The 230,686-nt window shown below is 59.3% G+C and carries 187 protein-coding genes, 1 tRNA gene and 3 pseudogenes (1 of these 191 only partly in view); 103 read left to right on the forward strand and 88 right to left on the reverse strand.

What is annotated here, in order from left to right; genetic code table 11:
• Window positions 1–138: 138 nt before the first annotated feature.
• The 9 genes and pseudogenes from gap to CQ009_RS14095 all read left to right on the forward strand — a co-directional run bounded on the left by gap (window position 139) and on the right by CQ009_RS14095 (window position 10,834).
• Entirely contained in the window at window positions 139–1,140 is a 1,002-nt protein-coding gene (gap, locus tag CQ009_RS14055; RefSeq protein ID WP_064391732.1) for a type I glyceraldehyde-3-phosphate dehydrogenase, read from the forward strand.
• Window positions 1,141–1,329: 189 nt separating this feature from the next.
• Window positions 1,330–1,857, forward strand: coding sequence for an RNA polymerase sigma factor (locus CQ009_RS14060; RefSeq protein WP_095121288.1), 528 nt, complete (start codon window positions 1,330–1,332; stop codon window positions 1,855–1,857).
• A gap of 101 nt (window positions 1,858–1,958) precedes the next feature.
• Window positions 1,959–2,924 (forward strand): FecR domain-containing protein, encoded by a 966-nt coding sequence (locus CQ009_RS14065; RefSeq protein WP_105706991.1) that lies wholly within the window; start codon window positions 1,959–1,961, stop codon window positions 2,922–2,924.
• A gap of 121 nt (window positions 2,925–3,045) precedes the next feature.
• Window positions 3,046–5,631, forward strand: coding sequence for a TonB-dependent receptor (locus tag CQ009_RS14070; protein WP_064391737.1), 2,586 nt, complete (start codon window positions 3,046–3,048; stop codon window positions 5,629–5,631).
• Window positions 5,632–5,743: 112 nt separating this feature from the next.
• Window positions 5,744–6,340 (forward strand): biliverdin-producing heme oxygenase, encoded by a 597-nt coding sequence (locus tag CQ009_RS14075; RefSeq protein WP_064391739.1) that lies wholly within the window; start codon window positions 5,744–5,746, stop codon window positions 6,338–6,340.
• 165 nt (window positions 6,341–6,505) lie between these two features.
• Entirely contained in the window at window positions 6,506–6,901 is a 396-nt protein-coding gene (locus CQ009_RS14085) for a YbaN family protein (RefSeq protein WP_105706995.1), read from the forward strand.
• Window positions 6,902–7,416: 515 nt separating this feature from the next.
• A pseudogene (locus tag CQ009_RS30430) lies at window positions 7,417–8,376 on the forward strand (chemotaxis protein); the annotation flags it as partial.
• 375 nt (window positions 8,377–8,751) lie between these two features.
• A pseudogene (locus tag CQ009_RS30435) lies at window positions 8,752–9,282 on the forward strand (methyl-accepting chemotaxis protein); the annotation flags it as partial.
• A gap of 205 nt (window positions 9,283–9,487) precedes the next feature.
• Complete coding sequence (locus tag CQ009_RS14095) at window positions 9,488–10,834, forward strand: CoA transferase (protein ID WP_105706999.1); 1,347 nt, start codon at window positions 9,488–9,490, stop codon at window positions 10,832–10,834.
• A 125-nt stretch (window positions 10,835–10,959) separates the two neighbouring features.
• Here CQ009_RS14095 and CQ009_RS14100 read toward each other — a convergent pair whose 3' ends face one another.
• Together CQ009_RS14100 and arcD (CQ009_RS14105) are read right to left on the reverse strand one after the other, a co-directional pair.
• Window positions 10,960–11,403 carry an AlkA N-terminal domain-containing protein gene (locus tag CQ009_RS14100; RefSeq protein WP_105707001.1) on the reverse strand — a complete coding sequence of 148 codons (444 nt, stop codon included), beginning with the start codon at window positions 11,401–11,403 and terminating at the stop codon, window positions 10,960–10,962.
• On the reverse strand, window positions 11,400–12,827 hold the full coding sequence (gene arcD / locus CQ009_RS14105) for an arginine-ornithine antiporter (protein ID WP_064391748.1): 1,428 nt from the start codon (window positions 12,825–12,827) through the stop codon (window positions 11,400–11,402). The genes CQ009_RS14100 and arcD (CQ009_RS14105) overlap by 4 nt, the downstream gene beginning before the upstream one ends.
• Window positions 12,828–13,264: 437 nt before the next feature.
• Here arcD (CQ009_RS14105) and arcD (CQ009_RS14110) point away from each other — a divergent pair, with 437 nt between their 5' ends.
• The 12 genes from arcD (CQ009_RS14110) (at window position 13,265) to CQ009_RS14170 (ending at window position 28,096) form a co-directional block, all read left to right on the forward strand.
• Window positions 13,265–14,692, forward strand: coding sequence for an arginine-ornithine antiporter (gene arcD, locus CQ009_RS14110; protein ID WP_007908042.1), 1,428 nt, complete (start codon window positions 13,265–13,267; stop codon window positions 14,690–14,692).
• Window positions 14,693–14,725: 33 nt separating this feature from the next.
• Window positions 14,726–15,982: an arginine deiminase gene (arcA, locus tag CQ009_RS14115; RefSeq protein ID WP_105707003.1), complete on the forward strand. Its 1,257-nt coding sequence runs from the start codon at window positions 14,726–14,728 to the stop codon at window positions 15,980–15,982.
• Window positions 15,983–16,051: 69 nt separating this feature from the next.
• Entirely contained in the window at window positions 16,052–17,062 is a 1,011-nt protein-coding gene (locus CQ009_RS14120; RefSeq protein ID WP_008086805.1) for an ornithine carbamoyltransferase, read from the forward strand.
• Between the two features lie 147 nt (window positions 17,063–17,209).
• Window positions 17,210–18,139: a carbamate kinase gene (arcC, locus tag CQ009_RS14125; protein WP_034153407.1), complete on the forward strand. Its 930-nt coding sequence runs from the start codon at window positions 17,210–17,212 to the stop codon at window positions 18,137–18,139.
• 62 nt (window positions 18,140–18,201) lie between these two features.
• Window positions 18,202–18,564: a DUF5064 family protein gene (locus CQ009_RS14130; protein ID WP_064391750.1), complete on the forward strand. Its 363-nt coding sequence runs from the start codon at window positions 18,202–18,204 to the stop codon at window positions 18,562–18,564.
• 262 nt (window positions 18,565–18,826) lie between these two features.
• On the forward strand, window positions 18,827–20,335 hold the full coding sequence (locus tag CQ009_RS14135; protein WP_064391753.1) for a sigma-54-dependent transcriptional regulator: 1,509 nt from the start codon (window positions 18,827–18,829) through the stop codon (window positions 20,333–20,335).
• Between the two features lie 435 nt (window positions 20,336–20,770).
• On the forward strand, window positions 20,771–21,154 hold the full coding sequence (gene gcvH, locus CQ009_RS14145; RefSeq protein WP_064391754.1) for a glycine cleavage system protein GcvH: 384 nt from the start codon (window positions 20,771–20,773) through the stop codon (window positions 21,152–21,154).
• Between the two features lie 11 nt (window positions 21,155–21,165).
• Window positions 21,166–24,018 (forward strand): aminomethyl-transferring glycine dehydrogenase, encoded by a 2,853-nt coding sequence (gcvP, locus tag CQ009_RS14150; protein WP_105707007.1) that lies wholly within the window; start codon window positions 21,166–21,168, stop codon window positions 24,016–24,018.
• Window positions 24,019–24,223: 205 nt separating this feature from the next.
• On the forward strand, window positions 24,224–25,600 hold the full coding sequence (locus CQ009_RS14155) for an L-serine ammonia-lyase (protein WP_105707009.1): 1,377 nt from the start codon (window positions 24,224–24,226) through the stop codon (window positions 25,598–25,600).
• Window positions 25,601–25,769: 169 nt separating this feature from the next.
• A complete protein-coding gene (gene gcvT / locus CQ009_RS14160) occupies window positions 25,770–26,894 on the forward strand; it encodes a glycine cleavage system aminomethyltransferase GcvT (protein ID WP_105707011.1) in 1,125 nt (374 codons plus the stop codon).
• A 404-nt stretch (window positions 26,895–27,298) separates the two neighbouring features.
• A complete protein-coding gene (locus tag CQ009_RS14165) occupies window positions 27,299–27,511 on the forward strand; it encodes a cold-shock protein (protein ID WP_003227496.1) in 213 nt (70 codons plus the stop codon).
• A 96-nt stretch (window positions 27,512–27,607) separates the two neighbouring features.
• A complete protein-coding gene (locus CQ009_RS14170; RefSeq protein WP_105707013.1) occupies window positions 27,608–28,096 on the forward strand; it encodes an RDD family protein in 489 nt (162 codons plus the stop codon).
• 135 nt (window positions 28,097–28,231) lie between these two features.
• Here the strand turns inward: CQ009_RS14170 and nadA are convergent, their stop codons facing one another.
• The 19 genes from nadA to CQ009_RS14265 form a co-directional block, all read right to left on the reverse strand.
• Entirely contained in the window at window positions 28,232–29,290 is a 1,059-nt protein-coding gene (gene nadA, locus CQ009_RS14175) for a quinolinate synthase NadA (RefSeq protein ID WP_064391766.1), read from the reverse strand.
• A gap of 271 nt (window positions 29,291–29,561) precedes the next feature.
• A tRNA-Lys gene (locus tag CQ009_RS14180) sits at window positions 29,562–29,637 on the reverse strand.
• Between the two features lie 62 nt (window positions 29,638–29,699).
• On the reverse strand, window positions 29,700–30,392 hold the full coding sequence (queC, locus tag CQ009_RS14185) for a 7-cyano-7-deazaguanine synthase QueC (RefSeq protein ID WP_105707016.1): 693 nt from the start codon (window positions 30,390–30,392) through the stop codon (window positions 29,700–29,702).
• 1 nt (window position 30,393) lies between these two features.
• Window positions 30,394–31,041, reverse strand: a complete 648-nt coding sequence (queE, locus tag CQ009_RS14190) for a 7-carboxy-7-deazaguanine synthase QueE (RefSeq protein WP_105707018.1) — start codon at window positions 31,039–31,041, stop codon at window positions 30,394–30,396.
• 166 nt (window positions 31,042–31,207) lie between these two features.
• The gene (gene ybgF / locus CQ009_RS14195) at window positions 31,208–32,047 is read right to left on the reverse strand and encodes a tol-pal system protein YbgF (RefSeq protein ID WP_064391770.1); all 840 of its coding nucleotides are present in this window, start codon (window positions 32,045–32,047) and stop codon (window positions 31,208–31,210) included.
• Between the two features lie 6 nt (window positions 32,048–32,053).
• On the reverse strand, window positions 32,054–32,551 hold the full coding sequence (pal, locus tag CQ009_RS14200) for a peptidoglycan-associated lipoprotein Pal (RefSeq protein WP_003178634.1): 498 nt from the start codon (window positions 32,549–32,551) through the stop codon (window positions 32,054–32,056).
• Window positions 32,552–32,603: 52 nt separating this feature from the next.
• Window positions 32,604–33,905, reverse strand: coding sequence for a Tol-Pal system beta propeller repeat protein TolB (gene tolB, locus CQ009_RS14205; RefSeq protein WP_064391771.1), 1,302 nt, complete (start codon window positions 33,903–33,905; stop codon window positions 32,604–32,606).
• On the reverse strand, window positions 33,902–34,966 hold the full coding sequence (gene tolA, locus CQ009_RS14210) for a cell envelope integrity protein TolA (protein WP_064391773.1): 1,065 nt from the start codon (window positions 34,964–34,966) through the stop codon (window positions 33,902–33,904). The genes tolB and tolA overlap by 4 nt, the downstream gene beginning before the upstream one ends.
• The gene (gene tolR / locus CQ009_RS14215; protein WP_161806672.1) at window positions 34,966–35,418 is read right to left on the reverse strand and encodes a protein TolR; all 453 of its coding nucleotides are present in this window, start codon (window positions 35,416–35,418) and stop codon (window positions 34,966–34,968) included. Before tolR ends, tolA begins: the two co-directional genes overlap by 1 nt.
• Before the next feature lie 23 nt (window positions 35,419–35,441).
• Complete coding sequence (tolQ, locus tag CQ009_RS14220; protein WP_008080223.1) at window positions 35,442–36,137, reverse strand: protein TolQ; 696 nt, start codon at window positions 36,135–36,137, stop codon at window positions 35,442–35,444.
• On the reverse strand, window positions 36,127–36,594 hold the full coding sequence (gene ybgC / locus CQ009_RS14225; protein ID WP_064391775.1) for a tol-pal system-associated acyl-CoA thioesterase: 468 nt from the start codon (window positions 36,592–36,594) through the stop codon (window positions 36,127–36,129). Before ybgC ends, tolQ begins: the two co-directional genes overlap by 11 nt.
• Before the next feature lie 127 nt (window positions 36,595–36,721).
• The gene (gene ruvB, locus CQ009_RS14230; RefSeq protein ID WP_105707020.1) at window positions 36,722–37,783 is read right to left on the reverse strand and encodes a Holliday junction branch migration DNA helicase RuvB; all 1,062 of its coding nucleotides are present in this window, start codon (window positions 37,781–37,783) and stop codon (window positions 36,722–36,724) included.
• Complete coding sequence (gene ruvA / locus CQ009_RS14235; protein ID WP_003227522.1) at window positions 37,784–38,392, reverse strand: Holliday junction branch migration protein RuvA; 609 nt, start codon at window positions 38,390–38,392, stop codon at window positions 37,784–37,786.
• A 115-nt stretch (window positions 38,393–38,507) separates the two neighbouring features.
• Window positions 38,508–39,035, reverse strand: a complete 528-nt coding sequence (ruvC, locus tag CQ009_RS14240) for a crossover junction endodeoxyribonuclease RuvC (protein WP_025112787.1) — start codon at window positions 39,033–39,035, stop codon at window positions 38,508–38,510.
• 158 nt (window positions 39,036–39,193) lie between these two features.
• A complete protein-coding gene (locus tag CQ009_RS14245; protein ID WP_016983823.1) occupies window positions 39,194–39,940 on the reverse strand; it encodes a YebC/PmpR family DNA-binding transcriptional regulator in 747 nt (248 codons plus the stop codon).
• 128 nt (window positions 39,941–40,068) lie between these two features.
• The gene (gene aspS / locus CQ009_RS14250) at window positions 40,069–41,844 is read right to left on the reverse strand and encodes an aspartate--tRNA ligase (RefSeq protein ID WP_064391781.1); all 1,776 of its coding nucleotides are present in this window, start codon (window positions 41,842–41,844) and stop codon (window positions 40,069–40,071) included.
• A 100-nt stretch (window positions 41,845–41,944) separates the two neighbouring features.
• Window positions 41,945–42,166, reverse strand: a complete 222-nt coding sequence (locus CQ009_RS14255) for an FmdB family zinc ribbon protein (protein WP_007912741.1) — start codon at window positions 42,164–42,166, stop codon at window positions 41,945–41,947.
• 129 nt (window positions 42,167–42,295) lie between these two features.
• Complete coding sequence (locus CQ009_RS14260; RefSeq protein ID WP_064391785.1) at window positions 42,296–42,631, reverse strand: ribbon-helix-helix domain-containing protein; 336 nt, start codon at window positions 42,629–42,631, stop codon at window positions 42,296–42,298.
• A 188-nt stretch (window positions 42,632–42,819) separates the two neighbouring features.
• Entirely contained in the window at window positions 42,820–43,290 is a 471-nt protein-coding gene (locus tag CQ009_RS14265; RefSeq protein WP_053123088.1) for a Dps family protein, read from the reverse strand.
• A gap of 312 nt (window positions 43,291–43,602) precedes the next feature.
• Between CQ009_RS14265 and CQ009_RS30325 the strand changes: the two genes are divergently transcribed.
• On the forward strand, window positions 43,603–44,205 hold the full coding sequence (locus CQ009_RS30325) for a cold-shock protein (RefSeq protein ID WP_064391787.1): 603 nt from the start codon (window positions 43,603–43,605) through the stop codon (window positions 44,203–44,205).
• 66 nt (window positions 44,206–44,271) lie between these two features.
• Here the strand turns inward: CQ009_RS30325 and CQ009_RS14275 are convergent, their stop codons facing one another.
• Together CQ009_RS14275 and CQ009_RS14280 are read right to left on the reverse strand one after the other, a co-directional pair.
• Window positions 44,272–44,478 carry a SlyX family protein gene (locus CQ009_RS14275; protein WP_064391789.1) on the reverse strand — a complete coding sequence of 69 codons (207 nt, stop codon included), beginning with the start codon at window positions 44,476–44,478 and terminating at the stop codon, window positions 44,272–44,274.
• Between the two features lie 3 nt (window positions 44,479–44,481).
• Complete coding sequence (locus CQ009_RS14280; protein ID WP_064391792.1) at window positions 44,482–44,907, reverse strand: HIT domain-containing protein; 426 nt, start codon at window positions 44,905–44,907, stop codon at window positions 44,482–44,484.
• A gap of 898 nt (window positions 44,908–45,805) precedes the next feature.
• On the opposite strand from CQ009_RS14280, the gene CQ009_RS14285 reads away from it, so the two are divergent.
• The gene (locus CQ009_RS14285; RefSeq protein WP_064391793.1) at window positions 45,806–47,155 is read left to right on the forward strand and encodes an OprD family porin; all 1,350 of its coding nucleotides are present in this window, start codon (window positions 45,806–45,808) and stop codon (window positions 47,153–47,155) included.
• Between the two features lie 118 nt (window positions 47,156–47,273).
• Here the strand turns inward: CQ009_RS14285 and CQ009_RS14290 are convergent, their stop codons facing one another.
• Together CQ009_RS14290 and CQ009_RS14295 are read right to left on the reverse strand one after the other, a co-directional pair.
• On the reverse strand, window positions 47,274–48,116 hold the full coding sequence (locus CQ009_RS14290) for a mechanosensitive ion channel family protein (RefSeq protein ID WP_064391795.1): 843 nt from the start codon (window positions 48,114–48,116) through the stop codon (window positions 47,274–47,276).
• Window positions 48,117–48,254: 138 nt separating this feature from the next.
• A complete protein-coding gene (locus CQ009_RS14295; RefSeq protein ID WP_064391796.1) occupies window positions 48,255–48,740 on the reverse strand; it encodes a YajQ family cyclic di-GMP-binding protein in 486 nt (161 codons plus the stop codon).
• A gap of 140 nt (window positions 48,741–48,880) precedes the next feature.
• On the opposite strand from CQ009_RS14295, the gene CQ009_RS14300 reads away from it, so the two are divergent.
• Genes CQ009_RS14300 through CQ009_RS14310 form a run of 3 tightly spaced genes read left to right on the forward strand, consistent with a single transcriptional unit; the run spans window position 48,881 to window position 52,468 of the window.
• A complete protein-coding gene (locus CQ009_RS14300) occupies window positions 48,881–49,798 on the forward strand; it encodes a putative 2-dehydropantoate 2-reductase (RefSeq protein WP_105707023.1) in 918 nt (305 codons plus the stop codon).
• A gap of 45 nt (window positions 49,799–49,843) precedes the next feature.
• Entirely contained in the window at window positions 49,844–51,880 is a 2,037-nt protein-coding gene (locus CQ009_RS14305) for a PAS domain-containing sensor histidine kinase (protein WP_105707026.1), read from the forward strand.
• Window positions 51,881–51,883: 3 nt separating this feature from the next.
• Window positions 51,884–52,468 (forward strand): cob(I)yrinic acid a,c-diamide adenosyltransferase, encoded by a 585-nt coding sequence (locus tag CQ009_RS14310; protein ID WP_105707030.1) that lies wholly within the window; start codon window positions 51,884–51,886, stop codon window positions 52,466–52,468.
• A 120-nt stretch (window positions 52,469–52,588) separates the two neighbouring features.
• On the opposite strand, the gene CQ009_RS14315 is transcribed toward CQ009_RS14310, so the two are convergent.
• The 4 genes from CQ009_RS14315 to secA form a co-directional block, all read right to left on the reverse strand.
• A complete protein-coding gene (locus CQ009_RS14315; protein WP_105707033.1) occupies window positions 52,589–53,536 on the reverse strand; it encodes a Nudix family hydrolase in 948 nt (315 codons plus the stop codon).
• The gene (locus CQ009_RS14320; protein WP_064391806.1) at window positions 53,533–54,165 is read right to left on the reverse strand and encodes a glutathione S-transferase family protein; all 633 of its coding nucleotides are present in this window, start codon (window positions 54,163–54,165) and stop codon (window positions 53,533–53,535) included. The genes CQ009_RS14315 and CQ009_RS14320 overlap by 4 nt, the downstream gene beginning before the upstream one ends.
• Window positions 54,166–54,323: 158 nt before the next feature.
• Entirely contained in the window at window positions 54,324–55,541 is a 1,218-nt protein-coding gene (gene argJ / locus CQ009_RS14325; RefSeq protein ID WP_105707035.1) for a bifunctional glutamate N-acetyltransferase/amino-acid acetyltransferase ArgJ, read from the reverse strand.
• 122 nt (window positions 55,542–55,663) lie between these two features.
• Window positions 55,664–58,399: a preprotein translocase subunit SecA gene (gene secA / locus CQ009_RS14330; RefSeq protein WP_064391810.1), complete on the reverse strand. Its 2,736-nt coding sequence runs from the start codon at window positions 58,397–58,399 to the stop codon at window positions 55,664–55,666.
• Window positions 58,400–58,707: 308 nt separating this feature from the next.
• Between secA and CQ009_RS14335 the strand changes: the two genes are divergently transcribed.
• Window positions 58,708–59,163, forward strand: coding sequence for a DUF721 domain-containing protein (locus tag CQ009_RS14335; protein ID WP_064391811.1), 456 nt, complete (start codon window positions 58,708–58,710; stop codon window positions 59,161–59,163).
• Between the two features lie 108 nt (window positions 59,164–59,271).
• On the opposite strand, the gene CQ009_RS14340 is transcribed toward CQ009_RS14335, so the two are convergent.
• On the reverse strand, window positions 59,272–60,759 hold the full coding sequence (locus CQ009_RS14340) for a helicase HerA-like domain-containing protein (protein ID WP_105707252.1): 1,488 nt from the start codon (window positions 60,757–60,759) through the stop codon (window positions 59,272–59,274).
• A gap of 188 nt (window positions 60,760–60,947) precedes the next feature.
• Between CQ009_RS14340 and CQ009_RS30440 the strand changes: the two are divergent.
• The 5 genes and pseudogenes from CQ009_RS30440 to CQ009_RS14360 all read left to right on the forward strand — a co-directional run.
• A pseudogene (locus CQ009_RS30440) lies at window positions 60,948–61,979 on the forward strand (cache domain-containing protein); the annotation flags it as partial.
• Window positions 61,980–62,072: 93 nt separating this feature from the next.
• Complete coding sequence (locus tag CQ009_RS30445; RefSeq protein WP_371043227.1) at window positions 62,073–62,837, forward strand: methyl-accepting chemotaxis protein; 765 nt, start codon at window positions 62,073–62,075, stop codon at window positions 62,835–62,837.
• 273 nt (window positions 62,838–63,110) lie between these two features.
• The gene (locus CQ009_RS14350) at window positions 63,111–64,232 is read left to right on the forward strand and encodes a glycosyltransferase family 1 protein (protein WP_177430996.1); all 1,122 of its coding nucleotides are present in this window, start codon (window positions 63,111–63,113) and stop codon (window positions 64,230–64,232) included.
• Window positions 64,225–65,001 carry a DUF2334 domain-containing protein gene (locus tag CQ009_RS14355; RefSeq protein ID WP_105707039.1) on the forward strand — a complete coding sequence of 259 codons (777 nt, stop codon included), beginning with the start codon at window positions 64,225–64,227 and terminating at the stop codon, window positions 64,999–65,001. Before CQ009_RS14350 ends, CQ009_RS14355 begins: the two co-directional genes overlap by 8 nt.
• Window positions 64,998–65,993 carry a lysylphosphatidylglycerol synthase transmembrane domain-containing protein gene (locus CQ009_RS14360; RefSeq protein ID WP_105707042.1) on the forward strand — a complete coding sequence of 332 codons (996 nt, stop codon included), beginning with the start codon at window positions 64,998–65,000 and terminating at the stop codon, window positions 65,991–65,993. The genes CQ009_RS14355 and CQ009_RS14360 overlap by 4 nt, the downstream gene beginning before the upstream one ends.
• Window positions 65,994–66,093: 100 nt before the next feature.
• Here CQ009_RS14360 and CQ009_RS30065 read toward each other — a convergent pair whose 3' ends face one another.
• Both CQ009_RS30065 and purU read right to left on the reverse strand, forming a co-directional pair.
• Window positions 66,094–66,270 carry a hypothetical protein gene (locus CQ009_RS30065; RefSeq protein ID WP_163024097.1) on the reverse strand — a complete coding sequence of 59 codons (177 nt, stop codon included), beginning with the start codon at window positions 66,268–66,270 and terminating at the stop codon, window positions 66,094–66,096.
• 84 nt (window positions 66,271–66,354) lie between these two features.
• The gene (gene purU, locus CQ009_RS14365) at window positions 66,355–67,203 is read right to left on the reverse strand and encodes a formyltetrahydrofolate deformylase (RefSeq protein WP_007912774.1); all 849 of its coding nucleotides are present in this window, start codon (window positions 67,201–67,203) and stop codon (window positions 66,355–66,357) included.
• A 338-nt stretch (window positions 67,204–67,541) separates the two neighbouring features.
• On the opposite strand from purU, the gene mvaT reads away from it, so the two are divergent.
• A complete protein-coding gene (gene mvaT, locus CQ009_RS14375; RefSeq protein WP_064391821.1) occupies window positions 67,542–67,919 on the forward strand; it encodes a histone-like nucleoid-structuring protein MvaT in 378 nt (125 codons plus the stop codon).
• A gap of 98 nt (window positions 67,920–68,017) precedes the next feature.
• Here mvaT and sbcB read toward each other — a convergent pair whose 3' ends face one another.
• Complete coding sequence (sbcB, locus tag CQ009_RS14380; RefSeq protein WP_105707047.1) at window positions 68,018–69,448, reverse strand: exodeoxyribonuclease I; 1,431 nt, start codon at window positions 69,446–69,448, stop codon at window positions 68,018–68,020.
• Window positions 69,449–69,629: 181 nt separating this feature from the next.
• On the opposite strand from sbcB, the gene CQ009_RS14385 reads away from it, so the two are divergent.
• The 6 genes from CQ009_RS14385 (at window position 69,630) to CQ009_RS14410 (ending at window position 76,465) form a co-directional block, all read left to right on the forward strand.
• The gene (locus CQ009_RS14385; protein ID WP_064391825.1) at window positions 69,630–70,355 is read left to right on the forward strand and encodes an RDD family protein; all 726 of its coding nucleotides are present in this window, start codon (window positions 69,630–69,632) and stop codon (window positions 70,353–70,355) included.
• Window positions 70,352–71,329, forward strand: coding sequence for a stage II sporulation protein M (locus CQ009_RS14390; RefSeq protein WP_105707256.1), 978 nt, complete (start codon window positions 70,352–70,354; stop codon window positions 71,327–71,329). Before CQ009_RS14385 ends, CQ009_RS14390 begins: the two co-directional genes overlap by 4 nt.
• Complete coding sequence (locus CQ009_RS14395) at window positions 71,316–72,872, forward strand: hypothetical protein (RefSeq protein WP_064391828.1); 1,557 nt, start codon at window positions 71,316–71,318, stop codon at window positions 72,870–72,872. The genes CQ009_RS14390 and CQ009_RS14395 overlap by 14 nt, the downstream gene beginning before the upstream one ends.
• Window positions 72,869–74,032, forward strand: a complete 1,164-nt coding sequence (locus CQ009_RS14400) for a DUF4350 domain-containing protein (RefSeq protein WP_064391830.1) — start codon at window positions 72,869–72,871, stop codon at window positions 74,030–74,032. The genes CQ009_RS14395 and CQ009_RS14400 overlap by 4 nt, the downstream gene beginning before the upstream one ends.
• Window positions 74,029–75,030 (forward strand): MoxR family ATPase, encoded by a 1,002-nt coding sequence (locus CQ009_RS14405; protein ID WP_064391832.1) that lies wholly within the window; start codon window positions 74,029–74,031, stop codon window positions 75,028–75,030. Before CQ009_RS14400 ends, CQ009_RS14405 begins: the two co-directional genes overlap by 4 nt.
• A 103-nt stretch (window positions 75,031–75,133) precedes the next feature.
• A complete protein-coding gene (locus CQ009_RS14410; RefSeq protein WP_105707050.1) occupies window positions 75,134–76,465 on the forward strand; it encodes a DUF58 domain-containing protein in 1,332 nt (443 codons plus the stop codon).
• Here CQ009_RS14410 and CQ009_RS30070 read toward each other — a convergent pair.
• The 6 genes from CQ009_RS30070 to CQ009_RS14440 form a co-directional block, all read right to left on the reverse strand.
• Window positions 76,462–80,034 (reverse strand): Ig-like domain-containing protein, encoded by a 3,573-nt coding sequence (locus CQ009_RS30070; protein WP_177430995.1) that lies wholly within the window; start codon window positions 80,032–80,034, stop codon window positions 76,462–76,464. The genes CQ009_RS14410 and CQ009_RS30070 overlap by 4 nt on opposite strands.
• Window positions 80,031–84,557: a neuraminidase-like domain-containing protein gene (locus CQ009_RS14420; RefSeq protein ID WP_105707052.1), complete on the reverse strand. Its 4,527-nt coding sequence runs from the start codon at window positions 84,555–84,557 to the stop codon at window positions 80,031–80,033. The genes CQ009_RS30070 and CQ009_RS14420 overlap by 4 nt, the downstream gene beginning before the upstream one ends.
• 2 nt (window positions 84,558–84,559) lie before the next feature.
• Window positions 84,560–89,167 (reverse strand): Tc toxin subunit A, encoded by a 4,608-nt coding sequence (locus CQ009_RS14425; protein ID WP_256585428.1) that lies wholly within the window; start codon window positions 89,165–89,167, stop codon window positions 84,560–84,562.
• 275 nt (window positions 89,168–89,442) lie between these two features.
• On the reverse strand, window positions 89,443–93,558 hold the full coding sequence (locus CQ009_RS14430) for a hypothetical protein (protein WP_146117543.1): 4,116 nt from the start codon (window positions 93,556–93,558) through the stop codon (window positions 89,443–89,445).
• A gap of 308 nt (window positions 93,559–93,866) precedes the next feature.
• Window positions 93,867–94,226: a PilZ domain-containing protein gene (locus tag CQ009_RS14435; protein WP_064392150.1), complete on the reverse strand. Its 360-nt coding sequence runs from the start codon at window positions 94,224–94,226 to the stop codon at window positions 93,867–93,869.
• A 228-nt stretch (window positions 94,227–94,454) separates the two neighbouring features.
• Window positions 94,455–94,841: a tol-pal system YbgF family protein gene (locus CQ009_RS14440; RefSeq protein ID WP_064391841.1), complete on the reverse strand. Its 387-nt coding sequence runs from the start codon at window positions 94,839–94,841 to the stop codon at window positions 94,455–94,457.
• A 172-nt stretch (window positions 94,842–95,013) separates the two neighbouring features.
• Between CQ009_RS14440 and pyk the strand changes: the two genes are divergently transcribed.
• Complete coding sequence (gene pyk, locus CQ009_RS14445; protein ID WP_034153448.1) at window positions 95,014–96,465, forward strand: pyruvate kinase; 1,452 nt, start codon at window positions 95,014–95,016, stop codon at window positions 96,463–96,465.
• A 179-nt stretch (window positions 96,466–96,644) separates the two neighbouring features.
• Here pyk and CQ009_RS14455 read toward each other — a convergent pair whose 3' ends face one another.
• From CQ009_RS14455 to CQ009_RS14465, 3 genes are read right to left on the reverse strand one after another with little or no spacing between them, the layout of a single operon-like run.
• On the reverse strand, window positions 96,645–97,394 hold the full coding sequence (locus tag CQ009_RS14455) for an enoyl-CoA hydratase-related protein (RefSeq protein WP_064391843.1): 750 nt from the start codon (window positions 97,392–97,394) through the stop codon (window positions 96,645–96,647).
• Window positions 97,395–97,422: 28 nt separating this feature from the next.
• The gene (locus CQ009_RS14460; RefSeq protein WP_105707060.1) at window positions 97,423–98,358 is read right to left on the reverse strand and encodes an iron-sulfur-binding ferredoxin reductase; all 936 of its coding nucleotides are present in this window, start codon (window positions 98,356–98,358) and stop codon (window positions 97,423–97,425) included.
• Window positions 98,351–99,457 (reverse strand): diguanylate cyclase, encoded by a 1,107-nt coding sequence (locus CQ009_RS14465; protein WP_064391847.1) that lies wholly within the window; start codon window positions 99,455–99,457, stop codon window positions 98,351–98,353. Before CQ009_RS14465 ends, CQ009_RS14460 begins: the two co-directional genes overlap by 8 nt.
• Window positions 99,458–100,080: 623 nt before the next feature.
• On the opposite strand from CQ009_RS14465, the gene CQ009_RS14470 reads away from it, so the two are divergent.
• The 9 genes from CQ009_RS14470 (at window position 100,081) to CQ009_RS14510 (ending at window position 116,189) form a co-directional block, all read left to right on the forward strand.
• Window positions 100,081–101,604, forward strand: coding sequence for a fumarate hydratase (locus CQ009_RS14470; protein ID WP_034153454.1), 1,524 nt, complete (start codon window positions 100,081–100,083; stop codon window positions 101,602–101,604).
• 205 nt (window positions 101,605–101,809) lie between these two features.
• Window positions 101,810–106,294: a SpvB/TcaC N-terminal domain-containing protein gene (locus tag CQ009_RS14475; RefSeq protein WP_105707061.1), complete on the forward strand. Its 4,485-nt coding sequence runs from the start codon at window positions 101,810–101,812 to the stop codon at window positions 106,292–106,294.
• Window positions 106,291–106,923 (forward strand): hypothetical protein, encoded by a 633-nt coding sequence (locus CQ009_RS30075; protein ID WP_177430994.1) that lies wholly within the window; start codon window positions 106,291–106,293, stop codon window positions 106,921–106,923. The genes CQ009_RS14475 and CQ009_RS30075 overlap by 4 nt, the downstream gene beginning before the upstream one ends.
• Window positions 106,924–106,964: 41 nt before the next feature.
• On the forward strand, window positions 106,965–109,811 hold the full coding sequence (locus tag CQ009_RS14485) for an RHS repeat domain-containing protein (RefSeq protein ID WP_105707064.1): 2,847 nt from the start codon (window positions 106,965–106,967) through the stop codon (window positions 109,809–109,811).
• A gap of 78 nt (window positions 109,812–109,889) precedes the next feature.
• A complete protein-coding gene (locus tag CQ009_RS14490) occupies window positions 109,890–111,650 on the forward strand; it encodes an ATP-binding protein (RefSeq protein ID WP_105707066.1) in 1,761 nt (586 codons plus the stop codon).
• On the forward strand, window positions 111,650–112,978 hold the full coding sequence (locus tag CQ009_RS14495; RefSeq protein ID WP_064391860.1) for a sigma-54 dependent transcriptional regulator: 1,329 nt from the start codon (window positions 111,650–111,652) through the stop codon (window positions 112,976–112,978). The genes CQ009_RS14490 and CQ009_RS14495 overlap by 1 nt, the downstream gene beginning before the upstream one ends.
• Window positions 112,979–113,363: 385 nt before the next feature.
• Window positions 113,364–114,683 carry an MFS transporter gene (locus CQ009_RS14500; RefSeq protein WP_064391862.1) on the forward strand — a complete coding sequence of 440 codons (1,320 nt, stop codon included), beginning with the start codon at window positions 113,364–113,366 and terminating at the stop codon, window positions 114,681–114,683.
• Window positions 114,684–115,065: 382 nt separating this feature from the next.
• A complete protein-coding gene (locus CQ009_RS14505; RefSeq protein ID WP_064391864.1) occupies window positions 115,066–115,299 on the forward strand; it encodes a hypothetical protein in 234 nt (77 codons plus the stop codon).
• A 260-nt stretch (window positions 115,300–115,559) separates the two neighbouring features.
• Complete coding sequence (locus CQ009_RS14510; RefSeq protein WP_064391867.1) at window positions 115,560–116,189, forward strand: flavin reductase family protein; 630 nt, start codon at window positions 115,560–115,562, stop codon at window positions 116,187–116,189.
• Window positions 116,190–116,194: 5 nt separating this feature from the next.
• Here the strand turns inward: CQ009_RS14510 and CQ009_RS14515 are convergent, their stop codons facing one another.
• Entirely contained in the window at window positions 116,195–116,437 is a 243-nt protein-coding gene (locus CQ009_RS14515) for a hypothetical protein (RefSeq protein WP_016985292.1), read from the reverse strand.
• A 43-nt stretch (window positions 116,438–116,480) separates the two neighbouring features.
• A complete protein-coding gene (locus CQ009_RS14520; RefSeq protein ID WP_064391869.1) occupies window positions 116,481–116,834 on the reverse strand; it encodes a putative quinol monooxygenase in 354 nt (117 codons plus the stop codon).
• Window positions 116,835–117,202: 368 nt separating this feature from the next.
• Here CQ009_RS14520 and CQ009_RS14530 point away from each other — a divergent pair, with 368 nt between their 5' ends.
• Window positions 117,203–118,132: an AraC family transcriptional regulator gene (locus CQ009_RS14530; RefSeq protein ID WP_105707071.1), complete on the forward strand. Its 930-nt coding sequence runs from the start codon at window positions 117,203–117,205 to the stop codon at window positions 118,130–118,132.
• 150 nt (window positions 118,133–118,282) lie between these two features.
• Here CQ009_RS14530 and CQ009_RS14535 read toward each other — a convergent pair whose 3' ends face one another.
• Both CQ009_RS14535 and CQ009_RS14540 read right to left on the reverse strand, forming a co-directional pair.
• Window positions 118,283–119,731: an aldehyde dehydrogenase family protein gene (locus CQ009_RS14535; protein WP_177430997.1), complete on the reverse strand. Its 1,449-nt coding sequence runs from the start codon at window positions 119,729–119,731 to the stop codon at window positions 118,283–118,285.
• Window positions 119,731–121,368 carry a 5-guanidino-2-oxopentanoate decarboxylase gene (locus tag CQ009_RS14540; protein WP_105707073.1) on the reverse strand — a complete coding sequence of 546 codons (1,638 nt, stop codon included), beginning with the start codon at window positions 121,366–121,368 and terminating at the stop codon, window positions 119,731–119,733. The genes CQ009_RS14535 and CQ009_RS14540 overlap by 1 nt, the downstream gene beginning before the upstream one ends.
• A 229-nt stretch (window positions 121,369–121,597) precedes the next feature.
• Here CQ009_RS14540 and CQ009_RS14545 point away from each other — a divergent pair, with 229 nt between their 5' ends.
• Entirely contained in the window at window positions 121,598–122,479 is an 882-nt protein-coding gene (locus tag CQ009_RS14545) for a LysR substrate-binding domain-containing protein (RefSeq protein WP_105707075.1), read from the forward strand.
• 195 nt (window positions 122,480–122,674) lie between these two features.
• Here the strand turns inward: CQ009_RS14545 and CQ009_RS14550 are convergent, their stop codons facing one another.
• Window positions 122,675–123,289, reverse strand: a complete 615-nt coding sequence (locus tag CQ009_RS14550; protein WP_105707078.1) for an NAD(P)-dependent oxidoreductase — start codon at window positions 123,287–123,289, stop codon at window positions 122,675–122,677.
• 45 nt (window positions 123,290–123,334) lie between these two features.
• Window positions 123,335–124,213, reverse strand: coding sequence for an MBL fold metallo-hydrolase (locus CQ009_RS14555; protein ID WP_105707080.1), 879 nt, complete (start codon window positions 124,211–124,213; stop codon window positions 123,335–123,337).
• Between the two features lie 113 nt (window positions 124,214–124,326).
• Between CQ009_RS14555 and CQ009_RS14560 the strand changes: the two genes are divergently transcribed.
• A complete protein-coding gene (locus CQ009_RS14560) occupies window positions 124,327–125,232 on the forward strand; it encodes a LysR family transcriptional regulator (RefSeq protein ID WP_218275797.1) in 906 nt (301 codons plus the stop codon).
• Window positions 125,233–125,361: 129 nt separating this feature from the next.
• Window positions 125,362–125,538, forward strand: coding sequence for a hypothetical protein (locus tag CQ009_RS30080; RefSeq protein WP_008085463.1), 177 nt, complete (start codon window positions 125,362–125,364; stop codon window positions 125,536–125,538).
• 113 nt (window positions 125,539–125,651) lie between these two features.
• On the opposite strand, the gene CQ009_RS14570 is transcribed toward CQ009_RS30080, so the two are convergent.
• Window positions 125,652–126,536, reverse strand: coding sequence for a helix-turn-helix domain-containing protein (locus CQ009_RS14570; protein ID WP_064391883.1), 885 nt, complete (start codon window positions 126,534–126,536; stop codon window positions 125,652–125,654).
• Between the two features lie 176 nt (window positions 126,537–126,712).
• On the opposite strand from CQ009_RS14570, the gene pobA reads away from it, so the two are divergent.
• Both pobA and CQ009_RS14580 read left to right on the forward strand, forming a co-directional pair.
• The gene (pobA, locus tag CQ009_RS14575) at window positions 126,713–127,906 is read left to right on the forward strand and encodes a 4-hydroxybenzoate 3-monooxygenase (protein WP_105707084.1); all 1,194 of its coding nucleotides are present in this window, start codon (window positions 126,713–126,715) and stop codon (window positions 127,904–127,906) included.
• A 79-nt stretch (window positions 127,907–127,985) separates the two neighbouring features.
• Window positions 127,986–129,503 carry an MDR family MFS transporter gene (locus CQ009_RS14580; RefSeq protein WP_105707086.1) on the forward strand — a complete coding sequence of 506 codons (1,518 nt, stop codon included), beginning with the start codon at window positions 127,986–127,988 and terminating at the stop codon, window positions 129,501–129,503.
• A gap of 133 nt (window positions 129,504–129,636) precedes the next feature.
• Here CQ009_RS14580 and CQ009_RS14585 read toward each other — a convergent pair whose 3' ends face one another.
• The 4 genes from CQ009_RS14585 to CQ009_RS14600 all read right to left on the reverse strand — a co-directional run bounded on the left by CQ009_RS14585 (window position 129,637) and on the right by CQ009_RS14600 (window position 133,580).
• On the reverse strand, window positions 129,637–130,479 hold the full coding sequence (locus CQ009_RS14585; protein WP_105707088.1) for a cache domain-containing protein: 843 nt from the start codon (window positions 130,477–130,479) through the stop codon (window positions 129,637–129,639).
• 130 nt (window positions 130,480–130,609) lie between these two features.
• Window positions 130,610–131,467 (reverse strand): ATPase, encoded by an 858-nt coding sequence (locus CQ009_RS14590; RefSeq protein WP_064391890.1) that lies wholly within the window; start codon window positions 131,465–131,467, stop codon window positions 130,610–130,612.
• A gap of 126 nt (window positions 131,468–131,593) precedes the next feature.
• Entirely contained in the window at window positions 131,594–132,586 is a 993-nt protein-coding gene (locus CQ009_RS14595) for an NAD(P)-dependent oxidoreductase (RefSeq protein ID WP_064391892.1), read from the reverse strand.
• A gap of 94 nt (window positions 132,587–132,680) precedes the next feature.
• On the reverse strand, window positions 132,681–133,580 hold the full coding sequence (locus CQ009_RS14600) for a LysR family transcriptional regulator ArgP (RefSeq protein WP_064391895.1): 900 nt from the start codon (window positions 133,578–133,580) through the stop codon (window positions 132,681–132,683).
• A gap of 96 nt (window positions 133,581–133,676) precedes the next feature.
• Here CQ009_RS14600 and CQ009_RS14605 point away from each other — a divergent pair, with 96 nt between their 5' ends.
• The 3 genes from CQ009_RS14605 (at window position 133,677) to CQ009_RS14615 (ending at window position 135,723) form a co-directional block, all read left to right on the forward strand.
• Window positions 133,677–134,078: an ACT domain-containing protein gene (locus CQ009_RS14605; protein ID WP_105707090.1), complete on the forward strand. Its 402-nt coding sequence runs from the start codon at window positions 133,677–133,679 to the stop codon at window positions 134,076–134,078.
• A gap of 5 nt (window positions 134,079–134,083) precedes the next feature.
• Window positions 134,084–134,686 carry a LysE/ArgO family amino acid transporter gene (locus CQ009_RS14610; protein ID WP_064391898.1) on the forward strand — a complete coding sequence of 201 codons (603 nt, stop codon included), beginning with the start codon at window positions 134,084–134,086 and terminating at the stop codon, window positions 134,684–134,686.
• A 440-nt stretch (window positions 134,687–135,126) separates the two neighbouring features.
• Window positions 135,127–135,723, forward strand: a complete 597-nt coding sequence (locus tag CQ009_RS14615) for a superoxide dismutase (protein ID WP_007918933.1) — start codon at window positions 135,127–135,129, stop codon at window positions 135,721–135,723.
• On the opposite strand, the gene CQ009_RS14620 is transcribed toward CQ009_RS14615, so the two are convergent.
• Window positions 135,713–136,075 carry a hypothetical protein gene (locus CQ009_RS14620; protein WP_105707092.1) on the reverse strand — a complete coding sequence of 121 codons (363 nt, stop codon included), beginning with the start codon at window positions 136,073–136,075 and terminating at the stop codon, window positions 135,713–135,715. The two genes, CQ009_RS14615 and CQ009_RS14620, sit on opposite strands and share 11 nt — an antisense overlap.
• Window positions 136,076–136,177: 102 nt before the next feature.
• Here CQ009_RS14620 and CQ009_RS14625 point away from each other — a divergent pair, with 102 nt between their 5' ends.
• The 7 genes from CQ009_RS14625 (at window position 136,178) to CQ009_RS14655 (ending at window position 148,072) form a co-directional block, all read left to right on the forward strand.
• Window positions 136,178–138,229, forward strand: a complete 2,052-nt coding sequence (locus tag CQ009_RS14625; protein WP_105707095.1) for a bifunctional diguanylate cyclase/phosphodiesterase — start codon at window positions 136,178–136,180, stop codon at window positions 138,227–138,229.
• Between the two features lie 214 nt (window positions 138,230–138,443).
• A complete protein-coding gene (locus CQ009_RS14630; protein WP_064391901.1) occupies window positions 138,444–139,790 on the forward strand; it encodes an imelysin family protein in 1,347 nt (448 codons plus the stop codon).
• Window positions 139,791–140,068: 278 nt separating this feature from the next.
• Window positions 140,069–141,496, forward strand: a complete 1,428-nt coding sequence (locus CQ009_RS14635) for a di-heme oxidoredictase family protein (protein WP_105707096.1) — start codon at window positions 140,069–140,071, stop codon at window positions 141,494–141,496.
• Window positions 141,497–141,523: 27 nt separating this feature from the next.
• Window positions 141,524–142,588 (forward strand): imelysin family protein, encoded by a 1,065-nt coding sequence (locus CQ009_RS14640; protein WP_007916589.1) that lies wholly within the window; start codon window positions 141,524–141,526, stop codon window positions 142,586–142,588.
• A gap of 14 nt (window positions 142,589–142,602) precedes the next feature.
• Entirely contained in the window at window positions 142,603–143,703 is a 1,101-nt protein-coding gene (locus CQ009_RS14645) for a DUF1513 domain-containing protein (RefSeq protein WP_105707098.1), read from the forward strand.
• 180 nt (window positions 143,704–143,883) lie between these two features.
• On the forward strand, window positions 143,884–145,032 hold the full coding sequence (locus tag CQ009_RS14650; RefSeq protein WP_064391909.1) for an efflux RND transporter periplasmic adaptor subunit: 1,149 nt from the start codon (window positions 143,884–143,886) through the stop codon (window positions 145,030–145,032).
• A gap of 13 nt (window positions 145,033–145,045) precedes the next feature.
• Window positions 145,046–148,072, forward strand: coding sequence for a multidrug efflux RND transporter permease subunit (locus CQ009_RS14655; protein ID WP_064391912.1), 3,027 nt, complete (start codon window positions 145,046–145,048; stop codon window positions 148,070–148,072).
• A 134-nt stretch (window positions 148,073–148,206) separates the two neighbouring features.
• Here CQ009_RS14655 and CQ009_RS14660 read toward each other — a convergent pair whose 3' ends face one another.
• The 5 genes from CQ009_RS14660 to colR form a co-directional block, all read right to left on the reverse strand.
• Window positions 148,207–148,434, reverse strand: a complete 228-nt coding sequence (locus CQ009_RS14660; RefSeq protein WP_064391915.1) for a hypothetical protein — start codon at window positions 148,432–148,434, stop codon at window positions 148,207–148,209.
• A 2-nt stretch (window positions 148,435–148,436) separates the two neighbouring features.
• Entirely contained in the window at window positions 148,437–149,150 is a 714-nt protein-coding gene (locus tag CQ009_RS14665; RefSeq protein ID WP_064391917.1) for a lipopolysaccharide kinase InaA family protein, read from the reverse strand.
• Window positions 149,151–149,154: 4 nt separating this feature from the next.
• The gene (locus CQ009_RS14670) at window positions 149,155–149,823 is read right to left on the reverse strand and encodes a class I SAM-dependent methyltransferase (protein ID WP_064391919.1); all 669 of its coding nucleotides are present in this window, start codon (window positions 149,821–149,823) and stop codon (window positions 149,155–149,157) included.
• Between the two features lie 162 nt (window positions 149,824–149,985).
• Window positions 149,986–151,260, reverse strand: a complete 1,275-nt coding sequence (locus tag CQ009_RS14675) for a HAMP domain-containing sensor histidine kinase (RefSeq protein WP_064391921.1) — start codon at window positions 151,258–151,260, stop codon at window positions 149,986–149,988.
• On the reverse strand, window positions 151,260–151,931 hold the full coding sequence (gene colR, locus CQ009_RS14680; RefSeq protein WP_064391922.1) for a two-component system response regulator ColR: 672 nt from the start codon (window positions 151,929–151,931) through the stop codon (window positions 151,260–151,262). The genes CQ009_RS14675 and colR overlap by 1 nt, the downstream gene beginning before the upstream one ends.
• Window positions 151,932–152,151: 220 nt before the next feature.
• Here colR and CQ009_RS14685 point away from each other — a divergent pair, with 220 nt between their 5' ends.
• A complete protein-coding gene (locus CQ009_RS14685; RefSeq protein WP_105707100.1) occupies window positions 152,152–152,895 on the forward strand; it encodes a phosphatase PAP2 family protein in 744 nt (247 codons plus the stop codon).
• 198 nt (window positions 152,896–153,093) lie between these two features.
• Here CQ009_RS14685 and groL read toward each other — a convergent pair whose 3' ends face one another.
• The 4 genes from groL to CQ009_RS14705 all read right to left on the reverse strand — a co-directional run bounded on the left by groL (window position 153,094) and on the right by CQ009_RS14705 (window position 156,618).
• Window positions 153,094–154,740, reverse strand: coding sequence for a chaperonin GroEL (gene groL, locus CQ009_RS14690; protein WP_064391926.1), 1,647 nt, complete (start codon window positions 154,738–154,740; stop codon window positions 153,094–153,096).
• Between the two features lie 50 nt (window positions 154,741–154,790).
• Window positions 154,791–155,084, reverse strand: coding sequence for a co-chaperone GroES (locus CQ009_RS14695; RefSeq protein ID WP_007916610.1), 294 nt, complete (start codon window positions 155,082–155,084; stop codon window positions 154,791–154,793).
• A 260-nt stretch (window positions 155,085–155,344) separates the two neighbouring features.
• Entirely contained in the window at window positions 155,345–155,821 is a 477-nt protein-coding gene (locus CQ009_RS14700; protein ID WP_064391928.1) for an FxsA family protein, read from the reverse strand.
• A 65-nt stretch (window positions 155,822–155,886) separates the two neighbouring features.
• Complete coding sequence (locus CQ009_RS14705) at window positions 155,887–156,618, reverse strand: HugZ family protein (RefSeq protein ID WP_105707103.1); 732 nt, start codon at window positions 156,616–156,618, stop codon at window positions 155,887–155,889.
• A 164-nt stretch (window positions 156,619–156,782) separates the two neighbouring features.
• Between CQ009_RS14705 and CQ009_RS14710 the strand changes: the two genes are divergently transcribed.
• Window positions 156,783–157,541 (forward strand): SDR family oxidoreductase, encoded by a 759-nt coding sequence (locus CQ009_RS14710; RefSeq protein ID WP_105707105.1) that lies wholly within the window; start codon window positions 156,783–156,785, stop codon window positions 157,539–157,541.
• A 131-nt stretch (window positions 157,542–157,672) separates the two neighbouring features.
• On the opposite strand, the gene apbC is transcribed toward CQ009_RS14710, so the two are convergent.
• On the reverse strand, window positions 157,673–158,767 hold the full coding sequence (apbC, locus tag CQ009_RS14715) for an iron-sulfur cluster carrier protein ApbC (RefSeq protein WP_064391937.1): 1,095 nt from the start codon (window positions 158,765–158,767) through the stop codon (window positions 157,673–157,675).
• Window positions 158,768–159,005: 238 nt separating this feature from the next.
• On the opposite strand from apbC, the gene metG reads away from it, so the two are divergent.
• The 8 genes from metG (at window position 159,006) to CQ009_RS14755 (ending at window position 165,818) form a co-directional block, all read left to right on the forward strand.
• The gene (metG, locus tag CQ009_RS14720) at window positions 159,006–161,057 is read left to right on the forward strand and encodes a methionine--tRNA ligase (protein ID WP_105707107.1); all 2,052 of its coding nucleotides are present in this window, start codon (window positions 159,006–159,008) and stop codon (window positions 161,055–161,057) included.
• A gap of 115 nt (window positions 161,058–161,172) precedes the next feature.
• Window positions 161,173–161,742: an electron transport complex protein RnfA gene (locus tag CQ009_RS14725; protein WP_105707109.1), complete on the forward strand. Its 570-nt coding sequence runs from the start codon at window positions 161,173–161,175 to the stop codon at window positions 161,740–161,742.
• Window positions 161,739–162,746 carry an electron transport complex subunit RsxB gene (rsxB, locus tag CQ009_RS14730; protein ID WP_105707111.1) on the forward strand — a complete coding sequence of 336 codons (1,008 nt, stop codon included), beginning with the start codon at window positions 161,739–161,741 and terminating at the stop codon, window positions 162,744–162,746. The genes CQ009_RS14725 and rsxB overlap by 4 nt, the downstream gene beginning before the upstream one ends.
• Entirely contained in the window at window positions 162,733–163,716 is a 984-nt protein-coding gene (locus CQ009_RS14735; RefSeq protein ID WP_105707114.1) for an RnfABCDGE type electron transport complex subunit D, read from the forward strand. Before rsxB ends, CQ009_RS14735 begins: the two co-directional genes overlap by 14 nt.
• Window positions 163,713–164,318, forward strand: a complete 606-nt coding sequence (locus tag CQ009_RS14740; protein ID WP_105707116.1) for an RnfABCDGE type electron transport complex subunit G — start codon at window positions 163,713–163,715, stop codon at window positions 164,316–164,318. The genes CQ009_RS14735 and CQ009_RS14740 overlap by 4 nt, the downstream gene beginning before the upstream one ends.
• Window positions 164,315–164,896 (forward strand): Rnf-Nqr domain containing protein, encoded by a 582-nt coding sequence (locus CQ009_RS14745; protein ID WP_105707118.1) that lies wholly within the window; start codon window positions 164,315–164,317, stop codon window positions 164,894–164,896. Before CQ009_RS14740 ends, CQ009_RS14745 begins: the two co-directional genes overlap by 4 nt.
• Window positions 164,893–165,531, forward strand: coding sequence for an endonuclease III (nth, locus tag CQ009_RS14750; protein WP_105707120.1), 639 nt, complete (start codon window positions 164,893–164,895; stop codon window positions 165,529–165,531). Before CQ009_RS14745 ends, nth begins: the two co-directional genes overlap by 4 nt.
• Window positions 165,532–165,638: 107 nt before the next feature.
• On the forward strand, window positions 165,639–165,818 hold the full coding sequence (locus tag CQ009_RS14755) for a PA3496 family putative envelope integrity protein (RefSeq protein ID WP_064391954.1): 180 nt from the start codon (window positions 165,639–165,641) through the stop codon (window positions 165,816–165,818).
• A 75-nt stretch (window positions 165,819–165,893) separates the two neighbouring features.
• Here the strand turns inward: CQ009_RS14755 and CQ009_RS14760 are convergent, their stop codons facing one another.
• Window positions 165,894–166,520: a response regulator transcription factor gene (locus CQ009_RS14760; protein WP_064391960.1), complete on the reverse strand. Its 627-nt coding sequence runs from the start codon at window positions 166,518–166,520 to the stop codon at window positions 165,894–165,896.
• A 482-nt stretch (window positions 166,521–167,002) separates the two neighbouring features.
• On the opposite strand from CQ009_RS14760, the gene CQ009_RS14765 reads away from it, so the two are divergent.
• Window positions 167,003–167,707 carry a hypothetical protein gene (locus CQ009_RS14765; protein ID WP_064391962.1) on the forward strand — a complete coding sequence of 235 codons (705 nt, stop codon included), beginning with the start codon at window positions 167,003–167,005 and terminating at the stop codon, window positions 167,705–167,707.
• Between the two features lie 85 nt (window positions 167,708–167,792).
• Here the strand turns inward: CQ009_RS14765 and CQ009_RS14770 are convergent, their stop codons facing one another.
• Together CQ009_RS14770 and CQ009_RS14775 are read right to left on the reverse strand one after the other, a co-directional pair.
• A complete protein-coding gene (locus CQ009_RS14770; RefSeq protein ID WP_007916658.1) occupies window positions 167,793–169,010 on the reverse strand; it encodes an argininosuccinate synthase in 1,218 nt (405 codons plus the stop codon).
• A 129-nt stretch (window positions 169,011–169,139) separates the two neighbouring features.
• Window positions 169,140–170,048: an OmpA family protein gene (locus CQ009_RS14775; protein WP_105707123.1), complete on the reverse strand. Its 909-nt coding sequence runs from the start codon at window positions 170,046–170,048 to the stop codon at window positions 169,140–169,142.
• A gap of 160 nt (window positions 170,049–170,208) precedes the next feature.
• Here CQ009_RS14775 and pyrC point away from each other — a divergent pair, with 160 nt between their 5' ends.
• Entirely contained in the window at window positions 170,209–171,255 is a 1,047-nt protein-coding gene (gene pyrC, locus CQ009_RS14780) for a dihydroorotase (RefSeq protein WP_105707125.1), read from the forward strand.
• Window positions 171,252–171,929, forward strand: a complete 678-nt coding sequence (gene rnt / locus CQ009_RS14785) for a ribonuclease T (protein ID WP_007916667.1) — start codon at window positions 171,252–171,254, stop codon at window positions 171,927–171,929. The genes pyrC and rnt overlap by 4 nt, the downstream gene beginning before the upstream one ends.
• Before the next feature lie 74 nt (window positions 171,930–172,003).
• On the opposite strand, the gene CQ009_RS14790 is transcribed toward rnt, so the two are convergent.
• The gene (locus CQ009_RS14790; protein ID WP_003227723.1) at window positions 172,004–172,606 is read right to left on the reverse strand and encodes a peroxiredoxin; all 603 of its coding nucleotides are present in this window, start codon (window positions 172,604–172,606) and stop codon (window positions 172,004–172,006) included.
• Between the two features lie 314 nt (window positions 172,607–172,920).
• Between CQ009_RS14790 and CQ009_RS14795 the strand changes: the two genes are divergently transcribed.
• Both CQ009_RS14795 and bfr read left to right on the forward strand, forming a co-directional pair.
• The gene (locus CQ009_RS14795; protein WP_003227725.1) at window positions 172,921–173,139 is read left to right on the forward strand and encodes a bacterioferritin-associated ferredoxin; all 219 of its coding nucleotides are present in this window, start codon (window positions 172,921–172,923) and stop codon (window positions 173,137–173,139) included.
• A 201-nt stretch (window positions 173,140–173,340) separates the two neighbouring features.
• On the forward strand, window positions 173,341–173,814 hold the full coding sequence (gene bfr, locus CQ009_RS14800; protein WP_016986653.1) for a bacterioferritin: 474 nt from the start codon (window positions 173,341–173,343) through the stop codon (window positions 173,812–173,814).
• Window positions 173,815–174,002: 188 nt separating this feature from the next.
• On the opposite strand, the gene grxD is transcribed toward bfr, so the two are convergent.
• From grxD to CQ009_RS14815, 3 genes are all read right to left on the reverse strand, one after another.
• Window positions 174,003–174,344, reverse strand: a complete 342-nt coding sequence (gene grxD, locus CQ009_RS14805) for a Grx4 family monothiol glutaredoxin (RefSeq protein WP_008079424.1) — start codon at window positions 174,342–174,344, stop codon at window positions 174,003–174,005.
• A gap of 97 nt (window positions 174,345–174,441) precedes the next feature.
• The gene (locus CQ009_RS14810; protein WP_105707126.1) at window positions 174,442–176,547 is read right to left on the reverse strand and encodes a molybdopterin oxidoreductase family protein; all 2,106 of its coding nucleotides are present in this window, start codon (window positions 176,545–176,547) and stop codon (window positions 174,442–174,444) included.
• A gap of 134 nt (window positions 176,548–176,681) precedes the next feature.
• Window positions 176,682–176,972 (reverse strand): hypothetical protein, encoded by a 291-nt coding sequence (locus CQ009_RS14815; protein WP_027612069.1) that lies wholly within the window; start codon window positions 176,970–176,972, stop codon window positions 176,682–176,684.
• A gap of 402 nt (window positions 176,973–177,374) precedes the next feature.
• On the opposite strand from CQ009_RS14815, the gene argF reads away from it, so the two are divergent.
• Window positions 177,375–178,295: an ornithine carbamoyltransferase gene (gene argF, locus CQ009_RS14820; RefSeq protein ID WP_105707129.1), complete on the forward strand. Its 921-nt coding sequence runs from the start codon at window positions 177,375–177,377 to the stop codon at window positions 178,293–178,295.
• Window positions 178,292–179,401, forward strand: coding sequence for an ABC transporter ATP-binding protein (locus CQ009_RS14825; protein ID WP_105707131.1), 1,110 nt, complete (start codon window positions 178,292–178,294; stop codon window positions 179,399–179,401). The genes argF and CQ009_RS14825 overlap by 4 nt, the downstream gene beginning before the upstream one ends.
• A gap of 78 nt (window positions 179,402–179,479) precedes the next feature.
• Here CQ009_RS14825 and CQ009_RS14830 read toward each other — a convergent pair whose 3' ends face one another.
• Both CQ009_RS14830 and ybaK read right to left on the reverse strand, forming a co-directional pair.
• The gene (locus CQ009_RS14830; RefSeq protein WP_105707133.1) at window positions 179,480–180,262 is read right to left on the reverse strand and encodes a PhzF family phenazine biosynthesis protein; all 783 of its coding nucleotides are present in this window, start codon (window positions 180,260–180,262) and stop codon (window positions 179,480–179,482) included.
• Window positions 180,263–180,360: 98 nt separating this feature from the next.
• Complete coding sequence (gene ybaK, locus CQ009_RS14835) at window positions 180,361–180,831, reverse strand: Cys-tRNA(Pro) deacylase (RefSeq protein WP_064391974.1); 471 nt, start codon at window positions 180,829–180,831, stop codon at window positions 180,361–180,363.
• 362 nt (window positions 180,832–181,193) lie between these two features.
• Between ybaK and CQ009_RS14840 the strand changes: the two genes are divergently transcribed.
• From CQ009_RS14840 to CQ009_RS14890, 11 genes are all read left to right on the forward strand, one after another.
• The gene (locus CQ009_RS14840; protein WP_064391976.1) at window positions 181,194–182,045 is read left to right on the forward strand and encodes an MIP/aquaporin family protein; all 852 of its coding nucleotides are present in this window, start codon (window positions 181,194–181,196) and stop codon (window positions 182,043–182,045) included.
• A 77-nt stretch (window positions 182,046–182,122) separates the two neighbouring features.
• Window positions 182,123–183,625 (forward strand): glycerol kinase GlpK, encoded by a 1,503-nt coding sequence (glpK, locus tag CQ009_RS14845; protein WP_007916698.1) that lies wholly within the window; start codon window positions 182,123–182,125, stop codon window positions 183,623–183,625.
• Window positions 183,626–183,720: 95 nt separating this feature from the next.
• Window positions 183,721–184,476 carry a DeoR/GlpR family transcriptional regulator gene (locus tag CQ009_RS14850; protein ID WP_007916700.1) on the forward strand — a complete coding sequence of 252 codons (756 nt, stop codon included), beginning with the start codon at window positions 183,721–183,723 and terminating at the stop codon, window positions 184,474–184,476.
• Window positions 184,477–184,751: 275 nt separating this feature from the next.
• Window positions 184,752–186,293 (forward strand): glycerol-3-phosphate dehydrogenase, encoded by a 1,542-nt coding sequence (glpD, locus tag CQ009_RS14855; RefSeq protein ID WP_064391978.1) that lies wholly within the window; start codon window positions 184,752–184,754, stop codon window positions 186,291–186,293.
• Between the two features lie 429 nt (window positions 186,294–186,722).
• Complete coding sequence (locus CQ009_RS14860) at window positions 186,723–187,649, forward strand: glutamate/aspartate ABC transporter substrate-binding protein (protein WP_064391980.1); 927 nt, start codon at window positions 186,723–186,725, stop codon at window positions 187,647–187,649.
• A gap of 193 nt (window positions 187,650–187,842) precedes the next feature.
• Window positions 187,843–188,589 (forward strand): amino acid ABC transporter permease, encoded by a 747-nt coding sequence (locus CQ009_RS14865; RefSeq protein WP_038369085.1) that lies wholly within the window; start codon window positions 187,843–187,845, stop codon window positions 188,587–188,589.
• Window positions 188,589–189,260 carry an amino acid ABC transporter permease gene (locus CQ009_RS14870; protein WP_003227756.1) on the forward strand — a complete coding sequence of 224 codons (672 nt, stop codon included), beginning with the start codon at window positions 188,589–188,591 and terminating at the stop codon, window positions 189,258–189,260. The genes CQ009_RS14865 and CQ009_RS14870 overlap by 1 nt, the downstream gene beginning before the upstream one ends.
• Entirely contained in the window at window positions 189,257–189,991 is a 735-nt protein-coding gene (locus CQ009_RS14875) for an amino acid ABC transporter ATP-binding protein (protein WP_007963947.1), read from the forward strand. The genes CQ009_RS14870 and CQ009_RS14875 overlap by 4 nt, the downstream gene beginning before the upstream one ends.
• 144 nt (window positions 189,992–190,135) lie before the next feature.
• On the forward strand, window positions 190,136–192,037 hold the full coding sequence (locus tag CQ009_RS14880) for an ATP-binding protein (protein WP_105707135.1): 1,902 nt from the start codon (window positions 190,136–190,138) through the stop codon (window positions 192,035–192,037).
• The gene (locus CQ009_RS14885) at window positions 192,034–193,362 is read left to right on the forward strand and encodes a sigma-54 dependent transcriptional regulator (RefSeq protein ID WP_105707137.1); all 1,329 of its coding nucleotides are present in this window, start codon (window positions 192,034–192,036) and stop codon (window positions 193,360–193,362) included. The genes CQ009_RS14880 and CQ009_RS14885 overlap by 4 nt, the downstream gene beginning before the upstream one ends.
• Window positions 193,363–193,382: 20 nt before the next feature.
• On the forward strand, window positions 193,383–193,712 hold the full coding sequence (locus CQ009_RS14890; RefSeq protein WP_161806673.1) for a GlpM family protein: 330 nt from the start codon (window positions 193,383–193,385) through the stop codon (window positions 193,710–193,712).
• Window positions 193,713–194,021: 309 nt separating this feature from the next.
• Here CQ009_RS14890 and CQ009_RS14895 read toward each other — a convergent pair whose 3' ends face one another.
• Both CQ009_RS14895 and CQ009_RS14900 read right to left on the reverse strand, forming a co-directional pair.
• Window positions 194,022–194,687: a DsbA family oxidoreductase gene (locus CQ009_RS14895; protein WP_105707139.1), complete on the reverse strand. Its 666-nt coding sequence runs from the start codon at window positions 194,685–194,687 to the stop codon at window positions 194,022–194,024.
• Window positions 194,688–194,856: 169 nt separating this feature from the next.
• Window positions 194,857–195,876: an alpha/beta fold hydrolase gene (locus CQ009_RS14900; protein ID WP_105707141.1), complete on the reverse strand. Its 1,020-nt coding sequence runs from the start codon at window positions 195,874–195,876 to the stop codon at window positions 194,857–194,859.
• Window positions 195,877–196,141: 265 nt separating this feature from the next.
• Here CQ009_RS14900 and CQ009_RS14905 point away from each other — a divergent pair, with 265 nt between their 5' ends.
• Window positions 196,142–201,343, forward strand: a complete 5,202-nt coding sequence (locus CQ009_RS14905; protein WP_105707143.1) for a dermonecrotic toxin domain-containing protein — start codon at window positions 196,142–196,144, stop codon at window positions 201,341–201,343.
• A gap of 141 nt (window positions 201,344–201,484) precedes the next feature.
• Window positions 201,485–202,402, forward strand: coding sequence for a transcriptional regulator MetR (metR, locus tag CQ009_RS14910; RefSeq protein WP_064391992.1), 918 nt, complete (start codon window positions 201,485–201,487; stop codon window positions 202,400–202,402).
• A gap of 17 nt (window positions 202,403–202,419) precedes the next feature.
• Here metR and CQ009_RS14915 read toward each other — a convergent pair whose 3' ends face one another.
• From CQ009_RS14915 to CQ009_RS14935, 5 genes are all read right to left on the reverse strand, one after another.
• Window positions 202,420–202,917 carry a GNAT family N-acetyltransferase gene (locus CQ009_RS14915; RefSeq protein WP_064391994.1) on the reverse strand — a complete coding sequence of 166 codons (498 nt, stop codon included), beginning with the start codon at window positions 202,915–202,917 and terminating at the stop codon, window positions 202,420–202,422.
• A 2-nt stretch (window positions 202,918–202,919) separates the two neighbouring features.
• Entirely contained in the window at window positions 202,920–203,558 is a 639-nt protein-coding gene (locus CQ009_RS14920; protein ID WP_105707145.1) for a LysE family translocator, read from the reverse strand.
• 23 nt (window positions 203,559–203,581) lie between these two features.
• Window positions 203,582–204,016 carry an NUDIX domain-containing protein gene (locus CQ009_RS14925; RefSeq protein WP_105707147.1) on the reverse strand — a complete coding sequence of 145 codons (435 nt, stop codon included), beginning with the start codon at window positions 204,014–204,016 and terminating at the stop codon, window positions 203,582–203,584.
• A 74-nt stretch (window positions 204,017–204,090) separates the two neighbouring features.
• Window positions 204,091–205,416, reverse strand: a complete 1,326-nt coding sequence (locus tag CQ009_RS14930) for an APC family permease (RefSeq protein WP_105707149.1) — start codon at window positions 205,414–205,416, stop codon at window positions 204,091–204,093.
• 298 nt (window positions 205,417–205,714) lie between these two features.
• Window positions 205,715–206,536, reverse strand: a complete 822-nt coding sequence (locus tag CQ009_RS14935) for a carbon-nitrogen hydrolase family protein (RefSeq protein ID WP_105707151.1) — start codon at window positions 206,534–206,536, stop codon at window positions 205,715–205,717.
• Between the two features lie 125 nt (window positions 206,537–206,661).
• Between CQ009_RS14935 and CQ009_RS14940 the strand changes: the two genes are divergently transcribed.
• Together CQ009_RS14940 and CQ009_RS14945 are read left to right on the forward strand one after the other, a co-directional pair.
• Window positions 206,662–207,462 (forward strand): LuxR C-terminal-related transcriptional regulator, encoded by an 801-nt coding sequence (locus CQ009_RS14940; RefSeq protein ID WP_105707153.1) that lies wholly within the window; start codon window positions 206,662–206,664, stop codon window positions 207,460–207,462.
• Between the two features lie 171 nt (window positions 207,463–207,633).
• Window positions 207,634–209,253, forward strand: a complete 1,620-nt coding sequence (locus tag CQ009_RS14945; RefSeq protein WP_105707156.1) for an FMN-binding glutamate synthase family protein — start codon at window positions 207,634–207,636, stop codon at window positions 209,251–209,253.
• Between the two features lie 141 nt (window positions 209,254–209,394).
• Here the strand turns inward: CQ009_RS14945 and CQ009_RS14950 are convergent, their stop codons facing one another.
• A complete protein-coding gene (locus tag CQ009_RS14950; protein ID WP_105707158.1) occupies window positions 209,395–210,816 on the reverse strand; it encodes an amino acid permease in 1,422 nt (473 codons plus the stop codon).
• 655 nt (window positions 210,817–211,471) lie between these two features.
• Between CQ009_RS14950 and CQ009_RS14955 the strand changes: the two genes are divergently transcribed.
• Both CQ009_RS14955 and CQ009_RS14960 read left to right on the forward strand, forming a co-directional pair.
• On the forward strand, window positions 211,472–214,585 hold the full coding sequence (locus CQ009_RS14955) for a transglycosylase domain-containing protein (RefSeq protein ID WP_105707160.1): 3,114 nt from the start codon (window positions 211,472–211,474) through the stop codon (window positions 214,583–214,585).
• A gap of 165 nt (window positions 214,586–214,750) precedes the next feature.
• Complete coding sequence (locus CQ009_RS14960; RefSeq protein ID WP_105707162.1) at window positions 214,751–219,433, forward strand: dermonecrotic toxin domain-containing protein; 4,683 nt, start codon at window positions 214,751–214,753, stop codon at window positions 219,431–219,433.
• 53 nt (window positions 219,434–219,486) lie between these two features.
• On the opposite strand, the gene CQ009_RS14965 is transcribed toward CQ009_RS14960, so the two are convergent.
• From CQ009_RS14965 to CQ009_RS14985, 5 genes are all read right to left on the reverse strand, one after another.
• Window positions 219,487–219,978: a CS1 type fimbrial major subunit gene (locus tag CQ009_RS14965; protein ID WP_105707165.1), complete on the reverse strand. Its 492-nt coding sequence runs from the start codon at window positions 219,976–219,978 to the stop codon at window positions 219,487–219,489.
• Window positions 219,975–220,739 carry a pilus assembly protein gene (locus CQ009_RS14970; protein WP_064392013.1) on the reverse strand — a complete coding sequence of 255 codons (765 nt, stop codon included), beginning with the start codon at window positions 220,737–220,739 and terminating at the stop codon, window positions 219,975–219,977. Before CQ009_RS14970 ends, CQ009_RS14965 begins: the two co-directional genes overlap by 4 nt.
• A gap of 216 nt (window positions 220,740–220,955) precedes the next feature.
• Window positions 220,956–222,221 (reverse strand): hypothetical protein, encoded by a 1,266-nt coding sequence (locus CQ009_RS14975; RefSeq protein WP_105707168.1) that lies wholly within the window; start codon window positions 222,219–222,221, stop codon window positions 220,956–220,958.
• Window positions 222,222–222,255: 34 nt separating this feature from the next.
• Window positions 222,256–224,778 carry a CS1-pili formation C-terminal domain-containing protein gene (locus CQ009_RS14980; RefSeq protein WP_105707171.1) on the reverse strand — a complete coding sequence of 841 codons (2,523 nt, stop codon included), beginning with the start codon at window positions 224,776–224,778 and terminating at the stop codon, window positions 222,256–222,258.
• 108 nt (window positions 224,779–224,886) lie between these two features.
• On the reverse strand, window positions 224,887–225,363 hold the full coding sequence (locus CQ009_RS14985; protein WP_177430993.1) for a CS1 type fimbrial major subunit: 477 nt from the start codon (window positions 225,361–225,363) through the stop codon (window positions 224,887–224,889).
• Between the two features lie 515 nt (window positions 225,364–225,878).
• Between CQ009_RS14985 and CQ009_RS14990 the strand changes: the two genes are divergently transcribed.
• Together CQ009_RS14990 and CQ009_RS14995 are read left to right on the forward strand one after the other, a co-directional pair.
• The gene (locus CQ009_RS14990; protein WP_064392020.1) at window positions 225,879–226,454 is read left to right on the forward strand and encodes a PadR family transcriptional regulator; all 576 of its coding nucleotides are present in this window, start codon (window positions 225,879–225,881) and stop codon (window positions 226,452–226,454) included.
• A complete protein-coding gene (locus tag CQ009_RS14995) occupies window positions 226,451–227,239 on the forward strand; it encodes a siderophore-interacting protein (protein ID WP_105707177.1) in 789 nt (262 codons plus the stop codon). The genes CQ009_RS14990 and CQ009_RS14995 overlap by 4 nt, the downstream gene beginning before the upstream one ends.
• Before the next feature lie 102 nt (window positions 227,240–227,341).
• Here CQ009_RS14995 and CQ009_RS15000 read toward each other — a convergent pair whose 3' ends face one another.
• A complete protein-coding gene (locus tag CQ009_RS15000) occupies window positions 227,342–227,980 on the reverse strand; it encodes a Pr6Pr family membrane protein (RefSeq protein ID WP_105707181.1) in 639 nt (212 codons plus the stop codon).
• Window position 227,981: 1 nt separating this feature from the next.
• A complete protein-coding gene (locus tag CQ009_RS15005) occupies window positions 227,982–228,212 on the reverse strand; it encodes a VF530 family DNA-binding protein (RefSeq protein WP_008088485.1) in 231 nt (76 codons plus the stop codon).
• Between the two features lie 333 nt (window positions 228,213–228,545).
• Between CQ009_RS15005 and CQ009_RS15010 the strand changes: the two genes are divergently transcribed.
• Together CQ009_RS15010 and CQ009_RS15015 are read left to right on the forward strand one after the other, a co-directional pair.
• Complete coding sequence (locus CQ009_RS15010) at window positions 228,546–229,907, forward strand: carbohydrate porin (RefSeq protein WP_064392027.1); 1,362 nt, start codon at window positions 228,546–228,548, stop codon at window positions 229,905–229,907.
• Window positions 229,908–230,124: 217 nt separating this feature from the next.
• Window positions 230,125–230,686, forward strand: partial view of a glucose/quinate/shikimate family membrane-bound PQQ-dependent dehydrogenase gene (locus tag CQ009_RS15015; RefSeq protein WP_105707185.1) — the start only. The gene runs 1,850 nt beyond the window's last position; the window shows 562 of its 2,412 coding nt (coding positions 1–562); the start codon lies at window positions 230,125–230,127; its stop codon lies off the right edge, out of view.

Consider the following 230,686-nt stretch of genomic DNA (forward strand, 5'->3'; position numbering starts at 1 on the left):
TTTTTTGACCATTCGGACCAGTTGATTCAGGTCACTCGTTGTAGATAAAACAAAATATTGCCATTAAAAAGGCTTGTTTTCTATTTTTATGCGAATAATCTTGTAATTCCAACAACAAAACGACGGCGGCGCTGTTCCATGACTCTTCGAATCGCAATCAATGGTTTTGGCCGCATCGGCCGTAATGTCCTGCGCGCACTGTATACCCAAGGCTATCGACAGGATTTGCAGATCGTCGCCATCAACGATCTGGGCGACAGCTCGATCAATGCTCATCTGCTCAAATACGACACCGTTCACGGCACGTTTGACGCGCAAGTCGAACATGACAATGAAAGTCTGACCGTCAACGGCGACCGCATTGCGGTCAGCGCGATTCGCAACCCGGCCGAACTGCCATGGGCGGCGGAAAAGATTGATGTGGTGTTCGAATGCACCGGTCTCTTTACCGATCGCGCCAAAGCGGCCGCGCATATTACTGCCGGCGCACGCAAAGTCATTATTTCAGCGCCGGCCAAAGGTGCCGACGCCACTGTTGTCTATGGTGTGAACCACGACATTCTGCGCCAGTCGCACCAGATCATCTCCAACGCTTCGTGCACCACCAACTGCCTGGCGCCAGTGGCGCAAGTGCTGCACCGTGAGCTGGGCATTGAAAGCGGTCTGATGACCACGATTCATGCCTACACCAACGACCAGAATCTGACTGACGTCTATCACACCGACCCGTACCGCGCGCGTTCGGCCACGCAGAACATGATCCCGAGCAAGACCGGCGCCGCTGAAGCGGTGGGCCTGGTGCTGCCGGAACTGGCGGGCAAACTGACCGGCATGGCCGTGCGGGTGCCGGTGATCAATGTGTCGCTGGTGGATTTGACCGTGCAGCTGAAAAAAGAAGCCAGCGCCGAAGAGGTCAACGCGCTGATGAAGTCTGCGAGCCAGCACTCGAAAATTTTGGGTTACAACACATTGCCGCTGGTTTCCAGCGACTTCAACCACAACCCGCTGTCGTCGATCTTCGACGCCAACCACACCAAATCCAGCGGCAAACTGCTGAAAGTGCTGGCCTGGTATGACAACGAGTGGGGTTTCTCGAATCGCATGCTGGATAACTGCCTGGCGTTGTGTAACGCGGAGTAACCGATTGCCTTTTGTAGGAGTGAGCCTGCTCGCGATTGCGATCAGTCAGTCACAGATGTTGTGGCTGATCAACCGCTATCGCGAGCAGGCTCACTCCTACAAGGTTTTGTGTTGTATTTGAAATCAGGGCTTGACCACTCGACTAGATGATAAGCATTATCATTCGCTTGAAATCGATCAGGTCCTCCCGTGAGTCAATCGCGCTTCAACCACGTCTTCCTCACCCAGCGCACCTCGCTGCTGCGTACGCTGGAACGGATGGTCAACAATCACAGCACCGCTGAAGACCTGTTGCAGGAGACCTACCTGCGCGTGACGCGGGCGTTGAGCGAGCGGGCCATCGATCACCTCGAACCTTTTGTCTTCCAGACCGCGCGCAATCTGGCGCTGGATCATTTGCGTGCGCGCAAGATCCATTCGCGAACCATGGTTGATGACGTGCCGCAGGATGTCGTGCACAGCGTCGCCGCCCCTGCCAGCAGCGCCGAAGATGCCGCCCACGCCGAACAGATGCTGGAGCGCCTGAACGTGAGCCTCAGTCAACTCAGCCCCCGCCAGCAGCAGATTTTCATCCTCAGCCGTTTGCACGGGAACAGTTATCAGGAAATCGCTGATGAACTGAACGTATCCCTCAGCACCGTGCAGAAAGAACTTAAGCTGATCATGAGCATTTGCATCGGCGTCGCTGAACGACACGACAGCAGCGGCAAGCTGTAAGCTTCAAGCTCCAAGTAAAAACGAAAAGCAGTACACGCATCTGGCTTGCAGCTTGCAGCTTGACGCTAGAAACTGCTTCGCCAGAAGCCCGAGGAAACACCGTGACGGACACCCACCGCTCGCCTTCGCCGGATTCGGTGCAGGACGCTGCAAACGCAATGGACCAGGCTTTGGACTGGCTCATCGTGCTCGGCAGCCCGGACGATGAGCAGACCCGGCAATTTCACGCTTGGCTGGCGGCCGATCCGTTGAATGCCGAGGCGTTTGCCAAGGCTCAGGCGATCTGGGACGGCCCGCAAGTCGCCTTGTGCGCGCAAAGCCTGGCGGCGAAACCTGCGAAAGTCACCGTCCTCAAGCGTCTGCGTCCGCACTGGAAACCGCTGGCCACTGCTGCGGTGCTGATCCTCGGTTTGTTCAGTTTCAGTAATTTGCCGATGCGGATTCAAGCCGATCATCTGACCGTCGTCGGCGAGCGCCAGCGTCTGCAACTGGAGGACGGCTCGAAAGTTCTGCTCAATACCAATTCGGCATTCTCCAGCACCATCAATGATCAGCAGCGCGTTGCCCGATTGTTTCAAGGCGAGGCGTTTTTCGAAATCGCCAGCGGCCGCAGTCAACCGCTGGAAATCGATGCCGGGCCGGTCACTGCCAGCGTGCGCGATACCGCCTTCGCCGTGCGCTATCTCGATGGCGTCGCGCAGGTCAACGTGCAACGTGGCGACGTCGATTTGCGCGCCACCCACAACGATGCCCGTGTGCGCCTGACTGCCGGCGAAAGCATTCGCATCGGCCCCAACGGCTTCGACCGCCCAGCCAAACTCGACGCCAACACGGACCTGGCCTGGGTCCAGGGCCGACTGGTGTTCGAGAACTGCCCGTTGAATCAGGTGCTGGCCGAATTGCGCCGCTACTATCCCGGCTGGATCATCAATACCAACGAGCAGTTGGCCGACGTCGCCGTGACCGGCAATTACCGTCTGGATCAGCCGCTCGACGTGGTTCGCTCCCTCGCTCAGATCACCTCGGCGCAACTGAAAGAATTCCCCGCGCTGGTGATTTTGAACTAAATGAGAATTATTTTTACTCGATAGCCAACGTCAGTACGTCTCGTTATAGCCAATGCAATTGATTCGCAACACGCGAGTCAATCAGCACCTATAAAGATTCGTGCGACACGGAGCGCTATCGATGTCCTCTCGCCTTACCCGCCAGACTTCCTCCCCTTCCCGCGTATTGTCGCTGCTGACCGCTGCCATCCTCATGGCCGGCACCGCACCGCTGATGGCTGCCACCGAGACGCCTGCGCGCAACATGGGGGATTACTCGTTCGCCATCAGTCAGCAACCGCTGGTGTCAGCCCTCAATGCCTTCACCGCCGTAACCGGCTGGCAAGTCGGTTTGCCGGCAGAACTGGGTCAGGGCGTGTCGTCGCCGGGCGTGCGCGGCTCGTTGCCCCCGGAAAAAGCCCTGGAGCGTCTGTTGGTGGGGACCAACCTGAGCTTCCGCAAAATCAGCAACAACAACGTCGTGCTGGAAAAGCGCAACGCCAGCGGCACGCTCAATCTGGATCAGGTGACCATCAGCGCCACCCGTCAGGAGCAGTCGGTCAATAGCGTTCCGGCCACTGTCACCGTGCAGACCCGCCAGGATCTGGACCGCAACAACGTCAACACCATCAAGGATCTGGTGCGCTACGAGCCGGGCGTGTCCGTCGGCGGCGCCGGTACACGTGGCGGCATCAGCGGTTACAACATTCGTGGCATCGACGGCGACCGCATCCTCACGCAAGTCGACGGTGTGGAAGTGCCGGACGGTTTCTTCAACGGTCCGTACGCCAAGACCCAGCGCAATTACGTCGACCCGGAAATCGTCAAACGCGTGGAAATCCTCCGTGGCCCGGCCTCGGTGCTGTACGGCAGCAACGCCATCGGCGGCGCCGTCAGCTACTACACCCTCGATGCCGACGACATCATCAAACCCGGCAAAGACGTCGGCGCACGCCTGAAAACCGGTTACAGCTCGGCCGACGAGAGCTGGCTGAAGTCCGCCACCGTCGCCGGTCGTGCCGACCAGTTCGACGGGTTGCTGCATTACAGCCAGCGCGACGGCCACGAAACCGATTCCTACGGCAGCAACAACGGCACGGGTCTCGAGCGCACTGCCGCCAACCCGGAAGACGTCAACGCCTACAACGTGCTGGCCAAGGTCGGCTGGAACTACAACGACGATTCGCGTCTGGGCCTGACCTACGAAAAGTACAAGGACGATCGCGATACCGATCAGAAAAGCGCTTACGGCGGCCCGTACTTTGCCGGCGCCCCAACGATTCCCAACAGCGTACTGCCCGGCGGCATGTACCAGTGGCGCACCGGCAACGACACCATCACCCGTGAGCGTTTCGGCCTCGAACACTCGTTCGCCCTCGACAGCCTGCTGGTCGACAACGTGAAGTGGAGCCTCAACCACCAGATCGCCAAGACTGACCAGAGTACCGAAGAGTTCTACTACCCGATCACCCGTAAAGTGCTGCGTACTCGCGACACGATTTACGAAGAAAAGCAGTGGGTGTTCGACGCACAACTGGACAAGGCGTTTGCCATCGGCGACACCGATCATGTGCTGACCTACGGCACCACCCTCAAGCAACAAAAAGTCACCGGCTCGCGCAGCGGCGACGGCAAATGCCTGGCGGTCGGTCGCGGCTGCACGGCCATTGGCGCGACCAGTGCCGCTGACGTACTGAAAAAGGCTACGGACTTTCCGGACCCGACCATCAACACCTACAGCCTGTTCGCTCAGGATCAGATCAGCTGGAACAACTGGACCTTCCTGCCGGGCCTGCGCTACGACTACACCCAGCTCAAGCCGCACATCACTCAGGAATTTCTCAACACCGTCGCCGCCGATGGCCAAGGCACCGTCAGCGACGAGAACAAGACCTGGCACAAAGTCTCGCCAAAATTCGGCCTGACCTACGCCCTGACCGAGAACTACACCTGGTACGGTCAGTACGCCGAAGGCTTCCGCACCCCGACCGCGAAAGCCCTGTACGGCCGTTTCGAAAACACCACCACCGGCTACAACGTCGCGCCCAATCCGGACCTGGAACCGGAAAAAAGCAAAAGTTATGAGACCGGTCTGCGCGGCAACTTCGAACAAGGTTCGTTCGACGTGGCGGTGTTCTATAACAAGTACCGCGACTTCATCAACGAAGACGCCGTTACCCCTGGCTACGACGAGCTGACCTTCCAGTCGAGCAACATCAAACACGCCACCATCAAGGGGGCGGAAGTCAAAGGTCGTCTGAATCTGGATGCGTTCGGCGCGCCGCAAGGCCTCTACACCCAAGGCTCGATTGCCTACGCCTACGGTCGCAACAATGACACCGGCGAGCCACTCAACAGCGTCAACCCGCTGACCGGCGTGTTCGGTCTGGGTTACGACCAGGACAACTACGGCGGCCTGCTGAGCTGGACCGTGGTGAAGAAAAAGGATCGCGTCGACGACAGCAACTTCAAGTCGCCGGACGGCGTCAGCAGCCAGTTCAAAACCCCCGGCTTCGGCATTCTTGATCTGGCCGGCTATTACAAAGTCACCGACGACGTCACCGTCAGCGGCGGCATCTACAACCTGACCGACAAGAAATACTGGCTGTGGGATGACGTGCGCGGTTACGACAGCGTCGGCGAGGCTTCGGTGACGCAACCGGCCAACCTCGATCGCCTGACCCAACCGGGCCGCAACTTCGCGATCAACCTGATCTGGGACATCTGATCCGGCCAACCTCACCGCGCGTGTTCAGACACCGCGCCGTGAGGTTTTTTTTACGCTTGCACGTCGCTTTGTTCGTCTCGTTATCAAGCGCCTCTTTTATCAAGGACATGTCATGACCACTTCGGAAAAAGCCCTGCGTTCACAACGTCTGAACCAGATCACCCACGAGCCGCACAGCAAACTCGATGCACTGGTGAAGGCGCACGCGCCGTTCGAGACCCGCGCCAACTTCGCCCGTTTCGTCGTCGCTCAGTACCTGTTCCAGTCGGAACTGGTCGACCTGTACAACGACGCCGAACTGACCGCCATTGTCCCTGACCTGCCAGCGCGTTGCCGCGCCGAAGCGGCCAAAGCTGACCTGGCTGATCTGCACACCGAAGTGCCGGCACCGGTCGCAGGCGCCGTGACAAACCCGAGCAAGGCCCGTGCCCTGGGCTGGATCTTTGTTTCCGAAGGTTCCAAGCTCGGTGCGGCGTTCCTGATCAAACGCGCGGTGGCGCTGGAGCTGAGCGAAACCTTCGGTGCCCGTCACCTCGGCGAGCCTGAAGGTGGCCGTGCCGAAGGCTGGAAAAGCTTCGTGCGCACTCTCGATTCGCTGCAGTTCAGCGCTGAAGAAGAGGCTGAGGTGGAGCAAGGCGCGATCGATGCGTTCAACCGCTTCACCGTGTTGCTGGAACAGGCTTACGCCACAGAAGCCGAACCGGCCTGACACAACACACATACCCCTGTAGGAGTGAGCCTGCTCGCGATGGCGTCCTGTCATTCAACATGAATGTCGACTGATACACCGCTATCGCGAGCAGGCTCACTCCTACAGGTGTCCTGCGTAAGCCTGTAAGATCTCCATTCCGCTTCAGAAGCCACCGCGTAGCCCATGCCGCAACCCGCCTCCTCGAAACTCGCCCGCGTGCTGTTCGGCCTCTTGGCCTACGTCAGCCTCGGCATCGGCCTGATCGCCATTGTCGTGCCCGGCCTGCCGACCACCGAGTTCATCCTCCTCGCCGCCTGGGCCGCGACCCGCAGCTCGCCGCGCCTGAGTGCCTGGCTGGAAAACCATCGCCTGTTCGGGCCGATCCTCAGCAACTGGCGCAACGGCAAGATCATCGCGCGCAAGGCCAAGGTCAGCGCCACGGTAAGCATGTTGCTCTGCGCCACGTTGATGCTGGTGATGCTCGATCACGGCTGGCCGATCTATCTGGCGATTGCCGGGATGAGCCTGGGCAATCTGTGGATCTGGTCGCGTCCGGAATCCCTGCCAAAACCTGTTTGATCAGCCACCGAAAATTTGCCGATGACCGGTCACGCACCGTTCACAGTCTTGAAACATCCCTGTAATTTTCCCCTTTTTCAGCACTTTCCCCTGCGCAAACGTTTAGCGCTGACCGTTCGTCGGCAGCCGCCTCATGCGCTCTCGTTCCACGCCGATGAGCATTGAATGGCGCTGAATGGAATTGGCGAACCGGATAGTTCATGTCCGCCTGCCACCCGTTTATTCATTCGCGAGATCGCCCCATGTTCGACTCTCTGTCCATTCGCCTAAAAATCGTTCTGCTCTCCGGCCTGTGCCTGCTCGGTGTGGTTGCGCTGATCGTCGGCATGAACATCTACCAGACCAACCAGAACGACGAACTGGTCAGCAACTCCAGCAACAAGCTGCTCACCGCCAGCGTGCAGAACCTGTTGCAAGCCAAAGCCGCCGAGCAAGCCGTGCGGGTGCAGAAAACCTTCGGTGAAAGCCTGACGGTGATCACGGCCGTGGCTGACCAGATCAAGGACCTGCGCGTCATGGCCGCCAAGCGTTCGCTGGATGCTGGCGCCTTGCGTGAAGAGTTGAACCTGAGCCTGAAAACCGCATTCGAGCGTAACGACAAAGTGCTCGGCATCTGGCTCGCCTTCGAACCGAACGCTCTCGACGGCAAGGACAGCGAGTTCGCCAACGACGCCGCGCGCCAGTCCAACGAAGCCGGGCGCTTCGCCACGTACTGGAGCCGCGCCGCCGGCGCCTCACTGAACACGATCATGGTCGAAGAAGACCTGACCAAAACCACCCTCAGCGTCAGCGGCACGCCTTACAACAGTTGGTACACCTGCCCTCGCGATGCCAAGCGCACCTGCCTGCTCGACCCGTATGCCGACACCGTCGGTGGCAAGGAAATGCTCATGACGACCATTTCCGTGCCGTTGATCGTCGACGGCAAAGCCATCGGTGTGGTCGGTGTCGACATCGCCCTCGACGCCCTGCAAGCAGCCGCCGTGGACTCCCAGCGCAGCCTGTTCAACAACGCCGGGCACATGCTGATCGTCTCCGGCAGCGGTGTGCTCGCTGCCGACAGTTCCGACGCCACCAAGGTCGGTAAAAAAATCAGCGACACCCTCGGTGCCGATGGCCAGGATGTGCTGCAACTACTCACCTCTGGCACACCGAAGATCCTCGAACACGGCGAGCTGATTCGTGCGGTGTACCCGGTTGACCCGATCGGCAACTCGCGCGCTTGGGGCGTAGTCATCGACCTGCCGAAACAAGTGCTGCTGGCCGACTCGGTCAAGCTGCAAGCGGTACTCGATGATGCGCAGGAAACCGGTGTGATCACCGCGCTGCTGGTCGCCGTGGTTGCCGGTCTGGTTGGCCTGCTGCTGATCTGGCTGACCGCGTCCGGCGTTACTCGCCCGATCAATAGCGTCGCCGAAATGCTGAAAAACATCGCCAGCGGCGAAGGCGATCTGACCCAGCGCCTGAACTACAACAAAAAAGATGAACTGGGCGAACTGGTGAACTGGTTCAACCGCTTCCTCGACAAGCTGCAACCGACTATCGCGCAGATCAAACAGAGCATCACCGAAGCGCGCGGCACCGCTGACCAGTCTTCGGAAATCGCCCGCCAGACCAGCGAAGGCATGCAGGTGCAGTTCCGCGAAATCGACCAGGTCGCCACCGCGTCCAACGAAATGAGCGCCACCGCCCACGACGTCGCCAACAGCGCGTCGAACGCGGCCAATGCCGCGAAAGGTGCCGACCAGTCAGCCAAGGACGGCATGTCGATCATTGAACGCAGCACCCGCGACATCAATCAACTGGCCGAGGAAGTCAGCAAAGCGGTGACCGAGGTTGAAGCGCTGGCAGTCAACAGCGAGCAGATCGGCTCGGTGCTGGAAGTGATCCGCAGCATCGCCGAACAAACCAACCTGCTGGCCCTCAACGCCGCCATCGAAGCGGCCCGCGCCGGTGAGAGCGGCCGTGGTTTTGCCGTGGTCGCCGACGAGGTACGTAACCTCGCCAAACGTACGCAGGATTCGGTGGAAGAAATTCGCGTGGTGATCGAGCGCATTCAGACCGGCACCCGTGGCGTGGTCGCGACCATGCATTCGAGCCAGACCCAGGCACACAACAACGCCGGGCAGATTCGTCAGGCCGTCGATGCGCTGGGCAAGATCAGCGATGCGGTGACGGTGATCAGCGACATGAACTTGCAGATTGCCAGCGCGGCGGAGCAGCAAAGTGCGGTGGCTGAAGAAGTGAATCGCAACGTGTCGGCGATCCGTACCGTCACCGAGACGCTGACCGGGCAAGCCACTGAGTCGGCGGCGATCAGCAGCCAGCTCAATGCTTTGGCCAGTCAGCAGATGAAATTGATGGATCAGTTCCGGGTCTGACGCGTCATTCAATCCACCACAAAAACGTGTGGGAGCTGGCTTGCCAGCGATGGCGGCACATCAGTTAGTACATTGTTGACTGACACTCCGCTATCGCTGGCAAGCCAGCTCCCACAGGGTCAAGTTGCAACCCTGCAATCGGGGATTTCATCTGACTCGGGATTGTTTTGCACTATCATCGCCCTCTCGCTCCGGAGGGCCTTCGATGACTGATTTACTCACGTCCATTCAAGCCGCACTCGGCTTGCCGCATACGCCGATCCCGTTCACCGACCGTGGCGCCCTGCCCTCGGCGTTCGCCGTCACCGAGCTTGCCTGCGCCAGCATCGCCGCTGCCGGTCAGGCCGTCAGCGAATTGCTCCGGCAGCAAACCGGCCAGCGACCTGCCGTTGAAGTCGATCGTCGATTGGCCTCGTCCTGGTTCGCCACGTCGATCCGACCGATTGGCTGGCAAGTCCCGCCACTGTGGGATCCAGTCGCTGGCGATTATCAGACCCGCGACGGCTGGATTCGCCTGCACACCAACGCCCCGCATCACCGCGCCGCCGCTGAACGCGTGCTCGGTGCCTGCGCCGACCGTGCCGCGATGGCGGCGAAAGTCGCGCGATGGGCGAGTACAGATCTGGAGCAAGCGGTGGTCGAGGCCAAGGGTTGCGCCGCCGAGATGCGCAGTTGGGCGCAGTGGCAGAAACATCCGCAGGGGCAGGCAGTGAATGCCGAACCGCTGGTGCATTTCCTCGATTCGCAAGATGAACGCAACCAACCGTGGCAAGGCTCGGTGGCGCAACCGTTGGCCGGGATCAAGGTATTGGATTTGACGCGCGTGCTCGCAGGCCCCACCGCCAGCCGTTTTCTCGCCGGCCTTGGCGCCGATGTATTGCGCATCGACTCACCGACCTGGAACGAGCCCGGTGTCGTCCCGGAAATGACCCTCGGCAAACGCTGCGCACGTCTTGATCTGCATGACCCGGCGGATCGCTCGGTGTTTGAAGGTTTGCTGAAAGACGCCGACATTCTGCTGCACGGTTACCGCGCCGATGCACTGGAGAATCTCGGTTTCGGCGTTGAGCGCCGTCGTCAGCTCGCACCCGGCCTGATTGATGCGGCCCTCAACGCCTACGGCTGGAGCGGTCCATGGCAGAACCGCCGGGGCTTCGACAGTCTGGTGCAGATGAGCAGCGGCATCGCCGAGGCCGGGATGCGCTGGAAGCAGACCAATAAGCCGACGCCGTTGCCGGTGCAGGGGCTGGATCATGCGACCGGGTATTTGCTGGCGGCGAGTGCGCTCCGACTGTTGACCGTGCGTTTGAAGACAGGTCGAGGTGGCTCGGCGCGATTGTCGCTGGCGCGCACGGCGAAACTGTTGATCGAGCATGGGTCTGGGATAACTGAAGCGCTGCGCGCCGAGGATGAACAGGATCAAGGTTTGCTGGTGGAGCAGACCCCATGGGGCCCGGCGCATCGCTTGCAGGTGCCGGTGAAGATCAGCGGCACACCGATCCAGTGGGCGTTGCCGGCTACAGAACTGGGTTCACATCACCCCCGGTGGTGAATCCAGAATCGCTATCGCGAGCAGGCTCACTCCTACATTCAACCGTGTTCCATCAGTAGAAATGCGGTCAACTGTAGGAGTGAGCCTGCTCGCGATGAGGCCTCAATTGACCAAGCAACATCGGATCAGTCTGCTCTGCTCAAAGATGTCCACAAAAGCTGCGCCGCATACCCTCGATAAGGTCGCCAGGCCTCGGCCCGCAACGACAATTCCGGCGCTGTCGGCCGCTCACCTTCCAGCACCTCCAACGCCCGCATCAACCCGACATCCCCGCTCGGAAAGCCATCCAGATCGCGCAACTGCCGCAACGCAATGTACTGCGCCGTCCACTCGCCAACCCCGTGCAACGCCAACAACCGCGCCACCGGATCAGGAAAATCCAGCTCCACCTCTAGCGCATCTCCCGCGCCGTTCCAGATCGAAACCGATCCATGCAACCCTTTCAAACTGATGCTGCGCGAGTACACGCCATCCACCACGGTCTCCATCCCGACCACCGCCCGCGCCGCGAGAAACCCCAACATCGCCTCCCAGTCATACGGCGGCGCATACGCAAGCGACAACCTCACAACGACAGCACACCACTGTACAAGCCATACGCCGCCAGCCCCGCACCGATGACCACGCAGGTGAAAATGCCTTTCTCGACATGGGTAAACAACGGCTCACCCTGTTCATGTTTAGCCTTGGCAAACAGGATCACCCCCGGCGCATAGAGCAACGCCGACAGCAGCAGATACTTCACCCCGCCGGCATACAACAACCACACCGCGTAACCGAGGGCAATGCCGCCGATCAGCAGATCCTTGGTGCGTTCGGCCGAGGCGTGTTCATAGGTTTCGCCGCGCCCGCTGAGCAGCACCGCATACGCCGCCGACCACAGGTACGGCACCAGAATCATCGACGACGCCAGGTAAATCAGGCTGGTGTAAGTGCCCGCCGAAAACAGCGTGATCAACAGGAAAATCTGGATCATCGCGTTGGTCAGCCACAGGGCGTTGACCGGCACATGGTTCTTGTTTTCCTTTTTCAGGAACGCCGGCATGGTTTTGTCCTTCGCCGTGGCGAAGAGAATTTCCGCGCAGAGCAATGCCCACGACAACAACGCACCGAGCAGTGAAATCGCCAGACCGATGCTGATCAAAAGCGCGCCCCACGGCCCGACAATGTGTTCGAGTACCGCCGCCAGCGACGGATTCTGCAAATTCGCCAGCTCCGGCTGGCTCATGATCCCCAACGACAACACATTGACCAGCACCAGCAGCGCCAGCACACCGATAAAACCGATCACCGTGGCGCGACCGACGTCGCTGCGCTTTTCCGCCCGCGCCGAGTACACACTGGCGCCTTCGATGCCGATGAACACGAACACCGTGACCAGCATCATGTTGCGCACCTGATCCATTACCCCGCCGAAATTCGGGTTGCTGGTGCCCCAGATATCGCGGGTAAAAATGTCAGCCTTGAAGGCGACGGCAGCGATGACGATGAACATGATCAGCGGCACCACTTTGGCCACCGTGGTCAGTTGATTGATCAGCGCCGCTTCCTTGATCCCGCGCATCACCAGAAAATGCACGGCCCACAGCAGCACCGACGCGCAGCCGATGGCGATTGGCGTATTGCCTTGCCCGAACACCGGAAAGAAGTAACCGAGGGTGCTGAACAGCAGCACGAAATAGCCGACATTGCCCAGCCAGGCACTGATCCAGTAACCCCAGGCGGACGAGAAACCCATGTAGTCGCCAAACCCGGCCTTGGCGTAAGCGTAGACACCCGAGTCCAGCTCCGGCTTGCGGTTGGCCAGCGTCTGAAACACGAACGCCAGGGTCAGCATGCCAATCGCAGTGATCCCCCATCCGATCAGAATCGCCCCGGCATCGGCGCGCGCCGCCATGTTCTGCGGCAGCGAAAAAATCCCTCCGCCAATCATCGAACCCACCACCAGGGCGATCAACGCGCCTAATCGCAGCTTTTGCGTCGGTTGCGACATTTCAGTTTCCCTTTGAAGTGTGGTGATCATGCATTTGTAACAACTATTAACTAAACGGATAAAGGTAAATGACGTTTATCAGGTAACGCCAATTAACGCCTGTTTATATATAGCGGATGACGCTAACGCCTAGCACGCTCAGACAGTTTTGTGCGCTGATCCTGATAAATCAATTCTGTACTGAAAACAGAGGCTGAAAATTTGCCAAACGCTGAAAAAGAACTAGCGTGATAATTCAAAAGTAATAATAGCCATTCCCAAAGATGTAGCCACAACGCCTCTAGGACGGGCCTTGCGGGCAGGATATTTATGCCTTCAGCCGAAGCCTAAGTCATTCATTAACAATGGAATGTGACCATGCACTGATCTAAGTCAGCTGTTTGAACAGACAACAGAACTACGCTGTGATCTCTTCTCTCCTGCAATGGAGTCATGCAATGTCTGAAGCTCCCGGAAAACTACGACTAGGTGCACTGGTTGCATTGGTAGTCGGCTCGATGATCGGTGGCGGGATATTCTCTTTGCCACAAAACATGGCCGCCAGCGCCGACGTCGGCGCGGTACTGATCGGTTGGGCCATTACCGCTGTCGGCATGCTCACCCTCGCTTTTGTCTTTCAAACCCTGGCCAATCGCAAGCCTGACCTGGACGGCGGTGTCTACGCCTACGCCAAGGCCGGATTCGGCGATTACATGGGTTTCTCGTCCGCCTGGGGTTACTGGATCAGTGCCTGGCTGGGCAACGTTGGTTACTTCGTTCTGCTGTTCAGCACCCTCGGTTACTTCTTCCCGATTTTCGGTGAGGGCAACACCGTTGCTGCGGTGATTGGCGCCTCGGTGCTGCTGTGGGCCGTGCACTTTCTGGTGCTGCGCGGGATCAAGGAAGCGGCGTTCATCAACCTCGTGACCACGGTCGCCAAGGTCGTGCCGCTGCTGCTGTTTGTGCTGATCGCGGTGTTCGCTTTCAAACTGGACATCTTCACCGCCGACATCTGGGGCATCAAAAATCCGGACCTGGGCAGTGTGATGAACCAGGTGCGCAACATGATGCTGGTCACCGTGTGGGTGTTCATCGGTATCGAGGGCGCGAGCATCTTCTCGGCCCGCGCGGAAAAACGCTCGGACGTTGGTAAAGCCACCGTGATCGGCTTCATCACCGTGCTGCTGTTTTTGGTGCTGGTGAACGTGCTGTCGCTGGGCATCATGACCCAACCGGAACTGGCGAAACTGCAGAACCCGTCGATGGCCGCCGTGCTTGAGCATGTGGTCGGTCACTGGGGCGCGGTGCTGATCAGTGTTGGTCTGATCATCTCGTTGTTGGGTGCGCTGCTGTCGTGGGTGCTGCTGTGTGCGGAGATCATGTTCGCCGCCGCCAAAGACCACACCATGCCGGAGTTCCTGCGCAAGGAAAACGCCAACCACGTACCGGTCAACGCCCTGTGGCTGACCAACGCGATGGTGCAGATTTTCCTGATCATCACGCTGTTCTCGGCCAGTACTTACCTGTCGCTGATCTACCTCGCCACCTCGATGATTCTGGTGCCGTACCTGTGGTCGGCGGCCTATGCCCTGCTGCTGGCGGTACGCGGCGAAAGCTACGAAGGCTTTGCTGCCGAGCGACGCAAGGATCTGATTATCGGCGGCATCGCGCTGATTTACGCGGTGTGGCTGCTGTATGCCGGCGGGGTCAAGTATCTGCTGCTCTCGGCCCTGCTCTACGCACCTGGCGCGATCCTGTTCGCCAAAGCCAAGCTGGAACTCAAACAACCGATTTTCACTAACGTCGAGAAGCTGATTTTCGCCGCAGTGGTCGTGGGTGCCCTGGTGGCTGCCTACGGTCTCTACGACGGCTTCCTGACTCTGTAATCCCTGATTGATTTGTTATCTGGAGGATCTGAAATGACCACGGAAAAAGTTAAGTACGGCGTACATTCCGAAGCCGGCAAACTGCGCAAAGTCATGGTGTGCTCCCCAGGTCTGGCCCATCAGCGGCTGACCCCGAACAACTGCGACGAGCTGCTGTTCGATGACGTGCTCTGGGTGGCCCAGGCCAAGCGCGACCACTTCGACTTCGTCACCAAGATGCGCGAGCGCGGTATCGATGTGCTGGAAATGCACAACCTGCTGACCGACATCGTCGCCATCCCTGAGGCGCTGGACTGGATTCTCGAGCGCAAGGTCACCGCCGATTCGGTGGGCCTGGGCCTGATCAACGAAGTCAAATCCTGGCTGAAAAGCCTGGAGCCACGGCACATCGCCGAATTCCTGATTGGCGGCGTCTCCGCCGATGATCTGCCGGACAGCTTCGGTGGCAAGACCATCCAGATGTTCCGCGACTTCCTCGGCCACTCCAGCTTCATTCTGCCGCCGCTGCCGAACACTCAGTTCACCCGTGACACCACCTGCTGGATCTACGGTGGCGTGACGCTGAACCCGATGTACTGGCCAGCGCGTCGTCAGGAAACTCTGCTGACCACCGCCATCTACAAATTCCACCCGCAGTTCACCAACGCCGAATTTGAAATCTGGTACGGCGACCCGGACAAGGATCACGGCAGCTCCACCCTTGAGGGCGGCGACGTCATGCCAATCGGCAACGGCGTGGTGTTGATCGGCATGGGCGAACGCTCATCGCGTCAGGCCATCGGCCAACTGGCGTTGAACCTGTTCAAGAACAAAGCCGTGGAAAAAGTCATCGTTGCCGGCCTGCCGAAATCCCGCGCGGCGATGCACCTCGACACCGTATTCAGCTTCTGCGACCGCGACCTGGTGACGATTTTCCCTGAGGTGGTGAACCAGATCGTCGCCTTCACCCTGCGCCCTGACGAAAGCAAACAGGGCGGCATCGACATCCGCCGTGAAGAAGGCACCTTCCTCGACACCGTGGCCAAAGCCCTCAACCTGTCGAAGCTGCGCGTGGTGGAGACCGGCGGCAACAGCTTCGCCGCCGAGCGCGAACAGTGGGACGACGGCAACAACGTGGTGGCCGTGGAGCCGGGCGTGGTCATCGGCTACGACCGCAACACCTACACCAACACCCTGCTGCGCAAGGCCGGCGTGGAAGTCATCACCATCAGCGCCGGTGAACTCGGCCGAGGCCGTGGCGGTGGCCACTGCATGACCTGCCCGATCATCCGCGACCCGATCGATTACTAAACCTCTGAGCCCTGGCCGACACTTACAACGTGCGGCCAGGGGGATAACCGACACCGAAGGAGATCCATCATGGCTTTTAACATTCACAACCGTAACCTGCTCAGCCTGGAACACCACACCCCACGTGAGCTGCGTTACCTGCTCGACCTGTCCCGCGACCTCAAACGCGCCAAATACACCGGCACCGAGCAGCAACACCTGAAGGGCAACAACATCGCCCTGATCTTCGAAAAGACCTCGACCCGCACCCGTTGCGCTTTCGAAGTGGCGGCCTATGACCAAGGCGCCAACGTCACCTACATCGACCCGAACTCGTCGCAGATCGGCCACAAAGAAAGCATGAAAGACACCGCCCGCGTGCTCGGTCGCATGTACGACGCTATCGAGTACCGTGGCTTCAAACAGGAAATTGTCGAAGAGCTGGCCAAGTTCGCCGGCGTACCAGTGTTCAACGGTCTGACCGATGAATATCACCCGACGCAAATGATCGCCGACGTGCTGACCATGCGTGAACACGCCGACAAGCCGATCCATGAAATCAGCTACGCCTACCTCGGCGATGCGCGCAACAACATGGGCAACTCGTTGCTGCTGGTCGGCGCCAAACTCGGCATGGACGTGCGCATCTGCGCGCCGAAAGCGCTGTGGCCACTGGATGATCTGGTCGAGCGTTGCCACAAATATGCCGAAGAAAGCGGCGCACGCATCACCCTGACCGAAGACCCGAAAGCGGCGGTCAAAGGCGTCGACTTCATCCACACCGACGTTTGGGTGTCGATGGGCGAGCCGGTTGAAGCGTGGGCCGAGCGTATCCAGCAACTGCTGCCGTACCAGGTCAACGCCGAGCTGATGAAAGCCTCCGGCAACCCGCGCACCAAGTTCATGCACTGCCTGCCGGCGTTCCACAACAGCGATACCAAAGTCGGCAAGCAAATCGCCGAACAGTATCCGCACCTGAAAAACGGCATCGAAGTGACCGACGACGTGTTCGAGTCGCCCGCCTGCATCGCCTTCGAGCAAGCGGAAAACCGCATGCACACGATCAAGGCGATTCTGGTTTCGACCCTGGCTGATCTGTAACTGGATGATCAGGCTCTCCATGATCGTTCCCACGCTCCCGCGTGGGAATGCATCCCGTGACGCTCTGCGTCACAGCGGACGCGGAGCGTCCGTGGCGGCATTCCCACGCAGAGCGTGGGAACGATCACTACGAAAAGGACATGCACCATGCGTATCGTCGTAGCTCTGGGCGGTAACGCCCTGCTCCGCCGTGGTGAACCGATGACCGCTGACAATCAGCGCGCCAACATCCGCATCGCCACCGAGCAAATCGCCAAGATCCATCCCGGCAACCAACTGGTCATCGCCCACGGCAATGGCCCGCAAGTCGGCCTGCTGTCGCTGCAAGCGGCGGCCTACACGTCCGTCACCCCTTACCCGCTGGACGTGCTCGGTGCCGAAACCGAAGGCATGATCGGTTACATCATCGAACAGGAATTGGGCAACCTGCTCGACTTCGAAGTGCCGTTCGCCACCCTGCTCACTCAGGTCGAAGTAGACGCCAAAGATCCGGCCTTCCAGAACCCGACCAAACCCATCGGCCCGGTTTACGACAAGGCCGAAGCAGAAAAACTCGCTGCCGAAAAAGGCTGGGCGATTGCTCCGGACGGCGACAAGTTCCGCCGTGTGGTCGCCAGTCCACGGCCAAAACGCATCTTCGAAATCCGCCCGATCAAGTGGCTGCTGGACAAGGGCAGCATCGTGATTTGCGCCGGTGGCGGCGGGATTCCGACCATGTACGACGAGAACCGTAATCTCAAGGGTATCGAGGCGGTGATCGACAAGGACCTGTGCTCGTCGCTGCTCGCCGAGCAACTGGAAGCCGATCTGCTGGTGATCGCGACGGACGTCAACGCGGCGTTCATCGATTACGGCAAGCCAACGCAGAAAGCCATCGCCGAAGCGCACCCGGATGAACTCGAACGCCTCGGCTTCGCCGCCGGTTCCATGGGGCCGAAGGTGCAGGCCGCCTGCGAATTCGCCCGCCATACTGGCAAGGTTGCGGTGATCGGTTCGCTGGCGGACATTGAAGCCATCGTCCAGGGCACTGCCGGTACGCGCGTGACAACCGCGAAGCCGGGCATCACTTACCGATAATTAGAAACTCCGGGGGCAGGCCGAGGGTCTGCCCTTCTCCCATGCCTTGAAAGGAGAAAACCATGGCCCAGTTTGAACCCGGTCATTTGCACATCGAGCGACATGCGTTGACCGACGATGACGTCAATTACAACGTGCATCTCGACTATGAAGTGTTCACCGATCCGCAGAAAGGCAAAGGGATACAGTTCACGCTGCATGGCAGCATGCAGGGCAAGGACATGAAGGAAGTGTTTTTCCTGCCCAAGGAAGAGGCTTACAACTTCGCCCGCGACGTGACCCGCATCGCCGAGAAGTACGGGATTCCCAAGGCGCACAGCCAGATCGGTTCGGTGCACAAGCATTACGATTTGATGTTTGAAGACATTCGGCAGAAGTTGAATATGCAATCCGGGGATCCGGTCAATCCCGAGCATTTCGAGTAAACCGCAAAAGCCCCTCACCCTAGCCCTCTCCCGGAGGGAGAGGGGACTGATCGGGGGATGCTTCAGAGTTACGCCGACTTGATCCTGCATCACTGAATCCATAATCGCCTCGATTTTTCAGGTCGACGTGTAGCGCCAGACACCTCGGTCGGCCCCCTCTCCCTCCGGGAGAGGGCTGGGGTGAGGGTGCTTTTGCTTTCACCTCTCTCCAAGCCCAAGGCATACTTGCCACCCTCCGCTCTGCAGATCACTGAATCGCCCCATGCGTATCCACGTCAGCTTCATCGACCGCGTCGGCATCACCCAGGAAGTCCTGGCTATCCTCGGTGGGCGCAACCTCAATCTGGATGCGGTGGAGATGATCCCGCCGAACGTCTACATCGACGCGCCGACCCTGAGCCCGCAAGTGCTCGAAGAACTGAAAGATGCCCTGTTCCGTGTGCTCGGCGTTGTAGCAGTGACGGTGGTCGACATCCTCCCCGGCCAGCGTCGGCACTTGCAGCTCGACGCGTTACTGGCGGCGATGACCGACCCGGTGTTGGCCCTCGACAGCGCCGGCAAAGTGTTGCTGGCCAACCCGGCGTTGATCGCGCTTTACGGTCGCGAGCCGGCGGGTGAAAGCGTCGCTGAACTGTTCAACGATCCGGCCCTGCTCGACACCTTGCTCGAACACGGCTTCCGTTTGCCGCTGCGCGAAATCACCGTCAACGGTCAGACCTTGTTGCTCGACGCCACGCCGATCACCGACGCTGGCGCGCTATTGACCTTGTATCAACCGAACCGCATCGGCGAACAACTCTCGGCACTGCACCACGACCATGCCGAAGGCTTCGATGCACTGCTTGGCGAATCCCCGGCGATCCGCACCCTCAAGGCCCGCGCGCAGCGTGTAGCAGCCCTCGATGCACCGCTGCTGATTCAAGGCGAAACCGGCACCGGTAAAGAACTGGTTGCCCGTGCCTGCCACGCGATCAGCACTCGGCACAGTGCACCGTTTCTCGCCCTGAACTGCGCCGCGCTGCCGGAAAACCTCGCCGAAAGCGAACTGTTCGGCTACGCCCCCGGCGCTTTCACAGGAGCAGCGCGCGGCGGCAAACCGGGGTTGATGGAACTGGCCAACCAGGGCACGGTGTTTCTCGATGAGATCGGCGAGATGTCGCCGTATTTGCAGGCCAAGTTGCTGCGTTTCTTGAACGACGGCAGCTTCCGCCGCGTCGGCGGTGATCGCGAAGTGAAGGTCAACGTGCGCATCCTCAGCGCGACCCACCGCGATCTGGAAAAAATGGTCAGCGAAGGCTTGTTCCGCGAAGACCTGTTCTATCGCCTCAACGTGCTCAACGTTGAAGTGCCGCCACTGCGTGAACGCGGTCAGGACATTCTGCTGTTGGCACGCTATTTCATGCAGCAGGCTTGCGCGCAGATTCAGCGCCCGGTCTGCCGCCTCGCACCGGGGACTTATCCGGCGCTGCTCGGCAACCGCTGGCCGGGCAACGTACGGCAATTGCAGAACGTGATCTTCCGCGCGGCGGCGATCTGCGAGAGCAGTCTGGTCGATATCGGCGATCTCGATATTGCCGGCACCTCCGTCGCACGGCAGACCGACAGCGACGTCGACAGCCTCGAACAAGCGGTCGAAGCCTTCGAGCGATCGCTGCTGGAAAAACTCTACGTCAGCTACCCCTCGACCCGCCAACTGGCCAGCCGCCTGCAGACTTCGCACACCGCGATCGCCCATCGCCTGCGCAAGTACGGCATTCCCAACAAACCCTGAACACACCGCAAATCCCCTGTAGGAGTGAGCCTGCTCGCGATAGCGGTCTGACATTCAACATTTGCGACGTCTGACACACCGCTATCGCGAGCAGGCTCACTCCTACATTTATTTGTGGCGGATTCAAAATCTGCTCGAAAACGACCCCCACCTGTACTGAAAGCGCTACAGCGGAACGATATCGCTACACCCTCCTCCGGTCACCGCTGTGCAAGGCTTTGATCCCGTTCAGCTTTTATCCTCGCTCCATGCTGTAGCGATTTCGCTACAGAGATGCCTGCCCTCTCGACTCCATAAATATCCAAGCTATTGATTTATAAAGATAAATTAACCTTGGCCGCGTTCTTGCTAATCAACCCCTCATAAAAGAAGGGCTTCCCTGCCCAAGCCTTCCACCGCGTCCACCAGACGAGTCTGGCCCCCTGAGGAGTTTCCATGAGCGAGTTGCGTTTTACTGAAGATCACGAATGGCTGCGCACCGAAGCTGACGGCAGCGTTACTGTCGGCATCACCGCTTTCGCGCAGAACGCCTTGGGCGACGTGGTGTTCGTGCAACTGCCTGAGCTGCAGGCTTACGAAAAAGGCGCCGAAGCCGCCACCGTTGAATCGGTGAAAGCCGCCAGCGGCGTGTACATGCCCCTCGACGGCGAAGTGCTGGCCGTCAACCCGGCGCTGGAAGATGCCCCGGAACTGGTCAACGAAGATCCGCTGGGCGAAGGCTGGTTCTTCCGCTTCCAGCCAAGCGACGCCGCCGCTGTCGGCAAATTGCTCGATCAGGACGCGTACGACCGTCTGATCAAAGCCCAAGCCGAAGCCTGAGGAATACCGACATGAGCCAAATCAACCTCGGCACCGCCAACGAATTCATCGCCCGTCACATCGGCCCGCGCGCCGGTGACGAGCAAGCCATGCTCAACAGCCTCGGCTTCGATTCCCTCGAAGCCCTGAGCGCCAGCGTCATCCCGGAAAGCATCAAGGGCACCAGCGTGCTCGGCATGGACGACGGTTTGAGCGAGGCCGATGCCTTGGCGATGATCAAATCCATCGCCGGCAAAAATCAGCTGTTCAAAACCTACATCGGCCAGGGCTACTACAACTGCCACACGCCGTCGCCGATCCTGCGCAACCTGCTGGAAAACCCGGCCTGGTACACCGCTTACACCCCGTATCAGCCAGAAATTTCCCAGGGCCGTCTCGAAGCGCTGCTGAACTTCCAGACCCTGATCAGCGACCTCACCGGCCTGCCGATCGCCAACGCATCCTTGCTCGACGAAGCCACCGCCGCTGCCGAAGCCATGACCTTCTGCAAACGCCTGAGCAAGAACAAGGGCAGCCACCAATTCTTCGCCTCGATCCACAGCCACCCGCAAACCCTCGACGTGCTGCGCACCCGTGCCGAGCCGCTGGGCATTGACGTGGTCGTCGGCGACGAGCGTGAACTGACCGACGTGACGCCGTTCTTCGGCGCGCTGCTGCAATACCCGGCAGCCAACGGTGACGTGTTCGACTACCGCGAACTGACCGAACGCTTCCACGCCGCCAACGCCTTGGTCGCCGTCGCCGCTGACCTGCTGGCCCTGACCTTGCTGACCGCGCCGGGCGAGTTCGGTGCGGACGTCGCCATCGGTTCGGCACAACGCTTCGGCGTGCCGCTGGGCTTCGGTGGCCCGCACGCCGCTTACTTCTCCACCAAAGATGCGTTCAAGCGCGACATGCCGGGCCGTTTGGTCGGCGTGTCGGTTGACCGTTTCGGCAAGCCGGCGCTGCGTCTGGCGATGCAGACCCGCGAGCAACACATCCGCCGCGAGAAGGCCACGTCGAACATCTGCACCGCGCAGGTGCTGCTGGCCAACATCGCCAGCATGTACGCCGTCTACCACGGCCCGAAAGGCCTGACGCAGATCGCCAACCGCGTGCATCACCTGACCGCGATTCTGGCCAAGGGCCTGACCGCGCTGGGCGCTAGCGTCGAACAAGCGAGCTTCTTCGACACCCTGACCGTGGCCACCGGCGCGCAAACTGCCGCGCTGCATGACAAGGCGCACGCTGCGCAGATCAACCTGCGCGTGATCGACGCTCAGCGTCTGGGCCTGTCGGTCGATGAAACCACCACCCAGGCGGACATCGAAACCCTGTGGGGCCTGTTCGCCGACGGCAAGACCCTGCCGGACTTCGCCGCCCTCGCCGCTTCGGTTCAAAGCACTATCCCTGCTTCGCTGGTACGCCAGTCGCCAATCCTCAGCCACCCGGTGTTCAACCGTTATCACTCGGAAACCGAGCTGATGCGCTATCTGCGCAAACTGGCCGACAAGGATCTGGCCCTGGATCGCACCATGATCCCGCTGGGTTCGTGCACCATGAAACTCAACGCCGCCAGCGAAATGATCCCGGTGACCTGGGCTGAATTCGGCGCTCTGCACCCGTTCGCCCCGGCCGCACAAAGTGCCGGTTACCAGCAACTGACCGACGAACTGGAAGCGATGCTCTGCGCCGCCACCGGTTACGACGCGATCTCGCTGCAACCGAACGCCGGTTCACAAGGTGAATACGCTGGCCTGCTGGCGATTCGTGCTTATCACCAGAGCCGTGGCGATGAACGCCGCGACATCTGCCTGATCCCGTCGTCCGCCCACGGCACCAACCCGGCCACCGCCAACATGGCTGGCATGCGCGTTGTCGTGACTGCGTGCGATGCGCGCGGCAACGTCGACATCGAAGACCTGCGCGCCAAAGCCATCGAGCACCGCGAACACCTCGCCGCGCTGATGATCACTTACCCGTCGACCCACGGCGTGTTCGAAGAAGGCATCCGCGAAATCTGCGGGATCATTCATGACAACGGCGGCCAGGTGTACATCGACGGCGCCAACATGAACGCGATGGTCGGCCTCTGCGCACCGGGCAAGTTCGGCGGCGACGTCTCGCACCTGAACCTGCACAAAACCTTCTGCATCCCGCACGGCGGTGGCGGCCCGGGCGTCGGCCCGATTGGCGTCAAGTCGCACCTGACGCCGTTCCTGCCCGGCCACGGCCAGATGCAACGCAAGGAAGGCGCGGTCTGCGCGGCACCGTTCGGCAGCGCGAGCATTCTGCCGATCACCTGGATGTACATTCGCATGATGGGCGGCGCCGGTTTGAAGCGCGCTTCGCAGCTGGCGATCCTCAATGCCAACTACATTTCCCGTCGCCTCGAAGAGCACTACCCAGTGCTGTACACCGGCAGCAACGGCCTGGTGGCGCACGAGTGCATCCTCGATCTGCGTCCGTTGAAAGACAGCAGCGGCATCAGCGTTGATGACGTCGCCAAGCGCCTGATCGACTTCGGCTTCCACGCCCCGACCATGTCGTTCCCGGTCGCCGGCACGCTGATGATCGAGCCGACCGAAAGTGAATCCAAAGAAGAACTGGATCGCTTCTGCGACGCCATGATCCGCATCCGCGAAGAAATCCGCGCGGTGGAAAACGGCACGCTGGACAAGGACGACAACCCACTGAAAAACGCCCCGCACACTGCGGCGGAACTGGTTGGCGAGTGGACTCACCCGTACAGCCGCGAGCAGGCCGTTTACCCGGTAGCGTCGCTGATCGAAGGCAAATACTGGCCACCGGTCGGTCGCGTCGACAACGTCTTCGGTGATCGCAACCTGGTGTGCGCCTGCCCGTCGATCGAAAGCTACGCTTAAACGAATGAGGGGCGTTTTAATCGCCCCGATTTCTGCAACACCACAGATCCCCCTGTGGGAGCGAGCCTGCTCGCGAAAGCGTAGTGTCAGTTAATGAAAGGTTGTCTGACCCAGCGCTTTCGCGAGCAGGCTCGCTCCCACAAGGGATCTGCGACCGATTTCGGACTTCCGCCAATTCCCATAACAAGAAACCGGAGAACCACTCATGTCGTTAAGCGTGTTCGACCTGTTCAAGATTGGCATCGGCCCTTCCAGTTCCCATACCGTCGGCCCGATGCGCGCTGCTGCGCGTTTCGCCGAAGGTTTACGCCGTGAAAATCTGCTAACGGCCACCGCCAGCGTTCGCGTCGAGCTCTACGGTTCCCTCGGTGCCACCGGTAAAGGTCACGGCAGCGACAAAGCCGTGCTGCTCGGCCTCGAAGGTGAACACCCCGATACCGTTGACACCGAAACCGTCGCCGCGCGCCTGCAAGCGATTCGCGGTAGCGCTCGCTTGCACCTGCTCGGTGAACACAGCATCTCGTTCAACGAGAAAGAACACCTGGCGATGATCCGCAAGCCGTTGGCCTATCACCCCAACGGCATGATTTTCCGCGCCTTCGACGCGGCTGGCCTGCAGATCCGCAGCCGCGAGTATTACTCGGTCGGCGGTGGCTTTGTTGTCGACGAGGACGCCGCCGGTGCCGATCGCATCGTCGAAGACGCCACACCGCTGACCTTCCCGTTCAAAAGTGCCAAGGACTTGCTCGGTCACTGCGCCACTTATGGCCTGTCGATCAGTCAAGTGATGCTGACCAACGAAAGCGCCTGGCGCCCTGAGGCGGAAACCCGCGCCGGCCTGCTGAACATCTGGCAAGTGATGCAGGATTGCGTCGCTGCAGGTTGTCGTAACGAAGGCATTCTGCCCGGTGGCTTGAAGGTCAAACGCCGCGCGACGGCATTGCACCGGCAGTTGTGCAAGAACCCGGAATCAGCATTGCGCGATCCGTTGTCGGTGCTCGACTGGGTCAACCTGTACGCCTTGGCAGTGAATGAAGAAAACGCCAACGGTGGCCGCGTGGTCACCGCGCCAACCAACGGCGCGGCCGGGATCATTCCGGCAGTGCTGCATTACTACATGCGCTTTATCCCCGGCGCGAATGACGACGGCGTCGTGCGGTTTCTGCTGACCGCTGCGGCCATCGGCATTCTCTACAAGGAGAACGCCTCGATCTCAGGCGCCGAAGTCGGCTGCCAGGGTGAAGTTGGCGTTGCCTGTTCGATGGCGGCCGGCGCGTTATGTGAGGTGCTCGGCGGCAGTGTTCAGCAAGTCGAGAACGCGGCGGAAATCGGCATGGAACACAACCTCGGCCTGACCTGCGATCCGATTGGCGGGCTGGTGCAGGTGCCGTGCATCGAGCGCAATGCGATGGGTTCGGTGAAAGCGATCAACGCGGTGCGCATGGCCATGCGCGGCGACGGCCAGCATTTCGTCTCCCTCGACAAAGTCATCCGCACCATGCGCCAGACCGGCGCCGACATGAAAAGCAAATACAAAGAGACCGCCCGCGGCGGTCTGGCGGTCAACATTATCGAATGCTGATCGCGAAATTGACCACCTCTCCCTCAGGGAGAAAAACGTAATTAGCCCCCCTCTCCCCCGGGAGAGAAACGTACCTAACTCCCTCTCCCTCCGGGAGAGGGCTGGGGTGAGGGGCTTTTGATCTTGATCTTGCCTCTTGCCCCCAACTCAAACTTTCAAGGAGCCACGCATGTCCACCGAACAACTGTCGAAAACCCCGCTGCACGCTCTGCACATCGAACTCGGCGCCCGCATGGTACCGTTCGCCGGCTACGACATGCCGGTGCAATACCCGCTCGGCGTGATGAAAGAACACCAGCACACCCGTGAACAGGCCGGGCTGTTCGACGTCTCGCACATGGGCCAGATCCGCCTGACCGGCGCCAACGCCGCCAAAGCTCTGGAAACCCTGGTGCCGGTGGACATCATCGACCTGCCGGTGGGCATGCAGCGTTACGCGATGTTCACCAACGAAACCGGCGGCATTCTCGATGACCTGATGGTCGCCAACCTCGGCAACGACGAACTGTTCCTGGTGGTCAATGCCGCGTGCAAGGATCAGGATCTGGCTCACCTGCAACAATACATCGGCGATCAATGCACCATTACGGCGCTGTTCGAAGAGCGTGCGCTGCTGGCGCTGCAAGGTCCGGCTGCTGTTACCGTGCTGGCGCGACTGGCTCCCGACGTTGCGAAAATGACCTTTATGCAATTCGCTCGCGTGAATCTGCTGGGCGTGGATTGCTTCGTCAGTCGTTCGGGCTATACCGGTGAGGACGGTTTCGAAATCTCGGTGCCGGCCACCGATGCCGAAAAACTGGCTCGCGCTCTGCTGGCTGAACCGCAAGTCCAGGCCATCGGCCTCGGTGCCCGCGACTCGCTGCGCCTGGAAGCCGGCCTGTGCCTGTACGGCCACGACATGAACACAGAAACCACGCCGATCGAGGCCAGCCTGCTGTGGGCGATTTCCAAGCCCCGCCGTGCTGACGGCGCACGCGCTGGCGGCTTCCCGGGGGCAGAAAACATTTTCGCCCAGCAACACAATGGGATTGCGCGCAAACGTGTCGGGCTACTGCCGCAAGAACGCACCCCAGTCCGTGAAGGCGCGGAAATCGTCAATGAAGCGGGCGAAATCATCGGCACCGTATGCAGCGGTGGTTTCGGACCAACCCTCGGCGGTCCGCTGGCAATGGGTTACCTCGACAGCGCTTATGTCACCCTCGATACAACCGTTTGGGCCATCGTACGTGGGAAAAAGGTGCCAATGCTTGTAAGCAAAATGCCATTTGTTCCACAACGCTACTATCGCGGTTGATTGACTGTTTCTATAAGTAACGCGATTGCGTAATGCGTGCACTAATGTGTAACGCAATCGCCACAAAAAAGTGCATTTTCCAACAACCGTTTCGAATATGAACTTTGCTTATAACCTTCGAAAACAATTGAACAAGCGATTCGTCTAAGGCTGCACTAGTGGACTGACAAACTGCCAGCAAGCGCAGTAAAACCGGGGTCTTCACAGGGCTTGTTTTTTCTCCCGTAGTTGGCGTAGAGTTTGTCCACTGTGTTTGCATGGGTCAGCTTGGAATCGTGACCTGGGCAGTAGCCTACAAGTTAGCTACATCCCGTTCGACGTCTTCTTACTCTCCTGCAACCAGCCCCAGTACTCTTTCATGAGAAAGAGACTGTCATCAATTTATGCGTCAAAGGAAATAAGAAATGTCCACACGTCAGAGCGGTACCGTCAAGTGGTTTAACGACGAGAAAGGTTTTGGTTTTATCACTCCAGAAAGCGGTCCGGATCTGTTCGTGCATTTCCGCGCCATTCAGGGCAACGGCTTCAAAAGTCTGAAAGAAGGCCAGAAAGTGACCTTCGTTGCTGTGCAAGGCCAGAAAGGCATGCAGGCTGACGAAGTACAAGCAGAAGCCTGATTTCTGTTACGAAAAAGCCCCTGATATTGATATCAGGGGCTTTTTTGTGCGCGCGATTCCGTAAAATGGCGCTTCACTTTGCGTCCAGAGGCTGCCATGTCGAAAAACCTGCTCACGCCCCAAGGGGATTTTCCTCCCGCTGGTCTTGGTCGCCGCCTGGCAGCGATGTTTTATGACTTCTTGCTCTGTACCGCGCTGCTGATCGTCACCGGTTTCGTTTACAAGTTGATTCAGGCAGCGATCATTGGCGAAGAGCGTCTACGAGTGATGACCGATGCCGGCAAGCTCGACGGCGATCCGCTCTACTCCACCGTGCTGCTGTTGGTGCTGTTCGCATTCTTTGCCAAGTTCTGGACCCATGGCGGGCAGACACTGGGCATGCAAGTGTGGGGGATTCGCGTGCAGAACGGCAATGGCACCGCGATCAGCCTGTGGCAGGCGCTGTTGCGGTTCATGGTGTCGATTGCATCGTGGTTGTGCGTCGGGCTGGGGTTCTTCTGGTCGCTGTACGACAAGCAGAAGCGCACGTGGCATGACATCTACTCCGATACTCGCCTCGTGCGAATTCCGAAAAAGACCAAATAACTTCCAGACGCCAAATACCACTGTAGGAGTGAGCCTGCTCGCGATAGCGGTGTGTCAGTCAACATAATTGTTATCTGACACACCGCTATCGCGAGCAGGCTCACTCCTACAGCTTTATTCGTTGCCCGAAAGAGCTTAGGCGTTCCCGGCCAGTTTCATCCGTGCAGCTTGAGTAAAGTCGAGCATGCGCTTCAGCGGCCGGATCGCCTGCGGAATCAACGCCGGATCCACAAAGATCTCGTTCGTGCCTTCCTTCAAGCTCTTGAGCGTGCGCTCAAGGGTGTTCATGGCCATCCACGGGCAATGCGCGCAACTGCGGCATGCTGCGCCGTTACCGGCAGTTGGTGCCTCGATAAAGACCTTGTCCGGGCACAACTGCTGCATCTTGTAGAAGATGCCGCGGTCGGTCGCCACGATCAGCGTCTTGTTCGGCAACGACTGTGCAGCGGCAATCAGCTGACTGGTCGAGCCAACGGCATCTGCCAGTTCGATCACCGACGTCGGCGACTCCGGGTGCACCAGAATCGCGGCGTCCGGATACAGCGCTTTCATGTCTTCGAGCTGCTTGGACTTGAACTCTTCGTGAACGATGCAGGCACCGTCCCAGAGCAGCATGTCGGCGCCGGTCTTACGCTGAATGTAGGTGCCCAGGTGCTTGTCCGGCCCCCAGATGATTGTCTCGCCGTTGTCCATCAGGCTTTCGACGATCTCCAGCGCACAACTTGATGTCACCACCCAGTCAGCACGAGCTTTGACCGCTGCAGAGGTGTTGGCATAAACCACCACCGTGCGCTCCGGGTGCTGATCGCAGAACGCCGAGAACTCGTCGACCGGGCAACCCAGGTCGAGCGAGCAGGTCGCGTCGAGGGTCGGCATCAGCACACGCTTTTCCGGATTGAGAATCTTCGCGGTCTCGCCCATGAACTTCACGCCGGCAACCACCACAGTCTTCGCCGGGTGAGCGTTGCCGAAGCGGGCCATTTCCAGGGAGTCAGAGACACAGCCACCGGTTTCTTCGGCCAGAGCCTGAATCACCGGGTCGCAATAAAAGTGGGCCACCAGCACCGCGTCCTGAGCCTTGAGCTCGGCGGCGATGGCGGCACGGTAATAAGCCTCTTCCTCAGCGGTCAGCGGTTTGGGCTGTTTGGCGTCGAGGTGGGCTTGAACCAGAAGGCGTTCGGAAATCTGCGTCATGTTCGCAAGACCTGCAGGCGCTTTCGCGCGAAAGTCGAGTATACACCCGGCTCCGGACCGCTAGAGGGTACCGCCGGGAGAGTGAGTATTATCAGGCACGGACAGCATTGAAGCTGCGCAAGGCTACAGAATATCCCGTTGATACAAAAGATGATTCTGACCTGCGTCAGCGCTGCGGGTATTGAATTAACGCATAGCGGAAATGCAGGCAAAAAAAAACCCTGAAATCCTCACTTTCGTGGGCCTTCCGGATTTTCTAAACCGCCAAATATGGTGGGTCGTGTGGGATTCGAACCTACGACCAATTGGTTAAAAGCCAACTGCTCTACCAACTGAGCTAACGACCCGCTGTGTGGTGGCGCGTATAATACTGATTTTTAAGGACTATTCAACACCTTTTTGAAAATAATCAAAAATAAGGTGTTGGGTCCTCCACACCAGCGGCCGCGAAGCCTTCTGCGCGCAGGCGGCAGCTGTCGCATTTGGCGCACGCACGGCCGTCATCGTCGGCCTGATAGCAGGAAACAGTGAGGCCATAATCAACGCCGAGCTTCACGCCCGCCTGAACGATCTGCGCCTTGCTCAGGTTCTGCAACGGCGCCTGAATGCGGAAGCCGTTGCCTTCAACACCGGCCTTGGTCGCCAGATTGGCCATGCGCTCGAACGACTCGATGAACTCGGGACGGCAATCCGGGTAACCGGAATAATCGACTGCGTTCACACCAATAAAGATGTCGCGCGCGCCGAGCACTTCTGCCCAACCCAGCGCCAGCGACAGGAACACGGTATTGCGCGCCGGCACGTAAGTCACCGGAATGCCTTCACCGAGTTCTTCGGGAATGTCGATGCTGGTGTCGGTCAGGGCCGAGCCGCCCATGCCGTTGAGGTTGAGGCCGATCACTTTGTGCTCGACCACGCCCAGGTCGCGAGCGACGCGTGCAGCCGCATGCAGTTCGGCGTGGGAGCGCTGACCGTAGTCGAAGCTCATGGTGTAGCAGGCGTAGCCTTCAGCACGGGCCATTGCCACGACGGTGGCCGAGTCAAGACCTCCAGACAGCAGGATTACCGCACGTTTTTCGTTGGTGTTCAGTTGTTCAGTCATATCAGCGCCCCGGCTCATCATTCCATAGATATTTATGCAGTTGCAGTTGCAACCGCACTGGCAAGTTGTCTGCCACCACCCAATCCGCCAGATCCCTGGCATTGAGGTCATGATGACTTGGGGAGAACAGCACTTCACCCGCACGTCGATCAAGCCCGTACTGGATCAGCTTCGATACCGCCCAGTCATAGTCTTCCCGCGAGCAGATGACAAATTTCACCTGATCGTTGGGAGTCAGCAGTTCGATGTTCTCGTAACGGTTGCGATGGGCTTCTTTCGAACCCGGCGTTTTCAGGTCGACAACGCGACTGACGCGCGGATCGACCGCCGAGACGTCGAGGGCGCCGCTGGTTTCCAGCGAGACCTCGTAACCGGCATCACACAACTGTTTGAGCAAAGGAATGGCGATCGGCTGAGCCAGCGGCTCACCGCCGGTGACGCAGACATAGCGCGGACGAAATCCGGCCACTTGCTCGAGGATGTCGTCGAGGGTCCGCACGGTGCCGCCACTGAAGGCATAGGCGCTGTCGCAGTATTGGCAACGCAAAGGGCAACCGGTCAGGCGCACAAAAACAGTGGGCAGCCCGGCAGTCCGCGTTTCCCCCTGCAAAGAGTAGAAAACTTCGGTGATTCTCAATGTGTCTTGCATAGTCGCCACGGGCGTAACAGCTAAACAGGCTGTCCGCCTCCGTCAGGCACTTCAGGCAATCCCGCCAACGCGCAGACCGCAAGAAGCGTGTTTCAGAAAAAGGGCGTGAATTCTAACGAAAAAACCCGCGACAAGCGCGGGTTTCTTCTAAACGGGTAACACGACCTTACATGCGTTGCAGATCGCGTTGAGCCAGCTGAGCGGCAGAGGTACCCGGATATTGGGCCACCACCTGCTGCAGAATGCCTTTGACCTTGTCGGTATGACCGAGGCGGCGCTCTACGTCAGCCAGCTTGTACAGCGAATCCGGCACTTTGGCGTGCTTGGGATACAGCTGCGAAACCTTGGCAAAAGCCTGACCTGCACCTTGCAGATCGCCCTTGGCCAGGTTCACTTCGCCCAACCAGTACTGGGCGTTGCCCGCGTATTGGCTGTTCGGGTATTTGCGCAGGAAAGCGGCAAAAGCCTGGCTGGCCTTGTCGAAATCCTTGGCTTTGATCAGGTCGAAAGCGGCATCGTAATACAGCTTTTCCTTGGCCGGATCAGCCGGTTCGCTACCCGCAGCCGGAGCCTGGGTTGCTGCAGCAGCCCCTGCACCAGCGGCAGCACCGGCAGCAGCGCTTGCGTCGCCACCGGCAGAAGAATTCTCGGGAGTCGCGGCAGGTGTAACGCCGGATCCTATGCGCCGATCAAGATCCTGGTATCGCTCCAGGGATTCCTGCTTCATGCGCGCAACCTGATTTTGCAGTTCTTCAATCACGCCTTGCTGGCGCGAAATCTGATCCTGCATCTGTTGCAATTGGTTGAACAGCATGCCTTGTGCCGAGGCAGGGGCCGAAGCCGCTCCCCCGGCATAGGCGCCGTTCGTACCGTAACCTGCAGGCGGATAACTGCTCCCGCTATTGTTATAACCGGAGTTGTCATCGACCACAGGAACCGCAGCCCACGCCGCAAGCGGCGCGAGGCTGAGAGCCAGAACAGTTACAGCACGACGGCACGTTCGCATATCGAATTACTTACGCAGTTCGACGCGACGGTTTTGAGCCCAGGACTGCTCGTCGTTGCCGGTAGCAACTGGACGCTCTTCGCCGTAGGAAACCAGTTCCAGCTGAGCTGGGGAAACACCTTGCAGTACCAGGTAGCGCTGAACGGCTTTCGCACGACGCTCGCCCAGTGCCATGTTGTACTCACGAGTACCACGTTCGTCGGTGTTGCCTTCCAGAACAACGCGAGCGCCGTTTGCTTTCAGGTCTTTGGCGTGAACGTCCAGAGCGCGCATGGCTTCTGGCTTCAGGTCCGAGCTGTCGTATTCGAAGTAGAAGGTGGTGATTGCGCGCAGAGCAGCTTCTTCGCTCAGGGAACCGTCAACGGCACCAGTGTTTGCGCCGTAACCAGCGTTTGGATCAACAGCGCCTTCACCGGCGTTGTCGCCGCCTTTGGACGAGCAACCTACAGCTACAGCCATGGCCAGAGCCAGCGCAGCAAATTTACCAAACTTCAGCATTTCCATCGTGAAACTCCTAATGAACCCCAGTGTGTTAAGTAAAACGTGTAGCGCCCGCTCACTTCAGGTAAGGGGACCAGGACGGTTCTCTGACTTCGCCTTGAGCGGTAGGAAGCGGGAGCCTAACGCGTCCATTAATGGACACGAGCATCAAGACTCCCCGGCCCTGTTGGCGGGTGGCGTAGATTACCATGGTGCCGTTGGGCGCAACAGTAGGTGACTCGTCCAGAGTGCTATCAGTGAGGATCTTTACACTACCTCGCTGCAAATCCTGGGCTGCCACCTTGAAATTGGTGAAGCCATCCTGACGATGGATCATCACCAAAGTCTTTTCATCCGCCGACAGTTTCGGGTTGGCGTTGTAGTTGCCCACAAACGTCACACGTTCGGCACCACCGCCACTGGCGCTGGTTTTGTAGATCTGCGGCTTGCCGCCACGGTCCGAGGTGAAGTAGATGGTCGAACCATCCTTGCCCCAGTACGGTTCGGTGTTGATGCCGGGACCGGCGGTCACACGGGTGATCTGGCGCGAAGCCAGGTTCATCACGTAGATGTCCGGGTTACCGTCTTTGGACAGTACGAACGCCAGGCGATCGCCATTCGGCGACCAGGCGGGTGCACCGTTCAGGCCTTCGAAGTTGGTGATCTGCTCACGGCGACCGGTGTCGATGTTCTGCATGAAGATGCGCGGGCGCTTCTGCTCGAACGACACGTAGGCGATGCGCTTGCCATCCGGTGCAAAGCGTGGCGACAGGATCGGCTCACGCGATTGCAGCAAAGTCACGGCGCGAGCGCCGTCATAGTCCGAGCGCTGCAGGGTGTAACGGGTATTCTTCTCGGAGAAGCGTTCAGCCGTCACGTACAGCAGGCGAGTCGAAAACGCACCCTCGATACCGGTCAGCTTCTGGAACGACTGATCAGAGATGAAGTGCGCCATGTCACGCAGTTGCTCTGGCGTACCGGAAACATTGCCGTCAGCTACTTTCTGCTCGGTGGCAACATTGAACAGTGCCCATTGCACCTGCAGGCGGCCACCTGCGGGTGCAATGCTGCCAACCATGATGAATTGAGCATTTACCGCCTTCCAGTCACGGAAGATGATTTCGCTCGGCTGGCTTGGCTGACTGATCATGTTCTGCTTTGGAATCGGCGCGTAATAACCCGAGTTACGCAAATCGTTACCAATGATTTCAGCGATGTCGTCCGGCAGCACCGCACCGCCCTGAACACCGAATGGCACTACGGCAATTGGAGTCGCCTGGGAGCTGCCACTGCTGACCAGGATATTTTTTTCGTCCGCTGTAGCCAGGCCTGCAAAGCAGACCATGACGACGAGCAATCCTCGAAGAAGGTTTCTCACAAGGCTAGATCCTCAGGTGTGAATGTCATCTTGAATGAACGGTAGGGAGCGAAATCAGCTGGCTTCAAACCCTGCATTTCGGTCAACCGACCAATATTTTTTACTGCCGCGACTGCAGAACTGTCGAAAGGCACGTCGCCGCTGGAATTAGCCACCGAAACACCGGAGATCGTCCCGTCAGGCAACATGTTGATTTGCAGGACCACCTTCATGCCCTTACGGGCCGATGGCGGCTGCGCCCAACCTTCCGATGCCCGTGAACGAATCAGATCATCGAAGTTACCTGCGGTTTCATCACCCACTTCATCCGCCATAGCCTGCTGACGCTCGGTCTTGTCGGAAAGCAAGTCAGCCAGAGCCTGCGCTTTCTTCTCTTCTACAGACTTGCGCGCCGCATCCTGCGCTTTCTTCTTCGCAGCATCGGCAGCAGCTTTCTTCTTCGCATCTTCGGCGATTTTCTTCTTCGCCTCTTCAGCTTCAGCTTTTTTCTTGGCGTCTTCGGCGGCTTTCTTCTTCGCGTCTTCGACGATTTTCTTCTTGGCTTCTTCAGCGGCCTCTTTCTTGGCCTCTTCTTTGGCCTCTTCTTCGGCTTTCTTCTTGGCTATATCAGCCAATTGTTTCTCTTCGGCCTTCTTGGCTTCGGCTTTCTTCGCGTCGTCGGCTTTTTTGGCGTCATCGGCCTTTTTCGCTTCGTCCGCTTTTTTAGCCTCATCGGCCTTCTTGGCTTCCTCGGCCTTTTGAGCCGCTTCTTCTTTCTTTTGTTCCGCAGCTTTCACCGCTTCCTGCTCGACCTTTTTCTGCTCCATCTGCTCGACTTCGGTCTGGCGCGCGGCGGATTTCTTCGCCTCACCCGCAATCTTCTGATTGGTCTGGGTGGTTGCCTGACTTTTCGATTTCAGCTGGTACAGGGTCGCCTGGACAATCGGCTTGGCCGGCGGCAGCTCCGGTGTGAAGGCGAAACTGACGAACAGCATGCCGAATACCAGCACGTGCAAGACGATCGCCCAGACACTAGGCCAGAAGAAGCTTTCCGAGGCGGACGGCTCTCTCTGTTGCTGCATCAGGGGGCCTCGGTGATCAGACCAACGTTACCGACCCCGGCTTTCTGCAACCCGCCCATGGCGCCCATGACCGAACCGTAGTCGACGGTCTTGTCACCGCGGATAAAGACCTGGGTACGCTTGCCGCCTTCGGTGCCGGCGCGAATGATCTTGGTCACCGCATCAGTCATCTGTGGCAGGGTCATCGCCCTGTCCTGTTGCTTCTCGGTATCGACTTCGCTGCCAAGGTTCCAGTAATAGGTCTTGTCAGCCTTGATCGAAATGGTCAGGACCTGAGTGTTGTTGTCCTGCGGCAAGGCTTCGCTGGAAACCTTGGGCAGATCAACTTTCACGCCCTGATTGAGCATCGGCGCGGTCACCATGAAAATGACCAGCAGTACCAGCATCACGTCGATGTAAGGCACTACGTTCATTTCGGCGACCGGCTTGCGCTTTTTGCGAGCTCGAGCGATTAAAGCCATTGGAAATTACCTGCTTATTCTTCGCTGGTGTGCACTTTGCGGTGCAGGATCGCCTGGAATTCATCGGCGAAGGTGTAGTAGCGGCCCAGCAAGGTTTCACTGCGAGCGGCGAAACGGTTGTAAGCGATAACCGCAGGGATCGCAGCGAACAGACCGATCGCGGTGGCGATCAGGGCTTCGGCGATACCCGGGGCCACAGTGGCCAGGGTCGCTTGCTGGGCGCTGGCCAGACCGCGGAAGGAGTTCATGATGCCCCACACAGTACCGAACAGGCCGATGTACGGACTGACCGAACCGACAGTGGCGAGGAACGGCAGGCTCTGCTCCAGCTTCTCTTCTTCGCGGGAGATGGCGACGCGCATGGCCCGGGCCACACCTTCCATCACTGCTTCAGGATCGACACCAGGCTGCTGACGCAGACGCGAGAACTCTTTGAAACCGGCACGGAAAATCTGTTCCACACCCGAATCAGGATCCGGGTTGCTGCCCGCTTGACGGTACAGCTTGGACAGGTCGATACCCGACCAGAAGCGCTCTTCGAAGCTCTCCAGGGCGCGTCGACCGGCACGCAGCAGATTGCTGCGCTGAAAGATCATGATCCATGAGGTCACCGATGCGGCCACCAGGGTCAACATTACCAACTGCACCACGATGCTGGCATTGCTGACCAGGCTCCACATGGAGGAATGGTCGACGACGTTAGCTTCCACGCTTTATCTCCTGCTTTGAGTGTGTACCCGGGCCGACCGCGTCGGCGAAGGCCGCACGCAAGTCTTCGGGAAGGGCCCGAGGTTTCAAACTGTTAGTGCGCACACAGGCCACCAAAAACTGCCCCTCACAGAGCAGCACATTATCCGTTGCCCGCCTGACCTGCTGTTTGAAGCGCAGGCTGACCCGGTTCAATTCGATTACTTCAGCGCTTACCAGCAGTTCGTCGTCCAGTCGCGCCGGCGCGTGATAACGCGCTTCGCTGGAATGCACGACGAACAACAGGTCCTCTCCTGCCAGCTGCGATTGGGCAAAGCCCAGTTCGCGAAGCCGCTCGGTTCGAGCCCGTTCCATAAACTTGAGGTAATTAACGTAATACACGATGCCGCCCGCATCGGTGTCCTCGTAATAAACGCGACAACGATGTGCGAACGGCTCAAGCCCGTTTTGCGCGCGCATACTCTAGTGCTTACTCCTCAGGTTGCCAATCCGGCCAGGCAACTGTTTTTCATGGTTTCGAGGCTTTACTGCAAAAGTACCGTCCTCTGACCATACAAACCCTGAATAAATCGACAACAAATGTGTATTAATCGTCCACGGCATCGAGAAACTCGTCTACCACGGGCATCTCGCCCATTCGTGACGGAATGTTTAATCCGAAATGCAGGTAGGCGTGTCGCGTGACCACCCTGCCCCGAGGCGTGCGCATGATGTAACCCTGCTGAATCAGGTACGGCTCCAACACGTCCTCAATGGTATGACGCTCTTCGCTGATCGCCGCCGCCAGACTGTCGATGCCGACCGGCCCGCCATCGAACTTTTCGATCATGGTCAGTAACAGACGCCGGTCCTGGTGATCGAATCCGTGCTCATCGACGTCGAGCAGGTTCAGCGCCAGATCCGCCACCGCTTTGGTGATGTGGCCCTGGGCACGAACTTCGGCAAAGTCGCGCACCCGTCGCAGCAGACGGTTGGCGATCCGCGGCGTGCCGCGGGCGCGCCGTGCGATTTCGAACGAACCTTCGGGATCCAGCGGCAGACCGAGAATGGCTGCGGATCGACTGACAATCGTCGCCAGATCAGCTGTGCTGTAGAACTCAAGACGCTGGACGATACCGAAACGGTCACGGAGCGGATTGGTCAGCATGCCAGCGCGAGTGGTCGCACCCACGAGGGTGAACGGCGGCAGATCGAGCTTGATCGAACGCGCGGCCGGCCCTTCACCGATCATGATGTCGAGCTGGAAGTCTTCCATGGCCGGATACAGCACTTCTTCAACGATCGGCGACAGACGATGGATTTCGTCGATGAACAGCACATCGTGCGGTTCCAGGTTGGTCAGCAGCGCCGCCAGATCACCCGGACGCTCCAGCACCGGCCCGGACGTGCTCTTGATCGACACGCCCATTTCCTGGGCGATGATGTTGGCCAGTGTGGTCTTGCCCAGACCCGGCGGACCGAAGATCAGCGTATGGTCGAGGGATTCGCTACGGCCACGGGCAGCCTGGATGAACAGCTCCATCTGCTCGCGCACGGTCGGCTGGCCAATGTAGTCGGCCAGGCTGACCGGGCGGATGGCTCGATCCTGGACTTCTTCGCGCTCGCGCGGGCTGTGCGCGGCAGCGATCAGACGATCAGCTTCAATCACTTAAATCATTCCCTTCAGGGCGCGGCGGATCAGATCTTCACTGCTCAAATTCTTGTCCTTGATGGCGGTAATCGCCTTGCTCGCTTCCTGCGGCTTGTAGCCGAGGGAAATCAGCGCGCTGACTGCATCGTTTTCGGCGGTGTTGACCGGCGCCGGGCCGTCTGGCTGATTCGGCACAAGAGCAAACATCGCTGGCGAAGTTTCCCAGGCCTTGAAGCGATCTTTCAGTTCGACCAACAGGCGCTCAGCGGTTTTTTTGCCAACGCCCGGGACCTTGGTCAGGGCCGAAGTGTCCTGGGATTGCACGCAACGGATCAGCTCATCGACCTCCAGGCTCGACATCAGCGCCAGCGCCAATTTTGGCCCGACACCATTGAGACGGATCAACTCGCGAAAAAAGTCTCGCTCACGCTTGCCAGCGAAACCATAGAGTAACTGGGCGTCTTCACGTACGACCAAATGGGTGTGCAGGGTCAGCGGTTCACCGACCGACGGCAGGCGATAAAGCGTGGTCATGGGCACTTCCAGCTCATACCCGAGGCCGTTTACATCCAGAATCAGGTGCGGCGGCTGTTTCTCAGCCAGAGTGCCGCGCAAGCGTCCAATCACGTTTCAGATCCTTGAGCATTGGCCAGCCATGGGCTGGCGACTGTCGAAAGGCAGATTGTCGGGCCGACGACCCAGGCGCAAACATCCGCTTTCAGGAAAATTGATGCTGATGCTATCAGAGACGCAGGCGCCCGCCACGACTGCGTGCCGCTCCCAAGCCGTGCGGCAGCAGACTGGAGCGGGTATGCGCATGGCAAATGGCGATGGCCAATGCATCCGAGGCATCGATTTGCGGTTTGGCGGTCAGCTTGAGCATGTGCATGACCATCATCTGCACTTGTTCTTTATTGGCGGCGCCTGTGCCAACAACCGCCTGTTTGACCTGAGTGGCCGTGTACTCGGCGATCTCCAGGCATTCTTCAGCGCCAGCGACAATCGCTGCACCGCGAGCCTGCCCGAGTTTCAGCGCCGAATCGGCGTTTTTCGCCATGAACACCTTTTCGATGCCCATCGTCACCGGGCCGTAGGTCTGGATGATCTCGCGTACGCCGCGATAGACGATTTGCAGACGCTCGTGCAATTCGCCCGCGCCGGTGCGGATGCAGCCCGAAGCGACATAAATGCAGCCACCACGCCCGGTATCGCGAACAATCCCGTAACCGGTGATACGCGAACCGGGGTCGATACCAAGAATTAAAGTCATAACGCCTGCAGATTCGGTAAAAGCACGATTTTCAAATCAACCCATAACAAATGTGGGAGCGAGCCTGCTCGCGAAAGCGGTTTCATCAACGGCAACGATGTTGCCTGAAAATCCGCCTTCGCGAGCAGGCTCGCTCCCACATTGAATCGTAGCCGCTCTTAACCGAGCTGAGCGGCCACGTCTTCCGGAATATCCGCGTTGGAGTAGACGTTCTGCACGTCATCCAGATCCTCAAGCATGTCGATCAGCTTGAGCACCTTCTCCGCGCCTTCCAGATCCAGCTCGGCGCTGGTGGTCGGCTGCATGACGATTTCCGCGTCATCGCCCTTGAACCCGGCTGCTTCCAGCGCGTTACGCACCGCATAGAAACTGGTGAACGAGGTGAACACGTCGATCGAACCGTCTTCGTGAGCGACCACGTCATCGGCATCGGCTTCCAGCGCCGCTTCGGTCAGCGCGTCTTCATCAACGCCCGGCGCGAAGCTGATCTGGCCTTTGCGCTCGAAGAGGTATGCCACCGAACCGTCGGTGCCGAGGTTGCCACCGCACTTGCTGAACGCGTGACGCACGGCTGCGGCGGTGCGGTTGCGGTTGTCGGTCATGCACTCGACCAACACCGCTACACCGCCCGGGCCGTAGCCTTCGTAAGTCAACTCTTCAACGTTGTCCGCTTCGGTCGCACCGGCGCCGCGCGCCACGGCGCGGTCGATGATGTCACGGCTCATGTTCGCGCTCAGCGCTTTATCCAGCGCCAGACGCAGACGCGGATTGGAGCCCGGATCACCGCCGCCCTGACGGGCCGCAACAGTCAGTTCACGGATCCACTTGGTGAAGATCTTGCCTCTTTTGGCATCCTGACGTTCTTTGCGGTGCTTGATGTTCGCCCACTTGGAATGACCTGCCATAACTCGCTCCGAATTCTCTTTGAAACGTTGCCCGCCCTGCTCATGCAGCGGCCAGCACACAAAAAATCTCGACCTGCTCTCTATAGATAGAAAAAAGGCGCATCCGAAGATGCGCCTTCAGGCCCGTCTTACTCAGCCTTTGGCGTTTCGCGCAAACGAATGTGCAATTCGCGCAGTGCCTTGGCATCCACCACACCCGGCGCTTGCGTCATCACGTCGGCAGCACTCTGGGTTTTCGGGAAAGCGATCACTTCACGGATCGACTGGGCGCCGGTCATCAGCATCACCAGACGATCCAGACCGAAGGCCAGACCACCGTGTGGCGGTGCACCGTACTTGAGGGCGTCGAGCAGGAAGCCGAACTTCTCTTCCTGTTCCGCTTCGTTGATGCCCAGCAGACGGAATACCGACTGTTGCATCTCTTTGCGGTGAATACGGATCGAACCACCACCCAGTTCGGTGCCGTTCAGCACCATGTCGTACGCGCGGGACAGAGCGCCAGCCGGGTTGGCTTCAAGCTCTTGCGGCGTGCACTTCGGTGCGGTGAACGGGTGGTGCAGCGCGGAGAAGCTGCCGTCGTCGTTTTCTTCGAACATCGGGAAGTCGACGACCCACATTGGCGCCCACTCGCAGGTCAGCAGCTTGAGGTCGTGACCGAGCTTGATGCGCAGTGCGCCCAAGGCTTCGCTGACGATCTTGGCCTTGTCGGCGCCGAAGAACACGATGTCACCGTCGACTGCACCCACGCGATCGAGGATGGCGTTGAGGTTTTCCAGCGGAATGTTCTTCACGATCGGCGATTGCAGACCTTCAACACCGGCTGCACGCTCGTTGACCTTGATGTATGCCAGGCCCTTGGCACCGTAGATGCCGACGAACTTGGTGTAGTCGTCGATCTGCTTGCGCGGCATGCTCGCCCCGCCTGGAACGCGCAGTGCGGCGATACGGCATTTCGGATCGTTGGCCGGGCCGCTGAAGACTTTGAAATCGACTTCTTTGAGCTGATCGGCAACGTCGACCAGTTCCAGCGGGTTACGCAGGTCTGGCTTGTCGGAACCGTAACGGCGCATGGCTTCTTCGAAGGTCATGTGCGGGAAATCGCCGAATTCCAGACCCAGCACTTCCTTGAACAGGTTGCGGATCATTTCTTCGGTCAGGCCCATGATCTCTTTTTCATCGAGGAAGCTGGTCTCGATGTCGATCTGGGTGAATTCCGGCTGACGGTCGGCGCGCAGGTCTTCGTCGCGGAAGCACTTGGCGATCTGGTAGTAACGGTCGAAACCGGCGACCATCAGCAGTTGCTTGAACAGCTGCGGCGATTGCGGCAGGGCGAAGAACGAACCGGCGTGAGTACGGCTCGGCACCAGATAGTCACGCGCACCTTCAGGGGTGGCACGGGTCAGGATCGGCGTTTCGACATCGAGGAAGCCGTTCTCGTCGAGGAAGCGACGGATGCTGGTGGTCATGCGCGAACGCAGACGCAGCTTCTCGGCCATTTCCGGACGACGCAGGTCGAGGAAGCGATAGCGCAGACGGGTTTCTTCGCCGACGTCGGAGAACTCGTTCAGCGGGAACGGCGGGGTTTCCGACTCGTTCAGCACTTCCAGTTCGTAACCCAGCACTTCGATCATGCCGGATGCCATGTTGGCGTTGGTCGCACCGGCCGGACGCAGACGTACCTTGCCGGTGATCTTCACGACGTATTCGCTGCGCACGCGATCGGCGGCGGCGAAGCTCTCGGCGCGATCCGGATCGAATACCACTTGGGCCAGACCGTCACGATCACGGATATCGAGGAAAATCACCCCGCCGTGGTCGCGGCGACGGTGAACCCATCCGCAAAGGGTAATTTCCTGGCCTTCCAGGCTTTCGTTCAGTTGGCCGCAATAGTGGCTGCGCATCATGATAATGGTTCGCTTCTCGTCATTCGATATTCGGTGGAGATCCCGGCGCTCAGAAGCGACCCGGAATCTCACGCGTGTTCGTTCAACCTGGGTTTGAACCCTAGTCAGATTTGTCGCCACCGGCCAGATTCTTCTTGGCGCCGGTCTTGAAATCGGTCTCGTACCAACCACCGCCACTGAGGCGAAAGCCAGGCATGGACAGCTGTTTCTTGAGCTCTGGTGCCTGGCAGGCAGGGCAGTCGACCAGCGGTGCCTCGCTGATCTTTTGAATGGCTTCCAACTGATGACCACAGGAAGCACATTGGTAATCGTACATCGGCATGGGGGTGTCTCGGCGATCAGATTGCCACCGCGTGCAGGGCTTTGCGGCGAAAGAGCGGGATTATATCCATTAAATGCGGCCTGTGCAGCCGGAAGACAGCACAAGCCGCGACGTCATTTCAACTGCCCGTCAGAGCGTAATGGCCTGCGGGACTTCCTTGAGGCCATTCATCACGCAGACCACCCGTACCAGACCGCTGAAGTTTTTTACCCCACCGTGGCGCAAGTGCACTTGCCGATCCACATGGGACAGCAACGTACTGATCGAACAACCGCAATCCTCGGCCATGCGCCCAAGGATGTTCCAGTAGACCTGCTCGAGCCTCAGGCAAGTGGCAAAACCATTCAGGCGCACAGACCTGGACAATGGCTGAATCAATGCAATGTCGAACTCGCTGACCAGCGGATCGACCTTTCCCTCTTGCCGTGAACCGAAGCATTCGGTTTGCCTGTCTCCATCGACCATATCGCTGACACTCCCTTGTCATCGCTGCTATTTATAAAGACAACATCCTGTGCCCTCATAAAAGCGCAGACGCAAAGTTATATCCAGATGACTATTTGCCCATCTGCGTAGGATAAGCCGACATCAAAAGTAAGACTTCGGAAGCACGCGGGTATTGGCCCTCCACAAACACCCGCGCCTCGCGCTGATCACCCTTCCAGCAGTGCTCGCAGCATCCACGCGGTCTTCTCGTGCACCTGCATGCGCTGGGTCAGCAGGTCGGCGGTGGGTTCGTCGCTGACTTTGTCCAGCAACGGAAAGATACCGCGCGCGGTACGCGTCACCGCTTCCTGACCGGCAACCAGTTGTTTGATCATGTCTTCGGCACTCGGCACACCCTCCTCCTCCTTGATAGAAGAAAGACGCGCATAGGTCGCATAAGCGCCCGGCGCCGGAAACCCCAAGGCCCGAATACGTTCGGCGATCGAGTCCACGGCCAGTGCCAATTCGTTGTATTGCTCTTCGAACATCAGGTGCAGCGTACGAAACATCGGACCGGTGACGTTCCAGTGGAAGTTATGGGTTTTCAGATACAGCACATAGGTGTCCGACAGCAGACGGGACAGCCCTTCGACGATGGACTTGCGGTCTTCTTCACTGATACCGATATCGATTGCCATGCTTACCCCCTAACGGCGATTGAATTTATCCAGCAGGTGCCACCCCACTCTAGCAAGCCTGACACCGCCCCGCAGCCCTGATCGGCTCTGCACACTGCGACAAATCGACCGCATCGATGCCACTGGCCGGGCTGATTTGAGTAGCCGCAGGCTTTGCTGTTAAATAGGCAGTGTGTCGCCATGCCCCATTTTCCGGGGCGTTGCGCATAGGCTGATGCCGTGTACGTGTCTACCGCCTCTTATTTTTGTTCCGAAGCGAACCGTCCACCTTCAGCTCTTCCTTGTGAGCCGTCATAACGTGAGCCAATCAAAATGTTGAAAATCGTCCACCTGCTAATGGGCGCAGCGGCATTGCTGCTGTCGTTCATACCCAGCTTGAAATCCGAAGCCGTTCCCTACCTGCAACAACCCGATGCACTTTACCTGGCCTTTTTCGGCCTGCTGAACCTGGTCATCGCTCCAGTGATTCCTTACTGGAACAAAGGCCCGCGCCAGCATCTGCAAAATCTGGTCAGCGCACTTCTGGTGCTGACTGTCGTCCTGCAAACCTTGACCCTGATCGCTCCAATGCCTGTCATCGCCGGCCAGCCAGCCGTGCTGTTCAGCCTGGTCATCGCTCTGGTCGCCGTCATCCTGCACCTGGCTGTCAGCTTTTATCGTTCGTCACCGGCTACCGCGCCAACCAGCTATGACATGACCAACCGCGATACCGGTACCGTCAAGTGGTTCAACACCTCCAAAGGCTTCGGCTTTATCTCCCGGGATTCCGGCGATGATATTTTCGTGCACTTTCGTGCGATCCGTGGCGAGGGCCATCGCGTTCTGGTCGAAGGCCAGCGCGTTGAGTTCTCGGTGATGAACCGGGACAAAGGCCTGCAAGCCGAGGACGTGATCGCCGCATTGCCGCGTCGCTGATTCCAGGCTTAAAAAAACCGCGAGCAGCCTGGCTGTTCGCGGTTTTTTTATGCCTGAAGAAAAGACTCAGTAATGCGGCGGCGGTGCATCTTCCTCGAAAGAGCCGAACTGGCCGACCATCTCTTCCTGGCGCTTGAGCAACGCTGCCATCTGCAACTGCAGGCGCTCGACCACGCGCTGCTGGGCGACCAGCACGTCGTTCAATGCCTGAATGGTGTCATCCTGAAACGCCAGACGGCTTTCCAGATCGGTCACGCGATCTTCCAGACTCATGACTCAGCCCTCCACAAAGGTGAAATGCTCGGTCAGGACCGCACGCAACCGTTCGCGAATCGCGGCGACCTGCTCGTCACTGTACGGCTTGGCCGCTACTTTGCCCCACACCGGCGCAGGCCAGGCCGCGTCTTCGCGTTTGCGCACGATCACATGCATGTGCAACTGACTGACGACATTACCCAGGGTCGCGACATTCATTTTGTCAGCATCGAACAAATCCTTGAGCAACTCGGCCAGCGCAGTGGTTTCCTGCCACAGTTGTTGCTGGTCGACGACATCCAACTGAAACAACTCGCTGATATCGTCGCGACGAGGCACCAGGATGAACCAAGGATAGTTGGCATCGTTAGACAGCAGCAGGCGACTGAGCGGGAAATCGCCGATGACCAGGGTGTCCTGTTGAAGTCGTGGATCTAAAGCAAACACTGCGCGCACTCCCGGCTGATCTTCATTATTCAGCTTAGCGGGCCATCCTTTCGGCGGCGCACCAAGCGACAGGACGGCAGCATACCTGCGAATCAAGCAGCCTTCACGATTGCCAGTGCCGATACCCTTGTACTGTCGACGCCCCGAGATATGGCATTTATCTGCCGAGCGCACCACTACGGAACCGGCACTGGCTGAAAAACTGAAGAAATGACCGATATTGCGGCTCGCGTTCTTTTTAGCGCCCCGCGCGAAGTGTATGAATACTGGACAGCTGTAAAATTTTTTGCACCAAAACCGCACAGCGCGTCTACGCTCACTGCGTCGGGCATCCGCCGAATACTCACTGACGGGGTGAACCGGTAACGTTTTTGGTTGTCACGCGCGATCTTCGGCGCGGCAACACCATAGCAAGAATGGCGTCAAGCCCTGATAAAAAGGGGCTTGGCGCCCAGTATTCATGAGGCTTTTACAGGCACAGGCGAGTGATCGAAAAAATAACCGCAACAGAAATGCGGTTTGTGCACGCTTGTTGCATTCGTACCCATATGGACTATAAGCGCACCACTGGAAGTGGATGCCTTAAGCCCCATAAGAACAGTGGCAGGGTTGCCCGATGGAGATTCAAGTGTTTTGCCAGGGACTCTTTTTTACCGATGCAAAAAGGCCCATAAACAGCGAGAAAGTTGTCAGTCCGGCTGCGTCGGTACTGTGAATTTGCGACATCCACCACGCCATTTGCGACAACGTCGTAAAGAAGCTGAAAGGTTGGAATAGCAAGTATCGCCAACATTGTCGGCGTGATATAAGTTTGCGCCGACACAAAAAGAAAGAGCCGCCCAGATAATAAAACAGGTGGGACGGCAGTACTCTTCTAAAACCAAAGGAGCAAATCACGATGCGCGTGATGAAGTGGAGCATGATCGCACTGGCAGTTGCTGCAGCCGCCAGTTCTCAGTTGGCTACGGCCGCCCCGTTTGTAAGTGACCAGGCAGAAGCCAAAGGCTTTGTTGAGGACGCGACACTCACCGAGACGTTGAAGAACTATTACTTCAACCGCGACAACAAGAACGGCGGCAACGACCAGAAAGACTGGACTCAGGGCTTCCTCGGTAACTTCACCTCCGGTTACACCCAAGGTACTGTTGGCGTAGGTATCGATGCATACGGTTACCTGGCCTTGAAACTGGATGGCGGTGATGGTACTTCCGGTTCAGGCAACATGAGCCGTAGCGACACCGTTAACCCGAACAACGGTGCCCGCGACGTTAACGACAGCCAGGGCAAAGCCGGCGCGTCGATCAAATTCCGCGTTTCCAAAACCGAACTGAAATTCGGCGACATGCAGCCAAGCACTTCTCCAGTGTTCGCTGTAGGCGGTTCCCGCATCCTGCCGCAAACCGCCACTGGCTTCCAGTTGCAGAGCAGCGAAGTCAAAGACCTTGACCTCGAAGCCGGTCACTTCTACTCCGGCTCCAGCCAGGACAAAAACGCACGTGATGGCGGCCTGTACGCCAACTATGCGGGCGTGGAAGCCAACACGATCGATTACTTCGGCGGCAAGTACGGCATCACCGAAAACCTGAGCGCATCGCTCTACGGTGCCAAGCTGGAAGATATCTGGAACCAGTACTACGCGAACGTGAACCTGACCACCCCGTTCGGTGGCGACACCTCGCTGAACACTGATTTCAACATCTACCGCACCACCGACACCGGTGACAAGGAGGCAGGTGACATCAGCAACACGACCTTCTCCCTGGCAACTGCACTGTCGTTCCTGAAGGCTCATACCTTCACCCTGGGTTTCCAGAAGGTCAACGGCGACACCCCGTTCGACTACATCGGTGTGGGTAAAAACAACCGTGGTGGCGACTCGATCTTCCTCGCCAACTCCATCCAGTACTCTGACTTCAACGGTCCTGGCGAGAAATCCGTGCAAGCCCGTTACGACCTGAAAATGGCCGAGTACGGCGTTCCAGGCCTGAGCTTCATGGTTCGTTACGTTAAAGGTTGGGACATCGACGGTACCAACACCCCGGCTGGCAGCGCTTACGCCGGCCTGTACGGTGAAGATGGCAAACACCACGAAACCAACTTCGAAGCCAAATATGTTGTGCAGTCTGGCCCGGCGAAAGATCTGTCCTTCCGCATTCGTCAGGCCTGGCACACTGCCAACGCCGACCAGGGCGAAGGCGACGTCAAAGAGTTCCGCCTGATCACCGAATACCCACTGAACATCTTGTAATTGTCAGTGGTTAGTTTGGAAGCATAAAAAAAGGCCCATCTTCGGATGGGCCTTTTTTATTGCCTGTGACTTCAATTAACTGCCTGACCGATAAGTCAGGCAATTAATTAGCAACCTATCATTGTGTTGCCGACTCCTGCACCACGCGAATCACGCGCTGTGGAAAAGGAATATCAATACCGGCAGTCTTTAAACGATCACGCGACTGTTCGTTAAACATGAACATTACATCCCAATAGTCTGCGGTTTTAACCCACACACGCAGGGAAACAGTGATCGAGCTGTCGCCCAAAGTCGAAATGACGGCCTGGGGTGCCGGATCCTGCAATACGCGATCATCCTTGGCCAGATCCAGCAGAACCTGACGGGCCTTCTGCAGATCGGCTTCGTAATCGACACCGACATCGAACACGACCTTACGGGTCGGCTGACGATTGGTGTTGGTGATGATGCCGTTCGACAGATTACCGTTAGGCACGATGATGGTCTTGTTGTCGCCAGTACGCAGCACGGTGTGGAAAATCTGGATGCTGTCGACCGTACCCGACACGCCTTGCGCTTCGATCCAGTCACCGATACGGAATGGACGGAACAGCAGAATCAACACGCCGCCAGCGAAGTTCGCCAGGCTGCCCTGCAATGCCAGACCGATGGCCAGACCGGCAGCACCGATGGCAGCCACAAAGGAGGTGGTCTCGACACCGATCATCGAAGCAACGCTGACAATCAGCAGCACTTTGAGAATGATGTTGGCCAGGCTGCTGATGAAGCCTTGCAGCGCCAGATCGGCATTGCGCAGGGCCAACAGACCACCGAGTTTCTGTGTGACCTTGTTGATCAGCCACCAACCGATGGCCAGGGTAATCACCGCCAGCAGCACACGACTGCCATACTCCATGATCATCGGGATCCACGCCTGGGACGCCTTGACCAGGTTGTCCACCTCAGCATTCAAATCCATGTTCTATCTCCTGATTTCCGGCTACCCGGGCTTAAAAAATAAACGGCAGAAAGACCGAACCTGCTGGGCTCAATCGTTTCTGCCGCTGCTTGGGCCTCGGACGCTGAAAACGCCGAGAGGTTCCCCCGACCGGAAAGCTTAGTCGCGGAAGTTGTTGAACTGTAGCGGCATGCCGAATTCCTTGGCACGCAGTGCAGCGATGGCTTCCTGCAGGTCATCACGCTTCTTGCCGGTCACACGAACCTGCTCGCCTTGAATGGCAGCCTGGACCTTGAGCTTGGCGTCCTTGATGTGGCCGACGATCTTCTTCGCCAGCTCTTTGTCGATGCCTTCCTTGAGCAGGGCATCCTGCTTCATCAGCTTGCCCGAAGCGTAAGCGTCCTTGACCTCAAGGCACTGCACGTCGATCTTGCGCTTGACCAGCGCCAGCTTGAGGATTTCGATCATCGCTTCGAGCTGGAACCCGGCTTCAGCGGTCAGGCTCACGGTCAGGTCCTTTTCCTTGAACTCGAAGCTGCCTTTGCCTTTCAGGTCATAACGACGATCGAGTTCCTTCACGGCGTTCTCGACCGCGTTGGTGAGTTCGTGTTTGTCCAGTTCGGATACCACGTCGAACGACGGCATGTAATCTCTCCAATAAAAAGGCGCGCTCGATGTGGATGGAGCGCGCTTGGCTTGCGGTTAAAATCGGGCTCATTATAACGGGTCTTTTCCTACGAACACGGCGAGCCGCACATGCCTGTACGCAATCGAGCAAAAAACTGATGTCGACCACCTGGCACATTCTCGGCGCCGGCAGTCTCGGCACGCTGTGGGCTACACGCCTGGCCCGTGCCGGCTTGCCGGTCCGACTGATCCTGCGGAACACCGAGCGCCTGCGCAGCTATGAAGCCGCCGGCGGCTTGACCCTGGTTGAACAAGGCCAGGCCAGTACCTATGCAGTGCCGGGCGAAACGCCGGACAGCCCCTCGGCGATTCGGCGCTTGCTGGTCGCCTGCAAAGCCTATGACGCCGAAAGCGCTGTTGCCCGCCTCGCCCCACGCCTGACAGAGGATGCCGATCTGATCCTGCTGCAAAACGGCCTCGGCAGTCAGGACGCCGTCGCCACCCTGATACCCCAGGCTCGCTGCATCAGCGCTTCCAGCACCGAAGGCGCCTTTCGCGATGGCGACTGGCGTGTAGTGTTTGCCGGCCACGGCTTCACTTGGCTGGGTGATGTCACTCATCCGGTCGCGCCGATCTGGCTGGAGGATCTGCAAGCCGCGAACATTCCCCACGAGTGGAGTACCGATATCCTCACGCGGTTGTGGCGCAAACTGGCGCTCAACTGCGCGATCAATCCACTGACCGTGCTGCACCACTGCCGCAACGGTGGTTTGCAGGATCATCACTGCGAAGTCGCCACGCTGTGCGCCGAACTCGCCGAGTTGTTGCAGCGCTGCGGCCAACCCGCTGCCGCTGAGAACCTGCAGCAAGAAGTCGAACGGGTGATTCAGGCGACGGCGGCCAATTACTCGTCGATGTATCAGGACGTCGCCAACCAGCGCCGCACCGAAATCAGCTATCTATTGGGCCACGCCTGCAAAGTTGCCATCCGCCATCAATTGAATCTGCCGCACCTCAAGCAAATGCAGCAGCGACTGGTCGCGCATCTGCACAGCCTTGGATTGCCCAGCGACTGAGCAGCGGCTACGCTGGCCACTTGTTCCTTTGCTGCGATAAACCTGATGCCATTGCGCCAGCGCCTCGAAAACCTGCCGGTCGGCCAGAAACTGCTGGCCGCCCTGCTGGTGTTGTTGACCACGGTTTTGCTGGTCGCCAACCTGACCTTTATCAGCGCCGCCTACTACATCTCTCAGGAGAGCATGGCGCCGCAGGCGTTGCAGACCATCGGCCGACTGATCGCCAACCCGAGCCTGGTCAGCGAGTCCCTGCAATCGCCGGAGAGCGCCGAACGTCTGCTCAAGGAGCTCGACAGCTATTCGCCATTACGCGCCGCTGCGATATATGACGGCAAAGGCGAACGCCTCGCGCAGGTGCAGCGCGGCGACAAACTCAAATTGCCGGAACGCTATCGGCACATCGAAGCCTGGCAACTCACCGAGTTTCGCAGCAACCAGTTGATCACCCTGCCCCGCCCCGGCACCGCGCCCGGCCATCTGCTGTTGGTGGCGAGCAGCGAACTGCCGATGGCGTTCTACACCGGCACCCTGACCGCCAGTCTCGGCATCCTGATCTTCAGCGTGCTGTTGTGGCTGGTGATTGCCCGCCAGATCAAACGCCTGATCACCCGGCCGATCCATCAACTGGAAGAACTCTCGCGTCAGGTCACCCGCGAAGAGAACTACGCCCTACGCGCCTCGCGCGGCAACCACGACGAAATCGGCAGCCTCGCCGAGGCGTTCAACACCATGCTCTCGCGCATCGAAGCCCGCGAGCAACAGCTCAAGCGCGCCCGCGACGACTCGCAAGCGGCTTATGATCAGGCACAGGGACTGGCCGAGGAAACGCGTCACACCAATCGCAAACTGGAGCTGGAGGTCCAGGTGCGCAGCAAGATCGAGAAGAAACTCACCGGCTTTCAGAACTACCTCAACAGCATTATCGACTCGATGCCTTCGGCGCTGATCGCCCTCGACGAGCAGCTCTACGTCACCCAATGGAACCAGGAAGCCAGCGCTCTCTCGGGCACGCGACTGGACGAGGCGCTGAACCAGCCGATTTTCCTCGCCTTCGAACCGTTGAAGCCGTTTTTGCCACAGCTCAAGCAGACCGTCGAACAGCACACTGTGGCGAAGATCGAGCGGGTAACATGGTTCAAGGACGATGAGCCCAAGCATTATGCGCTGACGTTTTATCCGCTGATGGGCGGTGCCGGACGCGGTGTGGTTATCCGCATCGACGACATTACCCAGCGCCTGTCGCTGGAGGAAATGATGGTGCAGTCGGAGAAAATGCTCTCGGTCGGTGGGCTCGCCGCCGGTATGGCCCACGAGATCAACAACCCGCTGGGCGCAATCTTGCATAACGTGCAAAACATTCGCCGGCGGCTGTCGGCCGACCTGCCGAAGAACCTCGAAACCGCTGAGCAACTCGGTATTGAAATCGAAACGGTCAACCGTTATCTGCAAGGCCGCGAAGTACCGCAACTGCTCGACGGCATTCAGCAGGCCGGCGCACGGGCGGCGAAAATCGTCACGCACATGCTCAGTTTCAGTCGCCGCAGCACCCGCCAGATGGCGCCGTGCGATCTGCCGGCGCTGATCGATCAAGCGGTAGAGATCGCTGGCAACGACTTCGATCTGGCCATCGGTTTCGACTTCAAGGGGCAGGCGATCATTCGCCAGTTCGACCCGGCACTCGGCCCGGTTCCGGGCACGGCCAACGAACTGGAACAGGTGCTGCTCAACCTTCTGAAAAACGCTGCGCAGGCGATTCACCAGCGCGAAGACGACAGCGAGCCGGGGCGGATCATTCTGCGCACTCGACTCAATCCGCCGTGGGCTGAAATTCAAGTCGAAGACAATGGCATCGGCATGAGCGAGAACGTGCGCAAACGCACCTTCGAGCCGTTCTTCACCACCAAGGAAATTGGTCAGGGCACCGGACTTGGCTTGTCGGTGTCGTACTTCATCATCACCAACAATCACAAAGGCCAGATGGAAGTGCAGTCCGCGCCCGGTCAGGGCACCTGCTTCACCTTGCGTCTGCCGTTGACGCCGCCTGCAGCCATCGGCGCCGAAACCAGTCAACTACCGAGGTAACCCATGGGCTTTCGCTTGTCGAAGATCTACACCCGCACTGGCGACAAAGGCGAAACCGGCCTGGGCGACGGCCGTCGCGTGCCAAAGGATCACCCGCGCATCGAGGCAATTGGCGAGGTCGATACACTGAACAGTCAGGTCGGCGTGCTGCTGGCAGGATTGATTGCCGAGCGGGAGGCGTTTCCAGGGCTGAACGAATTGATCGAGGTGCTTACGCCTTGTCAGCATCGGCTGTTCGATCTCGGTGGCGAGCTGGCGATGCCGGAGTATCAGGCGTTGAACGCGGCGGAAATCGAACGGCTGGAGGCAGCGATCGATGTCTGGAATGAAGAGCTGGGGCCGCTGGAGAATTTCATTTTGCCGGGTGGATCGATGCTGATTGCACAGGCGCATGTATGTCGCAGCCTGGCGAGGAGTGCCGAGCGGCGGTGTCAGCACTTGAATGCGATCGAGCCATTGGCCGGGGTCGGGCTGGCGTATATCAATCGGTTGTCGGATTTGTTGTTTGTGGCGGCGCGGTTGATTGCGCGGCGGCAGGGGATTGCGGAGATTCTCTGGCAACCGGCCCCAAAACCGACAGAGATGTAGCGCCTGACCGGCCGCCATCGCTGGCAAGCCAGCTCCCACAGGTTTCGAGTTGTACACAACATTTGTGAACGACACAAAACCTTGTGGGAGCTGGCTTGCCAGCGATGAGGCCTGCTGCCTTTACAGAGAATCAGGCCAGAACGCGCGAATCCCCGCCACACCCTGTGCACCAACGCCCCAGGCTTTTTCGCGCTCCACCGGGCCTACACCACCCAACAGAAACACCGGCTTTCCAAATCCCTCGATCAACGCCGCAGCCTGATCCCAGCCCAACGGCTGCGCATCCGGGTGAGTCAGCGTCGGCTGCACCGGTGACAAGGTCACAAAGTCCACACCCATCTGCTCGGCCAGCGCCAACTCTTCAGCGTTGTGACACGACGCCGCCAACCAGCGCTCCGCCGGCAACGGACGCCCCGCCGCCGCGTACTTACGCAATTGCGCAGCGGTGATGTGCCAACCGGCCGACGGGAAATCGCCAAGCCATTCGAACGGCCCCTTGATCATCAACTGCGCCTTGCCCGCACACAGGCCGGCCGCATCGACCGCCAAATCGCGATACTTGGGGTCATAGCCATTTGGCGCGCGCAGCTGAATCAACTTGATCCCACCGGCAATCGCCTTCTGGATACCGCGCAGTAACGCCGGGGTTTCCAGGTCTTCCGGGGTGATCAGGTATTCAGCCGGCAAACGCGCCGCCGCTACGATCGGCTGGTTGGCCGCCGGAAACTCGTAGCTCACCAACTCCTTCGCCGCGACCCAGGCCAATGGCTGACCTTCGGCACCGTGAGGTTCGCCGGTGAATGCCGAGACTTCCCAGACATCCAGCAGCACCTGCTTGTCGGGGTAGTCGTGACGCACCTTGATCAACGGCCGGGCAGCAACAACGACGATGCCCAACTCCTCGTGCAGCTCACGGGCCAGCGCGCTTTCAACTGTCTCATCCACCTCGACCTTGCCGCCGGGAAACTCCCACAACCCACCTTGATGCTGTGAGTCGGCGCGGCGGGCGATGAGGATTTTGCCGCTGTCGTCACGGATGACGGCGGCGGCGACGTGTACACGTTTCACGGATTCAATTCCTCCAGTCCGGCCTTCTGCCACGCCTTGAAGGCGGGCCATTGGTAGACGGCTTCAACATAGGCTTCGTCGGCGGCCGGCAGTTGCACCTGATAGGTGCGCAGGCGCACGGCAATCGGCGCGAAGAAGGCATCGGCCAGACTGACGCGGCCAAACAGATAAGGTCCGCTCTCGGTGGCGGCGGCGCGGCACTCGGCCCACAGCGCGAGCATGCGTTCGATGTCGACCTTCACTTCTGGTGGCACCGGGTTCAGCGGCGCGTCATGGTTGAGGTTGAATGGCATGTGATTGCGCATGGCGAAGAAGCCGCTGTGCATTTGGGCGCAGGCGGATCGGGCCTGAGCGCGGGCGAAAATATCCGTCGGCCAGAGTTGCTCGGACGGGAATGTCTCGGCGAGGTACTCGGCAATGGCCAGTGAGTCGGCAATGGTGCCACGCGCTGTTTGCAGCAGCGGGACTTTGGCGGTCGGCGAATGCTTGAGCAGCAGTTCGCGGGTGTCGGGCTTGCCGAGCTTGATCAGTTCTTCGCTGTAGGGTGCGCCGGTCAGCTCAAGCGCCAGGGCGGCGCGCAGGGACCAGGAGGAAAGCAGTTTGTCGCCGATGATCAGGTGCAGGGACATGGTTGGGTGCCTTTCATCAGGAGGAACAGTCCAGAATCTTTGGTGCCTGACAGGTCGCCATCGCGAGCAGGCTCACTCCTACAGGGGATTTGTGAACAACACAGATCTCTGTGGGAGTGAGCCTGCTCGCGATGCAGGCGACTCGGTCTCAGGTTGGATCAAGTGCGGTATTCGGCGTTGATCTTCACGTACTCATGCGACAGGTCAGTGGTCCAGATGGTTTCGCTGCAATCGCCGCGACCCAGTTCGATACGGATGGTGATTTCTTCCTGCTGCATCACCGCCGAACCCTGCGCTTCAGTGTAGGTCGCCGCGCGGGCGCCACGGCTGGCAATGCACACGGCGCCGAGGAACACGTCGATCTTGCTCACGTCCAGATCCGGCACGCCGGCACGACCGACGGCCGCCAGGATGCGACCCCAGTTCGGGTCAGAGGCGAATAGCGCGGTCTTGATCAGCGGCGAGTGCGCCACGGTATAGCCAACGTCCAGGCATTCCTGGTAATTGCCGCCGCCATTCACTTCAACGGTGACGAACTTGGTCGCGCCTTCGCCGTCGCGCACGATGGCCTGGGCGACGTCCATGCACACTTCGAATACCGCTTGCTTCAGTTTGGCGAACAGCTCGCCTTCGGCGCGGGTGATTTCCGGCAGTGCAGCCTTGCCTGTAGCGATCAGCATGCAGCAGTCGTTGGTCGAGGTGTCGCCGTCGATGGTGATGCGGTTGAACGACTTGTTGGCGCCGTCGAGCATCAAATTGTGCAGGACTTCGCGGGAGACTTTGGCGTCAGTGGCAATGTATCCGAGCATGGTCGCCATGTTCGGACGGATCATGCCCGCGCCTTTGCTGATGCCGGTAACGGTGATGGTCACGCCGTCATGTTCGAACTGACGGCTGGCGCCCTTCGGCAGGGTGTCGGTGGTCATGATGCCGGTGGCGGCGGCTTCCCAGTTGTTTTCCGACAAGTCGTCCAGCGCGGCTTGCAGCGCGCCTTCGATCTTCTCGACTGGCAGTGGCTCACCGATCACACCGGTGGAGTACGGCAGGATCTGGCTGGCATCAACGCCGGTCAGCTCAGCCAGCTTCGCAGTGGTGCGTTCAGCGGCGGCCAGCCCCGGCTCACCGGTGCCAGCGTTGGCATTGCCAGTGTTGGTCAGCAGATAGCGCACAGCATTCTGCACGCGTTTTTTCGCCAGGATCACCGGTGCCGCGCAAAACGCGTTCAAGGTGAACACGCCCGCAACAGTCGAGCCTTCGGCGCAGCGCATCACAACGACATCCTTGCGCCCGGGGCGCTTGATGCCGGCCGAGGCGATACCGAGTTCAAAACCGGCAACCGGGTGCAACGTTGGCAAAGGACCAAGACCAACAGCCATGAATGCGCTCCTTACTCAATGAAGTCAGCACCGTCACTCGCGGCGACGGTGGTTTGAATGGCAAAACGCCGCGACGGCAGGAGCCGGTCGCGGCGCGGGTATTTCAGCGATTGAAACGGGTTTTACTGGATCTGCCCGTGGCAATGCTTGAATTTCTTGCCCGAACCGCAGTAGCACAGTTCGTTGCGGCCCAGCTTCTGCTCGTTGCGAACCGGCGCAGTGGCGAGGGCCACATCGACCTCTTCACCGAGTATTTCCGGTTGCTCCAGGCCCGGGGCTTCAGCGTGTTCGAACTGCATGCGGGCGGCCAGTGCTTCGGCTTCCTGACGCAGACGTTGCTCTTCGGCTTCCGGATCTTCGCGGCGCACCTGAACGTGCGACAGCACACGGATCGAGTCGCGCTTGATCGAATCGAGCAGCTCGGAGAACAGCGTGAACGACTCGCGCTTGTACTCCTGCTTCGGGTTTTTCTGGGCATAGCCACGCAGGTGGATGCCGTGACGCAGGTGATCCATGGTCGACAGATGGTCTTTCCACAGATCGTCCAGCACACGCAGAACGATTTGCTTCTCGAAGGAGCGCAGTGCTTCCGCACCGGCCTGATCTTCTTTCTCGTTGTACGCCGCCATCAGCTCGGTCATGAGCTTCTCGCGCAGGGTTTCTTCGTACAGGTGATCGTCTTCATCGAGCCATTGCTGGATCGGCAATGTCACGCCAAAGTCGCTGGCAATCGAAGCTTCCAGACCGGCCACGTCCCACTGCTCTGGCAGCGATTGCGGTGGGATGTGGGCGCTGACGGTCGCGTTGAGCACGTCCTGACGGAAATCGGCGATGGTTTCACCGATGTTGTCAGCGGCCAGCAACGTGTTACGCATGTGATAGATCACTTTACGCTGTTCGTTGTTGACGTCGTCGAACTCGAGCAGTTGCTTGCGAATGTCGAAGTTGCGGCCTTCAACCTTGCGCTGCGCCTTCTCGATTGCGTTGGTCACCATGCGGTGCTCGATCGCTTCGCCCGGCTGCATGCCCAGGGCTTTCATGAAGTTCTTCACCCGGTCAGAGGCGAAAATGCGCATCAGGCTGTCTTCCAGCGACAGGTAGAAGCGGCTCGAACCGGCATCGCCCTGACGACCGGCACGGCCACGCAGCTGGTTGTCGATACGGCGCGATTCGTGACGCTCGGACGCAATCACCTGCAGACCGCCGGATTCCAGCACTTGCTGGTGACGCTTCTGCCAGTCGGCCTTGATCTGGGCAATCTGCTCAGGGGTCGGGTTTTCCAGCGACGCTACTTCAACTTCCCAGTTACCGCCCAACAGGATGTCGGTACCACGACCGGCCATGTTGGTGGCGATGGTCAGAGCGCCCGGACGACCGGCCTGCGCGATGATCTCGGCTTCTTTTTCGTGGAACTTGGCGTTGAGAACCTTGTGCTCGATGCCTTCCTTCACGAGCAATGCGGACATGTGCTCGGAGGTTTCGATGGTGGCAGTACCCACCAGCACCGGACGACCGGCCGCCATGCTTTCCTTGATGTCCGCAACGATTGCCGCGTACTTCTCTTCGGCGGTGAGGAACACCAGGTCATTGAAGTCTTTACGCGCCAACGGTTTGTTTGGCGGAATGACCATCACTTCCAGACCATAGATCTGGTGGAATTCGAACGCTTCGGTGTCGGCGGTACCGGTCATGCCGGACAGCTTGGTGTACAGACGGAAGTAGTTCTGGAACGTGGTCGATGCCAGCGTCTGGCTCTCGGCCTGGATGTTCAGACCTTCCTTGGCTTCGATGGCCTGGTGCAGGCCTTCGGACAGACGACGACCCGGCATGGTACGGCCGGTGTGTTCGTCGACCAGTACGACCTGGCCGTCCTGCACGATGTATTCGATGTTGCGGTTGAACAGCTTGTGCGCACGCAGACCGGCATACACGTGAGTCAACAGGCCCAGGTTATGTGCCGAGTACAGGCTCTCGCCTTCAGCCAGCAGGCCGACGCGGGTGAGCATGTCTTCGATGAACTGGTGACCGGCTTCGTTGAGTTCGACCTGACGGGTCTTCTCGTCAACGGTGTAGTGGCCAGCCTTGGTGACTTCGCCTTCGACTTCTTCGACGTGCAACTCCAGCTGCGGGATCAGTTTATTGATCTCCATGTACAGCTTGGAGCTGTCCTCGGCCTGACCGGAAATGATCAGCGGGGTACGCGCTTCGTCGATGAGGATGGAGTCGACTTCGTCGATCACGGCAAAGTTGAGTTCGCGCTGGAATTTTTCTTCCATGCTGAACGCCATGTTGTCGCGCAGGTAGTCGAAACCGAATTCGTTGTTGGTGCCGTAGGTGATGTCGGCGGCGTAGGCCAGACGCTTCTCTTCCGGCGGCTGGAACGGCGTCACGACGCCGACGGTCAGGCCGAGGAATTCATACAGCGGGCGCATCCAGTTGGCGTCACGACGCGCCAGGTAGTCGTTCACTGTCACAACGTGCACGCCCTTGCCGGACAATGCGTTGAGGTAAACACCCAGGGTCGCTACGAGGGTTTTACCCTCACCGGTGCGCATTTCGGCGATCTTGCCTTCGTGCAAGGTCATGCCACCGACGAGCTGCACGTCGAAGTGACGCATACCCATGATGCGCTTGCCGGCTTCGCGGGCGACCGCAAAAGCTTCTGGCAACAGCTTGTCGAGGGTTTCCCCTTTGGCGATGCGGGCCTTGAACTCATTGGTCTTGGCGCGCAATTGATCGTCCGAAAGGGCCACCATTTGCTCTTCGAAGGCATTGACGAGCTGCACCGTCTTGAGCATGCGTTTGACTTCACGCTCGTTCTTGCTTCCAAAAAGTTTCTTTAACAAAGGCGCAAACATATCGGCAGGATCTTCCACACTAAAGGGATGGAGGGCGGCCCCGTGAGCGTCGCCCGTGCAGCCCTCATGGCCGCATGCGAACGAGCATTCTACCCGGAAACGGAAGTGAGGAAAGTGGCGATGTTCCACGATGCTGGCACTGCGCTTTGACGGGGCTCACTTAAAATAGGGGCGTTTTGCTCAACTTCAAGTCATACAAGGCAGAAGTTAGTCGTTGATTTAATGGGTAAAGCGGGGGCAAAAGCAATGGGCGAGTGAGTTCGGCCTTTCTGCTACCATGGCGATTCTGTTACTTCAGGTGTTCGATCATGGCATTTCGCCCTCTCACGGCCAGAGCACCCGCCGTTCTCTTGCGCGAAGCCAAGCCGCTCAAGGCCATCCTCGGCCATGCCCAGCGACTGGGCCATTTGCAGCGCCTGCTCGAAAGTCAACTGCAACCCGCCGCCCGCGAACACTGCCATGTGGCGTCGTGGCGCGAGGGCAGTTTGCTGCTGATTGTCACCGATGGCCATTGGGCCACACGCTTGCGCTACCAGCAAAAGCGTTTGCAGCGGCAACTGCAGATGTTCGATGAGTTCGCCAGTTTGACGCGGATTCTGTTCAAGGTGCAGCCGCCGACGGTGCAGCGCGGAGCGACCGGGCATACCATGGATTTGTCGACGGATGCGGCGGCGACGATTCAGGCGACAGCAGACGGGATCAGTGATCCGGGGTTGCGCGCGGCGCTGGAACGCTTGGCGGCGCACGCGAAAGACAAAACCTGACAGCTATCAATAATTGTAGGAGTGAGCCTGCTCGCGATAGCGGTGAAACAGTCGACATTGTCGTGACTGGCATACCGCAATCGCGAGCAGGCTCACTCCTACATTAGATCAGCGGCGTTTGCTGCCACCGAGTAAAGAGCCCATAAGGCCGCGTACCAGTTGTTTGCCCAGATTGTTGGCCGCCTGGCGCATGGCGGATTTCAGCGCTTGCCCGGCAGCGGTGCCGAGAAACTCTCCGGCCCTGTCGGCGAGGCTTGGTTCTTCAACCGCAGGCTTGCCGGCGGGTGCCTCGGCGTCAGGCGCCAAGCCTTTACGCCCCATGAGAATCTCATACGCCGACTCACGATCGATCGGCTTGTCATAGCGGCCCTTGAACGGCGATCCGGCAATCAGCACGGTTCGTTCGGTCTCGGTCAGCGGCCCGATTCGCGATTGCGGTGGCGCCACCAGCACACGCTGGACCATTTCCGGCGTGCCCTTCTCGGCAAGGGTTCCGACCAACGCTTCGCCGATCCCCAGCTCCGTCAACACCGACAACGTATCGAACGCCGGATTCGGCCGGAAGCCATCTGCCACCGCGCGCAGGGACTTCTGCTCCCTGGCGGTGAAGGCGCGCAAGCCATGCTGGATTCGCAGGCCAAGCTGGGCCAGCACATCATCGGGCAAGTCCGCTGGCGACTGGGTGACGAAATACACGCCAACGCCTTTCGAGCGAATCAGCCGCACCACTTGTTCCAGACGCTCCTGCAAAGCCTTGGGCGTATCGCCGAACAACAAATGCGCCTCATCGAAAAACAACGCCAGCAGCGGTTTGTCGGCATCGCCGCGTTCGGGCAGTTGCTCAAACAGCTCAGCCAGCAGCCACAACAGGAACGTCGCGTAGACTTTCGGCGCCTCATGCACCAGACGACTGGCGTCCAATAGATGAATGCGCCCACGGCCATCAGCCGCCGGTTGCAGAATATCTTCGAGTTGCAGCGCCGGCTCGCCAAACAAGGCTTCGGCGCCCTGCTGTTCCAGTGTCGCCAGGCGGCGCAACAGCGCCTGGCTGGAACCGGTGGTCATCAATGCAGCGTCTTCGCCCAACAGTTGCGGGTTGTCCTTGAGGTGATTGAGCAGCGCTTTCAGGTCCTTCAGGTCCAGCAGCAACAGGCCTTCACGATCAGCGACCTTGAACGCTGCGTAGAGCGCCGCCTGCTGACTGTCGGTCAGTTCCAGCAGGCTGCCGATCAACAACGGGCCCATTTCACTCAACGTAGTGCGCAACGGATGACCGGATTCGCCGTGGATATCCCACAAGGTCACCGGATAAGCCTGCGCCTTGTAGTTGAGCCACGGCATCCCGCCAATGCGCTCGGCAACCTTGCCCTGCGGGTTGCCGGCAGCACCGAGGCCACACAGATCGCCCTTGATGTCAGCGGCAAACACCGCGACCCCGGCGTCACTGAACGCTTCGGCCAGACGTTGCAAGGTAACGGTTTTACCGGTACCGGTGGCGCCGGCGACCAGCCCGTGGCGGTTCGCCAGGCGCATGGCCTGACCAAGCTGTTGCCCCGCGAGGTCGGCGCCGATAACGAGTTGCGATGAGTCAGGCATTTTGTCACCCAATGGTTAATCTTTGATTCTGCATGGCCGATACACACAGGTGAGAGCCCGACCATAAGTCGGGCCGGACATTTCCCTAAGGAGAGACGGAAATATCAGCTTGTTTTCACCGTTGCCCATTTCGCGCGCCTCTATAAAAGCACGCCCTGGACACTAAGACCTTAGCGGAACCCCAAGCCATGAACAAAAATCTGCGCTTCAGCCATAAAATCTTGCTTGCCGCCGCCCTCATCGTCATTGCCGCCTTCGCCTCGTTTACCTTGTACAACGACTGGCTACAGCGCAATGCGATCCGCGATGACCTGAACAACTATCTCAACGAAATGGGCGAGGTCACGGCCGGCAGCATCCAGACCTGGCTCAACGGTCGCATTCTGCTGATCGAGAACGCCGCCCAGAACATTTCGATCAATCCCGAACCCGCCAACGTCGCCAGCCTGCTCGAACAGAAGACCCTGACCTCGACGTTCATGGCCACTTATCTGGGCGATGCCACCGGGCATTTCACTATCCGCCCGGACACGAAGATGCCGGACGGTTTCGATCCACGCGTGCGCCCTTGGTATAAAGGTGCCGAGAGCAGCAGCACTTCGACGCTGACCGAACCGTATATCGACGCGGCTACCGGCCAGTTGATCATCTCGATTGCTACCGCCTCGAAAAAGGCCGGCCAGAGCGTCGGCGTGGTAGGCGGCGACTTGAGCCTGCAATCGCTGGTCGACACCCTCGCCGCCCGCGACTTCGACGGCATGGGTTATGTATTCCTGGTCAGCGCCGACGGCAAGATCCTCGTCCACCCGGACAAAGCCCTGGTGATGAAATCACTCAAGGAAGCCTATCCACAGGACACCCCGCGCATCAGCAGCGACTTCAGTGAAGTCACCGTCGATGGCAAAACCCGTATCGTCACCTTCGCGCCGATCAAAGGCCTGCCGTCGGTGAACTGGTACATCGGTCTGTCGGTGGACAAGGATCAGGCGTTCGCGATGCTCAGCGAGTTCCGTACGTCGGCGGTGATTGCCACGGTGATTGCCGTGGCGATCATCCTTGCTCTGCTTGGCATGCTGATTCGCATCCTGATCCAGCCGCTGCACGTCATGACCCGCGCCATGGAAGACATTGCCGACGGCGAAGGCGACCTGACCAAACGCCTGACCATCGTCAATAACGATGAGTTCGGTGTTCTGGGTACCGCATTCAACCGCTTCGTCGAGCGTATCCACGGCTCGATCCGCGAAGTGTCGTCGGCCACCGGGCAAGTCAACGAAGTCGCCCTGCGCGTGGTCGCTGCGTCGAACTCGTCGATGTACAACTCCGATCAACAGGCCTCGCGTACCAGCAGCGTTGCCGCCGCGATCAACCAGCTCGGCGCTGCGGCACAGGAAATCGCCCGCAACGCTGCGCAGGCCTCGAACCAGGCCAGCGATGCTCGCGGTCTGGCGGAAGATGGCCAGCAAGTGGTGGATCGCAGCATCAAGGCGATGAATCAGCTGTCGAGCATGCTCAGCGCGTCGAGCAGCAACATCGAATCGCTGAACAGCAAAACCGTGAACATCGGCCAGATTCTTGAAGTGATCACCAGCATTTCCCAGCAGACCAACCTGCTGGCGCTCAATGCCGCGATCGAAGCTGCGCGTGCCGGTGAGGCCGGCCGCGGGTTCGCCGTGGTGGCGGATGAAGTGCGCAATCTGGCGCATCGTACCCAGGAATCGGCGCAGCAAGTGCAAACGATGATCGAGGAGCTGCAAGTCGGCGCCCGTGAATCGGTGAGCACCATGAGTGACAGCCAGCGCCACAGCCAGGACAGCGTGGAAATTGCCAACCTCGCCGGGGAGCGTTTGAACAGCGTGACCCAGCGTATTGGCGAGATCGACGGGATGAACCAGTCGGTGGCGACCGCGACCGAGGAGCAGACCGCTGTGGTCGAGTCGATCAACGTCGACATCACCGAGATCAACACGCTGAACCAGGAAGGCGTGGAGAACTTGCAGGCGACGTTGCGGGCTTGCTCGGATCTGGAGCAGCAGGCTTCGCGGTTGAAACAGCTTGTGGGTAGTTTCCGGATTTAAGATCAAAAGCCTACCCCCTCACCCCAGCCCTCTTCCCCAGGGGGGCGAGGGGGAAAGGGAGCCGATCTTCATGCTGTTCAAAACCTGAGTTCGACTGAAGACGTTCAGGTCGATGAATCAAGCCCAGACACCTCGGTCAGTCCCCTCTCCCTCCGGGAGAGGGTTAGGGTGAGGGGCTCTTCCGCTCTGAAGCTCTTCAGCTCTACCGCGCAATCCCGACCGAACATCTATTCTGGATAAAGGTCAACCAAGGGAGAACCACGCAGCGGAGGTTTGATCACCGTGCACATCGCCGACATCACCATGTTCTACGCCCCGGCCAGCGGTGGCGTGCGGACTTATCTGGATGCCAAACACCGCCGGTTGGGCGTCAGGCCCGGCATTCGCCACAGCCTGCTGATCCCCGGCGCCGACTTCGGCGAACACGACGGCCTCTACACGGTGCCTGCCCCGGCCCTGCCCTTCGGCAAGGGTTACCGTTTTCCGTTGCGTCTGGCTCCTTGGCGAAATGTCCTGGAGGATTTGCAGCCGGATCTGATTGAAGTCGGCGATCCCTACCTTACGGCTTGGGCCGCTCTGGATGCACGGCGGACGCTGGACGTGCCGGTCATCGGCTTCTACCACTCGGACCTGCCGTTGCTGGTCAGCAATCGCATGGGCCATTGGGTCACGCCGAATGTCGAGGCTTATGTCACCAGGCTTTACGGCAACTTCGACCGCGTGCTCGCGCCAAGCCAGGTGATGGCCGACAAACTGATTGGCCTGGGCGTGCGCAATGTCTACGTTCAACCATTGGGTGTGGATCTGCAAACCTTCCACCCCGAGGCTCGTGACCCTGGTCTGCGCGCAGAACTGGGTCTGGCCGAAGACACGCGCCTGCTGATTTTCGCCGGGCGTGGTTCGAAGGAGAAAAACCTGCCGGTGCTGCTCAAGTGCATGCAGCGCCTCGGCCCGCGCTATCACCTGCTGCTGGTCGGCTCATCAATGCCGGCGCTGGTGCCGGACAACGTGACGGTGATCGACGAATTCTGCCCGGCGCCGAAGGTCGCACGCCTGATGGCCAGTGCCGATGCGCTGTTGCATGCCGGTGATCAGGAAACCTTTGGTCTGGTGATCCTCGAAGCTATGGCGTGCGGCATTCCGGTGGTCGCCGTCGCTGCCGGAGCGTTCGAAGAAATCGTCAACGAATCCTGCGGTCTGCTGTGCACACCAAACAATCCGCAGGCCATGGCCAATGCCGTGCGCGAGTTGTACAGCCGCGGCTGCGCAAACCTCGGCCAGCAAGCGCGTCAGCACGTCGAACGCTATTACGCCTGGGACACCGTCGTCGACAGCCTGCTCAGTCATTATCACGCCGCCCTCGGCCACACCTTGCCACGGGTGGCCAATGCTTGAGTCCCCGCGTGCGCCCGCCGTATTGCTGGTGCTGCATGACGTGGCGCCGTCGACGTGGGCGGACTATCAGGCCTTTGTCGAGGCGGTCGATGCACTGGGCAATGTGCCGCTGACCTGGCTGGTGGTGCCCGATTTCCACCGGCACGAGGCCCTCGACGATCATCCGGCGTTTTGTCGAATGCTCGATAAGCGTGTCGCCCGTGGCGATGAGTTGGCGTTGCACGGGTATTTCCACGACGACCAAGAGCCTGCCCCGACCACGCCGCGCGACTGGTTCATGCGCCGTGTTTACAGCCATGAAGGGGAGTTCTATCGTTTGTCCCGTGAAGCCGCCCTCGCCCGTGTGCGCGCCGGTATCGAAGTGTTCCAGCGCCATGACTGGCCACTGCACGGCTTCGTCGCCCCGGCGTGGTTGATGAGCGATGGCACCCGTCAGGCACTGCGCGAATTGCCGCTGAGCTACACCAGTGATCCGCAGCATCTTTATCGATTACCGGATTTCACCGCCATCGACGCGCCGGGGCTGGTCTGGAGCGCCCGCAGCGCCTGGCGTCGGGGTTTGTCAAAAATAGTCAGCGAGCAGCGTCAGCAGCGCTGGCGTCAGGCACCGGTGATTCGGCTAGGCTTGCACCCCGTGGACATGCGCCACGGTTTTTCCCGTGATTACTGGCTGCACACCCTTGAACGTTTGCTCGCCGAAGGACGCAAACCGATGACCAAAATCAACTGGCTCGCCCGACAGCGCGGTCAACGGGAACACGCCGCATGAGCCGCAGTATTTTGTTGCTGATCGGCCTGCTCGCGGCCGTGCTGATTCCGGTCGTGCTTGGCGGTGGCGACACCTGGACGCGCCTGCAAAGTTTTCCGCTGCTGTGGTTGCTGATCATGTTCGGCATGATTCTGCTCTGCTGGGGCATCAACACCCTGCGCTTGCGTCTGTTGCTCGGCGATCAACGCGACCGGGTCACGCCAATGAGAAGTCTCGGCGTGGTGATGGCCGCCGAATTCGCCTATTGCGCCACACCCGGCGGCAGCGGCGGGCCGTTGACGATCATGGCCCTGCTCGCTCGCAGCGGCGTGCGCCCGGCGCGGGGCAGCGCTGTGTTCGCCATGGATCAACTGAGTGACCTGCTGTTCTTTCTTTGTGCGCTAAGCGGGATTCTGATTTACGCGCTGTTTCAGCACCTCAGTGATCGCCTGGAATGGCTGCTGATGGTCAGTGCGGTTTCGTTGTTGGGTGGCTTGTTCAGTTGCGTGCTGGTGGCGCGTTATCACCGCGTATTGATTCGCCTCAGCGGCCGCTTGTTGGCCAGGATGAACGTCAGCGCCATTACTCGACGGCGCTGGGCGCGCAAGTTGCTGCACTTTCTCGCGGCATTCACCGACACCTTGAAGTTGCCATGGCAGACACTGGTCAAAGTCTTTGCCCTGACCTGCGTGCATTGGTTGCTGCGCTACAGCGTGTTGTATCTGGCGTTGCGCGGGCTTGGCGCGGACTTGCAGTGGGCCTGGAGTTTCCTGGTGCAGATGCTTTCGCTCGGCGCCGGGCAGTTCAGTCTGTTGCCAGGTGGCGCGGGGGCGGCGGAATTGACCTCGGCGGCGCTGTTGGCGCCGATGGTGGGGAAATCGACGGCAGCAGCGGCGATTCTGATCTGGCGGGTGGTGACGTATTACTTTTATCTGCTGGTGGGTGGCCCGGTGTTTTTGTTGATGCTGGGGCGGCCGTTGCTGAGGAAACTGATGAAAGTGCGTCAAGCTTAAAAGATCGTCCGATCGCGGCCCGAGCCTTCGGCAGCTCCTACATTGAACGCTTACACCTGCAGGAGCTGCCGAAGGCTCGGGCCGCGATCGGACGATCTTTTCAGGCTTCGCCTGTTTCATCGTCCGACTCTGGTTTTACCTGCTCCCACAATTCAGCCGCACCGGGAAACTCGGTGCCATCCTCCGAGCTCATGTCCTCCGGGTCGTAGCGACTCAAACAACCCTCGCCCAACGTCGCCGGTGCTTTGGAAGTGGCTTTGTCCAGTGGATCGGTCATGGCTTTTCCTCAAAGCAGAAATGACAAAGGGTCTGGACGATTGAACGCCCAGACCCTTGGTTTTTCAAGCCTGCGGGCGCTCGATCAGAACACCACAGTCTTGTTGCCGTGCACCAGCACGCGATCTTCGAGGTGATAACGCAGGCCACGGGCCAACACCATCTTCTCGACGTCACGGCCGAAACGCACCATGTCTTCGATGCTGTCACTGTGGCTGACGCGTACCACGTCCTGCTCGATGATCGGGCCGGCGTCCAGCTCTTCGGTCACATAGTGGCAGGTCGCGCCGATCAGTTTCACGCCACGCAGGGAAGCCTGGTGGTACGGCTTCGCGCCAACGAACGATGGCAGGAAGCTGTGGTGAATGTTGATCACCTTGTGCGCGTATTCACGGCACATGTCCGGCGGCAGGATCTGCATGTAGCGCGCCAGCACGACCACTTCGGCATCGTGCTGTTTGACCAGACGCGACACTTCGTCGAAGGCCGGTTGCTTGTCCTGCGGATTGACCGGGACATGGTAATAAGGAATGCCGTGCCACTCGACCATGCTGCGCAGGTCATCGTGGTTGGAAATCACGCAGGAGATCTCACAGTCCAGTTCGTCGCTGTGCCAGCGGTGCAGCAAGTCGGCGAGGCAGTGAGATTCGCGGCTGGCCATCAGCACGACGCGTTTTTTCTGCTCGGTATCGGTAATACGCCAGTCCATCGAAAACTCTTCGGCGATTGGCGCAAACTTCTCGCGCAATACTTCAATACCGAATGGCAGCGAATCGGCACGAATTTCGTGACGCATGAAGAACCAGCCGACCTGATTATCCGAGTGGTGGCTCGCTTCGGTGATCCAGCCATTGTGGGCTGCCAGAAAATTACTGACTTTGGCAACGATGCCAACGCGGTCCGGGCAAGATATCACCAGCCGAAAAGTGCGCATGAGGGGAAAACTCCAGAACTTCGCAAAGGCCGCCATTCTAGCGACTGCGCAGGAAAACTGCAGTATCGATGAGTGCTGGCGTGGGCGCGGCCACGGCGTACGACGTTTTCACGGGGATAATCGTCAGCATGATGGCGCGCCGACAGCACCGTTTGATCAGACAAGTGTGAATATCTGTGATGACTGCATCACACTATTTAACTGAATATTCAGTTTGTCGCTAATACCCTGCAACTAATTCAAATAAAAACTCCGGTTAAATGTTTACTTGATGAAACACCCTGACTATTATTGCGCCACTGTCCCCTGCCATTCAGCATCCTACTAAGGTAGTAATCATGTCCTTGATCAACGAATATCGCGCCACCGAAGAAGCTATCAAAGAGCTGCAAGCCCGTTTGAAGAACCTGTCGCAAGACGACAAACTGCAAGCCGAGCTGGAATTCGAAGGCAAACTGCGCACCCTGATGGGCGAATACTCCAAGTCCCTGCGTGACATCATTGCCCTGCTGGATCCGGATGCAAAATCCAAAGCTCCACGTGGCGGCGCAGTAAAAACTACCGGCACCAAACGTGCACGCAAAGTTAAGCAATACAAAAACCCGCACAACGGCGAAGTCATCGAAACCAAAGGTGGCAACCACAAAACTCTGAAAGAGTGGAAAGCCAAGTGGGGCGGTGACGTGGTTGAAGGCTGGGCTACCCTGCTGGGCTAAGCCGCAATGCCTTCGCAGAACGTTCTGCGATAAAAACAAACGCCAGCTTGCGCTGGCGTTTTTTTATGCCCGCTATTGTCGGGCGGACATGTTCGATTTCAAAGATTCAAACGTTTGCGCAATGCTTCGACATAATTCTGCCATTCACCGAGTACCTGGCTTTGCATCGGCGCAGCATTAAGCATCCATTGCTCCAACGCCTGCGTAAAAGAATCGAGGGTATTGGGTGCACCCATTTCGGCTTGGCACAAACGCTGCTGACAAAATATTCGCCAGCGTTCCTGCTCTTCAAAACTCAACGTATCGGGAAAGTTGCGTGCTCGATATCGAAAGAGCAACTCAGGCAAACGTTCATCATCGAAAGGCCACTGCTCTTGCGCTAATTGCGCAGGGTCGGCGGTTCTCACTTGCTCACATAGACGTCGATCACGGTCACCGATAAATCCGTCGTACAACTGTTGTTCCGGATCCTCGCTCGGGGTGAAGTCTTCGCTGGCATAAATAGTCGCAACTTTATCTTTCCAGACTAGTTGTGCGTCAGTTAGCCGCAGTGCCCGTTCCTGATAAAGCGCCATGTCCAGGCCCAGGCGTTGCTGATCTGCCGGACGCAACACCGCAAGCGGCGCCACCACCGGGCAACGGTTGACGTGAATCAGCTTCAGCGGCACCGGCAACTCACCTTCAAGCAAGTCATCGCGGCGGGTGTACAGGCGCTGGCGCAGGGTTTGTGCGTCCAGGTCGAGCAAACCCTGCGGGTCGAGGTGCAGGTCGCAGACGATCAAGGCATTACGGTTTTTCGGGTGCCAGGCCAGTGGCAGCACCACACCGATGTAATGGCGCGCTGCCGAAAAGCGCCCGGAAACATGCACCATCGGCTGCAACAGACGAATCTGGTCCATGACTTTCTGTTTGCTGCGCAACTGAAACAGCCAGTCATACAACTTGGGTTGTTTCTCGCGGATCAGCCGCGCCAGTGCGATGGTTGCGCGTACGTCCGACAACGCTTCGTGGGCATGGCCATGGTCAATATTGTTGGCGGCGGTCAGGCGTTCGAGTTTGAGGGTGACGCGGCCTTCGTCATCGGTCGGCCAGACCAGCCCGTCGGGGCGTAATGCGTAGGCGGCTCGCACCACGTCGATCAGGTCCCAACGACTGTTGCCACCCTGCCACTCACGGGCGTAGGGATCGAAAAAATTTCGATACAGGCTGTAACGGGTCATCTCGTCGTCGAAACGCAGGGTGTTGTAACCGGCGCCACAGGTACCGGGCGCCGCCAGTTGCGCATGCACCCGGGTCATGAAATCGGCTTCGCTCAAACCCTTGTCGGCGAGCTGGCTCGGGGTGATGCCGGTAATCGCGCACGCCGCCGGATGCGGCAGGATGTCTTCGCTGGGCTGGCAATAGAGATTGACCGGCTCGTCGATTTCGTTGAGGTCGTGGTCGGTGCGAATCCCGGCGACCTGCAACGGGCGGTCGCTACGGGGATTGATGCCAGTGGTTTCGTAGTCGTACCAGAAGATGGAAGTCACGGGCGGTTCCTGAACTGAAGATCGGCGAAGTCTAGGCGTTCAACCGCGGTCGCGGCCAGCCTCGCGTCATTCAAGCACCTTGTGCCACACGATGTGCAATACATAGTTATGTCGTTTTCCCCCGAGAGGCTGCTAGCATCGGCCCCACTTGCACCCCGAACAGGCGAACATCAGGTAGCCCATGCTCGAGCCCACAGCACCGCCAAGGAAAGCACCGCTGACCCCGCCGCTGGATACGCGGCACCAGGTCGAAACGCCGGAAGGCATCGACCTGCCATTGCGTCCGGCCGGGTTGATGGTGCGTGCAGTGGCTTTCACGATCGACCTGGGCTTGCGCGGGGTGATCATCGGCGTCCTGTTCATCGTCCTCGCCTTCCTTGGCAAACTCGGCATGGGCCTCGGCTCGCTGCTGCTGTTTGCCGTGAGCTGGTGGTACATGGTGCTGTTCGAAGTACTGCGCCAGGGACGCTCGCCGGGCAAGCAGTGGATGGGTCTGCGAGTGGTCCACGATGACGGCACACCGATCGGCTGGTCAGCCTCGCTGCTGCGCAACCTCCTGCGATTTGTCGACTTGCTGCCATTCGGCTATTTCTTCGGCGCCATCAGTTGCCTGCAGCACCCGAGCTTCAAACGCCTCGGCGACATCGCCGCCGGCACGCTGGTGGTTTACACCGAACGAGCGCTCAACCGTCCACAATTGCCCGGCGCCGAACCTCGGCGTGCACCGGTCCCGCTGACCCTCAACGAACAACGCGCGGTGCTCGGTTTTGCCGAGCGTCAGGGGGAGTTATCACCGGCAAGGGTCAATGAGCTGGCGGCACTGCTCGCCCAGCCCCTGCATATCAGCGCACCGAAAGCGGTTACGGAACTCAACGGCATCGCTCGCGGCTTATTGGGCCCGATATGAAACAGAGCCTTTTCGAGAGTCGTCACAAGGCCGAATGGGAGCGCTTTGCACTGGCACTCGAACACCTTGAGCGCGGCAAGCAAACCTCGCAGGTCAGCGGTTTCCCCAAAGCGTATCGCAGGCTTTGCCAGCACCTGGCACTGGCGCAGGAACGTGGCTACAGCAGTTTTCTGATCGACTCATTGCAGCAACAGGCGTTGCGCGGCCATCAGCAGCTTTATCGCCATCGCAGTCGACTCGGCGCCAATCTGCTCAGTTTTATCCTCGCTGATTTCCCGCGACTGGTTCGCAGCGAATGGCCCTTCGTGCTGGTTGCCGGCCTGTTGTTTTTCGGCAGCCTGATCGGTGTCGGCGTGCTGGTTCATGCGTTTCCCGAACTGGTCTACAACCTGATTCCCGCCGATCAGGTGCGCGAGATGCAAGGTATGTACGATCCGGTCGCCGGGCACCTCGGGCGAACCACCGAACGCGCGGCCAGCGAAGACTGGGTGATGTTCGGTTACTACGTGATGCACAACATCGGCATCGCTTTTCAGACCTTCGCCAGCGGATTGCTCGCCGGTGTCGGCAGTGCGTTCTTTCTGTTCTACAACGGTCTGGTGATCGGCGCCGTGGCCGGTCACCTGAGCGAAATCGGTTTCGGCCAGACATTCTGGCCGTTTGTGATCGGCCATGGGGCCTTTGAACTCAGCGCCATTGCCCTTGCCGGTGCCGCCGGCTTGAAACTGGGTTGGGCATTGATAGCGCCGGGACGCCTGACACGCGGCGAAGCACTGCGACTGGCCGCGCGCAAAAGCGTGTTGCTGATCTGCGGGGTCATGCTGTTCCTGCTGATTGCGGCCTTCATCGAGGCCTATTGGTCGGCGAAAACAACTGTCACGCCGCTGACCAAATATGCCGTTGGCGCAGCGCTTTGGGCGTTGGTGGCGATGTACCTGCTGTTCGCCGGAAGGACCCGCCATGCGCCTGAGTGACGCCACCGTAGTGATCCGCCCGCGCACCACCTGGGAAGCCATGGACCTCGGCGTGCTCATGAGCCAGCGCCATCGACGCCTGCTGATGAGCAGTTGGGCGATCGTCACCCTGCCGCTGTTTGTCCTGCTGAGTCTGCTGCTGTGGGACTCGCCGTCGCTAGCGATCTTCATTTTCTGGTGGCTGAAACCTGCCTATGAACGCCTGCCGCTGTACATCCTGTCGAAAGCGCTGTTCGGCGAAACACCCACACTTAAACAAGCCCTGCGCGAATGGCCGCGCCTGCTCAAGCCACAACTGCTGGCCAGCCTGACCTGGCGACGCCTGAGTCTGAGCCGCAGCTTTTCGATGCCGGTGATGCAACTCGAGGGCCTCGACGGCACTGCTCGTCAACAACGCCTGCAAGTGTTGTTGCAACGCAATGCGGGCGCCGCGCAATGGCTGACCATCATTGGCGTGCACCTGGAAACCGCGCTGTGGATCGGCTTGATGGTGCTGTTCTACATGCTGCTGCCACAGCAGATCGAAACCGATTGGGACTGGCAGACCCTGATCCTCTCCGCCGATCATCAATGGCGCTGGCTGGAACATCTGACCAACGCTTTTTACGCGCTGATCCTCGTGCTCTGGGAACCGATCTATGTCGCCTGCGGCTTCAGCCTTTACCTCAACCGCCGCACGCAGCTGGAAGCCTGGGACATTGAACTGGTGTTTCGTCGCTTGCGCCAACGCCTGAACAACGGTGCGCTCGGTCTGCTGCTGGTGATCTGTCTGGTTCTGCCGAATCTGCAACCGGCATGGGCCGCTGAAACCACCAATACTGACGATGCCCCGAGCGCTCCTCGCCTGCTCAATCAGCCACTGACCAGCCAGGCCTCGCACGACAGCATCAAGGCGCTGCTGGAGCAGGCACCGTTCAAGAACAAGGAGTCCGTCACCCGTTACCGGTTTGGCGACGACCCGGCCGCACCGGCCACGGAGAACAAACCCGGTGAAGCTCCACAGTGGCTGAAAACCTTGCTGGGCTGGCTCGACGGTCAGCATTTCAACGTTCTCGCCAAGGTCATTGAAGTAGTGTTGTGGGCCACGCTGATTGCAGCACTCGGCTGGCTGATCTGGCGCTATCGCGAGTTTCTGCGCACCTTCGTCAGTCGCCAGCCGATTCTGCCAACGCGCATCAAACGCCCGCTGCCACAACAAGCCTTCGGCCTGGACCTGAACCGGGAAACCCTGCCCGGCGACATTGCCGGCAGCGCCGAACAACTCTGGCTGAGCGATCCGCGTGCAGCATTGGGACTGCTCTATCGAGGCCTGCTCAGCCAACTGGTACACGATTTTGCCCTGACACTGAAACCCGCCGACACGGAAAACCAGGTACTGGCCCGCATCGAACAATTGCAACGCCCCGAACTGCTTCTCTACAGCCACAATCTGACCCGGCACTGGCAGAACATGGCCTACGGGCACCGGATTCCACCGGCACACCTGCAACAAGAGTTGTGCAGTGGCTGGCGCGCCCTGTTCGATCAGGAAATGGCCCGTTGAACCGGCGTTCTCTGTGGCTGACCGGCGCTTTGATCGTCGTGCTGCTGGGCACGTTGAGCATCTATTTGTTCATCAAGGCCCGGCCTTATCAGGAAGTCGTCGATCACGGCCCCTCGCCAGCCGCGCAGGCCAATCCTTATCTGGCGGCAGAAATGTTCCTGCGGGATCGTGGCCTCAACGTCAGTCATGCCCAAAGCCCGTCGGTACTTGCCGATATCGACCCGCATAGCAACACGCTGCTGCTGTTCGGTGAGCGCTCGAAGATGCCGCCACGCGAGATCGATCAAGTCCTCAACTGGACCCGCGCGGGTGGTCGACTGGTGTTTGTCGCCGAATCGCTGTGGGATGAGCGCAGCAAACAGAGCAATGATTTGCTGCTCGATCGGGTGCAGTTGCATCAGTTCCTGAGCAAGGACTTGAAGGATCCACCCGAAGATCAGGAAAAAGACCGCTTTGCGCAACTGACCAAGCTGTATCTGGAGGACGAAGACGCACCGGCCTACGCCGGTTTCGACACCGATTTTCACCTCGAAGACCCGAACAATCTCGCGCAGGCCTGGGCCAATAGCGCCAAGGCCACCCACATGATGCAACTGGCCTACGGCCTCGGCACCGTCACCGTGGTCACCGATGCCGACCTGTGGAAAACCCCGTCGATTGCCAAATACGACAACGCCTGGCTGCTCTGGTATCTGAGCGCCGACACTGCCGTCACCCTCATCTACAACACAGAACACGAGGGCCTGCCGAGCCTGCTTTGGCGTTATTTTCCGCAGGCTATCGTCGCCCTGCTGGCGCTGATCGGCCTGTGGCTCTGGCACGTCGCTGTCCGCCACGGGCCCGTTCAGGCGCCGGCCCCGGCAGGTCGTCGACAGTTACGGGAACACCTGCGCGCCAGTGCCGATTTCATCCTGCGCCACAACGGCCAGCACACGCTGTTGCAAGCCTTGCAACAGGATGTACTGCGCCGCGCGCGGCGCCGGCATCCCGGCTTCGACCAATTGAACGTTGCCGAGCAATGGCTGGTGCTGTCGCGCCTGACCCGGCAACCGACCCGCGCTATCAGTCAGGCCCTGAGCCCAGCGCCGAAACAGCGCTTGTCCGCCGCTGACTTCAGCCGCCAGGTCGCCCACCTGCAAACCTTGAGGAACACGCTATGAGTGAACACATCGAGCCCGGCAGCGCCGGTCACGTCGCCCAGCAACGCCAGCGTGCCAGCCAGTTGGCGCAAGCAGTGCGCAACGAATTGCACAAGGCCGTGATCGGGCAGGAGGCGGTGATCGATGATGTGCTGACCGCGCTGATTGCCGGCGGTCATGTGTTGCTCGAAGGCGTGCCCGGTTTGGGCAAGACCTTGCTGGTGCGGGCGTTGGCGCGTTGCTTCGGCGGTGAGTTCGCGCGCATCCAGTTCACCCCCGACCTGATGCCCAGCGACGTCACTGGTCATGCGGTGTACGACCTGCACACCGAGCAGTTCAAGCTGCGCAAGGGACCGCTGTTCACCAACCTGCTGCTGGCCGACGAGATCAACCGTGCGCCAGCGAAAACCCAGGCGGCACTGCTTGAAGCGATGCAGGAACGCCAGGTCACCCTCGAAGGTCGGGCGCTGCCCATCGCTCAGCCGTTCATGGTGCTCGCCACGCAAAACCCGATCGAACAGGAAGGCACCTATCCGCTGCCGGAAGCCGAACTCGATCGCTTCATGCTCAAGGTTCGCATGGATTACCCGGACGCCGATCAGGAACTGAACATGGTGCGTCAGGTCAGCCGCTCGACCCGCGCCGACATGCTCGATGTGCAGCCGTTGCGCACGGTGTTGCAAGCCAAGGACGTGCAGGCCCTGCAGCGCATTGCCAGTGATTTGCCGCTGGACGATCAGGTGCTCGACTATGCCGTGCGCCTTGCGCGCAGCACCCGCAGCTGGCCCGGCCTGACTCTGGGTGCCGGGCCTCGGGCGTCTATCGCGCTGGTGCGCTGTGCCCGGGCTCGTGCGTTATTGCGCGGTGGTGAATTTGTGATTCCGGACGACATCAAGGGTTGTGCACTGGCGGTGCTGCGTCACCGTGTGCGCATTGCGCCGGAGCTGGATATTGAAGGTTTGCAGGTCGATCAGGTGCTGCAGCAATTACTCGACCAGACGCCGGCGCCGCGCCTGTGACTATCTTTGCAAGCTCAAAAGATCATCGCCGTCGGCTGCTCCTGCGGGGCATCGTGACCGGTGCAGGAGCTGTCGCGGGCGCTGATCTTTGCGGTACCGCGCCATGAAACCCTCGCGCCTTTTGCTCATCTGGCTCGCGGTTCTGTGCGTCATCGGCGTGCTGACAGGCACGCTGCGAGCTCTCGCCATCGAGGTGCCCGCCAGCATCCTGTCGATCAACTGGGGCTTGCTGCTGGCGTTGCTGACCTTGGCAATTTTCGATGCGGTGCGGCTGTATCGCCGGCCCTCGCCACGGCTCGACCGGCAAGTCCCCGGCAGCCTGGCGCTGGGGCGCTGGGGTGAAATACACCTCGGTATCGAACACGACTTTGCCGAGCCATTGCGCATCGAACTGTTTGACCATGTGCCGGAAGGCCTGGCCAGCGAAAACCTGCCGCTGTCAGTCGAACTGCAACCGGGCCAGTGCTGCCAGGCTGGCTATCGCCTGCGCCCGCTCAAGCGCGGTCACTTCACCTTCGAACACTGCGAAATCAGCCTGCCCAGCCCCTTTGGCCTGTGGACGGCAAAACGCCTGGTTGGCCTCACCGACCACACCCGCGTCTACCCGGATTTCGCCCGGCTTTACGGCGGTGAGTTGCTCGCGGTGGATAACTGGCTCAACCGCCTCGGCGTGCGTCAGCGTCAGCGTCGCGGCCAGGGCCAGGAATTTCATCAACTGCGCGAATTTCGCGAAGGCGACAGCCTGCGCCAGATCGACTGGAAAGCCACTGCCCGCCAGCGCACTCCGATTACCCGGGAATACGAGGACGAACGCGACCAGCAGATCATTTTTCTGCTCGACTGTGGCCAACGCATGCGCAGTCAGGATGGCGAGCTGTCGCACTTCGACCATGCGCTCAACGCCTGCCTGCTGCTGAGTTACGTGGCCTTGCGTCAGGGCGATGCTGTGGGCCTGTGTACATTTGCCGGCGATCAAGTGCGTTATCTGGCGCCAGCCAAAGGCTCGAGACAACTCACCGACCTGCTCAACTCGGTCTACGATCTCGACAGCGGCCAACGGCCGGCCGACTACCGGGCAGCGGCCAGCCAGTTGCTGGCCAGGCAAAAACGTCGGGCATTGGTGATACTGGTCACCAATCTGCGTGATGTCGATGATGAAGAGCTGCTGGACACGGTCAAACGATTGAGCAGCCAGCACCGGGTGCTGGTTGCCAGTCTTCAGGAGGAGGTGCTGGACCAGTTGCGTCAGCAGCCGGTGCAAAGCCTCGATGAAGCGTTGACCTATTGCGCCACGGTCGACTACCTGAATGCCAGTGCGCAATGCCGAGAGCAATTGATCGCGCATGGCATTTCGGTCCTGCAAACCCGGCCCGAGGCGTTCGGGCCGGGTCTGGTGACGCAATACCTGAGCTTGAAAAAAGCAGCGCTGTTCTAGTCCTCACTCTGCCCGGCCGACGGCGCCGGCCCCAAAGACATCGGATTGAGCGGCGATCGCTTGAGCAGGCGCGAAGCTTCCAGTTGCAGGGCATAAGCCCCACCAATGGTTCCCGTGCATTGCCAACTCAAACCCGCACTGGTCAATCGGCGATACGTGCCCAATGCCGGTTGCACGCTGGTCAACCCAAGTTCCAGAGCCGTTGAGTAGCCTTTCAATCCAAGACAGATGTCGCGATTGAGCAGGTGACTGGTGGCGTTGTCGACCGATAACCAGATGGTGTGTACCTGCTGAGTTCGGGGAAACAGGGTTTTCTCGCCCCAGACCGTTTTTCCGACATCGTTCAACTGAATCAGTGCATCGTCCCAGACATTGGCATTCATTGATGTGAATTTGAACAGATGGGAGCGAGCCGGATTCAGCGTCTCATCGAAGTTGTCCAGCATTGCGAGCACTTCGTTGTCTCCCGCCGCGGCCACCTGCCAGGAAAAAAACGCCCAGCCTTCGCTGTCCGTCACCACCCGAACAGTGCTTTGCCCGGTCCAGAAAATCACTTCAACACCGGAGGCCGCCTGGCGAGTGTCCGACAAGCGAATCTTCAGGCCCATTACTACGCTTTCCCCTACTTGCGGGTCGAACGTAGGTTCGCGTACCTCGGCAATCTCGGCCCTCACGGACTTGGGCTGTTGGTCTCGCGCTGTATCCACAATTTCCTCAAGAGGGTTCAAGGGCGGCAGCGCCGTTGCGGTATCCGGTGCAACGACCGCCGCCAGCACCGAGAACTCGAAGGTGAATGAAGGTGCGACGTCTGTTTCGTTGTACAGGCTCGGCACCGTGGCAACTACCGTAATGCTGCCCGGTTGCGTGGCGGTAAATGCAAAACGGGCCCAGCCATTATCTTCAGTCCGCACGGGGGTTTCAGCCCCCTGATAGGCAAAGCTGACTTCCGTTCCCGGTACGGCGCGACCGGTGTAGAAAGAGCGACTCCTGACTTCCAGAAAAGTGCTTTCACCGATAAACAGGTCAAACGTCGGCCCGCGCACTTCGGCGATTTCGAGCCGGTTATGGTCCAGCAACATCTTCATTGGCGGATAGTCGAAGTGCGCCTGCGGCAGGGTCACCGCCAGCGCCGACTCTGCGCGTTCAGTACTGTTGACTGCATCCAGCGTCCAGTCCAGGCCATTGCTGGGCAACTCGCGCGCATAGTCAGGAGCAAGCGTGGCATTGAGCGATAGGTTCGCGTCATTCACCCATCGGGCAGTGACATCCAGGCCAGTCAACACGCTTTCGGGATTGGGCAGGAATTGCAGGCGATGTTGACCGCCCAGACAGGGATAGGAAGTACTGGTGCCGTCCAGCGGTCGTTCATCAAAGCTGAATATCCCCTCGTCTTGCAGAACCGAGGAGAACAATCTACCCGCCAATTCATAAGGCGTGATCTCTTCATGACACAGGTACAACAGAAAACGGCCACTGGTACTGGACGTAGAACTGACCTGCCAGGACAAACCTTCTTTCGGCAAAAGTCGGGGAATACCCGGATCAGGCTCAACCTGAAAATCCACAACGGAGCCGTCCTCACCTATCAGCTCCAGATAAAACGGCTCGCCAACCAGAGTCTCTCCCACCGGTTTGACCAGCAATTCGACCGGTTCGGCATTGCGCGCACACAGCAAGCCAACCGTCCCGGCGGCCTCGCCTGCCAACGTCACCGCGGTCAATTGCGCTAGCGGATTTTCCGGCAACACGGTGATCTCGAACCGGTATTCGAGGGTTTGCTGGTCATAGTGACTGACAATCCTCGCTGTAACGGTAGACGAGCCTTCTTCCTGGGGGTTGAAGGCGTACTGCGACCAACCGTCGGCGCCCGTCGACAGCGTCTGGTCCAGCGTGCCGTCAAGAAACCACTGTACACCGACGCCGCTAACGGCCCCTACACCCGGAACCCTCGACAGCACCTGAATCTGCACCGGCAACGCCGCCCCACCCACCGAAGGAAAGCGGGTCGGCAGCTTCACTTCCCCCAGTTCCAGCCAGTTATGCGCCAGTGCCAGCGCCTGCGGGGGCGAAGGCTGCAGCAACTTCGAACAACTGACATTGAATGTGAAAAAGCTGTCGCGCAGATTGCCACACGCCATCGTCCATACCTGTCCTGGCTCCTGCAGCGGGTTGCCGTCGTCCAGCAGCGGCATAAAGTTCATGCCCAGTCCGTCCGGAGTGTCCTCCCCAGCCCAATGCAACGCCAGTTCGGTGTCGGCCAGGAAGTGCTTCTCTGCAAATGCCAGCGACACCGCATGGTTCGCGCCCCGGCACGGATGGGCCGTCGCGCTGCCCCAGATCCCATCGCGTGGAGGCCCGTCGAGGGCAAACCGGGCGCTCACCCAGGGATCCTCTTTCAGTACCCGGACCGCAAACACATGCCGGGCTTCTTCCTTTGCGTAATAACTGTCGACCGACGCTTCGATCAGCCACTCACCAGCAATGTCGGGCGTCCAGATCAAACGCGACTCGCCGTTCGGATCCGAAGGCTGAACGGCCAACACGACATCATCCTCACCATTGGTGCCCTTGAGCGTCCAGGTGACCTCACGGTTGGCCAGCGCTGTTTCGGTGTAATGCGCTTGCACACGGACTGAAAGTTCCATGTGCTGCGCGAGGTCGATCACCGGATACCACTCGGGTTCCTGCAACGCGATGACGTCGAGCTGGAAATGCCCGCAAACCACCGGCAACGCATAGGTGTCAGCGGTGTACTCACTTCGCACGCCCAGGGTGCGCTCGATTTCTGTGTCCTGAGTAATCCCGGCGCAGTTGATCGCCCAGGGATCGGTCACAGGATGCTCCCGCCCCCAGAGCGGACCGGCAGTCAGAATATTCTCGGGATCCTGCTCCGCATTGTCGACGAGCAGTCCCGCCCGCGTATCGATCCAGACACTGTCGCTGGCCAGTTGCAGAGTCATCTCATGCACGGCACCGAAGCACAGGTGCAGCCTGTCGTCGGACGGTTGTGCGACACCGTCGATTGACACACTGTCCAGTCGCAAGTCTTCAAGAAACAACTCGACGCGCGCCGAGGTGAAACGTACCGCACCCGGGCGACCCGGCCCGCCATTGTCCGGACTCATAACGGTGAAGGTGACGGTCTGCTCTTCAGTCTCCAGGGCAAGCGTGTGCGAATATTCGACCAGGTTAAGATCCAGCAGCAGGCCGTCAGGGCTGACTTGCAACTCAGTCGCCCTCTGGCGTGAAGGCACCAGCCGCAGATCCACCTCCCCGCCGAGTCCGGGATTGATCCGCAACGTACCTTCCGCGCCCTGGACTGCCTCGTAGGAAAACAGCAATTTGTATTCGGCCCTGCGCGGTGTAGGGCGCGGCCGCGTTGCCAGTGAGATGGACTGCAAGCCTTCACCCATGTTCGTGGCGTTCATGAAGCCGATCGTTTGGCCCTGCCACAAACCTTCCTGGCGGCTGACCTTACGTTCGTCATTGATCTTCCAGTCACTCAGGTCCTGGATGAAATCGCCGTTAACGATGAAGTTGTGGCGGGCGTGGATAGTGTGTTCACTCATGGCAGTTGCTTCCCTGCCCGTTGGGCGCGCATGGCCGTAGCGGGCGGATAGTTGACGGGGCTGGATTGGAGTAACTCTTCGACCTGAGCAGCGAACGCCTGCCCACCATCGCGCGCCTGATACACCAGCGTCAGAATGACGTCTGTCAATGAACCCAGAAGGCTTGCTTGAGCGAGTTGGTCATGGCGCGGCAGGGTTAGTACATATTCGGCGTGCACGCCGGTGCCTTCGAAAGGCAGGTAACGCTCATCGTCGATCCGCATGGCGATACCGTTGTCGTCCAGCCCCAGGGACAGACCGATCTGCTGGTAAGGCCGCAGGTTCTGCACCAGCGTGCCGGGCGCAGGATTGCCGCTGGCCGGGTCATGCAGATACTTGACCGCCTCAAGGTCTGGTTCCAGCAAGGTGGAACTGGTGATTTGTACGAACGTCGCGCAGATATTCTGATACGGCCCCAGGAGACCGGGAAAAGTCAGAGACAAACCTATGACCTGCCGGCAGTAATGCCCCGGATAGTCTTCGTTGAAGAGTTTTTCATTGAGCTTGATTGCCAGCGTCCCCGATGTTTTGAAGTCCGCCCAAGCGGCCGAATCCAGTGTGCGCAGGGATATCGTCTTGACCAGTTGCAGCCGGTGTTCGTCACGTTTGATGCGCGCCGCGGCCATGCGCAGCAAATCGAGTTTCAGCGACTGGCCGGTGGTGAATCCGTGGCAGGCGTCCATCCATACATCGGGTCGGACGAACCGGCTCTGGTAATCGCCCAATTCATACTGCCAACAGGTTTCAGCGCACAGGCACAGACCGGCGACGACATCGTAGACCTGATAAATCAAGGTCTTGACCTGGCCGACCACCCAGTTGGTCAGCGCTGGGCCCGTCGCGCGACTCTGATAGAACGCATATACAGCCAAGACCTGTTTGTTGACGATCTGGCTCTGCTGCAAACCGGCACGGGCCGCATCGAGGCTATGTTCCTGCGCCAGCAACTGTTCGCGCAGCACCCGCAATTCGGCCAACGATTGATCCCGGGCCAACTCCCATTCCTGCTGGCGGCGTCGGTACTGCTCGATGACGCCGAGTTCTTCGGCCTCGCCGCGCAAGTTGTCTGCACCGATCTGAAAGCTATCGGCCAACGCATAGAACGGGCCGGCAAGACGGTAGCCGCCGAAAGAGGCCCCGGCAATATTGGGCAGCGTATCCAGTGCCCCCCCCAATATCCGGCTGGACTGGACACCTACCGCCCAGTCCCGGGCCGATCGGCTTTTTTGCAGAACAAGATTCTCGGCCTCGGAAACCCCTTCCCTGGCCAGCGTCTCATAGTGCTGCGCGCGGGCGTTGACCATGCTCTCGCTTTGGCGCAACGACGCGGCAGTCGCCTCGATCTGGGCAATCGTCGATTCATGGATCGCCATGGTGTAATCGGCCAGCTCGATAAGATGACTTTGCTGCAGCGTTTCCAGCTCACCGCGATCGCGCAATTCCAGCCAGGTACGCAACTGATCTTCCTGCTGGATCAGAAATTCCACGCCCTGTAGCGCCAGGTTATAAACGGCTCGCCATTTGTACGGCACCACCTGCACCTGGCCTCCCGGATTACGCGCCACGCCCTGACCGCCATTGGCCTGAGCGCGCAACAGCTCCAGCGGATCCATCGTCCGGCTGAACAAGGGGATCGACAGGGGCTGGCCATCGATCGAACGATTGTTGCGCAAGTTGTGCTGCCGCGAGTTGAGCAGATTCCACAGCGCTTTGGGCCTTTCATTGATCCCGGGACGAAATGCCCCCGAGCCCAGCAGATCGAAATAAGGCGTGATCGGCATCGACGACGGTACATCGGCCGGAGTGAGTGCAAGGCTCGCTTCAAATGCCTTGAGCGGATCGCGCCGGCTGACCAGACTCAGGACGTCACGGAGCTTTTTCGCCTGCCATTTGCTCGCTGTGCGTGTGATCGGCTCCTCACCGAGCAAGGTCAACGCTCTGCTGTAATTGAGCCCCGCATGCACCATGCTGTCGTAATCCAGATGGCGATAAAGCGCATCGCCCCACGCGATCAGGTTTTCCACATAACGCAGGAAAATCGCGATCTTGAAATGCACCGGCGCGCAATAGCCAATGGCATCCGGGTCTGAAGGCGCCGCGCTTTCATACGAACACTCGATGTTTTCGTTCTGCAGGGGGCGGCAGCGCCAATAGGCCGGTGCCGGGATCATCGGAGGGGTTTCGGGGTCAGGACTTACACTAGCCACCACCTTGCGCGCCAGCGGGTCGAACACGTATTCGTACCAGCCTTGCGCCTCGCGCTGGCGATCTTCTGCCGACAAGCGCGCACCGACCAGATCCGGCGTATGAAAGAACAGCTCCCAGAAGTACAAACCGTTGCAGCCATCGAACGGCCCATTCTCCTCGATACTGCCATCAGGCATGCGCGGCTCCTCGACATGCTGGGTATCCCAGGCGAGCAGCGCATCCACCGAGACCGCCGCGCGACTGGTCAGCACCGGGCCGAACGTGGAGTTCAAGCGCGAAAACCTGAGCGCCTGAGCACTGTTGTTGAAACTCAGGAACTGCGCGCCCTCGCTGCTGCTCTTGTCGATGGAAGGCGTCAGGTACAACCGCGGCCGCTCCTTGAGCGTGACGGCAAACTTGCTGCGGCCATGACCTTTTTGCCCTTCCGCCACCTCACCGAAAGCAAATTCGATCGGCGTGTCGATCGGAAAATTGTTGATGCCCAGCGATGGCGCTTGACGACGATAGGTACGCCAAGCTGTCGCATAGTGACCATCCAGAACGCCGGTCGAAACCCAGTCCGCAGGATCGTCCTGAGTCCGGGCACCGAACACCAGGCTGAACATCACCGGGGTATAAAGGATCCTGGGCAGCAGTTGGTTCTGCTCATTCAAAACCGCATCGCCCAGACCGGTGATGGAAAAACCGGCGCCGGCGCGCACTTCGTCCTGGGTTCTGTTCAGCAGGACCGCGAGCAATTCATTGGTCAGGGGGGCGACGGCCTCGGCCAGCCAAATGCCGTCGCCGGGTGTCGTCTCAACGAAATCAGCGATGGCAAAAGAGTGGACATTTTCCCTCTCCGAACCCGCCATCAACTCAACGGTGTGAGCCTCTACCGGCATCCGGCGAGTGGTCAGGCTGATCCGCAGTTGCTGCTCGCCGGCCTCGACGATGCGGATGTCGAAGGAGGTATTGGCTGTGGTCGCTCGCCAACCGAGCGACAGGCGTTCAAGCACTCGCCCCTGCTCCCTGACCGCATCGCAGCGCCCGCGCACTCGGAGCACTTCATAAAAGTTACCGTCCGTTGCACGCTCGCGGGTATAGATCGCGTCGATCTCAAGGTTACCGTTGATGCTGCCGGGCGTTTCCACTGTGCTGCTGACCTTGACTGTCGAGTAGTCGGCCGGCACCACCTTTTGTTGCAGGCTGGCCACATCACTGAAACGCCCGAATGTCATTGCCAGCAAAGTCGCCGTATCATCGTTGACCTTACGAAACAGCGCGTCGCGGGTTTCATGGATCTCGATGTCGTGCCGCGGCATCTGCCCGTCCAGGCTGTGCCGATTGGTGTAACAGACAGCCAGTCGATCATCTCGGGGATCACCGTCGCCCAGCGACACGACCGTCAGCCGTCCGTTGGACACGTCGTACTCGCAATCGCGTTTATGCAGCGACAGCGGCGCTGACCATTGGCCGTTCAGGGCGCTGAACGCAAGTTTGATCTCCAGCGACCACGGGGTCTGCACCACACCGTTACTGTCGATCTGACGATCACGCCACTCGCACCAGACCATTGCCGGCAGCCCGAGCCAGTTCACACAGCGGATATCGACGACGCTACCGGTTGTGGCAAGTTCGACCTTCTGCCACTCGCCCCAGGCGGCGGGGTTGATCTTGCGGCTGTCTTTGTCCAGCTCGACCTTCACACTGCGCAGGAAATAGGCGAATGGCGCCGTCCGCTCCTGGCCCACCAGGTAATAGCGGGCGTCCTGAACATTCTCGCCATCGATGTAGCCGCTGAGCACATCCAGATCGCACAGGCGCTGGAAAGCCTGGGTGTACTCCATCAAGCCCTGTTGCACCGACGCACTCGTCAAACGCATCTGGTTCAGGCTGTTTTCAAGGGCACGGAACAAGGTGGTTTTTTTCAGACGCAGCGAGGGCACGATGTAGTTTTCCGCCTGATCCTTGAGCAGCACATTGGCCGACCAGGTGCTGTAGTGGCTGAGAAACTGATACCAGTACTGCAAGTCGTCGTCTTCGAAATGGCTGTCTTCGTAACCCTTTTCCATGCCGCTGTATACCGACTGGATATGCTCTTGCAGGCAGCGCACGGTCGAGGATGTCCGGGTAGCTTGCAGCTGCGCGCTGTCACGGGTGTCGAGCATCAGATAGCGGCTCAAATCATCGGCGGTTTTCAACGTCACTGCACCGGACCAGAGTTTCTGTCCCAGCACCGCTTCCACCATGGCCGCCGTGTAGCGTTCTGTCAGTTCATTGATCTGCAGGTTTTGCATGGTTATCTCCCTGTCTCGACGCGATTGCGGGTAAGGCGGGTGACGGGGCGTTTGCCCAGCGTGCCTTCCAGTACCAGCGCCTCGTTCAGGCGATCACTGAAAAGACTCAGTTGAAAGCGGCCATTGCGGATGTTGGCGGTGCGGATATCCACCTGATAAGGGCTGTCTGTGAAGGTGAAACGCGTCGCCAGCGGTGGCGTGAAGGTCATGCCCAGTGCCTGGCTGGTGTACTCGGAACTCCAGCCCATCGCCCCCTCGCTGCCCCTGAGTTGCGAGGTGTCGAGCGGAGAAATCTCAAGGCGATAATGACTGTCCCTGAACAGGGTGAGTTCGTCGCTTCCCGGGATGATCGGCGTGCGGGTTTCCCCACCGGCCTCGATGACGACCAGCTCCACCTTCCATTGAAACGCTCGCAGTACCTTCAGCGTGAATGCCTGTTGTTTCCCGGCATGCAGCGTCAAGTCGGCGGTCACAATGAAGTCGCCTGCGCTTGCTGAATTGAACGGGAACACCGAACGCCCCTGAGCATCGGTGACAATCGTCAGTTCCTGCACAGGGTTGCTGTTGACCTTCCACTGCACCGGATAATTGGGCACCGGCTGCGCGTTCGCTGCTGCGGACTCCTTCACATCGACCCAGAGCAAAGTCGGGCGCGAAGCATTGGCGATCGGGTAGCGAATCACCTGCGAGAAGTCGTGGATCAGTGCATCACTGGCCACCCACACGCTGACTTCGACCACCGGGTCGCTGCCCAACTGCGCATAGACCGTTAATGCACCCACCGGCGGTTGCGCCACGGAAAACACCGAGTAGCCGTCCCCGTCACTCGGCACCTCAACCTTGTCCGCCGCCGCGCTGGTCCACCACATCACCTTCTCACCGTCGAGAGGTGCATCGTCCAGCGCAACCACCCGGCAGCGTACCGGCAATGCACGATTGACCAACGCCACCTCAGAGATGACCGGAGCGCTGAAAATCCGCGGTTTATCGGCAAACACGATCGGCCGACTGAAGGTGAAACTGTGATTGCCCTCGACATTGCCGACTGTAATGGATGCATTCCCCGGGCTCAGGCTGGAGATCCACACCCGACTCAGGCCATCCTTGTCGGTGTAGGTCTGGCTCGGACGAATGTCGCCAAGCGTCGTCGACCATGCCACTTGCCGATGAGCGCCGCGGTTGCCGTAATCGTCGATCAGCACCGCGTATATCGGCTGCTCCCACAGGCGTCCAGCCGGAACCGGATCACGTGGCGGCAAATCGCTCAACTCGGAGTTGAACTTCAGCGTCGCCTCATCACAGTCGATGGTCACCGACGGGGCGTGCACCGGTTTGTACATCAGCACTCTGTAATGCAGATGCGCGGTGCCGACCCGGGCCCCTGCCTGCAATTGCGCCCGGGCGCGCCCCATGTCATCCGTGCGGATAACTGGCGTGAGCACCGCGCCCAGGTCGGTTGCCACATCGAGAACCACCCCCTTGAGTGGTTCGCCGTAGAGATCGAGCAGGGTAATTTCGAACTCCGCGACCTCCTGTGACAGATTGGCAATCAGTTGCGGATTGTCCACTACACAGCGAGAAGTGAAACTCTGGCCGACTTCCGCCGAATCGTGCGACATACCCGTGGTGTTGAACCGGGCCAGACTTTCCAGGGCATTTTGCGCCGCCTCTGCGTACAGCGCCTCCGGATCCAGCGGGTTCAACGATCCCAGCCTGAGGGCGGCGGTGATGTCCATTCCGCTTCGAGCCAGGTCGAACGTGCGGTCAAGCAAATCCAGCTGCGCCAGATTGCGCAGGATCGGCCAGGCCGGATTGCCGTTGTCTTCGCTCTCATGACTGATGTGCCCGGCGCACTCGAGTACGTGACGGATACCGCAGCCCAGGTAGCTGGCCAGTTTGTCGGCCGCCGCGTCACGCGCCAGGCGCAGGCCGTCTTCACTCATGTCAGCGGGCAATTGATTGACCTGGGTAAGGTAATCGAGGATTTTTTCTTCAGGCTGTCGGGCCCGCGATACCAGGCGCCGATAGAACGTCAGGTAATACACCACACGGATCGAAATCTGGTACGGGTTCTCCAGGCTGAACCATTCATACTGCTCACCCGCAAGCAACGTCGCGAGCAGGGTTGGCGTCAGTTGCAGTTTTTCCGCAATCCGCCCGCGCCGTTCAAGCTCGGCGAGCATTTGCAGAAATGAATCCGGCTGCTCCAGTACCCGCGATTTTTTCAGGTTCGGCAGGCTCATGGCTTCTTTCAGGAAGTCATAGGCCTGGCCTTGAGCCCACGCCAGCACTTGCACGGTCAGTAACGCGTCGAGCTTCAAATAGACCGAGAGAGCGCTCTCCACCACAACCCGTTGCTCGTCGCGAATACGCAGCACAATCGTGAGCAGAAGGGTTTCCAACGGTTCACGCAGCAGCTGATTATCGGGTCTTGAATAGATCGTCTGCACGACATCCTTGATCAGAAAAGTGGCGCGTTCCAGGTACTCGGCCTGGGTTTCGCCAATACGGCCGATCACCAGGCCATCGCTGTCCACCAGGTTTTCCAGCGCCGCTGGCCAGTCGATGAGCTGTTGCCTGTCATCGCGCTGCGGCGCACCTTCCTCGAGCAGTGTCGCCGGCTCCAGCCGCACTGCCTGTACCTTGCTGCGCATCTGACGCAGCAACTGTTCCTGGGATTCGCTCCAGACCGTCGGTACGTAGACCGGATTGACGTTCCGCACCAGCCACAGCGGCGACAGATCCTGCTCTTGGCACCATTGGGTGCAGGTCATCAAACCGCGGATGGCACTGAGGGCGTCGGCACCATCCGTCGAGCCGTAACTGGATACTTGCGGTTTGCCCGCCAGTTGCGCCGCCAGGCCTTCTCCCGCGCTCAAGGTCTGCAGCAGCGCCGTCGACTCGATCGGCGTCAGGTCGAACATTCGACCGAGGAACACCAGGCGCCAGAAACTCGAGAGAATCTCCAGGCTGCGGCTCAAATGTGTTTTCAGACCAAATGCCTCGGCGATCACCGTGGCCAGATAACGATAGGTTTCGAAGTTGATCTCCAGCGCGCTGCAGATCTGATGCACCGTTTGTTGTTCGGCCGAGGTGAGTGGCACGATTGCAAACTCGCCGTTGTCGATGCGCAGCGGCTCTTCATATAACGCTGCACGGTTGTACACGCGGTCATAGTGCGACAGTTGCCCGTCCTGACCGTAGACCGACAGCACGTCGATCAGCGCCGCAAACTCTTCGGCCTTGCACCCGTAAGCACGATTGAGATCCTTGTACAGGCCAAGACAGCGCAAGGTATTGGGGCGGATCCACACAGACGGCTCGCCAGTGCCACGATGTTCGGCGCGCATCGCGGCGCTGAGCAACTGATCGACGTGATGTGCGGGCAGTCCCAGCATGCGGTCCAGTCGACACTTGCGATTGATCCGGTCCATACGGTGTTCCAACTTTTCGAACTTGGTCTCCCCCACATGTACCAGTTCAAATTTCCCACCGATATCCGCAGGCACCAGTCCGATAGCCGGCGATTCTGCGCCATGGATATATCGGGCGCCGGCCACCTCTCCCGTCAGCGGCGTATCCGGGTCACCCAGCGCGGGCGCGTTGGCCGACAATTTCGGCGTGAAGACGCCGCGCCCCAGCAGACAATCGACCTCATGCTGATCCAGACGCGTTGCATCCCTGAAGATCCATAGTATGCGCAGGCTATCGAGGAAGTTCGCCAGACTGCCAAAGTTGGCAGGATAAAAATCCTCCGCAGAACGCAGTGGATGTGGATCGACACGCCGCGTCAACGGATCCACTCTGCGCAGGGGCGCCGCGGCCATTTCCGCATTGAGCGGGAAGTACGGATCTTCCAGCAATAACGACAGATGCAGTGGCCCGATGTCGCTGTCGAGCTGCATCGCGACATCGGCGCGCGCCCCCCGGGCGCCGTCATTCTTGAAATACGGATAATCGACATCGACCCGGCGAATGATGCCGCCCAGAGCGCCATCCTTAAGCGCGGTACCGACGACATGGGCAATGCTCGCCCAGTCATGGTCGTAAGGCAGGCTGTTATGAAAGCGTATCGTGCGCAGGTACGATTTGACGTCGGGAAAAGGTCCGATCGGGCTGGCCAGAATCTGTGCTTCCAGCACCGAGTTGGCAATTTCCAGACGCGATTGCACGCGGGCAATTGCCATTTCATCAATCAACAACTCATCCACATCAGGTCGCCGCTCGGGCAACTTGATGGTCTGCGCCTTGTCACCGTATGGCTCGATGTTGTCGCGTATCCATTCACGTAACGCCACCATGTAGGCGGTGGTCGAAGCGCTGTGTTCGGGACTGCCAGGCGGCGCGGCGCCATCGACATCCGGCTGGAACATATCCATGTAGGAAGGCAAGGGCACCAGAGTATCTGCCACAGGCAGCGCCGGTTGCGGACGCAGGCTTTGCTCGCGAAACAGCCGGGCCATGTACAACGCCAGAGCGTTGCCACGGGTCAGCAATGTGCGTGTTTCTTTGCGTGTCAGGCCGAGGTCGTGCAATTGCGCCGGCCGCAGCTTGATCAGTTCGAATACGCTGGGATGCCGGTCGAGGTAGTCATCAAGGGGACGGGGCACGCTCGGGTCTTTCTCACCCAGCACAGCCCTGACCAATATATCGACCGGGCGATCGTCAGATGCATGCATAGCTGTATTTCCCCTTGGCAAAAAACACCTGCAACGACTCGCCCGGCGCGATGGCCGATGGCTGGCGTTACGTCGATTTAGCGCTGGATGCGCGAAACGCACCACTGTCATATCTGACAGTTTTTTTGACCGTCGGTCGTAAAGTGCGAATGAATAGGCCGGCAACACAGGCCCCTCGTCAGGGCCTGTGAACAGACTGCGAACAATCAACCGGCGTCGATGACGTTCAACTCGAACTCGGGAAGCGCTGGGGAGACAACGGTGCCCTTGTAAAGGCGCCCCCCCATCACGAAACGCCCCAGCGGCAAGGCTTCAGTCACAATCACCCATTGTCCTTGTGCATCAGCGATGCCCCGCCCCCATATCCTGGCGGGGTATCCCCATTGATACAGGCGCACTTCGCCACCTGGCATTGCCGTACCGCGAAACACCGCACGCGGCGATACTCCCGCCCCGCGCTGGGGGCTACTGACCACGAATAGCGCCAGCCTGTCATCGACTTTGAAGCTGGTCGTGGATGACCATTGCGACACCTGACCATCCATGCCATGCCTGGCCGAGATTCGGTATGGCGCCTCGCGTGGAAGTAAAGGGACTCGGGTGCGAACCGACCACTTGCCATCGGCATTCACTTGTGTAGCTGCCAACTGGGTTTCTTCATCATCATATTTGAAATAGATGCCCGCGCCCGGTACTCCCCTGCCAGCGAGCAGCGGTTGGCTCTCCAATATCTGATTGGCATCGTCGTAAGGCTCGTCGATGAGCGGACTCTCGAATCCCGCTTCAACCTGTGTCACCACCAGACTGCGATGCGGCAACAACCAGGCCGAAACGGCACCGTCGCGCGACTGGCGTACCGAGTAGACATAGGGCGTAGCGGAAACCGGCAACTGGATCTGCGAGTGCAGGGCCCAGCGCCCGTCGCGACCAACCCGGGTCCTGCCGAGTTCAGTTGCCACCGAACCTTCCTTGACGATCAAGACTTCAGCGCCCGGTTCTCCGGAACCTGAAAACATCGGATAGCGCCCGACCGACTGGCCGGCGAGCGGGTAATTCACACTGGGCGCCTCGAATCCGGCCGTCTTGCGCTCCACAATGAAGCGGGCACTCTCGAACCCTTCCGATCGGACACCGTTAAAGTTCTGACTTACCACCACACGCATGGGGCCTTCAGGTAGATCCTTGTTACCGACAACCGACCAGCGTCCATCGGTATCCGCAATCGCCGCCGGGGCCAGCACGTCAGCGGCGTTAGACCATGAGGCCACAGTGATGGTGGCCCCGGGTGTTGCCAGGCCGCTGAAAAGTGGGCGTACGCCAACCCAGTCGCCGGACAGTGGTTCGGTGAGGGACGGACGAGTGCCTAGCAAAGTGTAAGTGACGACCGGCGAAAGGGCAGAATTCAGACCTTGACCGGCAGAGGCCAACACATTGATGCCGTCCGTAGCGAGCAAGTTGTGAGCAACCGTTGCCGACCACGTTCCATCTGCCAATACCGGGGTCTGCGTCAACGTACTCGACACACTCCCGCGCCGATAGATGAGTATCGTGTCTCCTGCAAATCCGAATCCGGAAATTCGCAACTCACGCCCCAGATTCTCACCTGCCCGCGGTGTGTCGACCGAAGGTATGGCGGGCACCACAGTCACCACACGCTCAAGCGCATCACTGGCGTAGCCGCGCTGCCGCTGCCTCGCCTCCAGCGTCACGGGCCCGCCCGCCGGCAGCGTCACCTGCACCTGCCAGGTACCGTCGGCTTTCACTTCGATATCCTTGAGTAACGGCGTGTTCTGCCCCTTGATCGACAACTCGACGAAACCGGGAAACTGGCCCTCACCGGAAAACTGCGACACGCGCGCCGGTCTACCGTTTTGCACCGGCACCGTGATCCGCGGCTTTGGCACCCGTACCTTGACCGTGCGTGGAGTCGTCCGGTCAGAATGGTTGTTGCTGTCCCGAGTTTCTTGCTGGACAGCGTAGAAAGACAGATTCCCCGGCACCTGGTCTACCAGTGTGACCTGCCATTTCTTGTCCTGGTTTACGGCGCCGGCGCCTATCGACTGGTGAGTAGTGTTTGAATAAATCACCACCCAGCAGCCTGGATACCCCGTGCCCTCGATGATCGGGACCAGATCGACTTCGGCATTGGCGGCGGTGGTGATGCCCGGCTGCGGAGTTTTCACCGTGAACGTCCGGCTGGCGACCGTCGAGGTCCGCCCGCCAAAGGCTGCCGTTGCGGTGAGTGTGTACGTGGCAGGCGCCCACTCTTCAGCGGCGTTCCTTTCGAAGTTCCCACTATTATTGGCTGTCAGTGGCACATCGGGTTTGCCCGGAATCCTCAAAATGACTTGCGAACCGGGCCAGGCCGTACCACTGATTCGTGGACGCTGCCCGGAGGGCGTAACCGGTTCGAAAAACGACGGGGGCGGACACGCCACCGTCATGGAGAACACGGTGCTGTTGGCAGACCACTGATTGTTCACCCGTTGCCGGGCCGTCAGTTGGGCGTAATTGCCTGGAGGAAGGTCAGCGGTGGCAGAGGTTTCCCAGTTCAGGCTGGTCTGCACATTGGCCTTGGGCACATTCGCAAGGATTTCACCGTTGCTGAAGATGGAGACTTCAACTGCATTCGTCCTCCATTGATTACCCCGGCCCCTGAAAGTAGCTCGTTGCCCGCTGACCGAGACGGTGACTGATGTGGGTATCGGGGTCGGAATGTTGACTGTAATTTCACGCAGTATCCAGTCTGAGCTGTAGATCCGCCCGCTGCCACCATCGGAGACGCTTTGCCGGCCGCCGAAGCGGTAATTGCCAGGCAGCAGATCTGCTGGAATTACCTTCGACCAGTTGCCCCCTGAGACAACTGCATCGAGGTACGGTGTGGGGTCTCCGCTGAAATGTATGTCCATGCGTACACCGGTTCCGTTATACCCGGTACCTGACAACTCGACCCTGCCACCGACGAGTTTGGACTCGAGGGTCGGTTGAGGCGGTCGGACCAGCAGCCTGACGGGCACGCTACGCACCGACGGCACCGACGAATAAACATGACTGGCCGTCACGGTGTCGGGCCCCGGATTCAATATGATGGGTGCCGACCAACTCCCACTGGCCGCCACGTCCCCGCCTCCGAGTAATGTGTTGGTACTGTCTCTGTAGACGGAGACCCTCCCAGCTTTGAATGGATCGGCCAACGTGCCGCCTACGGTAATCTGCCGCTCCACCTGTTGATTGGCGGTGTGAGAAGTGAGGGGCGGAGCGCCAAGCAACTTGAAGGATTGTTCCTCAGACCAGTCATTCCTGTTCCTGTGGCCGGCGGTCATCCTGACCAGACCGCCGCGCGGGTAATAGCCTTGGTCGAACAGAGCCTCCCATGTACCGTTGGGACCAACGACGGCCGTCGCATGCTCGTGAGCTCCACCCGGCGTAAAAACCCCGATGGTTTCGCCAGAAATACCCTGCCCCCTCAAAGAAAACGGGCTACCGGCAGCAACAACCGCATTCTTGGCAGGTGAGTCGATGCGTGGCGCCACATACCATTTGATGGAGACGGGATCCGACCTTCCGGAGTTTTGACTGACGATGACTTGTTCGGCATAAAAGGACGTGACGCCAGATGGCAGAGAGATGGAGGTATCCCAGGCACCGTCGGCTCTGGCATCGACGGAGCCGAGCGAGTGCACATTGCCATTTTGCAGACATGACAAATGGATCCTGCCGTTCAGAAGTCCGTTTTTTCCGGAAACGGCAAAGGGCATCCTTTGCACTGAACCAGCCTGCGGTGTTTGTATGAGTGGCTTCTGTGCGGGGCGAATGTGAACTCCCCATCCCTCACCTGCACCGACATCATTATTCTTCCCGTCATAATTGACGCGAATAACCAGATACATATTGAAACCGGGGGCAGCAAGCGTGGAGTCGAGGTATTTCTCATGGTCGTGCCACCGGGTGTCTTGAATCAGATTGTCATCAGAGTTAACGCGTACATAACTGGCGGCGTTAAGGGCAATATCTATGTTGGCCCTGTCCCAATTGCCATAGCGAGTGGTCATCTTGTAGCGCAGCGTCCGCACAAATATCCGGCCACCCTCGAACTTGTACTGGCATTCCAGCTCGGTTTTCAGCGACGGGACGCGCGGATGGGTCTGATGAAGTGTGGTGGTGATCGCGTCACTCCAGAACAGCGCCGAAGATTGCTTACCCTCGCCCGGCTCTCGCAACAAGCCGTTCTGCTCTTCGGTGACCTGTGCAGAGCTGATCTGGACGTCTTCGGTATCCAGCCAGATCCTGCCTGTTTCACCATTTTCGACGAAATCTTTCATGTCAGCGATGCCCCGCGCAATGTAGGAATCAAGTTGTGATTCAAGATACGTAGCCTGATCGTGGGCAACCACTGTCATAACTGACAGGTTTAAAGAACCGTTCGGTCTAACAAGCCAGCCGCTAATTACTAAAAATCACCGTTGCGGCGCGCTAATTGTGAACACGCAGCATCTGAGCAAGACAGGCATGTTGGCGGAGCAGGTATTGGAGAGTAAGTGGCCGATTGTCGTAAGCGGAAAAGATCAAGAGATCGCAGCCTGCGGCAGCTCCTACCGGAGAGCAGGTTGCGATCTTTGCCTGTGTTGTGTCAGGCCGAGGCCGGCAATGGCTGGAAGCTGAAATACTGCTTCAACGCCCTGACCAGTTGCGCATATTCGGCAGGCGGTCGATGCAGGCTGAAACCGGCGTCGTAGTGTTGCGGGGTCGCGTCCTCATGGCACCAGAGGCAACATGCCGTAAGGTCGATGACCTGTTGACAGCCATCGCCCATGGGGATTTTCAGGCGCAGCTTGAAATCAACACCAATCATCATCGGCAACTGACTGATCAGCATCAGTCCGTCTTCGGACACGTTGCCGATGAAACCGATGGGTTTGTCGGTGACGCTGTTGAACACTCTGAGGAAATACGGCAATTGATGCCGTTCGATCCGGCGGTCGGTAAACATGCGCAGTTCGCCATGCAAGGCTCCATCACAGAGCCGCGCTGTGCTTCGGAACGAGCCTGTGGGCAGCCTCGCTCTCCCCGCTTCCGGTGTGCCGGTCGCTACGTCGCCGTCACTTGACCACTTGCCAGTCGCAGGTGTTGCCCCGGATCAGCGCCAATGCGCTGAAACCGGATCATTCGACTATAGCTCAGCCTGTACAGTCGGCCAGAGTTTGTATGACATCTGTCATCAGAAACGCGTCGGGCGTACCACGGCGGCTGCACTGCGGGTCGGGTAATGGCCCAGGCTTTCCAGGGTTTCCAGACGGGCCCGGGCGCGGTAGGCGTATTCGCTGTTCGGGTAAGAGGCCATGATGAACTGATAGGTCTGCGCCGCATCGACAAACATCTTTTGCCGTTCCAGGCACTGGCCGCGCATCATCGACACTTCCGGCCACACGTACGGGCGGGCGCGGCTGGCGCGTTCGACCTTGGACAGCTCGAGCATGACCTGTTCGCAATTGCCGCGATCATAGGCGCTGTAGGCGTTGTTCAAATGATGGTTCATCGACCAACGGGTGCAGCCCGTGACGGCGAGGACGCTGAGGGCAAGGGCGGCAATGGGTACGAATCGCATGAGGGTTCTCCTGTCTTGAGCAATGTATCGACCCAGGGTCGGAAATCTTCAGGCGCGTTTGTCCCAAAGTTGTCGCGTTCAATAAAGAAAGTATTAAGTAGTGCATTCGAACAATGACTACACCCCAAGAGCATAGTAGCCTTCGCTAGCGCTTGAACTCAGGAGTCTTTGCATGTCCGTCCGTCGTACCAAAATCGTCGCTACCCTTGGCCCGGCCAGTAACTCGCCGGAAGTTCTCGAACAGCTGATTCTGGCTGGTCTGGACGTTGCCCGTCTGAACTTCTCCCACGGCACCCCCGACGAGCACAAGGCTCGCGCGAAGCTGGTGCGTGACCTGGCCGCCAAGCACGGCCGCTTCGTCGCCCTGCTCGGTGACCTGCAAGGCCCGAAAATCCGTATCGCCAAATTCGCCAACAAGAAGATCGAGCTGAAGATCGGTGACCAGTTCACCTTCTCCACCAGCCATCCTCTGACCGAAGGCAACCAGCAAGTGGTCGGCATCGACTACCCGGATCTGGTCAAGGACTGCGGCGTGGGCGACGAGCTGCTGCTCGACGACGGCCGCGTGGTCATGCGCGTTGATACCCAGACTGACGACGCATTGCATTGCACCGTGACCATCGGCGGCCCGCTGTCCGATCACAAAGGTATCAACCGTCGCGGTGGCGGCCTGACTGCGCCGGCCCTGACTGAAAAAGACAAGGCCGACATCAAGCTCGCCGCGGAAATGGAAGTCGACTACCTCGCGGTGTCCTTCCCGCGTGACGCCGCCGACATGGAATACGCCCGTCAACTGCGCGACGAAGCCGGCGGTACTGCCTGGCTGGTGGCGAAGATCGAACGTGCCGAAGCCGTGGCCGACGACGAAACCCTCGACGGCCTGATCAAGGCGTCCGACGCGGTGATGGTTGCCCGTGGTGACTTGGGTGTGGAAATCGGCGACGCCGAGCTGGTGGGCATTCAGAAGAAAATCATTCTGCACGCACGCCGCCACAACAAGGCTGTGATCGTAGCGACGCAGATGATGGAGTCGATGATCCAGAACCCGATGCCGACCCGCGCTGAAGTGTCCGACGTGGCCAACGCCGTGCTCGACTACACCGACGCCGTGATGTTGTCTGCCGAATCCGCTGCAGGTCTGTACCCGCTGGAAGCTGTGCAGGCGATGGCGCGCATCTGCGTCGGCGCTGAAAAGCACCCGACCGGCAAGACGTCCAGCCACCGTATCGGCAAGGAATTCACCCGTTGCGACGAAAGCATCGCACTGGCGACCATGTACACCGCCAACCACTTCCCGGGCGTTAAAGCGATCATCGCGCTGACCGAAAGTGGCTACACCCCGCTGATCATGTCGCGCATCCGTTCATCGGTGCCGATCTACGCGTTCTCGCCGCACCGTGAAACTCAGGCGCGTGCAGCGATGTTCCGTGGCGTGTACACCGTACCGTTCGATCCGGCTTCGCTGGAACCGCACGAAGTCAGCCAGAAGGCGATCGACGAGCTGGTCAAGCGTGGCGTTGTGGAAAAAGGCGACTGGGTCATCCTGACAAAGGGCGACAGCTACCACACCACCGGCGGTACCAACGGCATGAAGATCCTGCACGTGGGCGACCCGCAGGTCTGAGTGACGCGCTGAAAAACAAGAGCCCCGGCATGTGAGTGCCGGGGCTTTTTGTTTTCTGATCCAGGAGATGTGTCGACTGATCCGACGCCATCGCGAGCAGGCTCACTCCTACAGTTGAAATGCATTCTCCTGTAGGAGTGAGCCTGCTCGCGATGGCGTCAATCCAGTCAGCGAACCTATCAATGCCGTTTGATAAACCCGGTCAACGCCGCCAACGCTTCCGGCGAGCGCAGTCTTTGAGTGAACAATGCGCCCTCCTCCTCGATCACCTTACGAATCAACTCGCGATCCGGCGCCCTCATCAATTGCTTGCTGATGCGCACCGCTTCGGCCGGTAACTCATCGAAACGCAGAGCCACTTCCCGTGCCTTGCGCAACGCCGCATCACCACTGCCCAACGCCTCGGTGGCAATCCCCCACTGCGCGGCCTGTTCACCGCTAAAACCTTCGCCGAGCAACAACAACTCCGCCGCTTTGGCCTGCCCGAGCAAACGCGGCAGGATCAAGCTGGAGCCAAATTCCGGGCACAAACCAAGATTGACGAACGGCATACGCAAACGCGCATCGCGGCTGACGTAGACCAGATCGCAATGCAGCAACAGCGTGGTGCCGATACCCACGGCAGCGCCCGCCACAGCGGCAACCACCGGTTTGCGGCACTCAAGCAGACTGAGCATGAAGTGAAACACCGGGCTGTCGAGGTCGCTCGGTGGTTGCTGGACGAAGTCGGCGATATCGTTGCCAGCGGTGAAGCACTCGGCGCTGCCGGTGATCTGCACGGCGTTGATGGCGGGGTCGCTGTCGGCCTGTTGCAGGGCTTCGGCGAGAAGGCTGTACATCGCACGGGTCAGGGCGTTTTTCTTGTCCGGGCGGTTGAGGCGCAGGGTCAGCAGACCGCGTTCGCGTTCAAGCAGGATGGCGTCAGTCATGGTGGCTCTCGCATCGCAAGTTCAGCGCTCAACCACGGCTGAGAAAGACGTCGGCCAGCAGTTGATTACGCGGTAATCCAGCCAGATACAGACGTCGGGCGAAGGCATCGACACTGGCGGTCGAGCCGCAGACTAAGGCCAGGGTTTGCCGGGAAACAAGGCGCAGTTGCGCCAAAGCGGCGGCTGACTCTGCCGTCGTCCACAGCTCGACGCTGAGGTTTTCGCGCTGCGCGGCCAGCGCGGCAAGGGGTTTGGCCAGATAGTGCTCGCGCTCGTCATGAGCCAGGTGAATGACGCGGATCGCGCCTTGGTGATCCTGCCGCAAGGCTTCGCGCAATACGCCGAACAAGGGGCCCAGTCCGGTGCCGGCGGCCAGCAGCCACAGCGGTCGCGTGTGCCAGTCGGGATCGTAATGCAGTGCGCCGCCACGCAGCTCGCCGAGGCGGATCGGATCGCCAATCTGCAAGCGCCGCGCGGCATCGCTGAATTCACCGGGCAGTCGGCAATCGAGGTGGAACTCGAGAAAGCGGTCTTCTTCCGGCAGGCTCGCCAGCGAATACGGCCGGGCGATGTGATCGATCCACAGCACCAGATGTTGCCCGGCGCTGTAGCGCAATGGCCGCTGCGGGGTCAGGCGCAAACGCAGGATGTTGTCACTGAGCCAGTCCAGCGCTTCGACGGTTGCCGGGCGACCGTCGGTGAGCGGGTCGAAGGTATGCAGCTGCAGGTCTTCGATGACCTGACACTGGCACGCCAGGCGCCAACCGTCCTGGCGCTGCTCGGCGCTCAAGGCATCCGGGCGACTGTCGGCGGGCGAACCTTGCACGCATTGCACCAGACAGGCATGACAACTGCCGGCGCGGCAACTGTAGGGGACGGCGACACCGTTCTGATTCAGCGTATCGAGCAGATTGGTGCCCGATACCACTGACCAGTACCGATCACCGACACGAAGTTCAGGCATCGATGTTCTCCCACGCCGCCGCACAGCGATTGCGACCGTCACGCTTGGCCCGGTACAGCGCCTGATCGGCGCGCTGCAAGGCATCGTCCAGGTCATCGCCCAGTTCCAGCAGGGTCATGCCGGCGGACAGGCTAAGGTTGCGCACATTCAGACCCACCAGTTCGACATCGGTAAAGGCAATGCGCAGACGCTCGCAACACGCGGTCAATCGGTCGGCATCGCAATCGGGCAGCAGCACCACGAATTCCTCACCACCATAGCGCGCCAGGACATCGCCGTCGCGCAGGCAGGCGCCGGCGACACCGGCGAAAGCCTGCAACACTTGGTCGCCAGCGGCATGCCCGTGCAGATCGTTGATGCGTTTGAAGTGGTCGAGGTCGATCAGCGCCAGACCATGAGCCACACCGTTGTCCATCGCATTCAGTTCGCGTGAAGCCAGACGCAGGAAATGCCGACGGTTGAACAGCCCGGTCAACTCGTCGGTGGCCACCAGGTCTTCGAGTTGGCGCATCATTCCGCGCAGGGTGTCCTGATGCGCCTGCAAGGCAAAACGACGCTGGCGCTGGCGTTGCCGCGAGACCTGCACGAAGCGCGCATAAAGCACCAGCCATGCCAGCACCATCGCCAGAATGCACACCTGCAACGCCGCGAGCGCAGGCTCCGGCAACAGAAAGTGATAACCGTCCCACAGGGTGATCGCGCAAAAGCTGAAGAACACCAGCAGCGCACAGCGAATGAATGCACGCCGAGTGAGGTGGAACAGGCCGAACAGCAGAATCAAAACATAGAAGACCAGAAACGCCCCGCGCGCTTCATCCAGATGGGCGATCAGCCAGGTCTGCCAGCCAAGCCCGAGGAGGACTTGCACTTCGGTCAGGCTGGGGTCGGCGAAGCGTTGGTTACGTCCGGTCCAGAACAGCACGAACAGGGTCGCCTGGCTGCTCACCACCAAGGCGCTGCCAATGGCCACGGAACTGAGGGTCTGGTCGTAATGTCCGGTAAAAAACGCCAGCCACAGCAGCAGCAAAGCCAATCCGTAGGTGGCTGCAGCGAGGGCAAAACGTTTTAGTAAAAGACGTTGAATGGCGTTATGGGTCAATCGTTGACTCACCGTGCGATAGGAGGCTGACTGAGTGTCCTACTCTACAGACCGGCTGCCACTTTAGAGGCGTAGTCGATAAATGACCACCGATTTTCGGGCTCGAAATTTGACGTCAAAAGTGTGGCCTGCGTATACCGCCAAAAGCCCCTCACCCTAGCCCTCTCCCAGAGAGAGAGGGGACTGACCGAGTTGTTTGCTGGCAATACGCCGACCTGAAATACCGAGCCGAACTCAGGTTAGAACAACATAAGATCGGCTCCCTTTCCCGAGCTGAACTCAGGTTTGAACAGCACGAAGATCAGCTCCCTTTCTCGAGTCGAACTCAAGTTTGAACAACATGAAGATCGGCTCCCTTTCCCCCTCGCCCCCTTTGGGGGAGAGGGTTGGGGTGAGGGGGTAGATCTTGAAGTGCAAACCCGCTGTCCGATATTCGCCCACCCATGCGACCAACGAATGACTGCCGGCGCGTGTACGCCCCATCGAGGCGGGGTATACTGCCGCGCCTTTTTAGCGTCGCGCCAGCAGCCCCGGCGTGCCTTGAAAGGTGCTTGCGACCGACCGATGTACCCAAGCCGCAGGCACCTTATTGAATGTTCCCGTCTTTTAGAGGAGCGCGACTCATGACCGTGATCAAGCAAGACGACCTGATTCAGAGCGTTGCCGACGCCCTGCAGTTCATTTCCTACTACCACCCCGTGGATTTCATCCAGGCGATGCACGAAGCCTACCTGCGCGAAGAATCGCCAGCGGCCCGTGACTCGATGGCGCAAATCCTGATCAACTCGCGCATGTGCGCCACCGGCCACCGCCCGATCTGCCAGGACACCGGTATCGTCACCGTGTTCGTGCGCGTCGGCATGGACGTGCGTTGGGATGGCGCCACCATGGGCCTGGACGACATGATCAACGAAGGCGTGCGTCGCGCCTACAACCTGCCGGAAAACGTCCTGCGTGCCTCGATCCTCGCCGACCCGGCGGGCGCTCGGAAAAACACCAAGGACAACACCCCTGCCGTGATTCACTACTCCATCGTCCCGGGCAACACCGTGGAAGTGGACGTGGCGGCCAAGGGCGGCGGTTCCGAGAACAAGTCGAAAATGGCCATGCTCAACCCGTCCGACTCGATCGTTGACTGGGTACTGAAGACCGTTCCGACCATGGGCGCCGGCTGGTGCCCGCCGGGCATGCTCGGCATCGGCATCGGCGGCACCGCCGAGAAAGCCGCTGTGATGGCCAAGGAAGTGTTGATGGAATCCATCGACATCCACGAGCTGAAGGCCCGTGGCCCACAGAACCGCATCGAAGAAATGCGTCTGGAGCTGTTCGAGAAGGTCAACCAGTTGGGCATCGGCGCCCAGGGCCTCGGTGGCCTGACCACCGTGCTCGACGTGAAGATCATGGATTACCCGACCCACGCCGCCTCGCTGCCGGTGTGCATGATCCCGAACTGCGCCGCCACCCGTCACGCGCACTTCGTGCTCGACGGTTCCGGCCCGGCTTCGCTGGAAGCACCACCGCTGGACGCCTACCCGGAAATCGTCTGGGAAGCCGGCCCGTCGGCCCGTCGCGTCAATCTCGACACCCTGACCCCGGAAGACGTGCAGAGCTGGAAGCCGGGCGAAACCGTCCTGCTCAACGGCAAAATGCTCACCGGTCGCGACGCCGCGCACAAGCGCATGGTCGAGATGCTCAACAAGGGTGAAACCCTGCCAGTGGATCTGAAAGGCCGCTTCATCTACTACGTCGGCCCGGTTGATCCGGTCGGTGACGAAGTGGTTGGCCCGGCTGGCCCGACCACCGCAACGCGGATGGACAAGTTCACCCGGCAGATCCTTGAGCAGACCGGCCTGTTGGGCATGATCGGCAAATCCGAGCGCGGCCCGACTGCGATCGAGGCGATCAAGGACAACAAAGCCGTGTACCTGATGGCTGTCGGCGGCGCTGCTTACCTGGTGGCTCAAGCGATCAAGAAGTCGCAAGTGCTGGCGTTTGCCGAACTGGGCATGGAAGCGATCTACGAGTTCGAGGTCAAGGACATGCCGGTCACCGTTGCGGTGGACAGCAAAGGTGAGTCGGTGCACATCACCGGTCCTGCGATCTGGCAACAGAAGATCAGCGAAAGCCTGGCGGTAGAAGTGCAGTAAGCGTTTCGCCGTTTTGAGAGGCCAGCCTGTCACGCGACAGGCTGGCCTTTTTTGTATTCGCATCGGCAAAAAAACCGCCAATCAATGCTGCTGGAATTCATAGATCCCAGCATAAAGCACCTGTCAGATCTGACAGGTTACCAACTCCCCTTATCTTGATAGCGTCTATCCACCTGCGCCCCCGCATTGTGCATTGGATCAGATCATGGCCGATCAAGAGTTGAGCATCGTTACCCCATCGATCGAGAAGAGTTCGACGATCGCCACCATCGGAAAAAGCTGGGGCGCGGTAGGTCCGACCGGTGCGGCGTCGTTTGAGCTGCCTATCCCTGCGTCCGCCGGGCGTGGTTGGGACCCTCAACTGTCATTGACCTACAGCAGCCAGGCCGGTAACGGCCCCTTCGGTATCGGCTGGAATCTGGGCATTGGCCAGATCAGCCGTCGTACCCATAAAGGTGTGCCGCGTTATACCGATCACGACGAAATCATCGGTCACGACGGCGAAGTGTGGATGCCCGAACTGGACGCTGCAGGCGAACTGAAGTCGCGCACCGAGTCGAGTTACAACGGGGTCGACGTCGGCCCGCACACGGTCGTGCGTTACTGGCCTCGGGTCGAAAGTGACTTCGCTCTGCGCGAACGCTGGCAAGCGGATCCAGATCTGCCGCCGTTCTGGTTGATACACGGCGCTGACGGCTCATTGCATGTTTATGGAAAAACCGCGGCCAGCCGCCGTGCGGACCCGGACCCGGCCCCCGACAAAGCACTGCGAGTCAGCAGTTGGTTACTCTGCGAAAGCATGAATGCGCGCGGCGAGCACATCTGCTTTGAATACCTGAGCGACGATGATAACGCCGACCCAGTGCATGACTACCGCGCCCAGCGCTATCTGCACCGGGTGCTCTACGGTAACGCCAGCGCCAGTGCAGACTTGTACGCGTGGAGCAACGACAATCCTGCTGACTTGCACTGGCATTTTCACCTGTTGTTCGATTACGGCGAGCGCAGTCGCGACCTGAGCGAAAAACCCGTGTATGACGGCATCGAATTGCAACCCTGGCTGCAACGCGGTGATCCGTTCTCGACATACGGCCAGGGATTTGAAATCGGCACCCGCAGGACTTGCCAACAAGTTTTGATGTTTCATCACTTCACGCAAGAAACCGGCTCCCCCCCGACACTCGTCCGACGCTTGTTGCTGGAGTACCGCAACGTCGAACCGGGATGGACCTACAGCCAGATCAGCGCCGCTCACTATCAGGCCTGGGATGCCGATGGCAGAGTGGAAAATACCCCACCGGTCGAATTCGATTACACAGCGTTCGAGATCAACAAGACCGCGACACGCCTGTTTGCAACGGACACCATGCCTGGCATCGATGATGGCGCTAACTATCAATGTGTCGACCTGTACGGCGAAGGCGTTCCGGGGTTTCTCGCACGGTTTGACCAGTGCTGGTACTACCGCGAACCACAACGCGGCGAGTCAAGCCCGGAAGCCATCGATTATGGCCCTTGGACAGCGCTGCCGGCAGTGCCTGTCGCCAATCGCAGGCAGCCGGTGCAGCAATGGCTGACCGATCTGACCGGTGATGGACGTCTGGACTGGATCAGCGCGCAACCGGGCAACAGCGGCTTTTTCACATTGAGCGCCGAGCGCAAATGGGCGCCGTTCAGCACATTCACAACGGTGCCAGTGGAGCTTACCCATACCCTTGCGCAGTTGGGCGATCTGGTCGGCGACGGACTCAGCTCACTGGCGCTGATAGGCCCACGCGCCGTGCGCCTGTATGCCAATCAACGTGAGGACGGCTTTGCCCGTGCCGAAGACGTCGCCCATGAAATCGATGACGACCGTCTGCCAGTGTTCAGTAACTCAGCCACGGAGCTGGTGTTTCTGGGCAACATGCTCGGCAGTGACATGAGCGAGCTGTGCCGGATTCGCTACAACGAAATCAAATGCTGGCCCAACCTTGGACACGGCAAGTTCGGCAAAGGCCAGGTGATCAGCGCCCTGCCCTTTACGTATGCCGGGTTCAATGCGGCGCAGGTGCGAATAGCCGATCTCGACGGGTCTGGCGCACCGGCTCTGATCTACCTGAAATCCGACGCTTTCGAGATTTACCGCAATCACGGTGGTAATGGCCTGGAGCAAACACCGGTGATTGTTCCGTGGCCGGAAGGCATTCGTTACGACCCGTTGTCCCGAGTGACGCTGGCTGATGCACAGGGCCTGGGCTGCGCCAGTCTGATTCTGAGCGTTACGCACATTGAACCGCAGCACTGGCGTTATGACTTTGTCGCAGCCAAGCCTTATCTGCTCAATGCCACCAATAACAACATGGGCTGCAGCACTCGTGTCAGCTATCGCAGTTCCGCACAGGCATGGCTTGATGAAAAAAGCGAACGACTGGCAAAACAACCGCTTGTCGCTCCTGCCTGCTACCTGCCTTTTCCCGTGCAGGTGGTCAGTCAGCAATTGCAGGAAGACGAGGTCACCGGCAACCGCACAATGCAAATGACCGAATACCGTCACGGCGTCTATGACGGTCGGGAGCGCGAATTTCGCGGCTTCGGCCGGATCCAGCACACCGACAGCGAAAGCGCGACGGGAAATGATGAGGTCGGCTTCACCGCGCCGGTCCGGGTGTGTACCTGGTTTCACACCGGGCAATCCATGACCGCACCCCGCGAAGGCTACTTCACGGAAGATTCCGAGGCCGTGGCACTGGGTGGCACCTTGTACAGCCGCTACCACCACGGCGATGAATACGATGAGCCGGTGACCCCGCCCGACGCCGATACCGAATATGAAATTGCCCGGGCACTGGCGGGGTCGATCATCCGCAGCGAAACCTATGCCGCCGACGATGATTCGCTCCTGCCATATACAGCCCAAGAGCATCGCTATCTGGTGCGTGAAGTACGCCCCCGAGGTGAGCATGATCCCGCAGCCGTGCTGTTGCCGCTGGCACTGGAACATATCAGTTATGCCTACGATCGCTTCATCAACGACCCACAATGCCGGCACGAGATCACCTTGCGTCGTAACCGTTACGGCCTGCCGACTCATGCTCTCACGGTCAGTTATGCACGCCGCCGCGACCCGACGGATACGCCGCCCTTTACTGACCCGGATGAACAGCAATGGTGGCTCGATGCGCATGATCAGGCCCAGCAGTCTTACTACCTGAGCGAGGCCCGCGCACGCTACATCGACCTCGATGCAAACCCGCAGCAATGGCGGTTGGGGATGCCGTGGCAGCAACGCAACAATGCCCTGGTATTGCCCAAAGGGGAGCTCCCCACAGGCCTGAACCCGCAACAGATCGGTTACGAGGCGTTGAACGCGCATCTGGACTCAGTCCACTGGAATACCGGGCGAGTACTGACGATGCAGTCAATACAGCGTTATCTCAAGAGCGCAGACATGTCGCCGCTGCCCGAGGGGCAGAGTGATTTCGAAGCGCTGGTCGCGCCGCTGGAACTGGCACAGATGGACAGGACCGCCCTGGACGCTTACGGCGATCTGCCAGACTTCGACATTCGGGCGGCGTTGAAGGAAATCGGCTACACGGCGATGACGCCCCTGTTCGAACCTGCGCCCCTGCCGGAGGCAGAAGAGAATCTCTGGTCCTCGCATTACGGCTACGCGCAATACGCAGGTCCCGACAGTTTCTATAAAGTCCTCAAGTACCGTGAAACCCTCAGCCACGGCTGGACGACGGCGCAATATGATGACTACTGCCTGGCAATCAACCGCGTCGAACTGCCGGACAAGTGCACGACCCGGATCATCTATGACTATCACGCGTTACAGCCGACCTGCATCGTCGATGCCAATGAAAACCTTCAGGAAGCGCTTTACGAACCGTTCGGCCAACCGCTGGCCACCAGTTTTCACGGCACCGAAAACGGCATTGCCGTTGGTTTCCATTCCCTGAGCGAATACCTGCGCCCGGTGGATTATCGCCCGGACGCAGCAATCGAGAACCCGGCGGCGGCCGTGCAAAAAGCCGCCAGCACTTTGCGCAAGGATCTGTTCAGCTGGATGGGCCAGCTCCCGCCTGATACAGAAGAGGCAAGCCAATGGATTGCGCAAGGTTACATTCTGCCCAGCGGACATATTCGTGCCAGAGCGCGCCAGCGCCTGCAACACAGCGCAGGCCTTTCCCGCGCAGAACAAGTCTTGAGCCAGCTCGTTGCCAGTGCTCGCCGTGAACCGGTGCACAGCGTTTTGCTGAGTGCCGACCGCTATCCCCATGACGACGTCCCGGCACAGATACAGATCATCAAGGCTTGTGTGGACGGTTTCGGCCGCGCGCTGCAAACCCAGCAGCTTGTCGCTCCTGGCCAGGCGTATGAGGTGACCGACGAGGGCGCGCTGACACTTGATCGCGGTGAGCTGCGCGAGGTCTTTGCCGAGTCGCGCTGGCGCATCAGCCAACGGGTCGAATACAACAACAAAGGCCTGGCAGTGCGGCAATTCCGGCCGTTCTTTGCCGATAGCCATGGCTACGTCAACGATGTTTCCCTGCGCGAGCACGGCTATTTCGATCAGCAGTTCTATGACCCCATGGGCCGGCCGGTCAAACTGATCAATGCCAAGGGCGACTTTTCCCGTGAGACCTATCATCCCTGGTATCAGACCAGTGAAGACTTCAACGACACCGACGGGTCGGACGCATGATCGCCAGTGTCGCCTGGCGTACGCCATCACTCATCGTCAGTGATGGCTGCGGCTTGCCGGTGCGACAGATTGCTTACTTGCGTACGTTTGCCGATGACACGGCCGAAGTGCTGGTTTCGCGTCGCCAGCATGACTTGAATGGCGAACCGCTCGATGTCCGAAGCGTCGATGCTGGCAGGCGCCTGACATTGCCCGGGCTGGCCGGTGAGGCGCTCGAGCGTTGGGATGAGCGCGGCAACCATTGGCGAAGCACGCAACTGCGTTACGACGTTGCCGGACAGCTCAACTTCAATGAGGCCGAGGAAGGCTTGTCATCGCTGAAACTGGCGAAAATCCACAGCCCCCTTGATGAACTCGATGCGATGGTCACGCGATTGACCGCAACCACCAACACCGCGTTTGCCGAATTGGGGATCAACGAGTTTTACGATGAACAACTCGCAATGCGCGGCTACATGATCGATCTGGCACTGAACCGGGTCGGCACGGCAAAGGCGAGAACATTACGCCAGTCTGACGCGGCGCGGATTGCGGCAAACGCCCGCGATAGCGTTGGGGGCGCTCGAGATCTGCTGAGCCTGTATCAGACGAAAGTCCCCGCCATTCGTAATCGGTATCGGGGCAAATGACTTGCACAGTGCTGATGCCCGCCGGGCATGGGGCGTCTGACATGAGCGCCAGCCCCCACTGGCGTACTCCGCGATTGCACGTCATCGACAACCGCGGCTTGCCAGTGCGTATCGTGGAGTACTTGCGCACTGCGGCAGGCAAAACCAGTCAATCGCTCATCACTCGCCAGGTGCATGACCTCAACTCACGGATATCGGCACAGTGGGATCCGCGTCTGTTCGGCATCGCGTCGAAAGCCAACATCCACACCGTTCATGGGCTGGCCGGCAGCCCGCTGAAAATCGACAGCGTCGATGCCGGCTGGCGCGTGAGCCTTCCCGGGCTGGCAGATGAAGTACTGCAAAGCTGGGATCAGCGCGGCAACCACTGGCGCTACCGCTACGACGCGTTGCTGCGGCCGGTTGAAGTGATCGAGAACGGAAAAATCGAACGTGAACAATTCACCTATGGCGATCACAACGCCAACGCCGCACATAATCTGCGTGGGCAATTGCTGACATTGCAGGAACCTTGCGGCCTGTCGACCTGGCCGAGTTTCAGTCTGCTCGGCCAACCGCTGGTGCAGATCAGGACCTTCGACGATGGCATCGGGTATTGCAGTGCAGAGACTTACGGCCCACTGAACCAGACACTGACGCAAACCGATGCCGGTGGTCATCGACAAAACCTGCACTATGACCTTGCCGGGTACCTCAGGCAGGTGACGCTTTTGCGCCACGGTGAAAGCGAGCTGCAGCCAGTCTGGCTGGATATGCAGTACAACGCGGCCGGACAGCTCATCGAACAGCGCGCCGCCAGTGACATGCTCAGTTGCTGGCATTACGACCCGCGCGATGGACGGCTGAACCGCTCACACGCTTCGATTCCCGGACAGGCTGCGCGGCAACATCTGGCGTATGCCTATGACCCTGCCGGAAACGTATTGCACATCAAGGATCTGGCCTTTCAGCCCGTGTACTTCGCCAACCAACTCATCGACGGCGAGCGGCATTTCGAATATGACTCACTCTACCGCTTGATCCGCGCCAGCGGCCATGATGCCTCTCCGGCCAGCGAACTGCCCGGTCGTCCGCTGCCAAGCGACCCGCAAAACCTGCGCAATTACACCCAGCACTTTGATTACGATCAAGGCAATAACCTGACTCGACTGGTGCACGCGCGCGAAGTCGGCGGCTACACGCGGCAGATGCTCATCGATCCTGCGAGCAACCGTGCCCTGCGTTGGAAAGAAGCAGATCCACCCCCCGATTTCGCCACGTTTTTCGACGCCCACGGCAACCAGCGAAAACTCCAGCACGGTGCAGCTCTGCTCTGGAACACGCAAGACCAGTTATGCCAGGTGACACTGCTCGAACATGCCAATGGACTGGCGGATGATTGTGAAGTCTATGTCTACAGTCAGGGCGAGCGCGTCGGCAAACGCCACGAAACCCATACCGCCCGTGCAACGCATTATCTTCAGGTGCGTTACCTGCCAGGCCTGGAAATTCGTACCCGCGATAACGGCGAAGAACTGCATGTCATTTCCCTGCCCGGCAACGTGCGCTGTCTGCACTGGCGGGAAAAACCTCCCGCCAGTGTCGAAAACAATCAGCTGCGTTACAGCCTCGACGATCATCTCGGTTCAAGCATGATCGAGGTTGACCAACTCGGCCGGCTCATCAGCCGCGAAACCTACTATCCGTTCGGCGGTACGGCGCTTTGGCTACCCGTTTCAAGCACGCTGGTGGACTACAAGACTGTGCGCTACAGCGGCAAGGAAATGGACGTCAGCGGCCTGTATTACTACGGCAGGCGCTATTACGCCCCCTGGCTGCAGCGCTGGATCAGTGCCGACCCGGCGGGAGATGTCGACGGACTGAATTTTTATGCGTTCGTGGGCAACGATCCGATCGGCAACATTGACCTTGAAGGAACCAACAGGTGGCCAAGCAAGGCGGCACTGGATGAAGGGCTGCGCAAAATGGCCGCCTCGAGTCTCGAAGGCGATGAACGCCGGCGCCAGCGCAACGCCCCCGGCCGGGCCAGACAATCACTTTCAAAAGCGATCGATCGACACCTGAATATCCTCGCCATCTCGCTGCGGCGTGGCGTCGATGCGCAACAGCAGATTCTCAATCACCGCTCGAGCGCCGACTTCGCGGTTTCGTCCTTGCGTCGGGGCGCTGTACACCTCACCGGACAAGTCGTTTCCTATGGTGCCGGAATTGCCGTCGGCATCGGCGCCCAGGCCTTGGGGGCTGTCGCTCCGGGGGCGGGAAATGTGGTGGGGATCGCCATGGGATTCGGCGCGAAAAAAATCGTCAGTGCCCTATGGGATTATGCGGCGGAACGCACCGGAGCCAGTGCCTCGATCAAGTTCAAGGCCAGCCGCGTATCGATGGAAAAAATCATCCTGAAAGCCGAATACAAAACCATGTCAGCCATCGATTACATCCAGCAGAAATATTCGAAAATGCTGCCCGACACTCGAAAAGGCGGATTGAAGGGCCTCAAGGAAGCAACTGGCACGGCCATCGGTCTGGCAGCCAAATCATTAGCGCCCAACGCAGCGAGTGAAATCAGCGCGACTGCCAGTACCGTGCTCGGCGCCGTGGAAATATTCCATGAAATGGCAGGGGGCAGTGGTGAACTTTCGGCAGAGAAAATCGCCAAGGGCGATCGTAACCTGACAAACCTGATCGGCGCGTTGAATAGCAATCTGGCCGAGATTACCTCGCAATTTGCCACGACAGGCGTCAGCGCCATGAACACCTTCAGTTTCTTCGGCGAGAGCGCTGGCGATTCGGTCGAAAGCCTGACCCAGGCGACTCGCTCGGTGATCAGCGAACTGACCTACGCGCGAACGATGCTGCGTTCCCACTCGCGAAAATTCGCTCAGGTCTGATCGGCTAACGAGTCATTCGGGAAGGATCGCCGGCCCCATGCTATCGTGCCGGCCCGTCCCTTTATCCATTAGCCCAGCATGCTGCCGACTTCCCGTACCCTGCGTCTGTCGTTGTACACACTGCTGATTGTCGCCGGTGCGGCGCTTGCCGCAACACTTGCGATCCGCCACGCCGAACGTCAGGCGTTGGAGGAAGACGCGGCCCGCGCCAACCAGCAACTGGCGTTGTATGCCAATTCCCTGCACACCCTGATCGATCGCTACCGTGCGCTACCCGCCGTGCTGGCCCTGGATCCGCAATTGCGCTCGGCACTGGCCGCCCCGGTCGATGCAGAAGAACAGACCACGCTTAACCTGAAACTGGAAAAGATCAACGGTGCGGCGCAGTCGTCGACTCTTGAACTGCTCGATCACACCGGCCTCGCCGTGGCCGCGAGCAACTGGCGCTTGCCCAGCAGCTACGTCGGCCACAACTACGGTTTCCGCCCCTACTTCAGCCAGACTCGCACCCAGGGCACCGGCCGTTTTTATGCGGTGGGCGTAACCAGTGGCATTCCCGGCTACTTTTTGTCCAGCGCGGTACTCGGCGACAACGACGAGTTCCTCGGAGCCATGGTGGTCAAGCTGGAGTTCCCGGAACTGGAACGGGAGTGGAGCCAGGGTAACGACACGCTGCTGGTCAGCGATGCGCGCGGGATCATCTTCATCGCCAACCAGCCCGGCTGGCGCTATCGCGCGTTGCGGCCGCTGAGCGCCAGCGACATGGCCGAGATCAAGGCCACGCGACAGTACGACAAACAATCACTGCAACCCTTGACCCATTTGTCGCTGCGCAGCTTCGACGACAACAGCGATCTGCGCCGCGTCGAGGGCCCCGAGGGCACAGCAGACTATCTATGGGAATCGATGCCGCTCACCGCCGAAGGCTGGACCCTGCACCTGCTGCGCCACCCGCAAGTGGCCTTCGAAGATCTGCGCAACGCCGGCCTTGCCGCCGCCGGAGTGTGGCTGGCGCTGGTGTTTCTGCTGCTGTTTCTCAACCAGCGCTGGCGCCTGTCGAAGATCCGCCAGCGCAACCGCGAAGAACTGGAACAGTTGGTGGAAGAACGTACCCGCGACCTGCGCACGGCACAGGATGGTCTGGTGCAGTCGGCGAAACTCGCCGCGCTCGGGCAGATGTCGGCCGCGCTGGCTCACGAAATCAATCAGCCACTGACCGCTCAGCGCATGCAACTGGCGACATTGCGCCTGCTGCTCGACCATGGTCGCGTCGACGATGCCTATAAAGCTTTGAAACCGGTCGACGAAATGCTCACGCGCATGGCGGCCCTGACCGGCCACCTCAAGACCTTCGCGCGCAAAAGCCCCAGCGGTTTGCGTGAGCGGCTGGATCTGGCGACGGTGGTCGATCAGTCCCTGCAGTTGCTGGATGCGCGACTGCGCGACGAACAGGTCAGTCTGGTGCTGCATCTGACGCGTCCGGCCTGGGTGCGTGGCGATGCGATTCGCCTCGAACAGGTACTGATCAATCTGCTGCGCAACGCCCTCGATGCGATGCAGGGCAAACCCTGCAAGCGTCTGCAAATCCGCCTGGAGGCCGATCAGCAATTGTGGCACCTGAGCGTGAGCGACAATGGCGGCGGTATCGCCGAAGAACATCTTGGCCAGGTCTTCGATCCATTCTTCACGACCAAACCTGTGGGTGACGGCCTTGGCCTCGGGCTGGCAGTATCCTTCGCCATCGTGCATGAATCCGGCGGTCGTTTGAGCGCCGAGAATGACGACAGCGGCGCGGTGTTCAGCCTGACTCTGCCGATCGATCTGGAGGCACACATCTGATGCTCAATTCGGTAATGCTGGTCGATGATGAAAGCAGCATTCGCAGCGCCGTTGAACAGTGGTTGAGCCTGTCCGGGTTCGACGTACAGCTATTCAGTCGCGCAGAAGAATGCCTTGCCGCCCTGCCCGTACACTTTGCCGGAGTGATCCTCAGCGACGTGCGCATGCCCGGCATGGGCGGCCTGGCGTTATTGGCCGAAGTGCAGAAACGTGATGCTGATCTGCCGGTGATCCTCCTCACCGGCCATGGCGATGTACCGATGGCGGTCGAAGCGATGCGCGACGGCGCCTACGACTTCCTCGAAAAGCCGTTCAGCCCGGAAAGCCTGCTCGGCAGTTTGCGCCGGGCCTTGGATAAACGACGTCTGGTCCTCGAAAATCGCGCGCTGCACGAACAGGCGGATCACCGTGCGAAGCTCGATGCGACCCTGCTCGGCGTGTCTCGAGGCTTGCAGACGTTGCGTCGGCAGGTGCTGGATCTGGCGGCGCTGCCGGTCAATGTGTTGATTCGTGGCGAAACCGGCAGCGGCAAAGAGCTGGTTGCACGTTGCCTGCACGATTTCGGCCCGCGTGCCGACAAGCCGTTCGTGGCGCTGAACTGTGCAGCGATCCCCGAGCAGTTGTTCGAGGCCGAGTTGTTCGGACATGAGAGTGGTGCATTCACCGGCGCCTCCGGCAAGCGTATCGGCAAACTTGAGTACGCCGATGGCGGCACGCTGTTTCTCGATGAAATCGAAAGCATGCCGCTCGCCCAGCAGGTGAAATTGCTGCGGGTGTTGCAGGAGCAGAAGCTTGAACGCCTGGGTTCGAACCAGAGCATTCGCGTCGACTTGCGCATCGTTGCAGCAACCAAACCCGACTTGCTCGACGAAGCACGGGCCGGACGTTTTCGCGAGGATCTGGCGTATCGCCTGAACGTCGCCGAACTGCGCTTGCCGCCGTTGCGCGATCGTCGCGAGGACATTCCATTGTTGTTCGAAACCTTTGCGCAGAGTGCCGCCCAACGCCTGGGCCGGACCTTTCCGCCGCTCAACGGCGCACAGTTGAGTCATCTGCTCAGCCACGACTGGCCGGGCAACGTGCGCGAACTGGCCAACGTTGCTGAACGCCAGGTGCTGGGGCTGGATGAGCCGGCACCGGGGATTGATCCGGGACAATCGCTGGCGGCGCAGCAGGAGGCGTTTGAAGCGCAGTGTTTGCGTGCCGCGCTGACCCGGCACAAGGGTGATGTGAAAGCGGTGCTTGAAGAACTGCAACTGCCGCGCCGCACGTTCAATGAAAAGCTGCAGCGGCATGGGTTGAGTCGGGAGATGTTTCTGAGCGAGTGAGGCGGGTTTGGGATTTTCGGTGTGGCTGAGATCTTTCCCCCTCACCCCAGCCCTCTCCCCCAGGGGGGCGAGGGGGAAGGGAGCCAATCTCCATGCTTTTCAAAACCTGAGTTCGACTCGGTATTTCAGGTCGGTGTAACTCGAACAATCCACTCGGTCAGTCCCCTCTCCCCCTGGGAGAGGGTTAGGGTGAAGGGCTTTTGATCTTCGCCCCAATAAGCGGAAATCCGCTCATCAAACCAAATCCTTCGGCGATATCTCGCTCACCCAACCCCATCCCCCCCCTCTAAACCGGCCCTCTCCCCGTTGGCACAGCTCCTGCTATAGCCCCCGCAGGCTGCGTTTCAACGCGCTCCACAAAAACAATTAAATGAAGGATCCTTCAATGGATAACTCCAACGCCCTGCCTCTTGGGTCGGCTGCCGCGCCCGCCAAAGAAAGAACCACCGCCAGCCGGATCAAATCGATCTTCAGCGGTTCCGTCGGCAACATGGTCGAGTGGTACGACTGGTACGTGTATGCCGCCTTCTCGCTGTACTTCGCCAAGACCTTTTTCCCCGCCGGCTCCTCCACCGCACAATTGATGAACACTGCCGCGATCTTCGCCGTGGGCTTTCTGATGCGTCCGATCGGTGGCTGGCTGATGGGTCTGTACGCCGACAAGGTCGGACGCAAGAAAGCCCTGATGGCCTCGGTCTACCTGATGTGCTTCGGCTCGCTTTTGATCGCCCTCAGCCCGAACTACGAAACCATCGGCATCGGCGCGCCGATCCTGCTGGTGTTTGCGCGACTGCTGCAAGGCCTGTCGGTGGGTGGCGAATACGGCACCTCGGCGACCTATCTCTCGGAGATGGCGACCAAGGAACGTCGCGGCTTCTTCTCCAGCTTCCAGTACGTGACGCTGATTTCCGGTCAGCTCATCGCGCTGGGCGTACTGATCGTCCTGCAAAACGTGCTGACCACCGAACAGCTGTACGCGTGGGGCTGGCGTATTCCGTTCGCCATCGGCGCACTGTGCGCAGTGGTTGCGTTGTACCTGCGTCGCGGCATGGAAGAAACCGAGTCGTTCACCAAGAAGGAGAAGTCCAAGGAAAGCGCGATGCGCACCTTGATGCGCCATCCGAAAGAGCTGTTGACCGTGGTCGGCCTGACCATGGGCGGCACCCTGGCGTTCTACACCTACACCACTTACATGCAGAAGTATCTGGTGAACACCGTCGGCATGAGCATCTCCGACTCGACCACCATTTCCGCCGCCACGCTGTTCCTGTTCATGTGCCTGCAGCCGATCATCGGCGGCCTCTCGGACAAGATCGGCCGTCGTCCGATCCTGATCGCCTTCGGCGTGCTGGGGACGATCTTCACCGTGCCGATCCTGATGACCCTGCACACCATTCAAACCTGGTGGGGCGCGTTCTTCCTGATCATGGCGGCGCTGATCATCGTCAGCGGCTACACCTCGATCAACGCCGTGGTGAAAGCCGAGTTGTTCCCGACTGAAATCCGCGCCCTGGGCGTCGGTCTGCCGTATGCATTGACCGTATCGATCTTCGGCGGCACCGCTGAATACATCGCGCTGTGGTTCAAGAGCATCGGCATGGAAACCGGTTACTACTGGTATGTGACGGCGTGCATCGCGGTGTCGCTGCTGGTGTATGTGACCATGAAGGACACCCAGAAGCATTCGCGTATCGTCACTGACTGATCGTGATTTCACAGCCACTGCAACGGTGGCTGTTCTGGCCTCATCGCGAGCAGGCTCACTCCTACATTTGAAATGCGTTCCCCTGTAGGAGTGAGCCTGCTCGCGATTGCGGTCGCCGCATTATTCAGCCCTGCATGAAAAACCCGTCACCCACGCCAACTCGTGATTAATCGCGAATTAATGCTGGCGAAGCATCCTGCCCCTACCTGATCGATAACCTGCGCGACGTTCGCTGCGACGACCAAAGCGATTTAAACACGCCGCCCTTAATATCAAGTTAATCGATTGTTTTTAGCATTAATTTGCGCTTTTTAATCAATTTAGTTGGCGTAGCATGAAACCCATGCAAGACATACCCGCCAACGAATCTGGAGTAACCGACATGAAAACCAAACTGATCATCGCCCTGACCTTGTCCGTACTGGCCGCCAACACCTTCGCCGCCGACGGTTCGGACAGAACCAAATCCGCCGACTTCATCAACGGCGCCAGCGCTGCTATCGAAACCAGCCACACCGGCACTTACGCTGCTGATGGTTTTGATAAAACCAATCTGGGTAAAACGGTCGCTGCTGACGGCTTCGATAAAACCGGCACTGCTGCTGCCATCAGCTAACACAGCGCAGTTCCTCCACAGCCCGGCCTTGGCCGGGCTTAGTCATTTCTGGGGGATGAAGATTTCTTAGTTCCACACAACCCCCTTGTAGGAGTGAGCCTGCTCGCGATAGCGGTGGGGCAGTCAAACTTCTATCAACTGACACACCGCTATCGCGAGCAGGCTCACTCCTACACGGGGTTTTGCGTCTGGCTGGAAATATGCGGGGCGTCCTTGCACTATGGCTGCATCCGAAACGCAGCCTCAGGAATTCACCCACCATGCCCGATGACATCCACTTCTACGAACCCGCCAACGGCCACGGCCTGCCCCACGATCCGTTCAACGCGATCGTCGGCCCGCGTCCCATCGGCTGGATTTCCTCGCAGGATGCCAATGGCCAGTTGAACCTGGCGCCGTACAGCTTCTTCAACGCCTTCAACTACATTCCGCCGATCATTGGTTTTTCCAGCGTCGGACGCAAAGACAGCCTGAACAACATCGAGCAGACCGGTGAGTTCGTCTGGAACCTCGCTACCCGCCCGCTGGCCGAGCAGATGAACCAGAGCTGCGCGATGGTTGCGCCCGAGGTCAACGAGTTTGAATTGGCAGGGTTGACGACCGTGGCGTCAAAAGTGATTTCGGTGCCACGGGTCGCCGAAAGCCCGGTGTCCTTCGAATGCAAGGTCACCCAGATCATTCAGTTGCAGCGTGCCGATGGCGAAACCGTGCCGAGCTGGCTGATCCTCGGCGAAGTGGTCGCCGTGCATATCGCCAAGTGGCTGTTGAAGGACGGCATCTACGACACCGCCGCAGCAGAACCGATTCTGCGCGGCGGCGGGCCGGCGGATTACTTCCAGTTGGGGCCTGAGGCCCTGTTCAAGATGTGGCGTCCGGGCGCCAACCAGTAACGCGTCTACCAGATCAACTCGGCGTCGTCAGTGACGCCTTTGAGGTTATCCAGCTCATTGATGGCGGCCTCGTCGGCGGCAATGGCGCCGGGGAAGACCTGATCATTCAGCAGTTTATGAAAGCGTGGTGCACCGCCATCGACCAGGGCCTTGACCGCGATTGCCGCGTGATAGCCCTTGTTGCCGCCCAATTCGACGGGGACGACTGCGGAGACTGCTTCGAAGTGTTCGAACTCTTTACGTGCCATGTCACACATCCCGGCTCAGACAAATAAGCCGGACATTAAACCCTCAACCGACGAGTTTGTGTACCGGCGCCGGACATTGACCGAGGGCTTGCGCCGCCGACACGTCCTTGAAGGTATGGAAGTCGAGGCTGTTGACCACCAGCTCCTGCACCAGCTCGGCGAAGATTTGCATCGACGGGCTGTTGAAATAGTTGGTCATCATTTGCTGACTGCTCCAGAACCCGCAGACCAGCCACAACTGGGGATCACACTGTGAATGCTGCAAGGCAAAGCTCAGGCAACCGGGGGCGGCGCGGGATGGCTCGATCAACGCGCTCAGGCGCACACCGAGTTCCGCCGAACGCCCGGCGCGCGCTCGAACGAAGGCCATATGACTGACGGGAATCTGCTTGGACATGTTCAACCCTCCCAGGGAGTCGCGTGGCAGCCGGGGGCGGGCTGCGACAGGATCAAAGGTTAAGGGCCACGCCCCAGACGCCGTTAGTCGATTCCTGCCGCCGTGTTGCACAATCCTGCGAAACTTGTCTGAACCTGAGTTCACACACATCCCCTGTAGGAGCTGCCGCAGGCTGCGATCTTTTGACCTTAAAGACAACAATCAAAAGATCGCAGCCTTCGGCAGCTCCTACAGTCCGGCGTCGCGTCGGTGTTGAGCAATAGCGCTGTGCAGAATCAGGCAAGCATTTCGCAGGATGTGTCTACCGCTGGCGCTTGCACAAACATATGCTCTGCTCCATTCCACCTCCCCTGCCGAGGATGCCGTGCATGACGTCATTCGATCGTTTTCAAGCCGAACCCAGCGCTGACATGGAAAAACAGCGTGCGGAACTGGCGGCGATCATCCGCCGCAACACCACCGACGATGGCAGCTACGAGACCGCCATCGGTTCGCTGTACATGTCGCGGCACACAAAATCCCACGACTTTGCCCCGGTGCTCGCACAACCGGCGCTGTGCATCATGGCGCAGGGACGTAAAGAGGTGCGCCTGGCGGACGAGTTCTTCAATTACGACCCGTTGAATTACCTGGTGGTGTCGGTTTCGATGCCGCTGAGCGGGCGCGTGGTCAATGTCTCGCCCGAGGATCCGATCCTCGCCGTGCGCCTGGATATCGACCCGACAGAAATCACCGCACTGATCGCCGACGCCGGCCCGATGGGCGTACCCACCCGACCGACCGGGCGTGGTTTGTATGTCGAGCAGATCGACAGTTCGATGCTTGATGCGGTGCTGCGTCTGGCACGTTTGCTCGATTCACCGAAAGACATCGCCATGCTCGCACCGCTGATTCGCCGGGAGATTCTTTATCGCCTGTTGCGCAGCCCGCAGGGCCATCGTTTGTATGAAATCGCGATTGCCAACAGTCAGAGCCATCGCATCAGCCAGGCGATCAAATGGTTGAACGGCAACTTTGAACAGCCATTGCGCATTGATGATCTGGCCAAGGAAGTGAACCTCAGCGTCTCGACCTTGCATCACCGCTTCAAAGCGATGACGGCGATGAGCCCGTTGCAGTATCAGAAGCAGCTGCGTTTGCAGGAGGCGCGGCGGTTGATGCTGGCCGAAGGGCTGGAGGCTTCGGCGGCGGGATATCGGGTGGGGTATGAAAGTCCATCGCAGTTCAGCCGCGAGTACAGCCGCTTGTTTGGTGCGCCGCCGTTGCGGGATCTGGCGCGGTTGCGGCTTTCGGTCTGATTCGGAAGCTACGGTGTGGCGGCTGGCCTCATCGCGGGCAAGCCCGCTCCCACAGGAATCAATGCCGTGCATAAATTTTGTGTACAACCATAAACCTGTGGGAGCGGGCTTGCCCGCGATGAGGCCAGGCCAGCCAATACGCCTCTGTGATCAGGCTGCCCGAATCACATGCTTGATTTCCTGAAACGCGGCTAGGCCCCATGGCCCCAATTCGCGGCCAACGCTGCTCTGCTTGTACCCACCCCACGCCGCCTGCGGGAAAATTACTTGCGGCGCATTGATCCACACCATCCCCGCCTGCAAGGCATTGGCCACGCGGTCCGCCGCTGCGGCATCGTTCGTCACCACACTGGCTACCAAACCAAACGGCGTGTCATTGGCCAGCGCAACCGCCTCGGCTTCACTGCTGAAACTGCGCACGCACAGCACCGGCCCAAAAATTTCTTCACACCACAGCGCGCTGTCCAGCGGCACATCGGTAAACACTGTCGGCTGCAAGAAATAGCCGCGCGGCAGGTCCGCCGGACGATTGCCGCCGCAGATCAATCGCGCACCCGCGCTCAAGCCACGATCGATATGCCCAAGCACTCGCTGATACTGCGCCTGATTGACCAGCGCGCCCATTTCCACCTCTGCATCGAACGGATCGGCCACACGAATGGCCTGCGCACGTTTCTGCAAACGAGTCAGGAATTGCTCCTCCAGTTCCTCAGCAACCAGCACGCGACTGGTGGCCGAACACATCTGCCCGGCGTTGAAAAACGCACCGCCACAGGCCAGTTCAACCGCCAAGTCGATATCAGCATCCGCCAACACCAGCAGCGAGGATTTGCCGCCCAGTTCCAGGCTGACACCCTTCACCGTTTCCGCCGCACGCTGCATCACTTGCACGCCGACCGCATTGCTGCCGGTAAAGGAAATCTTGGCAATGCGCGGATCCGCCGACAACGGCGCACCGACTGCCAAACCCGTGCCGCAAACCAGATTGAACACGCCATTCGGCAGCCCCGACTCCGCGATGATCGCCGCCAGTTCCAGCTCCGGCAGCGGCGTCACTTCCGAAGGCTTGAGCACCACGCAGCAACCGGCCGCCAGCGCAGGTGCAAGCTTCCATGCCGTGGTGACCATCGGGAAATTCCACGGCACGATCAACCCGACCACACCACACGGCTCGCGACGCAGGCGTGCGCTGAAATCATCGCTGGGCAGCGGCACGTCGCTGTCCTGTTTTGCGTCGAGGCCTTCGGCGAGTTCGGCGTAATACTCGAACGTGGCGATCACGTCATCGACGTCGATGGCCGCTTCGAACTGCGGTTTGCCGTTGTTGCTCGATTGCAGGTTCATCAAGTGCTCGCGACCATTGCGCACACCGTTGGCGATGTTGCGCAGGATCGCGCCACGCTCGGCCCCAGTGGTTTGCGACCAGCTCTTGAACGCTTCGCTGGCAGCGGCGACGGCTTGATCGACCGCGTGCTCGCCACCGCCATTGACCGTGGTCAGCAGCGCTTCGGTGGCCGGGTTGATCACCCGCAGATGTTCGCGGCCGGCGGACCATTGGCCGTTGATGTAGAGACCATCAAGTGTGGTTGGGAAACTGATCATTGCGCCACCGCCTTCATCCATTGGGTCTGATCGATTTCAATCAGGGTCGGACCCTGACGATCGCTTGCACTACGCAACGCGCTGCGCAATTGTTCGATGCTGCTGATCGCTTCGGCCGCGCAGCCGAGCCCCTTGGCCACAGCGACGAAATCCGGGGTGTAGATGTCCACGCCGACGGGCTCGATGGCGCGGTTGACCATGTACTTTTTGATCTCTTCGTAGCCCTGGTTATTCCACAACAGGACGATCACCGGCACCCGTGCTTCGACGGCGCTGGCCAGTTCCGGCAGGGTGAATTGCAGGCCGCCATCGCCGATCAGGCACACCACCGGAGGGCGCGCACCTTGGTCGAGTTGGCCGCCGAGCCAGGCGCCAATCGCCGCCGGCAAGGCATAGCCGAGAGTGCCGTAACCGGTCGATGCATTGAACCAGCGGCGCGGGTGATCCGGGTTGAACGTGAGGTTGCCGGTGTACACCGGTTGCGTCGAGTCGCCGACGAACACCGCGTTCGGTAATTCATCGAGCACGGTGTCGAGGAAACGCGTTTGCGCGAGGGTCGGCGCATCCCAGCTCGCGGCCAGTTCAGCGCGCAGCTTGCCGGCACGGGCGTGGCCCCAATCGCTGCTGCGCTCGTCGAGTTTTTCCTGCGACAGCGCGTTCAGCAAGGCTTGCGCAGCGTTGCGCGCATCGGCCACCAGCGCCACATGTGGCGGATAATTGCGCACGGTCTGATCGGCGTCGATATCGATGCGCAGCAGTTTGCCGGGGATCTCGAAACCACCGGCGAAGGTGACGTCGTAATCGGTCTCGGCCAGTTCGGTGCCGATGGCCAATACCACGTCAGCATCGGCGACCAGCGCGCGGGTGGCGACCAGCGTCTGGGTCGAACCGATCAGCAGCGGATGATTGCCCGGCAGCATGCCTTTGGCATTGATCGTCAGCGCTACCGGCGCGTCGAGCAACTCGGCAAGTCGGGTCAGTTCCGGCGCTGCGTCGATGGCCCCGCCACCGGCGAGAATCAGCGGGCGCTTGGCCCCGGCAAGCCAATCGCTCATGCGTTTGACCGCACTTGGCGCCGCACCGGCGCGGTCGATATTGACCGGCACGCTGGCAAGCAGGTCATCGGCGTTTTCGACCAGTACGTCCAACGGAATTTCGATGTGCACCGGACGTGGACGGCCAGCCTGGAACAACGCAAACGCACGCGCCAGCACCACCGGCAATTCAGCGGCGGACATCAAGGTGTGCGAGAACGCCGCAACACCGGAAACCAATGCGCTCTGGTTCGGCAATTCATGCAGCTTGCCGCGCCCGCCGCCCAACTGACTGCGCGATTGCACACTGGAGATCACCAGCATCGGGATCGAATCGGCGTACGCCTGGCCCATGGCGGTGGTGATGTTGGTCATGCCCGGGCCGGTGATGATGAAACACACGCCCGGTTTGCCAGCGGTGCGCGCGTAGCCGTCGGCCATGAAACCGGCGCCCTGCTCATGCCGAGGCGTGACGTGGCGAATGCTCGAACGCGCCAGCCCGCGATACAGCTCCACGGTGTGCACCCCGGGAATGCCGAACACCTGCTCGACCCCATAACCTTCGAGTAACTTGACCAGTACTTCGCCACACGTCGCCATGTCGATTGCCCTTCTTGTTCGCTGAAGACACAAGGCTCCTATGCAGGAGTGAGCCTGCTCGCGATGGCGTCTTCTCATTCACCATTGCGGTGACTGATTCACCGCTATCGCGATCAGGCTCACTCCTACATAAAGGCCCTTCATGGCTTCATTGAACGGTCGGCAGGTAGCCGCAACAATCGATTAAAAGTCATACTAGCCATGTCCTCACGTCATACCTTGGATCCCCATGAAGCGCCTGCCTCCCCTGCCCGCCCTGCACACCTTTCTGATCACGGCGCAGTGCTGCAACTTCACCCGCGCCGCCGAGCAGTTGCACATCACCCAAGGCGCGGTGAGCCGGCAGATCGCCGGGCTGGAAGCGCATCTCGGTTATCCGCTGTTCATCCGAATGGCCCGTGGCCTGGCGCTGACCGCCGAGGGACGGGAATGGCTACCGCGTGTGGAAAAAATCTTCGGCCTGATCGGCGAAGCGACCGAGCAGATCGGCCTGCAGCGTGAAACCCTGCAACTCAAAGCGCCGAGCTGCGTGATGCGCTGGCTGCTGCCGCGCCTGCTGCAATGGCAGAAAGAACGCCCGGACGTGCCGGTGAAACTCACCGCTTCGCTGCAACACGGCGTGGATTTTCAGCGCGAACAGTTCGATGCGGCGGTGATCTACGGCGCGCCACCCGATAACTCGCCGGGCGCCTTGCACCTGTTCGACGAGCAACTGACGCCGGTCTGCTCGCCGCTGCTGCTCAAGGGTTCGCCAGCGCTGAATTCACCGACAGATCTGCAACAGCATCTGTTGTTGCACCCCACTCACGATATTCAGGATTGGTCGGTGTGGCTCAACGCCGCTGAGCTGCGGCTGAACAACATCGGCAGCGGCCAGCATTTCGAAACGCTGGATCAGGCGATGTCGATGGCGTCCCACGGAACGGGGGTGGCGATCGGCGATTGGTCGTTGATTGGTGATGACCTGCGTGCGGGGCGGCTGGTGATGCCGTTTGATTTGAAGGTGAAGACGGGGCTGGCGTATTACGTGGTGTTGCCTGCGGGAACCGAGCCTTCGCCGCAGCTGGAAGAATTGATGATCTGGTTGGTTGAGCAGGCACATTTGCGGTGAGGCCTTTCCCCTCACCCTAGCCCTCTCCCAGAGGGAGAGGGGACTGACCGGGGGATATTGAAGAGGTTCAGCGACCTGAACGATTGCCTTTGAATCCATAATCGACTGGATTTTTCATGTCGATGTACAGCGCCAGACACCTCGGTCGGCTCCCTCTCCTTCGGGAGAGGGCTGGGGTGAGGGGCGAGGTTTCACTCAATACCCAACAGTAAACCGCTGACGCGAATGCTTCGGCGTTTCCACTTCGTCGATCAACGCAATCGCGTAATCGGCAAAGGTAATCCAGCTACGCCCTTCAGCGCTCACCAGCAAGTGATCCTGGCCGACACGAAACTTGCCACTGCGCTCCCCTTCAACAAACTCTGCCGACGGCGACAGAAAGGTCCAGTCCAGATCCTGCTCCTGACGCAACGCCTCAAGAAACGCCGCACCCGCACTGGCTTCAGCTTTGTACTCCGCCGGGAAACCCGCACTGTCGATCACTCGCGTATCGTCCGGCAGCAACAGCGAACCGGCACCGCCGACCACCAGCAAACGCTTCACCCCGGCCTGCTTCACCGGCCCGACAATCGCCGCCGCTGGCACGGTGGCGAAATGCGCGGCGGTGATCACCACATCGTGACCGGCCACCGCGTCTTGCAATTCGGCCGAATCCAGCACATCGACATTCTTGCTGACCACACCGGCACGCGCGCCGATCTTTGAGGTGTCGCGGGCAATAGCGGTAACGCTATGACCACGACGCAGAGCGTCTTCCAGCAACTGGCTACCGGCACGACCGGTGGCCCCAATGATTGCGATCTTGCTCATGACATTCTCCAGTTGGCTTGAGAGTGCTGCGATTTCAGGTTCGGCTTACCACTGCATTTCGCCCTTGGCGACTTTCGCGCTCAGTTCCAGCGAGCTTTCCTCACCCAGTTTCGGGTAGCGTTTTTTCATCGCTGCAATCAGTGCGGCAGAGTCTTCGGCCTTGGCGGTTTCAGCGTCGAACGTCTTAATGTAGTCGGCGGTGAATTTCACGCTGGCCAGCGAACGGCTGCTGTTGCCGAGGTAATGACCTGGCACCACGGTGTTCGGCTTCAGGGTTTTGATCGAGTGCAGGGTTTGCAGCCAGTCGGCGTGGGATTGCGCGGTTTGGGTGTCGGCCATCCACACATGGATGTTCTCGGCGACCACCACACCACCGACCACGGCTTTGAGCGAAGGAATCCATACGAAACTGCGATCCGGTTGCTTGCCGTCAAGGCCGACCACCTGCAATTTCTGCCCTTCGAGCATCAGGCTGTCGCCCTTGAGCACACCCGGCACGATGGTCTTTGCTGGTACGTCGGCGCCCATTTTCGGGCCCCAGAAAGCCAGTTTGCCGGCGACGGTTTTGTTGATGTGATCGACCGTTGGCTGCGAGGCCAGCACCTTGGCGTCAGGAAACGCCTGGGTCAGGGTGTCGAGGCCGAAGTAGTAGTCCGGGTCACCATGGCTGATGTAAATGGTGGTCAGGTGCTTGCCGCTGGTGCGGATCTTTTCCACGACTTGCTCGGCCTGGGATTTGCCGAATTGCGCATCGACGAGGATTGCGTCCTTCTCGCCGCTGACCAGCACCGACGTGACCGGGAATATCGCATCAGTGCCAGGGTTGTAGACATCGAGGGTCAGGTTGGCTGCGGCGGCATGTGCTGCAAAACCCAGTGCAGTGCTGGCGAGTAAAACGCGTTTGATCAAGGTGAAGCCGATCATCTGTTGCTCCGGTGTCCGAATGCCTGCTTGGCGATGGAACAGAGCTTAGTTGCCTGGCTCGGTACAAAAAATGCGATGCTTGAACATAGTTTGTTTCTGAAAGCGGGCAAATCATGGATCGTCTCCAAGCAATGCGGGTCTTTGTCACCGTGATGGATCTGGGCAGCCAGTCAGCCGCAGCGGATCACCTGGACCTGTCGCGACCGGTGGTTTCGCGTTATCTGGCGGAGCTGGAAGACTGGGTCGGCGCGCGGTTGATGCACCGCACCACGCGTAAATTGAGCCTGACCGCCGCCGGCAGTGAAATTCTCCCGCGCTGCCGGCAGATGATCGAACTGTCGAGCGACATGCAGGCTGCCGTCAGCGAACCCCACGATACGCCGCGCGGCCTTCTGCGCATCAGCGTCAGCACCTCGTTCGGTCAGGCACAATTGGCCGATGCAATGGCCGCGTATGTAAAACGCTATCCGGGGGTGAGCATCGATATGCAAATGCTCGATCGCACGGTGAACCTGGTGGATGAACGCATCGATCTGGCGATTCGCACCAGCAATGATCTCGATCCAAACCTGATCGCCCGGCGCCTGACCGTTTGTCGCTCAGTTGTCTGCGCTGCCCCGGCTTATCTGCAAGAACAGCCGATGCCTTTACGGGCAGAAGATCTGAGCCGGCACAACTGTCTGACTCACTCGTATTTCGGCAAAAGCCTGTGGCATTTCGAAGAGGGTGGCGAACCGGTTTCGGTGCCGGTGCAGGGCAACATCAGCGCCAACGAAGCCAGCACGTTGTTGCGTGCAACGCTGGCTGGCGCCGGGGTGGCAATGCTGCCGACCTATCAGGCCGGGGTGCATATTCACAGCGGTGAACTGGTGCGCCTGCTACCCCATGCCGAGCCGCGGCAGTTGAACATCTACGCGGTCTACGCCTCGCGCAAACACATGCCGGCGGCGCTGCGCAGCATGCTGGATTTTCTGGTAGAGCGCTTTCCTGAAAATCCGCAATGGGACGTGGGATTTTAAAAGTCAAAAGATCGCAGCCTTTGGCAGCTCCTACATGGATCGGTGTAGGAGCTGCCGAAGGCTGCGATCTTTTGATCTTGTTCTATGCTGAAAGTAATACCGCAGGGTATGCGTTCAGAGGTCTACGCCATGAACATCAAAACAAGAAGGTACTTCGCGATTTTCATCACCTGCGCCGCCACGCTGGCGCTGTACGGCACCGCTGCCTGGCGGGTCGAACAACTGCGACAGCTGCCCCGCGAATACGCGAGCTGCAATTTCGAGCGCTGCATTCCGCATAACGCCACGCTTAACGCGTTGCGCTGACCTTGCAGGAGTGAGCCTGCTCGCGATAGCGGTGTGTCAGTCAGATAGATTTTGACTGATACACCGCTATCGCGAGCAGGCTCACTCCTACAGGGGGCTGCGGTGTTAATGGACTACTGTTCGGCCTTGAGGCGGTCGCGGAACGCCTTTGGCGATATCCCCACCCGGCGCCGAAACAGGCGCGTGAAGTTGGTCGGATCGGAAAATCCCAACAACTCCGACATCTCGTAAATGGTCATGCTGGTGTAGGTCAGCAAACGCTTGGCTTCCAGTAACTGACGTTCATGCATGATCTGCAACGCCGGCTGCCCCGCCAGTTCACGGCACGTGCCGTTGAGGTGCGATACCGAAATGCCCAGGCGATGCGCCAGATCCTCGACCTTCACATGCTGGCGATAAGTCTCTTCTACCAACTGTATAAAACCGTTGAGGTATTCGCGCTGGCGCTGCGGGCGCTGACTGGCCTTGTGGCGCACGATGGCTTGGCGACTGACCCAGACCATGATCACGCTGACCAGCGAATGCATGAGCATTTCCCGCGCCGGTTGATGGCCGTTGTATTCAGCCTGCAACGCCATGAACAGACTGTTCAGATAATCGCCGTCCTGTCCGGCCGGGTAACTTTCCGCGCAGGCCAGTGCCTGCACCGATTCGCCCAATTGCGCCTGCAAGTGGCTGATCAGCGGCGTGGCGAGGGTAACGATAAAGCCTTCAACGTCTTCGGAAAAACGAAAGCCATGCACCGACAACGGCGGCAGGACTTGAATCGCGGGTGTTTGGAGTTGCGTGCGCTGACCTTCGATCTCAAGCTCTGCCTGACCTTTGAAGACGAAGAGCAACTGGCACAAATCAGCGTGGCGGTGGGGTTTGATTTCCCATTGATGTTCGCGGCTGCGTGAGGAAATGGTTTCACAGTGCAGCAAGTCAGGGGTCGGCCAGTCCAGGCTTTCACCGTAGAGCTTGAACACCGGAATCGAGGACAGCTCAGGCTTGTTCATCACTTCAATCCAGCCTCGGGGTTGTGGGGCGATAATCGCACCGATTGGCAGAATGTACAGGTATCGGCTCAGTTTTCACCTTCAATTGACAGACCCGCGAGGGAAAAATGCAAGCACTCGATCCATAAAAACATTCGCCGGCATTTGCCGCGTGAAGCTTGCGAGTCATAAAAACAATGAAAACGCTGAAAACCCAAGTCGTCATCATCGGCGCCGGTCCGTCCGGTCTACTGCTCGGCCAGTTACTGCACAACGCCGGCATCGACACCCTCATCCTCGAACGTCAAACCCCTGACTATGTGCTCGGGCGCATCCGTGCCGGCGTGCTTGAACAAGGCATGGTAGAGCTGTTGCGTCAGGCTGGCGTGAGTCAGCGCATGGACGCCGAAGGGCTGGTGCATGGCGGTTTCGATCTGGCGCTGAACGGACGTCAGGTGCACATCGACCTTCACGGGCTGACCGGCGGCAAGACCGTGATGATCTACGGCCAGACCGAAGTCACCCGCGACCTGATGGCCGCTCGTCGGGAGGCCGGAGCAACAACGATTTATTCAGCGAGCAATGTCGTTCCTCATGGCATGAAAAGCGACGAAGTTTTTGTCACCTTCGAAAAGGACGGCGAAACATGGCGCGTCGATTGCGACTACATCGCCGGGTGCGACGGTTTCCACGGCGTCGCTCGACAGTCGATTCCGGCCGATTGTCTGAAAGTGTTCGAGCGGGTGTATCCGTTTGGCTGGCTGGGCATTCTCGCCGATACGCCGCCGGTGCATGAGGAGCTGGTCTACGCCCGACATGAGCGCGGCTTTGCCTTGTGCAGCATGCGTTCGGCGACGCGCACCCGCTATTACCTGCAAGTGCCGGCGGATGAAAACGTCGATGACTGGAGCGATCAGCGTTTCTGGGACGAGCTGAAAAACCGCCTGCCTGCGCAGCTTGCGGAAAAATTGGTCACCGGGCCATCGATCGAAAAAAGCATCGCGCCGCTGCGCAGTTTTGTCGTCGAGCCGATGCAGTACGGGCGGATGTTTCTGGTTGGCGACGCCGCGCACATCGTGCCGCCCACCGGCGCCAAGGGGTTGAATCTGGCCGCGAGTGACGTCAGCACGCTGTTCAATATTCTGTTGAAGGTCTACCGCGACGGTCGCACCGACCTGTTGGATAAATACTCGGAAATCTGCCTGCGCCGGGTGTGGAAAGCCGAGCGCTTTTCCTGGTGGATGACCTCGATGCTGCACCGCTTCGACGATCACGATGCGTTCAGCCAGCGCATCAGCGCCTCGGAACTGGACTATTTTGTCAGTTCAGAAGCGGGGCGAAAAACCATTGCAGAAAATTACGTCGGACTTCCTTATGAGGCTATCGAATAGCCTGCTACCGACTTACACTGGCGAGCATCCCCGCTCGCCAGACGATCTGCGGGACTCTCACTGCCCGCAGGTTTTGCCCGTGACCAATCTCAATCACCCCGAAACGCCCAAACCGGCCATTCGCAGCGTGCTGGTCGCGCTGATGATGGCGATCTTTCTCGGTGCGCTGGATCAGACCATCGTCGCCGTGTCGATGCCGGCCATTTCCGCCCAGTTCAAGGATGTCAGCCTGCTGGCCTGGGTGATTTCCGGGTACATGGTGGCGATGACCGTGGCCGTGCCGATCTACGGCAAGCTCGGCGACTTGTACGGACGGCGCAAACTTATGCTGTTCGGCATGGGCCTGTTCACCCTCGCTTCGCTGTTCTGCGGCATGGCGCAAAGCATGGAGCAACTGGTGCTGGCGCGGATCCTTCAGGGCATCGGCGCTGGCGGGATGATTTCGGTAAGCCAGGCGATCATTGGCGACATCGTTCCGCCGCGTGAACGCGGCCGTTATCAGGGTTACTTCAGCAGCATGTACGCGGTGGCCAGCGTCGCCGGCCCGGTGCTGGGTGGTTACATGACCGAATACCTGTCGTGGCGCTGGGTGTTTCTGATCAACCTGCCACTGGGTCTCGGTGCCTGGTGGGTGGCGCGGCGCAATCTGCGCGGGCTGCCGATTCCGCAACGCAAACCGATCATCGACTACCTCGGCACGCTGTTGATGATCATCGGCCTGACCGCGCTGCTCTTGGGCATTACTCAAGTCGGCCAAGGCCATTCCTGGCGCAGCAGCGAAGTGCTCGGCTTGTTCGCTTGCGCGGTGGTGGTGCTGGCGGTGTTTGTCTGGCATGAGCGTCGGGCACGGGAACCATTGCTGCCGATGCATCTGTTCGCCAACCGCAATGCGTTGTTGTGCTGGTGCACGATTTTCTTCACCAGTTTCCAGGCGATTTCGCTGATCGTGCTGATGCCGCTGCGCTTTCAGACGGTCACCGGTGCCGGCGCCGACAGCGCAGCGTTGCACTTGCTGCCATTGGCCATGGGCCTGCCGATTGGCGCATTTTTCGCCGGCCGGCGCACGTCGATCACCGGGCGTTACAAGCCACAAATCCTGACTGGCGCGGTGCTGATGCCGATCTCGATTCTCGGCATGGCCTTCAGCCCGCCAGAAGCGACATTGCTCAGCGGTTTGTTCATGTTGCTCTGCGGTATTTCCAGCGGCATGCAGTTCCCGACCTCACTGGTCGGCACACAGAACTCGGTGGAGCAACGCGACATCGGCGTGGCCACCAGCACCACCAACCTGTTCCGCTCACTGGGCGGCGCGGTGGGCGTGGCGTTGATGTCGGCGCTGCTGCTGGCGCTGCTGCAGGATTCGAATTTCGCCCATCTGGCGAGCAGTTCGCTGATGAGCGAAGGGCATAGCGGCAATGTGTTGCTCGATGGTCTGAACGCGGCACCGGGGGATGCGCAAAACGCCTTGCGCGCGGAGTTGCTGGTCACGTTCCGGCATTTGTTGTGGGTAAGCGCGGCGGTGTCGTTGCTCGGGTTGGCGGCGGCAATTGCGATGCCGAACAACTTGCTGCGCGGGCGTGAGCACGGCGCCAAATAATCCTTTCACACGATCGTTCCCACGCTCGGCGTGGGAATGCAGCCCGGGACGCTCTGCGTCCCATCCAAAGCCGAACGCAGAGCGTCCATTGAGGCGTTCCCACGCGGAGCGTGGGAACGATCAGCGCTGGGATTCAAGGACTGTAGTAACCCACCGCCACAAGGAAATGCCCGACCTTCTTCAAGTAGGCATGTTTGTCTTCGACCTTGCCGGTCACGGGGTTCTTCCAGCGGTATTCATATTCACCCTCATCCTGCTTGCCGATAAGCGCCAGAATCGGCTCACCCACCGGTTTGCCTTCCGGGTCACTGATCTTGCCGAAGTCGGTATTGATCAGGCGCAGGTTGGTACCGTGGGCGACGTAGCGCTGGGTGTTCAGGTCGACCACGAATACATACAAGTCGTCCTGCAGGTAGCCACCCTTGAGCGAATTGATCGCCGTGAGCGTGCCTTTCTCGTCTTTGCCCAGATCAGCCGACGCCTTATCCAGCAGGGTTTTGGCCTGCTCGGCCGAAGCCCGCGGCAAGTAGTAACCGACCGCCAGAATGCGCTGACCGATGCGCTGATAGAACACGTGCTTGCGCTCGACCTTGCCATCGGCCCAGTTCTGCCAACGGTATTCAGCCTGCTGAATACCGTTGCCTTCCGGCACCATCAAGGCTTGCTTGAACGCTTTCTGCAAATCCGGCCCGAGCACTTCGCTGACATCGCGGCCAATCAGGGCCGAAGAAGGCCCACCGCTGGCGAGCATCACACCTTTGGTGTCGACCACGAACACATAACGATCCTTGTCGACAAATTCGCCCTGGCGGCTGAAGGCGGCAAATGCCTTGTCGCCGTTGTCGTGGTAATAGGCCAGCGCTTTTTCCAGCAGGGCGATGGCGGCCTGGCTGTCGTCTTTGGTGGCGGCGCTGGCCTGGCCGAGGCTGGCCAATAACAGCAAACAGAGACAGGCGAATTTATGCACAAACCCCATGACGCATCCCTCGTTCTTGTTGGTGTTTCAAGAGCGTAGACGGCTTGGGCTGATGCATGGATATTCAGAGGGTTTCTGAAAGTGTCGGGAGTTGCGGTGGCGAGGAATCCTTCACCACCGCTGCCGACGTTCAGGGACGCGCGTTGATTTGCTGCTGCAGGTTCTGGATCTGCGCCTGCAAGGTGTTGAGGTTGCGAGTCATCTGAGCGCGAAACGCATCAAACTCAGCAGTATTGGTGGCGCCCCCCTGAGGCGTTGCCGGACGATTGTCCTGCTGGCTTTTGAGGACAACGATGTCCTGCTCCAGACGGTCGATGGCCGCGCCTGGATTGCCCTGTTTTTTCAGTGCGGCAATGTCAGCGCCGAGGCTCTTGAATTGCGCGTCGAAAGCCTTGAGCTGGGCGTCGACCTTACTGGTATCGGCCGGGGTGCTTTTCACCGTCGCCAGCTCTGCGGTCAAGGCTTTGACCTGCGCCTGCAACTGGGTATTGGCGTTCTGCTGCTCGGTGGTCTGCGCGCTCATCTGTGCAAGACGCTTGTCGAGATCGCTGGCCTGACCGGCCACGCCCTGCTGCTCCTTGCTCTGATCGAGCAACTTGCCTTCAAGTTGTTTGATCTGCAGCTTCAAGGCTTCGCTGTCGCTGGTTACATTGCTCTGACTGGCCACCACCTTGCCGGAAATATCCTGCAGGCGTCCGGCCGCCTCTTCGCTGATGCGGGCAAAACTTTCCTGGGTCGCAACCAGTTGCTGCTCCATCAGTGAAATCTGCTGGAAACTCCACCATGCCAGGCCGATAAAGGCGAAAAACAAGGCACCGACCAGTGCCCACAATGGCCCGGTGCTCGCCGCCTTGACCTTGACCACAGGCGGTGTACGCGAATGCACGGAAGTGCGCGCGGTGGTCGGAATGTCATCGTCGTCGAAGGTATCGGCACGCAGGCTCGGGACATCATCGAAATCGTCGTGGGCATCATTACGCATGGACATTGAGGCAACCTTTGTGAAACGCGGTAATGGCTAAATGCTGCGAAGTATAACCGGCGCAGCCGCAGGCATTGACCCTCAACCTGCGGTGCGGTTCATTGCCGGCTGGCCGATTCGTTTCAACGAGTTTCAGTGAATCTCCTGCGCTTTCCACCAGGCGCAGAACTCATCCAGCGCCGACCACAGGCTGACTTTCGGATCGTAGTCCAGATAATGCCGGGCGCGACTGATGTCGAGGGTGAAATTTTTTTTCATCACCTGCATGCCCAGGCGCGACAGCGTAGGTTCCGGCCGGCCCGGCCAGAGTTTGCATACACCTTCGTTGAGCGCCGCGACACTGTAGGCCAGACCATAGGAACGGTACTTGGTGACCTGTGGGACTTCCATCCTGCGCATCACGTAATTGACCACATCCCACAGCGGCACCGGCGCACCGTTGCTGATGTTGTAGGCCTTGCCCAACGCGGAGCCGGCGGCCAGCAGACTGCTGAGCATGGCTTCGTTGAGGTTCTGCACGCTGGTGAAATCGACCTTGTTGAGGCCATTGCCGATGATCGCCAGACGGCCCTTGCGCTGCATCCTGAGCAGACGCGGGAAGATGCTCATGTCACCGGCACCGGTGACGAAGCGCGGGCGCAGGGCGATGGTTTCAAGACCGAACTCCTGCGCGCCGAAGACCTTTTGCTCAGCCAGGTATTTGGTCGCAGCATAGTGATGTTTGAAGCGCTTGGGCACTTGCTCTTCGGTCAGGCCCAAATGATCGCGGCCGTCAAAGTAGATCGATGGCGACGAAAGATGCACCAAGCGGCGGACGCGCTGCTTGAGGCAGGCTTCAACGACGTTTTCGGTGACCTGCACGTTGCCCTGAAGAAAGTCCTGATAACGGCCCCACAGTCCGACGGCACCAGCGCAATGCACCACGGCTTCGACGTCGGAACACAGTTCGCGCACTAAATCAGGATCGGTCAGATCGCCAGGTACAAACTCGGCACCCCGGCGCACCAGATGCTCGACGCTTTCGGCCCGGCGACCGTTGACCCGCACATCCAGGCCCTGCTCCAGGGCGAAACGCGCAAAGCGTCCGCCAATGAAGCCGCTTGCGCCGGTGACCAGAATTTTCATGTAAAGCTCCAATGAAACCAGCTGCGAGCTTCAAGCTTCGAGCTGCAAGTTTAAAACGGTGAGCGGCGCTAGACTTGCCGCTGCAGCTTGACGCTCATGGCTGTTTCCAAGGCACCAGCCATTGCGCTGAAGCGCGCACCAATTGCTCGGTCAGCAAGCCCAGCAACTGACCGCCATTGCGCCAATGATGCCAGTACAACGGCACATCGATCGGTTTATCTGGCAACAGTTCGCGCAATTCGCCGCGTTGCAACTGCTCGCGCACTTGCAGTTCCGGTACCAGGCCCCAGCCGAGTCCGGCTTCGGTCAGGCGGATAAAACCTTCCGAGGACGGGCATAAATGGTGTTCGAAACCACCATCGACCCCTAGCGATGCGAGGTAGCGATGCTGGAGGAAGTCGTCCGGGCCGAACACCAGCGCCGGGGTGCGCGGCAACTGCTCGGCACGCACGCCATTCGGGAAATGCCGTTCGATGAATACCGGGCTGGCCAGTGCGCGATAACGCATCGCGCCGAGCAGCACACTGCGCGCGCCGGCCACCGGTCGTTCACTGGCACAAAGGCACGCGGCCACTTCTCCTGCGCGCATGCGTTTGAGGCCGACGGTCTGGTCTTCGACGATCAGATCGAGCAACAAATGTTGTTCGGCGCAGAAGTCGCCCACCGCTTGTGCCCACCATGTGGCGAGGCTGTCAGCGTTAAGCGCAATGCGCAGGCGCTCCGGCAAACCCTCTTCATCCAGGGCTGGGACCAGGGTCTGCAAGTCGCGCTCAAGCAAACGCACCTGCTGCACGTGGTTAAGCAGCCGCCGGCCAATCTCGGTTGGCGACGGCGGCGTACCGCGCACCAGCACCGGTTGGCCGACCCGTGCTTCGAGCAGTTTGATCCGCTGCGAAATCGCTGATTGCGACAAACCCAGCACCTGCGCGGCCCGCTCGAATCCGGCCTGCTCGACCACGGCGGCCAGAGCGGAAAGCAATTTGTAGTCGAACATCAGTTTTCCTAATGAGCGATCAGCACTATTGGTTTTTCTTATACAGGTTTCGATCGGAGAATAGCCAGCAAGCACTCTTTCTCAAGGAACACTGCAATGGCTGGCGAAACCTCACTCACGACCCTGTTGCGCAGCATGAGCCCACAACTCAACGCCGGCGAATACGTGTTCTGCACCCTGCCCGTCGGCCAATTGCCGAGCGGTGTGCAAATCATCGGCAGCTTCCGCGAAGAGGAAGGCTTGACGGTGATTCTCGAACGTTCCGACGCCGAACAGGCCGGTTTCAGCTTCGACTACGTGGCCGCGTGGATCACCCTCAACGTGCATTCGGCGCTGGAAGCCGTTGGCCTCACCGCCGCCTTCGCCACGGCATTGGGCAGGGCCGGGATCAGTTGCAACGTGATTGCCGGTTACTACCACGATCATTTGTTCGTCGGACAGGCCGATGCCGAACGCGCCATGCAAGTGCTGCGCGATCTGGCAGCCAACGCGGAGTAATTCTTATGTGGCAAAGCTATGTGAACGGCTTGCTGGTCGCGTTCGGGCTGATCATGGCGATCGGCACGCAGAACGCCTTTGTATTGGCACAGAGCCTGCGCCGTGAACACCATTTGCCGGTAGCGGCGCTATGCGTGGTGTGCGATGCGCTGCTGGTCGCCGCTGGCGTGTTCGGGCTGGCGACGATCCTGGCGCAGAACCCGACGTTACTGGCGGTTGCCCGCTGGGGCGGCGCGACATTTTTGATCTGGTACGGCAGCCAGGCGCTGCGCCGAGCTTGTTCGAAACAAAGCATGGGTCAAGGTGAAAACCAGACCGTGCGCTCGCTGCGCGCGGTGATGCTCAGTGCTCTGGCAGTGACACTGCTCAACCCGCACGTTTATCTGGATACGGTGTTGCTCATCGGTTCGCTCGGCGCGCAGCAATCGGTACCGGGCGCTTATGTGGTCGGTGCTGCGAGTGCTTCGCTGTTGTGGTTTTTCACCTTGGCGTTGGGCGCTGCCTGGTTGGCGCCGTGGCTGGCACGGCCAAGTACCTGGCGGATCCTTGATCTGGTGGTGGCGTTGATGATGTTCACGGTCGCGGGGCAGTTGATAATCGCGAGCTGATTTATTCCAAACAGCTAAGGGGATGCCCTCACTAAATGACGGTCGCGCCGCCGCCCCGTAAAGCGCAAGACTAGGCGTGAGGAGCGTGGTTTGGCGGGCCAAATGAGCGACGAACAACGACGGATTGCGCTTTACGGGGCGGCGGCCCTTCGGGTTGGAGCTGTGATCGTGCCAAGCGGCGTTGCAGGACTCGAAGAGGCAAAAAGCATCCTCTTCGTCCCGCGCCTTGCTTGGCACGATCACAGTTCCAACGCGATCCGTCATTTAGTGAGGGCATCCCCTTGAACCTCTATCCCACACAGTTGTTGCGTGGTTATGGCGCAACCCCGGTGCTATGATCGAAACCCTGCGCCGCAAAGAGTAAAAACTCGCCGGTGCATTTCTGGCCGCCCGTGATCGGCCTTGCGCTCACCGCAACAGACCTGATTAGGAGAATCATCATGGCTTTCGAATTGCCGCCGCTGCCTTACGCACACGATGCCCTGCAGCCGCACATTTCCAAGGAAACCCTGGAATACCACCACGACAAGCACCACAACACCTATGTCGTGAACCTGAACAACCTGGTGCCAGGCACCGAGTTCGAAGGCAAGACCCTGGAAGAAATCGTCAAGACTTCCTCGGGCGGTATCTTCAACAACGCCGCTCAGGTCTGGAACCACACCTTCTATTGGAACTGCCTGGCGCCAAACGCCGGCGGTCAACCAACCGGCGCGCTGGCTGAAGCCATCAACGCAGCGTTCGGTTCGTTCGACAAGTTCAAGGAAGAGTTCAGCAAAACCTCGATCGGCACCTTCGGTTCCGGCTGGGGCTGGCTGGTGAAAAAGGCTGACGGTTCCCTGGCTCTGGCCAGCACCATCGGCGCCGGCAACCCGCTGACCAGCGGCGACACCCCGCTGCTGACCTGCGACGTCTGGGAACACGCTTACTACATCGACTACCGCAACGTTCGTCCTAAGTATGTCGAAGCGTTCTGGAACCTGGTCAACTGGAAGTTCGTCGCTGAGCAGTTCGAAGGCAAAACCTTCACCGCTTAAGCTGCGCGCCAGTCAAAAAACCCGGCTTTTGCCGGGTTTTTTTATGCCTGTGATTTATACGCACGGACGAAACCTGCGAACACTCAACGCTTTTGACTTCCTGTAGGAGCTGCCGAAGGCTGCGATCTTTGACGTATTCAAGTACGCCGAAGATCAAAAGATCGCAGCCTTCGGCAGCTCCTACATTGGGGTCGGTTTTTTCCCACTGCTTTGGCTTGCTGCCGCCGTACAGAGGGCTAACATCAAAACAGCGGAAAAAATGCTGCGAACCGCTCAAGTTGAGGGGCGAAACTACCGACATAGTACAAATTAGGGCTAATACTCCAGACAGCAGCATTTCGGCCAGGGCCACAGGCAAATTATCCTGGGCCTGATTGTCCCTTTGACTGCCAACTCGGGATTGCCAATACTCATGGCAAACTGACGCTACCCGCACGGAACAAGGAATAACCCTTTGAAGCTGGAACTCAAGAACAGCTTGTCGGTGAAGTTGCTCCGGGTCGTGCTCCTGTCGGCATTGATCGTCGGTGTGGTCTTGAGCTGCGCGCAGATTGTTTTCGATGCCTATAAAACCCGTCAGGCGGTCGCCGGCGACGCTGAACGAATCCTCGACATGTTCCGCGATCCGTCCACCCAGGCCGTGTATAGCCTGGACCGGGAGATGGGCATGCAGGTGATTGAAGGCTTGTTCCAGGACGACGCGGTGCGTCAGGCTTCCATCGGCCACCCCAACGAAGCCATGCTCGCGCAGAAATCCCGCGACCTGCAGCACTCCAACAGCCGCTGGCTGACCGACCTGATCCTCGGCCAGGAGCGCACTTTCACCACGCAATTGGTGGGACGCGGCCCGTACAGCGAATATTACGGTGACTTGAGCATCACCCTCGACACCGCCACCTATGGCGAGGGTTTTATCGTCAGTTCGGTGATCATTTTCATTTCTGGCGTATTGCGCGCACTGGCCATGGGCCTGGTGTTGTATCTGGTCTATCACTGGCTGCTGACCAAACCGCTGTCGCGGATCATCGAACATCTCACCGAGATCAATCCCGATCGCCCCAGCGAACACAAGATTCCGCAGCTCAAGGGCCACGAGAAAAACGAACTGGGTATCTGGATCAATACCGCCAATCAGCTTCTCGAATCAATCGAACGCAACACCCATCTACGCCACGAAGCGGAAAACAGCCTGCTGCGCATGGCTCAGTACGACTTCCTCACCGGCCTGCCGAATCGCCAGCAATTGCAGCAACAACTGGACAAGATTCTGGTCGACGCCGGCAAGCTGCAGCGCCGGGTCGCGGTGTTATGTGTAGGACTGGATGATTTCAAGGGCATCAACGAACAATTCAGCTACCAGACCGGCGACCAGTTGCTGTTGGCGCTGGCTGATCGCCTGCGCGCCCATAGCGGCCGCCTCGGTGCCCTCGCCCGTCTGGGTGGCGACCAGTTCGCCCTGGTGCAGGCCGATATCGAACAGCCTTACGAAGCGGCAGAACTGGCACAAAGCATTCTCGATGACCTGGAAGCGCCGTTCGCCCTCGAGAATCAGGAAATCCGCCTGCGTGCGACCATCGGCATCACCCTATTCCCGGAGGATGGTGACAGCACCGAGAAGTTGCTGCAGAAAGCCGAACAGACCATGACTCTGGCCAAGACTCGCTCGCGCAACCGCTATCAGTTCTACATCGCCAGCGTCGACAGCGAGATGCGTCGCCGCCGCGAACTGGAAAAAGATTTGCGCGATGCCTTGCTGCGCGATCAGTTCTACCTCGTCTATCAGCCGCAGATCAGCTATCGCGACCACCGCGTAGTGGGCGTCGAGGCGCTGATTCGCTGGCAACACCCGGAGCACGGTCTGGTGCCGCCGGATCTGTTCATCCCGCTGGCGGAACAAAACGGCACGATCATCGCCATCGGCGAATGGGTGCTCGATCAGGCCTGCAAGCAATTGCGTGACTGGCACGATCAGGGCTTCGCCGATCTGCGCATGGCGGTGAACCTGTCGACCGTACAACTGCACCATGCCGAGTTGCCACGGGTGGTCAACAACCTGATGCAGATGTACCGCCTGCCGCCACGCAGCCTGGAGCTGGAAGTCACCGAAACCGGCCTGATGGAAGACATCAGCACCGCCGCCCAGCACTTGCTGAGCCTGCGTCGCTCCGGCGCACTGATTGCCATCGACGACTTCGGTACGGGCTATTCGTCGCTGAGTTATCTGAAAAGCCTGCCGCTGGACAAGATCAAGATCGACAAGAGCTTCGTTCAGGATCTGCTCGATGACGACGACGATGCGACCATCGTTCGCGCGATCATTCAACTGGGTAAAAGCCTGGGCATGCAGGTGATTGCCGAGGGGGTGGAAACCGCCGAGCAGGAAAGCTACATCATCTCCGAGGGCTGTCATGAAGGTCAGGGTTACCACTACAGCAAGCCGTTGCCGGCGCGTGAGTTGAGTGCCTACCTCAAGCAGGCGCAACGCAGTAACGCGGCCATTCTCTAGAAGGTCAAAAGATCGCAGCCTGCGGCAGCTCCTACATTTGGAATGTGTTCCCCCTGTAGGAGCTGCCGCAGGCTGCGATCTTTTGATCCTGGTGCGTGAATAAGAAATATTTCCAAGCACTCCCTTTACACATAATGCGAAAGATTTGCATTATGTCGCAGTTTTGCGCACCCCCAGCGCGAGTCCACTCAACTATCGAAGCAGGATGTTCGCCATGATTCGTATGCCTCTGGCTACCGCCAGTCTGCTGGCCATCGCTATTTCCCTCGCCGGTTGCGGCGAAGGCAAAGACAAGGCCGCCGCTCCGGCCGCACCGACGCCAGCCGCCAGCACCACCGCACCAGCGGCGGCGCCTGCCGCTGCCGGTAAAGTCGACGAAGCCGCCGCCAAGGCTGTGGTCGCGCACTACGCCGACATCGTCTTCGCGGTTTACAGCGATGCCGAATCCACCGCGAAAACCCTGCAGACCGCCGTCGACGCATTCCTCGCCAAGCCGAACGCCGACACCCTGAAAGCTGCCAAGGCTGCCTGGGTCGCCGCGCGCGTTCCGTACCTGCAGAGTGAAGTGTTCCGCTTCGGCAACACCATCATCGACGATTGGGAAGGTCAGGTTAACGCCTGGCCACTGGACGAGGGTCTGATCGACTACGTCGACAAGTCCTACGAGCACGCACTGGGTAACCCGGGCGCTACCGCCAACATCATCGCCAACACCGAAGTTCAGGTCGGCGAAGACAAGGTCGACGTCAAAGACATCACCCCGGAAAAACTCGCCAGCCTCAACGAGCTGGGCGGTTCCGAAGCCAACGTCGCCACCGGCTACCACGCCATCGAATTCCTGCTCTGGGGCCAGGACCTCAACGGTACCGGCCCTGGCGCTGGCAACCGTCCTGCTTCGGACTACCTCGAAGGCGCCGGCGCCACTGGCGGTCACAACGATCGTCGTCGTGCCTACCTGAAGTCGGTGACCCAACTGCTGGTCAGCGACCTGGAAGAAATGGTCGGCAACTGGAAGCCGAACGTGGCTGACAACTACCGCGCCACCCTGGAAGCCGAACCGGGCGAAACCGGTCTGCGCAAAATGCTCTTCGGCATGGGCAGCCTGTCCCTTGGCGAACTGGCGGGCGAGCGCATGAAGGTTTCCCTGGAAGCCAACTCCCCTGAAGACGAGCAGGACTGCTTCAGCGACAACACGCACAACTCGCACTTCTACGATGCCAAAGGCATTCGTAACGTCTACCTGGGCGAGTACACCCGTGTTGACGGCACCAAGATGACCGGCGCCAGCCTGTCGTCGCTGGTGGCCAAGGCTGACCCGGCTGCCGACACCGCGCTGAAAGCCGATCTGGCTGCCACCGAAGCGAAGATCCAGGTCATGGTCGATCACGCCAACAAGGGTGAGCACTACGACCAGTTGATCGCAGCCGGCAACACCGCTGGCAACCAGATCGTTCGCGACGCGATCGCATCGCTGGTCAAGCAGACCGGTTCGATCGAAGCCGCTGCCGGCAAACTGGGCATCAGCGACCTGAACCCGGACAACGCTGATCACGAGTTCTGATCAAACGCGTCCGCGTCAAAAAAGGCGACCTTCGGGTCGCCTTTTTCATACCTGCCAAACACGGTCCTTTGTAGGAGTGAGCCTGCTCGCGATAGCGGAGTGTCAGCCAGAAGTTAGTCGACTGACACTCCGCTATCGCGAGCAGGCTCACTCCTACAGGGGTTTTGCATTGCTCTTCAGATTTGCGCTGTATCAAGCAAACGATAATTCCTCTTATTCAAACCCCCTCGCCCTGTTAGACTTTGCGCCTTTATTTTCGCCCGTCCGCAGGATGTCTGATGCCCTCGCTGCCTCTTCGCTTGTCCGCACTGTTTCTGGCCTTGGGCCTGAGTGCCTGCGATGACGCCCCGCGTTTCACCAAGGCCGAGCCCGGTGAAGCACGTTCCGGCGGTGCGGCGACCGTGCGCAAGACCGATCAGAATGCATTCTCCCTGCCCTCTGCCAACCTGCCGCCATCGCGGCGGGTGGATTTCAGCGTCGGCAACAGCTTCTTTCGCAGCCCGTGGGTGATCGCCCCGTCGACGACTACCGCACGCGATGGCCTCGGGCCGTTGTTCAACACCAACGCCTGTCAGGGCTGCCACATCAAGGACGGTCGCGGTCATCCGCCACCGCCGGATGCGCCCAACGCCGTGTCGATGCTGGTGCGTCTGTCGATTCCCGATGCGCCGGAGTTTGCCAAAGTCATTGAACAGGTCGGCGTGGTGCCGGAGCCGGTGTACGGCGGTCAGTTCCAGGACATGGCGGTGCCCGGTGTCACGCCGGAAGGCAAAGTGCGCGTTGAGTACACACCAGTGCCCGTGCGCTTCAAGGACGGCACCGAAGTCGAACTGCGCAAACCGCTGTTGCAGATCACTCAACTCGGTTACGGCCCGATGCACCCGGACACGCGCTTCTCAGCCCGAGTTGCCCCGCCAATGATCGGTCTCGGCCTGCTCGAAGCGATCCCCGAAGAAGCCATCCTCGCCAACGCCGCGGCGCAAGCCAAAGCGAAAAACGGCATCCATGGCCGGCCCAATCAGGTCTGGGATGACGCGCTGCAAAAAACCGTCATGGGCAGATTTGGCTGGAAAGCCGGGCAACCGAACCTCAATCAACAGAATGTTCACGCGTTTTCGGGTGATATGGGCCTCACCACCAGCCTGAGACCCTTCGATGACTGCACCGACGCGCAAACCGCCTGCAAGCAGGCGCCGAACGGCAATGGTCCGAACGGCGAACCGGAAGTCAGCGATAACATCCTGCGTCTGGTGCTGTTCTACAGCCGCAACCTCGCCGTGCCTGCACGCCGTGGCGTTAACGATGCTGACGTCATCGCCGGCAAGAACCTGTTTTTCCAGGCCGGCTGCGATTCCTGCCACACGCCGAAATACACCACCGCCGCCAACGCCGCCGAACCTGAACTGGCCAATCAGGTTATTCGCCCGTACAGCGATCTGCTACTGCATGACATGGGCGACGGCCTGGCTGACAACCGCACTGAATTCCAGGCCTCTGGCCGCGACTGGCGCACCCCGCCATTGTGGGGGATTGGCTTGACGCAAGCAGTCAGCGGTCATACGCAGTTTTTGCATGACGGTCGCGCACGCAATCTGCTCGAAGCGGTGCTCTGGCACGGCGGCGAAGCGACAGCGGCGCAGCAACAGGTTTTATCCTTCAATGCCGAGCAGCGTGCCGCGCTGCTGGCGTTTCTGAATTCACTTTAAACATTGATAAAGAATCGGGAGCCCGACATGTTCCGTCCCAAGCTACTGTTCACCAGCCTTGCCGCGCTCGCCCTCGGCGCCTGCTCGCCGCAGGATCCGCAAGCGGTCACCTCGGCGGCCATCGCCAAATCGGTGATCCTGCCGACCTACACCCGCTGGGTCGAAGCCGACAAGCAACTGGCGGTCAGCGCCCTCGCCTACTGTCAGGGCAAAGAAACCCTGGAGACCGCCCGCGCCGACTTCCTCCACGCGCAGAAAGCCTGGGCCGAGCTGCAACCGCTGCTGATCGGTCCGTTGGCCGAGGGCAATCGTTCGTGGCAGGTGCAGTTCTGGCCGGACAAGAAAAACCTCGTCGGCCGTCAGGTCGAGCAACTGGTGGTGGCGCAGCCACAGATCGATGCCGCCGCACTGGCCAAATCGAGTGTTGTGGTGCAAGGCCTGTCGGCCTACGAATACATCCTGTTCGACGCCAAGCCGGACGTCGCCAACGCCGAGCAGAAAGCCAAGTACTGCCCACTGCTGATCGCCATCGGCGAGCGTCAGAAGCAACTGGCCGAAGAGATTCTGCAAAACTGGAACAACACCGACGGCATGCTTGCGCAGATGACCAAGTTCCCCAACCAGCGTTATGCCGACTCCCACGAAGCGATCGCCGATCTGCTGCGTGTGCAAGTCACCGCGCTGGACACCCTGAAGAAAAAACTCGGCACGCCAATGGGCCGCCAGAGCAAAGGCGTGCCACAGCCATTCCAGGCCGACGCATGGCGCAGCCAGTCTTCGCTGACCGCACTGGAAGCCAGCCTCGCGGCGGCGAAAACCGTATGGGAAGGCGTCGACAACAAAGGCCTGCGCGGTCTGTTGCCGGCTGAGCAAAAGCCATTGGCCGACAAGATCGACGCCGCTTATGCCGCTTCGCTGAAACTGTTCGACAGTACTCAGCGCTCGCTCGGCGAAATGCTCGAAGACGACGCCGGTCGCCAGCAACTCAACGATATCTACGACAGCCTCAACGTCGTCCATCGCCTGCACGAAGGCGAACTGGCCAAGGCGCTGGGCATCCAGCTGGGCTTCAACGCCAACGACGGTGACTGATGAGGGCAAGTGCCATGCTGCGACGCCAGGTTCTGACTTTAGGTAGTGCACTGCTGGGAGCAGTGACGCTGGGCGGCTGGACGCTGTTCAAACGCAAGGATCAGAGCCCGCTGTTGCTGTCGGCGCGCGACGATACCGACGGCAAGCACTACGCCGTCGGTTATCGGCTGGACGGCACGCGCGTGTTCGCCACCGAAGTCGGGCAGCGCTGCCACGACATCATCAACCACCCGACGCAGCCGATTGCGCTGTTCGTCGCACGGCGTCCGGGCACTGAAAGCTATCTGATCGACCTGCGCGACGGCGCGCTGTTGCAGACCGTGACCTCGCAGCCGAACCGGCATTTCTACGGGCATGCCGTGGTGCACAAGGATGGTGAGTACCTGTACGCCACCGAGAACGACACGACCGATCCTGGCCGTGGTTTGCTCGGCTTATACAAGTTCGAAGGCGAACGGCTGGTGCACACCGGCGAGATTTCCACCCACGGTCTCGGCCCGCATCAAGTGTCGTGGATGCCCGACGGCGAGACGCTGGTGGTGGCCAATGGCGGGATTCGTACCGAGGCGGAAAGCCGCGTCGACATGAACCTCAACGCCATGGAGCCGAGTCTGGTCTTGATGCAACGCGACGGTACGTTGCTGAGCAAGGAAACCCTCGCCCAGCAGATGAACAGCGTGCGCCATCTGGGCATCGCCAGCGACGGCACCATCGTTGCCGGTCAGCAATTCATGGGCGCCTCGCACGAGCGTTCGGAGTTGCTGGCGATCAAGCGACCGGGGCAGCCATTCGTGGCGTTCCCGGTGCCGGAGCATCAGTTGCAGTCGATGGGGCATTACACCGCCAGTGTTGCGGTGCATAGCGATTTGCGTCTGGTTGCACTGACGGCGCCACGTGGCAACCGCTTCTTTATCTGGGATCTGGACAGCGGTGAAGTGCGCCTCGATGCGCCGTTGCCAGATTGCGCGGGCGTGGGGGCGGTGCAGGACGGTTTTGTCGTGACCTCCGGTCAGGGTCGTTGCCGCTATTACGATTGCCGTCAGGATGAACTGTTGGCCAAGCCGCTGGAGTTGCCGGCGGGGCTCTGGGACAACCATCTGCATCTGATGGCCTGAAACAGCCTTAAAAGATCGCAGCCTTCGTCAGCTCTTACATTGGAATACACTCCTCTGTAGGAGCTGCCGAAGGCTGCGATCTTTTTGCGCCCCCTTGTAATAACTGCCAGTTGGAATCCCCCCTGTACTCGGAGTAATGTGCCCGCCTGTCTCACCTGATTTATCCAAGGAACTGGAAATATGCTGCGTCGCCGCATGCTGATCATGTTGGGTGTTGTGTTACTGATCGTCCTGGTGCTGGGCGGGTACAAAGCCTTTTCGATCTATACGATGATCCAGGGCTTTTCCAAGCCAAAGCCGCCGATCAGTGTCGCCGTGGCCAACGCGACCGAACAGCCGTGGCAGATGCGCCTGCCCACCGTCGGCACGCTCAAGGCGCTGCAAGGCGTCGAGCTGAGCCTGGAAGTCGCCGGCACCGTCACCGAACTCAAATTCGAATCCGGACAGAAGGTCAAGGCCGGGCAACCGCTGCTGCAACTCGACAGCGCCGTCGAAACCGCATTGCTGGAAACCGCCAAGGCTGATCTGGGTCTGGCGCAACTGGACTTCGGCCGTGGCAGTCAACTGGTCGACAGCCGCGCGATCTCCAAAGGCGAATACGACCGCCTCTCCGCCGTGCTGCAAAAGAACAAAGCCACGGTCAATCAGCTCAACGCTTCGCTGGCGAAAAAACGCATCCTCGCGCCGTTCAGCGGCACCATCGGCATCCGTCAGGTCGACGTCGGCGACTACCTTGCCAGCGGCACCAAAATTGCCACATTGCAGGATTTGAGCAGCCTCTACGCCGACTTCTACCTGCCCGAACAATCGGTGCCGAAACTGGCCATCGGTCAACCGGTGCAAATCTCGGTCTCCGCTTACCCCGGGCAAAACTTCGCCGGCAAGATCAGCGCGATCAACCCGATCGTCGAAAGCACCACGCGCAACATTCTGATCCGCGCCACCCTGGGCAACCCGGACGGTAAATTGCTGCCTGGCATGTTCACCAGCCTTGAAGTGCTGCTGCCCGATCCGCAGAAACACATCGTCGTGCCGGAAAGCGCGATCACCTACACCCTTTACGGCAACTCGATCTACGTGGTCGGGCAGAAGAAAGCCGAGGACGGCAACGTCGAGAAAGACGACAAAGGCCAACCAGTACTGATCGCCGAACGCCGCTTCATCGAAACCGGTGAACGCCGCGACGGCTTGGTGATGATCAACAAGGGCGTGCAGAGCGGCGAACAAGTGGTGACGGCCGGCCAGATCAAACTGGACAACGGCGCACACATTGCCATCAGCGACGACAAGACCCTCGGCGAGCAGAACAGTCCGCCTCGCGCTGACTGATCAAGGAATCCCCATGGCTTTTACCGATCCGTTCATCCGCCGCCCGGTGCTCGCCACCGTGGTCAGCCTGTTGATTGTGCTGCTGGGTTTTCAGGCCTGGAGCAAGCTGCCGCTGCGCCAATACCCGCAAATGGAAAACGCCCTGATCACGGTGACCACCGCTTACCCGGGGGCCAACGCCGAAACCATTCAGGGTTACATCACCCAGCCGATGCAACAGAGTCTGGCCAGCGCCGAGGGCATCGACTACATGACCTCGGTCAGCCGGCAGAACTTCTCGGTGATCTCGATTTATGCGCGCATCGGCGCCAACACCGACCGTTTGTTCACCGAATTGCTGGCCAAGGCCAATGAAGTCAAAAACAAGCTGCCGCAGGACGCCGAAGACCCGGTGTTGAGCAAGGAATCCGCCGACGCTTCGGCGCTGATGTACATCAGCTTCTTCAGCAAGGATTTGAGCAACCCGCAGATCACCGACTACCTGTCACGGGTGATCCAGCCAAAACTGGCGACGCTGCCGGGCATGGCCGAAGCGGAGATTCTCGGCAATCAGGTGTTCGCCATGCGCCTGTGGCTCGACCCGGTGAAACTCGCCGGTTTCGGCCTCAGCGCAAGTGATGTGACCAACGCCGTGCGCCAGTACAACTTCCTCTCCGCCGCCGGCGAGGTGAAAGGCGAATACGTGGTCACCAGCATCAACGCCAACACCGAACTGAAATCCGCCGAGGCGTTTGCGGCCATTCCGCTCAAGGTCAGTGGCGACAGCCGGGTGCTGCTCAGCGATGTCGCGCGGGTGGAAATGGGTGCGGAAAACTACGATTCGATCAGCTCGTTCGGCGGCACGCCGTCGGTGTACATCGGCATCAAGGCGACGCCGGGCGCCAACCCGCTGGACGTGATCAAGGAAGTGCGCAAGCTGATGCCGGAGCTGGAAGCGCAACTGCCGCCGAACCTGAAAAGCGAGATCGCCTACGACGCCACGCTGTTTATTCAGGCCTCGATCGATGAAGTGGTGAAAACCCTGTTCGAAGCGGTGCTGATCGTCATTGTCGTGGTGTTCCTGTTCCTCGGTGCGCTGCGTTCGGTGGTGATCCCGGTGGTGACCATTCCGCTGTCGATGATCGGCGTGATGTTTTTCATGCAGATGATGGGCTACTCGATGAACCTGCTGACGCTGCTGGCGATGGTGCTCGCCATCGGTCTGGTGGTCGACGATGCAATTGTCGTGGTGGAAAACATCCACCGGCACATCGAGGAAGGCAAGACGCCGTTTGAAGCCGCCCTTGAAGGCGCACGGGAAATCGCCATGCCGGTGGTCTCGATGACCATTACGCTGGCGGCGGTGTACGCGCCGATCGGTTTTCTCACCGGACTGACCGGGGCGTTGTTCAAGGAGTTCGCCCTGACGCTGGCCGGGGCAGTGGTGATTTCCGGCATCGTCGCGCTGACCCTGTCGCCGATGATGTGCGCCTATCTGCTGCGCCATGAGCAAAACCCCAGCGGCCTCGCCCATCGTCTCGACCGCATCTTCGACGGCCTCAAGCGCCGCTACCAGAGCATGCTGCACGGCACGCTGAACACGCGGCCGGTGGTGCTGGTGTTCGCGGTGATCGTGCTGTGCCTGATCCCGGTGTTCCTCAAGTTCACCAAATCGGAACTGGCGCCGGACGAGGATCAGGGCATTATTTTCATGATGGCCACCGCCCCGCAGCCGACCAACCTTGATTACCTGAGCACCTACACCGACGAATTCATCAAGATCTTCAAGGAATTCCCGGAGTACTACTCCTCGTTCCAGATCAACGGCTACAACGGTGTACAGGCGGGCATCGGCGGCTTCCTGCTCAAGCCATGGAACGAGCGCAGCCGCACGCAGATGCAGATCCTCCCCGAGGTACAAGGCAAACTGGGTGCGATCCCGGGATTGCAGATTTTCGGTTTCAACCTGCCCTCCCTGCCCGGCACCGGTGAGGGCCTGCCGTTCGAGTTCGTGGTCAATACGGCCAACGATTACGAACTGCTGCTGCAAGTCGCCGACCGGATCAAGAAGCGCGCCATGGAGTCGGGCAAGTTTGCCTTCGTCGACCTTGATCTGGCGTTCGACAAACCCGAAGTCGTCGTCGATATCGACCGCGCCAAAGCGGCGCAGATGGGCGTGTCGATGCAGGACCTCGGTGGCACCCTCGCCACCCTGCTGGGCGAGGCGGAAATCAACCGTTTCACCATTGATGGGCGCAGCTACAAGGTGATTGCCCAGGTTGAACGGCCCTATCGCGACAATCCGGACTGGCTGAACAGTTACTACGTGAAAAACACCCAGGGCGAATTGCTGCCGTTGTCGACGCTGATCAAAGTCAGCGACCGCGCACGACCGCGCCAGCTCAACCAGTTCCAGCAACTCAACGCGGCGAAGATTTCCGGCTTTCCGCTGGTGAGCATGGGCGAAGCCATCGACACCGTGCTACAGATCGCCCGCGAAGAGGCACCGGCCGGGTTTGCCTTCGACTATGGCGGTGCATCGCGACAATTCGTCCAGGAAGGCAGTGCCTTGTGGGTGACGTTCGCCTTGGCGCTGGCAATCATCTTTCTGGTGCTGGCAGCGCAGTTCGAGAGTTTCCGCGATCCGCTGGTGATTCTGGTGACGGTGCCGCTGTCGATCTGCGGGGCGCTGATTCCGCTGTTCCTTGGCTGGTCGAGCATGAACATCTACACCCAGGTCGGGCTGGTAACGCTGATCGGTCTCATCAGCAAGCACGGGATCCTGATCGTCGAATTCGCCAACCAGTTGCGCAAGGACAAGGGGCTGACCGCACGCGAGGCGGTTGAGGAAGCCGCGGCCATTCGTTTGCGCCCGGTGTTGATGACCACGGCGGCGATGGTGTTTGGCATGGTGCCGTTGATTCTCGCCACGGGTGCCGGTGCGGTCAGCCGTTTTGATATCGGTATGGTGATTGCCACGGGGATGTCGATCGGCACATTGTTTACGCTGTTTGTGCTGCCGTGCGTTTACACCTTGCTGGCGAAACCTGATAAGCCTTGAAAGCAAACGATCGCAGCCTTCGGCAGCTCCTACACCGATCCATGTAGGAGCTGCCGAAGGCTGCGATCGTTTGATCTTGCTTGCATAAAAAAGGCCTCGCGTCTGCGAGGCCTTTTATGTGGGCTTCAATCGGTTCAACTCTGCGGCCTCATCCCTTGGGAAAGTCCGAACATGAACAGCAACAGATCATGATCGGGTTTGGTCGCCACGGAGGCTTTCGCCACCCGCGGTACTGCGCAGTGGGCGTCGTCGAACGACGCACCCACAACCTGCATGCGGGGCTGCTCCCAGGCTGCCACCGCCAATGATGCAACTGCCAAGGCTCCAACCAGAAACAAACCTCGTGCAATTTCTAGTTTCATCGCTATAAACCTTTGATAGCGCTGCCAAACGCCGTCTCATAAAAATAGACGAGTTTTTTCCAGTCTGTTTCGCTGAACGACGAATGGCGGCGCAATTGCTTCATGTCGTGGGAGGCGGCGCGATGAGCGGTCAGACGCTGGCGGCATTTCTCCAGATCGATCAGCGCAACTTCGACCTTGGCCGAATCGCCTTCGCCAGTGACCCGCACGAACACGTGTTTGATATAGATGCAGCTGTGCTGCCAACGACCCTTGTGCATGCGCGCGAGGTTTTCGGCGAGGTCTTTCAATACGCGTTCGTAAACGGCTTCACCGTATTGCGCACGCCCGCCTGCCGCTTCCCACTTTTCCAGCTCATCAAAGCCATCCAGCGACTTGGTCACCAACAGCGCCCGCCACTTGTACTGCGGATCAGGCTGAGCGCCGCAGAAAACGATTTCCGGCACCCGCACCCCGATTTTGCTGACGCCGGTCAGGGCATCCAGCTCACGCAATACCGTCGGGCGACCGAAAGGGTGCAACCAGCTGCGATAGATATGCCCGGTCTGGCGCTTTGCATACAACAACTGGCCGTCACGTCCCATGACCCGTTGCACACCACTTTCGCCACCACGGCGGACGTTGGGCTCTTCTACCCACTCACCGTGCTGGTTCCAGTAATAGTCAAAGCGATCCTGCGGAGCGACGCCCGTTTCTGCTGCAAATTGCACTGCCATCCCACTACCTCTTGCGTAATACGTAAACCCGCCACATGGCATAGAGCGGGATGAAATCCAATTGTTCCTGAATGCGGAACCCTGCGGCCTCGAATTCTTTCTCGACCGTAGCGGCCGGTAACACAAAACGGTTCTGGTAACCTTCCTGCCCACGCTTGGCCTCGGCCTTTTTGCGTTTCCAGGCCTTGAAGTTGCCATCCACCCACAACGAAATGATCACGCTGTCGCGGGTGACGCGCTCGAACTCACGCAGAATGGCCCGTCGATGCTCGGCTTCACCGATGTGATGGAGCAAACGCATGCAGAAAATGCTATCGACGGCATTATCAGGCAAAGCAATGTCGAACGCAGATGTGTGCAAGGGTTGTACCCGCTTCACCACATCGGCCGCTTGCGCCTGCATCGCCGTCTTGATCATCGATTCGGAGTTGTCCGCGCCAATGATCACCCGATTCGGTTTTTCTGCCAGTAGTGGCCAGAAACGCCCCGCACCGCACGGCAAATCCAGCACCAGCCCTGGTTCACCGGCCAACGTCAGCGCTTTTCGGGCCAACTGTTCGTCACGCCAATGGGACAACCGCCGACCGAGATTGGCTTGATGCTTGCGCAAATATTTTTGCGCGTGCTTGTCGTCGTACTTTTCGGAAAAATCGAGTTTGATCGGGCCGGCCATCACCAGGACTCCTGAATTGCTGTTGTCACCACCTTAGGGAGCAGCGTGTCAGCGTCAGGTCATCCATTTGTGAAAAAATTGTTGGGTAAACCGCCAAACTATTTCAAGGTTATACAGGATTTAGACAGGTTGGCGGGAGTGGCTGGGTGCCACCACCGCCTCTCAGGCTTTGCCCAGATCAACTTCGAAGCGACAGCCATTGGGCTCCATGGTGCTCAAGGACACCGTCCAGCCCTGGTCTTCGCAGATGCGCTGTACCAGTGACAAGCCCAGCCCCAATCCCTCTCCCCGCTTCTCACTGCCACGGACAAACGGCTCGAACATCGCCTCGCGTTTTTCTTCGGGGATACCCACGCCCGAATCCTCGACCACAAACCCGTTGGCATTGAGCGCCAGGCGAATGAAGCCCTGCTCGGTGTAATGCAATGCATTGCGCAACAGGTTGCCCATGACAGCATTCAACAGGGTCGCGTTATAACGGGTATCCCGCAGACTGCCCGGCTCATAAAGCAGTTTCAGACCTTTGCTTTGAATGGGCCCGCGCCACAGACAAAGCAGGTTTTCGGCTACTTGGGCAAGGTTTTGCTGAGGCGCCATGCCAGCGTCTTCATGCTGAGCGCGAGCAAGCATGAGGAAAGTCTGTACCAGCTCGCGCATCTCTTCGCTGGCACGAGCGATGCGCTCAACCTGAGAACGTCCACGCTGGTCGATGCCCGGGTTTTCCAGTAACAATTCACAGGAGCTCGCCAGCACCATCAGCGGCGTTCGCAATTCATGGCTGACGTCACTGGTAAACAAGCGCTCGCGGGTCAGCGCCTGACGTAAACGTCCCAGTGTGGCATCGAAAGCCACCGCCAATTCACCGACTTCGTCAGCCGCGTAATCGGGCGCCAGCGGTGGCGCCAATCCGAGCAGTTGATCACGATGGCGCACTTGCCGTGCAAGGCGTACAACCGGCGCCATCACTTTGCGTGCCAGCACCCAGCCAAGGAATACCGCCAGCGCCAGACTGAGCACAAAACCCACCAGCACTACGGCAAACAAAACACGCTCGCGCTCTTCGAAATCGCTTTGATCCTGCAGCAGCACATAACGGCGACCGTCGACGATTTCGACCATTGCGTGATACGACAGCTGCTCGCGAAAGACTTCGTGGAAACCCGAATCGAGGTGACGCAGATCCTTCGGCAGTTCGAAATCGCCCGGCCCACCACTGAAATAGAACAGTTGATCGGGCTCCGGCCGGTGGCTCCAGTCCGAGACGTTGTCCATCAAAAGCAGACGCTGCAGGTCACCGCCCAGCCCCGCCGAAATCAGCTTTTCTTCCACCAGATGCACGGTCGCGACGATGCCCATGGCGAAGGCGCCAGCCACCAGCGCACTCATCAGCGCGAAGGCGATGATGATCCGTTGGGAAAGGCTCTGTCTAAACTCCATTACGCATCGGCCAGGCGGTAACCCACGCCGTGCACGGTATGCAGCAGTGGTTTGGCAAAAGGTTTGTCGATCACTTGGCGCAGCTGGTGCACATGGCTGCGCAGGCTGTCGCTGTCCGGGCAATCATCGCCCCACAGCGCTTCTTCGAGGACTTCACGGCGCAAGACGTGCGGGCTTTTCTGCATCAACACGGCCAGCAATTTGAGGCCGACCGGATTAAGTTTGAGCAGCTTGCCGTCGCGCGTCACTTCCAGCGTATCAAGGTCATAGCTCAAATCCGCCACTTGCAACGCCCGTCGTCCGCCGCCCTGTGCACGGCGCATCACCGCTTCGACGCGTGCCGCCAGCTCGGACAAGGCGAACGGTTTGATCAGGTAATCATCGGCACCGGACTTGAAACCCTGCAAACGGTCATCAAGCTGATCGCGGGCGGTGAGCATGATCACTGGCGTGTCGCGGCGGGCATCTTCACGCAGACGTTTGCACAGGGTGTAGCCGTCGATCCCCGGCAACATGATGTCGAGCACGATCAGGTCGTAATGCTCGGTGGCCGCCAGATGCAGTCCCGACAGACCGTCCTGGGCACAATCGACGGTATAGCCCTTGAGGCCCAGATAATCGGCCAGATTGGCCAGGATGTCGCGGTTGTCTTCGACCACTAGGATTCGCATGGGCACCTCTTCCGTACACGGTAACGGCCGTCTTGGCCCGCGCAGCTTAAGGCCAAGTGTGGCTTACCGCTAGGCATGTGTTGGGTTGTTTGCGGAGAAAATCGTTCATTGTGCCGGGCAACGTTTTTTTCACTTTCGATTAACAAATCCTCGACGCCGGCACGCGCAGACTCCCCGCGGCTGCGCTCCTCAGAACACACTTACCGACCAAGGAATCATCATGGTGTCGACCTCTGCCCGTCCCGTTTCCAGGCCGCTGAATTTCTGGTGGTGCCTGGGATTACCTGCCATTGCGGCGATCATTCTGGTACTGCTCGAACTCACCGATCTGGACATGTATCTGGCCAGACTGTTTTACGACCCGGTCGCGGGCGACTTTATCGGGCGCCACAGTTACTTTCTCGAAGACATCCTGCACGACCGCGCCAAAGAACTGGTAATCGCCTTTTCGGTGTTTGCGATCCTCGGTTTCATCGGTGCGTTCTTCATTGAGCGGCTGAAACCGTTCAAGCGTGAGTTGGGTTGCCTGGTGTTGTCGCTGGGGCTGGCGACGTCTTTCGTCACGCCAGTCAAAGCCGTGACCGCCGTGCAGTGCCCGTGGAGCCTTGAGCAATTTGGCGGCCATGAGACTTACAGCAAGCTGATGGAGCATCGTCCGCAGACCGACAAGCCTGGTCGTTGCTGGCCGGGGGGGCATGCGGCTACCGGGTTCACCTTGTTTGCGCTGTTTTTTGTGCTGCGTGACCGCCGTCCGCGTCTGGCCAGACAGGCGTTTATCTTCGCCTTTGCACTGGGCTCGGTGTTTTCGATCAGCCGGATGATGCAGGGCGCGCACTTCTTTTCACACAACGTGTGGACGGCGATTTTCTGCTGGTTGATTTGCCTGGGCTCGTATTACTGGGTGCTGTATCGCCCGGCGGTTAAGGCTGAGGCTGTGGGCAGAACGCAACCGGTCAGCGCCTGATCTGACGCCTTCGCTGGCAAGCCAGCTCCCACAGGGATTCAAGGTGTTCACACAATATTTGTTTCACCTTGGACACTGTGGGAGCTGGCTTGCCAGCGATAGCCGCGCCTCGATGTCGAAACAACACTAAATCGAAGGCAATAAAAAACCCCGCTGACTCGCGTCAGCGGGGTTTTGCGTTACAGGGGTAAGGCAGGCTTACATCATGCCGCCCATGCCACCCATGCCGCCCATGTCTGGCATGCCGCCGCCAGCGCCGCCATCTTTCTTCGGCGCGTCAGCTACAGCTGCTTCGGTGGTCAGGATCAGACCGCCGATCGACGAGGCTGCTTGCAGAGCCGAACGGGTCACCTTGGTTGGGTCCAGGATGCCCATTTCGATCATGTCGCCGTACTCGCCAGTCGCAGCGTTGTAACCGAAGTTACCTTTGCCGTTCTTGACTTCATTGACCACAACGCTTGGCTCGTCGCCGCTGTTGGCAGCGATCTGACGCAGCGGAGCTTCGATTGCACGGCGCAGAACAGCGATACCTACGTCCTGATCGGCGTTGTCGCCTTTCAGGTCAAGGATGGCTTCCAGTGCACGGATCAGCGCAACGCCACCGCCAGGTACCACGCCTTCTTCAACGGCTGCACGGGTAGCGTGCAGGGCGTCTTCAACGCGGGCTTTCTTCTCTTTCATTTCAACTTCGGAACCAGCGCCAACCTTGATCACTGCAACGCCGCCGGACAGTTTGGCCAGACGCTCTTGCAGTTTTTCACGGTCGTAGTCCGAGGAAGTTTCGGCAACCTGAGCGCGGATCTGAGCGATACGCGATTCGATGTCGCCTGCAACGCCAGCACCGTCAACGATGATGGTGTTTTCCTTGGAGATGGTCACGCGCTTGGCGCTGCCCAGGTTTTCCAGGGTAGCGGCTTCCAGGCTCAGGCCGATCTCTTCGGAGATAACGGTACCGCCGGTCAGAACAGCGATGTCCTGCAGCATGGCCTTGCGACGGTCGCCGAAGCCTGGCGCCTTGACGGCTGCGACTTTGACGATGCCACGCATGTTGTTCACAACCAGAGTCGCCAGGGCTTCGCCTTCAACGTCTTCGGAAACGATCAGCAGTGGACGGCCGGCTTTGGCAACGGCTTCCAGTACTGGCAGCATTTCGCGGATGTTCGAGATCTTTTTGTCGACCAGCAGAACCAGTGGGTTGTCCAGTTCGGCAACCATGGTTTCCGGCTTGTTGACGAAGTACGGGGACAGGTAGCCACGGTCGAACTGCATGCCTTCTACAACCGACAGTTCGTTTTCCAGGCCAGTGCCTTCTTCAACGGTGATCACGCCTTCTTTACCGACTTTTTCCATGGCTTCGGCAATGATGTCGCCGATGGAGTTGTCGGAGTTGGCCGAGATGGTGCCTACCTGAGCGATAGCCTTGGTGTCAGCGCATGGCTTGGACAGGTTTTTCAGCTCTTTGACGATGGCGATGGTCGCCTTGTCGATGCCGCGCTTCAGGTCCATCGGGTTCATGCCGGCAGCGACGGCTTTCAGGCCTTCGTTGACGATCGACTGAGCCAGAACGGTAGCGGTGGTAGTACCGTCACCAGCGTCATCGTTGGCACGGGAGGCAACGTCTTTGACCAGCTGCGCGCCCATGTTTTCGAAGCGATCTTCGAGTTCGATTTCTTTGGCGACGGAAACGCCGTCCTTGGTGATGGTCGGAGCGCCGAAGCTCTTCTCGAGGATCACGTTACGGCCTTTCGGGCCCAGGGTCGCTTTTACTGCGTCAGCCAGGACGTTGACACCAACGAGCATTTTCTTGCGGGCGGAATCGCCGAATTTAACTTCTTTAGCAGCCATGATCGATATTCCTTAAATACTTTGTAGTAGCGGGAAAATGAACGGGGGTATCAGCCTTCGATAACAGCGAGGATTTCGTTCTCGCTCATTACCAGCAGGTCTTCGCCGTCGACTTTCACAGTGTTGCTGCCGGAGTAAGGACCGAACACAACCTTGTCGCCTTCCTTGACGGACAGTGCGCGCACTTCGCCGTTTTCCAGAGCTTTGCCCGGGCCTACAGCGAGAATCACACCGTGGTTGGCTTTTTCAGCAGCCGAACCTGGCAGGACGATACCGCCAGCGGTTTTCTTTTCTTCTTCGCTGCGACGGATTACGACGCGGTCATGCAGAGGACGAAGCTTCATTGTCGATCTCTCCTAATTGTGGTTTTCATCGGCCGGTGTATTCCCGGCGGGTTTAACAAATCCGGCCTGCGCCGGTTGCGGCTCGTCAAGCGAGTCGCGGAAGACTGACTGGCTCAAATGCCAGAAACCTTTCGGTGACCGATACATAAGGGCGCATAAGCTTATTACAAGGGCGAGGCGAAAAATTTTTCACCGATGTTCTGCACAAAAGCAGCCCATAAATGAACACGGCACCCGAAGGTGCCGTGTCGATATCGCCGTTACTTGGTGTCGCGGTGTTCGAACTCGCCTTCGATCACATCACCCTCGCGGCCCAGAGGCTCGCGCGGCGCAGGACCGCCACGGGGTTGCAGATCGTCGGCGAACGCGCGTTGGCGCATGGCCTGTTCTTCGGCGCGCTGGCGCATTTTGTTCGCCAGCAGACGACGGGAGAACGGCAGCAGCATTACCAGACCGACCACATCACTGATGAAGCCCGGCAGGATCAACAGGCCACCGGCCAATGCCAGCATCAAACCTTCCAGCATGGTTTGCGCAGGCAGTTCGCCGCGGTTCAGGCTTTCACGGGCACGCAAAGCAGTGGCCAGACCGGCGACGCGCAGCACGAAAATGCCGAACATCGAGCCGACAATGATCAGCAGCAGGGCCGGGAAAAACCCGATAGCCCCTGCCACTTTGACGAATACGAACAGCTCCAGCACCGGAAACAGCAGAAAGAGCAACAGAAAAGGGCGCATCAAAGTTTCCTCAACGCAAGAAATGCCTTGCAGTAAGCCTTAGATGACGTCGACCTTTCGTGAATTCAAGCGTCGGCCACCTCATTTTTTGGCCAGACCTCGGCGTGAGCCAGAGAAACCAGGGCTTCGCGCACTTGTGTCGGCGTATTACAAAGCGCCGGGAACGGCAGCCAGTACAACGCCTGACCGATGCGCAGGTGCATGCCCTCGGTGTCGATCCCGGCCAGTTGTGCCGGCACGGTTTGCGGCAGACCCGCGAGGTCGACGTAGTGCGCGATGGCTTTGGCGTGGTCGCTGTTCATGTGTTCGACCATGCTGATTTCAGCCTTGCCGGCGAACGGATTGGCCAGGGTCAATTGATCAACCCAATGAATCGCGCCGAAACCGCCGATGTAGCGATGGCGCACCGGGGTCAGCACCCAGAAATCGAAATCGTGGGCTTTGTGGTAATTCTGCGAATCCGGGAAATAACGGTAATAACGCCCGGCGGCGGACTCTATCGCAGCGGCGTCTTCGATCTTTTGCGCTTCAGCCAGATAGGTCAGGCGACCAACGGCTTGCACGTCGTCAGCCTCGCGCTCGCCGACAAGCAATGAGCACTTCGGGTCTTTTTGCAGGTTGTGGGTGTGCTGGGCGATGCGGCTGATCAGGATCAGCGGGCGGCCCTGCTCGTCCAGGCAGTACGGCACCACGGAGCCAAAAGGAAAACCGGGCATCGATTTGGAGTGGGTCGACAGCACTCCACGGTATTCCTTGAGAAGCAATTCTCGGGCATTCTTGGCCACTTCAACGCTCAATTTATGACTCCTTAAATAGAATCCGTCGAAAAAACGGACAGGCGCCGGGATTCAAGTCCCAGTCACGCCTTGAGGCAATTCTCATGTGCAAACCCGCCACGGCCGGTGCAGATCGGGAGTCGCTTACAACAATAACTACTCAGACCTGCTATCGGGGCATGCGAATGCAACTCAACGACAAAGTAATCATTATCACTGGCGGTTGCCAGGGTTTGGGCCGCTCGATGGCCGAGTATTTCGCTGGCAAAGGCGCGAAACTCGCGCTGGTCGATCTGAACCAGGAAAAACTCGACGACGCGGTTGCGGCTTGCAAGGCCAAGGGTGTCGAGGCGCGCAGCTATTTGTGCAACGTTGCCAATGAAGAGCAGGTCGAACACATGGTCGCTCAGGTCGCCGCCGATTTCGGTGCGATCCACGGTCTGATCAACAACGCCGGGATTTTGCGCGATGGCCTGTTGTTGAAGGTCAAGGACGGTGAAATGACCAAGATGAGCCTGGCACAGTGGCAGGCCGTCATCGACGTCAACCTGACCGGCGTGTTCCTCTGCACCCGTGAAGTGGCGGCGAAAATGGTCGAGCTGAAGACCAGCGGCGCGATCATCAACATTTCGTCGATCTCGCGCGCCGGCAACGTGGGCCAGACCAACTATTCCGCCGCCAAGGCTGGCGTTGCAGCAGCAACGGTGACCTGGGCCAAGGAGCTGGCGCGTTATGGCATTCGCGTGGCCGGCATTGCCCCGGGTTTCATTGAAACCGAGATGACCCTGAGCATGAAACCGGAAGCGCTGGAGAAGATGACCTCGGGCATTCCGCTCAAGCGCATGGGCAAGCCGGAAGAGATCGCTCATTCGGCGGCGTACATCTTCGAGAACGACTATTACACCGGGCGGATTCTGGAGATGGATGGCGGGTTGCGGATCTAACTGACAACACAAAACAAATGTAGGAGTGAGCCTGCTCGCGATAGCGGATTAACATTCAACAAATGTGTTGAATGATCGACCGTTATCGCGAGCAGGCTCACTCCTACAGGGTTATCGGTGTTGCGGATGCATCAATCGTCGCTGATGGTGATGTTCGGCATCGCCGGGGTAGCGGCTTCCTGCAACACGATCCGCGCGCCGACGTGGCGGGCGAGTTCCTGATAGACCATGGCAATCTGGCTGTCCGGCTCGGCGATCACCGTTGGCTTGCCGCCATCGGCCTGCTCGCGGATCAGCATCGACAGCGGCAGCGAAGCCAGCAGTTCCACACCGTACTGGGTCGCCAGCTTCTCACCGCCGCCCTCACCGAACAGATGCTCGGCATGCCCGCAGTTCGAGCAGATGTGCACGGCCATGTTTTCCACCACACCCAGCACTGGAATGTTGACCTTGCGGAACATTTCCACACCTTTGCGCGCGTCGAGCAGGGCCAGATCCTGCGGGGTGGTGACGATCACGGCACCGGCCACCGGGACTTTTTGCGCCAAAGTCAGTTGAATGTCACCGGTGCCTGGCGGCATGTCGATGACCAGATAATCCAGATCCCCCCATGCGGTTTGCGTGACCAGTTGCAGCAGCGCGCCGGAAACCATCGGCCCGCGCCAGACCATCGGCGTGTTGTCGTCGGTCAGGAAGGCCATCGACATGACTTCGACACCATGCGCTTTGAGCGGCACGAACCACTTCTGATCCTTGACCTCCGGGCGGGTGCGTTCGGGGATGCCGAACATGATGCCTTGGCTCGGGCCGTAGATATCAGCGTCAAGAATGCCGACCTTGGCGCCTTCGCGGGCCAGCGCCAGTGCGAGGTTGGCGGCGGTGGTCGACTTGCCCACACCGCCCTTGCCCGAGGCCACGGCGACCACGTTCTTGACGTTGGCCAGCCCCGGAATCTGCGCCTGCGCCTTGTGCGCGGCGATCACGCTGTTGACTTCAACCTTGGCGGTCACCACGCCGTCGAGGTTTTCGATGGCCAGTTGCAGGAGTTGCGCCCAGCCGCTCTTGAACAGACCGGCGGCGTAACCGATTTCCAGCTGCACATTGACGCGATCACTGACGATTTCGATGTTCTTCACGCATCCGGCGCTGACCGGGTCCTGGTTCAGGTAAGGGTCGGTGTATTGGCTGAGGACGGCTTCCACCGCTGCGCGAGTGACGGCGCTCATGGGCAACTCCGATAACAAGACTGGGAAAAGATGGCGGGTATCGTACCTGAAAAGATTGCAGCCTTCGGCAGCTCCTACCGGGGATTATGTGTAGGAGCTGCCGAAGGCTCGGGCCGCGTTCGGACGATCTGTTGATCTTTGCTGTTTCTCATCCAGTGAAACAGGTGCACAGGGTGAAAAATATGCGCCAGCGCTTTATAGTGGCCGACCTCCGTTTCATCAAGTAGCGAAGCCCCACATGTCCGAACCACGCAAGATCCTCGTCACCAGCGCCCTGCCCTACGCCAACGGTTCGATTCACCTTGGCCATATGCTGGAATATATCCAGACCGATATGTGGGTGCGCTTCCAGAAGCATCGTGGCAATCAATGCATTTATGTCTGCGCCGACGACGCCCACGGTTCGGCGATCATGCTGCGTGCAGAAAAGGAAGGCATCACCCCGGAACAACTGATCGCCAACGTGCAGGCTGAACACAGCGCCGACTTTGCCGAGTTCCTGGTTGATTTCGACAATTTCCACTCCACTCACGCCGAAGAAAACCGTGAGCTGTCGAGCCAGATCTACATCAAGCTGCGTGACGCCGGGCACATCGCCCAACGCTCGATCACCCAGTATTTCGACCCGGAAAAGAAAATGTTCCTGGCCGACCGCTTCATCAAGGGCACCTGCCCGAAATGCGGGACTGAAGACCAGTACGGCGACAACTGCGAAAAATGCGGTGCGACCTACGCGCCGACCGACCTGAAGGATCCGAAGTCGGCCATCTCTGGCGCCACTCCGGTGCTCAAGGACTCCCAGCACTTCTTCTTCAAACTGCCGGACTTCCAGGAAATGCTGCAGGCCTGGACCCGCAGCGGCACATTGCAGGACGCCGTCGCCAACAAGATCGCCGAGTGGCTGGACGCCGGCCTGCAACAGTGGGACATCTCCCGCGATGCGCCGTACTTCGGTTTCGAGATTCCGGGCGAGCCGGGCAAGTATTTCTACGTGTGGCTGGACGCGCCGATCGGCTACATGGCCAGCTTCAAGAACCTCTGCGACCGCACGCCTGCGCTGGATTTCGACGCGTTCTGGGGCAAAGACTCCACCGCCGAGCTGTACCACTTCATCGGCAAGGACATCGTCAACTTCCACGCGCTGTTCTGGCCAGCGATGCTTGAAGGCGCGGGCTACCGCAAGCCGACCGGTATCAACGTACACGGCTACCTGACCGTCAACGGCCAGAAAATGTCCAAGTCGCGCGGCACCTTCATCAAGGCGCGCACCTATCTCGATCACCTGTCGCCGGAATACCTGCGCTACTACTACGCGGCCAAACTGGGCCGTGGCGTCGATGACCTCGACCTGAACCTCGAAGACTTCGTGCAGAAGGTCAACTCCGACCTGGTCGGCAAAGTGGTCAACATCGCCAGCCGTTGCGCCGGGTTCATTCAGAAAGGTAACGCCGGCCTGCTGGTCGACACCAATGCTGCGCCTGAGCTGACCGAGGCCTTCCTCGTCGCCGCACCAAGCATTGCCGACGCCTATGAAGCCCGCGACTTCGCCCGTGCCATGCGTGAAACCATGGCCCTGGCCGACCGCGCCAACGCCTGGATCGCCGACAAGGCGCCGTGGTCGTTGAACAAGCAGGAAGGCAAACAGGATGAAGTCCAGGCGATCTGCGCCACCGCCATCAACCTGTTCCGCCAACTGGTGATCTTCCTCAAACCGGTGTTGCCACTGCTGGCCGCCGATGCCGAGGCGTTCCTCAACGTCGCCCCGCTGACCTGGAACGACCACACCACCCTGCTGGCCAACCATCAGCTCAACGAATTCAAGCCGTTGATGACCCGCATTGACCCGGTAAAAGTGCAAGCCATGTCCGACGCCTCGAAAGAAGACCTGACCGCCAGCCAGACCGATACCGGTGCTGCTGCCCCGGCCGGCAATGGCGAACTGGCCAAGGATCCACTGTCGCCGGAAATCGACTTCGATGCATTCGCCGCGATCGACCTGCGCGTCGCGCTGATCGTCAAAGCCGAACACGTGGAAGGCGCCGACAAGCTGCTGCGCCTGACACTGGATATCGGTGACGAGCAACGTAACGTGTTCTCGGGCATCAAGAGCGCCTACCCGGATCCGTCCAAGCTCGACGGTCGCCTGACCATGATGATCGCCAACCTCAAGCCACGGAAAATGAAGTTCGGTATTTCCGAAGGCATGGTGATGGCGGCCGGCCCTGGCGGCGAAGAGATTTACCTGTTGAGCCCGGACAGCGGCGCCAAGCCGGGTCAGCGCATCAAGTAAGCGACAGCAATAAAATCGATCCCACCGACGTGCCCCGCATGCCGGTGGGATTTTTCATATCTGGGCGGATACTGCCTAACCTTAAGAGACACCTGCCCGTTTCGCCGACAGAACCATGACTGAACTCATGCTTACGCTTATCAGTGCTGCGCTGCTCAACAACTTCGTGTTGCACTGGCCGCTGGGCGCCGATCCGCTGTTGGCGGGCAGTCGTCGTCAGGTGCACGCGCTGGGATTGGCGACGCTGTGCCTGACGCTGGTCGTCGCTGTAGTCGGTTACGTTATCTGGCACTGGTTGCTGGTGCCGTTTCACCTTGAAGCCCTGCGCCTGTTGGTGTTTCTGCCGTTGAGCGTTTTGTTGATTGCGCCACTGCTGAAACTGTTGACGCGCTGGCTGCCGAATCTGCCCTTCGAAGGTTTATGGCCACTGTTACTCGGCAACGCAGGTGTACTCGGGGTCGCATTGATCAATACACTCAACGATCAAGGTCTGCTGCAGGCAACCGCCCTGAGTCTCGGTGCCGGGCTCGGCTTCTGGCTGGTGCTTGGCCTGTTTACCGACTTGCGCGAGCGCACGGCCGACAATGATATTCCCCTGCCCTTTCGCGGCCTGCCGATCGACCTGATCGGTGCCGGCCTGATCGCGGTGATTTTTCTCGGATTCAGTGGACTGATCAAAACATGAGTCTGATTCAACGCATCGATGCCCTCTTGCCGCAAACCCAATGCGGCAAGTGCGGCCATCCTGGATGCAAGCCATACGCTGAAGGCCTCGCTGAGGGCGAGGCGATCAACAAGTGTCCGCCCGGTGGTGATGAAACCATCGCGGCATTGGCCGAGCTGTTGAAAGTGCCGGTACTGGAACTGGACATCAGCCGTGGCTCGGCACCGCCGCAGGTCGCCTATATCCGCGAAGCCGAATGCATCGGCTGCACCAAGTGCATCCAGGCCTGCCCGATTGATGCCATCGTCGGTGCCGCCAAGTTGATGCATACCGTGCTGATTGACGAATGCACCGGTTGCGATCTGTGTGTCGCGCCGTGCCCGGTCGACTGCATCGAAATGCATCCACTGCCGCCGGGCACATTGCCCGTGGTCGGAGGTCTGGCACTCAGTCTCGAAGAACACCGTGCACGCGCCGCCAAGCGCGATCATGCACGTCAGCGCTTCGAGCAACGCAATGCCCGCTTGCAACGCGAAGAACAACAGAAACAGGCTGAGCGAGAGGCACGGGCCAAACGTGCGGCGCAACCCGAAGTCAACACGCTTGATCCAGTGCAGGCTGCGCTGGAACGTGTGCGTGCACAGAAGACCGCCAGCGCGGACGCCGCTCTGAAGAAAGCCAGGATCGATGTCGCAATGAGCCGCGCACAATTGCATAAGTCGCTGAAAGCCTTCGGCCATCCACCGACGTTCGATCAGCAATCGCAATTGATCGTGTTGCAGCAACAGTTCGAAGCCGCCGAACAGGCGCTGGCAAAACTCGAAAGCGACACACCGGCAACTCCCGCCGTGACAGTGGCCACTGCGTCGGACGCCGATCTGAAACGTGCAAAAATCCAAGTGGCCATGCGCCGTGCCGAACTGAAGAAAGCGCAAACCGCCGAGGCTTTGCCGGAGCAAATCGCAGCTCTGGAGCAAGCGCTGCGCGACGCCGAGCGTCAGGTGCAAGCACATGCAGCCCCTTGAAACGCCGGATGATCGTCTGCAACAGGCGATGAAGCTGGTGTTGCTCGCGGTACTGCCGGGGCTGCTCGTGCAGTTCTGGTTGTACGGTTGGGGCGTACTGATCAACCTGATCCTCTGCATGACGAGCGCACTCATCGTCGAAGCCGGCGTCGCACGACTGCGCCGGCAACCGTTACACCCCTCACTGAGCGACGGCAGCGCAATGGTCAGTGCGGCATTACTGGCTGCCGCCCTGCCGGCTTATTGCCCTTGGTGGCTGACGACGACAGCGATTGCCTCGGGCCTGTTGTTCGGCAAGCACTTGTACGGGGGCATTGGCAAAAACCCGTTCAACCCGGCAATGCTTGGTTTCGCTTTGGTGATGGTGACGTTCCCGCAACCGATGACCCTCTGGCCCGCGCACGGCATGGATCTGCTCGCCGCCGTGCAGCAGGTATTCAATCCGGCTCAGGCGCCGGATGCGTGGGTGCAGGCCACAGCTCTGGACAGTCTGCGCATCAACAAGAGCCTGACAATGGATGAGTTGTTTGCCAGCAATCCAGCGTTCGGCCGCTTCGGCGGCCGCGGCGTGGAATGGATAAACCTGGCTTTCCTCTCCGGCGGGCTGTTCTTGCTGCAACGGCGGGTCATCGCCTGGCACGCGCCGGTCGGCATGCTCGCGAGCCTGTTCGTCGTCAGCCTGTTGTGCTGGAACGGCTCGGGATCGGACTCGCATGGCTCGCCACTGTTCCACCTGCTGAGCGGTGCGACCATGCTGGGTGCTTTCTTCATCATTACCGAACCGGTCTCAGGTGCAAAAAGCGCCCCCGCCCGCCTGCTGTTTGGTATCGGCGTCGGCTTGCTGACTTATCTGATTCGCACGTGGGGTGGCTACCCGGACGGGCTCGCGTTCGCGGTGCTGCTGATGAATCTTGGCGTGCCGGCACTGGAACGTTTCGCCGCCAGGCGACAGACGCAGGTGACCCCATGAACCGCACAGCGAATGTCGTCATCGTGCTGGTCCTGACGATCAGCGGTGTTGGTGTGACGTATCTGGTACAACGCGCCAATGCACCGCAGATTGCCGCCGAGCTGCGCCGGCTCGACAATCGCAAACTGCTCGACGTGCTCCCAGCCGAAAGCTACGACAATCAACCGCTGGAACAGCCGTTGCCGCTGGTCGATGTCGCTTTGCCCCACAGCCGTCTGCTCGGCGCTTATCGCGCAACCAAGGCCGGACAACCGGTGGCGCTCGTGCTGCGCAGTGAAACCGAGGGTTACGCCGGCACCCTCCAATTGCTGATCGCCGTTGATACCCGCGGCAAGCTGATTGGCGTGAAAACCCTCAGGCAAAACGAAACACCGGCACTCGGCGGACATCTTGGCGACTGGCCAAACACTTGGCTTCAGGCGTTTGCCGGCAAGTCACGCAAAGAACCCACCGATAACGGCTGGGCACTGAAAAAGGATCAGGGCCAATTCGACCAGATGGCGGGGGCCACCATCACCTCTCGTGCGGCGCTCAATGCCATCCACGATGCATTACGCTATTTCGATGAGCATCGGGTAGCCATGCTGGGGAGTGGTACATGAACACATCGGTGAAGCTGTCGAACTCAATGGTGCTGGTGCTGCTGCTCGGCACCAGCAGCTCGCTCGCCGAAGCTTCAGGCATGCTGTTTATGTCCGTGATGGTGGTGGGCGTGTATGGCGTCTGCATGTCGTTGCTGCGCCCGCGCCTGATGCCCTTGAGCACGTTATTGACCAGTGTGGTACTCGCCGCCACCCTCACCGCTTGCGCCGAGATATTCGCGCAACGCTGGTCTGTGCAATGGCATCAGGCTCTCAGTCTGTATACCGGGATGATCGCTCTGCAGTGCGTGGTACTGGAACATAACGGCTTCTTTCGCCATTCACTGGCCCAGCGCCTCAAACTCGGCATTCAGTTCGGCGGGCTGATGGTGCTACTGGCGGTGTTGCGAGAGCTCATCGGTCAGGGCAGCCTTGGCCGGGACCTGTCCGAACACTGGCGAGAGTGGGTGTTGTTTCGCGCAGGCCTGCACTGGCTGACGCTGGTTCCCGGCGCACTGATTTTACTGGGGCTGCTGCTCGCAGCACATCAGGCGTGGACGCGCCCGAACTCTATTTCGAAGGAAACGCATCGCCCATGAATGCCGCAAAACGTCTTGAGATTTTTCGCAGACTGCACGAAGACAATCCCGAGCCGAAAACCGAACTGGCGTACTCCTCGCCGTTCGAATTGTTGATCGCTGTAATTCTTTCAGCGCAGTCGACCGACGTCGGTGTCAACAAGGCCACGGCCAGGCTTTTCCCGGTAGCCAATACGCCAGCGGCGATTCATGCCTTGGGTGTCGAGGGGCTGTCCGAATACATCAAGACCATTGGCTTGTACAACAGCAAGGCGAAAAACGTTATCGAGACCTGCCGCTTGCTGGTAGAACGCCACGACAGCCAGGTTCCGCAAACGCGTGAAGAGCTCGAAGCCCTGCCAGGTGTCGGGCGTAAAACAGCGAATGTGGTCCTCAATACCGCTTTCCGCCAACTGACCATGGCAGTCGACACGCACATCTTCCGCGTCAGCAATCGCACCGGAATTGCACCCGGCAAGAATGTGGTCGAAGTGGAAAAGAAATTGATGAAATTTGTGCCCAAGGATTACCTGCTCGACTCCCACCACTGGCTGATTTTACATGGGCGTTACGTATGCCTGGCACGCAAACCCCGCTGCGGCAGCTGCCGGATCGAGGACTTGTGCGAGTACAAGGAAAAAACTTCAGACGATTGAGTAACTATTAGGTTTTTGTATCTGTCGATTGAAAAAATCTTTTTTACCAGTCGTTGTATTGTCGATATAAGGAGCGCCAAAGGCAGTCTTAGCCGGGAGTTAACCTGATGAGTACCGATAAAGAGCAATTGGACGTTGAAGACGATTTTACTGCCGCTGAGACCGATGACGCAGAACCCGTGGTCGAGGTCGCAAAAACCAACCTCAGCAAACGCCGCACCATCGACAATCTGCTAGAGGAGCGCCGGTTGCAAAAACAATTGGCTGATTACGATTTTGATCTCTGATATCTGAAGCCTCCCGAAACGGAGGCTTTTTTCTGTCCGCTGCACGCTGATGCTGATCGGTCGCTGAAAATACACTCAGACAAGCCCATTACGTTGTGCCAATTCGATCAAATCAACCAGAGAACGGGCATTGAGCTTCAACAGTAATCGAGTCTTGTAAGTACTGACTGTCTTGTTGCTGAGAAACATGCCATCGGCAATTTCCTTGTTGGTCTTGCCTCGAGCCAACTGCTGCAACACCATCATTTCGCGCCCGGAAAGACGATCGACCATATCGGCTTCGCTGGCATTTCCCAGGCTGGTGCGCACCGTGTGTAACGCCTGATTGGGAAAGTAGCTGTAACCGGAAAGCACCGCTTTGATGGCGCTGAGCAATTCGGTCAGATCCTGTTGTTTGCAAACATAGCCTGCAGCACCAGACTGCATGCAACGCATTGAAAAGTGCCCTGGCGCCTGGGAAGTCAACACCAGGACTTTCATCGGCATCGCCGTCGACGCCAGACGCGCAATAACCTCCAGACCATCAAGCTTGGGTATTCCAATATCCAGTATGACAATGTCCGGCATTTGTTCGCGCGCAAGTTGCAGAGCATCTACGCCATTATCCGTCTCTGCAATAACTTCGTAGCCATGACGCTCCATCAGCATGCGCACAGCAAGACGAATGACGGGGTGATCATCCACGATCAGCACTTTATTCATGGGCAAGTCCAGTTTCGCTGTTCGAATTTTTAGAGCCGGCACAATAGCCTAGTCACTTGCGACATGGCACAAGAGAGTTCCATTGCAAGCACAGCGAAAGACATCCCCTACAGCAAAAAAAGACTTTTCCTACAAGAATTCCAAACTCCGCAGATCAAGTGTCACTCGGGCGCGGTTTACGACCCGTGTCAACCTGTTAAAACGCCTGCCAGACAAGCCCTCAGGGGAGCGCCGCACGAGCATGCGCTGATACCCGAATGATTGAAGAACCTTGCATGGCGCTATCAACAACCCGAAACTCTAACTCTGAAAAAAACCAACACACCTGTTCTTTTAAAAAAACAAATCAAAATCTTTCACCACGACAACATAAACAACTGAAACAAGATACTTCTACCCAACGCCATAGTTTTAATATAAAAATACACACCCACTAAAAACAAACCATAAGTACGGACAACTAAATTTCATGAGTGCCAAATATGCTGAAATTCAAAAAGAAAATTGCCAACCCAATGACAGTAATCGTTGTATTTGCTTTCATATCCGAGTCCTCCGCGGCCGTATCACTGCCATTCCTTGGTGATCAGGAACGCGAGATGTACATATGGTTCCTTATGAGCTTTCCTTTTTACTTGTTACTGCTATTTTTCATTACATTAAACTTCAACTATCGATCTCTTTATGCGCCTTCCGACTTCGACAAGGACGACAGTTTTTTAAAGCTGTCTGCCGATATCAAAGATACCGAAAGCGGATTGCGCAACAGTTCGACGAAAAAAGCTCCATCGCCTGAAAAAGCCAAGGAGACTTCCTCCAGTAACGGAGTACCTGCAAGAGAAGCGAACCTGCACCCGTCCGGTCCCCCGCCAGAACCTGGTGTCGCCGACACCGCGTGTTCATGGATCGAACATAACGTTCAATGGCCCAAACCGCTGGGAACCCTGCGAGCGATCGACGTGCGTCAGATGAACAATCGAATGGACTTTGACACCTTGCTGGAAAGCTTCTCTCGCCCTGGCAAACATTCGAAAATCATCGTATTACTGACTGATCCGGCGTCTGAGGTTCTGCTCATGCAGATCATGGCGGAGCTTCTGCGGCATGCAAAAAAACGCGTTGGAGCGACCCATGTGATTGCCTATAACGTATGTACGCACGCCAGCACGATTCTGAAAGGCGCATGAAACCCATGCAGCCTTTTGTAGTGGGTAAAAAAAGGCGGCTTTGTCATAACGACAAGCCGCCTTTTTTATTGCGTGTCTGAAGGGCTCAGAACAGCTTGCGGCCTTTGTTGGCAGCAATGCGCATGCGCAGCGCGTTGAGCTTGATGAAGCCCGCCGCGTCGGCCTGGTTGTAAGCACCGCCGTCTTCTTCGAAGGTCGCGATGTTGGAATCGAACAGCGAATCGTCGGACTTGCGGCCAGTGACGATCACGTTGCCTTTGTACAGTTTCAGGCGCACAACACCGTTCACGTTGACCTGCGAAGCGTCGATCATCTGCTGCAGCATCAGACGCTCCGGGCTCCACCAGTAACCGGTGTAGATCAGGCTGGCGTATTTCGGCATCAGCTCGTCTTTGAGGTGAGCGACTTCGCGGTCCAGGGTGATCGATTCGATGGCGCGGTGAGCGCGCAGCATGATGGTGCCACCCGGGGTTTCGTAGCAGCCACGGGACTTCATGCCGACGTAACGGTTTTCGACGATGTCGAGACGGCCGATACCGTGGGCACCACCGATCTTGTTCAGCGTCGCCAGCACGGTAGCCGGGGTCATTTCGACGCCGTCCAGTGCAACGATATCGCCGTTACGGTAAGTCAGTTCCAGGTATTGCGCTTTGTCAGGAGCGTTCTCCGGGGAGACGGTCCATTTCCACATGTCTTCTTCGTGCTCGGTCCAGGTATCTTCCAGCACGCCACCTTCATAGGAGATGTGCAGCAGGTTGGCGTCCATCGAGTACGGGGATTTCTTTTTGCCGTGACGCTCGATCGGGATCGCGTGCTTCTCGGCGTAGTCCATCAGCTTCTCGCGGGACAGCAGGTCCCACTCACGCCAGGGTGCAATGACTTTTACGCCTGGCTTGAGTGCGTAGGCACCCAGTTCGAAACGCACCTGGTCGTTGCCCTTGCCGGTGGCGCCGTGGGAAATGGCGTCAGCGCCGGTTTCGTTGGCGATTTCGATCAGACGTTTGGCGATCAGCGGACGTGCGATGGAAGTACCCAGCAGGTACTCGCCTTCGTAAACGGTGTTGGCGCGGAACATCGGGAATACGAAATCACGCACGAATTCTTCGCGCAGATCGTCGATGTAGATTTCTTTGACGCCCATGGCCTGAGCCTTGGCGCGGGCCGGCTCGACCTCTTCGCCTTGACCGAGATCAGCGGTGAAGGTCACCACTTCACAGTTATAAGTATCCTGCAGCCACTTGAGGATCACCGAAGTGTCCAGGCCGCCGGAATACGCCAGAACGACCTTGTTTACGTCCGCCATGCCATCACTCCACGGGGTTCTACGGAAAGCCGAGGAGTCTACCGCCCAAACGCGATAATTTACAGAGGCGCGACAGCTTAAGACGACAAAGCGACAGAATCTGTCGAGAGCGCGACGATGACCGGCGGGTCAGGAAGTCGCTGCAGTGCTGGCTGGCGTACTCGCTTGCGGTGCCGGAGCCGCTGTCGGCGCCACACGTGCCAGTTTGACATTGACCCGGCGGTTCTTCGCGCGATTGGCCGCATTGGTGTTCGGCACAATCGGATATTGCTCGCCGTGGAACCGCACGGTGATCTGCGATTCCTGAATGCCATTGGCCTTGAAGAAGTCGACGACAGCCAGCGCCCGGCGGCGCGACAGTTCCCGATTGGTCAGGCGATTACCGCTGTTGTCCGAATGGCCGTCGAGTTCGATGTGATTGACCGTCGGATCGGCCTTCATGAACTCGAGCATCACTTGCAACTTGGCTTTGGCGGCGGAATCCAGGTCAACGCCTTCGCCAGGGAAGCCGATTTGCGACCGCTTGATCTGGTCGAAATTCTGCGGCAGCAACTTCGCCACACAGGTTTGATAGTCGTTGAACGCCTTGTTGAACTTGACTGGCAACAAACGCACTTCCGAAACCCGTCCGTCGCCAGACGCACGCCGCACCACCGGGCTGCGACCGTCGAGCAGGCCACTGATCAAGCCGCCGGCCTGGGATTGCGAGCTGTTGAACAGCACATTGCCGCTGCCGATTCTGACGCTGCCCAGGTTGATATCGCCGCGCCCCGGCTGCCAGGGCGCCGCCGCTGCCAGCAACGTCGCCGAGCCGCCGCCGAGCATCGCGTTGTAGGCGTTCAGACGAAATATCGCCTGCTCGCCGGCCTTGCGCACGAACTCACCCGAGCCGAAATCAGTGATCGGCTGGGTCAGACGACATTCGAACTTGTCGCCGGCGACCGTCCACTCAATGTTCTCCAGACGGGTCTGGTACGTGAGCGCCATCGCGGGGAGGCTGGCAAACACACTGAGCAAGGCTAAATAACGCTGGCGCACGGGAGGCTCCATTGGCTTCTGAAACACAAAGACCGATTCACACTATGTTTACGGCATACCTACGGGATATCGGAAGCTTCCCGCAAAACTTGATAGCGAGTGCCTGCAAGAGTCTTTTCCGGTAGCATTCGCCTCAGTTTGACCCGCCTGGAATCCCCTCATGTCCGACCGCCTGACCCTGCTGCGTCCCGACGACTGGCACATTCATCTTCGCGATGGTGCCGTGTTGACCAATACCGTTGCCGATGTTGCGCGCACCTTTGGTCGCGCCATCATCATGCCCAACCTGGTACCTCCGGTGCGCAACGCCACTGAAGCCGATGGCTATCGCCAGCGGATTCTCGCTGCCCGCCCGGCCGGCAGTCGCTTTGAGCCGCTGATGGTGCTGTACCTCACCGACCGCACCCAGCCCGAAGAAATTCGTGAGGCCAAGGCCAGCGGTTTCGTGTACGCCGCCAAGCTGTACCCGGCCGGCGCGACCACCAACTCCGACTCCGGCGTGACCAGCATCGACAAGATTCTGCCGGCGATCGAAGCCATGGCCGAAGTCGGCATGCCGCTGCTGATCCACGGTGAAGTCACTCGCGGCGACGTCGATGTGTTCGACCGCGAAAAGATTTTCATCGATGAGCACATGCGCCGAGTAGTCGAACGTTTCCCGACGCTGAAAGTGGTGTTCGAACACATCACCACCGGCGACGCCGTGCAGTTCGTCAACGAGGCTTCGGCCAACGTTGGCGCGACCATCACCGCGCATCACCTGCTCTATAACCGCAACCACATGCTGGTGGGCGGGATTCGGCCGCACTTCTACTGCCTGCCGATCCTCAAGCGCAATACGCACCAGGAAGCCCTGCTCGACGCTGCCACCAGTGGCAGCGCGAAGTTCTTCCTTGGCACTGACTCGGCGCCGCACGCTCAGCACGCCAAGGAAGCCGCTTGTGGCTGTGCCGGCTGCTACACCGCGTACGCCGCCATCGAGATGTACGCCGAAGCCTTTGAGCAGCGCAATGCGCTGGATAAGCTCGAAGCCTTCGCCAGCCTCAACGGCCCGCGTTTCTATGGCCTGCCGGCGAACACCGATCGCATTACTTTGGTTCGTGAAGAATGGACTGCCCCGACCAGCCTGCCATTCGGCGAGCTGACCGTTATCCCGCTGCGCGCCGGTGAAAAACTGCGCTGGCGCCTGCTGGAGGAACACGCGTGAGTGAAGACCATTTCGACGACGAACTGGACGGTCAAAGTGGCGGCGGCGGTTCCCGCCACCCGATGGCAGCACGCTTTCGCGGCTACCTGCCGGTTGTCGTCGACGTAGAAACCGGCGGTTTCAACTCGGCCACCGATGCGTTGCTGGAGATTGCTGCGACCACCATCGCCATGGATGAAAAGGGTTTTGTTTACCCCGATCACACCTATTTCTTCCGTGTTGAGCCGTTCGAAGGCGCCAACATCGAAGCGGCGGCGCTGGAGTTCACCGGGATCAAACTCGATCACCCGCTGCGCATGGCGGTCAGCGAAGAAACCGCGCTGACCGACATCTTCCGAGGCATCCGCAAGGCGCTGAAGGCCAACGGTTGCAAGCGGGCGATCCTGGTCGGTCATAACAGCAGCTTCGACCTCGGCTTCCTGAACGCTGCGGTCGCGCGACTGGACATGAAGCGCAACCCGTTCCACCCGTTCTCCAGCTTCGACACCGCGACGCTGGCCGGTCTGGCGTACGGTCAAACCGTACTGGCGAAAGCCTGCCAGGCCGCCGACATCGATTTCGACGGCCGTGAGGCGCACTCGGCGCGTTACGACACCGAGAAAACCGCTGAGCTGTTCTGCGGCATCGTCAACCGCTGGAAACAGATGGGCGGCTGGGAAGACTTCGACGACTGATCCTCGTTGAGTCAATCCCGCGCATAAAAAAACCGGCCACAGGGGCCGGTTTTTTTGTACCTCGACGTTGCGCCTTACAGGGCAGCAGCGTTCTCGGTCAGGTAAGCCGCAACGCCTTCTGGCGAAGCGTTCATGCCTTTGTCGCCTTTTTTCCAGTTGGCAGGGCAGACTTCGCCGTGCTCTTCGTGGAATTGCAGAGCGTCGACCAGACGGATCAGCTCTTCCATGTTACGGCCCAGTGGCAGGTCGTTGATGATCTGCGAGCGGACAACGCCTTTGTCGTCGATCAGGAACGCGCCACGGAAAGCCACGCCGCCTTCGGATTCAACGTCGTAAGCCTTGGCGATGTCGTGCTTCATGTCGGCAGCCATGGTGTATTTCACCTGACCGATGCCGCCATTGTTCACTGGGGTGTTGCGCCATGCGTTGTGAGTGAAGTGCGAGTCGATCGACACAGCGATCACTTCAACGTTGCGCGCCTTGAAGTCAGCCATGCGGTTGTCCAGAGCGATCAGCTCGGACGGGCAGACGAAGGTGAAGTCCAGTGGGTAGAAGAACACCAGGCCGTATTTGCCTTTGATGGCCGAGGACAGGGTGAAGCTGTCAACGATCTCGCCATTGCCGAGTACGGCCGGGACGGTGAAGTCAGGGGCTTGTTTGCCTACGAGTACGCTCATTGATATCTCCTGGTGTAAAAACTTGAAGTTCAGGGTCCGGGCCAGCCTGCCACCCTCAGGCGACAGCCCTGTGACACGAACCCCCTTCGCAAGGGCCGACCATCATACACTGCGAATTTGGCCTGTCCTTAACGGTTTTTTGCAGTCTGCCAATCACAAGGCTGCATTTACGGGGCCAGGCAGATCGCCAGTAATCACCGTTCGTCAGTCACGCGCCAATCTGGCGAAAAGGCCTCGCAAAGCACTTTGACAATCATTCTCGTTATTATTAAGATCCATCGCAATTGAGTCACAACCAGCGACGGTTCTCACTTATGTATGTTTGTCTCTGCACTGGCGTCACCGACGGACAGATCCGCGAAGCGATCTATGAAGGTTGCTGCAGCTATAAAGAAGTCCGCCAGGCCACCGGCGTCGCCAGCCAATGCGGCAAATGTGCCTGCCTCGCCAAGGAAGTGGTTCGCGAAACCCTGACCAAGCTGCAAACCGCTCAGGCTGCGATCCCCTATCCGGTAGAATTTACTGCTGCGTAATAACACCCCATTTCAAAGAACCGGACTTATGTCCGGTTTTTTTATGCCCGAAAATCAATTGCTTACGCTCTAGACGCGGAACACAAACATTCTTATTCCGATTAATTTTCATTTATTATTCAATAACTTAGGTTTGACACTTATAAATACGGGGCTCAAACTCTGCCGTATATACAGCGAATACAGGGCAGGACTCCGATCATGAAAGGCGACATTACAGTCATCCAGCATCTCAACAAGATCCTTGCCAATGAGCTGGTCGCGATCAATCAGTACTTCCTGCATGCACGCATGTATGAAGATTGGGGTCTGAACAAGCTCGGCAAGCACGAATACAAAGAATCCATCGACGAGATGAAGCACGCGGACAAGCTGATCAAGCGCATCCTGTTCCTCGAAGGCCTGCCCAACGTACAGGACCTGGGCAAGCTGCACATCGGCGAGCACACCCAGGAAATGCTGGAGTGCGATCTGCGTATCGAGAAGACCGGCCACGCCGACCTGAAGACCGCGATCGCGCATTGCGAAACCGTTGGCGACTTCGGCAGCCGTGAACTGCTCGAAGACATTCTCGAATCCGAAGAAGAACATATCGACTGGCTGGAAACCCAACTGGGCCTGATCGATAAAGTCGGTCTTGAGAACTATCTGCAATCGCAGATGGGCGAAGAGTAGGAGCTGCCGCAGGCTGCGATCTTTTCAGATTGCACCGGCAACTTGCAGTAACTTTTCGAACGCACTAAAAAGCCCCGCCCTCTTTCAAGGTGCGGGGCTTTTTATTGGCTGAAGATCAAAAGATCGCAGCCTCGTTTCACTCGACAGCTCCTACAGAAGCAGGAGGTGTCGCGCGAAACCCGGCCTTATCAGGCTTCGGACTTGTTCGCCGCAGCCGCTTCAACAGCCGACTTGATGGTGCTTTGCAGCGAACCGTCTGCAGCCATCTCGGTCATGATGTCGCTACCGCCGACCAGCTCACCGCCGACCCACAGTTGCGGGAAAGTCGGCCAGTTGGCGTACTTTGGCAGGTTGGCGCGGATTTCCGGGTTCTGCAGGATGTCCACGTACGCAAACTTTTCGCCACACGCCATCACAGCCTGCGCAGCTTTCGCGGAGAAGCCACACTGCGGGGCATTCGGCGAGCCTTTCATGTAAAGCAGAATGGTGTTGTTGGCAATCTGCTCTTTAATCGTTTCGATGATATCCATGGAGCACCTCGGCTGAACTTTCCGACTCATGGGTCGGCACGGTGGCGCATTGTAACGGAATCCCGAGCGCCATGCTCGGTCTCCCCGACAGACATGCTCACGCTGCCGCTACAGTGACCGGCACGCCGTTCAACGCCGCGTTTCCCGACAACTCGTCGAGCTGACATTCATCGGTCAGGTCATTGGCGCTCGAACCTGGCTGGCCGCTGGCAATCGCCATTTGCACGCCCGGGCGTGAATGGCCCCAACCGTGCGGCAGGCTGACCACGCCTTTCATCATGTCGAGACTGCCCAGCACCTCCACTTCAATCTGCCCGACCCGTGAACTCACACGCACCAGTTGTCCATCGTTGAGTCCACGACTGGCCAGATCGTCCGGATGCATCAGCAACTGATGGCGTGGCTTGCCCTTCACCAGGCGGTGATAGTTGTGCATCCATGAGTTGTTGCTGCGCACATGACGACGACCAATCATCAACAGCTCATCGGCCGCCGGTGCTTGCAGCGCGGCAAAACGCGCGAGGTCGGCAAGGATCTCTGGCGGAGCAGCCTGCACACGCTGGTTCGGCGTTTTCAGGCGCGGTGCCAGGTTCGCTTTCAACGCGCCGAGGTCGATTCCGTGAGGATGATCAAACAATGTCGCCAACGAGAGTTGCTGCTCGGACGCGTCACCGTACCTCCCCATGCGCAACCCCATATCGATCATCTTCGCCGGCGGCATCGTTGGTTTCAGTTCTTTACCGGTCTTCTCGGCAAAGGCCTTGGCCAGGCCAACAAAAATCTCCCAGTCGTGCAGCGCGCCTTCGGGCTTGGCGAGGATCGCGCGATTGAAGCGGGTGACGTTGCGCACCGCGAACAGGTTGAACGTGGTGTCGTAGTGATCGTTCTCCAGTGCCGAGGTCGACGGCAGGATCAGGTCGGCATAACGCGTGGTTTCATTGATGTACAGGTCAATGCTGACCATGAAGTCGAGGCCGTCCAGCGCGCGTTCCAGTTGCCGCCCGTTCGGTGTCGACAACACCGGATTGCCGGCCACAGTGATCAGCGCCCGGATCTGGCCGTCGCCTGCGGTGAGCATCTCTTCGGCCAGCGCCGAGACCGGCAGTTCGCCGCCGTACTCAGGACGCCCGGAAACACGACTCTGCCACTTGTTGAAATGCCCACCCGAAGTCGACGCCACCAGATCCACGGCAGGTTCAGTGCACAATGCCCCTCCAACACGGTCAAGGTTGCCGGTGACCAGATTGATCAACTGCACCACCCAATGACACAGCGTGCCAAAGGCCTGGGTCGAAACACCCATCCGGCCATAGCAAACCGCACTCGGCGCGGCAGCAAAATCCCGCGCCAGTTGACGGATCTGCTCAGCGGACACCGCACACAGCGGACTCATGGCCTCGGCGGTGAAGGTCTCCACCGCAGCGCGCACCTCGTCCAGCCCGTCGACCGGCAAATGACTGTCGCGGGTCAGGCCTTCGCCAAACAGTGTATTGAGCACACCGAACAACAACGCGGCATCGCCACCCGGGCGCACGAACAAATGCTGATCGGCCATCGCCGCAGTCTCGCTGCGCCGAGGGTCGACCACCACGACTTTACCACCGCGCGCCTGGATCGCTTTTAAACGTTTCTCAACATCTGGCACGGTCATGATGCTGCCGTTGGACGCCAACGGATTACCGCCGAGGATCAACATGAAATCGGTGTGATCAATGTCCGGAATCGGCAGCAGCAGGCCGTGTCCGTACATCAGATAACTGCTCAGGTGATGCGGCAACTGATCGACCGAAGTCGCCGAGAAGCGATTGCGCGTCTTCAGCAAACCGAGGAAATAATTGCTGTGGGTCATCAACCCGTAATTGTGCACGCTCGGGTTGCCCTGATAGACCGCCACGGCGTTCTGCCCGTGACGCTCCTGAATTGCCGCCAGTTTTCCAGCCACCAGCGCAAACGCCTCGTCCCATTCGATCGGCAGCCATTCGCTGCCAACGCGGCGCATCGGCTGGCGCAGGCGATCGGGATCGTTCTGGATATCCTGCAGCGCCACCGCTTTGGGGCAGATGTGCCCGCGACTGAAGGTATCAAGCGCATCGCCCTTGATCGAGGAGATCGCGACATTGCCCTCGGATTCGGTGGTCTCGATGGTCAGGCCGCAAATGGCTTCACACAGGTGGCAGGCACGGTGGTGGAGAGTCTTGGTCATGGCCAGTCTCTGTCTTGTTCTGGGCGGGCGATCACGCCCGCGGGAACAAAACTATGGCCCCGGCGCAGGTCTGGCGCCAGCGACGTTCGTCTTGTGAATCGAGGCCTATCAGGTGGGCCGATAGGCCGGCACGATCAGTTCGATGGCAACTGCGGCGGTGCTGCCAGCTGGATTTCCTGAATGGTTTCGATCTGCTCGTGGGCGACGTGCACGCCGGTGAGTTCGCCGATCAACCGCCAATGCTCGTCGAGCCCGGCGCTGATGGTGGCCATGCGGTCAATCATGTGGCGCCCGGCAGTCTTCACCACTTCGTCTTCGCTGCGCAGCAACTCAAAAGACATTGAAGTGACTGACGCGGTGAGATGGGTCAGAGAGCGAGCCGTATGGCCCAGCAATTCCATTAACAGTTTTTCTTTCGATTCCATGCGGAGGCTTCCTGCGTCGCTCGAAAGGTATTTATAACCCAGCACTTTGCTTTAGCAAATGTTTCACACCGGCCATCCGACCAAGCGAATCCGTAACCGTGCAGTCTTGAACCGACCTGAGTAACGCCATCCCCGCTACGCCTGATTGCCAAGCCCCGCGAGGCCAGTGTACAAAGGGGCTCGCTGCTGTCCTCATGGCGGCTCTAAATGCGCACTGCAACATTCAGTACGCTTCTCTGTTCGCGCAAAAACGTAGCCTATTGGAAAAACGCGACATTTAGTGTCAATATCGCGCCTCCCCCTATTTCGTCGCCCCGTGCGGCTTACGCCGCAGGTCTCGCCCGTTGTTCCGTTAAACAAGGCTTTGAGCATCTGCGGTTTGTAGCAAAAAGGTAGTCAATGATGAGCGCAAGGCACTTTCTCTCCCTGATGGATTGCACGCCCGAAGAGCTGGTCAGCGTGATCCGTCGAGGCGTTGAGCTCAAGGACCTGCGTAACCGCGGCGTACTGTTCGAGCCTCTGAAAAACCGCGTGCTGGGCATGATCTTCGAAAAATCCTCGACCCGTACCCGGATTTCGTTCGAAGCAGGCATGATCCAGCTCGGCGGCCAGGCGATCTTCCTCTCGCCGCGCGACACTCAACTGGGCCGTGGCGAGCCGATCGGCGATTGCGCCATCGTCATGTCGAGCATGCTCGATGCAGTGATGATCCGTACCTTTGCCCACAGTACTCTGACCGAATTTGCCGCCAACTCGCGCGTACCGGTGATCAACGGCCTGTCCGATGACCTGCACCCGTGTCAGCTACTGGCCGACATGCAGACCTTCCTTGAACACCGTGGCTCGATCCAGGGCAAAACCGTGGCCTGGATCGGCGACGGCAACAACATGTGCAACAGCTATATAGAAGCGGCGATCCAGTTCGACTTCCAGTTGCGCGTTGCCTGCCCGCAAGGCTATGAACCGAATCCCGAGTTCGTGGCCAAGGCTGGCGATCGCGTGACCATCGTTCGCGACCCGCAAGATGCCGTGCGCGGTGCGCATCTGGTGAGCACCGATGTCTGGACTTCGATGGGTCAGGAAGAGGAAACTGCCAAGCGCCTCAAGCTGTTCGCCCCGTTCCAGGTCAACCGTGCCCTGCTCGACCTCGCTGCCGAGGACGTGCTGTTCATGCACTGCTTGCCTGCGCACCGTGGCGAAGAAATCAGCCTCGACCTGCTTGATGACCCGCGCTCCGTCGCCTGGGATCAGGCAGAAAACCGTCTCCACGCACAGAAGGCCCTGCTCGAGTTCCTCGTTGAACCGGCATATCACCACGCATGAGCCATGAATTACTGCTGAACCTGCGCAACCTCGCTTGCGGCTATCAAGATCAACGTGTGGTGCAGAACCTCAATCTGCACCTCAACGCCGGTGACATCGGCTGCCTGCTCGGCTCGTCCGGCTGCGGCAAGACCACCACCCTGCGCGCCATCGCTGGTTTCGAGCCGGTGCACGAAGGTGAAATCACCCTTGGCGGCGAAACCATTTCCCGCGCCGGTTTCACTTTGGCGCCGGAGAAACGCCGGATCGGCATGGTGTTCCAGGACTATGCGCTGTTCCCGCATCTGAGCGTCGCGGACAACATCGCCTTCGGCATTCGCAAGCACCCGAACAAGGCGCGCGTCACCGAAGAGCTGCTGGAACTGGTCAACCTGAAGAACCTCGGCAAGCGCTTCCCCCACGAGTTGTCCGGCGGCCAGCAACAGCGCGTCGCCCTCGCCCGCGCGTTGGCACCGGAGCCGCAACTGCTGCTGCTCGACGAACCCTTCTCCAACCTCGATGGCGAGTTGCGCCGCAAACTCAGTCATGAGGTACGCGACATTCTCAAGGCACGTGGCACCAGCGCGATTCTGGTGACCCACGACCAGGAAGAAGCCTTTGCCGTCAGCGATCACGTTGGCGTGTTCAAGGAAGGTCGGCTGGAGCAGTGGGACACGCCGTACAACCTCTATCACGAACCGGCAACGCCGTTTGTGGCGAGTTTTATCGGTCAGGGCTACTTCATTCGCGGCCAGCTCGGCAGCCCGGAATCGGTGCAGACGGAACTCGGCGTGCTGCGCGGCAACCGGGCGTACGGGTGGCCGATTGGCGGCGCGGTGGACGTGTTGCTGCGCCCGGATGACATTATTTATGCGCCGGACAGCGCGTTGAAAGCGCGCATTGTCGGCAAGACGTTCCTCGGAGCTTCAACGTTATATCGCCTGCAATTGCCGACCGGTGCACAGCTGGAATCGATTTTCCCCAGCCATGCCGATCATCAGGTTGGTGCGCAAGTGGGGATTCGTGTTGCCGCTGAACATCTGGTGTTGTTCCAGGCTTGCGGCAGCACTGCTGCGCAAATTCCGGCGGCGGAAAACGGCGTCCGCCGCTACAGCACCTCGCTTTAAAGATCAAAAGATCGCAGTCTTCGGCAGCTCCTGCATTGATCCCTGCAGGAGCTGCCGAAGGCTGCGATCTTTTAGCTTTTAACCCAGGATCAAGGTGCCGCTGGCAACCAGCGTTGCATTGCCGCCGATTTTTACCCGCTCGCCTTCCAGCCGGCAGAACAACTCGCCACCCCGCGCCGAACGCTGGCACGCCGTCAGGCTCGATTTGCCCAGACGCTTGGACCAATACGGAATCAGACTGCAGTGCGTCGACCCGGTCACCGGATCCTCATTGATGCCAATTGCCGGCGCGAAATAGCGCGAGACGAAGTCATGCTGATTGCCCCGCGCCGTGACGATCGCGCCCAGCCACGGCAGCTTCGCCAGCGCGACCATGTCCGGCTTGCAATCGAGCACGGCCTGCTCCGACTCCAGCACCACAAACAGTTCGTTGGAACCGAGCACATCAACCGCTTCAACTCCCAGCGCGCGCTCGACATCCAGGGTCACGCCAATCTCTGACGGCACGATCGACGGAAAGTCCAGCCATAAGCGGCCCTCTTCACGATTGACACTCAACGGCCCGGACTTACTGGTGAAGTCGATACGCTCGGCCGCTTCCTGGTAGATCTCGAACAACACATGAGCGCTGGCCAGCGTGGCATGCCCGCACAACGGCACTTCAGTGGTCGGAGTAAACCAGCGGATATGCCAGGCTTGGCCTTCACGCACGAGAAACGCGGTTTCCGCCAGATTGTGTTCGGCAGCGATCTTCTGCATCAGCTCATCCGCGAGCCACGCATCCAGCCGATACACCATTGCTGGATTGCCACTGAATGGCCGATCACTGAAAGCGTCGACCTGATGAAACTCAAGCTGCATAACCTTCTCCCTAAGTCAGTCGGCAGAGCATGCAGCGCGAGACGGATCAGCGCCAGTGACAGAACCGGCCAATTTTCTTCATACAGCGCAGCCCCCTCTCAGGCACGCCCGATATCGGCGAATTTGGCCTGAGTGTGTTCCGCGAGAGTCGCAGGGGGCAACTCGACCTCCAGCCCGCGCCGACCGGCACTGACATAAATAGTCGCAAAACCCTGAGCCGAGTTATCAATGAAGGTGCGCAGACGCTTTTTCTGCCCCAGCGGGCTGATACCACCCAACAAATAACCGGTAGAGCGCTGTGCCGCCGCCGGGTCAGCCATTTCGACTTTCTTCACCCCAGCGGCGTGGGCCAGACCCTTGAGGTCGAGACTTCCGACGACCGGCACCACCGCCACCAGCAGCTCACCTTTTTCACTGGCAGCCAGCAGAGTCTTAAACACCTGCGCCGGCTCAAGTGCCAGTTTTTCCGCAGCCTCCAGCCCATATGAAGCGGCTTTTGGATCATGTTCGTAACTGTGCACGCGATGTTCGGCACGAACTTTTTTCAACAAGTCCAACGCAGGGGTCATGGCAGCTCCAGGCTCGGCAGTGACAGAAAAATCTTCTGCCGGATTCTAGGCGATCAGCTCCTAAAAGGCTCTATCCCAAGCCACGAATGCCGGGGCTTGCAGACATTCCGAGCACTCCATGGAACGTCGCCGACACAGGATCATTCATCCAGCGAATAGTTACATTGTGACTGATGGTTCACTTTCGACCTTTGACAGGTTTGTTTCTTGTCTATATTTTTTCGAATCTGAATAATGTAAGAATTATCATCATTGCAGCACCCAGCAGTAAACCGGGAACCGAATGGGGATTCCAACCCGGTGAAAATCGCGCCCTGCCCTGACGGCAATGCGCCAGACAACAACAAAAACCGAGGTTTTCAATGACGACTGCTTTACAGCAACCAACGCTCTCGAGCCAATGCATGGCCGAGTTTCTGGGCACTGCACTCCTGATCTTTTTCGGCACCGGTTGTGTCGCCGCGCTCAAGGTCGCGGGCGCCAGCTTCGGCCTGTGGGAAATCAGCATCATCTGGGGCGTCGGCGTCAGCATGGCGATCTACCTCACCGCGGGCGTTTCCGGCGCGCACCTGAACCCGGCCGTGAGCATTGCACTGGCAATCTTCGCCGACTTCGAAAAGCGCAAACTGCCCTTCTATATCCTCTCGCAAATCGCTGGCGCGTTCTGCGGTGCACTGTTGGTTTACACGCTGTACAGCAATCTGTTCTTCGATTACGAACAAACTCACCAAATGGTTCGCGGTTCGGCCGCCAGCCTTGAGTTGGCCTCGGTATTCTCGACGTTCCCGAACCCGGTGCTGTCCACTGCTCAGGCTTTTCTGGTCGAGATGATCATCACCGCGATCCTGATGGGCGTGATCATGTCGCTGACCGACGACAACAACGGCCTGCCGAAAGGCCCGCTGGCGCCACTGCTGATCGGTTTGCTGATCGCTGTGATCGGCAGTTCGATGGGCCCGCTGACCGGTTTCGCGATGAACCCGGCGCGTGACTTCGGTCCGAAACTGATGACTTTCTTCACTGGCTGGGGTGAAATTTCCTTTACTGGCGGCCGTGATATTCCGTACTTCCTGATTCCGATTTTTGCACCGATTGTCGGTGCCTGCCTCGGCGCAGCCGGGTATCGCGGGCTCATCGCCCGTCACCTGACCGGCGCCACACCTGCTACAAAGGATGCAGAACCGGCCATTGACGGCAAACCAAGAACTTCTTGAAACAGTCGGCGCAGGCTCCTGCCCAATAGAGCCTGCGCCACGGCCCACTCTCCCTTATTTCGTCCAAGGCAATCGACATGACCGACATTCAGAATAAGAACTACATCATTGCCCTCGATCAGGGTACGACCAGCTCGCGCGCGATCATTTTCGACCGCGATGCGAACGTGGTCTGCACCGCGCAGCGCGAGTTCGCTCAGCATTATCCGCAGGCCGGTTGGGTCGAACATGATCCGATGGAAATTTTTGCAACCCAGAGCGCGGTGATGGTTGAAGCGCTGGCGCAGGCCGGTCTGCATCACGACCAGGTCGCCGCCATCGGCATCACCAACCAGCGCGAAACCACAGTGGTCTGGGACAAGACCACCGGTCGCCCGGTGTACAACGCCATCGTCTGGCAGTGCCGCCGCAGCACCGAGATCTGCCAGCAACTCAAGCGTGATGGTCACGAAGAGTACATCCGCGACAACACCGGCCTGGTCACCGACCCGTACTTCTCCGGCACTAAACTGAAGTGGATCCTCGACAACGTCGAAGGCAGCCGCGAGCGTGCACGCAACGGCGAATTGCTGTTCGGCACCGTCGATAGCTGGCTGATCTGGAAATTCACCGGCGGCAAAGTACACGTCACCGACTACACCAACGCCTCGCGTACCATGCTCTTCAACATTCACTCGCTGGAGTGGGATTCGAAGATGCTCGAGATCCTCGACATTCCGCGCGAGATGCTCCCGGAAGTGAAGGCGTCTTCGGAAATCTACGGGCGCACCAAGAGCGGCATCGCCATCGGCGGTATTGCCGGTGACCAGCAAGCGGCGCTGTTCGGTCAGATGTGCGTGGAACCAGGCCAAGCGAAAAACACCTACGGCACCGGCTGCTTCCTGCTGATGAACACCGGTGACAAAGCGGTGAAATCCCAGCACGGCATGCTCACCACCATCGCTTGCGGCCCGCGTGGCGAAGTCGCTTACGCGCTGGAAGGCGCAGTGTTCAATGGCGGTTCGACCGTGCAGTGGCTGCGTGATGAACTGAAGATCATCAACGACGCCCACGACACCGAATACTTCGCCAATAAAGTGAAGGACAGCAACGGCGTGTACCTGGTGCCGGCGTTCACAGGTTTAGGCGCTCCGTACTGGGACCCGTATGCCCGTGGCGCGCTGTTTGGTCTGACGCGCGGTGTGCGCGTTGACCACATCATCCGCGCTGCGCTGGAATCGATTGCCTACCAGACCCGCGACGTGCTCGACGCCATGCAACAGGACTCCGGCGAACGCCTCAAAGCCCTGCGCGTGGACGGCGGAGCGGTGGCGAACAACTTCCTCATGCAGTTCCAGGCCGACATTCTCGGTACGCAGGTCGAGCGTCCGCAAATGCGTGAAACCACGGCACTCGGCGCGGCGTATCTGGCCGGTCTGGCGTGCGGTTTCTGGGGCAGCCTGGAAGAACTGCGCGGCAAAGCAGTAATCGAGCGCGAGTTCGAACCGAGCCTGGACGAAGTGGAGAAAGAGAAGCTGTACAAAGGCTGGAAAAAAGCCGTCAGCCGCACCCGTGACTGGGCGCGTGAAGACGCTGAATAAGCCAGTCTGAGGACGGACTAAAGCTGGAAACTGGTCGGGAGGAGATTCCTGCGGCATCATGGGCAAATTTTGCACGGCAGCCCAAAGGAAGCCCCATGAATCTGCCTCCCCGTCAGCAGCAAATCCTCGAGCTGGTCCGCGAACGCGGCTATGTGAGCATCGAGGAAATGGCCACGCTGTTCGTTGTTACCCCGCAAACCATCCGCCGCGACATCAATCAGCTCGCGGAAGCCAATCTGCTGCGCCGTTACCATGGCGGCGCTGCCTATGATTCCAGCGTTGAAAACACCGCCTATGCAATGCGCGCCGACCAGATGCGCGATGAAAAACAACGCATCGGCGAAGCCATCGCCGCGCAGATTCCCGATCACGCCTCGCTGTTCATCAACATTGGCACGACCACCGAATCGATTGCCCGCGCCCTGCTCAATCACAATCACCTGAAAATCATCACCAATAACCTGCACGTGGCGTCGATGCTCAGTGCCAAGGATGATTTCGATGTGTTGCTGACCGGCGGCAATGTGCGTCGTGATGGCGGTGTTGTCGGTCAGGCCAGCGTGGATTTCATCAATCAGTTCAAAGTTGATTTCGCCCTGGTCGGGATCAGCGGCATTGATGAAGACGGCAGCCTGCTGGATTTCGATTATCAGGAAGTACGGGTTTCCCAGGCGATCATTGCCAATGCGCGGCAGGTGATTCTGGCGGCGGACTCGAGCAAGTTCGGGCGTAACGCGATGATTCGCCTGGGGCCGATCAGCCTGATCGATTGCCTGGTGACCGATCAGCAGCCGGTGCCGGCGTTGGCGCAGTTGTTGAGTCAGCACAAGATTCGCCTGGAAGTCGTTTAACCCCCCCAAGATCAAAAGATCGTCCGATCGCGGCCCGAGCCTTCGACAGCTCCTACAGGTTACGTGAACCCATGTAGGAGCTGCCGAAGGCTCGGGCCGCGATCGGACGATCTTTTCGCTTTTAATGTTCGTATTTTTTCCTTTCTCTGGCCTTCGATGAGTTTTTTCAATCGAACGTGACTGGCTGCGCGCGTCTTTATGGGCTACCATTTTCGCAAATGAACATTCATGTTCGATTTCCAATATAGAAAATCAAAAGAACCCGAGGCCAGCCGATGTCCACCTCTACCTTGCGTACGCCCCCAATCTCCGAGATCTACGACGTCGCCGTTATCGGCGGCGGGATCAATGGCGTGGGGATCGCAGCGGATGCCGCCGGTCGCGGACTTTCGGTGTTCCTTTGCGAAAAGGACGACCTCGCCAGCCACACTTCGTCGGCCAGCAGCAAGCTGATCCACGGTGGTCTGCGCTACCTCGAACATTACGAATTCCGTCTGGTGCGTGAAGCGCTGGCCGAGCGCGAAGTGCTGCTGGCCAAGGCCCCGCATATCGTCAAACCGATGCGCTTCGTACTGCCGCACCGTCCGCACCTGCGCCCGGCGTGGATGATCCGCGCGGGCCTGTTCCTCTATGACAACCTCGGCAAGCGCGAAAAACTGCCTGGTTCGAAAAGCCTCAAGTTCGGCGCCGACAGCGCACTGAAAAGTGAAATCAAGAAAGGCTTCGAATACTCCGACTGCTGGGTCGACGACGCCCGCCTCGTGGTACTCAACGCCATGGCCGCCCGCGAAAAAGGCGCCCACGTGCACACCCAGACTCGCTGCGTCAGCGCCCGCCGTGCCAAGGGCCTGTGGCACCTGAACCTGGAACGTGCCGACGGCAGCCTGTTTTCGATCACCGCCAAAGCGCTGGTGAACGCCGCCGGCCCGTGGGTCGCCAAGTTCATTCGTGACGACCTGAAGATGGAATCGCCGTACGGCATCCGCCTGATCCAGGGCAGCCACATCATCGTGCCGAAACTGTACGAAGGTGATCACGCGCACATCCTGCAAAACGAAGATCAGCGCATCGTCTTCACCATTCCGTACCTGAACAACCACTTCACCCTGATCGGCACCACCGACCGTGAGTACACCGGTGACCCTGCGAAAGTGGCAATCACCGACGGCGAAACCGATTACCTGCTGAAAGTGGTCAACGCCCACTTCAAGAAGCAAATCAGCCGCGACGACATCCAGCACAGCTACTCAGGCGTACGTCCGCTGTGCAACGACGAGTCCGATAACCCGTCGGCGGTCACCCGCGATTACACCCTGGCCTTGTCCGGCAACAGCGAAGAAGCGCCACTGCTGTCGGTGTTCGGCGGCAAGCTGACCACCTACCGCAAACTCGCCGAGTCGGCGATGGCGCAACTGATGCCGTTCTTCACCCAGATGCGCCCGAGCTGGACCGCCACGGCCACCTTGCCCGGCGGTGAAGACATGACCACGCCACAAGCCTTGAGCGCGCTGATTCGCGACAAGTTTGACTTCGTGCCGACCGAGATATCCCGTCGCTGGGCCACCACCTACGGCAGCCGCACCTGGCGCATGCTCGAAGGCGTGGAAAGCCTCGCGGACATGGGCGAGCACATTGGCGGCGGGCTCTACACCCGTGAAGTCGATTACCTGTGCAGCGAAGAGTGGGCGACCACGGCGCATGACATTCTGTGGCGTCGCAGCAAACTCGGTCTGTTCACCACTCCGGCGGAGCAGGAGAAGCTTGCGGCGTATCTGGGTAAAGTTGAGCAGAACCGTAGCAAGATTGAAGCGGCGTGATTTGAACATTGGTTAAACAAAAAGCCCCTGAATCGTAAGGTTCAGGGGTTTTTTTGTTTGCCTGACACACCGCTACCCCTGTAGGAGTGAGCCTGCTCGCGATGGCGGTGTGTCAATCAACATACCTGGCGCCTGACACACCGCTATCGCGAGCAGGCTCACTCCTACAAAACCTCGTTCGGTTTTCCGAACGAGACTCCCCGGTCAATTCGGTAAACCGGATCACTCCCCACAAAAAAATCTGCCACAAAACTTTAATATCCTTATAAATCATAACTTTAAGCATTCGAGACTGGTCTGGCACGACTCATGCTCTACACTCTCTCGACGAATGCCTGTTGTGCCAACACTTCAGGAGCCGTCAGGCATTCGAAGCACAAAAGGGCCGACGAACTGGCTCCATAAAAAAAACAATTCGAGGAAAATTTGATGCGCATCGTTCCCCATATCCTGGGCGCAGCCATTGCGGCCGCTCTGATCAGCACGCCAGTTTTCGCCGCCGAACTCACCGGCACCCTGAAGAAAATCAACGATTCGGGCACCATCACGCTCGCTCACCGCGACAGCTCCATTCCGTTTTCCTACATTGCCGATGCTTCCGGCAAGCCAGTGGGCTACTCCCACGACATTCAAGTGGCCATCGTTGAAGCCCTGAAAAAAGACCTGAACAAGCCCGATCTGCAGGTCAAATACAACCTGGTGACCTCGCAAACCCGTATCCCGCTGATCCAGAACGGCACCGCGGACATCGAGTGCGGCTCGACCACCAACAACGCCGAACGCGCTCAGCAAGTCGACTTCACCGTCAACATCTTCGAAATCGGCACCCGTCTGCTGGTCAAGAAAGACAAGGAAGGCAAGCCGTCCTACGCTGACTTCGCCGACCTCAAAGGCAAAAACGTCGTGACCACCGCGGGCACCACGTCCGAGCGCATCATCAAAGCGATGAACGCCGATAAGCAGATGGGCATGAATATCATCTCCGCCAAAGACCACGGCGAATCCTTCAACATGCTGGAAAGCGGCCGCGCCGTTGCCTTCATGATGGACGACGCCCTGCTGGCCGGCGAAGAAGCCAAGGCCAAGAAGCCGGCTGACTGGATCATCACCGGTACGCCGCAGTCGTTCGAAGCCTACGCATGCATGGTTCGCAAAGATGACCCGGCCTTCAAGAAGGCTGTCGATGACGCCATCGTTGCGCTGTACAAGTCCGGCGAGATCAACAAGATCTACAGCAAGTGGTTCGAGAGCCCGATTCCACCAAAAGGCCTGAACCTGAACTTCCCGATGAGCGACAAGGTAAAAGATCTGATCGCCAACCCGAGCGACAAGCCGGCGCCTGACGTAAAAATCTGATTCCTGACTAACCTTATTGCCTGAGGGAGCCACTCTCCCTCAGGCGTCTGTTACTACCTGCGGGCTGTACTGTGGAACACTCGACCTGGCGGTTTTCGAGCCGATCGCGTGTGCCTGACGTTCAACGTCAGGCGGGAAAGGATCTTCCCCAAGCGGGTGCTTGTACATCGATCGATCTCGAGGGGAGACCCTAATGAATTACAACTGGGACTGGGGCGTGTTCTTCAAGTCCACCGGCGTCGGCAGCGAGACCTATCTCGACTGGTACGTCTCCGGTTTGGGCTGGACCATTGCCATTGCCATCGTGGCATGGATCATCGCCTTGCTGCTGGGCTCCATTCTGGGGGTCATGCGCACGGTGCCAAACCGTATCGTATCGGGCATCGCGACCTGCTACGTGGAACTGTTTCGCAACGTGCCGCTGCTGGTTCAGCTGTTCATCTGGTACTTCCTGGTACCCGACCTGCTGCCGCAGAACCTGCAGGACTGGTACAAACAGGATCTCAACCCGACCACCTCGGCTTACCTGAGCGTTGTCGTGTGCCTGGGCCTGTTCACCGCTGCCCGTGTCTGCGAGCAAGTGCGTACCGGTATTCAGGCGCTGCCACGCGGCCAGGAATCCGCCGCTCGCGCCATGGGTTTCAAGCTGCCGCAGATCTACTGGAACGTGCTGCTGCCTCAGGCCTACCGCATCATCATTCCGCCGCTTACCTCGGAATTCCTCAACGTCTTCAAGAACTCCTCCGTGGCGTCCCTGATCGGCCTGATGGAACTGCTCGCGCAAACCAAACAGACCGCCGAATTCTCGGCCAACCTGTTTGAAGCCTTCACCCTGGCCACGCTGATCTACTTCACCCTGAACATGAGCCTGATGCTGCTGATGCGCATGGTCGAGAAGAAAGTTGCGGTGCCCGGCCTGATCTCCGTGGGGGGTAAATAATGGACTTCGATTTCAGCGGCATCATCCCCGCTATCCCGGGCCTGTGGAACGGCATGGTCATGACCTTGCAGTTGATGGTCATGGGCGTGGTCGGCGGCATCGTACTAGGGACGATCCTCGCGCTGATGCGCCTGTCGTCGAGCAAACTGCTGTCGCGCGTGGCCGGCGCTTATGTGAACTACTTCCGCTCGATCCCGCTGCTGCTGGTGATCACCTGGTTCTACCTGGCGGTGCCGTTCGTGCTGCGCTGGATCACCGGTGAAGACACGCCGATCGGTGCGTTCACCTCCTGCGTCGTGGCGTTCATGATGTTCGAAGCCGCGTACTTCTGCGAAATTGTCCGGGCCGGTGTGCAGTCGATCCCCAAAGGCCAGATGGCCGCAGCACAAGCGATGGGCATGACCTATGGCCAGACCATGCGTCTGATCATCCTGCCCCAGGCGTTCCGCAAGATGACCCCGTTGCTGCTGCAACAGTCGATCATCCTGTTCCAGGACACCTCGCTGGTCTACACCGTGGGCCTGGTGGACTTCCTCAACTCCGCCCGCTCCAGCGGCGACATCATCGGTCGTTCCAACGAGTTCCTGATCTTCGCCGGTGTCGTCTACTTCATCATCAGCTTTTCCGCCTCGCTGCTGGTCAAGCGTCTGCAAAAAAGGTTTGCCGTATGATCTCTATCAAGAACATCAACAAGTGGTATGGCGACTTCCAGGTGCTGACTGATTGCAGCACCGAGGTCAAAAAAGGCGAAGTGATCGTGGTCTGCGGCCCGTCGGGTTCCGGCAAATCGACCCTGATCAAATGCGTCAACGCGCTGGAGCCGTTCCAGAAAGGCGACATCGTCGTCGACGGCACCTCGATTGCCGATTCGAAAACCAACCTGCCGAAACTGCGTTCGCGCGTCGGCATGGTGTTCCAGCATTTCGAGCTGTTCCCGCACCTGACCATCACCGAAAACCTGACCATCGCGCAGATCAAGGTGTTGGGCCGCAGCAAGGAAGAGGCGACCAAGAAAGGTCTGCAACTGCTCGAACGCGTTGGCCTGTCGGCGCACGCCCACAAGCACCCGGGGCAACTGTCCGGTGGCCAGCAACAGCGTGTGGCGATTGCCCGCGCGCTGGCGATGGACCCGATCGTCATGCTGTTCGACGAACCGACCTCGGCGCTCGACCCGGAAATGGTCAACGAAGTGCTCGACGTGATGGTGCAACTGGCCCACGAAGGCATGACCATGATGTGCGTGACCCACGAAATGGGCTTCGCCCGTAAAGTAGCGGACCGGGTGATCTTCATGGACGCCGGCAAGATCATCGAGGACTGCCCGAAAGAGGAATTTTTCGGCGACATCAGCGCCCGCTCCGAACGCGCGCAGCACTTCCTCGAGAAAATCCTGCAGCACTAAAAGCAACACCGCCTCCCCTTGTAGGAGCTGCCGCAGGCTGCGATCTTTTGATCTTTAGAAACAAAGTCAAAAGATCGCAGCCTGCGGCAGCTCCTACAGGGGATTGGTGAAGTTTGTTGTGGTGGTTGACCCAAGGCATCTGTGATGAAATGCGACCCCAATCTCTATCGCGCAGCGCCGCCATCACTTGCCGTGAAGCCCCGTCTGATTCGTCATCTGTTCCTGCCGCCACTGATCATCGCCCTGATGATCGGCCTGGGTTTCATCGGCTTCTGGACCAGTGAACATTTCGGCATCCGCAGCCTCGGCGAGAACGGCCAGCGTCAACTGGAACTGCACGCCCGCGCGGTCGAAAGCGAGATCAGCAAATACACCTACCTGCCCAGCCTGCTGGAACTCGAAACCAGTGTTTCGCAGCTGCTGGCCGACCCGACCCCGGAGTACCGGGAAACGGTCAACGCTTACCTCGAAGGCCTGAACCGGCGCAGCCGCAGTCGGGCCATCTACGTGATGGACACCACCGGCCGCGTCATGGCCACCAGCAACTGGCGCGATGTCGACAGCTACCTCGGCGAAGACCTGTCCTTTCGCGCCTATTTCCAGAAAGCCGTACGCGGCGAACCCGGGCGTTTCTACGGCATCGGCAGCACCAACGGTGAACCCGGTTACTACCTCGCCCATGGCCTCGAAGAACACGGCAAGATCATCGGCGTCGCCGTGGTCAAAGTGCGCCTTGAGGCCATGGAAGAACGCTGGCAGCGGGCGCGTCTGGAAGCGTTTGTCAGCGATGAAAACGGCATCATCATTCTCTCCAGCGATCCGGCCCGGCGCCTGAAAGCGGTTATTCCCCTGAGTGAAGCCACCAAGGAAAAACTCGCCCGCAGCCTGCAGTATTACTGGTTCCCGCTCAACGAACTGCAACCGCTGGCTCGCGAAACCCTGTCCGAAGGCGTGGAGAAACTCACTTTCCCGGCCAACAGTGAAGTGCAGTCAGGCGAGGACGACATCAGCTATCTGGCGCAAACCCGACCGCTGAGTGACACGCCGTGGAATTTCACCCTGCTCACGCCCCTTCAGGATCTGCGTCGCGAAGCGATCAACCAAGGCATTCTCGTCGCTGTAGCGTTTGCCTTGGTCGCCTTCCTGCTGATCGCCTGGAACGAGCGGCGCAAGGTCATCGCCACCCGCCTCGCCGCCCGCGAAGCCCTGCAGGAAGCCAACAATCAGCTGGAGCGTCGGATTACCGAACGCACTACCGACCTGCGCGCCAGCAACGAGCGACTGAAGAGCCAGATCCGCGAACGCCGCCAGGCCGAGGAGACCTTGCGCCGCGCGCAGGATGAGTTGGTGCAGGCCGGCAAACTCGCGGCCATCGGCCAGATGTCGACCAGCATTGCCCACGAACTGAATCAGCCGCTGGCGGCGATGCGCACGCTCTCCGGCAACACCGTACGCTTCCTCGAACGCGGTCAGCTCGACGTTGCCAGCACCAACCTGAACACCATCAACGACCTGATCGACCGCATGGGCCGCATCACCGCCAGCCTGCGTTCGTTCGCCCGACGCGGCGACAATCAGGGTCAGGCCAGCCTCGGCAAAGCGGTCGATGCCGCCTTGCAAGTGCTCGGTGCCCGGGTGGAAACCTCGGCGCTGAACGTGCATCGGCAGTTCATCGACGTGCAAGTGCAGATCGACCAGACCCGCCTCGAACAGATTCTGGTCAACCTGATCGGCAATGCCCTCGACGCCATGCAGGCGCAACCACAACCCGAACTGTGGCTCGACGGCGAGGAGTTCAACGGCAAGTATCGCCTGCGGGTTCGCGACAACGGCCACGGCATCGATGCCGAAGCGCGCAAGCATCTGTTCGAGCCATTCTTCACCACCAAGCCTGGCGAACAGGGCCTGGGCCTGGGCCTGACCCTTTCCGCCAGCCTCGCGGCCGCCACCGGCGGACACCTGGGTGTTGAACACCCGGCCAGCGGTGGCACCACCTTCGTCCTCAGTTTACCGTTGGTAAGCCCTACACCTGCCGAGCCAATATGAACCCCGAACTCAGTGTACTGATCGTCGAAGACGACCCCCATGTGCTGCTCGGCTGCCAGCAAGCGCTGACCCTCGAAGACATTCCCTGCGTCGGTGTCGGCAGCGCCGAGGAAGCGCTGGAGAAGGTCGGCGAAAACTTTGCCGGCATCGTCATCAGCGACATCCGCCTGCCGGGCATTGATGGCCTGGAACTGCTGACCCGCCTCAAGCAGCGCGATCGCAGCCTGCCGGTGGTGTTGATCACCGGCCACGGCGACATTTCCATGGCCGTCGGCGCGATGCAGAAAGGCGCCTATGACTTCATGGAAAAACCGTTCTCGCCGGAGCGTCTGGTGGATGTCGCGCGACGAGCGCTGGAGCAGCGCAGCCTCGCCCGCGAAGTGTCGTCGCTGCGCCGACAACTGGCCGAACGTGACTCCCTTGAAGGCCGGATCATCGGTCGCTCACCGGCGATGCAGAACCTGCGCGAACTGATCGCCAACGTTGCCGACACCTCGGCCAACGTGTTGATCGAAGGCGAGACCGGCACCGGCAAAGAACTGGTCGCCCGTTGCCTGCACGATTTCAGTCGTCGCCACAGCAAACAGTTCGTCGCGCTGAACTGCGGCGGTCTGCCGGAGAACCTCTTTGAAAGCGAGATCTTCGGTCATGAGGCCAACGCATTCACCGGCGCGGGCAAACGGCGGATCGGCAAGATCGAACACGCTGACGGCGGCACACTGTTCCTCGACGAAGTGGAAAGCATGCCGCTGCCGTTGCAGATCAAACTGCTGCGGGTGTTGCAGGAACGCACCCTCGAACGCCTCGGCTCGAACCAGAGTGTGGCGGTGGATTGCCGGGTGATCGCGGCGACCAAATCCGACCTCGACGAATCGAGCAAGGCCGGCGCATTCCGCAGCGACTTGTACTATCGCCTCAACGTGGTGACGCTGGAGTTGCCGCCCCTGCGCGAGCGCCGCGAAGACATCCTGCAATTGTTCGAACACTTCACCCAGCAATCGGCGCTGCGCTTTGATCGTGCGCTGCCAGAACTGGATAACCAGACCCTGTCGAATTTGATGAGCCACGACTGGCCGGGCAACGTGCGTGAACTGCGCAACGTCGCCGAACGCTTTGCTCTCGGCTTGCCGGCCTTCAAGAAGTCCGGCGCCAGCAGCGGCGGACAGGGCCTGGCCTTCGCCGAAGCGGTGGAAGCTTTCGAACGCAACCTGCTCAGCGATGCCTTGCAACGCAGCGGCGGCAACCTGACGCAGGCCAGCCTTGAGCTGGGCATGGCCAAGACCACGCTGTTCGACAAAGTGAAAAAGTACGGCCTGAGCCATTAAGCGAGAACGACGTGGACCTGATTTTCAAAGCCCTGTTGGGCGCAGCGGTGGTGGTGATCCTGGCGGCATTGTCGAAGACCAGAAACTACTACATCGCCGGGCTGGTGCCGCTGTTTCCGACGTTTGCGCTGATCGCGCATTACATCGTCGGCAAGGGGCGCTCGATCGACGATCTGAAGACCACGATCGTGTTCGGCATGTGGTCGATCATTCCGTATTTTGTGTATCTGGCGACGTTGTATGTGATGGTTGATCGATTGCGGCTTGAAGCGTCACTGGCCGTGGCGGCGGTGGCATGGTTGATGGCCGCCACTGTTTTGGTGACCGTTTGGGTTCGGCTACACAGCTGACCCTCACCCCAGCCCTCTCCCGGAGGGAGAGGGGGCCGACCGAGGTGTCGTTCAAGTTACATCGACCTGAAAAACCGAGTCGATTATGGATTCAGCGAAGCACACTCAGGTCGGCGTATCACTCCTGCATCCCCCATTCAGTCCCCTCTCCCTCACAGAAAGAGGCCGACCGCTGACATCGACCTGAAAGATTCCGTCGATTATGGATTCGGTACAGCACGCTCAGGTCGGCGTATCACTCCTGCATCCCCATTCAGTCCCCTCTCCCTCCGGGAGAGGGCTAGGGTAAGGGTAAGGGGCTTTTGCTCTTCAGTTGACGGTACCGCCCTTAGAGTCGGCCATGATCTGCCGGATCGCCCCGACAAACGTCTCCACTGGCTGCCCGCCCGTCACCGCGTACTGACCGTTGAACACCACTGTCGGCACCGAACTCACCCCGCGCTGCAGCCACAGCTGCTCTTCCTCGCGCACCTCATCGGCAAACTCGTCCGACGCCAGAACTGCCTCGGCCCGCTGGCGATCCAGCCCGACACTTTCAGCGATCTGCACCAGTTGCCGATGTTCCGACGGATTGCCGCCATCACTGAAATAGGCTTTGAACAACGCCTCTTTCAGCGGCAATTGCAGACCTTCAAGCCCCGCCCAATGCAGCAAGCGGTGTGCATCGAAGGTGTTGTAGATGCGGCTGTTGCCATCGGTGCGGAAGGCAAACCCAAGCTCGGCACCCCGGGCGCGGATCGCTTCGCGGTTCTTCTGCGACTGCTCAGGTGTCGAGCCGTATTTCTCTTGAATATGTTCGGCAATGTTCTGCCCGTCGACGCCCATTTTCGGATTCAGCTCGAACGGCTGGAAACGGATCTCGGCCTGCACTTCGTTGCGCAGGATTTCCAGTGCCTGTAACAGGCCATACAAACCAACGACGCACCACGGGCAAGAGACGTCGCTGACAAAATCGATTTTCAAGGCAGAACTCATCACTCACCTCGCGGGGGAAAATCGTGCGGGAAAGTTTGCACGATACACCTGCCCCGGATTTTGTGGCGTACCCTTCGCGAGCAAGCTCGCTCCCACAGGGGGACGCATTCCAAATGTGGGAGCGAGCCTGCTCGCGAAGGGGCAACTACCAACGCCAAAACCCCCTCGGTTACAGCAAATTCCCGCCCACCACCGGCTCAATCTGCGCCCAGTGCGATGTGTCTTCCCGATGCGCCTGCAAGTACGGCAGCACCGCCGCCAGCAACGGCTCCTTGAACGCCTCCTGAAAACGATGCGCCAGCCCCGGAATCAGCTTCAACTGACTGCCGCGAATGTGCGCCGCCAGATGCACGCCATGCATCACCGGCAGCAATGGATCCGCCGTGCCATGCACCACCAGCGTCGGCAGCCGCAACTGATTGAGCAGCGCTACCCGGCTCGGTTCGGCGAGGATCGCCATGATCTGCCGCTTCACGCCCTCAGGATTGAACGCGCGGTCGTAGGACGCCGCCGCCTGTTGCAGCAATGCTTGCCGATCGTCACTGACCGCCGGGCTACCCAGTGCTGCCAACAAATCAGCCTGCTGCTCCAGCGCTGCCTGCCGATTCGGTGCGCCGCGTCGCGACAGCAATTGCACCAGCGCCGCGCTCGGTGCCGGCAACCCTTCGGCGCCGGAAGTGGTCATGATCAGCGTCAGACTCTCGACTCGCTGCGGCGCCATCGCGGCCATGTGCTGGGCGATCATCCCGCCCATGCTGGCACCCAGCACATGAAACTGCTCGACGTGCAGCGCATCCATCAAACCCAACGCATCGTCGGCCATGTCGGTCAGGCTGTAGGGCGCCGCCACCGGCAAACCGAGTTTGTAGCGCAGCACTTCAAACGTCAGGTTGGCCTCGGCCGGTGCCTGGCGCCAGGTCGACAGACCGACATCGCGGTTGTCGTAGCGGATCACCCGAAAGCCCTGCTGACACAGAGCCGCCACGACTTCATCCGGCCAGTGGATCAACTGCCCGCCAAGGCCCATTACCAATAGCAACGCCGGATCCGATGCACGGCCGATGCTCTGGTAGGCCAGGCTCACTTGCGCCAGGTCGACCCGTTCGGTCGGTACATTGACATCGCAACGCGAAGCCGCCATCGACGGCAGGCCGAACATCAGCGCGGCCAACAGGAAAAATAAACGCATGAAAAACACCGAAACGCAGAACCCCAGTAGAGCGCGAGTCTGATGAAGTTTGTTCGAGCGCGCTGCCACAGTTGCGTGACAGTTTGATGAAGTTTGCCGAATGGTCATGCACGCATGCTCACGACAGCCCCGCGTGACCTCGACATCTCCTGAAACGATCGCGGCAAAAAGCGATAACTATGTACCGCAGATGCCAGTGACGGCTCGCCTCTAATGGCATGAAGACCGGGATAAGCCGGCCTTCATGTTTTCTGGAGCCTGTCGCATGTCCGATACCCCTTCTACGGCCGACTTCGGCCTGGACCAGCCTCTACGGTCGAACCTCGATCAAAACCTTTACCTGAGCGCTGGCGCACGTCTGCGCGACTGTCACCGCCAGTGGCTGGACCTCATGGCCCGGTTTCCGACCGGCAGCGACCGCGACTGGAGCCTGCGTGCAACCGGCACACCACTGTCGCGCCGGGATCAGGCCCTGCGCATCTACCGTCAGCACTTCGAGGCGGCCAGCCAGATCGCTTGTGCAGAAGGGATGATCAGCATCGGACAATTGCAGACACTATCGGCGGCCGTCGATCCTTCAACAGCGGTCACACCCGACGTGCATATCGCGCAGCTTCAGCTCAAACGTGCCGATGACAGCCACGTCTCGTTGCCGGGTGCATTGCTATTGCGCATTGGCAATGATTCGCCCGGCTGTCATCTGTTGTATCTGCCTTCATACTCGCCAGCCTTGAGTCTCTTCAGGCAACACGCCGATCTGCAGCGCTGGCTGATCGGACATTGCCAGAAACACAGCCCGCCGCCGCAGCTGAAAGCAGCGACAGTGGTGGAGGTCGCGCTCGATCACGACCCACTCGGGAGTAACCTTGAAACACTTTTCAACCTGCCAGCCGATGCGCGCCTTTCACCCGCATCGCCCGACTTGTCGAGCCTGATCGCCGAACCACCCTTGCCAACTCCCGATGAAGCAGAGCCTGTCGACGACCCGACCCTGTTCGGTCTGCTGAACCCCGACATTCCTTTCAGCCAGCGCAGCCAAGCTTTGGCCCTTGAGCAGAAAGCCCTCGAACAGTTGCTGGGCGATGCCGTGGCAGCCAGCCTGAACACCCCGTTACGGCAGAAACTGACGCAACAGTTCGACGCCTTGAGCGAGGCGCAAAACGCCAGCCATAACGCGGCGTCAGCGTTGCTCGACCACCGCGCGCCACTGAAAATGCTTGAGCTGCGCCACGCCACCAATGCCCATTACCACGTCCTGCATCAGGCCCGGTTACGCGGGTTGCGTGCAGAAGTCGAACTGCAACTGACGCTCAATCAGCTCTCCGTCGATGAACACCGGCGGATCATTGCCTTGCTCGAGGCACCCGAGCGTCCGCTGCTCCATCAGGAAACAGTATTTGCCCGTGTGACTTTGGCGGCAGCGGCAGATGACCAACCGATGGGAGAGGATCTGAACGGTGTGCTGGTCATCGCTGCGCCTTTTGCGCTGGAGCCGGGTGCCACTGAAAGCCTGCTGCTGTATTGGCCCGGGCAGTCCGGCGGATTGCAGCGCTTCAGCTCACGTCAGGCGCTGGAACAAAAGGTGTTCAAGCACTCGGCCAATGATCGGGAGTTGCTGTTGCAACTGACGCCAATCAGCGGCGATCCGCTCGTGTGGGTACTTGAACGGCAGCTGTTCCAATGCGAGCAGCAGGCAGCAACCGTCATCCGTGAAAATCCACTGCCCTCCCGTGCCAGCGAACGTGCGGCAGCAATGGAGCAACTACGCGAACAACATCTCACACGCTTGACCGTGCCCCTGTCACAGGCACGCGAACTGGCGTATGCCTATCGCCTCGAACAGGAACGCACCGCCGCACTCGCCGGCAACCTGCCGTCCTGGCTGGACAACCTCGACAACGCACAGCGCGCGCGTATCAAAACGTTGATCCGTGACTACCTCAACGCCATGCAGCGTTGTCATGCCTTGCTCGAGCGTGATCTGCCCGCTCGCCCCGCCTTCAGCAAAAAGCGCCTTGACGCTCGACTGCGCAAGGATTTCGCGCTCAAGCGAAGCGTGTCCGTGATGCTGGATCTGCCCGATAGCACCGAATGGCGGAAAACCTTGATCGACGGCGCAGCCCCTGGCACACCGCAACGCAACACGCTGATGGCGAGTACCCGGCGCAGCGAACTGGCCCTCGAGGAACTGGCGCAGGACAACATAGACCAGGCGATGTGGTGGCGACTGTCATTCCTGCGGGTCAAGGTCAGCGCCGAAGATGAGCAGGATCGAAAAGCGGTGGAAAGCGGATTGACTCCGGCCTATTTGCGCAGCTCATTAACCGATCTGGACCTGGCCGGAGGTTATGAAACACTTATTCGCCAGACCTTTCTTGGGATGCCCGACGAATCAGCGTTCGACCTGGCGTATCGGCGCGAATGCCTGAGCGAGCCATGGCGGTTGATGCTCATGCTGCAAGGCGAATTCGCCGTACTGCAACGGCATATCGACAGCGCCGGATACGCGCTGCTGAAGATTGCCATCGATGCCTCGACGCGGGAAGCATATAGCGTCAAGGGCCAACGTATCGTGCTGTTGCCTGCACATCTGACCGTCGGCGGCGCGGACACCGCCCGACAGGGGCCGAGCACCCTGGCCGGGGTGACGTTCATCGTCGAACAGGTCAGTGGCCTGACCCTGCTGTATTTACCGGACAGCACCGACGGGATTTTCCTGCGCCAGTACGCCACGCTGGAAGAGGCACGTCTGGATCTGTTCAAACGTTGCGTAGACGCGCGCATGGTCAACTATCTGGCCGGGCGCACCTTGAGCGGCGATTTTGCCAGCCATGTCAGCCGGATCAATGAGGCGCAACTGCGCAATTTCCACGCGCTGATCGGCACCGGGCTGGCCTGGCCAACCTCGACGTCACTGGCCACGCACTTGCTCAATGTGCACATGGGCCGAATGCTGGAAGCTCATCGCAGCAGTTCTCGCTCCAATGACGCCTTGTATCTGGAAACATGCGCACTGAAGTCCGGCACGCTGTTCAACTACCTGAAAATGGCCGTGGGCATGCTGCCATTCATTGGTGCCTCGGTCGCCCTGTATGACGCGTGGAACAGCGCCAACCTCGCGGTTGCGGCGTTTCTACGCGGAGACATCGGGCATGGTCTGGCGGAAGTCGAATCGGTGTTGCTGTCCCTGATCGATGCCGCCATGGATATTCTCCCAGCGACGATCTCGGTACCCGCCGCCGCCCGCCTGATACCACGCCAGCGCCGCGGTACAGCATTGACAACAAAATCCGGTGCCACGCCGACCTCATGGCAATGGGCGCGCCAGTCACTTGATCGCTTCAAGGGCTACGAGTATGAATTCGAGATTTCCCTGACGGGTCTGCGAACCGATAGCCACGGCATTTATCGCAAAGTCTATCGCCATCCCGATGGGGATTTCATGGTGCGTCAGGGGCGCATCTACCGCATTGAGTTGCACGACGCCCCACGCGGCTGGAGGCTCTATGGCACGTGGGCGCGCACCTATAAACAGCCGATCGCCCTTGATGAGGCCGGTCAATGGAACACCCATTACGCCGTGCATGGCACGTTGATGGACGGCGGCGGTGCCGGCGGTGGCGCGGCCATCGGGCATTTGGCCAATGGCCTCGACCCGCTCTGGCCCGAATCCATCCGTCAGTGGCTGCCACGTTGGTGGACCGATCGCCAACTGCGCAGGCAACTGACTCTGACCAACACCGTCGATGCCTACACCCGGCGCCTTGATACCCAGACGCGCAGCTCCAACCAACTTCTGGAACGTTACCGGCAACTGCCCATTGCCGAGCGTCAATCTCTGGAAGCGACGGTTGACGCAGCCTGTCTCAACGATATCGAACTGGCCCAGGTGCTATACCAGAATGTTGCCGAACTACTGCCGCTGAGTCACGGTAGAAAACGCCTGTTGCTCGAAGACATTCAGAGTCGCTGCGCATGGGCGCAGGTTGATCGGTCATTACAGCGCGCCGCCATTTCCCGCCAACGCCTGCTGGAACATCTGAACAGTGTCGACGCACTCGTTGCGCAGTCTGACGCGACACCCGTCGATAACACTACAGCCCATATAAGTCTCATGGCCCAACGCAAAGTCGTGCGCAAAAACTTCCTCAAGGAGTTCGATCACCAGCACGGATTTATCGAACAGGCCAATCTCTGGCAAAGCCGCATCACTAACCGGGCGCATAAAGCCAGAATGGCAGCGGAGCTCGCGCCACTCAACCAACGGTTTGGCGAAACCACGCACTATTACCTGAGAACCGCGCACATTCTGGAGATCATTACCCACTACGAGGCGGTCGACGACCTGTCCTGGGTCTACTTTCACGTGCAACTCAAAGACGCCCGGGTCAAGGTCGGACGTGCTCTGCTGACGCAGCATCATTTACCTGAAGTACATGCCAGCCTTGCCCAACGCAACCGTGTGATCGAGGACTGCCTGGAAATCTACGCAAGCTTTCGACGTCAGTTGAACGCGTGGTCACTGGGTTATCCGCAGCACCTGGATCTCGAGCAGGTCAAGGCGTTTCTCGACGGTCTGACCCAGGTTGAACAGCATGCCCGTCAAGCGATCAAGCAACGTCCGCCGATCAAGCCCAAAGAAGCGGGCGGCAAGCAATTGTTTGAAACCGAGGACAACCAATTGCTGATCGGTATCGAAAGTATTGATGCCGGGACCCGGCAAAAGCGTTTCACCATCGAAAGCATCGACGGTTACCGGGAAACCTGGCTGCCGCGTTCGAGCGGCAAGTACCATCTGGACGCGCAACCTGCGGCCTCTGCTCAATCCTTGCCAACCAACGTACAACCCCTGCTGAGCGAAGCCCGCAAGCGTCTCGCCGCCGTACCCGCCTATAACAGCAAAGTCACCGGTTACGCGCGCCAGGACATGCTGCCAATCGATCTGGAACACATGTTCGGCAGTGAATCGACAGAACTGAGTACCCGTGCGAATGCCATCGCGCGGCTCTCGCCAGACGAGCCGCTGGTCGTGCAATTGCAGGACAAGGCTCAGGAGTTGTTAAGCCTCGGCCGTACGTTGCGCATCGACCAGTCACTGCGCAGCAGAACACCTACCGAGGGATATCTGGACTATCTGCTGCAACAGAAAAAGGTCGATATCCGCAAGGAGGGCACACTGCGCGCACTGGGCAAACGACCCGACGGGCGCAAAGACTTTCTCCAGGAGTACGAGGTGCGCGATCTGAGCACCAATCCGCCACGCGCGCTTTGGTATGCGCACTTTCACTACACCTCGGACAAGGTCCCTTTCGAAGACTTCGTCAAAGCTCATTTGAAACTGCCCGAGCAGCGCAACCTTGGTCTGCAATGGCAGCAGGCGCAGGCCGCGAGTGGCGCGCAGGTCGAAGCGATCTGGCGTGGCGATGTCGGTAGAGCGCTGGGCATTCGGCACTTTTCAAAGCTGTAGGTAAAAGCAGCGGAGCATTACCAGTGCTCCGCTGCCATAAACCCCGGACATGCAGAAAGTCATGCTGGTCGACAGCTACACCAACATGAGACAAACTCACCGCAATCACTATCATCACAAATTTGTTTCATGGAGCCTGCAGTGCTTGAAATCCGTCATCTGAAAACCCTGCACGCCCTGCGCGAAGCCGACAGCCTGGTCGACGCCGCTGACCGCTTGCACCTGACCCAATCGGCGCTGTCTCACCAGTTCAAGGAACTGGAGGAACGTCTGGGCATGCCATTGTTCGTCCGCAAGACCAAACCGGTGCGTTTCACCAGCGCCGGTTTGCGCTTGCTGCAACTGGCTGACGCGACACTGCCGCTGCTGCGCGCCGCCGAACGTGACATCAGCCGTCTGGCGGGTGGCACTGCCGGGCGCCTGCACATGGCCATCGAATGCCACAGCTGCTTTCAGTGGCTGATGCCGACCATCGACCAGTTCCGCGACGCGTGGCCGGAAGTCGAACTCGATCTGGCCTCGGGTTTTTCCTTCGCCCCGCTACCGGCACTGGCCCGTGGCGATCTGGATCTGGTGGTAACCTCCGATCCACTGGAAATCGCCGGCATCACCTACGTGCCGCTGTTCACCTACGAAGCCATGCTCGCGGTAGCCAATCAACACGCATTGGCGAGCAAACCGTACATCGTCCCCGAAGACTTGCTCAGCGAAACCCTGATCACCTACCCGGTGGAGCGCGATCGCCTGGACATCTTCACCCGTTTCCTTGAACCGGCCGACATCGAGCCTGCACAGGTACGCACTTCCGAGCTGACGGTGATGATGATGCAACTGGTTGCCAGCGGCCGTGGCGTCTGCGGCATGCCGCACTGGGCGCTGCATGAGTACAGCTCGCGTGGTTACGTAAAGGCCAAGCGCCTGGGCGAGAAAGGCCTGTTTGCCACGCTGTACGCGGCGATTCGTGCGGACATGCTCGATGCGCCGTACATGCGCGATTTCCTGCTGACAGCCAAGGACACTTCGTTTTCGACCCTGGACGGTGTCAGCGCAGTTCGCTGAAGCCTTTACTGCAGGAGTCAGAGTTGGCGCCACATGTGGATCTTATCGAAGTAATCTTCACCGACCCGCACCGCCAGCGGTTCCAGGCCGAACTGGATGAAGCCGCAGCGCTGATAGAGTTTGCAGGCGGCGCCGTTGCCGGCGGTTACGGTCAGTTGGACAACTTTCAATGCCGGGTGGTTTTGCGCTTCGGCCAGTGCCGCCTGGACCAGTTCGAATCCCAGGCCATGCTCGCGGAAGTCGGCCGAGACGTACATGCCGAACAAAGTGGCTTTATGTCGGGCTTTCTCGCGCGGCTCGAAGGCGAGACCGACAATGCCGGCCAGCCGGCCCCCCTCGAAAGCGCCCAGCACAACGTCAAGCTTGCTGGTCAGGCGCCCTTCCCACCAGCTCAACGGCATCACTGCGCGCTCACGCACACTGGAAGTGAAAGCCTGCGGATGCCGGTCATAAGCCTCAAGCATCAGCTCGCGATAAGCCAGGGCGTGACTGGCGTCCAGCCGTTCTATCCACATGTTCAAGCCGTCCTGCGTTGCTCAAGCATCAGCCGCACAGCGAGGCCGCCGAGGACAAAACCCATGACGTAACGCTGCATCGCCAGCCACGTCGGGTTACGCACGAACCACGACGCAATGCCTGCCGCGAACAACGCAATCAGCAGGTTGACGCTGAAACTGACACTGATCTGGGTCAGGCCGAGGATGATGCTTTGAGTGAACACTGAACCGTGCTCAGGCGTGATGAACTGCGGAAACACCGAGAGGTAGAACACGGCGATTTTCGGGTTCAGCGCGCTGGTGAGGAAACCCATGGTGATCAGTTTGCGCGACGAGTCCGGCGGCAACTGCTGTGCCTCGAACGGGGAACGCGCGCCGGGTTTCACCGCTTGCCAGACCAGCCACAGCAGGTACAGCGCACCGGCCCACTTCAACACTTCATAAGCCATCGGCACCGCGAGGAACACTGCAGTCAACCCGACCGCCGCGGCAAACAGATGCACAAAGAAACCCGCCACCACACCCAACAACGACGTGATCCCGGCCCTGCGTCCCTGACAGATCGAACGCGAGATCAGGTAGATCATGTTCGGCCCCGGTGTCAGCACCATCAACAAGGCTGCAGCGGCGAAGATCAGCACGTCTTGAAGCGGGATCATGGCAAAGTCCTTTGCGAGGATGATCAGGCGATGGCCGTCAATGATTGGCGATAAAACGGCAGGATCAGGTCGCGTGTCAATGGCGCCAGCTCGACGGCTGGATCAGTGGCAGGATCGACCCAGATCACCTCTTCGATTTCTGCTGCCGGTGTGACCTCAGCATCGATGGTCAGTTGGAAGATCTCTGCTTGTACAACGAATCCCGGCTCGTTGGCGGCGGGGGCGGAAAACTGGCCGAGAAACGTCGCTTGCGCCGAATCGATCTGCAAACCCAATTCCTCTTCCAGCTCACGTGCCAGCGCATGCACCGGCAACTCGTGCGCTTCGATCTTGCCGCCCGGCTGCATGAATGCCGTAGTGCCGCGCTTGCGCACCAACAGTGTCTGGCCGTCAGTGTTAAGCAACAGCGCGGCGGCGATGCGGATCAGGGCAGGCGTTTGTGCGGAAAAAGTCGACATGACAGAGAAAGCCTTCGCAAAAACGGCAAGCATCACATGCCCGCCGTTTGTGCGCAAAGCGGTTGCCGACGATCTCAGGTCGCTTCCTGGAAATCCATTTCCGGAGGCTGGCGACGGAAGCCGCCGGTGAGTATCGCCAGATACACCACGCCAATGGCCAGCCAGCTCAGCCCCAGATAGAGCGCCAGATGATCGAGGCTGACCATCAGCCACAAGTCCGCGACCAGACCGATGAACGGGAAGATCAGAAACAGCACCAGCTCACGCGGGCCTTTGTTCTCGCCAGCGATCCAGTAATGGAAGATCACCGACAGGTTGACCAGGCTGAACGCGAGGAACGCGCCGAAATTGATGAATGAGGTAGACGTGGTCACGTCGAGTTTCAGCGCCAGTAGCGCCACCACCGCACAGAGCAGGATGCTGTTGACCGGCGTACCGAAGCGCGCGTGCAGGGTGCCGAAAAACGACTTCGGTAACACCCCGTCACGGCCCATGGCGAACAACAGTCGTGAACCGCTGGCCTGGGCGGAAAGACCGGAGGCGAATTGGCCGACGATCAGACCGATGAGGAAAATCGACACGAACAGATCGCCGCCAATATTGCGGGCAATCTCGTAAGCTGCCGAGTCGACACTGTCGAACTGCAACGACGGATGCGCGATCTGCACAAAGTACGACACGCTCACAAAGATCAATCCGCCGATCAAGGTGATCAACATGATCGCCCGGGGAATGGTGCGTCGCGGATCACGGGTTTCTTCCGTCAGCGTGCTGACCGCGTCAAAACCCAGGAACGAATAACAGGCAATCGCCGCGCCGCTCATGATCAGTGGCATCTGCATGTCGCCGTTGAAGAACGGCTTGCTCGACCACAGCGGCGTGCTCGCATCGCCGCCGATGTAGTGCACGCAGAGCGCGACGAACGCGATCAGTACGAGGAACTGCACCAGCATCAACAAGGCGTTGATGCCGTTGGCCAGTTTCAGGCCGACGATGTTGATCGTACTGGTGATGCCGATGAACGCCAGCACCCAGATCCACTGCGGAATCGAGGGGAACGCCGACGCCAGATAGGCTGCGCCGATCAGCCAGATCGCCATCGGCAGGAACAGGTAATCGAGCAGCACCGCCCAACCAGCGATGAAGCCGAGTTTCGGGCTGATCGCCTTGCGTACGTAACTGTAAGCCGAACCGGCGACCGGGAATGCGGCAGCCATGCGCCCGTAGCTCATGGCGGTGAAGAACATCGCCACCAGCGCGGCCAGGTAGGCGGCCGGCACCATGCCAGCGGTGGATTGCGCAAGAATACCGAAAGTGCCGAGGACAATGATCGGCGTCATATAGGCGATGCCGAACAGCACCACCGACCCTAATGACAGGGTGCGTTGCAAACGAGCCATGAGCGACTTACTCCGAATTTTATTGGATTTATGGCAGAGCCGGGTTCGGCGAATGTTTTCGGGTGTGTTTTATTGTTCTGGTGTCTGATCGTTCCCACGCTCTGCGTGGGAATGCCTCAATGGACGCTCTGCGTCCGCTCTTGGGACGCGGAGCGTCCCGGGCTGCATTCCCACGCAGAGCGTGGGAACGATCGGGTAAAACCTGAGTGCGACTCGGTATTTCAGGTCGGCGTACCTCGGACAATCAACTCGGTCAGTCCCCTCTCCCCCTGGGAGAGGGTTAGGGTGAGGGCATCGGTCAACGGCGTGGAATCAACAACTCACGAACACCATCGCCACGCTCCTCCACCTCCCCCGGCAACTTCAAACGCTGATCATCGAGATAGCGATAATCCCTGCGTGCAATCTCTAACCGGTCGAAATCCAGCTCAACACTGAACTGCCCTTCTTCCCGTCCGGCCTCGAACAGCAACGTCCCCAGCGGATCGACCAGCGCACTGCCACCTGCAAACACCAAACCGTCATCCCCCGCCTCCACGCGGTTGACCATCAACGCAAAGGCCTGATTCTCTTGCGCGCGCGCCATGATCGCGGTGCGGTGCGTCGGCGCGTACGGGTCCATGTTGCCGTTGGTCACGACAAGCAACTCGACGCCCAGTTGCGCCAGGGCACGCGCGGTTTCCGGGAACTCGATGTCGTAGCAGATCAACAGGCCGACGCGCACCCCGTTCCACTCGCAGGTGGCGTAGCGGTCGCCGGCCTCGAACACACCGCGATCCGACGCCCACAGATGCGTCTTGCGGTATTTCAGGGCGATGCCTTCAGGCGTGATCAACAACGTGGTGTTGAAGAAGCGCCCGTTGTCGTTCTCGGCCATGCCGATTACCACGGCAATATTGCGTTCGCGCGCTGCGGCCAACACCGCGCTGACGGTCGGGCCATCCAGCGGTTCAGCGGTTTGCGCGACAGTCTCGGCAGTCGGGAAGCCCATCAAGTGGGTTTCCGGGAACACGATCAGTTGCGTATCGGCAGCGCACGCGGCAATCGCCGCCAAGGCGCGTTCGAGGTTGTATGCCGTGGCATTGTCACGGCCCGCCAGTTGGGCGAGTTCGACTTTCATGAGAATTCCTTGTTATGAGCGTCGGGCGCTGAAAGATTGCCCGGTGGCTGTCTGTGGGCCAGTATGCGCAGCAAGCAGCCGGCCAGGGAATCACGCGGCCGGGGTAACCCGATAGGGGTAGTTGCATGACACTTTCGTTTGACGACATCACCTGGCACCGCGCCGTCGGACAACTGATCGACGCGCTCGACAAACCGAATTTCTGGGCGCAACTGGTGCGCCTGCTGGATCAGTACGTGCCGTTCGATAGCTGGGTCGCGCTGCTGTTCAGTGCCGATCAGCACCCGCAGGTCTTTGCCGAATGCCCCGGTGAGGACGGCAGTCCTGATCAGTTGTTTCAGGATTATTTGCGCGGTCTGTATCTGCTCGACCCGTTTTACATTGCCTGCCGCGAGCAATCGCGCACCGGTTTGTATCGCCTGTCGGAGGTCGCCCCGGAGCATTTCGAGCTGACCGAGTATTACCAGCGATACTTTCGTCTGAATGTCGTGGCCGACGAAATCCAGTTCAATTGCCAGCTCGAAGGCGAGCGCACGTTGTGCCTGTCGCTGGGCAGCGAACAGCGTTTTACCTCTGAGCAGATCGCCCTGCTGTCACTGATTCAGCCGTGGGTGCTCGGCCTGCTACGCCAGCGGCTACCCTATGAAATCAACGAAACCGTGGCGCTCGCCGCCGCACCTGCGCAGGCAGACTGGCGCGTGCAACTGGAAGCGTCGGTGCAGCAACTCAAGGGCGCGCAACTGACCGCCCGCGAGCTGGATGTAGGCCGCCTGATGCTCAGCGGTTGCTCCAGTAAAGAAATCGCCCGTAAGCTGGAAATCTCCGTAGAAACCGTGAAAGTTCATAAGAAACACATGTACAGCAAGCTGGGAATCAAATCCCAGTCCGAGCTGTTTTCGATTTTTCTTCAGGCGCAAAACGCCTGATCGTTTGGTGAAGTTTCTCTATGTAGGAGTGAGCCTGCTCGCGATAGCGTCGGGTCAGTCAAATCATTTGTAGCTGATATACCGCTATCGCGAGCAGGCTCACTCCTACAGGGGAATGTGTTTATTCCTCAATCTTCGCTGATTATTCCGAGTCCGAACCAAGGAAACCGTATGAGCCTGTCACTCCTGAGCCGCTACGCCTTCTTTGCCGTCTGCGTGATTTTCACCCTCGCCAGCCTGCCTTTTCTCGAACATGACTGGCTGTGGCCGATCACCGTCGTCACCGGCGTGCTGAGCCTGCTCGGCGTGTTCGACCTGTTGCAAAGCCCCCACGCAGTGCGACGCAACTACCCGATCCTCGGCAACATCCGCTATCTGGTTGAAGGCATCCGCCCCGAGATCCGCCAATACTTGCTCGAATCCGACAGCGACGCCTTGCCCTTCTCCCGAGCCCAGCGCTCGCTGGTCTATTCGCGCGCGAAAAACGAAAGCGCCGACAAGCCCTTCGGCACACTGATCGATGTCTACCAGGCGGGCTTTGAATTCATCGGCCACTCGATGCGCCCGGCGCCGCTGAGCGATCCGAGCAGTTTCCGCGTCACCGTCGGCGGTCCGCAATGCACGCAGCCGTACTCGGCATCGGTGTTCAACATCTCGGCGATGAGCTTCGGCTCGCTGAGTGCCAACGCGATCCGTGCACTCAACCAAGGCGCGAAACTCGGCAATTTCGCCCACGATACCGGCGAAGGCAGCATCAGCCCGTATCACCGCGAACACGGCGGCGACCTGACCTGGGAACTGGGCAGCGGCTACTTCGGTTGCCGCACCAGCGATGGCCGTTTCGACCCGGAACGCTTCGCCACCCAGGCACAGAATCCACAAGTGCGAATGATCGAAATCAAGATGAGCCAGGGTGCCAAACCCGGCCACGGCGGCATCCTGCCCAAGCATAAAGTCACCAGGGAAATCGCCGAGACTCGCGGCATCATGATGGGCGAAGACTGTGTGTCGCCGTCACGCCACAGCGCGTTTTCCACGCCGATCGAGATGATGCATTTCATCCAGGAACTGCGTGAACTGTCTGGCGGCAAACCGGTGGGTTTCAAGTTCTGCCTCGGCCATCCGTGGGAATTCATGGGCATCGCCAAGGCCATGCTGGAAACCGGCATCCTTCCGGATTTCATTGTCGTCGACGGCAAGGAAGGCGGCACCGGCGCCGCACCGGTGGAGTTCACCGACCACATCGGCGTACCGATGCGCGAAGGCCTGCTGTTCGTGCACAACACCCTGGTCGGCCTGAATCTGCGCGACAAGATCAAGCTCGGCGCCAGCGGCAAGATCGTCAGTGCCTTCGACATCGCCAGCGTGCTGGCCATCGGCGCAGACTGGGCCAACTCCGCACGCGGCTTCATGTTCGCGATCGGCTGCATCCAGTCACAAAGCTGCCACACCAACAAATGCCCGACCGGCGTCGCCACTCAGGACGCTTTGCGCCAGCGTGCGCTGGTGGTTCCGGACAAGGCGCAGCGTGTGTTCAATTTCCATCGCAGCACATTGAAAGCCTTGGCGGAAATGCTGGCCGCCGCAGGTCTTGAACATCCATCACAACTGTCGGCCAAACATCTGGTGCGGCGCATGTCGGCGACTGAAATCAAACTGTTCTCGCAGCTGCACGTGTTCCTCAAACCGGGGGAGTTGCTCACTGGAGAGGTGAACGGCGAATTTTATTCGCGGATGTGGCAGATGGCGCGGGCGGACAGTTTCGAGCCAAACGAAATCGCCGCAGCATAAGCTGAAAAGCGTCAGTCTGTTCGACAGGCTGGCGCTTCATACCTCACGGTTGCGAAACAGTACAAAGCGAAAAAACAGTACGGCTCGCCCACAAAAAAGCCCCGACCTTGCGACCGGGGCTTTGATTTCAGCGTCTACAACTTACGAAGCCGAGCGCGCCGCAACTTGCGAATCACCGGTCGGTTGCAACTTGAACACATAGAACAACACCGTCAGCAGGACCAGGAACGCCGGGCCGATATACAGCGCCACGCGGGTGTCCGGGAAGTACGCCATCAGGCCGACCACCAGCACCAGAAATGCCAGTGCGAAGTACGAGCTCACCGGGTACAGCCACATCTTGTATTTGAGGCCGGCACGCTCGCTGGCGCTCAGGCCTTTGCGGAATTTCAGCTGAGCCAGCAGGATCATCACCCAGGTCCAGATCGCACCGAAGGTGGCAATCGAAGTCACCCAGACGAAGACTTTTTCCGGCACCAGATAGTTGAGCATTACGCCCAGGAGCAATACCGCGATCGACAACAGCAGCGCACGACGCGGCACACCGTTGTTGGAGGTTTTGGCGAAACCGGCCGGCGCCTGACCGTTCTGCGCCAGGCTATAGAGCATGCGCCCGGTGCTGAAAATGCCGCCGTTGCACGACGACAGCGCGGCGGTGATCACCACGAAGTTGATGATGCCGGCGGCGGTCTTGATGCCCAGACGCTCGAAGGTCATCACAAACGGGCTGCCCTGGGTGCCGATTTCATTCCACGGATAGATCGAAAGGATCACGAACAACGCACCGACGTAGAACAGCAGAATCCGCCAGAACACCGAGCCGATCGCATCGGGAATGGTCTTCTGCGGGTTCTTGGCTTCACCGGCGGTCAGGCCGATCATCTCGACGCCGAGGTAGGCGAACATGACCATTTGCAAGGACATCAGCACACCGGTCACGCCGTTGGGCATGAAGCCGCCATGGGCCCACAGGTTGGAGATGCCCAGCGCCACGCCGTCATTGCCGAAGCCGAAAGCAATAATGCCGACCCCGCCAATGACCATGGCGATGATCGTGACGATCTTGATCAGGGCGAACCAGAATTCGAACTCACCGAAGGCCTTCACCGCGATCAGGTTGATCGAGCCCATGCTGACCAGCGCCGCGAGGGCCCAGATCCAGCGCGGTACATCGGGGAACCAGATGCCCATGTACACCGCCACCGCAGTGATTTCCGCGACGCAGGTCACCAGCCACAGGAACCAGTAGTTCCAGCCAGTGAGGAAGCCGGCCAACGGGCCGAGATAGTCTTGCGCGTAACGGCTGAACGAACCGGCCACCGGGTTGTGCACAGCCATCTCGCCGAGGGCGCGCATGATTACCAGGATCGCCAGGCCACCAAGGATGTAGGAAATCATGATCGCCGGGCCGGCCATTTCGATGGCCTTGGCCGAGCCTAGAAACAGACCGACACCGATACAGGCGCCGAGCGCCATCAAGCGAATATGCCGTTCGCCGAGTTCGCGTTTGAGCGGACCGCCCTGAGCGGTTTCGCCGTGAGGCAGGTGATTGCCGACTGGCATGGGGGTGCAACCTCGTCTTGTTATTGGATATGACCACCGAGTGTCGAAGCCTCGACCGATAAGCCTTGGCTGCTGTGAAACCGCGCTTGCCTCGTGGGCAGACGCGTCTTGTAGGACAAAACCTGCAAGATCAGCGGGGCGTGCAGTATAAAAAGCCTTGGGCAGGATTTTTCACTCTATAAACCACAACATTCAGCGACAACTCTCGGCAAAAGCCCGGTTTACGGAGAGGCATTCCCTGGGTTTCGCAGGAATTTTCACCGCTGAAAAAGGCGGCGAGTATTGCACAGCATTGGTGCACCGTCATGCCCCTGCCTAAGTGCAATTGATCCTGCAACGGCTCTAACTCAGAACTCTCTGACTCACATTGCTCCTGTGGTGAGGGGATTTATCCCCGATGGGCTGCGAAGCGGTCCCAAAACCAGTCACTGCAGATTGTCTGACACACCGCGGTGACTGGTTTTGCGTCTGCTACGCAGCCGAACGGGGATAAATCCCCTCGCCACAAATCTCCAAACTTCAAAGCCATCTGCTCGACTTCCAGATTTGTTCAGCACTTCCCCACCCCCAACCCTTCACAATTTTTTCACCAGCGCCAACCACCGTCTAAGCTTCAGACAAGTCCGATCAATCTGTGTGGATGGATCAATCGACTATGGGCGCTTTGTGGCAAACCGATTCGAGTAAAACCGTGGTTCCGACTGAACGTGTGGATCAAGCGCCTGTCCCCGATAAACCACGCCGCCCTCGGCATGGCTGGAAGGCATTCTGGTTGTTGCTGTTGATTATCGCGATCGTGGCAGGACTGGCTGCGTCCAAAGAAATGCGCACCTCGCGCTTCCAGTCCGCTGAAGTCAGCAAGTACGCTTCTTCGCTGACCTACAAGCTGGAACCAGGTCCCAGTGAAGCGATCCGTTACCCCGGCAATGGTCCGTTCGATTTACGTCTGGGCTACAGCTCTCTCGATGAATTCCTGCCGCGCCTGCTCAAGCGCAGTTACGTGATCAGCGAGCAAACGCGTTTTTCCCCGGCCTTGCTCAGCTACACCGATAAAGGTCTGTTCGTGCCGTATTCGGAAAAAATCCAGGCTGGCCTGACCATCACTGATTGCCGCGCTGCGCCGCTGTACAAATACAACTATCCGCAGCAACTGTATCCCAGCTTCGCGGCGATACCACCCGTGGTCGTCAGCAGTCTGTTGTTCATTGAAAACCGCTTCCTGCTCGACCCCAAACAGCCCCGCGCCAATCCGGCAGTGGATTGGCCCCGCTTCGGCATGGCCGCGTGGTCGCAGGTGGCGAAATTACTGCACCTGCCCGGTCAGTCGGCTGGCGGCAGTACGCTGGCGACGCAACTGGAAAAATACCGCCACTCACCGGAGGGTCTGACGGTGTCCGGTGCGGAGAAAATCCGCCAGATGATTTCCGCCAGCGTGCGCGCCTATCAGCCTGGCCCGCAAACCCTCGGCGCACGGCAGAACATCGTCCGCGATTACCTCAATAGCGTGCCATTGTCGGCGGTGCCGGGGCACGGTGAAGTGCACGGCATGGCGGAAGGCTTGCGGGTCTGGTACGGCAGTGATTTCACCAAGGCCAACGAGCAACTGAACAGCCCGGCCACCGATCCGCAATCCATGGCCGACAAAGGCCTGGCCTTGCGCGAAATGCTCTCGCTGATGATCGCCCAGCGGCGCCCTTCACATTACCTGACCAAGGGCCGTGAAGAACTCGCCGACCTCACCGACAGCCACTTGCGCCTGCTCAAGCAGAACGGCGTGATCGATGCCGCAGTGGCCGATGCAGCACTGGCCAGCAAAGTCACCTACCGCGACTGGCAGACCCAACCGACCATCCAGCCTATCGAAACCAATAAAGGCATCAGCGTCGCCCGCAGCCGTCTGGCGAGCATGCTCAACCGTCCGCTGTACGACCTGGACCGCCTCGATCTGTCGGCCACCAGTACCTTGCAAGGCGACTTGCAGACCCAGGCCACCGAGTACCTGAAAAAACTTGCCGACCCGGCCTTCGCCGCGCAGATCGGCTTGATGGGCGAGCGCCTGCTCACCCCGACCAGCACGACCCAGGTGCGTTACAGTTTCACCCTGTTCGAGCTGACCCCGGACGGCTCGCGGGTGCGCATCCAGACTGACAGTACCGACCAGCCGTTCGACATCAACGAAGGCAGCAAGCTGGAACTCGGCTCAACGGCGAAGATGCGGGTGCTGACCACTTATCTGCAAATCATCTCCGAACTGCACGACAAATATGGCGGCATGTCGGTACCGGAGCTGAAGAAAGTCGAAATCCCCGATCAGGATCGCCTGAGCCAGTGGGTCATCGATTACCTGGTGCAAAACAAGGATCGCGACCTGTCGAAAATGCTCGGCGCGGCGCTGGATCGCAAATATTCCGCCAGCCCTGGCGAGGCGTTTTTCACCGGTGGCGGTTTGCACGTGTTTCACAACTTTCGCAAGGAGGACAACGGTCGCATACCGACGCTGCGCGATGCGCTTCGTGAATCGATCAATTTGCCGTTCATTCGCCTGATGCGCGATGTGGTGCGCTACGTCACCTACTCCGGCCCCAACAGCAGCGCCGAATTGCTCAAGGATGATCGTGACCCGCGCCGTCAGGAATACCTGGCCAGTTTCGCCGACCGCGAAGGCACCTCGTTTCTGCTCAAATTCTGGAAGAAATACAAAAACAAGGACACCCAGGCACGGCTTGATACATTCCTCGACAGCATGCGTCCAACGCCGATCCGCATGGCCGCCGTGCACCGTTATCTGTTGCCCGATGCCAGCCAGGAAGACTTCAACACCTTCGTGCGCGCGCACCTCAAAGGCACCAGGCTCAATGAAAAACTCACCGACGATCGCCTTATCCGTCTCTACGATTCCTATGGCCCCGGCAGCTACGACCTGCCGGATCAAGGCTTCATCGCCAAGGTTCACCCTCTCGACCTGTGGTTGATGGGCTACTTGCTGCACAACCCCGACGCGACGTTCAGCCAAATCGTCAAGGCCAGCCAGTTCGAGCGTCAGGAAGTCTACAGCTGGCTGTTCAAGAGCAAGCACAAAGGCGCCCGCGACAGTCGTATCCGCACCATGCTCGAGATCGAAGCGTTCCTGGAGATTCACCAGCGCTGGCAGAAGGTCGGCTATCCGTTCGACCATCTCGTACCATCGCTGGCGACTGCGATCGGTAGCTCTGGCGATCGCCCTGCGGCATTGGCCGAACTGATCGGCACCATCCTCAACGACGGCGTACGCATGCCGACGCTGCGTATCGACAGCCTGCACTTTGCCGCAGACACCCCGTACGAAACACGCTTGACCAACGACCCCCACGTCGGCAAACGAGTGATGCCATCGGAAGTCGCCACGGCCATGCGCGAGGCGCTCTCGCAAGTGGTGGATTCAGGCACGGCGAAACGTGTTTCCGGCAGTTTCAAAATCGCCGACGGCACGCCACTGGTCATGGGTGGCAAGACCGGGACGGGTGACAACCGCATCGAAGCCATAGGTTCCGGCGGACGCATTCTCAGCTCGAAATCCATCAACCGCACTGCGACCTTTGTGTTCTACATCGGCAACAATCATTTCGGCACGTTGACCGCCTTCGTGCCTGGGCGCTCGGCGGAAAACTTCAAATTCACCTCGGCACTGCCGGTGCAGGTGCTCAAGGGTATGGCGCCGATCCTGTCACCGTACTTGCAACCGGGCACGCACACGATGTGCCAGACGCCGGAGGTCACCGCAGCGCGTTGATGCACAGAACGCTTGCGCCGTGGCGATAACATTGTATTTTTCACACCTTGATTTTCGACGCCAGACATCGAATTCAGTGCAGTTTCAAACAGTTTTTTGCGCTTTTTCAGGTGAGTGTTGTTGCCTAGTCTGATTGTCCCATTCTGATCAAGGACGATCACCTCAATGCCCCTCATTCCCTTGCCTGGGCGACCGCCCGCACCCTCAACGCTGGCGCCTGCCGATGCCAGCGTTCATTACGAGACAATCGAAAAAGCCCTTCCAGCCTGGCTGCTGAGCAGTAATGCGGCGCGCATCAAGCAGTTGAAAAATACCCGCGCGACCCTTGCACAGTGGCATCGAGAGGCTTCGACCCGGGATCACCAGCGCCTGAAAAACGACCTGCAACTGGCCTGGAAAAGCCAGAACGGCGTCGATAAGGCACTGAGCAACCTGCAAGACGTCTACGCCTTTGCCAAACCCTTGTTGCAGGAGGCGCTTAAGCAGCGCTTTGCTGTCGAGGATGACGTCGAGCACACCTGGCTGCGCTTGTATGCGCCAGTGAATACATCATGGTGGACGCATGACTTCGCTGCCGGAACGAAAAGCCGCACCGTCTCTCTGCTGGATGCTGCGCTGCATAATTTTTCCCGTAACGAAGTCTTCAGCAAGGACTCGGAGTTCATCACTCGCCCTGACGCCAATGGGCATTTCAGCGTTAAGCCACTTAAACACAAACTGACGGTCGAACAATTCAAGTCACTGTGTCGGGAACTGGATCTCGGTGCACGCTACGAAAAGCATTTGCATGCATTTCTACTGCCGTCCGATGGCGTTGCAAAGCAGGTTTTACGGCACAAAGTCGTGCTCAGCCAAAAGTCCGCGATGAATGTTGCCGCCCGTATGGCGCTGATTAAAAAAGACCTCAGCGAGGATGCCTACCACGTTGTCAAAGGCATGCTGGATGACCGCCGCAACCTGCAATGGAACGGTCAACCGGTCGATTATTACAACCTTGCCCTGATGGACGTGACGTTGACCGGGATTGTCCTCATCATCCCTGATGCAGGCAGCGCGAAAGCTCCTGTCCCGATAATTGCCTACGTTCCCCACGACCCTGAACATCCGTTCAAGCAATACGCCTCGGCGCTCGAATTCATGAGCGAGCTCACCCGGCAATTGCGCGATAAGTCCTCGCCGGCAAGCTATCAGACGTTCTTCAGCCAGTTCGTCAATCAGCAACAGCGTGGGCATTTCTTTTCACGTTTGAACGACCGCCTGAGCCGGGTTAAATGGCAACCCGCATCGCCAGGTTCCAACGCACCGAGCTGGCGCGATACACCGGTGGACAACCCCAATCTGCAATTCAGCCTGTTGCGGTTCCGGGATGATCGCGAGACTCGTTTCAACGGTGATCTATGGGGTTATCTGTATCGCCAAAAGCTCAACAAAATCCTTGGTGACGCTGCAGAGATTGCGATTTCCACCGCCTACGCCGATCAAATGGCGCGCTGGGCCTGGTGGGACAATCTGGAGAAACTGCTCTCGGACATTTTCAACGTAGCACTGCTGGTGGTAACACCGTTCGTACCCTTTGTGGGCGAGCTGATGCTGGCTTACACCACCTATCAATTGCTTGATGGCGCATTCGAAGGAGTGGTGGATATGGCCGAAGGACACTTTGCCGAGGCGGGTGAGCAAGCGATCGGCATACTCGAAAGCGTTGTTCAGTTGGGTGCGTTCGCCGCCGGAGCCACCCTCGGTCATGTCGTCCGGTTCAAGTTGTCGCCGTTCATCGAGGGCATGAAGCCGGTGCAACTGGCGGACGGCCAGACGCGCTTGTGGAATCCTGACCTGACGCCCTATCGCTTGCCCGATCAGGCCCTGCCGACAACCGTAACGCCCGATGCACAAGGGTTGCATTCGGTGGGCGACAAACAGCTGCTGCGGCTCGATAAGCATCTGTTTGAAGTAAAGCAGGATCGGCTTACCGGCCAGCATCGCATTCGCCACCCGCAGCGGCCCCGCGCCTACTCGCCTGCTCTCGTGCACAACGCCCGTGGCGCCTGGGTCTGCGAAACGGAAAACCCGCGACAGTGGTCCGCTACGCAACTGATGCGCCGGGTCGTCCATGGCACTGAAGGTTCAAGCGATACGCAACTGGAACAGATTCGTCTGTTTACCGGCACCGAAGAGAACACGCTGCGTCGCATGCATGTTGAAAACACTCCACCTCCGCCCTTGTTGCTCGACACCCTGATACACCTGGGTATGGCGCCAGATGAGGTCGCACCAGCACCGTCGCTACCCGCCCGACAAGTGTTGGTGGATTGTCCGCAACTCACGTCCGTCCTTGCAGAACGTGTCATTACCCAGGCGCGGCCGATGGAGTTGCAGCAGATTGCCCTGCGCCGTCGTTTGCCGCTGCGCTTGAGAACATTGGCGCGCGAGGTGCAATTCGAACTGCAATCGGTCAGGGCCGCCCAGGGCTTGCAGCTCGAAACGCTGAGCAACGTCGACAGCGAGCGTCTGATTCTCGGGACCTTGCGCCACTACAGCGACACTTTTGGAGCCCTGCGGATCGAGATCCGTGATGGCGCTTTCGATGGCGAGTTACGCTGCAGCGCCGGTAGCGATTCAGCCGAACAGGTTCGAGTGCTGGTGCGGCTCGCGACAGACCGCTACCAAGTGCGCGATGGCGAAAATCGTCCCATCCACGACACGAGTGGTCTGTATGAATCGATCCTTCACGCCATCGACAAGGACGGCGGCAGTGTCCTGGGTTACCGGCCGAGCGAGATTGAACCCTTCAAACAGTGGATTCTCGCCAAGACCACGGCGCTGAGTGAGCGCCGCACGCTGCTCGCCAGCCCACCGATACGCCCGGTGGCTGAATACGACACATTGTTTCTGGTGCGTGGCGCAGGCTTGACCAAAAATGCCGTCACCCTGCAGGAGCGCATTGAGGATCTGCACCCGCATTTCAGCCCGCATGAAGTCAACGTATTTGCTGAAGCCCTGACCGAGCAAGGCGAACCGCTCAAAGCCATTGAAACTCAGGCAAAGGATCTCGATGAGCTGCGCAATATCGTTCATCGCTGGCGTTACCAGCAACCGGAGACCTGGGGGCCGCATAGTCAGAGCTTTCGCGACGATGGCGGGCTGCATATTTATGAGCGTCTGCTCGACTGTTTCGAACGCAAGAATGAGGACCTCGGCAACCGCGCAGATCCCACGTCTTACACCCTCGACCTCTCGCGGGAAATGCTGCCACTGGACCTGCAGACCTGGTGGGCAAAGCGGCCGGTTTTGAAGAAATTCCTCGACAAAGTCACCGTGCTGAAACTCGACAACACACGGTTTGCCACTGACCCGTCCAGCCTGCTCAAAGACTTCCCGCACCTGATCGAGCTCAGTGCCAAAGGTTGTGGCCTGGCACGTTTGCCAGACCAGATAGGTTCTTCGGTGCGTCGGCTCGAGCGCCTTCGCTTGAGCGATAACCAGATCGTCCTGGATCCCGCCGCCGTCGCGCGCCTGCGCAGCCTGACTTATCTGGAAGTGTTGAAACTTGACAACAATCCATTGAATTTGTCGCCCGACCTCACACGCATGCCTCGCCTCAAGGTGATCACACTGAGAAATACCGGGCTGACCGCCTGGCCCGAAGGAACGCTGGCCAAGCCCCGCCCGCGTGGTTTTCTCCTCGACTTGCGCGGCAATCCGCTGTCCCGATTGCCTGAAGTCGCGACGGGGTCCGATGCGCAATGGCTGGTGGCACGCACGCGACTCGACGTCGCCGGGTTGTCGGAAATCAACCAGTTGCGCTATCAGGCACACCGTCGCTCGATGGCCCTGCCTCCCGAGCCTCTCATACCGCTTGGTCATGCGGAAAACACCTCGATCGTCTCGACCTACGGCGCCGATTACTGGGGCGACGTTCCAGGCTGGGGCGTAAACCGCGAGACACCTTGGGCCGAACTGGTGGAAGAGCCCGCCGCCCAGCCGTTCATGGCGACCTTGCTCAGTGTTCGGGACTTTGCCGATTACCGCGCCGGAGGGGCCGTTCGCGATCAACTGATGCAACGCGTCTGGCGCATGCTCGACGCCGTGCACGTTGACACTCGTCTGCGGGAAAAACTCTTCACCATGGTGGTCGCACCGGTTGACTGCGCCGATGCCGGAGCGCAGCTGTTCAACCATATGGGCATCAACGTCCTGGCTTTCGAAGCACGTGCCTACTCCATCGGTCCGGCAGAGCTTGAGCTGAAACTGGTGACACTGGCACAAGGTGCGGCGCGACTGGAGCATGTCAACGAGATTGCCCGGGCCGACGTCGCGAGCCGTGGCGGCAACCCCGATGACGTTGAAATCTACCTGGCGTATCAGACGGGACTGGCCAAACGCCTCGGTCTGCCCTGGCAGTCCGAAGGCATGCTTTACCGACAGGTGTCCGGCGTCTCGGACGCGATGATTGATCAGGCGTATGACACCGTACTGGCGCTGGGTGAAGGTGACGGCCTGGTAAACGCGATGCTCGAACTCGATTTCTGGACGCAATACCTGAGCGACAAATACCCGGTGCGCAGCGAAAGCAATAAACGTCTGTATCAAGCCAGATATGAGCGGCTTGAAAGCCTGCGCGAAACCCAGCGCCAATGGGTTGAATCAACCTCGGACGACGATCGCGCAACGCTTCGGGAGCAACTCAACGCATTGATCAACGAATTATCGGTGCCGCCGACCGTGGTGTTTGACGAAGCCCCCATCAGCGACGCGGTATTCGACCGTTTACTGATCGATCTGGGCGATGACGAAAAGGAGCTCGCGCGACGTTTGACCCGTGAAGCATTGAAGCGCGCCGGACTTTGATTCCGACGTAAAAGTCCTGGGTCTGTTCATTGAAACCGGACAGACCTGCGAACTCAGGGCGCCGCCGCATTGAATATCAGGTGCACGTTGCCGTAATAATTTCCCGGTTTGTAGCCACCGGCGGGCACGACCGGCTGAATATCCAGCACGTAACGCCCTCCGGCCCTGGCCTGCTCGGCGGAAAGCACCTGACGCGGCGTCGCATGAGTCAGCACGGTACCGGCAAAGCTGACACGCAAATAGATGTTTTGCTCGTCACGGCCATTGGACAGGTAGGGTTCACTGTCCAGCCGGGCCTCGATTGCACTGGTGTCGTGCCGGACATCGAAGTGCTTGCGCACGCCGCCCAGGGTTTTCGCACTGACATTCCACGGCAGAATCTGCGCGCGATGAATCCAGTCCGTCTCGGCCGGTATGACGTAAAAACCCAGCGTCGGAATGTCCACCGACACCTGGAACCGGTGCTCCTCGCGCGCCGCAAATAGCCCGGCACTGAACAACGTCAGAACGCCCGCGCACAAGGCAATGAACGATTGCTTGATCATCTCAGGTCATCCCGTGATGAGTTGCCGGCGACGCGCAAAGTCTTTTTGCTGTCGCCCTCGACCAGATTGAAGCGATATTCGCGTCCGGGCTTCTTGTCGAATTCGAAACTGTTACCAGCGCGGATGTGGTGTTTGGTGGTCGGCTCGCAGGCGTTTTCGTCCTTCAGGGCACAATTGCGAAACTCATCGACCACCACCACAGTGTTGCCGTTGTTACGCACTCGATACGTCGTTGGCGCATCCTCGATCACGCTGTCGAATCGGCTGTTTTTCGGGCGCACAAAGAACACCGTACCGAAACCGGTCATGACGTTGACCCCGGCAGACAAGTTGTTTTTGTATTCGTCACGCTCTTCGGCGGAGACTGCGAATTCATCTTCCTTTTCCGGCACCACCGGGATGAAGCGCACACGGAAATAGCGCTCGGTGTCACGCGCGCCCATCAGCAGAAGGCGTGTGCCCTGCATGCCATTGGCCGGCACGATCAGCCGTGCGGGGCTGGCCATCAGGCCATCACGACTGGCCATGTCCGCCTGGTTTCTGACCTCGATTTCCCGCGACGTACCGTCGGCCTCATAGACGATTTCGAGGATGTTGACCTTAACGAATGCAGTGCTGTCACCGCTGTTGAACACCCGTTTCAGGTAGGTGCTTTTATCGCCGTCGAGGTAGTCGTACACCGTACCGACGTTGATCTGCGGCCCGGCCGACACGGCCAGGGAAAAACTGCTCAAACCCATCATCAGCAACAATCGTTTCATAGCCATAAACCTCTTTACATTGAACACAACGCAAGCTTCACCTGTCGGACTTCCGAGCCCCTGTCACGGTGATGAAGACTGAGCAGCAGCAGGAAAGAACGTAACAACCACCGCTGAATCCCTGTGCAAGTCTTCACGCCAAAACGCCCTGTAAAACTGACTCGCACGGCGAACATCGGCCACGGACGGTGGCCAGCCTGTTCGTAGCTCGCGCCCTCAGATATCCGAATCCCAGATCACCACGACAACACCTGAGTAACTGCCGCCTCGGCCTTCACCGGGCCGCAGCATGTTTGCCATGGAATGCGCAGGTACTTCGAAATGCAGGGTTCCCGGTGCCCGATCCACATAGAAGCCGGGTTTGAAATACAGCTCATTCCCCGCACCCGGCCTCAGTCGCAAGCGCCTCACCGGTTGGCCGGAAAGGTCGGTGATGCCATTGGGCAGGCTGACAAAAACGAACAGTTCGACCCGTCGGTTCACGTCGGAATCCTCCAGCGCGCATTCGTCATTAATTCCAGGTCCGCACCCTATTCGCATCTTGAAGTGCGACGACGCCGAGATGTTGAAAGTCTGATCGCGGAACAGGCTGACCGGCCGCCGCCCGGCGTGCAGCCAGCTCTGCCAGCCGCCGACGGGCACCAGCTGGATTTTCTCGCCACCGGGGGGGATTTCGACTTTCAGGGTGTGCTGAACCTCAAGATTGAAATCGAGGGTCAATTCAGGGTCATTCGGAATCATGACGTCGCCGAAGTCGAAGTCTGCCCCAGGGCCAAGGCGATAACTCAAGCTCCCGGTGTAATTCCCCGACGACATGTCCAATGGATTTGGCGTACGCAGTTCGTAGGCAAAATCCAGATAGGTGTAGCTCATGGCAGGGATTGGAAAGTTGGCGACTTTCACGCAGGGGCTTTCGTTTGGGGTTAACCAGAAAAAAGCGTAGGTTTTCTCCGAAAAAAAACCGACCCCGGTGGTTTGACAGGGAGGTGCCGGATTCACCCAGCTCGAGCCTTTCCATAACGCAGTGTGCCCATCCTCTGCGTTCGAGGCGCCGGTTAATTTGGCAGCTGTATCACTCAACTCATAATTGGAACTGATGCCAGCAATACGTACTTCGACACGCTTGACGTCTCCGGTATCCACATTCGTGACCAACAACGACCGCCACCCTGCCGGCGCCTTGAACATGGCACTGTTACGTGAATCAGCATTGGCCTGCATGGCTTTGTTCGACTCGACGCGTGTCATCAGGCGGATACTGAAAATATTGCTCCTGGCACATATATCGGGGTAGTACTCACAGTAACCACTGGGCGGCGTCTTGTTGACGAACTCATTACGTTGCGGATTGGAGGAGTCAGGCGTGAACAACGCCTTGATTTCCTGGGTCACCGCTCCCGCCGAAGGTGACGTCAACATCGCCAGCAACCCCAGCAGTGAGCCACGGTACCGCCATCGCGGCGAAAAAATATTCAGGGTCATGATTGCACTCTGTGAAGGATCAATACTGGAGTCATCAGCCGGCCTTCTGCTGACTGATGCTGGCCTCGGCCAACGTGTCCGGCGAGCAGCGCAGATCTCCGATCATCAACACGTTGTTTTCACTACGATGCCTGTCGACATCAAGACGGAATTGACACAACAACTGGTCGGCGTAGCGCACTTGCAGGGTGGGCGAGCCGGCATGCATCTCCATCGAGAAAAACCCGTCGACTTCGCTGACGCCACGGCTGGCGTGATTGATCACGTGATGCCCCTTGAGCGGCCGTCCTTGTGGGTCGACGAGGCGACCAAGTACGGTCAGGGTTTTCATCACGCGCACCTTGCGGTACTCCACGCCGCCCTTGTTCAGGTGATAACGGGTACGCGACGGTTCGATACTCGCCGCCGGGACGTGATTGCCGTCAAAGTCGAAGCTCACCGAACTATTGCGGTAGGCAGTGAGCGGTATGAAGTTGCGTCCGGGGTGCAGAGCCGCGCTGCCGCCACTGAGATCGTCGGCGCGCAGGGATATGCCGGCAATGTCCGACTCGACATCGACGATCATGCCCGCGCCGCGCCCATGGTGCTGGCTGGTCATCACCAGCTGTCGGGCGCCAATCACCACGGTGCTGTCGAGGTTTACCCCACCGGTGAAGTTGCCGTTGTAAGACGAGCGCTGCAGGAAGCCGTCGCCATTGACCGTGTCGGTGCGAAAGTTCGCCAGGCTGGCCAGGCCGACACCATAAGTGTCGGTCAGCGCCGTCACCGACACACTTTGCAGTACATGGCCTTGCAGGTCCTTGCGATAACCCACCGAGGCATTGTTGTCACGGCTGCCATCGCGCGCGGTGCGGCTGCCGATGCTGCCGGATATTTGCTGACCTGCCCCGCCCAACGCCATGCTGACACTAAGGTCGACGCCGCGATTGCGTGCATCGCCACTGCTGTAACTGCCCGGTCGATCAAACAACGACAGCCGCCAATTGGCGTCGCTGCCGAATAGTTCGGTACGCTGCGACCAGCCCAGATCGGCGCCGACACCTTCAACATTGCCCTCGCTGTGGGACACCCGCGCACTCAGCGAGTTTTTGCGGCTGATCCGGTGACTGAGCGCCAGCGACGAATTGCTGGTCTCGCCGGTGAAGACGTTGCGTTGGCGTACACGCGTACCGTCGGGCAGCGTGTCGTAGGTATTGCGGGTGTCGAGCCAACTGCGATTGTGGCTGATCACCAGACTCCCGGCGCCGTAGTTGTATAACCCCTGCAAATCAACGCCGGTGCCGTGATCCTCGGTCTGATAAAGATTGGCGTAAAAACTGGTGTTGTCCGCGACACTCCAGTCGATCGAGCTGCCGTATTGCAGTTTTGCGCGTACCTGGCGCGCCGACAGTCCGAGAATCACCCGCGGATGCAGCAGATAATTGATCGAGGCGCCGGCGGTCATGTCGCCGCTGTCCTGCTCTTCCCAGTTACTGAGCAGTTTGCTTTCCTGGCCGGCGAACAGGTTGTAGCGCCAGCGGTCGTCGAGGTTGCTCCAGTTGACGGGTTTGTAGATCAGCTCCTGAGTGGTCGAGGTCGTCTGACCGTCTTCGATCAAACGCACTTCCACTTCGTAGATACCGCCAGGCAGGGGCCGGGTATCAAGTGTCTGCAGGCCTGCGGGAACCGCCTGGGTATTGATCAGCAGGCCATCGCGATAGATTTCCACTGACGCCTGCCGGTTGGCCGTGACATAGATCGGATAAACACTTGGCCGGGGGCTGTCCACCGCAAGGCTGTCGGAACTGCCGTACATCACGCCCACCGCCGTGTCGGGACTGGTACCGAATGAACGCGGTTGACGGGTCAGGCCTTCGGAATTGGGGGTGAAATAACCCAAGCGGAAAAAACTGCCCTGCAGTTCGCGCTGGGTATAAAGCTCATGTATTGCGTGATAGGTCTTGTCGTCCGGCCCGCCGAGACGCGCCAATTGCATGTTGAAGGTCTGACTCCAGTTACCGAGGCTGCCACTGGCCTCCAAGCCTAGCCGGCCACCTGGATCCTGGTCCTGACCGCCGTTGAAGTTGAGTTGGTTGCGCAAGATCAGTCCACTGCTGCCGCCCTCGGGCTGATCGTGAAAGCGCTGGGTCTGCAGATCGCGCTCGGCATTTTCCGTGGCAATCGAGAGCAAGGAGTTTTCCAGGTTGTAATGCACCGCCAGCAATTGCTCGGGGCATTGTCCGCTACACGCCCCCAAGGCGACTCCGGGTTTGAGAATGCTCGCCCAGGTTTCACGCTCACTGGCGCTGAAACGACTGTCGCTGGTGTCGGTAAAGTCGAGCAAGGTAATACGATCATCGCGCGACAATACAATCATTGCCTCGCCCAACGGCTGTCTATCAAGTTCCACCCGAACCGCCAATGGAACATCAAAAAAGTGCTCTTCAAAGTCTGCCGGCAAACCTTTTGCCTGCGCCAGTAAGCTTCGCGGGGTGTTATCAACTGGTGCGGGCGCCGCCAGTACGCTGGTGCATGACAGCAACGCAAGCGCAGCCGCGATGGGCGTCATCGGAAACATGAACGAATACTCTGGTTACCGGAAAGTAAAAGCCCGACCGGACAACAGACAAGTTGCCGGCCGGTTACGTTACTTGGACAAGTAAGCGTTAGTTGCTGCCTGTAGCGATCAAACCGAAGGTTCTACGACCAGCATGACCACGCCGGTGTAATCGCCAGCGGTTGGCTTGGCGCCTGGCGCACTGATTTTGAACGGTGCGCGGTAGCGTGTATTGGACTCTGCATCACCGACCACTTCCTGGGACGTGGTGGTCAGCGTCTTGCCATTGAGTTCGACCTTGAGATCGATACTCTGGCTGCCGGCGATAAGCTTCGGCACGCTTTCCAAGCGAGCGTGGACCTTGCCGGCCGTGTGCAGCACGTCGAAATGACCATTGACCTCACGCATCGAAGCAGTCGACGGGTTGTAGCTCATGTCCTGATCCTTGTTGACCAGATCGGCATCGACCGGTACCGCATAGAAATCGTCGGCAGGCACATGCGCAACCAGACTGATCGAATGTTTTGCTTCGGTGGCGGCGAACGCGATGGAAGCACTCATGGCCAGTACGGTCAGAGGAGCGGCAAAAGCGAGTTTCTTGAGCATCATTCAATACCTGTCATATATAAATTGGTTTATTCATTGAAAGTGTCTGGCGAACGAAACGTTCACGAACGAGGTGTGTCCACCCTCAACTTGCAACGCCAGACAATCATCAAGCAATTCATATTTAAAGTAAGCAGGCAACTTCCGAGGAACTTGTAGCCTGGCGGCCATCACCCCAGAAAGAAAAAACCGTTAATTTCTGAAAAATTCAAGTTCTACTGTAAGAGAGAGACTACAGCGCGCCAGCAATCTGTCTTGGCGCGCCAACTTTTAAAGCAACTTCCGTAAGACCGATACCACACTCTCCTGATAATAAAGGCCGTCATCGGCTATTAGAGAGTTAGCACTAAACTGCACTTTTAGCGGGCGATTTAATACCGCTTTTTTTTGATCATTCGCGCGCAGGGATGCCTGAAAATTCGATTGATGGAAGGCAGCCGTCGGTCAGAAAGCCTTGCGCAGGCCTAAAGATATATCTTAAGTTGTATCTAAACACGACGAGAGAGAAGGAAAAAATGAGAGACCATCATGCCCCCCACCGCGAACACGGCGACGCTCGTGACGGCTTCGAGAAACGCCCCGGCCGCGAACGCGGCGGTCGCGGCCCCCGCGTGTTCGCTCCAGGCGACCTGAAATTATTACTGCTGGCGCTGATTGCCGAACAGCCGTGCCACGGCTATGACCTGATCCGCCAGATTGAAGGCATGTTCGATGGCGCCTACAGCCCGAGCCCCGGTGTGATTTATCCGACCCTGACCTTTCTGGAAGAAAGTGACCTGGTTGCCGGTGACGCCGAAGGCGGTAAAAAACGCTACAGCGTCACCGACGCCGGGCGTCTGTCTTTAACTGAACAAGCCGTGGCACTGGACGGTGTGCGCATGCGCATCGAAGTCAGTAAACGCTCGCTGCGAGGCCATGATCGCCCACCAGAAATCCATGAAGCCGTGCATAACCTGCGCCATGCCTTGCAAATGCACCACGGGCGCTGGAGCGCCGACGAAATCCTGCGCGTGCGTGACCTGCTCAACGACACCGCCAAAGCCATTGTCGACGGCCCTGCCGTTCAATTTGCCCAGGAGAAAGCCGAATGACCGCAGTCGATACCCAAACCATTCACCGCGTGATGCACGAAATCAAACGCCGCAAGCTTGAAGTCTTGCGCGTGGTCGACCTGACCCCGCGCATGCGCCGTATCACCCTCGGCGGGCCGGAGCTGGCCGGGTTCGTCAGCCTGGGCACGGACGATCACGTCAAGCTGCTGTTCCCGCAGAACGCCGAACAAACGGCCGCGCTGGAGACCATGGTGCTCGGCGCTGGCAAGGACAACGGGCCGATGCCGGAAATGCGCGACTACACCCCGCGTCGTTACGACCTCGATGCGCTGGAACTGGACATCGATTTTGTTCTGCACGGTGACGGCCCGGCGTCGACCTGGGCCGAGCAAGCGCAACCCGGGCAATTCCTGCACATCGGTGGCCCGCGCGGCTCGATGATCGTGCCGGACATCTTCGACAGCTATTTGCTGATCGGCGATGAAACTGCCCTGCCCGCCATCGCCCGCCGCCTCGAAGGCCTGGCGGCCAATCGCAAGGCGCTGGTGGTGATCGAAGTGGAGAACGGCGCCGAGCAGCAAGTGCTGGAAAGCGCAGCGCAGGTCAATGTGATCTGGGTGTTGCGCGAGGGCGGCAAGGACAATTTGCTGGCGACGGTGAAGCAATTGCAGGTGCCCAAGGGCAATCTGTATGCGTGGGTGGCGACCGAAACGAAAGTCTCGCGGCAGATTCGCCGGGTGCTGATTGATGAGCATGGGCTCGATGAGCAGCTCATCAAAGCGGTCGGTTACTGGCGCGCCGAAGGCACTCCTGAAAAAGAGTGATATCCCTTGTAGGAGTGAGCCTGCTCGCGATAGCGGAGTGTCAGTCAATAAATTTGTAACTGTTCCACCGCCATCGCGAGCAGGCTCACTCCTACAAGTGCTTTAACTTCGTGCAAATCTCCAGCGGTCGAGACCAATGACCACCAAGCCAATCCCCACAAACCCCAGCAATATCCCCCCGGCATTGATCAGCACCTGTGGATAACCCAACACCGCCACGTCAATAAACGGATATGCATACGCGCCGAGCAAATGCCCGCGCAACAACGCGTAGATGAAATACGCCAGCGGATAAATCAGCCACACCGGCAGATGCCACCAGCGCAAAGTGCCCTTGGGCACGCACGCCCACCAATAGCCCAGAAACAGCAGCGGCATCACGTCGTGCAGCAGTTCATCGGCAAAAAATTGCCAACCTTCGGGATGCCACAAATGCCGCAGCAGAATGCTGTAGGCCAGTCCAACCACAGCAATGCTCACGGCAATCCCGCTACTCACCCACGGCTGCAAAAACCAGCGGCGCGCAGCGGATTCACGCGCGGTCACGGCACAGGTCAGCACCGTCGCCACCAGCGTATTGGTCAAAATCGTGAAGTAACTGAAAAAGCTCACCAGCCCGCCCAACAGGCTGGCGCCAACACTCAAGCGCGCGAAGAAAATCAGGTACAGCTGAATGCCCAACCCCGCCCAGCCCAATACGGCCGCGCAGGTGATCAGGCGATGGCGCCACACGGCGTCCATCTCAAAGCGGTCGCTTGGTGCGCATCAGCTTCACGTACAGACGCTCGACCTTCTCCCGCGCCCACGGGGTTTTACGCAGGAACGTCAGGCTCGACTTGATGCTCGGGTCGCTCTTGAAGCAGCGAATATCGATGCGCTCGGCCAGCCCCGACCATTCGTAATGGGTCACCAGTGCGTTGAGGATCTGTTCGAGGGTGACGCCGTGCAGCGGATCGGGGGTTTGGTCGTTCATGCCAGGCCTTTGGGCGAAGTGAAAATGCAGAAGCCGCGCACCTTAGCCGAGGGGGTGGTTCGGTGGAAGGGCTTCCTTCAAATGTAGGTCAAGGTCAAAAGATCGCAGCCTTCGGCAGCTCCTACAGGTGTACGCATTTCAATGTAGGAGCTGCCGAAGGCTGCGATCTTTTCGCACTGTTACCAAATCCGAAAGGATGCATGTTTATAAAAGGCCTTTGTCTTTTTGTTACAGATCATTATCCTGCCGCCCTTCCGCTGAATCGCTTCACTGCCTGCGACATATTGAAGCGCACGAATTGCACCCCCGAAAACACCAAAAAAAGACTTATCCATGCCCGATTTTTCCTTCTCCCGAGACAGCGCTATCTCAGCCCTGCGCACCCTTGGCAGCTGCACTGCGCTAGGTCTCGCCACCTGCGCACAAGCGGCGCCCGCGTTCGACAGTGAATCACCTTACATGCTCGGTGACTGGAACGGCACGCGCACCGAACTCTCGGAAAAAGGCTACGACTTCAAACTCGATTACACCGGCGAAATGGGCAGCAACTTGCACGGTGGCTATGACCATGACCGCACCGCGCGTTACAGCGATCAGTTCGGTCTGGGCACGCACCTGGACTTGCAAAAGATCCTCGGCTGGGACGACGCCGAGTTTCAACTGACCATCACCAAGCGCAGCGGCAACAACATCAGCAACGACCGCATCAACGATCCGCGTGTCGGTGGTTTCACCTCTGCCCAGGAAGTCTGGGGCCGTGGCCAGACCACACGCCTGACGCAGATGTGGTACCAGCAGAAGTTCTTCGATCAGAAACTCGACATCAAGGTCGGCCGTTTCGGCGAAGGCGAAGATTTCAACAGCTTCCCGTGCGACTTCCAGAACCTCGCGTTCTGCGGCTCGCAGGTCGGCAACTGGGTCGGCGGCATCTGGTACAACTGGCCGGTCAGCCAATGGGCGCTGCGCGTCAAATATCACCTGACCCCCGAGTTGTACGCACAGGTCGGCGCCTACGAGCAGAACCCGTCGAACCTCGATCGCGGCAATGGCTTCAAGCTAAGCGGCAGCGGCACTCAGGGCGCGATCCTGCCGATCGAACTGGTGTGGACACCGAAGCTCAACGGCCTGCCGGGTGAATATCGCGCCGGTTACTACTACAGCAACGCCAAAGCCACTGACGCTTATAAAGATCAGAACGGCCAACCGGCGGCCCTCAGCGGCGAAGCCTACCGCAGCGCGTCGAGCAAACACGGGGTGTGGCTGGGCATTCAGCAGCAAATCACCAGCGTCGCCAGCGACAACAGTCGCGGCTTGAGCGTGTTTGCCAATGGCACGATGCACGACAAGAAAACCAACGCGATCGACAACTACGTGCAGGCCGGCATCACCTACAAAGGCCCGTTCGATGCGCGCGCCAAGGACGACATCGGCTTCGCCCTCGCCCGCGTGCACGTCAACCCGGCCTACCGCAAAAACGCCGAAGCCAGTAACCGCGCCAACGCCGTGTATGACTACGACGACCCGTCGTTCCTGCCACCGCAAGACACCGAATACAGCGCCGAGCTGTATTACGGCGTGCACGTGACCAACTGGCTGACCGTACGCCCGAACCTGCAATACATCCGCCACCCCGGTGGCGTGAACGACGTCGACGACGCCCTGATCGGCGGGATCAAGATCCAGTCCTCGTTCTAAAGCACACCACGGATCAAATGTAGGAGTGAGCCTGCTCGCGATGGCGGTGTTTCAGGCGACATCTCCAGAGACTGACACACCGCTATCGCGAGCAGGCTCACTCCTACAAATGAATTTCGTTAGCTAGACAAGTTTTTATCTGAACCATGCCTGTGCCAAATCGTCATCTAAAGTGACTACAGCGCGGGACTACATAAACGTCACGGAGAATCACACTATGAGCACCGAAAGTGCTTCGAGTCGGGGCCGTTTGCTACCGAGCCTGCTCGGCATTCTGCTTCTACTGATGGGCCTGGCCATGTTGGCCGGAGGGGTCAAGCTGAGCATGCTCGGCGGCTCGTTGTATTACCTGCTGGCCGGTATCGGCATTGCGCTGAGCGGCATCCTGTTGCTGATGCGCCGTCGCGCGGCACTGGGCCTGTACGCCATCGTTCTGTTCGCCAGCACCGTCTGGGCACTGTGGGAAGTCGGTCTGGACTGGTGGCAATTGGTGCCACGTCTGGCCCTGTGGTTCGTCCTCGGCTTCGTGATGTTGCTGCCGTGGTTCCGTCGTCCGCTGCTGCTTGACGGCCCGGCGCCAATGGGCACTCGCGGCCTGACCGTGGCCGTGGTTCTGGCCGGCCTCACCGCGCTGATCAGCCTGTTCACCCACCCGGGCGAAACCTTCGGCGAACTGGGCCGCGACACCGCCGACACCAGCAGCACCGCACCAGCGATGCCGGATGGCGACTGGCAGGCCTATGGCCGCACCGAATTCGGTGACCGTTATTCGCCGCTGA

It is taken from the genome of Pseudomonas sp. MYb2, from assembly GCF_002979955.1.
In the GTDB taxonomy this organism is placed as follows: domain Bacteria; phylum Pseudomonadota; class Gammaproteobacteria; order Pseudomonadales; family Pseudomonadaceae; genus Aquipseudomonas.

Coding starts and splice junctions, on each gene's coding strand:
- gap (WP_064391732.1), top strand. CDS start 139: ATGACTCTTCGAATCGCAATCAATGGTTTTGGCCGCATCGGCCGTAAT.
- CQ009_RS14070 (WP_064391737.1), top strand. CDS start 3,046: ATGTCCTCTCGCCTTACCCGCCAGACTTCCTCCCCTTCCCGCGTATTG.
- CQ009_RS14075 (WP_064391739.1), top strand. CDS start 5,744: ATGACCACTTCGGAAAAAGCCCTGCGTTCACAACGTCTGAACCAGATC.
- CQ009_RS14085 (WP_105706995.1), top strand. CDS start 6,506: ATGCCGCAACCCGCCTCCTCGAAACTCGCCCGCGTGCTGTTCGGCCTC.
- CQ009_RS14095 (WP_105706999.1), top strand. CDS start 9,488: ATGACTGATTTACTCACGTCCATTCAAGCCGCACTCGGCTTGCCGCAT.
- arcD (WP_064391748.1), bottom strand. CDS start 12,827: ATGTCGCAACCGACGCAAAAGCTGCGATTAGGCGCGTTGATCGCCCTG.
- arcD (WP_007908042.1), top strand. CDS start 13,265: ATGTCTGAAGCTCCCGGAAAACTACGACTAGGTGCACTGGTTGCATTG.
- arcA (WP_105707003.1), top strand. CDS start 14,726: ATGACCACGGAAAAAGTTAAGTACGGCGTACATTCCGAAGCCGGCAAA.
- CQ009_RS14120 (WP_008086805.1), top strand. CDS start 16,052: ATGGCTTTTAACATTCACAACCGTAACCTGCTCAGCCTGGAACACCAC.
- arcC (WP_034153407.1), top strand. CDS start 17,210: ATGCGTATCGTCGTAGCTCTGGGCGGTAACGCCCTGCTCCGCCGTGGT.
- CQ009_RS14130 (WP_064391750.1), top strand. CDS start 18,202: ATGGCCCAGTTTGAACCCGGTCATTTGCACATCGAGCGACATGCGTTG.
- CQ009_RS14135 (WP_064391753.1), top strand. CDS start 18,827: ATGCGTATCCACGTCAGCTTCATCGACCGCGTCGGCATCACCCAGGAA.
- gcvH (WP_064391754.1), top strand. CDS start 20,771: ATGAGCGAGTTGCGTTTTACTGAAGATCACGAATGGCTGCGCACCGAA.
- gcvP (WP_105707007.1), top strand. CDS start 21,166: ATGAGCCAAATCAACCTCGGCACCGCCAACGAATTCATCGCCCGTCAC.
- CQ009_RS14155 (WP_105707009.1), top strand. CDS start 24,224: ATGTCGTTAAGCGTGTTCGACCTGTTCAAGATTGGCATCGGCCCTTCC.
- gcvT (WP_105707011.1), top strand. CDS start 25,770: ATGTCCACCGAACAACTGTCGAAAACCCCGCTGCACGCTCTGCACATC.
- CQ009_RS14165 (WP_003227496.1), top strand. CDS start 27,299: ATGTCCACACGTCAGAGCGGTACCGTCAAGTGGTTTAACGACGAGAAA.
- CQ009_RS14170 (WP_105707013.1), top strand. CDS start 27,608: ATGTCGAAAAACCTGCTCACGCCCCAAGGGGATTTTCCTCCCGCTGGT.
- nadA (WP_064391766.1), bottom strand. CDS start 29,290: ATGACGCAGATTTCCGAACGCCTTCTGGTTCAAGCCCACCTCGACGCC.
- queC (WP_105707016.1), bottom strand. CDS start 30,392: ATGACTGAACAACTGAACACCAACGAAAAACGTGCGGTAATCCTGCTG.
- queE (WP_105707018.1), bottom strand. CDS start 31,041: ATGCAAGACACATTGAGAATCACCGAAGTTTTCTACTCTTTGCAGGGG.
- ybgF (WP_064391770.1), bottom strand. CDS start 32,047: ATGCGAACGTGCCGTCGTGCTGTAACTGTTCTGGCTCTCAGCCTCGCG.
- pal (WP_003178634.1), bottom strand. CDS start 32,551: ATGGAAATGCTGAAGTTTGGTAAATTTGCTGCGCTGGCTCTGGCCATG.
- tolA (WP_064391773.1), bottom strand. CDS start 34,966: ATGCAGCAACAGAGAGAGCCGTCCGCCTCGGAAAGCTTCTTCTGGCCT.
- ybgC (WP_064391775.1), bottom strand. CDS start 36,594: ATGCGCGCGCAAAACGGGCTTGAGCCGTTCGCACATCGTTGTCGCGTT.
- ruvC (WP_025112787.1), bottom strand. CDS start 39,035: ATGACTTTAATTCTTGGTATCGACCCCGGTTCGCGTATCACCGGTTAC.
- CQ009_RS14245 (WP_016983823.1), bottom strand. CDS start 39,940: ATGGCAGGTCATTCCAAGTGGGCGAACATCAAGCACCGCAAAGAACGT.
- aspS (WP_064391781.1), bottom strand. CDS start 41,844: ATGATGCGCAGCCACTATTGCGGCCAACTGAACGAAAGCCTGGAAGGC.
- CQ009_RS14255 (WP_007912741.1), bottom strand. CDS start 42,166: ATGCCGATGTACGATTACCAATGTGCTTCCTGTGGTCATCAGTTGGAA.
- CQ009_RS14260 (WP_064391785.1), bottom strand. CDS start 42,631: ATGGTCGATGGAGACAGGCAAACCGAATGCTTCGGTTCACGGCAAGAG.
- CQ009_RS14265 (WP_053123088.1), bottom strand. CDS start 43,290: ATGGCAATCGATATCGGTATCAGTGAAGAAGACCGCAAGTCCATCGTC.
- CQ009_RS30325 (WP_064391787.1), top strand. CDS start 43,603: ATGTTGAAAATCGTCCACCTGCTAATGGGCGCAGCGGCATTGCTGCTG.
- CQ009_RS14275 (WP_064391789.1), bottom strand. CDS start 44,478: ATGAGTCTGGAAGATCGCGTGACCGATCTGGAAAGCCGTCTGGCGTTT.
- CQ009_RS14285 (WP_064391793.1), top strand. CDS start 45,806: ATGCGCGTGATGAAGTGGAGCATGATCGCACTGGCAGTTGCTGCAGCC.
- CQ009_RS14290 (WP_064391795.1), bottom strand. CDS start 48,116: ATGGATTTGAATGCTGAGGTGGACAACCTGGTCAAGGCGTCCCAGGCG.
- CQ009_RS14295 (WP_064391796.1), bottom strand. CDS start 48,740: ATGCCGTCGTTCGACGTGGTATCCGAACTGGACAAACACGAACTCACC.
- CQ009_RS14300 (WP_105707023.1), top strand. CDS start 48,881: ATGTCGACCACCTGGCACATTCTCGGCGCCGGCAGTCTCGGCACGCTG.
- CQ009_RS14305 (WP_105707026.1), top strand. CDS start 49,844: ATGCCATTGCGCCAGCGCCTCGAAAACCTGCCGGTCGGCCAGAAACTG.
- CQ009_RS14310 (WP_105707030.1), top strand. CDS start 51,884: ATGGGCTTTCGCTTGTCGAAGATCTACACCCGCACTGGCGACAAAGGC.
- CQ009_RS14320 (WP_064391806.1), bottom strand. CDS start 54,165: ATGTCCCTGCACCTGATCATCGGCGACAAACTGCTTTCCTCCTGGTCC.
- argJ (WP_105707035.1), bottom strand. CDS start 55,541: ATGGCTGTTGGTCTTGGTCCTTTGCCAACGTTGCACCCGGTTGCCGGT.
- secA (WP_064391810.1), bottom strand. CDS start 58,399: ATGTTTGCGCCTTTGTTAAAGAAACTTTTTGGAAGCAAGAACGAGCGT.
- CQ009_RS14335 (WP_064391811.1), top strand. CDS start 58,708: ATGGCATTTCGCCCTCTCACGGCCAGAGCACCCGCCGTTCTCTTGCGC.
- CQ009_RS14340 (WP_105707252.1), bottom strand. CDS start 60,759: ATGCCTGACTCATCGCAACTCGTTATCGGCGCCGACCTCGCGGGGCAA.
- CQ009_RS30445 (WP_371043227.1), top strand. CDS start 62,073: ATGTACAACTCCGATCAACAGGCCTCGCGTACCAGCAGCGTTGCCGCC.
- CQ009_RS14355 (WP_105707039.1), top strand. CDS start 64,225: ATGCTTGAGTCCCCGCGTGCGCCCGCCGTATTGCTGGTGCTGCATGAC.
- CQ009_RS14360 (WP_105707042.1), top strand. CDS start 64,998: ATGAGCCGCAGTATTTTGTTGCTGATCGGCCTGCTCGCGGCCGTGCTG.
- CQ009_RS30065 (WP_163024097.1), bottom strand. CDS start 66,270: ATGACCGATCCACTGGACAAAGCCACTTCCAAAGCACCGGCGACGTTG.
- purU (WP_007912774.1), bottom strand. CDS start 67,203: ATGCGCACTTTTCGGCTGGTGATATCTTGCCCGGACCGCGTTGGCATC.
- mvaT (WP_064391821.1), top strand. CDS start 67,542: ATGTCCTTGATCAACGAATATCGCGCCACCGAAGAAGCTATCAAAGAG.
- CQ009_RS14385 (WP_064391825.1), top strand. CDS start 69,630: ATGCTCGAGCCCACAGCACCGCCAAGGAAAGCACCGCTGACCCCGCCG.
- CQ009_RS14390 (WP_105707256.1), top strand. CDS start 70,352: ATGAAACAGAGCCTTTTCGAGAGTCGTCACAAGGCCGAATGGGAGCGC.
- CQ009_RS14395 (WP_064391828.1), top strand. CDS start 71,316: ATGCGCCTGAGTGACGCCACCGTAGTGATCCGCCCGCGCACCACCTGG.
- CQ009_RS14405 (WP_064391832.1), top strand. CDS start 74,029: ATGAGTGAACACATCGAGCCCGGCAGCGCCGGTCACGTCGCCCAGCAA.
- CQ009_RS14410 (WP_105707050.1), top strand. CDS start 75,134: ATGAAACCCTCGCGCCTTTTGCTCATCTGGCTCGCGGTTCTGTGCGTC.
- CQ009_RS30070 (WP_177430995.1), bottom strand. CDS start 80,034: ATGAGTGAACACACTATCCACGCCCGCCACAACTTCATCGTTAACGGC.
- CQ009_RS14420 (WP_105707052.1), bottom strand. CDS start 84,557: ATGCAAAACCTGCAGATCAATGAACTGACAGAACGCTACACGGCGGCC.
- CQ009_RS14430 (WP_146117543.1), bottom strand. CDS start 93,558: ATGAAAGATTTCGTCGAAAATGGTGAAACAGGCAGGATCTGGCTGGAT.
- CQ009_RS14435 (WP_064392150.1), bottom strand. CDS start 94,226: ATGTTTACCGACCGCCGGATCGAACGGCATCAATTGCCGTATTTCCTC.
- CQ009_RS14440 (WP_064391841.1), bottom strand. CDS start 94,841: ATGCGATTCGTACCCATTGCCGCCCTTGCCCTCAGCGTCCTCGCCGTC.
- pyk (WP_034153448.1), top strand. CDS start 95,014: ATGTCCGTCCGTCGTACCAAAATCGTCGCTACCCTTGGCCCGGCCAGT.
- CQ009_RS14455 (WP_064391843.1), bottom strand. CDS start 97,394: ATGACTGACGCCATCCTGCTTGAACGCGAACGCGGTCTGCTGACCCTG.
- CQ009_RS14460 (WP_105707060.1), bottom strand. CDS start 98,358: ATGCCTGAACTTCGTGTCGGTGATCGGTACTGGTCAGTGGTATCGGGC.
- CQ009_RS14470 (WP_034153454.1), top strand. CDS start 100,081: ATGACCGTGATCAAGCAAGACGACCTGATTCAGAGCGTTGCCGACGCC.
- CQ009_RS14475 (WP_105707061.1), top strand. CDS start 101,810: ATGGCCGATCAAGAGTTGAGCATCGTTACCCCATCGATCGAGAAGAGT.
- CQ009_RS30075 (WP_177430994.1), top strand. CDS start 106,291: ATGATCGCCAGTGTCGCCTGGCGTACGCCATCACTCATCGTCAGTGAT.
- CQ009_RS14485 (WP_105707064.1), top strand. CDS start 106,965: ATGAGCGCCAGCCCCCACTGGCGTACTCCGCGATTGCACGTCATCGAC.
- CQ009_RS14490 (WP_105707066.1), top strand. CDS start 109,890: ATGCTGCCGACTTCCCGTACCCTGCGTCTGTCGTTGTACACACTGCTG.
- CQ009_RS14495 (WP_064391860.1), top strand. CDS start 111,650: ATGCTCAATTCGGTAATGCTGGTCGATGATGAAAGCAGCATTCGCAGC.
- CQ009_RS14500 (WP_064391862.1), top strand. CDS start 113,364: ATGGATAACTCCAACGCCCTGCCTCTTGGGTCGGCTGCCGCGCCCGCC.
- CQ009_RS14505 (WP_064391864.1), top strand. CDS start 115,066: ATGAAAACCAAACTGATCATCGCCCTGACCTTGTCCGTACTGGCCGCC.
- CQ009_RS14510 (WP_064391867.1), top strand. CDS start 115,560: ATGCCCGATGACATCCACTTCTACGAACCCGCCAACGGCCACGGCCTG.
- CQ009_RS14515 (WP_016985292.1), bottom strand. CDS start 116,437: ATGGCACGTAAAGAGTTCGAACACTTCGAAGCAGTCTCCGCAGTCGTC.
- CQ009_RS14520 (WP_064391869.1), bottom strand. CDS start 116,834: ATGTCCAAGCAGATTCCCGTCAGTCATATGGCCTTCGTTCGAGCGCGC.
- CQ009_RS14530 (WP_105707071.1), top strand. CDS start 117,203: ATGACGTCATTCGATCGTTTTCAAGCCGAACCCAGCGCTGACATGGAA.
- CQ009_RS14540 (WP_105707073.1), bottom strand. CDS start 121,368: ATGGCGACGTGTGGCGAAGTACTGGTCAAGTTACTCGAAGGTTATGGG.
- CQ009_RS14545 (WP_105707075.1), top strand. CDS start 121,598: ATGAAGCGCCTGCCTCCCCTGCCCGCCCTGCACACCTTTCTGATCACG.
- CQ009_RS14550 (WP_105707078.1), bottom strand. CDS start 123,289: ATGAGCAAGATCGCAATCATTGGGGCCACCGGTCGTGCCGGTAGCCAG.
- CQ009_RS14555 (WP_105707080.1), bottom strand. CDS start 124,213: ATGATCGGCTTCACCTTGATCAAACGCGTTTTACTCGCCAGCACTGCA.
- CQ009_RS14560 (WP_218275797.1), top strand. CDS start 124,327: ATGGATCGTCTCCAAGCAATGCGGGTCTTTGTCACCGTGATGGATCTG.
- CQ009_RS30080 (WP_008085463.1), top strand. CDS start 125,362: ATGAACATCAAAACAAGAAGGTACTTCGCGATTTTCATCACCTGCGCC.
- CQ009_RS14570 (WP_064391883.1), bottom strand. CDS start 126,536: ATGAACAAGCCTGAGCTGTCCTCGATTCCGGTGTTCAAGCTCTACGGT.
- pobA (WP_105707084.1), top strand. CDS start 126,713: ATGAAAACGCTGAAAACCCAAGTCGTCATCATCGGCGCCGGTCCGTCC.
- CQ009_RS14585 (WP_105707088.1), bottom strand. CDS start 130,479: ATGGGGTTTGTGCATAAATTCGCCTGTCTCTGTTTGCTGTTATTGGCC.
- CQ009_RS14590 (WP_064391890.1), bottom strand. CDS start 131,467: ATGTCCATGCGTAATGATGCCCACGACGATTTCGATGATGTCCCGAGC.
- CQ009_RS14595 (WP_064391892.1), bottom strand. CDS start 132,586: ATGAAAATTCTGGTCACCGGCGCAAGCGGCTTCATTGGCGGACGCTTT.
- CQ009_RS14600 (WP_064391895.1), bottom strand. CDS start 133,580: ATGTTCGACTACAAATTGCTTTCCGCTCTGGCCGCCGTGGTCGAGCAG.
- CQ009_RS14605 (WP_105707090.1), top strand. CDS start 133,677: ATGGCTGGCGAAACCTCACTCACGACCCTGTTGCGCAGCATGAGCCCA.
- CQ009_RS14610 (WP_064391898.1), top strand. CDS start 134,084: ATGTGGCAAAGCTATGTGAACGGCTTGCTGGTCGCGTTCGGGCTGATC.
- CQ009_RS14615 (WP_007918933.1), top strand. CDS start 135,127: ATGGCTTTCGAATTGCCGCCGCTGCCTTACGCACACGATGCCCTGCAG.
- CQ009_RS14630 (WP_064391901.1), top strand. CDS start 138,444: ATGATTCGTATGCCTCTGGCTACCGCCAGTCTGCTGGCCATCGCTATT.
- CQ009_RS14635 (WP_105707096.1), top strand. CDS start 140,069: ATGCCCTCGCTGCCTCTTCGCTTGTCCGCACTGTTTCTGGCCTTGGGC.
- CQ009_RS14640 (WP_007916589.1), top strand. CDS start 141,524: ATGTTCCGTCCCAAGCTACTGTTCACCAGCCTTGCCGCGCTCGCCCTC.
- CQ009_RS14645 (WP_105707098.1), top strand. CDS start 142,603: ATGCTGCGACGCCAGGTTCTGACTTTAGGTAGTGCACTGCTGGGAGCA.
- CQ009_RS14650 (WP_064391909.1), top strand. CDS start 143,884: ATGCTGCGTCGCCGCATGCTGATCATGTTGGGTGTTGTGTTACTGATC.
- CQ009_RS14655 (WP_064391912.1), top strand. CDS start 145,046: ATGGCTTTTACCGATCCGTTCATCCGCCGCCCGGTGCTCGCCACCGTG.
- CQ009_RS14660 (WP_064391915.1), bottom strand. CDS start 148,434: ATGAAACTAGAAATTGCACGAGGTTTGTTTCTGGTTGGAGCCTTGGCA.
- CQ009_RS14665 (WP_064391917.1), bottom strand. CDS start 149,150: ATGGCAGTGCAATTTGCAGCAGAAACGGGCGTCGCTCCGCAGGATCGC.
- CQ009_RS14670 (WP_064391919.1), bottom strand. CDS start 149,823: ATGGCCGGCCCGATCAAACTCGATTTTTCCGAAAAGTACGACGACAAG.
- CQ009_RS14675 (WP_064391921.1), bottom strand. CDS start 151,260: ATGGAGTTTAGACAGAGCCTTTCCCAACGGATCATCATCGCCTTCGCG.
- colR (WP_064391922.1), bottom strand. CDS start 151,931: ATGCGAATCCTAGTGGTCGAAGACAACCGCGACATCCTGGCCAATCTG.
- CQ009_RS14685 (WP_105707100.1), top strand. CDS start 152,152: ATGGTGTCGACCTCTGCCCGTCCCGTTTCCAGGCCGCTGAATTTCTGG.
- groL (WP_064391926.1), bottom strand. CDS start 154,740: ATGGCTGCTAAAGAAGTTAAATTCGGCGATTCCGCCCGCAAGAAAATG.
- CQ009_RS14695 (WP_007916610.1), bottom strand. CDS start 155,084: ATGAAGCTTCGTCCTCTGCATGACCGCGTCGTAATCCGTCGCAGCGAA.
- CQ009_RS14700 (WP_064391928.1), bottom strand. CDS start 155,821: ATGCGCCCTTTTCTGTTGCTCTTTCTGCTGTTTCCGGTGCTGGAGCTG.
- CQ009_RS14710 (WP_105707105.1), top strand. CDS start 156,783: ATGCAACTCAACGACAAAGTAATCATTATCACTGGCGGTTGCCAGGGT.
- apbC (WP_064391937.1), bottom strand. CDS start 158,767: ATGAGCGCCGTCACTCGCGCAGCGGTGGAAGCCGTCCTCAGCCAATAC.
- metG (WP_105707107.1), top strand. CDS start 159,006: ATGTCCGAACCACGCAAGATCCTCGTCACCAGCGCCCTGCCCTACGCC.
- CQ009_RS14725 (WP_105707109.1), top strand. CDS start 161,173: ATGACTGAACTCATGCTTACGCTTATCAGTGCTGCGCTGCTCAACAAC.
- rsxB (WP_105707111.1), top strand. CDS start 161,739: ATGAGTCTGATTCAACGCATCGATGCCCTCTTGCCGCAAACCCAATGC.
- CQ009_RS14735 (WP_105707114.1), top strand. CDS start 162,733: ATGCAGCCCCTTGAAACGCCGGATGATCGTCTGCAACAGGCGATGAAG.
- CQ009_RS14740 (WP_105707116.1), top strand. CDS start 163,713: ATGAACCGCACAGCGAATGTCGTCATCGTGCTGGTCCTGACGATCAGC.
- CQ009_RS14745 (WP_105707118.1), top strand. CDS start 164,315: ATGAACACATCGGTGAAGCTGTCGAACTCAATGGTGCTGGTGCTGCTG.
- nth (WP_105707120.1), top strand. CDS start 164,893: ATGAATGCCGCAAAACGTCTTGAGATTTTTCGCAGACTGCACGAAGAC.
- CQ009_RS14755 (WP_064391954.1), top strand. CDS start 165,639: ATGAGTACCGATAAAGAGCAATTGGACGTTGAAGACGATTTTACTGCC.
- CQ009_RS14760 (WP_064391960.1), bottom strand. CDS start 166,520: ATGAATAAAGTGCTGATCGTGGATGATCACCCCGTCATTCGTCTTGCT.
- CQ009_RS14765 (WP_064391962.1), top strand. CDS start 167,003: ATGCTGAAATTCAAAAAGAAAATTGCCAACCCAATGACAGTAATCGTT.
- CQ009_RS14770 (WP_007916658.1), bottom strand. CDS start 169,010: ATGGCGGACGTAAACAAGGTCGTTCTGGCGTATTCCGGCGGCCTGGAC.
- pyrC (WP_105707125.1), top strand. CDS start 170,209: ATGTCCGACCGCCTGACCCTGCTGCGTCCCGACGACTGGCACATTCAT.
- CQ009_RS14790 (WP_003227723.1), bottom strand. CDS start 172,606: ATGAGCGTACTCGTAGGCAAACAAGCCCCTGACTTCACCGTCCCGGCC.
- CQ009_RS14795 (WP_003227725.1), top strand. CDS start 172,921: ATGTATGTTTGTCTCTGCACTGGCGTCACCGACGGACAGATCCGCGAA.
- bfr (WP_016986653.1), top strand. CDS start 173,341: ATGAAAGGCGACATTACAGTCATCCAGCATCTCAACAAGATCCTTGCC.
- grxD (WP_008079424.1), bottom strand. CDS start 174,344: ATGGATATCATCGAAACGATTAAAGAGCAGATTGCCAACAACACCATT.
- CQ009_RS14810 (WP_105707126.1), bottom strand. CDS start 176,547: ATGACCAAGACTCTCCACCACCGTGCCTGCCACCTGTGTGAAGCCATT.
- CQ009_RS14815 (WP_027612069.1), bottom strand. CDS start 176,972: ATGGAATCGAAAGAAAAACTGTTAATGGAATTGCTGGGCCATACGGCT.
- argF (WP_105707129.1), top strand. CDS start 177,375: ATGAGCGCAAGGCACTTTCTCTCCCTGATGGATTGCACGCCCGAAGAG.
- CQ009_RS14825 (WP_105707131.1), top strand. CDS start 178,292: ATGAGCCATGAATTACTGCTGAACCTGCGCAACCTCGCTTGCGGCTAT.
- CQ009_RS14830 (WP_105707133.1), bottom strand. CDS start 180,262: ATGCAGCTTGAGTTTCATCAGGTCGACGCTTTCAGTGATCGGCCATTC.
- ybaK (WP_064391974.1), bottom strand. CDS start 180,831: ATGACCCCTGCGTTGGACTTGTTGAAAAAAGTTCGTGCCGAACATCGC.
- CQ009_RS14840 (WP_064391976.1), top strand. CDS start 181,194: ATGACGACTGCTTTACAGCAACCAACGCTCTCGAGCCAATGCATGGCC.
- glpK (WP_007916698.1), top strand. CDS start 182,123: ATGACCGACATTCAGAATAAGAACTACATCATTGCCCTCGATCAGGGT.
- CQ009_RS14850 (WP_007916700.1), top strand. CDS start 183,721: ATGAATCTGCCTCCCCGTCAGCAGCAAATCCTCGAGCTGGTCCGCGAA.
- glpD (WP_064391978.1), top strand. CDS start 184,752: ATGTCCACCTCTACCTTGCGTACGCCCCCAATCTCCGAGATCTACGAC.
- CQ009_RS14860 (WP_064391980.1), top strand. CDS start 186,723: ATGCGCATCGTTCCCCATATCCTGGGCGCAGCCATTGCGGCCGCTCTG.
- CQ009_RS14865 (WP_038369085.1), top strand. CDS start 187,843: ATGAATTACAACTGGGACTGGGGCGTGTTCTTCAAGTCCACCGGCGTC.
- CQ009_RS14870 (WP_003227756.1), top strand. CDS start 188,589: ATGGACTTCGATTTCAGCGGCATCATCCCCGCTATCCCGGGCCTGTGG.
- CQ009_RS14875 (WP_007963947.1), top strand. CDS start 189,257: ATGATCTCTATCAAGAACATCAACAAGTGGTATGGCGACTTCCAGGTG.
- CQ009_RS14880 (WP_105707135.1), top strand. CDS start 190,136: ATGAAATGCGACCCCAATCTCTATCGCGCAGCGCCGCCATCACTTGCC.
- CQ009_RS14885 (WP_105707137.1), top strand. CDS start 192,034: ATGAACCCCGAACTCAGTGTACTGATCGTCGAAGACGACCCCCATGTG.
- CQ009_RS14895 (WP_105707139.1), bottom strand. CDS start 194,687: ATGAGTTCTGCCTTGAAAATCGATTTTGTCAGCGACGTCTCTTGCCCG.
- CQ009_RS14900 (WP_105707141.1), bottom strand. CDS start 195,876: ATGCGTTTATTTTTCCTGTTGGCCGCGCTGATGTTCGGCCTGCCGTCG.
- CQ009_RS14905 (WP_105707143.1), top strand. CDS start 196,142: ATGTCCGATACCCCTTCTACGGCCGACTTCGGCCTGGACCAGCCTCTA.
- CQ009_RS14915 (WP_064391994.1), bottom strand. CDS start 202,917: ATGTGGATAGAACGGCTGGACGCCAGTCACGCCCTGGCTTATCGCGAG.
- CQ009_RS14920 (WP_105707145.1), bottom strand. CDS start 203,558: ATGATCCCGCTTCAAGACGTGCTGATCTTCGCCGCTGCAGCCTTGTTG.
- CQ009_RS14925 (WP_105707147.1), bottom strand. CDS start 204,016: ATGTCGACTTTTTCCGCACAAACGCCTGCCCTGATCCGCATCGCCGCC.
- CQ009_RS14930 (WP_105707149.1), bottom strand. CDS start 205,416: ATGGCTCGTTTGCAACGCACCCTGTCATTAGGGTCGGTGGTGCTGTTC.
- CQ009_RS14935 (WP_105707151.1), bottom strand. CDS start 206,536: ATGAAAGTCGAACTCGCCCAACTGGCGGGCCGTGACAATGCCACGGCA.
- CQ009_RS14940 (WP_105707153.1), top strand. CDS start 206,662: ATGACACTTTCGTTTGACGACATCACCTGGCACCGCGCCGTCGGACAA.
- CQ009_RS14945 (WP_105707156.1), top strand. CDS start 207,634: ATGAGCCTGTCACTCCTGAGCCGCTACGCCTTCTTTGCCGTCTGCGTG.
- CQ009_RS14950 (WP_105707158.1), bottom strand. CDS start 210,816: ATGCCAGTCGGCAATCACCTGCCTCACGGCGAAACCGCTCAGGGCGGT.
- CQ009_RS14955 (WP_105707160.1), top strand. CDS start 211,472: ATGGGCGCTTTGTGGCAAACCGATTCGAGTAAAACCGTGGTTCCGACT.
- CQ009_RS14960 (WP_105707162.1), top strand. CDS start 214,751: ATGCCCCTCATTCCCTTGCCTGGGCGACCGCCCGCACCCTCAACGCTG.
- CQ009_RS14965 (WP_105707165.1), bottom strand. CDS start 219,978: ATGATCAAGCAATCGTTCATTGCCTTGTGCGCGGGCGTTCTGACGTTG.
- CQ009_RS14970 (WP_064392013.1), bottom strand. CDS start 220,739: ATGAAACGATTGTTGCTGATGATGGGTTTGAGCAGTTTTTCCCTGGCC.
- CQ009_RS14975 (WP_105707168.1), bottom strand. CDS start 222,221: ATGACCCTGAATATTTTTTCGCCGCGATGGCGGTACCGTGGCTCACTG.
- CQ009_RS14980 (WP_105707171.1), bottom strand. CDS start 224,778: ATGTTTCCGATGACGCCCATCGCGGCTGCGCTTGCGTTGCTGTCATGC.
- CQ009_RS14985 (WP_177430993.1), bottom strand. CDS start 225,363: ATGCTCAAGAAACTCGCTTTTGCCGCTCCTCTGACCGTACTGGCCATG.
- CQ009_RS14990 (WP_064392020.1), top strand. CDS start 225,879: ATGAGAGACCATCATGCCCCCCACCGCGAACACGGCGACGCTCGTGAC.
- CQ009_RS14995 (WP_105707177.1), top strand. CDS start 226,451: ATGACCGCAGTCGATACCCAAACCATTCACCGCGTGATGCACGAAATC.
- CQ009_RS15000 (WP_105707181.1), bottom strand. CDS start 227,980: ATGGACGCCGTGTGGCGCCATCGCCTGATCACCTGCGCGGCCGTATTG.
- CQ009_RS15005 (WP_008088485.1), bottom strand. CDS start 228,212: ATGAACGACCAAACCCCCGATCCGCTGCACGGCGTCACCCTCGAACAG.
- CQ009_RS15010 (WP_064392027.1), top strand. CDS start 228,546: ATGCCCGATTTTTCCTTCTCCCGAGACAGCGCTATCTCAGCCCTGCGC.